Source organism: Xanthobacter aminoxidans (genome assembly GCF_043193615.1).
GTDB classification, from domain to species: Bacteria; Pseudomonadota; Alphaproteobacteria; order Rhizobiales; family Xanthobacteraceae; genus Xanthobacter; species Xanthobacter aminoxidans.
Map to the genome: position 1 here is coordinate 57,212 of NZ_JBAFUS010000001.1, position 224,993 is coordinate 282,204.

Below are 224,993 nucleotides of genomic sequence, written 5' to 3' on the forward strand. Positions count from 1 at the left end.
CGGCGAGGCGGGTGACGACATCGCCCGCAATGCGCTGGCCGCTGGTCGCATTGGCCATCAGAACCGCGGCCACGAAGATGGCGACGATGAATTCCAGTATCCCGAGCAGCACACCGGTCGCCGACCCGAGCATCCATTTGCCGGCCCAGGTGAGTTCGGAGGCGATCGAACTGATCGCCTGATCGAGGTTGGTCGAGGCGAGCATCCAGAAGCTGTAGAGCGGATCGCCCACGAGAAACCAGCCGCGGACAGCCTCCGGCGGCGGCGGCAGGCGCAGCGTGCCATCCGCCATGTGGTGGGCCAGAAGCTTCAGGCTGTTCACGAGGGTGTCGGTCAGCAGCATCGCCGGCAGCACCAGCAAGGTCAGCGCGAGCAGGACGAAAAGCGTGGCGGCCGCCGCCGTCCGGCCTTTGAGGGCCGCGCACAGGCGGAGGAACAGCGGGTGGGAGGCGATGGCGATGATGAGCCCCCACAGGATGGAGGTCAGGAACGGCTGGACGATGGTGAAGCACCAGCCGAACAGCAATGCCAGCGTGCCGAACCTCAGCGCCAGCTGAAGGACGGGCCCGAACGTTTCGCTGCCGTCCCTGGCGGGGGGGCGATCCTGACGCCTGTCGTGGGGTCGTTCCATGATCCTGTCCAGATGGACTCTCCCTGCCACAGAACCCGCTCCAGCCTAGCCTGAGAGAACCCCTTATGCGCCTGGCTTGCAATGGCAGCCAGCCGACATTTGCCCTTGGTGTCGCGGTACGGACGCTACGTCAAGTCGCCTGCCTCTTCCGCATGGCAGGCCAATTGCATCGTGGATTCAGGGCCACGGTCTGCCTGTTCTGGCTGTAGCCCCCGAAGCAACAAGGACAAGGCGAGGACACAGCATGTCCGACCACAAGGTTACGGTCGAGCAACTGCCGAGCGGCAAGTGGGCGTGTTTTCTTCACGTGGAAGGACACGACGAACCCATCAATCTCGGCCGGGAATTCAAGAACGACGAGCAGGCGGAAAACTGGCTCAACGTGTCGGAATCCGTCACTGCGATCGAGATGATGCTGCGGAAGGTCAAGAAGTAGGACCTGCCGACGACGACAAGCCGACGCCGGCTTGGCTCGAAGGCGACAGGGCTGTCGCGGTTCACACAGCCTGTCGGGGCTCGAGCATGCAATCCGCCGGCTTCACTTGGTGCAGCCGGCGGACGCGGAAATGTTCTCGGGCGTGCCCCAGTCGTTCTGGGGCAGGTTCTCGTACGGCGGGCCGAACTCCTGCTTGATCATGGTGAAGGCCGAGGGCAGCCCGGTCTGCTGATCGAAATCGATGATCCAGAAATAGTCGTAGGTGTCGCCCGGCCAGTCGTCCGGCATCTTGATGCCGGCGAGGTCCATGAGATCGAAGAGGGTCGTGGCCTTGGTGGGCACCGGCCTGCCCGGGTGCTTCTCCTGCACCTTCGCCCGCTGCGCCGGCGTCAGCTCGATATCGAGGCGCGGGCGGGCGATGTGGTCGTGTTCCCAGTCCATGATCAGCGTGCCGCCGGCCCATTCGGGCTTGGTGAACACGTCATGCACCGCCTGCCGGTTGCGCTCCGCGAGCTTGTCTTGGCGGATGATCAGCTTGCCGTCCACCATCTCCGGCATCACCGAATAGAAGACGACCGGCTGCTTCCACGAATCGGCGACCGGATAGATGGTTTCCAGCGTGTGCAGCGAGAGCCCGAGGATCGCGGTCGGCACCTCTCCCGGCCGCAGGAGCGACTTCTTGGCGTTCTTGCCGAGGTAATAATCCACCAGGGCGCGGGCGCGTTCCTGGCCGACGCTGCAGAGCTGGAGCGGCCCGCCCTTCTCTCCGTGCCGCAGGAGAATGACCCGCGCCGGAACCGCGGCTGCCGGCAGCGCCGACAGAAGGCTGATGGAAAACACGGCCGCGAGCGCAAGGCCGCCGGCCAAGACCGTCCGTTTGAGGGATTTGATCGTTTGCATCACTGCCTCTCCCAATACGGCGACGCTAGCCGAGTCCACCCGCCTTCGCCATGTGACCGGGTGCCGGACCTTGCGCGCCACGAGCGCCGATCGAGCCCCTTCACACGCCGCCTCGAACATGCTTCAAGGCGGCAGCCGGGAGATTTTGGGGTCCGGCCGATGCGGGGCGCTGCAATGGCAGAGATGAGCTTGGGAACGAATGGGCTGGCGGGCGGCGTGTTGCTCGCGCTCATCGCCATGGCCGGCGTCCAGGCGGTGGCCCAGAGCTCGCAGCAGCGCATCGTGGTGACGCCCCGCGTGATCCAGCTGCCTGTCATCCCCCAGGGCAATTATCTCGACCCCGGCCCCGGGCCCGCCATTCGTCCGGACGTCAAGATCGGCGACGACCGCAACGAAGACTACGTGTTCCCGCCCGACCTCACCGGCGGCTACGGCTCCGGCCCTCCCGGCGACCCGACCAACAACGGTCAGTGGAGCCCGCTGGATGGTGACACCCCGAGCTTCTGAGACGTATCGCGATTTTTGAGACGATGGCCGGGCCTCAACCCGGCCATTTCCGTTTGCGGCACCCGAGCGTTCGTCGGCCGCCGGGTTTGACGACGAGGGACGGCGCCACGTATCCCTGAGGCAGAAGGCTGCATCGGCAGCCCCAGCGGCAACTTAAGCCGCACGGCATGTGCTTCAGGGAGCCGCCAATGACCGCCGCGCCGAACTACATGATCTCTCACCTGGACGAGATCCCGGCCGTGCCCTGCCCCTGCGGTTTCGCACGCCGCGCGTTCGCGACGGACGACAACAAGCTGGCGACCGTGCACCTCACCGACATCACCGAGGATGCGCGGGTGCACTACCACAAGCACATGACCGAGATTTACGTGATCCTCGAAGGCGAAGGGGAGATGGAGCTCGACGGCGAGCGCGTGCCGGTCTCGCCGCTCACGTCCATCTTCATCAGGCCCGGATGCCGGCATCGCGCCATCGGCCGCATGCGCATCCTGAACATCCCGATCCCCGCCTTCGACCCGGAGGACGAGTGGTTCGACTGAGCGTCGGGGAAGCGGAGAAGCCAAAAAGAAAGCGGCGGGGAAATCCCCGCCGCTTTCGAAACCTCGAACCGTGAACCGAAGCGATCAGCGCTTCGAGAACTGGAACGAACGGCGGGCCTTGGCGCGGCCGTACTTCTTGCGCTCGACCACGCGGCTGTCGCGGGTCAGGAAGCCGCCCTTCTTGAGGGGGCTGCGCAGCTCGGGCTCGTAATAGGTGAGCGCCTTGGAGAGGCCGTGACGCAGGGCGCCGGCCTGGCCGGACAGACCGCCGCCGGAAACGGTGGCGACCACGTCGTACTGGCCTTCGCGGGCGGCGACCTGGAACGGCTGGTTGATCATTAGGCGCAGCACGGGACGGGCGAAATACACCTCGATGTCCCGGTCATTGACGGTGATCTTGCCGGTGCCGGGGCGAACCCACACGCGGGCCACGGCGTCCTTGCGCTTGCCGGTGGCATAGGCGCGGCCGAACTTGTCCAGCTTCTGGACATGAACGGGGGCTTCGGGCTGGGCCGAGACGGTCGCTGCGCCGAGAGCGTCGAGGGACTGGAGAACCTCGGCCATGTCAGTTCCTCACGTTCTTGCGGTTGAGAGCCGCCACGTCGAGGGCGACCGGCTGCTGGGCCTCGTGCGGGTGGGCAGGGCCCTTGTAGACGCGCAGGTTGCCCATGATCTTGCGGCCGAGCGGGCCGCGGGCGAGCATGCGCTCCACCGCCTTCTCGATGACGCGCTCCGGGAAGCGGCCCTCGAGAATGAACTTCGCGGTGCGTTCCTTGATGCCGCCCGCATAGCCGGTGTGATGGTAGTAGACCTTCTGGTCCTTCTTGCGGCCCGTGAACACCGCCTTCTCGGCGTTGACCACGACGACGTTGTCGCCGCAATCCACGTGGGGGGTGTAGATGGGCAGGTGCTTGCCCTTCAGGCGCATGGCGATGATGGTCGCGAGCCGGCCGACAACAAGGCCGCTGGCGTCGATCACCACCCACTTCTTCTCGATTTCGGCGGGCTTGGCCGAATACGTCGTCATGGGATCATTCCGAATGAGAAGTCGGACGGCCCAGCCCATGAGGACCGAACGGCGTCCGACGATGGGGTGCTTCTAGAGGAGCACAGCGCGCACGTCAACGCATCCAAGGCGACAAAACATATGCGAAAACAAACGGTTATAAAAATGGTGTAATAGCACCATCAAAATTCCCGCGTTTTCGCATTGCCTTGGCGTCGATCAGGCCTTCGGCCGATCCGGGATCGAATAGGTGGCGACGCAGTGAGCGACCAGTTCGTCGTCCCCCGGCCCCCGAATGCCCACCTCCCCGACCGCGAGACGCTTGCCCAGCTTGATGATGCGGGCGTCGCCGAAGAGCGGCCCCGGGGCCGGCTTGCGCAGGAAGTTGATGGAAAGATTCGTCGTGACCGCGAGCGCGACGGGCCCGATCTGCGCCAGGAGCGCCACATAGACCGCCACATCTGCCAGCGCCATCATGGCCGGACCGGAAATGGTGCCGCCCGGCCGCAGATGGCTCTCGTCGGCATCGAGCCGCACCGTCGCGGTCTTCAGGCCCACGCACTCCACATGGTGCGCTCGGCCCGGGCCGAAGGCTTGCGGGAATTCGGCCGCGAGGAAGGTCTCCAGATCCTTCACAGTCATCACCGCATCGCGCGCCGCAGTCATCCCGTCCATTCCCCGTCCCTGCCCCGGCTCGCGCCGGCCGACGCTTGTGAATAGGATAGCGGCCGGAACGTCAAATCCGGAAACACCAAGGGAAATACCGTGCCCGCAACTGCCGCCGCCGTGAACGCCCCGCTCCCCGCCCCGGTCTCCCGCTCCGACGACGCGGGCGTGGTGACGCTCACCCTGTCGCGGCCGGCGCAGCGCAATTCCCTGTCCGAGGCGATGATGGCGGCGCTCACGGCCGCGCTGGGCGAGGTCGCGGCGGACTCCTCCGCGCGCGCCGTGGTGCTGGCGGCGGAAGGGCCAGTCTATTCCGCAGGGCATGATCTGAAGGAGATCCAGTCCCATCGCTCCGACGCGGACCGCGGCCGCGCCTATTTCGAGGATGTGCTGAAGCGCTGCGCCACGCTGATGACGGCCATCGTTCGCCTACCCCAGCCGGTGATCGCGGCGGTCGAGGGCATGGCGACGGCGGCCGGTTGCCAACTGGTGGCGAGCTGCGACCTCGCGGTCGCCGGAGACAAGGCGCGCTTCTGCACGCCGGGCGTCAATATCGGCCTATTCTGCCACACGCCCATGGTGGCGCTCTCGCGCAACCTTTCGCGCAAGCACGCCATGGAGATGCTTCTGCTCGGCGACTGGACCGAGGCGGACGACGCTTTGCGCATGGGCCTCGTCAACCGCGTCGTGCCGGCCGGCGACGCTCTTGCTACAGCGCAGGCCCTCGCCCGCAAGATCGCGGACAAGTCGCAGGTGCCGGTGAAGCTCGGCAAGGCCGCCTTCTACGCGCAGGTGGAGCTGGGCCTCGACGACGCCTATGCCTACGCCTCGCGCGTCATGGCGGAGAACATGCTGGCGCGCGATGCGGACGAAGGCATCTCGGCGGTCCTCGCAAAGCGTGCAGCCGTGTGGGAAGACAGGTAGCCCCGTTTACACTCCATAAACCATGATCTGGCTCTCTGGGTGAGACTGGCGCGTCTTGCGTCCGAGTCGCGGGAGGGCCGCGCATGTCTCATCTGGAGACGACGCACCTTGGAATGACGCAGACCGACACGGCGGGGCCCGATGTCGGGCTTCGGCGTGCGCGGCTGGCGTGGCGCCCGGGCATCTGGCAGGCCGCGTGGATCGTCTTCGCCCTCATCGCCCTCGCCAGCTTCCTGCCGCTGCGTTTCTCCGCCACCACCACCCTCGCGTTCGAGGTGGGCACCCAACCGCCCGCCGGCGCCATGCGCGGCGTGGCGCAGATGCTGGGCTCGCGGGAATTGGCCTATGACGCCGTGCGCCAACTGCCGGATGATGACGTGCGCCGCATCGCCGCCGGGGGCCTGACAGGATGGCTGGGCATCACCCACGCTGGCACCGAAGGACGCTCCGAGAGCGTCGCCGCCGCGTGGCGCCTCATGGAAAATCTGGAGGTGTCGCCGACCCAGGGCGGGCGCGCGTTGCGCCTTACCGTCACCGCGGCAACGCCCGGCCTCGCCGTGCGGGCGGCCGATGCCTACGTCTCCGCCTTCCTCTCCCTCGATCGCGCCACGCGCGAGGCGCAGGAGGAGCCCTCCCTGCTGCCGGCGGCACGCCGGGGCGAGGCCGGGCGTGCCTCCTTCGTGCCCCAGCCGCCCGGGCCACTCGCCCTCGGGTTGCTCGCGGCCATCGCTGCCCTGCTGGTCATTGCGCGACGCACCGTGAACCGCCCGGCAGAAGCCGAAGGCGTTGTGGATGGCGCCGTCCTTCCGGTCGAGCTCAATGACAGCCACCGCATCACCTGGATCGGCGGCCCGGAAGGCGCCGGCCTCGATGCGGATGCGGCGGTCGCGCGCCTCGCCGCCCATCTTGCGACGTCGCGCGGGTCGACGCGCCTGATTCTGCTCACCTCCGACGACCTGCCCGAGGCCTCCGCCACCTGCGCCGTCTCCCTGGCCCGTCGCCTCTCTGAGGATGCCGGGGTGGCTCTGGTGGCGTTGGATGGCAGCGCCGAGAGCCTTGCCGCCCTCGTGTCGGACCCATGGGCGCCGGGCATGAGCGAGCTCCTGTTCGGCGTCGCAGGCTTCGGCGAGACCATCCATCGGGACGCCCGCTCCCGGGCCCACGTGATCCCGCCTGGCCGGGACGTGCTCTCCGGCTCTGCCGTGGTGGGCGCGGAACGGCTCGCTTTGGTGCTGGAAGCTCTCAAGCGGACCTACGATTACGTGGTGGTCGCCGCCCCCAGCCTGTCGGCGGCCCGCGGCGGGCGACGCATCGCCGGCCTCGATCCCCTCGTCGTCTGCCTGAATGCGGATGATGCGCCGCCGACAGCCGCCGTCGAAACGTTCGACGCCCTCGCGGAGAAGAAATTCGGTCGGGTGGTGATGCTCTGCCTCGCCTCCGGCCGGACCGTGGAAGAGGCGCCGGAGAGCGAGGATCACCTCGCCGTGCCATCCCTTGACGCCCAGGAAATCGAGCCGCCGCAAATGCCCGAACGGCTCGCCGGCGCGGCCTGATCCACCCGTCGCTATCGCGCGACAGAGGCCCGGCCCAGCCGGGCCTTTTTGCGTTTCGCCCTCAACCAAGCGGGGCGAATGCTCGCCTGAAACCTAAAGAAACCGGCGCAAGAGACTATGTTGCCTCATTTTTTGTCCGGACGTTCCATCCAGCGAATGATGAGAGCCGCCGGGAGAACCCACAGGCTTCCCAGAAGCACGTAGCAGACGGTCTGAAGCGCCCAGTGCAGCTCGGTCACCCGGCCCTGAGCCAACGCCATGGCCATCAGCGCCCAGACGACGACCAGCACCAGCATCAGGACGGTACCGATAAGCTTGCGCAGGCGTTGGGGCATTCGCGATCACTCCCTGGCCGCCGGGGCTGCCTGCGTGCCGAAGCGGCATGCGGCACCCGCTCCCTTGCGCGGCACACAGGCTCTCTATAACGGATCGATCCTGGGGGGCCACGCAGCAAGACCGCGCACGCGGAGCCGAAAACACATGTCGCACGTCGAAGCCGCACCCCTGATCGCCGACCGCCCCCGCCCCGGGATCAAGGCCGTCCGCATCTGGCTCTATTTCGTCGCGGCGCTGATCGTGGCCATGGTCGTCGTGGGCGGCGCGACGCGCCTCACCGAATCCGGCCTCTCCATCACGGAATGGAAGCCAGTCACCGGCGCCCTGCCGCCCATGTCGCAGGGCGACTGGCAGGCGGAGTTCGACCGCTACAAGGCCATTCCCCAGTACGAGATCCTCAACAAGGGCATGGGGCTGGAGGCGTTCAAGCGCATCTATTGGTGGGAATGGGGACACCGGCTGCTCGGCCGGGTCATCGGCTTCGCCTTCCTCCTGCCCTTCCTGTATTTCGCTTTCCGCGGCGTGCTGCGCGGATCGCTGCTGGCGAAGTGCCTCGGCCTGTTCGCCCTCGGCGGGCTGCAGGGTGCCGTCGGCTGGTGGATGGTGGCGTCGGGGCTCACGGAGCGGGTCTCCGTCAGCCAGTATCGCCTTGCGGTCCATCTCACCCTGGCCTGCATCATCCTCGCCGCCATCGTCGCCGTCGCGCGATCGCTCTCCGGCGAGGGGCGGCAAGCGGTGACAGGCCGCGCGCGGCTGACGGCGCGTGTGCTGGTGGCCCTCGTGCTGGTGCAGATCTTCGCCGGCGGACTGGTGGCCGGGCTCGACGCCGGCATGGCCTACAACACCTGGCCCCTCATGGACGGCCACTTCATCCCCGCCGCCGAACAGCTCGGCGCCATGTCGCCGTTCTGGCGCAACCTGTTCGAGAATGCGCTGACAGTGCAGTTCGATCACCGCATGGTCGCTTATGCAATCTGGGCGCTGGCACTCGTCCACGCGCTCGATGCCATGCGGGACGGCGGACGGGCGGCAAAGCGGGCGTGGATTTTGTTCGCTCTGGTGACCGCGCAGGCGACGCTGGGCATCCTGACGCTGATCCATCAGGTGCCCATCGACATCGCCTTGGCGCATCAGTTCGGGGCGACCATCGTCCTGATCTTCGCCGTGGTGCATGTGAGCGGCCTCGGTGCGCCCGAGACCGCGAAGGCCGTGACTGCCGCCGCCTAGACCAGCGCCGCCACGAGCGGCGCGATCATCACGTTGAACAGGCCCGCCAGCACCATCACGAGACCGGCGATGGAGCCTTCCTCCCCGCCGATCTGGTGCGCCCGGGCGACGCCGGCACCGTGGGCGCCCATGCCGAACAGGGCGCCGCGGGCCAGCGAAGAGCGCAGCGGCATCACCTTCAGAACCACCTCGCCCAAGGCCGCACCGCAGATGCCGGTGAGGATGACGAACACGGCAGTGAGGTCCGGCACGCCGCCGATGTCGCCGGAGACCACCATGGCGAAGGGGGTGGAGGTGGAGCGCGGCATCAGGCTGAGGCCGATGGAATCGCTCAGGCCCAGAAGATGCGCCAGGGCCAGCGCCGTCCCCATGGCCAGGGTGCTACCGACCGCGACGCCCACCAGCAGCACCGGCCAGTAGCGGCGGATGAGCGCGCGCTGTTCATAGATGGGGATGGCAAAAGCCACCGTCGCCGGCCCCATCATCAGCAGCAGCCAGCGGGTGCCGGCGATGTACTCGCCGTAGCCGGCGTGCAGGCTGAGCGCCACGGCACCGACGCCGATGGGCGTCAGCAACAGCGGCGAGGTCCACCAGAACCGCCAGCGCCGGCCGATCGCCCGCGCCGCAAGATACGAGCCGATGGTGACGGCCGACCAGAACAGTGCGGCGAACAGGGGGTTATGCATCCACATGGCGCGCCTCCCCCGACAGACGCTGGGTCCAGCGCCAGCACAGATCGACGGCGAGCGCGGTGCCACCCATGACCGTGACCGTGCCGAGCAGGATCACCGCGGCGATCTTCAGTCCGTCGAGGCCGATGAGTTCCTTGTGGTCGAGCACGGCCATAACGGCCGGCACGAAGAACAGCAGCATTTCCGCCAGCAGCCAGGACGCCCCGCGCCGCACGCTCGCCGGACGCAGCCAGCCGCTCGCCAGAAGCGCCAGCACCACCACCATCCCCACGATGCCACCAGGAACCGGCAGCTTCACCAGCCGCACCACACCCTCTCCCGCCATCCAGAAACCGGCGAGCACGGCGAGTTGAGCAATCATGCTGCGATGCAGCGCGAGGCGGACGGTACGAAGCAAGTGATTGGGGGCAGAGCGATTCTGGGACATGGCTGGCACCTCCAGTGCCGATGCCAGTAAGATAGTATGCACCGCAGCATGATGAAAATGAATTGATTGCATAAAGACCATTCCATATAGGCATCATATGGAACTTCGGACGCTCAGGGCCTTCGTGGAGGTGGTGCGGCAGGGCGGCTTCTCGCCGGCCGCCAAGGTGCTCAATGCCACCCAACCCACGATTTCCAAGGCCGTGAAGCAGCTGGAGGACGAACTCGGCGTTCCGCTGCTCGACCGCATCGGCCATCGCAGCCAGCTCACCGCCGCGGGCGAGATCGTCTACCGCCGGGCTTTGACCTTGCAGGCCGAGCGCGAAGGCCTCGTCGCCGAGCTGGAAGATCTGAGAGGCCTCAGGCGCGGCAGCCTGCGCCTCGGCCTGCCGCCGCTTGGGGCGAGCACGCTGTTTGCGCCTTTGTTCGCCGTCTTCCGCTCCCGCTATCCCGGCATCGAGATCCGGCTGACCGAGCACGGCTCCAAGCGGCTGGAGGAAATGCTGATCGAGGGCGAGGTGGAGCTGGCCGGCTCACTGCTCCCCGCCAAGGAGGGGTTCGACGGGCAGGGCGTGCGGTGTGAGCCGCTCATGGCCGTCTTGCCGGTGAGCCACCCTCTGGCGGGACGGGAGCGGGTGACGATGGCCGATCTCGCGGGCTTCCCCTTCATCCTGTTCGAGGGCGGGTTCGCGCTCAATCAGGTGCTGGAGGATGCCTGCGCCCGCAACGGCTTCGCGCCGCAGATCGCCGCGCGCAGCGGGCAGATCGACTTCATCGTGGAGATTGCGGGCGCGGGCCTCGGCGTCGCCTTCCTGCCGAAGACCATCGCCTACCAGCGCCGCACGCCGGCGGTGCGATTGTCGGAACTCGCCGAGCCGGGCACCGAATGGCACATGGCCATCGTCTGGCGAAAGGGCAGCTATCTCTCCCACGCCGCCCGCGCCTGGCTGGAGCTGACGCGGGAGGTCTATGGCGACGGGGACGGTCCGTCCGGCTGAACGTCATTCCCCCATAAAAACCGCGCGGGCCCTTGGGAGCCCGCGCGGATCGAAGATCAGATCTGTCGCCCAGGTCAGATCTTGGCCAGCGCCTGATCGAGGTCGCCGATGATGTCCGCCACGTCCTCGATGCCGATGGACAGGCGCACCACCTCCGGCCCTGCCCCCGCCGCCGTCTTGCCGTCGTCGGTCAGCTGGCGATGGGTCGTGGAGGCGGGATGGATGATGAGCGATCGGGTGTCGCCGATATTGGCGAGGTGCGAGAACAGCTCGACGTTCGACACCAGCTTCACGCCCGCCTCATAACCGCCCTTGAGGCCGAAGGTGAACACCGCCCCGGCGCCCTTGGGCAGGTATTTCTGCGCCAGCGCATGATACTTGTCGGTCGCAAGGCCGGGATAGCTCACCCAGGACACCTTGGGGTGCGCGGCCAGCCACTGCGCCACCTTCAGCGCATTCTCGCTATGCCGCTGCATGCGCAGGGCCAGCGTCTCGATGCCGGTGAGGATCAGGAAGGCATTGAAAGGCGACAGCGCCGGCCCGAGGTCGCGCAGGCCCAGCACGCGAGCGGCGATGGCGAAGGCGAAATTGCCGAACGTCTCGTGCAGCACCATGCCGGAATATTCCGGCCGCGGCTCGGTCAGGAAGGGGTAGCGGCCCGAGGCCGACCAGTCGAACGTGCCCGCATCCACGATCACGCCGCCGATGGAATTGCCATGGCCGCCCAGGAACTTGGTGGCCGAATGCACGACGATGTCGGCACCGTCCTTGATGGGCTGCCAGAGGTAGGGCGTCGCCAGCGTATTGTCGACGATGAGCGGCACGCCCGCCTTCTTGGCGATGGCGGAGATGGCCGCAACATCGGTCACCACGCCGCCCGGATTGGCGATGGATTCGATGAAGATCGCCTTGGTCTTCGGCGTCACCGCCCGCTCGAACGAGGACACATCGTCCGGGTCCGCCCACACCACGTTCCAGCCGAAGCTCTTGAAGGCGTGGGAGAACTGGTTGATCGAGCCGCCATAGAGCTTGCGCGAGGCGATGAACTCGTCACCCGGCGTCAGAAGCGTGTGGAACACCAGATGCTGGGCCGCATGGCCGGACGCGACCGCAAGGGCCGCCGTGCCGCCCTCCAGCGCCGCGACGCGCTCTTCGAGCACCGCATTGGTCGGGTTGGTGATGCGGGTGTAGATGTTGCCGAACGCCTGCAGGCCGAACAGGGACGCCGCATGATCCACGTCGTCGAACACGAACGAGGTGGTCTGGTAGATCGGCGTCGCCCGCGCGCCCGTGGTGGGATCCGGCTGGGCGCCGGCGTGAATGGCGAGGGTCGCGAAACCCGGCTCGTGCGGGGCGGCGGGGGTCTTGTCGTCGGACATGGGCGCTTTCTCCGTCAGTGCCAACCTTCTATGCCGGCGGGCTTCGATAGATAATTCCGTACTTCTACCGATTAGATTGATTTCGGTCCACGCGGTGCGATGGAAAGCCGCTGCACCCCGCTGCCCAGCCGCTGGGGGCGGCGGGCGGAGATGGTGCGGGAATTGACGCCGGTCCAGCCGATCTCGCCGGAAAGGCGGCCATATTCGATCTTCGGACAGCGGTTCATCACCACCTTGAGACCGGCGGCCTCAGCGCGGGCGGCGGCCTCGTCGTTGCGGACGCCAAGCTGGGTCCAGAACACCTTTGGCAGGGGATCGAGCGCCAGCACCTCGTCGAGAACGGCGGGCACATGCTCGGGTGCGCGGAACACGTCCACCATGTCGATGGCCTCAGGCACATCCTTCAGCGATGCGACGAAGGTGAGCCCCACCACGGTCTTGCCCGCCTGCCCTGGATTGACCGGATAGACGCGATAACCGCGCTCGGACAGGTACTTCATTACGAAATAGGACGGCCGCGCCGCATTGGCGCTGGCGCCGACGATGGCGATCGTCTTCACCTCGGAGAGGACCGAGCGGATATAGGCGTCGTCGTAGCGATCGTGGTTCACCACGTCTCCTCCCTCGTTCAGCGCCGGACGATTCAGCGCCTGGCCTTGGAAAACAAGGTGTAGAAATTCCGGGTGGTTGCGGCGGCGAAGGTCTCGAAGGGCTCGCCCCGCGCCTCGGCCAGCACCCTCGCCGTCTCGCGCACGAAGGAGGGCTCGTTGCGCTTGCCGCGATGGGGAATCGGCGCGAGGAATGGGGAATCGGTCTCCACCAGAATGCGGTCGGCCGGCACATCGCAGGCGATGGTACGCAGATCCTCGCTCTTCTTGAAGGTCACGACGCCGGAGAAGGAGATGTAGCCGCCCAGCGCCAGCGCCCGGCGGGCGAGGTCCGGCCCGGCGGTGAAGCAATGCAGCAGGAAGGGAAAGGCCCCTTTGGCGGTCTCTTCCTCAAGGATCGCGGCAACGTCCTCATCCGCCTCGCGGGCGTGAATCACCAGCGGCAGGCCGGTCTCGCGCGATGCTGCGATATGCGTGCGGAAACCCTGCTCCTGTGCCTCGCGCGGGCCCAGGTCGTAGTGATAGTCCAGCCCCACCTCGCCGATGGCCACCACCTTGGGATGGCGGGAGAGGTCCACCAGGTCCTTCACCGTGACATCCGTTTCCTCACCCGCCTGATGGGGGTGGGTCCCCACGGAACAGCTCACGCTGTCGAACCGCTCGGCGATGGCAAGGATCTCGTTGAAGCGGCGCACCCGCGTGGAAATGGTGACGAGATGGGTGACGCCAGCCGCCTCGGCGCGCGCCACCACGTCTGGCAGCTCGGCGGCGAAATCGGGGAAATCGAGATGGCAGTGGCTGTCGACGAGCATGATGATCCTACGGACGTTCCGCGCTTCACATAAGCGCATCGGCCCTCCCCGTCGAGGCGCCGGGCCATGCGCACAGCGCACGGCCGGGCCTTGCCGGACGGCTCCGGCAAAGGTATCGCGGGGGCCGACACGGGCCGGGCCGGCTCGTCCCATGGCGAGACCCTTCATGCTCAAGACCCAGCCCCCGTTCCGCCCTGCGCTCGCCCGGCTTGCCGATGCGTCCAACGTCTGGGCGATCGCTTTGCTCGTCGTAGGCGTAGCCCTGCTGGCCTGGAGCGCCCAGCTGTCTATCCCCATCCAGCCGGTGCCCATCACGCTGCAAAGCTATGTGCTCATCTCGCTTGCGGCCCTCATGGGCTGGCAATTCGGCGGGCTCACCGTCGCGATCTATCTGCTGGCCGGATTGATGGGACTGCCGGTGTTCTCGGGCGGGCGGAGCGGGCTCGCCATGCTCACCGGCACCTCCGGCGGCTTCGTCGTCGGCTTTCTCGTCACGGCGCTGCTGGTGGGCTGGCTGCAGGAAAACTGGGCGCGGCTTCGGCCGCTGCCGCTCTTCGGCGCGCTCGCCCTTGGGCATCTGGTGCTGATGGTCATGGGCGCCGGGTGGCTCGCCACCAAGGTCGGCCCCATGCTGGCGCTGGAGAAGGGCTTCCTGCCCTTCATCCCCGGTGCCGTGGTGAAGACCGTCGCTGCGCTCGCCACTGTCATCGCCGTGGAGCGCCTCGCCGGCACTCCGCGCCAGCAGTGAGTCGCGCGGCTACTGGGCCGAGCTGATCTCTTCCTTAAGGGCGTCCGCGTCCGGGGCGGGCATGGTGATGGGCTGCACACGCTCGCCGGGTCGGCCGGGATTGGTGACGATGGAGGCTTCCAGCGACACCGTGACGTTCCCGCCAGAGGTGTTGAAGATGTAGTCCAGCCGGAAGGCCGCATCCTGGCTCTGGCCGTTGGTGCGCTTCATCGCCTCATCAGGCGGAAGCCGTTTTTCGGCAATGAGTTGGGCCGGCTGATCGACCGTGATGTTGTACTGGCGGGCACGCCGTGACGTCGCGATGCGGGCGCGCACGAGGGTGGCGTCGGCACCGGCGAGCTTCACCTCGATACGCGGCACGGCGGGGCCTTCCGGCACCGGCGGGGGCATCTGAGTCGGCATGGCCGGGGGGATGGGATCATAGTTGGGAGAAGGCGCCGGAGCGCGGTCGTAGCTGCTGGAGCAGCCGGCCAGTGCCAGCGCCACCGCGGCCACCGAAACCCATCTCACGCCCGTCATTCCCACCGCTCCAGTTCCCCCAGCCCCGCCTGCTGTAAACTACAAAACCCTAGCAAGGTTAAGATATTTCCGGTTCCCGCCCATTCCGGGGCTCAGGTGGCGGCTTCCGGCTCCACATAACGCGGGAACACGCCGACAGGGGTCGGCAGGGCCAGGCCGGCGGGCAGGCGGAAGGCCGGAGCGAGCCGGTCGAAGCCCCGCTCCGCGGCGGGAATCGCCACCAGATCCAACAACTTGGCGGCGCTCTCCGGCATCACCGGCTGGACCATGATGCCCACCTGCCGGATCACCTCGGCGGTGACCCAGAGCACCGTCTCCATGCGGGCGGGATCGGTCTTGCGCAGGGCCCAGGGGGCCTGGGCGGCGAAGTAGCGGTTGGCTTCCGCGACCACGGCCCAAACTGCGTTGAGATACAAGTGGATAGCCTGCGCTTCCATGGCCTCGCGGCTCTTTTCGAGCATCCCGCCGGCGAGGGCGAGCATGGCCTCGTCCTCCGGCGAGAGGGGGCCGGGGGTAGGCACCAAGCCATTGAGATTCTTGGAGATCATCGACAGCGAGCGCTGGGCGAGGTTGCCCAGGTCGTTGGCGAGGTCGGCGTTGATGCGGTTGACGATGGCCTCGTGGCTATAGGAGCCATCCTGGCCGAACGCCACCTCCCGCAGGAAGAAATATCTAATGGCATCAACACCATAGGTGGTCGCGAGGTCGAACGGGTCGATCACGTTGCCGACCGACTTCGACATCTTCTCACCGCGGTTGAAGAGAAAGCCATGGCCGAACACGCGCTTGGGCGCCTCCAGCCCGGCGGACCAGAGAAATGCCGGCCAGTACACCGCATGGAAGCGAATAATGTCCTTGCCGATGACATGCACGTCCGCCGGCCAGTACTTCGCGAAGTCGCCATCCACGTTCGGATACCCGAGCGCGGTGATGTAGTTCGTCAGCGCATCCACCCACACATACATGATGTGCTTGGGATCACCTGGAACGGGGATGCCCCAGTCGAAGGTGGTGCGGGAGATGGAGAGGTCCTGAAGGCCACCCGACACGAAACTGACAACCTCGTTTCGGCGGGTGTCAGGCGCTATAAACCCCGGGTTTTCGGCATAGTAAGTGAGCAGTCGGTCCTGATAGGCCGAGAGGCGGAAGAAGTAGCTCTCCTCCTCCACCCATTCCACGGGTGTCCCCTGTGGGCCGAGCCGAACACCGGCGTCGTTCAGTGTTGTCTCACTTTCCGCGTAGTAGGCTTCATCCCGGATGGAATACCAGCCCGCATACGTGGATTTATAGATATCCCCGTTCGCCGCCATCTTTTCCCAGATGGCCTGCGTGGAAATGCGATGCCGCTCCTCCGTGGTGCGGATGAAGTCGTCGTTGGAGAGGTTGAAGGTCTCCACCATCGCCTGGAAGCGGGGAACGTTTCGCTCGAGCAGCTCGCGGGTGGTCACGCCGGCGCGCTGCGCGGTCTGCAGCATCTTGATGCCGTGTTCGTCCGTGCCCGTGAGGAAGCGTACGTCATAGCCGTCGAGCCGCTTGAACCGCGCCATGCAGTCGGTCGCGATCGCCTCGTAGGCATGGCCCATGTGGGGCACGCCATTGGGGTAGGAGATGGCGGTGGTGATGTAGAACGGCGGCTTGACGGACATCGGAAGGCTCGGACGATTTCCCCGACCCCCGGGACTGCGGCTTCAGCTTGCGGCAGCTTCAGCGCACGGCCTCGGCCAGATCGGCAAAGATGCGGAACACCAGCGCCTTGCGATCGAGATTGAAGACATCCGCCTCGGTCGCGCTGCGCCGCACCTTCTCCCACACCTCGCCGAGGCGGACAAGGCGATGGCGGGGCACGTCCGCGTGCGTGGCCTGCGCGGCCACATAGTCGCTCACCGCCTCGACGAAGAGATCGAGCCCGTCGGCGCGGTCGCCCTGGAGCCGGGTGCCCAGCGCGTGCAGGTCTTCCGGGCGAGGACGGGGCAGCTGATCCAGCGCCTTGAGGGTGGCGAGGCGCACCTCCATCCCCTCCCCCCGCGCCAGCGTCAAAGCGCGCCGCACGCTGCCGCCGGAGGCCTGCGCGGCGGCCGGAAGCTCGGCGGCGTTGAGCTCGCCGATCTCGGTGGAGAGATGGTCCAGCGCCGCCAGCACGTCGCCCTCTCCCAGCGCCCTCAGCCGCAGCAGGCGCGAGCGCGAGCGGATGGTCGCCAGCACCTTGCCGGGAGCGTGGGTGATGAGCAGGAACAGCGCGCGCGGCGGCGGCTCCTCCAGCGTCTTCAGCAAGGCATTGGCACCGAAGGCATTCAGCTCGTCCACCGCATCGACGATGCACACCCGCCAGCCGCCGGCCGCCGCCGTGGCGCCGAAGAAGCTGCGCACCCGGCGCACCATCTCGGCCGGGATGATGGTGGGGATCTTCTCTTCCCCCGCCTCCGGCGCGCGGCGCAGCACCAGCATGTCGGGATGGCTCATGGAGGCCACCTGCCGGAACACCGGGTGGCTCGGCGACAGGCTCAAATCATGGGCGCCAGCCTCCGGCCCGCCGGCCAGCACCACGCGGGCGAGGCGATAGGCGAGCGTCGCCTTGCCGATGCCCTCCGGCCCGCCGATGAGCAGGGCATGGGGCAGGCGCCCGGCGCGGAAATCGCCGAGCAGGTCCGCCTCCACCGCCGCATGGCCGAACAGGCGGTCCTGCTCACGCGGATGCGGCGCACCGGGCAGAACGTCGCCGGCGATCTCCGTGCTCATGCGCCCGCGCCTGCGATCGCTTGGGGCCCTGCGAGGTCTTGGGCACCGGCGAGGTCTTGGGCACCCAGCCCAAGACGGGCCGCCACCACGTCGGCGATGGCGGCGGCGACCGCATCGGCATCGGCCGAGGCATCGATGAGGGCGCAGCGCGCCGGCTCCGCCTGTGCCCGCGCGAGAAAGGCGGCGCGCACCGCGGCGTGATAATCGCCGCCCTCTTTCTCGAACCGGTCCGCCGCCGCGCCCGCCGCGCGACGGGCGGCGCGGGCAAGGCCGATCTCCGGCGGCACGTCGAGCACGAGGGTGAGGTCCGGCCGGACGGCGCCAACCGAAAGCGCCTCAAGGGAATCAAGAAGGCTCGGGTCCACGGCGCCGACCGCGCCTTGATAGACGCGGGTGGAATCGATGAAGCGGTCGCACACCACGATCTTGCCCGCCGCCAGCGCCGGAGCGATCAGGCCGGCCACATGATCGGCCCGCGCGGCGGCGAACAGCAGCGCCTCCGCCGCAGGCCCGAGCGGCTCGGCCGCGCCGGAGAGGATGACATGGCGCAGCGCTTCCGCGCCGGGCGTACCGCCGGGCTCGCGCGTCTCCACCACGTCGAGCCCGAGGCCGCGCAGATGCTGCGCCAGCCGCCGCGCCTGGGTGGACTTGCCGGTGCCCTCCCCGCCTTCGAGGGTGATGAAGCGTCCGCTCATTTGCCGACCTTCGCCAGCACCTTCTTGAAGAGATCGCGCACGCCGTCGCCCATCAGCGTCATGCCGCCATCGAGGGCGCGATCCGTCAGCGACCCCACGGGCACGTCCTCGGCGGTGTAGAGCGGAATTTCCAGCGCCTTCACCTGCCCGCGCGTGACCTGCATGCGGCCCACCTCCGTGCCCTTCGCCACCGGGGCGCGCAGCGGCCCGGTGTAGACCACCTTGGCGGTGACGCGCTCGTTGCCCGAACGCGGCGTGAGGATGGAAACCGCCCCCTTCGCCACGAGCCCGACCGACCCTTGCGTGCCGCCGAACACCTGCGCGCGGCCGATCTCCTGATCGGCCGTGAAGATCTGCCGCTGGCGGAAGGACTGGAAGCCCCATTCCAGCAGCTTGCGCGTCTCCTCCAGCCGTTCCTTCTCGCTCTTCGCGCCGAGGGTGGCGACGATGAGGCGCTGACCGTTTTGCACCGCCGAGCCGAGGGCGTGGTAGCCCACATCCTTCACCCAGCCCACCTGAAGGCCATCGGCCCCGATGCCCGCGTCCAGCAGCACGTTGCGATTGCGCTGCTTGATGCGGCTCCACTCGATGTTGGGGCGGGCGAACACGGGGTAATAGGTGGGATAGGTGCGGATGACATGGGCGGCGAGCAGCCCGAGGTCGCGGGCCGTGGAGACCTGGCCGGGATCGGCGAAGCCCGTGGCGTTGTGGAACTCGGAATTCGCCATGCCGATAGCCTTCGCCTCGGCATTCATCATCTGGGAAAACTCGCTCTCGGTGTTGGCGACGCCCTCCGCCAGGGCGATGGCCGCATCATTGCCCGAGACCACCAGCGCGCCGGCGAGCAGCTCGCCCACGGGGGCCGGCTTGTTCACCTCGGCGAACATGGCCGCCCCGCCCGAGGGGCCGCCGCCGCGCTTCCAGGCGTTCACGCTCACCACGAAGGGGGTGTCGAGGGCGATCTTGCCGGCCTTGAGCTGGGAGAAGACGACATCCGCCGTCATCACCTTCACCAGCGTGCCGGGGGCGAAGCGCTTGTCGGCGTCCTTCTCATAGAGAATCGTGCCGGTCTCGAAATCGATCAGCACGGCGGACGGAACGGAGGTCTGGAAGCCCTGCGCCGGCTGGGCGGCGGCGGGACGGGGGGCGGTCAACACGCCGAGCAGCGCCAGCGCAATGGCCGGAAAAGCGAGAGCGCGAACAAGACGGGAGGCGAAGCGGGAGGACACGGACATCTGGCTCCACCGGATACGGCACGCGGACGGCGCCGCTCCCTGCCGCGGCGCGGCTTCGGGGCACGACGTCCCATTCGGCGGGATCATCGCGAAGCGCCGGCTCCGGGTAAAGCCCTTGGGGAATCGAGTTGGGGGGATATCTTCAGCTCGGGTGTGCGCCGGGCCGGATCAACGTTCTCCCGGTACCCCGGCGAAGCCGAGGCCGGAGACGGGCGCGGCGCCCTGCGACCAGCCCGCGCTGGCCACCACCTGGCCCGAACCGCTGGTCTGGCCGAGATCATAGGGCCGCGACGGCGGCACCGGCGCCTCGTCCGACGGCGGCGCCGAAGCGGCGACACGACGCAGCGGCGGGCCTTCCGGCACGAAGGGCTTGGCCGAGGCCACGCGCACCGGAGAGCCCTCGATCAGGTCCGCCGGGGTGCCGTCGGTGCGCAGGGTGGAGGCGAGCTTGATGTCGTCGTCGTCATCCAGCGGCGCGCGGCCGAGATACTGCACGCGGACCTTGGTCATGCCCTTCTGGGCGAAGCCGAGCAGCTCGGCCGTCTTGTAGGAGACGTCGATCAGGCGATCGCCCACATAGGGCCCGCGATTGTTGATGCGCACCACGATGGAGCGGTCGTTGGACAGGTTCGTCACCCGCACGTAGGACGGCATGGGCAGCGTCTTGTGGGCGGCGGAGATGGAGCCCATGTCGAAGATCTCGCCATTGGCGGTCTTGCGGCCGTGGAAATCCTTGCCGTACCAGGAGGCCGTGCCCTCGGCCATGTAATTGGGGTTCTCGGCCGGCACATAGGTGCGCCCGCCGATGGTGTAGGGCTTGCCCACCTTGTAGTTGCCGCCGCCGCGCGGCACCGGATCCCCCTCCGCAACCACGCGCGGGCTGGTGGAAACGCCCCAGATGGGATCGATCTTGCTGCCGAGGGATTCGACCGAGCCGCAGCCGGCGATGGCGATCAGGGAGGAGAGAACGACCACGGTTCGCACGCCCCGGATGGATGGCGCTGCCCCCGCGCCGGTGACGGCGCGCATGAGGTGACCGATCCTGTTCCGCTGCGTCCTCGCCGATCCCGTCATCATCCGTGCCCGGTTCCCCGCTTTTGCTGCCGCCGGCAGAGACAGAACGCACCCTGCCGCGATCGGCATGGACCCCGGCAGATTCCGTCAACAGGGGGTCCAATGACGGCAAAAATGGGGCGCAGCTGCGGCCATGGTTAACAAACGGCAATATTGCCGCCCATCATGATACCTTAAACAACCCTGTCCGGCGCCCCACAGTCGGTCTCGTGCCCCCTGTCCCCGCCTCCCGCGCCGCCCCCTCTCGACGCGCCCGCGCACCTGCTCTAGATGGGACCATCAAGCGTCCGCCCCGCGAGCGGGCCTGGAAGGGTGGCCGAGTGGTTTAAGGCAGCGGTCTTGAAAACCGCCGTGGGTGCAAGCCCACCGTGGGTTCGAATCCCACCCCTTCCGCCAATACCGCCGATTGCACGCCCTAGACGCAATATTGCCAGCGCTCACCGCGCATCTACCAAGCTGAATGGCTGACTCTCCATTCAATCCCATATTGGGTCCCGGGCCACTGCTGTTTGCTCCATCCATAATGCACATCAAACCCGAGCCCATTTATGGTTGGGCGACTGTGGACATAGCCAATTCTGGAAAACACTTGATCGACACATCAACTCAGGCAAAATTGCGCAATATTTTCGATTGGTTGGGAGGGGGCGGCTAGATGACAAACAGAGTTCACATCGATGCACCAGCGGGCGTCATCGAAATCGAAGGCGAAAAAGACTTCGTAGAGGGGCTTCTCGCAAAGCTGTTCCCGCTGATTGAAGAGGTAGGGTTTGGCAGTCGCCCGGTACAGAATGAAGAGGCTCAGTCTGTTCAAGGCGAAACGAACAGCAATCTCGATGATGAGGCCTCCGAGGATAGCGGAAGCGGCACAAAATCTAAAGTGAAGCGGAAGCGGAGTGTTGCCCCAAAAGGTCACACTTGCGCAGATAGGATTTTGTCGTTGAAGGAAGAAGGATTTTTCAAAAGTAAGCGTGGAGGAAGCGATATAGTGATAGGCCTTGCTGAAAAAGGATTTACTCACAAATCAAATCAAGTAGCTGCCGCAGGGGAGTCTCTTTTTAAGAGAGGGCTTCTTCAAAGAACAAAAGATGGATCTGGTCCTTTTAAATATTATTGGGATAGGGATTGACACTTGATTCTAACCAGCCTCCAACACGCTCTCAAAACAATTCCTTTGGGTCTGCGCGCGCCTCTGATCAGGGAATTCGAGCAAGCACTTGACGAATACCGTGCCGGAGACTGGGAAAAGGTCGGCCTCAAGGCGGGAAAGTTTTGCGAAGTCGCTTATTGGATATGCGCCGGGCACGTGACAGGAACTTATGCGGCGAGCCCATCAAAACCGGGGAACTTTCCTCAGGCATGCCGAGATCTTGAACAACATAACGGCACCAAGGGACGCTCACTCTGCATGCAGGTGCCGAAGGCTTTGGCGGCACTTTACGAGCTTCGGAACAGTCGGGCCATTGGCCATGTTTCGGCCGAAGTTAGTCCTAACCACATGGATGCGGAGTTCTTCCTGCGTGGCATGAAGTGGATCATGGGCGAGTTTGTTCGTAACTATTCGCAATTGGATCTACCTGAATCCTATGCCGTCGTCGAGGCGGTCACTGCTCGAACATTTCATATGGTTTGGTCCAATGGCGATATTCGACGAGTGCTTGAGCCGATGAAAACAGCAAGTCAAAAGGTATTGATCCTGCTTTACGCAGAAGGAACGCCGGTCCTTGTCACTCAACTTCAAGCGTGGGTCGAGTACAAAAATGGAACTGATTTTAAACGTAAGGTCATAAAAGAACTTCATAAAAAGGCATGGGTGCATTTCGACGAGAGGGCAGCAACAGCGCAAATCCTCCCCCCTGGCCAAGCCCATGTGGAAAAGTCAGGCCTTCTTGTCATGGGGTCATAGCTATAAATAATTGAGCACCATTTAGAGGGCGGTGGCTTAGATTTATTCGTCCGCCCATTCGGCTTCGGACCGCCAATTTATTTCTCGCATGCAAGATCTAAAACTTGCAAACGAAGCGGTGGACAGTCAACGCCTCAGCCTAGGTTGACGCTGTGAAACTGAACTTCAAATGACCAAGTCCGTCTCCGCTCGGCCAAGCTGATCGATCGTCGCACGGGCAATCCCCCCTCCCCCTCACCCCAGCACCCCATCCGGCGCCTCGATGGTGAGCAGGCTCGAAAGATCCGCCCCGCTCTCCGGGGCGGCCATGGGGCAGGTGGTGCCGGGGAGGACGGCCACGTCGAACAGCTCGCGGATGGCGCCTTCCAGGCGGATCCATTCCACCACGTCGCCGGTGGCGAGCTTGATGATCTGGACGCCGCACCAGGGCGTGCCGCCGCGGCGCGCGATCTCGTCATCGATGGGCATGCCATTGAACGACAGGTGCCGCGGCAGCGAGAGCGTCACCACCGCGTGGCCGGCGTGGATGGAGAGGCCGCGCAGGAAGCCCGGGCAGAAGGCGATATCCTCCTTCGCGCCGGTGACGGGATCGACGCGCACCAGATAGCCCCGCGCGGAATCGAGCATCCAGATCCACCCACCATGCACGCGCGGCGAATGGGGCATGGAGAAGCCGTCGGCGATCACCTCGTGGTCGTCCACCCGGATGAGCAGGCCCCCGCCGACCCGGTGCTCGCGCCAGCCGTCCACCACGTCGGTGGCGGAGACGGCCGTCACGTAGCGCACCCGCCCGTCCTCCAGGGCGAGGCCGTTGAGGTGGCAGCGATCCTCGGCGGCGAGGCGGGAGATGAATTTTGGCTTCCACACCGGCTTGAAGGAGTGGCGGTGGCTGATCGTGGCGAGGCAGCTGAACTTGGTGTTCACGAAGACGATGCGTCCGCTCGCCTCCACCGCGATCTCGTGGGCGTCCACGTCGCCGGTGACGAAGGCGGTGCGCGGCACGTAGAGGCGGTCGAAATGCCCGTTTGCCCGCTCGTCCGGGCCGAGCACGTTGGCGAAGCGCCAGATTTGGTTCAGCGAGGCGAGATAGAGCTCGTCGCCGCGCGGGGCGAGGCCCATGGCCCGCACGAAATTGCGCTGATGGAACGAGAGGTTCTCGTTGCCGAACTGGCCGACGAGAAAGAGCTGCCCGCTCTGGTAGGACGAGAAGGCGAGGCTCACCCGGTGCTGCGCCAGCCACGCGGCGAAGGTGCGCGAACAGGTGATCTGGGTCTGGTCTGTCTCGACAGGAGCTGCCTCTTGCGCCTGACCCATTGTATCCACCCGCTCCGGCCGTGGGATCTGTGCGATCCCGTGGCCGGAGAGTGAAGCCGGTTTTTCCAGCTGAGGCCAGACCGCAGCATCGCAGCGCACAGCTTAGGACTGCACGCGCCCCGTGGCGCCGCGCCGCATCAGGCGGCGCGATAGCGCGGGGCCGGGGCGGAGCCGCCGAGATGCTGGGCCATGGCGCGGCGGGCCGCTTCATAGGCCAGCCATTCGCCGCCATCCTGAAGGGCGGGGATGGTGACGATCTCGCCGGCATCGAGGCCCGCGAGGGCGGCGTCCACCATCTCCTCGGCGGACATCACGATCTCCTTCGGCAGGTTCGCGTGGCCGCCGACGCCCGGGATGTTCCAGAACTCGGTGGCCGTCGCCCCCGGCAGCACCGCCTGCACGCGCAGGCCGCGCGCGCCCAGTTCGTGCTGGAGCGACTGGGTGAGCGCCAGCACATAGGCCTTGCTCGCCCCATAGACGCCGTTGAGCACCTCCGGCGCCAGCGCCACGATGGAGGAGATGTTGATGATGGTACCGCCGCCCCGCGCCACGAACGCAGGCGCCGCCGCGTAGGTCAGGCGGGTCAGGGCGGTGACGTTGATGGCGATCATCTCCTCCATGCGCGCGACGTCGCTGTCGAGGAGGGGCGTCGCGGCGCCAAAGCCGGCATTGTTGACCAGCAGGGAGATGCCGGCGTCGTCGCGCAGCAGCGCCTCGATGCGGTGGAGGTCGGCGGCGGCGTTGAGGTCAGCGGTGATGGTCTGCACCGTGCGGCCGGTCGCGCTCCCGATGCGCGCCGCCACCGCCTCCAGCCGCACCGCATTGCGGGCGACGAGGATGAGGTCGTAACCGCGGCGCGCCAGCCGCTCCGCATAGATGGCGCCGATGCCGCCGGAAGCGCCAGTGATCAGCGCGATGCCCTTGTTGTGTTCCGTGTTCATGGCCGATCCCCGGTCGTTGGTATGAGACAGAGGGAGCCTAGGTGCCTCGCCGCATGTCTTGAATGTCGAAGAAGCGGCAATTCAGGACATAACCGGCCGACAAGCGGGGGCGACGTCGGCGGGTGCGCCATGCGCCGCCCCATCCTTCTCCCCTTCGATGTAGCGCAGGCTGCGGCGCAGGCTCTGGGGCGGATGGCCGAAGTGGCGGAGGAAGGCGCGACGCATGCGGTCTCGATCGTCGAAGCCGGTGTCGCGCGCCACCACGTCCATGGCATGGCGCCCTTCCTCCAGCATGGCCTTCGCCGCTTCCAGGCGCAGCCGCTCCACCGCCTTGGCGGGGGACTCGCCCGTCTCCTCGCGGAACACGCGGCTGAACTGGCGCGGGCTGAGGCTCGCGGCCTCCGCCAGCTCCTCCACGGTCAGGGGATTGCGCAGGTTTTCCTTGGCATAGGTCAGCGCCCGGCGGACGCGATCGGAGCGCGGCTCCAGCTCCAGCAGGGTCGAGAACTGCGCCTGCCCGCCGGGCCGGCGATGGTAGACCACGAGCTTGCGGGCGATGGCGCGGGCGAGCGCGGCGTCGTGGTCGTCCTCCACCAATGCGAGGGCGAGATCGATGCCCGCGCTCATGCCCGCCGAGGTCCAGATGTTGCCGTCGCGGATGAAGATGCGGTCGTCGTCCACGCGGATGGCGGGGAAGCGCTCCTGCAGCGCCCGTGCGTGCGCCCAGTGGGTGGTGGCCGCCCTGCCATCCAGCAGGCCGGCCTCGGCGAGGCGGAAGGCGCCGGTGCAGATGCCGGCCACGCGGCGCGATTTCGCGCCCGCCTCGGCGATGTAGGCGCGCAGCCGCTCGGGCGTCGGGGTGGGCACCAGTTCGCCCAGCACCACGAGCGTATCGGGAAATGGACCGAGCGGCTGCGTGGTGACCGAGACCCCCAGGGAGGAGGACACGCCGCCGCCCCTCTCCGACATGAGCGTGAGGGAATAGGCCGGTCGCTCCAGCACGGTGTTGGCGAACTCGAAGGCCGACACGGCGGCCAGCCCCATGACCTGGAACCCGTCCTCGACGATGAAGCCGATGTGCCGCATGACCTGCTCCCACGTCCCGTTTCGCCGCTTAAGGCAATCTGGGACATGGAGGCACGAATGCAAGCGGCCCTGCCCGGCCGGTCGGGCCAAACGGGGCAGATGACCGGAATCGGCGCGTTTTCGTCCGTAAGCGCCGGGCTCAGGCCCCGAGCTTCGTCTTCGCCAGGGCAAGGTTCGGATGCGGCGGTGGAGGCTGGACGAGGTGCCAGAGCGGGTATATACACGCATTCATGGACACCCCCTGCCACTGCGCCCGCCTGCGCCGGGCGACGCGCCGTATCAGCGCCATCTACGACGAAGGCTTCGCGCCGTTCGGCATCAACGTGGCGCAGTATTCGCTGCTGCGTTCCGTCCGCGACAAGGGCGAGGTCAGCATGACCGAGCTGGGCCGGATGCTGGAGCTGGACCGCTCCACTGTGGGCCGCAACGTGCGGGTGCTGTCCAAACACGGCCTGGTGGAGATGCGGCGCGGCAAGGACGACCAGCGCGAGGCCTGCATCGCCCTCACCCCACAGGGCACCGAACTCCTCAAGACCGCCGCCGAGGCCTGGCGCCGGAGCCAGAAGACGATCGAGGACCGGCTGGGCAAGGACCGGCTCGAACAGCTGCGCGATCTCCTCGCCGCCCTCTGAGGCGAAGGGGTCACACAGCTTTTCCGCGCTTCATACGGGTATATACCCACGTTTCGTTGATCGCCCGGCCCTGCCGGTCGCCTGAAATTCCCGCGATGCCGGCCGGCCCGCGCATCGTCCATTGGAGGAGGTCGTCATGACCACGGACATCGTCATCGCCCATCCCGTGCGCACCGCCATCGGCGCCTACAACGGCACGCTGAAGGGCACGCCGGCCACCGAACTGGGCGCCGTCGCAGTGCGCGAGACCGTGCGCCGCTCGGGGCTCGATCCCGCATCCATCGGCACGGTGGTGATGGGCAACGTCATCCAGGCCGGCAACCGCATGAACCCCGCGCGGCAGGCGGCGATCCATGGCGGCCTGCCGGTGGAGGTGCCCGCCATGACCGTCAACCGCGTCTGCGGCTCCGGCGCGCAGGCCGTCGTCACTGCGGCGCTGGAGATCGCCGCGGGCGTGCATGAGGTCGCCGTCGCGGGCGGCATGGAGAACATGGACCGCGCGCCCTATCTGATGGACGGCGGCCGCTGGGGCTATCGCATGGGCCCGGCGCAGATTCTCGACAGCATGCTCACGGACGGGCTCGATGACGCCTTCTCCGGCAAGCATTCCGGCTGGCACACGGAAGACCTCGTCGAAAAGCTCCAGATCACCCGCGCCGAGCAGGACGCGTTCGCCGCGCGCTCCCAGCAGCGCTTTTCAGCCGCGCAGAAGGACGGCCGCTTCGCCGAGGAGATTGTCGCGGTGGAGGTGAAGGGCCGCAAGGGCACGGAATCCTTCGCCACGGACGAGGCGCCCCGCCCCGACACCACATTGGAGACGCTGGCGAAGCTGCGCCCGGCCTTCCGGCCGGAGGGCACCATCACCGCCGGCAATGCGCCGGGGCTCAACAGCGCGGCCTCCGCCATGATCGTCGCCGAGCGTGGGTTCGCGGAGGCGAAGGGCCTCGCGCCGCTGGGCCGGCTCGCGGGCTATGGCGTCGCCGGGGTCGAGCCGGGCCTGTTCGGTCTCGGTCCCGTGCCCGCCGTGCGCAAGGCGCTGGCGCGCGCCAGCTGGTCCCTCGGCGACATCGAGCGCATCGAGATCAACGAGGCGTTCGCCGCCGTGCCCATCGCCGTCGCGCGGGAGCTGGGCCTGCCCGAGGACATCGTGAACGTGGAGGGCGGCGCGGTGGCGCACGGCCATCCCATCGGTGCCACCGGGGCCATCCTCATCACCCGACTGCTCCACGCCATGCGGCGTGACGGGCTGAAGCGCGGCATCGTCACCCTGTGCATCGGCGGCGGACAGGGCATCGCCCTCGCCCTCGAAGCGCTCTGAGGCCAGCCATGTACCGCGCCCCGACAGACGAAGCGGCCCCCGCCGTGCAAGACCCCGCTCCCCCGGCCGCCGATGCCAGAACCCGGCGGCTGGTGGAAGCGCCCATCGTGCCGCTTCTCATCAAGCTGGCGTGGCCCAACGTGCTCATCATGCTGGCGCAGGCCTCGGCCGGGCTCATCGAGACCTTCTTCGTGGCCAAGCTCGGCACGGCGGCGCTGGCGGCCATGGCGCTGGTGTTTCCCGCGGTCATGCTGATGACCACCCTGTCGGCCGGCGCCCTGGGCGGCAGCATCTCCTCCGCCGTGGCGCGGGCGCTCGGCTCCGGGCGGCAGGCGGCAGCCGATGCGCTGGTGCTGCACGCGCTGGCCGTGAGCCTCGCCTTCGGGTTCGCCTTCGCCGCCCTGTTCCTGCTGTTCGGCCGGCAGATATACGGCGCCATGGGCGGTTCGGGGCCGGAGCTGGAGGCGGCGCTGATCTATTCCAACATCGTCTTCCTCGGCACGCCGCTGACCTGGGCCATGAACGGGCTCGCCAGCGTGGTGCGCGGCACCGGCAACATGCTGCTGCCGGCCTTTGTCATCTGCGTCGGCGTCGCGCTGCTCGTCCCGGTCTCGCCGCTGCTGATCTTCGGGTTCGGCCCCATCCCGGGCTTCGGCATCGCCGGCGGCGGGCTGGCGCTGATCGCTTACTATCTCGGCGGAACGCTGGTGCTTGGCGCCTACATCCTGTCCGGGCGCAACCCCGCCCGCTTCCGCTGGGTGCGGCTCGACTGGCGGGTGATCGGATCGGTCATGCGGGTCGGCGCGCTGTCGTCGCTGCAGTCGATCCAGACCAACGTCATCGTCGGCGGTGCGACGGCCCTCGTCGCCTTGCAGGGTGGCGTTGATGCAGTCGCCGGCTTCGGCACGGGCGTGCGGCTGGAGTATCTGCTGATCCCGCTCATCTTCGGCATCGGCGCGCCGATGGTGGCGCTGGTGGGAACCAATCTCGGCGCCGGCCGCGGCGATCGCGCGCTCCATATCGCGCTGGCCGGGGCGGGCCTTGCCTTCGTGGTGACGGAGAGCGTGGGGCTCGCCGCCGCATTCTTCCCGGAGGCGTGGCTGTCCCTGTTCAGCGCCGAACCGGCCATGGTCGCCACCGGCAGCGCCTATCTGCGCATCGTCGGGCCGTTCTACGGCTTCTTCGGCGTCGGGCTAGCGCTCTATTTCGCGGCGCAGGGCACGGGGCGGCTGTTCTGGCCGGTGGTGGCCGGCTTCCTGCGCGTCGCCATCGCCCTCGGCGGCGGGCTGATCGCCCTGCGGCTCACCGGCACCATCGAGGCCCTGTTTGCCGCCCTCTCCGTGGCGCTGATCGTCTACGCCGCAACCGTCCTGACGGCGGTGAAGACGGGGGCGTGGCTGCGGTAGGGGCTGGCCCTCACCGTACCGTCCGAACCGTCGCCCGCGCAGAGGGGGGCCGCGAGACGGTCGCGATCCGCCAGGAGCCAGCCTGAACAAGGCCGGGCCGACGCCGCCTGCCGTGGCGGCGCGGATCATCGCCCCCCTCGCGTCGGGTGACGGCGGGCAGCCCTCCCCGCCCCAGACCTTTCCCCACTGCCCCGCGCCCGTCCTATCCAGATGCGTCACGCGCTCCTCTCCCGGAAGGGAAGGTCTCCGCGCGCGATCCAGCCCGTCCCCCCTGAACGGCTCCCTCGCCCGGGCTGACGCCGCGCGCCCGCCGCACCCTGAAACCTCTCGCGTTTGGTCATTTTGGTTGGACCAAAATATTCGATTACAATTCCATTTGACTTCCATTTCTGAATTAGGCAGTACCAATTCAAACTATCGGCAATTTTGGTAGTACCAAATAACAAGAGGGGGATAACGTGGGGGCCTGGAACCAGATTTATGACCCGATGGGGAACATGTGGCTGTCGAGCCTCGGCGCCGCGATCCCGATCATCTTCTTTTTCGTCGCCCTGACCCGGCTCAAGCTGAAAGGTTATGTGGCGGGAACCATCACGGTTCTTCTTGCGCTCGGCGTGGCGATCCTGCTCTACGGCATGCCGGTGCAGATGGCCCTGGCCGCTGGCGTATTCGGTTTCTTCTACGGATTGTGGCCGATCGCGTGGATCATCATCGGCGCGGTCTTTCTCTACAAGATTTCCGTTGAGACAGGCCAGTTCGAGATCATCCGGCGCTCCATCCTCTCCGTTACGGAAGACCAGCGCCTGCAACTGCTCCTCGTGGGCTTCGCCTTCGGTGCCTTCCTTGAAGGTGCGGCGGGCTTCGGGGCGCCGGTGGCCATCACCGCCGCCCTGCTCGTGGGCCTCGGCTTCAGGCCGCTCTATGCCGCCGGCCTCTGCCTGATCGCCAATACAGCGCCGGTCGCCTTCGGTGCCATGGGCATCCCGATCATCGTCGCCGGGCAGGTCACGGGGCTCGACCCCTTCCACATCGGCCAGATGGCCGGCCGCCAGCTTCCCTTCCTCTCGGTGCTGGTGCCGTTCTGGCTCATCCTCATCATGGACGGCACACGCGGCGTGCGTGAGACGTGGCCCGCGATCCTCGTCGCCGGCGGCTCCTTCGCCACCGTGCAGTTCCTGACCGCCAATTTCGTCGGCCCGGAGCTGCCCGACATCACCGCGGCGCTCGCCACCCTCATCACCCTGCCGCTGTTCCTGCGCTTCTGGCAGCCCCGCCGCATCTTCCGCTTCGAGACCGAAGCGAAAAGCAAGGGCGGGCTGGACCACGGCGCCGGTCCGGCGCCCGCCGTCGCGGCCATCGAGCCGGCCGTGTCCTACACCGCCGGCCAGATCGCCCGCGCCTGGTCGCCGTTCCTGATCCTCACGGTGTTCGTGACCATCTGGAGCATCCCGCCCTTCAAGGCCCTGTTCGCTGCGGGCGGCGCCCTTGACGGATTGGTCGCCCATGTCAGCGTGCCGTTCCTGCACAACATGGTGGTCAAGCTGCCGCCCATCGTCACCGCCGCGAAGCCGTTTGCCGCCGACTACAAGTTCGACTGGCTCTCGGCCACCGGCACGGCGATCTTCCTGTCCGCCATCGTGTCGATCGTCTTCCTCGGCATGAAGCCGTCGCGGGCCGTCTCCACCTTCGCCTCGACCATCAAGGGCCTGCTGATCCCGATCTACTCCATCGGTATGGTGCTGGCCTTCGCCTTCATCGCCAACTACTCGGGGCTGTCCTCCACCCTCGGCCTCGCGCTGTCGGAGACCGGGCCGAGCTTCACCTTCTTCTCGCCCTTCCTCGGCTGGCTGGGCGTGTTCCTCACCGGCTCGGACACCTCGGCCAACGCGCTGTTCGCCTCGCTACAGGCAACCACCGCGCACCAGATCGGGGTGAGCGACGTGCTCCTCGTGGCGGTCAACACCACGGGCGGCGTCACCGGGAAGATGATCTCGCCCCAGTCCATCGCCATCGCCTGCGCGGCGGCCGGGCTGATCGGCCGGGAGTCGGACCTGTTCCGCTTCACCGTCAAGCACAGCCTCGCGCTGGCGGCCATCGTCGGCATCATGACCACCATTCAGGCCTACCTGACACCGTGGATGATCCCCTAGGCAGCGAGGAGCGGAAGACTTCGACTGCCTGGGCCATCGTCCCGGTGCCCCGCAGCACCGGGACGATGCGCGTTGCGGGCTGGAAGTCCGTGCGACGGTCCGACATAGTGGGCGCGATCGCAGCCGGCTGGTCCGGCCCGATCCTCATCTGATCGGACCAAGGTAGGCTTTCACCGATGGCGTCGGCCCCCTCCCCTTCCTCTGCGCAGCGCGTGGCCGACCGGGTCGAACTCGCCATCGAGGCGCTGATCGAGGCGCGCGGCCTTGGCGTGGGCGACCGGCTTCCCTCCGAGCGCGCCCTCTCCGAAATGCTGGGCGCCTCGCGCAACACCCTGCGCGAAGCCCTGATGCGCCTTGGCGCGCGCGGGCGCATCACCATCCGCAAGGGCGGCAACATCATCGCCGAGCCGGCCGAGGCGCGCTGGACGGCCGCCGCCATCGCCGATCCGCTGGCCTCGGTGGTGGCCGGCAATCCGGGCTTCGGCCATGACGTTCTGGAGGTGCGCCGGGGGCTGGAGGGCCAGGCCGCCTACCACGCCGCGCTCCGGGCGACGCCGGACGATCTCGACGCCATCCGGCGCTGCATGGACCAGCTCGCGGCCAATCACGAGAAGGGCGACGCGGTGGCCGAGGCCCATGCGGACGCCGCCTTCCACCTCGCCATTGCCGACGCCTCGCACAATGCGGTGCTGCGCTCGGTCATGTCGAGCATGTTCGGGCTGCTCCAGAGCAGCATCTCCGAGAGCCTCGACAAGCTCTATATCGTGCCCCGCACCTACGAGCGGCTCTCCGCCCAGCACCAGACGCTGATGGACACCATCGCCGCCGGCGAGGCCGACGCCGCCCGCCGGGCCTCCGACGATCATCTCGCCTTCGTCGCCCAGACCATCCGCACCATCGACGAGGAGCGCGCCCGCCGCGAACGCGCGGATACCCTGCGCCGGACGGCGGGGATCTAGCGGCCGAACACCTCGCGCGCCGTGGCCACCAGCGCGTGCGCGTCGGCCGCGATGGCTTCCACCGCCTTGCCTGGCTTGAACAGCGCCGAGCCGATGCCGAAGCCCTCGGCCCCGGCTGCGCGGTAGGCGGCCATGTTGGTGGTGTCGATGCCGCCGACGGGCAGGAGGGGGATGTCGGTGAGCACAGCGCGCCACGCCTTCACGAGGTGGGGCGGGATGCCTTCCGCCGGAAACAGCTTCAGCGCGTCGGCCCCAGCGGCTCGGGCGGCGAAGGCTTCCGTGGGGGTGGCGACGCCGGGGGTGCAGACGAGACCGGCCGCCTTGGCGGCGCGGATCACGGCAAGGTCGGCATGGGGCATGACGATGAGCCGGCCACCCGCCGCCTTCACCGCGTCCACGTCCTGCGGCGTCAGCACCGTGCCGGCGCCGATCAGCGCGCGGTCGCCGAAGGCGTCGGCGAGGATGCGGATGGAGTCCAGCGGCTGCGGCGAGTTGAGCGGCACCTCGATGATGGTGAAGCCCGCCCCCACCAGCGCCGCGCCGATGTCCAGCGCCTCGTCCGGCTTCAGCCCGCGCAGGATGGCGACGAGGGGACAGGCGGCAAGGGCATCCTTGAAAGCGGGCATGGATCGCACTCCTGAAATCAGATGAAGCCGGCCGCCTTCGCCACGGCGTGCTGTCCGGCCGGGCCGCAGCCCTCCGGCGCGCACGCGTGGGGCAGGCCGAGGAGGGTCGCGGCTTCGGCATAGCGCGCGGAAAGGGCGGGGTTTGCCACCAGCGTGAACGGCTCGCCGACCGAGGCATCGCGCAGTTCGGCGCCGATGAGAAGGCCGGAGAGCATGTCCGCGCTGTCCGCCCCGTCGAGCCGCCCGGTGAGGCCCAGCGCACGCAGCGAGAACAGCCGACCGAGCAGGGCCCCCGGCCCTTCGAGTTCCGCCGCCGCGTCCACGCCCCGGCGGAAGCCTTCGGTGGAAAAGGCGCCCTCCTCCATCATGCGGCCGAGGATGGTATGGCCCTTGAGCGCGGCGAACACCTCGCCCGTCATGTAGGTGACGAAGGTGCTGATGCGGCCCGCCTCTAACCGCACCCATTTGGAATGGGTGCCCGGCAACACGAAAAGCCCGTCCGCGACGCCGAGGCGTGCGAGGGCGCCGAGCACTTCAACCTCTTCGCCGCGGATCACGTCCGGCGTTGTCTCTTCATCCTTCAGCACGCCGGGCACGATGGCGATGCGGCCGAAGCCGGGCTGGGCCGGCACCTCGGCGAGCGCGGCAGCGAGGTCCGGCAGGCCGGCGGGACAGCGCGCATAGGGCGCTTCCACCCAGCCCTGCCGGCTGCCCACCATGCCGGAGAGCAGCACCGGCAGCGGGCCGTGGTCGCGCGCCCAGTCGCCGGCGATGGCGGCCAGCACCTCGGGGAAGCTCAAGCCGCCCAGCGCCATGATGCCCTGCCCGCTCGCCCGGCTGGCAAGCACCTGGCCGTCCGCCGTCATGAGATAGGCGCGGAGCGAGGAGGTGCCCCAGTCGCAGGTGATGAGCGCGAGTGTCATCTGGCGTCAGTGGTGCAGGATCTGGCCGAGGAAGGTGCGTGTGCGCTCGCTCTTCGGGTTGGCGAAGAAGGTGGCGGGCGGCCCCTCCTCCACGATCTCGCCCTTGTCCATGAAGATCACCCGGTCGGCCACCTGCCGCGCGAAGCCCATCTCGTGGGTCACGCAGATCATGGTCATACCGTCCTGGGCCAGCGAAATCATGGTGTCCAGCACCTCCTTCACCATCTCGGGGTCGAGGGCGGAGGTGGGCTCATCGAACAGCATCACCTTGGGCGCCATGCACAATGCGCGGGCGATGGCCACGCGCTGCTGCTGGCCGCCGGAAAGCTGGCCGGGATATTTGTTCGCCTGCTCGGGAATGCGCACGCGCTCCAGATACTTCATGGCGATGGCCTCGGCCTCCTTGGGCGCGAGGCCGCGCACCTTGCGGGGCGCCAGCGTGCAGTTCTGCAGCACGGTGAGGTGCGGAAACAGGTTGAAGCTCTGGAACACCATGCCCACCTCGGCGCGCACCTTGTCCAGCCCGCGCGAGGATTTGCCGACCTGCGTGCCGTCCACCACGATCTCGCCGCCCTGGTGATGCTCCAGCGCGTTGATGCAGCGGATGAGCGTGGACTTGCCGGAGCCCGACGGCCCGCAGATGACGATGCGCTCGCCCTGATGCACGTCGAGGTTCACGGCCTTCAGCGCGTGGTAGGTGCCGTAATATTTCTCCACGCCCGCCATGCGGATCATGACGGGGCGCGCGTCGCCGGCGGGCGTGCTGTCAGCAGGGGCGGGAGTGAGCATGGCAAGGCCCTTCTCGTGTCTGTTCCGTTATGCCCTGACGCCCGCGTCCATCGCACCGCCCTCGCGCTCCGGCCGACTGGAGCGATCAGCGGAAGGAGAGCCGGGGCCCAGCGCAACGGTTCGCCGCAGGCGGCAATGGCGGCGACAGCCGAACGTATCGCCGGCTGCGCCGAACTTTCCCCTGGACCCCGGATCGGCGCTCCACCTGCGGTGTCGCTGGTCCGGGGAACAGGGCGCATTCCTCAGAACGTCGGCATCGTCGGCAGCGGCACCTTGAACCACTTCTGGTTGATGGCATCGAGCTCGCCATTGTTCTTCACGAAGTAGAGGAAAGTGTTGATCCACTGCAGGAAGTCGGTGGAGCCCCGGCGCACGGTGATGCCGTTGTACTGGCTGCGCAGGGTGATCTTCTTCTCGATGCCCATGTCCGGGTTCGCCTCGGCGAGCTGGGTGCCGACGAGGTTGTTGGCGCCGAGCAGGTCCACCTGACCGGAGAGGAAGGCCTGGGCGGCGGTGGCGTCGTCGTCGAAGCGCATGATGGTGGCGCCCTTGGGCACGGCGGCGGTGAGCGCCGTATCCTGGGTGGAGGCGCGGGCCACCGCGATCTTCTTGCCCACCGTCTGGTCCATGCTCTTGATCTCGGTCTTCTTGGGGCCGATCAGCTGGATCTCGATGGTGGAATAGGGGATGGAGAACATCACCTGCTTGGCGCGCTCGGGCGTGATGCCGAACACCGCCACCAGCACGTCCACCTTGTTGGTGAGCAGGTACGGGATGCGGTTGGGGCCGGTCACGGGCACCAGCTCCACCTCGACGCCGAGATACTTGCCCATGAGGCGGGCGACGTCGGCGTCATAGCCTTCCGGCTTGCCCTGGGTGTCGAGCAGGCCGAAGGGGGCCACGTCCACCAGCATGCCGACGGTGAGCTTCTTCTTCGACAGGATGTCGTCGATGCTCTGCGCCGAGGCGCCGTGGGAGAGGCCGGTGGCGGCGAGCGCCGCGAGGCCGAGCGCCGCGACGGCGCCGCGCGCGCTCTTCAGGATGGTGCCGAAAGTCATCGTCTCTTCCTCCATCTGCGCCGCATGCGGGGCGGCCTTGGTCTTGAGGGTCAACCTGAACCGTCACCGCGACACGGTGCCGAAACGCTTTTCGAGGTGGCGGGCATAAAGCGAGAGCGGCCAGCACAGCGCGAAGTAGATGGCCGCGACGATTCCGAACACGAGGAACGGCCGGAAGGTCGCGTTGTTCACGATCTGCCCGGCGCGGGTCAGCTCCACGAAGCCGATGATGGAGGCGAGCGACGTGCTCTTCACCAGCATCACCAGGAAGCCGACCGTGGGGGCCACCGCGATCTTCGCCGCCTGCGGCAGGATGATCTCGCGCATCCGCGTCACATAATGCAGGCCGAGCGCGGTGGAGGCCTCCCACTGGCCCTTCGGGATGGCCTGGATGCAGCCGCGCCAGATTTCGCCGAGGAAGGCGGCGGCATTCAGCGTGAGGCCGATGGCGGCGGCCGCCAGCGGGTCCACCGAGGCGCCGACCATGGTGGCGCCGAAGAACACGAGGAACAGCTGCATCAGCAGCGGCGTGCCCTGGAAGACGAGGATATAGGCCCCGGCCGTCGCCCTGAGCCATTGCCACGGCGCGGTGCGCGCCAGCGCCACGATGAGCCCCAGCGCCGCCCCGCCCGCGAAGGCGATGGCGGAGAGCAGCAGCGTCCAGCGCACGGCGGAGAGGAGGAAGAAGAATTCGGCGGAGGTGAACTGGCGGATCATGTCGCTCCCCTCCTCAGCGTGCGGCGTCAGTGCGCGCGAACACCGCGCGGTAGATGAGCGCGAACGCGCCGGCGAACATCAGCGACATGGCGAAATACATGCCCGTCACCACGATGTAGATCTCGAACGAGCGGAAGGTCTGCGATTGCAGGTTGTTCGCCACCGCCGTCAGTTCCTCGGCCGAGATGGCGGAGACGACGGAGGAGGTCAGCATCAGAAGAATGAATTGGCTGGTGAGGGACGGGTAGATCGCCTTCAGCGCCGGGAACAGCACCACATAGAGGAAGATCTGCAATCGCTTGAGGCCCAGCGCCAGCCCGGCCTCGATCTGCCCCTTGTGGATGGTCTCGATGCCGGCGCGCACGATCTCGGTGCAATAGGCGCCCGCGTTGATGACCATGGCCAGCAGCGCCGCCTCGTTGGCGTCGAGCCGGATGCCGGCACGCGGCAGGCCGAAGAAGATGATGAAGATCTGCACCAGGAAGGGCGTGTTGCGGATGACTTCCACATAGACATCCACCAGCCAGCGCACCGGGCGCGGCCCCTGCGTCTTGCCGAGCGCACAGAGCACCGCCACGGCGAGCCCGAGCAGCATGGCGAGGCCCGAGAGGCGGATCGTCAGCCACGCGCCGAGCAGCAGCTCGGGCCAGGCGTTGAAGACGTCTCCGAACTGGAAGACGTAGTTCATCTTGCGCCTCCTGTCGGGCGATGGGCGGGCGTGCGGCGGACGGCGGGTGTATCGGCAGCTTTCCCCGCGCCGCACGACTGGCGGATGACGAGGCGGGGCGGCACGATGATTTCTTCCCGCGGGCGCTCGGGATGGGCGATGCGGCGCAGCAGCAAGCGCGCGGCCTCGCGCCCGACCACGCGGGGATCGGTGGTGAAGGTGGTGAGCGCGGGGCGGTGCAGGCCCGCCTCGTCCACGTCGTCGCAGCCCACCACGGCCACGTCCCGGCCCGGCACGAGACCGTGCTCGTCGAGGGCGAGCATGACGCCGAAGGCCACCACGTCGTTGTAGCAGACGATGGCCGAGGGGATGTCGCCCTTGGCCAGAAGTTCACGGGCCAGGAACTCGCGCGCGGCGGCATAGCCGGAGGAGCGGTCGATCACCGCGCAGGGCACCACCGGCCCGCTCTTCAGCTTGTGGCGGCGCAGGGCGCGGTGGAAGCCGGCCATGCGCTCGGTGAGCGGCGCGATGCGGCGCACGCCGCCGATGAAGGCGATGTTGCGATGCCCGAGCGAAATCAGGTGCTCGGTGATGAGCTCCATGCCGGCGCCGTAGTCCGGGCCGACATAATCGGCGGGAAAACCCTCCACGCGGCGCTGCGCGAGCACGCAGGGCATGCGCGCGCAGGCCCCCTCCTCCAGCGCATCGGCGCGGGTGTTCTCGGATGCGACCACCACGAGCCCGTCCACGCCGTGCTCCTGCATCCGCAGCAGCACCTCGCGCTGGCGGGTGGCATCTTCCGCAGCGTTGCCGATGAAGGCCATGTAGCCTTCGGTGCCCAGCACCTCGTCGATGCCGGCGGTGAACTGGGCGAAGTTGGGGGTGATGATCTCGCACAGCACGAGCCCCACAGTGCGCGAGGCACCCGAGCGCAAATTGGCGGCGCTGCGATTGTAGACATAGCCGAGGCCGGCCATGGCCTCCTCGACCTTGGCGCGGGTTTCCGCCTTCACCAGCGGGCTTTTGCGCAGGACGAGGGAGACGGTGGCGCGGGAGACGCCGGCATGGACCGCCACATCCTTCAGCCGCACGCGCAGGCCACCGGCGAGCGGCGCCTCGTCCGGCAGATCGGCCGGCTCGGCAGCATCGCGGGCGGCCGGCAAGCGGCGGCCCTGTGGCCCCTTGGCACCCTCCACGCGTAGCCTCCTCGCCGGCAACGAGTTCTTAACGAACCTCTCGACGGCCCATGTCTAGGAGACTGCGCAGGGTGCGGTCAACGAAAATTTAGATCGATCTAAATGCTGCGCCGCAATGCTCGCGGGCGGCGCGCCGAAGCGTTGCGGGCGGGTCAGGCGATGGCGATGACTTCCACCTCGCGCCCGGCCACCAGCGCCACATCGCCCACGGCCTTGCCCATCACGGCAGCAGCGAGCGGCGAGACGTAGGACACGGAGCCCCTGGCCGGATCGGCCTCATCCTCGCCGACGATACGGAAGGTCTGGCGGCGGCCGTCCTCGCGGTCGAGGGTCACGGTGGTGCCGAACTGGACGGTCTCGGGATTGGGAGGAGTCTCGATGAGCTGGGCGGTGGCGCGGCGGGCGCCGTAATAGCGCAGGTCGCGGGTGGCGCGGGCCATGGCCATGCGGTCGGCCTGCACGTCGCCCATCTGCGCCTCGGAATAGGCGGTGCGCGCCTCCGCCAGCGCCGCATCGAGCGCGGCAAGGCCGCTCGCCGTCACGAGGTTCGGATGCGGCGAGATGGGCCGGTCCGGCAGGTCGGCGGCGGTGGCTTCGAGGTCGGTCTCACGCGTGAAGGCAACGGACATTCAAAAGCAAATCCCGGAGCTTGAGGCATCGTCCCCCAAAGTCAGGAGGACCATTGACCTAAGCATCCGGGACCAAGCTTGCAACCGGCCGCCGTCGCACGGCAGCCGGTGGACCATCTCACTTGAGCTGGGATTCGACCTTGGCGATGGCGGCGAGCGCGCAGGCCTCGTCGAGGTTGCCGCCGGGGGCGCCGCCGATGCCGACCGCGCCGATGGTCTCGTTGCCCACCTTCACCGGCACGCCTCCACCCAGCACCAGAAAGCCGTCGATGGCCACGAGCTGCGCAGAGGCGGGGTTCTTCTGCACGTTCTCGACGATCACCGTGGTCGGGGTGCGGGTGGAGGCGGAGGTGAAGGCCTTGCGGCGCGCCGCCTCGACCGTGTGCGGGCCGGCATTGTCGGCGCGGGCGAAGGCCCTCAGGACGCCGGCGCGATCAACCACCGCCACCGACACGTTGTAGCCCTGCGCCGCGCAGGCCGCGACACCCTCGCGGGCGATGTCGACGGCGATCGCCAGCGGCATGTTCCGCTCCTGCAGCGCCTGGGCCGCGACGGGGCCGGCGAGCGTGGCGAAGGTGGCGGAGGCAGCGGCGGCGAGGAGGAGGCGTTTCATCATCGGCCCTTTCTTGGCGGCCGCGCGAGCGACCGGAGATTTTTCCGCGCCGGGCGATGGCGCTGAGCCTCTCTAGGCCGGGAGAGCCGCGCGCTGAATCCGTCGCCTCACCGGGCGGGATCGGTAGAACTACCTAGGACGCGGGCGTTGAGTGTCATGCGCACGAAATCCGCCACGGAGGAGGTGCCGAGCTTTTCGGCGATGTTCGCCCGATGGGCGTCGATGGTGCGCGGGGAAACGCTGAGCGCGGCAGCGACTTCCTTGGTCGCCCAGCCACGGCACACCATGTCCAGCACCTCGCGCTCGCGCTCGGTGAGGCTGGCGAGGAGGGAAGCCGCCTCGCGCCGCTCCATGAGGGCATCGAGGGCGCGGGCGGCGGTGCCGAGGGCATCGAGCAGCACCTGCTCGTCCACCGGCTTGGTCAGGAAGTCCACCATCCCGGCGCGGAACGCGCGGCGGCAGGCGTTGACGTCGCCATGGCCGGTAATCATCACTGCCGGCCAGTCGATGCCGCGCGCGGCCAGCTTCTCCTTGAGCTGGATGCCGGAGATCATGGGCATCCTCAGGTCGAGCAGGAGGCAGCCGGGGCGCTCCGGGTCCACATGGGCGAGGAAGGTCTCGGGGTCGGCGAAGGCTTCCACCGTCATGCCGTAGGTCGAAAGAAGCAGCGTGAGGGCCTGCCGCACGGCGGCATCGTCATCGACGAGATAGACGCGGGGAGCGCTCACTGCGCCGCCAGCCGGCGTTCGGCCAAAGCGGGAAGGCTGATGAGGAAGGATGCCCCCTCCCCCGGCCGCGCCTCGGCCTCGATGGTGCCGCTCGCCCGCTCCACCAGCGTGGCGCACAGGGAGAGGCCCAGCCCCATGCCTTCGCTCTTGGTGGTGAAGAAGGGTTCGAATAGCCGGGGCAGCACGTCCGCCGAAATGCCCTTGCCGGTATCGCTGACGCGGATCGCCACCGTCTCGCCGGCATCGAAGGTGCGGATCAGGATGCGCTTGTCCGGCCCGTCGCGCTCCTCGAGGCTGTCCGCCGCGTTGCGGATGAGATTGTGCAGCACCTGCTCCAGCTCCACCGGGTCCGCGTTGGCCAGCGGCATGGGGCGTTCCAGATCCAGTTCCAGCGCGATGCCGCGGCGGGCGAGGTCGGCGCGGGCGAGGGTCGCGGCGTCGTCCACCACGTCGCTGATGTCCACCGCCGTGCGCTCGCTGGCCCGGCGGGCGATGTAATCGCGCATCCGCCTAAGGATCTCACCGGCCCGGCGCGCCTCCCGCACATTGGCGTCGAGCGCCTCGGAGAGCCGCACGGGGTCGCCCTCTGGACCGGACAGGCGCAGCGCCGCCTGGCTCTGGCTCAACAGGGCGGTCAGCGGCTGGGTGAGCTCGTGGGCGATGCCGGAGGCGAGCTCGCCCAGCGAGTTGACCCGCGCGGCATGGGCGAGCTGCGTCTCGCGCTCCAGCAGGCGGCTGCGCTCCTCCGCCAGCGCGGCGAGCTGCTGGGAATGGCGCGCCTCGTGCCGCTGGATCAGCGTGTAGCGCCCGGCGAACAAGGCGAGGAGCGAGAACAGGGCGAAGGCCGCGACCGGCACCGGGGCGACGGCCCTGTAGAAGGAGACCGGCCGCTCGATGCCGAGATTGACCGGCTGGGTGGTGCTGTCCGCCGGGCGGAAGAAGGTGAGCGTCGCGAAGGCGCCGGGCTCGGCCACGGGCGGGCGACCGGTCAGCGCGTACGGCCCGAGACTCAGGCTGATGCGGTCGCTGGAGAGCCGCTCCTCAGGCGTCAGCAGGCCGTTGGGATCGATCTCCAGGATGATGGCGAGGCGCCGGTCGCTGCCCGCGCGCTTGCCGAGGAAATAGTGCTCGGGGTGATCGGCTTCCACATAATAGCGCGCCTCCCCCGCCCTCTGGCCGAAGACGAGCTGGGCGAACCGGGGCATCACCGTGCCCTCCATCTCGCCCGGCACCGCGACCAGCGTCTCGATGACCTGATCGGGGGTCATCTCCAGCACCCGGATGGAGAGGATGCGGCGGTAATAGCGCATGATGCCCGTGGCCACCTGCCGGACCGTCTCGGCTGGCGGCGGATCGCTCGCCTGCACCAGCGCGGCGAGGCTGGTGAGATGGGCGTCGTGCTGGGCAACCCGCTGGGACAGGAGCCGATGCAGGGCGACGCCCTCGGCCTCGACCTCCGCATCGGCACGCGACAGGTTGCTCCGGATCATCAACATCGCGAAAACCGCGACGAGGCCGATCCAGACCAGAAGGAGAGCAGCGACGGACCTGAACGCGAAGGTACGCCGGATCACTGCTTCGACCTCCCTCCCCCTGGGGGCTGATTTGCCGGCTCGAACTTCAGCCTTCTAGCACCGGTTGAAGGGCGCGGAAATCGACGAGGGGCGTGCGCGCGGAAATTTCAATACGGCAGGTAAGGGGTGCCGCAACGGCACAATCGAGGGCCGCTCAGTGGCGCAAGGTCAGCAGGTCTTCCGGCAACCCGCGGCAGATGTCGGCCACCTGATGCAGCAATTGCCCCAGCGCCGAGGTCTTGCGCCAGAGCAGCGCGATCTGCCGGCTGGGGCGGGAATCCGAAAAGGCGAGCAGGTGGATATTCTGGGCCGGAGGCACCGGATTGCGCGTCGCGAGCATGGGCAGGAGCGTGATGCCGACGCCCGCCGCCACCATCTGGCGCAGGGTTTCCAGGCTGGTGGCGCGGAACTCGGACTTCTCCCGCGCGCCGGACTGGTGGCACACGTCCAGCGCCTGATCGCGCAGGCAGTGCCCCTCCTCCAGCAGCATCAGGTTCTGGCCAGCAAGCTCCGCGACCCCCAGCGTGTCCCGCCCGGCGAGGCTGTGACTGCCCGGGACCGCGAGGAGAAACGGCTCCTCGAACAGGAATTCACTGTGGAAATGGCTGTCATGCACCGGCAGCGCGAGGAATGCGGCATCCAGCGTGCCGAGGTTCAGCCGCTGGATGAGGTTGGCGCTTTTCTCCTCGAACAGCAGCAGTTCCAGCTCGGGAAACCGCTGGCGGATCAGCGGCACCACATGGGGAAGCAGGTAGGGGCCGAGGGTGGGGAACACGCCGAGCTTCAGCGCCCCGCCCTCCGCATGGCGGCTGCGGTGGGCCGCCTCCTTGAGCTGCTCCACCTCGGTGAGGATGCGCCGCGCGCGTTCCACTGCGTCGCGGCCGGCGGGGGTGAGCATGGCCTTGCGCGGCGTGCGCTCGATGAGGGCAACGCCCAGCTCCTCCTCCAGCTTGCGGATCTGGGTGGAGAGGGTGGGCTGGCTGACACTGCACAGCTCCGCCGCCCGGCGGAAGCTGCGGGTGTCGGCGAGGGCGAGGAGATATTGCAGCTCGCGCAGGGTCATGGTGTCCGGCCCGCCGCCGGTCTGGTCATGCGGCCCAATCAGGCGGCCCTGACGGCCGCCTCCTTGTCCTCGGCGGGGGCGCTGGTGCGGATCAGGTGATCGAAGGCGGAGAGCGAGGCCTTCGCCCCTTCGCCCAGCGCGATCACGATCTGCTTGTAGGGCACGGTGGTGCAATCGCCGGCCGCGAACACGCCGGGCACCGAGGTCTGGCCATGGGCATCCACGACGATTTCGCCGCGGGGAGAGAGGTCCACCACGCCCTTCAGCCACTCGGTGTTGGGCAGGAGGCCGATCTGCACGAAGATGCCTTCCAGCTCCACCGTGTGGATGTCGCCGGTGTTGCGGTTCTCGTAGGTGAGGCCGCTCACCTTCTGGCCGTCGCCGAGCACCTCGGTGGTGCGGGCGGAGGTGAGGATGGTGACGTTGGCGAGGCTCTTGAGCTTGCGCTGGAGCACATCGTCGGCGCGCAGCTGGCTGTCGAACTCGATCAGCGTGACATGGGAAACGATGCCGGCGAGGTCGATGGCCGCTTCCACGCCGGAATTGCCGCCGCCGATGACCGCCACGCGCTTGCCCTTGAACAGCGGGCCGTCGCAGTGGGGGCAGTAGGCCACGCCCTTGTTGCGATAGGCGTCCTCGCCGGGCACGTTCATCTGCCGCCAGCGGGCGCCGGTGGCGAGGATGACGGTGCGCGAGCGCAGGCTGGCGCCGTTGGCGAACTCCACCTCCACCACGTCCTTGCCCGGAACGAGCTTGACGGCGCGCTGGAGGTTCAGGATCTCCACCTCATACTCGCGCACATGCTGCTCCAGCGCGGCGGCGAGCTTCGGCCCCTCGGTGTAGGGAACGGAGATGAAGTTCTCGATGGCCATGGTGTCCAGCACCTGCCCGCCGAAGCGCTCGGCGGCAACGCCGGTGCGGATGCCCTTGCGGGCGGCATAGATGGCGGCCGTCGCGCCGGCCGGGCCACCGCCCACCACCAGCACGTCGAAGCGGTTCATCTCGCCCATGCGCTTGGCGTCGCGGGCGGCCGCGCCGGTGTCGAGCTTGGCGACGATCTCCTCGATGCCCATGCGGCCCTGTCCGAAGACCTCGCCGTTGAGATAGACGGTGGGCACGCTCATCACCTGCCGCGCGTCCACCTCCGCCTGGAACAGGGCGCCGTCGACGGCCACATGCTTCACCCGCGGGTTCAGCACGGCCATGAGGTTCAGCGCCTGCACCACGTCCGGGCAGTTCTGGCAGGACTGGGAGAAATAGGTCTCGAACACGAAGTCGCCGTCGAGCGCCTTCACCTGCTCGATCACCGCCTCCTCCACCTTGGGTGGATAGCCGCCCACCTGGAGCAGCGCCAGCACGAGGGAGGTGAATTCGTGGCCCATGGGCAGGCCGGCGAAGGTGAGGGAAATGTCGTGACCGGGGCTCGACAGGGAGAAGGACGGCACGCGCGCCCCCGGCTCCTGGTGCTCCCGCACGGTGATCTTGTCGGACAGCTCGGCGATATCGGCCAGAAGCTCGCTCATTTCCTTCGACTTCGGCCCGCCATCCACCGCGGCGGTGATTTCGACGGGGCGGACCACGCGCTCCAGATAGGCCTTGAGCTGGGTCTTCATGGCAGAGTCGAGCATGGCAATCCTCCGGCAGAAAAACACGCCGGATCAATGAGCCGGCGGGGTACAAAAGGGCCACGTCCGCCGCTGGCCAAAGGCCGCGGCGGACGGTCGGGGCGCCTCCCTTTCGGGAGCCGGTGTGGCCTCAAGGCAAACGCCTCAAGGCCGGATCGGGTCGTAAAACCTCAGATCTTGCCGACGAGATCGAGGGAGGGCGCCAGCGTCTTCTCGCCTTCCTGCCACTTGGCAGGGCAGACCTCGCCAGGATGGGAGGCGACGTACTGGGCAGCCTTGATCTTCCGCAACAGGTCGGCGGCGTCACGGCCGATGCCCTCGGCGGTGACTTCCACGGCCTGGATGACGCCGTTCGGGTCCACCACGAAGGTGCCGCGGTCGGCGAGGCCCTGACCTTCGCGCATGACGCCGAAGTTGTTGGTGATCACGCCGGCCGGGTCGCCGAGCATGGTGTACTTCACCTTGCCGATGGTCTCGGAGGAATCGTGCCACGCCTTGTGGGTGAAGTGGGTGTCGGTGGAGACCGAGTAGATCTCGACGCCGAGCTTCTGGAACTCGCCATAATGATCGGCCAGATCGCCCAGCTCGGTCGGGCAGACGAAGGTGAAGTCGGCCGGATAGAAGAAGAAGACGGCCCACTTGCCGGCAAGATCGGTGTCCGAAACCTGGATGAACTTGCCATCCTTGAAAGCCTGCGTCGTGAAAGGCTTGATCTTAGTATTGACGAGCGACATGGCAATTCCTCGATGGGGTGTTTGCGCTACGACGGGCCGAAGCCATCGCAGTGCAACATATGGGGGCGGATGCCATATGTGAAATAGATAAGTTACGCGATATCGATAGTCTCACTCTATCAATCAGACCGCAGGAACCCTGATTTCGCGCGGGAAACAAGAGGTTGGCTGCCGAGGGCCGCACGGCCCGGCTGACGTTGACGCGCTGCGACAGAAGCGCGCATTTTACCATCGGCCCTGAGGGAGCGCGGCCGTGCTCGCGCGGATCGAAAGGCGCGTGCCGAATCCCGCCGTTGGAGGGCGCCTACCGCAGCCGGTCCAGCAGCTTCAGCAGCATGGCGCGCTCGGCGGCATCCAGCGGCGCCAGCGTCTCTTCGGTGATGGCGAAGGCGTTCACGCTGGCGCGGGCAACCGCCTCCTCGCCGGCAGCGGTGAGCACCGCCACCAGCAGCCGGCCGTCCTCGGTGTCCGGGCGAGTCTCCACGAAGCCGCGGCGCACGAGGCGGTCCACCACGCCCTTGATGGTGGCGGCATCCATGGCGGTCAAACGCCCGAGCAGATTCTGCGAGCAGGGGCCGGTCTCGGCCAGCTTCGACAGGGCCGCCCACTGGGTCATGGTCAGGTCGTCGCCGATGCGCGCGGCGAAGATGGCGGCATGGCGCTGGCCCACCTGACGCAGGATGAAGCCCACCTGCTCGTCCAGCACATAGGGCGCGTTCGCCCGCGAGCGGCGCACGGGGCGGCGCACCTGCATGGGGGGTGTGGATTTGGGGGGCGTGGCTTTCGGGGGCGTGGCATCGGCCACCTCGGGCGTTGCCACCTTCCGGGGCGCGCGGGACGTCCGCAGGGCCTTGGGCTCCGACGCCATGGCTCAGACCGCCAGATAGGCGTCGCGGATTTCCGGATTGGCCTCCAGATCCGCGATGGTGCCGGAAAAGCGGATGCGCCCCTTCTCGATGATGTAGGCCCGATCCGAGATCAGCTTGGCGAAATGCAAATTCTGCTCGGAGATGACCACCGAGAGCCCCTCCCCCTTCATGGCGAGGATGGCGTCGGCCATCTGCTCCACGATCTTGGGCGCGAGGCCCTCGGACGGCTCGTCCAGCAGCACGAGGGAGGGGTTGCCCATCAGGGTGCGCCCGATGGTGAGCATCTGCTGCTCGCCGCCGCTCATCTGCCCGCCGGGGCGCTTGCGCATCTCGCCGAGGTTCGGGAACAGCTTGTAGAGCATGTCCGGCGTCCAGGTGGCGACGCCGGGGCGCGGCGCCTGCCGGCCCACCTCGAAATTCTCCTCCACCGTGAGATGGCTGAAGATGCGCCGGTCCTCCGGCACGTAGCCGAGGCCGCGCCGCACGATCTCGTAGGTCGGCAGGCGCGAGACGTCGGCGCCGTCGAACATCACCGTACCCGCACGCTGGGGCACGAGGCCGACGATGGAGCGGAAGGTCGTGCTCTTGCCCGCCCCGTTGCGGCCGAGCAGCGCCACCACCTCACCGGCGCCGATCTCGAGGCCCACGTCGTAGAGGATGTGGGCGGGGCCGTAGTGGCTGTTGAGGTTCGAGACCTGAAGTTTCATGCCGCAGTCCCCTCGCGGTGCCGTGCGTCGTAGAGCAGCCCTTCGCCGAGATAGATGGCGCGGACCTGCGGGTCGCGCCGCACCTCGGCCGGGGTGCCGCGGGCGATGAGCTGGCCGCGGTTGAGCACCATCACCTCGTCGGCGTGCTCGAACACCACGTCCATGTCGTGCTCGGTGAAGAGCACGCCGATGCCCTTGGCGCGGGCGATCTCGGCGGTGAGGCGCATCAGCTCCACCCGCTCGCGCGGCGCCATGCCGGCGGTGGGCTCGTCCATGAGGAGGAGGCGCGGCTCATTGGCCAGCGCCACCGCCAATTCCAAGCGCTTCAGGTCGCCATAGGCCAGCTCGCCGCACGGCCGCTCCGCCTGCGTGGTGAGGCCGACAAGGGCGAGCAGCGCATCCGCCTCCGCCCGGCAGGCCGCGCCGGCGAAGCCGAACACGCGGGAGATGCGCCCGTGGAAGGACAGGAGCGCCACCTGCACGTTCTCGCGCACCGTCATGGAGGCGAAGGTGGCGGTGATCTGGAAGGTGCGGCCGACGCCGAGACGCCACACGGCGCGCGGCGGCAGGCCCTTGATGTCCCGGCCCTCGATCAGCACCGTGCCGGCATCGGGCGGGATCTGGCCGTTCAGCATGTTGAAGCAGGTGCTCTTGCCCGCCCCGTTGGGGCCGATGAGGGCGAGCATCTGCCCCGCTTCCACCGTGAAGGACACGCCCCGCACGGCGTGGACGCCGCCATAGGACTTCATCAGGTCTTTGACTTCGAGCAGCGGGCTCATCACGCGGCCTCCGCTTTGGTGGCGCCAACGGTTGCGCCGTTGCCCTTGCGGGGCCAGCGGTGGCGCAGATCCTCGATGAAGCCCACGACCCCCTTGGGAAACGCGAGCACGATGACGACGATGACGCCGCCCAGCACCAGCTTGGAGAGGTCGGTCTGGCTCATCAGCCAGATGGCCAGCGCCTTGTAGAGCACCGCGCCCACCACCGCGCCGGAGACGGTTTCCACGCCGCCGAGCAGCACCATCACCAGACCGTCCACCGAGGTGGGAATGGCCATGTAGTCGGGGAAGACCGAGCCCTTGAGGAAGGCGAACAGCGCACCCGCGAGCCCGGCGAAGGTGCCGGCGACGATGAAGGCCGCCCATTGCATCCGCTGCCGGTTAAGGCCGATGGCCTCCGAGCGCAGCGCGCTGTCGCGCACCGCCCTCAGCCCATAGCCGAACGGCGAGAACACCAGCATCCTGAGCACGCCGACACCCACAACCGCGATGCCCAGCGCAAGCCAGAAGAAGCCGGCCGGACGCGATGCCCACGTCGCCGGCCAGATGCCGAGCAGGCCGTTGTCGCCGCCGGTCACGTCCACCCATTGGAAGGCGATGGACCAGGCGATCTGCGCGAAGGCCAGCGTCAGCATGGCGAAATAGACGCCCGAGAGCCGCACGCAGAACCAGCCGAACAGCACCGCCCCGGCGAGGCCCAGCAGCGGCCCGACGATGAGCGCCGCCTCCATGGGCGCGCCCATGTATTTCACCAGGAAGGCCGCGCCATAGGCGCCTAGGCCGAAATAGGCGGCGTGGCCGAAGGAGGCGAGGCCGCCCACCGTCATCATGAAGTGCAGGCTGGCCGCGAACAGCACGTAGATGAGGATTTCCGCGCCCACCGTGAGGGCATAGTTGCCGAGGAAGAAGGGCAGCGCAGCCACCGCGACCACCACCAGCGCCACGCCGGCCCGCTCTATCTGTGTGAACGGGCGCCAGGGCCGGATGGTGAGGCCGGCGGCGGCACGGGGCGCGCTCTCCGGCTTGCCGAACAGGCCCCAGGGCCGCACCACCAGAACCACCGCCATCACCAGGAACACGGTGATGAGCGAGATCTGCGGCAGGATGAGAATGCCGAAGGCGTTCAGCTCGGCGACGATGATGGCCGCCACGAACGCGCCGAACACTGAGCCGAGGCCGCCGATGACCACCACCACGAACACCTCCACGATGATGGAGAGGTCCATGGCGTGGGTCACGGTGGTGCGCGGGATCTGCAGCGCGCCGCCCAGCGCGGCGAGGAAGACGCCCAGCGCGAACACGCCGGTGAACAGCCATTTCTGGTTCACGCCCAGCGCCGCGACCATCTCGCGGTCCTGCGTCGCCGCGCGCACCAGCACGCCCCAGCGGGTCTTGTGGAACAACAGCCACAGGATGCCGAGCACCGCCGGGCCGAGGGTCATCATGAAGAGATCGTAGGTGGGCACCATGCGGCCGAACAGGCTGATGGCGCCGGTGAAGCCGGGGGCGCGCGGGCCAAGCAGGTCTTCCGGGCCCCAGATCACCACCACGAGGTCCTGCACCATCAGCGTCACGCCGAAGGTGGCGAGGAGCTGGAAAAGTTCGGGCGCCTGATAGATGCGCCGCAACAGCACCATCTCCATCAGCGCGCCGAGCAAGGCGACGATGATCGCCGCCGCGACGATGGCGCCCCAGAAGCCGAGCGGCCCGGCAAAGCGCGTCGTCAGCGTGTAGGCCATATAGGCGCCCAGCATGTAGAAGGCGCCATGGGCGAAGTTCACGATGCGCGTGACGCCGAAGATGATCGACAGCCCCGACGCCACCAGAAACAGCGACGCGGCGCTGGCGAGCCCGCTCAGGGCCTGGACCAGAAGAAATTCCACGGCTTCAGCCTCTCGTTCACCTGCTGGAAGTTTTGATCTTTTTGGGCCACCCGCCGTCGAGGGCGGGGGCCGGATGCGGGGGCGGCTGACTGGCGCCGCCCGCGCTTTGTTCAAGCATTCGGTACGTCATGCCCGGGCTTGTCCCGGGCATCCACGTCGGGCCGCAGGAATAATCCTGCGAAGGAAATACCCGGCCGGACCACGTGGATGGCCGGAACCCGCATGTTTGCGGGTTCCGTTTTTGAGGGCGGAAGTCGGCAACAGCCGACTTCCGGGACAAGCCCGGCCATGACGGGCGGAAAAATCCGCCTCAGTTCGCCGGGCGCAGCTTCGCGGCTTCGGCCTCGGGCGGCAGGTAGTCGGCGCCGGGCTTGAACTGGAAGTTCACCATGATGCCCTGCCCATCCTTCTGCGAGGTGGTGCCGATATAGGCACCCATGGTCGACTGGTGGTCCGCCTCGCGGTAGACGACATCGCCGAAGGGAGTGGAGACCTTGAGGTTCTTCATCGCCTTGAGAAGGCCGGCGGTGGAGTAGTCGTCGGTCGCCTTCAGCGCCGCGGCGATGGACTTCACGGTCGAGTAGCCGACGATGGAGCCGAGGCGCGGATAGTCCTTGTGGAGCTGCTGGTAGGCGTCGAGGAACGCCTGGTGCTCGGCGGTCTTGATGCCGTACCAGGGATAGCCGGTGACGATCCAGCCCTCGGGGGTCTCGGTCTTCAGCGGGTCGAGATATTCCGGCTCGCCGGTGAGATAGCTGACCACCACGCGGTTCTTGAAGATGCCGCGGGTGTTGCCCTCACGCACCAGCTTCACGAGGTCGCCGGCGAAGGTGGCGTTGAGGATGGCCTCGGGATTGGCGGCGTCGATGGCCTGGAGCACCGGGCCGGCGTCGATCTTGTTCAGCGGCGGCCACTGCTCGGCCACGAACTCCACATCCGGCTTGCGCTTCTTCAGGAGGTCCTTGAACACCGCGACGAAGGACTGGCCGAACTCGTAATTGGGGGCGATGGTGGCCCAGCGCTTGGCCGGGAGCTTCGCCGCCTCTTCCGCCAGCATGGCGGCCTGCATGTAGTTCGAGGTGCGCAGGCGGAAGGTGTAGTCGTTGCCCTTGGACCAGACGAGCGCATCGGTGAGCGGCTCGGCGGCCAGGTACATCACCTGCTTCTGCTTGGCGAAGTCGGCGAGCGCGAGGCCGACATTGGAGAGGAAGCCGCCGGCGATCATCACCACGCCGTCGCGCGAGACCAGCTCGTTGGCGGCGGTGAGCGCATCGGCCGGCTTGCCGCCGTCGTCCTTGGAGATGATGACGAGCTTCTTGCCCTTGATGCCGCCGGCATCGTTCACTTCCTTCAGCGCCAGATCCATCCCCTTGCGATAGGGATCGAGGAAGGCGGGCAGCGCCGAATAGGAATTGATTTCGCCTACCTTGATCTCGCCCTGCTGCGCCCGCGCCCCGCCTGCGGCGAGGAGGAGAGCGGCGAGGGATGCCGCGACCAGCTTCTTCATGTCCATTCCCCTTTTATGATGTCCCGTGAACCGTCCGCGCGCGGGGCGTGGCCTATCTCAGCCCGTCCTCGCCTTTGATCTCGTCCTTCTTCAACCCGCCGACGCGCGGCAGCGGCCGTCCGGAATCCGTGACCGCCACGGCAACCACGATCTCGTTCGCGCGCGGGGCATCCGACACGCTCACGATCATGCCGTCGAAATGGCTGCGCACGAAGGCCGCATCCTTGTGGCCCAGCGGAATGTCCAGATCCGCCCCGAGGCCGCCCCGCCGCTTGGATGAGGGGATGAGCGCCGCGCCCTTGCCCAGCACCGCGCGCACCGGCGCGCCCATCTTGGGGTGCAGCAGGGCCGCGGCGTGCTCCAGCTCGCCATTCTCGCCCACCAGCGCCGCCTTGCCGTAGCTCTCGGCGGAAGGCCCCTCGATGCCGAGGGCCTCCGCCGCCTTCTGCGTCAGAAGCCCGCCCAGCTCCTCGCCCATGGCGATGAGGTCGGCGAGGTCTTCCACATAGCGGCCGGCGAACGGATTCTCGATCACCGCGATGGCCGCCGCGCGACGGGTGGGCGGGGAGACGGGGCGGCCCATCTCGGTCCGCGTCTCCTCGACGATGGTGACGATCTTGCGGATGTTCGCGCTCATCGCAGGCCGTCCTCGCCCTTGATGGCCTCGGCCGCGAGGCCGCCGACGCGGGCATGGACGCGCGGGCCGCAGGTCATGACCAGAACGAGGGCGATCTCGTCGGCCTTGGGGGCATCGGACACGCCCACTTCCATGGCGTCGAAATGCGAGCGCACGTAGGAGGCGTTCACATGGGTCACCGGCACGTCGAGCCGCGTGCCCGGCCCGCCCACCTTCTTGGTGGAGGGCACGATGGCCTTGGCATCGCCCAGCGCCTCGCGCATGGCGTAGCCGCCCGGCACGTGCCAGAGCGCGCCGTGCTCGATCTCGCCGGCGGCGCCGACGATGGCGCCCTTGCCGTAGCCGTCGATGGCCTTGGCGTCGCCGCCGAGGGCCGCCAGCAGTTCCTTGGCCATGGCGGCGCCCAGCGGCTTCAGGTCTTCCATGAAGCCGGCGATGTCTTCCACATAGCGGCCGGCGAAGGGGTTCTCGATCACCGTCACGATGGCGCCGCGCTTGCGCGGGGTGGCGGCGGCGGGGCCGCCCTCGTGGAAGATCTCCTCCAGAATGCGGACCTGCTTGCGGATCTTGACCTCAGGCATGGGCGACGCCTCTTTCTTGTTCTGCGGCAAGGGAAATCGGACGGGATGACAGGGGTGCATCCCCCACCGGACAGGTGGAGACGCTGGCGCCCTGCAGGTGCAGCGCGGCGGCGGTGATGAGGCCGCGCGCCACCAGCGCGCCGGCGCAGGCGAGGCCTTCGGCCAGCGCCTCGTCCCGCTCGGCGGGCGTCAGTTCAGGCACGTGGCGCGTCACCTTGAGCAGGCCAAGGTCACTGTCGGGCAGCACCTCGCGCGCCGGGACGCGGACGATGCCGGGATGGCCCGGCAGGTTCACCGCATTGGCGATGACCGTCGCCGCCGCATCCGCCGCCGCGGCGGTGGGCGCCAGCACGGTCACGGCATCGGCGATGCCGAGCGAAAAGCTGCGCCCGCGCCAGCCCGAGGTGGCGATGCCGCGCACCGGGCCATCGGCGGCGATACGGGCGGAGCCCACCACGCGCGGCCGGTCCGGCCGGTCCACGATGCCCGCCACCAACTCGGCACCGGGCGAAAGATAGAGCGCGATGTCGCCGCCATTGTTGACGAAGGCGCGGGTGAGGCCGGGCCGCACCATGGCGGCGAGCACCTCCTCCGCCACCGCCCCGGCAACGGCCGCCATGGGGGTGATGAAGCCAGCGCGCGCATGGGGCGACACCGCCGCCCACATGCGCCGCGCCACCGGACCCTGAAGGGGGCAGGGCCCGGGATGGGCCGGCCGGCGGAGCAGGGAAAGCTCGCCGCACAACGTGTCCAGAAGGCCCGCGAGGCGGTCCGTCGCAGCTCGATAGGCGGAGGCCACCACGTCGGCCGGGCCATCGGCCTCGATCACGAGATCAATGGGGCCGTCGTTCAGATGCAGCCGACGCCCGTCCGCCAGCAGCCCCGCCTGCGGCAGGCGCCGCTGCACCGGCATCGCGGGCGTCGCGACGCGGGGCGCTGGAGCGGGGATGTCGGCGGGGCGCAGCATCATCTCAGCCCTGCGACCGGGCCGAGAGCGGCCACGGAATATCGGAGAAGGGCGCCATCTCGCGCACCGCCTCGCGCTCGATCACCGAGGCGGCCGGGCGCACATGGTCCATGTGGCCGCCGAGCGCCTCATAGGCGGCGAGCGGCAGGGTGAACTCGATGGGCGCCACCAGCGCCGGGGTCGGCACATAGCCGAAGCCGTTCTCCGGCACGTGGGTCACATCCACCATGAAGGTGATGCCGCCGCCCGGCCAGACATAGACCGGCGCGCCGCCGCAGGTGACGCGGGTGATGGAATCCTTCACCGAGCGGGTGAGCCGCACCGGATTTTCCGTCACCCCCGCGCGCAGCGAACCGCCGGCCCCGGCCATGAACAGCACGGAGGAGAGCGCCGGCTCGCAATTCTCGCGGATGCGCTCCACGGAAGGGTAGAGATCGGCGGGGACCTCGGTTTCCACCGGCACCAGATGCTCGTCGAGGACGTAGTAGCCATAATGCTCGCCGGTGGTGGAGACGAGCAGCAGCCGCAGGCCCGGCCACGCCAGCTTGGCGTCGAACGCGCCGAGAATTGAGAGCGGATCGGAAATGTTGGTGCCGCCCCAGCCGAGGCCCGGCTCGGCCACCTGGAAGTAGCGGCCGGGCGTGGAGCGGCGACCCTTCATGCGGATGCCGGTGTCGCGGATGCCCAGAAGCTTGCCGGCCTGATGCTCGGAGAGAACGCCGGTGATGTGGTCATCCACCACCACCACCTCGTCCACCTTGCCGTGCCACTGCTTGGCGAACATGCCGATGGTGGCGGAGCCGCAGCCCACCCGCATCCGCGCCTCTGCCGCGCCGTTGACGATGGGTGCCTTGCCGGCCTGCACCACGAGGGTGGCGCCGCCGTCGATGGCGAGTTCCACGGCCTTGCCGTTGCACAGCTCCAGCAGCGCCTCGCAGGTGACGCGGCCTTCCTTCTTTGAGCCGCCGGTCAGGTGATGCACGCCGCCGAGCGACAGCATCTGCGAGCCATATTCCGAGGTGGTGACATGGCCCACGGCCTCGCCATCCACGCGCACCGCCGCCTGCTCGGGGCCGATGAAGCGGTCGGTATCGATCTTCACCTTGGCGCCGGCGTAGCTGAAGATGCCTTCGGTGACGACCGTCACCATGTCCACGCCGTTCACTTCGGCGGAGACGATGAAGGGCGCGGGCTTGTAGTCGGGATAGGTGGTGCCGGAGCCCACAGCGGTGACGAAGGCTTCGCCGCCGGCCACGAGCCGGCCGTCCCAGTCGCCGCCGCGATCGAAGGGCACAACCTTGCCGCCCTGCGCCAGCGTGCGATCGAGCACGATGTGGGGATCGACGCGGATCAGCTCGCCGTCGCGGTTGGCGTAGCGGTCGCAGGCGCCGGTGAGACCGGGCCGGATGTAGCACATGACCGGGCACGCATCGCAGCGGATCTTGTCATCCTCGGCGCGGGCGGTGATGGTGGACTCTTCGGCCATGGAACCCCGGCTCCGGCCCCGCAGCGGGGGCATCCGATTTCATATGTACACTAATGAAAATCGGGACAGCCCCGAGTGTCAAGCACAAGGAACGGGCAGGCCGCACGAAGAGGCAGCATTGCTTCCATTCTTTTGCACTTGCAGCATTTTCCCGCCGTCTTCGCGCTTCGGACAGCCGCCGGGAGCCTGCGTTTTGAGCGTCCCCCGCGCTTGACGCTCGATCATTAGTATAGAAACAATCCACTCTGTGGCGGGCCGGTCCCGGTCCCGGTTTCTTGCGGCAAAGGCTGAGCGGTCCCTTCGAGATGTCCGCCCCCATCCTACTCCAGGTCAACGGCGAAACCCACGCCTTCGCGCTGCCGCGCGAGACGCCGCTGATCTACGTGCTGCGCAACGACCTCGGGCTGAACGGCCCCAAGTTCGGCTGCGGGCTCGGGGAGTGCGGCGCCTGCACGGTGCTGATGGACGGGCGGGCGACGCGCTCCTGCGTCACCACGCTGGGCACCGCCGAGGGGCGCGCGGTGACGACGCTGGAGGGGCTCGTGACACAGGGCACGCTGCACCCGGTGCAGGCCGCCTTCATCGCCGAGCAGGCGGCCCAGTGCGGCTATTGTCTCAACGGCATGATCATGACCACCGTCGCCTTCCTCGCCCGCAACCCCTCCCCCACCGAGGCCGAGGCCCGCGCGGCGTTGCGCTACAATCTGTGCCGCTGCGGGACGCATGTGGAGATCCTGCGCGCCGTGCTGCGGGCCGCCGCCGGCACGGGTGAAGCGGAGGCGCAGCCGTGAGCGAGCCGCGTCCCGATCCCGCGGCACTTCTCGCCGCCACCGGCAATCTCGCCATCCTGCGCCCGGCGCAGGTGGTGCACGGCCTCGTGCCCAGCGCCGTGCCGAAGGAAGGCGCGCTCGACCTGTTCCTGCTGGTGGACGACACCGGCGCCGTTACCGCCTTCAACGGTCATGTGGACCTCGGCACCGGCATCCGCACGGCGCTGGCCCAGATCGTCGCCGAAGAGCTGGATGTGGCGCTCGATCGCGTCACCATGGTGCTTGGCCACACCGGCGTCGCGCCCAACCAGGGCGGCACCATCGCCTCCGATTCCATCCAGGTCTCCGCGCGCCCGCTGCGCCATGCGGCCGCGCAGGCCCGCGCCCACCTGGTGGCGCTCGCCGCCGAGGCTCTGGGCATTCCGGCGGACGAGCTAGAGGTGGAAGAGGGCATCGTCCGCCCCAGGGATGGGCGCAACACCGGCCGCTCCTATGCCGACCTCCTCAAGGGCCGCGCCGACCGGCTGATGCTCCACCAGGAAACAGCGGTGAAGCCGGCGAGCGAGCACCGCATCGTCGGCCGCCGCGTGCCGCGGGTGGACATCCCCGCCAAGGCCACGGGCACCTTCACCTATGTCCACGACGTGCGCGTGCCGGGGATGCTGCACGGCCGCGTGGTGCGCCCGCCCTATGCCGGCATCGATGCCGGCCCATTCGTGGGCAAGAGCCTGATCCGGGTGGACGAGCACTCCGTCGCCCATATTCCGGGCGTGGTGGCGGTCGTCACCATGGGCGACTTCATCGGCGTCGTCGCCGAACGCGAGGAACAGGCCGCCGAGGCCGCCCGCGTGCTGAAGGCCGAATGGCGCGACACCCCTGCCCTCCCCGACCTCTCCCGCACCGAGGAAGCCCTGCGCGGGGCCGAGAAGGCCAAGACGCGCCTCCTCCACGAGCAGGGCAGCCTCGACACCGCCCGCGCGGACGCCGCGCAGGTGCTGGAGGCGACCTATGTCTGGCCCTACCAGATGCATGCCTCCATCGGCCCCTCCTGCGCCGTCGCCGACGTGCGCGAGGACAGCGCGACCATCTGGGCGGGCACGCAGAATCCCTATTGGCTGCGCACGGATATTTCCCTCCTGCTCGGCCTGCCGGAAGAAGACATCGAGATCGTCCGCTTCGAGGCGGCCGGCTGCTATGGCCGCAACTGCGCGGACGATGTGGCGGCCGACGCCGCTTTGCTCTCCCGCGCCGTGGGCCGGCCTGTGCGGGTGCAGCTCACACGCGAGCAGGAGCACGCCTGGGAGCCCAAGGGCGCCGGCCAGCTCATGGAAGTGAAGGGCGGCATCAACGCCGACGGCACGCCCGCCTTCTACGACTTCCTCACCCGCTACCCCTCCAACGCCGCCGTCACGCTGGCGCTGCTGCTCACGGGGCGGGTACCGGCGGACAATCCCGTCTACGAGATGGGCGACCGCACGGCGATCCCGCCCTATGCCTATGACGTGATGCGCGTGGCGGTGGACGATGTGGCGCCCATCGTGCGTGCCTCGTGGCTGCGCGGCGTCTCGGCCCTGCCCAACAGCTTTGCCCACGAGAGCTATGTGGACGAGCTGGCCGCCGCCGCCGGTGTCGATCCGGTGGATTATCGCCTGCGCCATCTCCACGATCCGCGCGCGGTGGACCTCGTGAAGGCCACCGCCGAGCGCGCCGGCTGGCAGAAGCGCACTGGTCCCCGGCAGGAGGTGGTGGAGGGCGACATCGTGCGCGGGCAGGGCTTCGCCTATGCCCTCTATGTCCACTCCAAATTCCCCGGTTACGGCGCCGCATGGTCCGCCTGGGTGGCGGACGTGGAGGTGAACAAAGCGACCGGCGACGTGGCGGTGAAGCGCGTCACGGTGGGCCAGGATTCCGGGCTGATGATCAACCCGGCCGGCATCGAGCACCAGATCCACGGCAACGTCATCCAGTCCACCTCCCGCGCGCTGAAGGAGCAGGTGACGTTCGACGAGCAGGCGGTGACGAGCCGGGAGTGGGGTGCCTACCCCATCCTCACCTTCCCGGAAGTGCCGGTCATCAACGTGGTGCTGATGCCCCGGCCGGACGATCCGCCTTTGGGCTCGGGCGAATCCGCCTCGGTGCCCAGCGCGGCGGCCATCGCCAATGCCATCTTCGACGCCACCGGCGTGCGCCTGCGCGAACCGCCCTTCACGCCCGACCGCGTGCGCGCGGCCTTGGCCGGCGAGGCGCCGCCCCGCCCGGTGAAGGAGAAGACGCGCCGGCCCTGGCTCGCCATGGCGGGCGCCGCGCTCGCCGGGGCGTTCGGCATGGCGACGCTGGCGCTCCCCATCCGGGGCGCCATCGCGCCCATTGCCCCGACCGATCCTTCGGCCTTCTCGGCGGACATGATCGCGCGTGGCAAGGTGCTGGCGGCGCTGGGGGATTGCGCGGTCTGCCACACCGCTGACGGCGGCATCGCCAATGCCGGCGGACGGCCGCTGCACACGCCGTTCGGCACGGTCTATTCCACCAATCTCACGCCGGATGCGGAGACGGGCATCGGCGCATGGTCCTATGCCGCGTTCGAGCGTGCAATGCGCGAGGGCATTGGGCGGGATGGGCGGCACCTCTACCCCGCCTTCCCCTACACCGCCTTCAGCCGTATCAGCGATGCCGACATGCAGGCGCTTTACGCCTTCCTCATGTCCCAGCCGGCGGTAACGGCGGCACCGCCCGAAAACCGGATGACCTTCCCCTTCAACATCCGCCCGCTGATGGCCGGCTGGAACATGCTGTTCCACCGCCCCGGCCAGCTTCAGGCGGAGCCGGCGCAGTCTCCGCAGTGGAACCGGGGGCGCTACCTCGTGGAAGGCCTCGGCCATTGCGGCGCGTGCCATACGCCGCGCAATGCGCTGGCGGCAGAAAAGGGCGGCGCGGCCTACCTTGCCGGCGGCTTCGCCGATGGCTGGGAGGCGCCGGCACTGACGGAGCTGTCCAAGGCGCCCATTCCGTGGACCGAGGACGAGCTATTCACCTATCTGCGCACCGGCTTCTCCCGCTTCCACGGCACCGCCGCCGGCCCCATGGCGCCGGTGGTGCATGCGCTGTCCGAAGTGCCGGATGCCGACGTGCGCGCCATGGCGGTCTATCTCGCCTCGCTTTCGGGCCCCGCCATCGCCGATCCGGTCGCGGCGGCGGCGACGTTGGAAGCCAAGGCCGAAGCCTCTCTCCGCCCCATGGACACGGTGGGCGGCCGCCTCTTCGCCGGCGCCTGCGCCGCCTGCCATGCGCCGGAGGGGCCGACCCTGTTCGGCGCGCGGCCGGCGCTGGCGCTGAATACCAATGTCCATGCGGCGCGGCCGGACAATCTCATCCGCGTCATCCTCGAAGGCATCCCCAAGCCCGCCGCCCCGGAGCTGGGCGACATGCCCGCCTTCCGCGACAGCCTCAATGATGCGCAGGTGGCCGACCTCGTCCGCTACATGCGCGCCAAGTTCGCGCCGGATGCGCCCGCGTGGGAAGGTCTGGAGGGAACGGTGGCGCGGCTGAGGGCGGCGCCGACGCACTAAAACGAAGGCACCCGGCCTTTTTTCACTGCCGTCATGCCCCGGTTCATCCGGGGCATCCACTTCGCCACACGCACGGTGCCTGCCCTGAAGGACCGACCCGTCCCACGGTGGATCCCCCGGACAAGCCGGATGCCCCTCCCCTGCCCAAAATATCCCGCCCCGCTGCCCAAAAGAGCCGCATCCTGCCCATGACAAGCCGTTGACAGCGTTCGTAGCCCGACTCTATTTTCATTTGTACACAAACAATATGCCGAGGGCGCTCCCATGGCCTATGTCGTCACCGAGGGCTGCATCCGCTGCACCTACATGGATTGCGTCGCGGTGTGCCCGGTGGATTGCTTCTATGCCGGCGCGAACATGCTGGTGATCCACCCGGACGAGTGCATCGACTGCGGCGTCTGCGAGCCGGAATGCCCGGCGGCGGCCATCTTCCCGGACAGCGACCCCCGCGCCGCCGAATGGGCCGCCCTCAATGCCCAATACGCGGCAGTGTGGCCCAACATCACCGAGAAGGGTCCGCCACCGGCCGATGCCGATGCCTGGAAGGACACGCCGGACAAGCGCGCCCTCCTCTCCGCCGATCCTGCCAGCCTCTAGAACCGCCCCGAGATCCCCATGAGCAATTTCTTCGAGGAGCAGGTGCTCAGCGTCCATCACTGGACCGACCGCCTGTTCAGCTTCACCACCACCCGCGATCCCGGCTTCCGCTTCCGCACCGGGGAATTCACCATGATCGGCCTGAAGGTGGACGGCCGTCCCCTGCTGCGCGCCTATTCGGTGGTGAGCCCGGCCTGGGCGGAGACGCTGGAATTCTTCTCCATCAAGGTGCCCAACGGCCCCCTCACCTCCCGCCTCCAGCACATCCAGGTGGGCGACGCCATCACGGTGGGCCGCAAGGCCACCGGCACGCTGGTGATGGACAATTTGCTTCCCGGCAAGAACCTCTATCTGCTCGGCACGGGCACCGGCCTTGCTCCCTTCCTCTCGGTGATCCGCGATCCCGAGACCTACGAGCGCTTCGAGAAGGTGGTGCTGGTGCACGGCTGCCGGCATGTGGCCGACCTCGCCTACGAGGATCTGATCACCAAGGAACTGCCGGCCCACGAATTCCTCGGCGAGGAGATCGCCGCCAAGCTGCTCTATTACCCCACAGTGACCCGCGAGCCCTTCCGCAATACGGGCCGAATCTCCACCCTGCTGGAGAGCGGCAAGCTCTGCGCGGATGTGGGCCTGCCGCCCCTCGACGCCGCTGCCGACCGGGTGATGATCTGCGGCTCACCGGCCATGATGGTGGACCTCAAGACGCTGCTGGAATCCCGCGGCTTCACCGAGGGCTCCGGCAGCGAGCCCGGTCATTTCGTGATCGAAAAGGCTTTCGCCGAGCGGTGAAATCCGCCCCGCGCCCGGTTTTCAGGGGCGTAGAGCAAGCGTAATCTCATATGCCTACAAACAGAAAGGCGCGCGTCGCCGCGCCGCCTCCGGAGACGAGAGCATGGCCCACGACGCGCCAACCGGTCCCGCCGGCCCGACCAAGCTGGTGATCCGCAACATCGGCCTCCTCCTCAGCGGCGACCTGTCGAAGCCCATTCTGGACGCCGACACGGTGGTGGCCGAGGACGGGCGCATCACCGCCATCGGCCGCGAGAAGGACGTGGACACCGAGGGCGCGACCACCCTCATCGACGCCAACGGCACCACCCTCACCCCCGGCCTCATCGACAGCCACGTCCACCCCGTGGCCGGCGACTGGACGCCCCGCCAGAGCCAGATCAACTGGATCGATTCCTCCCTCCACGGCGGCGTCACCACCATGATCTCCGCCGGCGAGGTGCATTATCCCGGCCGCGCCCGCGACGTGGTGGGGGTGAAGGCCCTCGCCATCACCGCCCAGCGCGCCTTCTCCGCCTTTCGCCCCTCCGGCGTGAAGGTGCATGCCGGCGCCCCGGTCATCGAGAACGAGATGGTGGAGGACGATTTCAAGGAGCTGGCCGCCGCCGGCGTGAAGCTTCTGGGCGAGGTTGGCCTCGGCGGCGTGAAGGATGGCCCCACCGCCCGCAAGATGGTGGGATGGGCGCGCAAGTACGGCATCCAGTCCACCATCCATACCGGCGGCCCCTCCATCCCCGGCTCCGGCCTCATCGACAAGGACGTGGTGCTGGAAGCCGACACCGACGTGGTGGGCCATATCAACGGCGGCCACACCGCGCTGCCGGACAACCAGATCCGCTGCATCTGCGAGGGCTGCAAGCGCGGCCTGGAGATCGTCCATAACGGCAACGAGCGATCGGCCCTCTACACGCTGCGCCTCGCCCGCGAGCTGGGCGAGCTCCAGCGCGTCATCCTCGGCACCGACGGGCCGGCCGGCTCCGGCGTGCAGCCGCTCGGCATCCTGCGCATGGTGTCCATGCTCTCCTCCCTCGGCGAACTGCCGGCGGAAGAGGCCTTCTGCCTCGCCACCGGCAACACGGCGCGGATGCGGGCGCTCGATTCCGGCCTGATCGAAGTGGGACGCGCGGCGGATTTCGTGCTGATGGACAAGGCGCAGCATTCCCCCGGCACCACGCTGCTCGACAGCGTGCGCCTCGGCGACCTGCCGGGCGTTTGCATGACCATCATCGACGGCATCGTGCGCACCCAGCGCTCGCGCAACACGCCGCCCGCCACGCGCATGCCCATTGTCGTGAGAGGCTGAGGCGCCTCACACCACGGGCGGCGCCGGGTTCGGCCGCAGCACCAGCAGGACGCCGACGAGCACCAGCGCGATGCCGCCGGCGGACGCCAGCGTCCAGTGGTAGTCCTCGAACACGGTGGAGATGGCGAGCGCCACCAGCGGGAACACCACCGTGCCATAGCCGGCACGGTTGGGCCCGATGCGCCGCACCAGCGTGTTGTAGACGGCGAATCCCGCCAGCGTCTGCACGAGGATGAGGCAAGCAAGGGAGCCCACATAGACGGGGCTCCAGTCGAAGATGAACGGCACGCCGTGGATGAGGGCGATCACCAGCAGGATGATCATGCCGTAGAAGAAGCCCCAGGTGGTCAGCGAGGCGATGGGATATTGCCGCCGCCCGGCGATGCCCGTCAGCAGGCTGCCCACCGAGAAGGAGAGCGTTCCGGCGAGCCCCAGCGCCAGCCCTTCCCCAGCCCCGTCGATGCCCCGTCCGTCGGCGAGGCTCGGGCCGAACACCAGCGCCAGCCCCACAACGCCGGCCAGCGCCCCGCCGATGATCTGGCGGCGCAGCGGCACCCGCAGGAACAGCGCGGAGAGCACGGGAATAATGATGGCGGAGAGGGCGAAGATGACGGACATCAGCCCCGAGGGCAGATGATAGCCGGCATAATAGAAGCTGACGAAATTCAGCGAGAACAGCGTCGCGCCGAGCCCCGCGAACAGCAGATGGTCGCGCCAGCCGAAGGCGAGCCGCCCGCCGGTGACGAGCACGTAGACCAGCATCACCGAACCCGCGACCAGGAAGCGCCAAACGCCGGAGACCTCCGGTGCGACCACACCGAGTTGCAGCTTCAGCGGCAGCCAGCCCGTGCCGAAGATGAGCACGCAGACCGCGTAAAGCAGAAGCTCGCGCGGGCCGAGCGGTCCGTCGGTGCGGGGCGGTGGGGCATGCATGGAGGGGAATCCGGAGGGTGATGCACCCTATGCGGTCGCCCTGCCCCCGGCAACGCGCGGTGGGCGAGGGGGAAAGCGTGAGCCGGGCCTTGCCGATCGAGGCCCTGCAAGCCCCGGTGGGCCAAGTGAAGCCCCCAGCATCAGCCATGCCCGGAACGCATGGCAGCCTTGCGCATCGACGGCGCGACGTGCCTCAGTAGGCGAGCGCGTCGAAAGCCGGCTCCACGGAGTCGTTCCACGGGCCGTGGTACAGCTCCAGCAGCTCCTCGGCCGGCACGCGTCCGGAGAGCAGCGTCTGCTCCAGCGGCTCCAGGAAGCGTGTCTCGTCGCGCCCCAGCCGATCGTGGAAGCCGCGCCGCTTCAGGCCGGCCTGCGAGAGCTTGAGCACCTCTTTCGCCACGTCGCGCAATGCGCGTCCGCGGATCTCGGCCTTGAGGGCCAGACGGGGCACGTCGTCCCGCAGGGTCTGGCGCTCCTCGGCGGTCCAGTCCTTCACCAGATCCCAGGCGGCATCGAGGCTCTGCTGGTCGTAGAGCAGGCCCACCCAGAAGGCCGGCAGAGCGCAGAGATTGATGGAGGGGCCGGCGTCCGCGCCGCGCATCTCCAGGAAGCGCTTCAGGCGCACTTCGGGGAAGATGGTGGAGAGGTGGTTGATCCAGTCGGAGAGCGTCGCCGTCTCACCCGGCAGCAGCGGATTGCGGCCGGCGAGCAGGTCGCGGAAGGAGGAGCCGGCCACATCGATGTAATGGTCGCCGCGCTTCACGAAATACATGGGCACGTCGAGCGCGTAGTCCACATAGCGCTCGAAGCCGAACCCCTCCTCGAAGGCGAAGGGCAGCATGCCGGAGCGGGCATTGTCCGTGTCGCGCCAGATCTCGGAGCGGAAGGAGAGGAAGCCGTTGGGCTTGCCCTCGGTGAAGGGCGAGTTGGCGAAGAGGGCGGTGGCCACCGGCTGGAGCGCCAGGCCCACCCGCATCTTCTTCACCATGTCGGCTTCGGAGGAGAAGTCGAGGTTCACCTGCACGGTGCAGGTGCGGAACATCATGTCGAGGCCGAGGGTGCCCACCTTCGGCATGTAGTTGGACATGATCTTGTAGCGGCCCTTGGGCATCACCGGCGTCTCGGAGCGCGACCACTTGGGGCTCATGCCGATGGCGAGGAAGCCGATGCCGAGGGGCGTCGCCACTTCGCGCACCTGGGCGAGGTGGGCGTTCAGCTCCGAGCAGGTCTCGTGAATGGTGCGCAGCGGCGCACCGGACAGCTCGAACTGGCCGCCGGGCTCCAGCGAGATGGCCCCGCCGCCGGTGACATCCGCGAGGCCGATGATGGTCTCGCCTTCCATGATCGGCTCCCAGCCGAGCAGGGAGCGCATGCCCTCCAGAAGCTTGCGGATGCCCTTCGGCCCCTCATAGGGCACGGGCTCGTGACGGCCCATGGTGAACGGGATCTTCTCGTGCTCGGTGCCGATCCGGAAGGACCGCTCGGGTTTCGCGCCCTCTTCCATCCAGGCGACGAGTTCGCCGCGGTCGGAAATCGGGGTCGCGTCGAGCGTGTCGCGGGCCATCAGGAAGCTCTTCAAGCGGAGGGGCGCGAGACCATACACGGCACCTCGGTCAAGGCAAGCGCATGGGGTCGGCACGGAAGGTGGCGGGGAAAGGCGGAACTTCAGGCAGGCAGAAAGGCAGGGCCGGCCCTGTTCCGCGCGCCGCACCGCACGGAAGGAAGGCCAAGGTTCCGCTCAGATGGTGACGGGATTTGCTTTCGCAACCGCGTCGAACGCCTGAAGAGTGGTAATCAACGCCTCCAGCTTCGCCAGGGGCACCATGTTCGGCCCATCGGAGGGCGCCTTGTCCGGGTCCGGATGGGTCTCGATGAACACCGCCGCCACGCCGACGGCCACCGCCGCGCGGGCCAGAACGGGCACGAACTCGCGCTGCCCGCCCGAGGATGTCCCCTGCCCGCCCGGCTGCTGCACCGAATGGGTGGCATCGAACACGACAGGCGCGCCGGTGGTCTTGGCCAGGATCGGCAGGCCGCGCATGTCGGAAACGAGGGTGTTGTAGCCGAAGGAGACGCCCCGCTCCGTCACCAGCACGCGGCCATTGCCGGCGCCGGTGAGCTTGTTGACCACGTTCGCCATGTCCCACGGTGCGAGGAACTGGCCCTTCTTCACGTTCACCACCCGGCCCGTGCGGGCGGCGGCGACGAGAAGGTCGGTCTGGCGGCAGAGGAAGGCAGGAATCTGCAGCACGTCCACCACCTCGGCGGCGGCGGCGCACTGGTCGATCTCGTGCACGTCGGTGAGCACCGGCAGGCCGAGGCTCTCCTTGATCTCGCCGAATACCGGCAGCGCCGCCTGAAGCCCGAGACCGCGCGCGGCCGAGAGGGACGTGCGGTTCGCCTTGTCGAAGGAGGTCTTGAAGACGAGGCCGATGTTGCGGCGCGTCGCGATCTCCTTGAGGGCGGCGGCGACCTCCAGCGCGTGGGCGCGGCTTTCCATCTGGCAGGGGCCGGCGATGAGCGTCAGCGGCAGGGCATTGCCGAAGCGCACGGAGCCGGCCTCGACGATGCTCTGCGGGGCGACGGGCGGCGGGGCGACGGTCATGGGCGATCCCTCAACGGCTCCGGGGATCGCCACCAGAAGGTCGGAAGCGTCCTTAAGCCTCAGAATAAATTCAGCTTTCCGGCCGCTGCACGGGGCGAGGCTGCCGGAGCGCGCCCTTGATAGAGCATTTTCCCCATTTCGCTAAATCGCGAATGCGCGTGGTCCGGCGCCGCGAGCAGGCCGGACCACGCAAAAGCCGATCGGGAAGGCCGTTCAGGGCGTGACCAGCTTGAGCCCGACAATGCCGGCGGCGATGAGGCCGATGGAGGCAAGACGCAGCAGATCGGTCGATTCGGAGAAGAACAGGATGCCGGCGACCGCCGTGCCCACCGTGCCGATTCCCGCCCACACCGCATAGGCCGTCCCGATGGGGATGCCCCGGAGCGCGAGGGACAGGAGCAGCAGGCTCACCCCGATGGCGCCGAGCGTGAACAGGCTCGGCCAGAGCCGGGTAAACCCTTCCGATTGCTTCATTCCGATGGCCCACGCGATTTCGGTGAGGCCGGCGATGAACAGATAGACCCATGCCATGGGCAGACACCACGAGAGGCGGGGCCGTCCCCGCCGCGCGACAAGAAGGGAGCACGGTCGTCCGTGCCCGGGGGCGGAGACCTCCGCCCGATCCGATGTAATGGATTTTTCCTGAGAGTAAAACCGGTGCGGTTCAGCCCGGTGTCAACTCGAACACCAGCGTGGCGCCCAGCGCAGCGCGCGGCGGCACGACGACGATGCCCTCGATGGTCTCTTCCACCATGCGACGCGCGGCCAGCGAACGGCGCAGCTCCGGCGCACCGGGGGTGGAGAAGCGCACGGCGGCCAGGCGCAGGCCCGGGCCACCCGGCGCCGGCACGCCATAGCGCTCGGTGAACAGTTCGCGGGACATGACGTCGATGGAGCCGCGCGGCGTCTGCGCCACGTACCAGGCATCGAGCGCGCGCTGAACCTGACAGCCGGAGAAGGTTTCGAGAAACGCCTGATGCTCGGCCGGCGCATCGGCCACCAGCACCACGCCGGCGACGCCCGTCACCTGATTGGAATGGCGCTGAAGGTCCGGCGACCAGAAATTCTCGGGATTGAGCTGGGTGCAGGCGAAGGCGCCGAAGTCCGGGCTGGCCGGGTCGCGGGCGAAAGCGAGGCGGAAGCCCACGTCCACTTCCTGCCCGTCCGGCCGGCGCGCCTTGCGGGCGAAATCGAAGATGTCGAACCCGCCGAAGCCGTCCGCATCGAAGGCGGCTTTCTCGTGGGTCGCGTCCGAGCCCTCCAGCACCAGCATGGAGAGGCCTTCGCCCATGCGGGCGAGGAAATCCTGATTGAAGGCGCCGAAGGAGAAGGCCTCGCCCTGCGCGGCGGGAATCTTGTCGGGCTCGACGATCTGCAGCAGCTCGATGAAGAAGCCCGGCGTCTGGATGATGCGGTTTTCCGTGCCCCACGGGTGGCGATTGCGGGCACCCACGGTGAAGCCCAGGAGGTCGTAGATTTCGCCAGCTGCGTCGAGATCGCGGACGAGGTGCACAACGTGGTCGAGGCCGCGTCGCATGGCTTCTCCTCTCATCGGGCCGATGCTGCGCCCCCATCGGGCGCGCATTCCGCAACGGCAGAATCATGGGAAGGAACGCTACGGCAAGGGGCCGCGCGTCGCCTGGTTGGCGGGCGCATCCCCCCGGCGGCCCGGCCGGAGCTTAGTGCGTTTTGACGCGACGTGGCTACCGCCCGGAGGAAGAAATCCCGGGACGGCGCCCTAAGCCATTGCAAAGAAACGGCTCAGACGAGCCGGCTCTGATCTTTGGCGGCACGGATGAAGGAGGCGAACAGCGGGTGCGGGTCGAACGGCCGCGACTTCAGCTCCGGGTGGAACTGCACGCCGATGAACCAGGGATGGCTCGGATATTCCACGATCTCCGGCAGCAGCCCGTCCGGCGACATGCCGGAGAACTTCAGCCCGTGCTGCTCCAGCCGCTCGCGATAGGCGGTATTCACCTCGTAGCGGTGGCGGTGGCGCTCGGAGATGTCGCGCCGGCCGTAGACGCCTTCCACCTTCGTGTCCGGCTCCAGCACCGCATGGTAGGCACCAAGGCGCATGGTGCCGCCGAGGTCGCCGGCGGCGTTGCGCCGCTCCAGCTCGTTGCCGCGCAGCCATTCGGTGAGCAGGCCCACCACCGGCTCGGAGGTGGCACCGAACTCGGTGGAATTGGCCTTCTCGATGCCCGCGAGGTTCCGCGCCGCCTCGATGACCGCCATCTGCATGCCGAAGCAGATGCCGAAATAGGGCACCTGCCGCTCGCGGGCGAACTGGGCCGCGCGAATCTTGCCCTCGGCACCGCGCTGGCCGAAGCCGCCGGGCACGAGGATGCCGTGGACATGCTCCAGGAAGGGCGCGGGGTCCTCGCGCTCGAAGGTCTCGCTCTCGATCCAGTCGAGATTGACCTTCACCTTGTTGGCGATGCCGCCGTGGGCGAGGGCCTCGATCAGCGACTTGTAGGCGTCCTTCAGGCCCGTGTACTTGCCGACGATGGCGATTGTGACCTCGCCCTCGGGGTTGCGCACGCGGGTCTCGATGTCGGTCCAGCGCTTGAGGTTGGGCGCCGGGGCCGGCTCGATGTTGAAGGCGGCGAGCACTTCCTTGTCGAGGCCTTCCGCGTGATAGGCGGAGGGCACGGCGTAGATGTTGTCCACGTCCCGCGCCTCGATCACCGCCGTCTCCCGCACATTGCAGAAAAGCGAGAGCTTGCGGCGCTCCTCGCGCGGGATCTCGCGGTCGGTGCGGCAGAGCAGGATGTCCGGCTGGATGCCGATGGAGCGCAGCTCCTTCACCGAATGCTGGGTCGGCTTGGTCTTCAGCTCACCGGCCGAGGGGATGTACGGCATCAGGGTGAGGTGAATGAAGATGGCGTGGCCGCGGGGCAGCTCGTTCTTGAGCTGGCGGGTGGCCTCGAAGAAGGGCAGGCCCTCGATGTCGCCCACCGTGCCGCCCACCTCGATCAGCACGAAATCGAAGCCCTCGTTGCCTTCCAGCACGAAGTCCTTGATCGCGTTGGTGACGTGGGGAATCACCTGGATGGTGGCGCCGAGATAGTCGCCACGGCGCTCCTTGGCCAGGATGTCCTGGTAGATGCGGCCGGTGGTGATGTTGTCCTGCTTGGTCGCCGGATGACCGGTGAACCGCTCGTAGTGACCGAGATCGAGGTCCGTTTCGGCCCCGTCATCGGTCACGAACACCTCGCCATGCTGATACGGGCTCATGGTGCCCGGATCGACGTTCAGATAGGGGTCGAGCTTGCGCAGGCGGACGGTGTATCCGCGCGCCTGGAGAAGAGCGCCGAGTGCTGCGGAGGCGAGGCCCTTGCCCAGGGAAGACACGACGCCGCCGGTGATGAAGATGTAGCGCGCCATGGGCCTCGACCTTACCTAATGCAAACGCGATTCGGCGAGGGCGAAACCGGGATCGGCCTCGCCTCGCCTGTGGAGAAGAAACGGCGCGGCCGAAGCCGCGTCGCGTCAATGGATCACCAGAACAGGATCACTTGGACTGCGGAACCTGGGGACCGGACGGCGCCGCGGGCTCGGCCGGGGTGGCAGGAGCCGGAGTGGCAGGCGCCGGGGCAGAGGTACCCTGCGGAGCGCCGCCCTGCGGGGCCTGCTGGCGCAGCTGGTCGAGAATCGACCCGCCGCTCTGCGGCACCTGCGGCCCGCCCTGGTTCTGCTGCGCCGGCGGCAGGATGGAGCGCGGGGCGCGACCCCAGCCGGCCACGATGGTCAGCGACAGCGAAGTGATGAAGAAGATCAGCGCGAGAATCGCGGTGGCGCGGGTGAGCACGTTGGCCGTGCCGCGCGCCGTGAAGAAGCCGCCGCCCGAACCGCCGCCGCCCCCGCCGATGCCGAGACCGCCGCCTTCCGAGCGCTGGATGAGCACCACGCCAATGAGCGCGAGCACCACCATCAGGTGAATTACGATGAGAACCGTCTGCATGGAATCCATCACGTTCGCGCCAGAGCGGTGCCCCGGCGCGCAGGTCGCGGGTTCCCTACACGATCGGGCGGCAGGAGGGAAGAGCGGGAGGGCGGCGGCCATCCCTATCCCCCCATCGCGGCGAGGCCTGCCGCGACCAGCGGCAAGGCGTCGCGCCGGGCGCGCCATCGGGGCCGCAATGCCGGGCTGAAGATTTTTCTTGTTCGCTGCGGTAGGCGGTTCGTCTAGAATTGCTGCAGTGCCCTCGCTCGGTTTGGGTTCGCAGACGGGTTCCCTTCGCCGGGGGCGTCGTCGCGGTCCCCCAAGATTGTCCCATCAGGACCTTAATCCTATTATTCTCGCCTGCCTCAGCAGGCTCGCGCCGGAGGCGATACGCATGGACCTGTCCCGCAAGTTGCATAATTCGAAGGCTGGTCTTCGCGCGATCATGCACTTCGATAATCGCTGGGAGGTTGTGGCCACGAGATTGCTGTTCCGTGGTACCGGCATGATTACCTACCGAAAGAACGGTATGGAATTCGTGATCGACCACCATGGCGGTGACGAGACCGGGACGCGAGCCTGTCTTACCAGTCCGATGTACCGTCTCCTGATCCCCCAGATGGCGCTCAAGGGTCCCCTGACGCTGGTCGATATTGGCTCGAACGGTGGTGGATTCCCCATTCTTCTTTCCGACATGGGTTTCGCGCTCCGGAAGATTGTTGCCGTGGAAATGAACCCACGGGTGTTCGCACGAATGCAGCTCAATCTCGTTCAGAACTTCGACGCCGAGCTCAAACTGTTCAATTGCGCCATCTCCGGCCAGGCTGGAACGATCAACGCGGACTTCGGAAGGGGAAGCACCGGTGAATCGATCTCCGGATCCCTCGGGCACAGCTCGCATGGCGTGCGGCGCCATGCGGCGATCGAGGCAATTACCTTCGATGACCTGATCGGACGGTCGCTGTCCGAGAACGAGGTGGTCGATCTTTGCAAGATCGATATCGAAGGGTCCGAATACGAGATCTTCGCCTCGGGCAGTTGCTCATCGCTGCGGCGTTGCCGCAATCTGGTCATCGAAATCCACGCTGTGGCCGGCAAGAAGCCCGAGCAGGTGGTGTCCGCGATCTGCGATCTCGGATTTGCGGAAATCCCCCGGCCCGCGGGCGGTGAACTGGACGTTTACTGCTTCCGTAACCTGCAGCTGAGCTGACGTCTGGGCGGCCCGGACGCGCCCTGCTCCGTGCCGCCTATTCGATCGCCAGCAGCACCGCCGAGGCGATCGCGATCATCCACACCGCGCCGCTGATGCGCTGCCAGCGGCCGGCGATGAGGTTCACCGCCACATAGGTGATGAAGCCGAGGCCGATGCCCGTGGCGATGGAGAAGGTGAAGACCACCGCCAGCGCCGTCGCGGCGGCGGGGAAGGCCTCGGCAGCGTCATCCCACGGCAGGTCGCCCATGGCGCCGATCATGGCGAGGGCGACCACCAGCAGCGCCGGCGCGGTCGCATATCCGGGCACCGCCAGCGCCAGAGGCGCGAACAGCAGGCAGGCGAGGAACATGAGCGCCACAACCACGGCGGTAAGCCCGGTGCGCCCGCCCGCCTCGATGCCGGCGGCGCTCTCGATGTAAGAAGTGAGCGTGGAGGTGCCGAGCGCCGAGCCGACGATGGCGCCCCCCGAATCGGCGATCAGCACGCGGCCGAGACGCGGCACTGAGCCGTCCTCCCGCATCAGGCCGCCCTTGTAGAGGGTGGCGATGAGCGTGCCCATGTTGTCCAGCAGCACGAGCAGGAACAGCGCCGCGATCACCCCGGTCATGGACAGGCGCAGCACGCCGGCGATGTCGAGCTGGAGCAGCGTCGGCGCCAATGAGGGCGGGGCCGAGACAATGCCGGAAAAGGAGACGAGGCCGAACGGCACGCCGGCCAGCGTCGCCGCCGCGATGCCGATGAGGATCGCTCCCGGAACGCCCCGCGCCGCAAGGCCGCTCATGAGCAGAAAGCCGCCGCAGGCGATGAAGGTGGAGGGCGAGGCGAGGTTGCCGAGCGCCACCAGCGTCACCGGGCTCGCCACCACCACGCCCATACCCTTGAGGCCGAGCAGCGCGAGGAATAGGCCGATGCCCGTGCCCATGCCGAGCTTGAGCGACATGGGAATGGAATTGAGCAGCCATTCCCGCACCCTGAACAGGCTGAGCGCCAGGAACAGCACGCCGGAGACGAACACCGCCCCCAGCGCCTGCTGCCACGGCACGCCCATGCCCAGCACCACGGTGAAGGTGAAATAGGCGTTGATGCCCATGGCCGGCGCGACGGCAATGGGATAGTTGGCGATGATCCCCATCATGGCCGAGCCGAACGCCGCCGAGAGGCAGGTGGCGGTGAAGGCCGCGCCGGCGTCGATGCCCGCCTGCGCCATGATCTGCGGGTTCACCACCACGATATAGGCCATGGTGAGAAACGTGGTGATGCCCGCCACCACCTCGGTCGGGATGGTGGTGCCGTGCGCCTCCAGCTGGAAGACGCGCTCGATCAGTCCGCGCATGTGAAGCTTGCCCTGCCCGTATCGGGGAAGAGGCTAGCAGCAACGTTCGCGCCGTGCAGGCGCTAATGCAGATCCTGCGTGTAGACGAATTTCGGCATGCTCCAGCCGAAGCGCAGGGCCAGCAGGCGCAGGGTCAGGCCGGCGGCCATGGCGATGGCCATGGTGAGCGGCTGCGGCAGCCCGGCCAGCGGCCCGGCCACGTAGAGCAGCCCCGTCAGGATCGAGACGGTGGCGTAAAGCTCGGCGCGGAACAGCAGCGGCACCTCGTTGCACAGCACGTCCCGCAGCACGCCGCCGACGCAGCCGGTGATCATGCCCGCCGCGATCACCACGATGACGGGCAATCCCAACCCGATGGCCACGTTGCAGCCGATGACGGTGAACACCACGAGGCCCACCGCGTCCAGAAACAGGAACACCTGCCGCAGATGGTCCATGACCCGCGCGAGGAAGACCGTGCCCAGCGCCGCCCCGCCGGTGACGATGAGGTAGGAGGGGTGCGCCACCCACGAGAGCGGGTAGTTGCCGAGCAGCACGTCCCGCACCGAGCCGCCGCCCAGCGCGGTGACGCAGCCGAGCAGGAACACGCCCACCCAGTCCATCTCCCGCCGTCCGGCGGCAAGCGCGGCCGTCATGGCCTCGGCCACGATGGCGACGAGATAGAGGATGTGGAGCAGGGTCTGCGGCGTGATGTAGGAACCCAGGATAGCCCCCGCGCAAAAACGCCGCCTGCCCCGGCAGGGACAGGCGGCCTTGGTGTTAACCCCGGCGAACCGGGGCGGTTCAGTGCCCCAGCACCGCCAGCAGCAGCAGCGCGACGATGTTGGTGATCTTGATCATGGGGTTCACGGCGGGACCCGCCGTGTCCTTGTAGGGATCGCCGACGGTGTCGCCGGTGACGGACGCCTTGTGGGCTTCCGAGCCCTTCATGTGGCGCACGCCGTCCTTGTCCACGAAGCCGTCCTCGAACGATTTCTTGGCATTGTCCCAGGCGCCGCCGCCCGACGTCATGGAGATGGCGACGAACAGGCCGGTGACGATGACGCCCAGCAGCATCGCCCCCACCGCCGAGAAGGCCGCCGACTTGCCTGCCACGCCGCCGCCCGCCACGAAGTAGATGGCGAAGTAGCAGAAGATGGGCGAGAGCACCGGCAGCAGCGAGGGGATGATCATCTCCTTGATGGCCGCCTTGGTCAGCATGTCGACGGCGCGGGAATAGTCCGGCTTCTCCGTGCCGGCCATGATGCCCGGCTTTTCGCGGAACTGCCGGCGCACCTCCTCCACGATGGCGCCCGCCGCGCGGCCCACCGCCGTCATGCCCATGGCGGCGAACAGGAAGGGCAAGAGGCCGCCGAACAGCAGGCCCACCACCACGTAGGGGTTCTCAAGCGAGAAGTTGGGCGTTACGCCGGCGAAGTAGGAGCCCGGCGCCGCCTGCGCGATGAAGAACTTGAGGTCCTGGCTGTAGGCGGCGAACAGCACCAGCGCGCCGAGGCCGGCGGAGCCGATGGCGTAGCCCTTCGTCACCGCCTTGGTGGTGTTGCCCACCGCGTCGAGCGCGTCGGTGGACTGGCGCACTTCCTTGGGAAGGCCCGCCATCTCGGCGATGCCGCCGGCATTGTCCGTCACCGGGCCGAAAGCATCGAGGGCCACGATCATGCCGGCGACGCCGAGCATGGTGGTGGCGGCGATGGCGATGCCGAACAGGCCGGCAAGGCCATAGGCGCACAGGATGCCGGCGATGATGACGATGGTCGGCAGCGCCGTCGATTCCAGCGAGACGGCGAGGCCCTGGATGATGTTGGTGCCGTGGCCCGTGACCGACGCCTGGGCGATGGACACCACCGGGCGATAGCCGGTGCCGGTGTAATACTCGGTGATGACCACGATGGCCCCCGTCACCGCGAGGCCGACGAGGCCGCACAGGAACAGGCTCGTGCCCGAATAGGCCACTCCCTGGATCGGCCCGAAGCCGGGCAGCAGCCATGTCACCACGGCAAGCGCGATGATGGAGAAGCCCGCCGTCGCCATGAGGCCCTTGTAAAGAGCGCCCATGATGGAGGAGTTCGCCCCCAGCCGCACGAAATAGGTGCCGGCGATGGAGGTGAGGATGCACGCCCCGCCGATGGCCAGCGGATAGACGATCATGGTGGCGAGCGTCGCCGGATTGGCGGCGAAGAAGATGGCCGCGAGCACCATGGTGGCGACCACCGTCACCGCATAGGTCTCGAACAGGTCGGCCGCCATGCCGGCGCAGTCGCCGACATTGTCGCCCACGTTGTCGGCGATGGTGGCCGGGTTGCGCGGGTCGTCCTCGGGAATGCCGGCTTCCACCTTGCCGACGAGGTCGCCGCCCACGTCCGCGCCCTTGGTGAAGATGCCGCCTCCGAGACGGGCGAAGATGGAGATGAGCGAGGCGCCGAAGCCCAGCGCCACCAGCGCATCCACCACCGTGCGGCTGTTCGGCGCGAAACCAAGGAAGCCGGTGAGGATGAGGTAGTAGACGCTGACGCCGAGCAGCGCGAGGCCGGCCACCAGAAGGCCGGTGACGGCACCCGCCTTGAAGGCGAGGTCGAGGCCGCCGGCCAGCGAGAGCGTCGCCGCCTGCGCGGTACGCACGTTCGCCCGCACCGACACATTCATGCCGATGAAGCCGGCAAGGCCGGAGAGGATGGCCCCCAGCGCGAAGCCGATGGCCACCAGCCAGCCAAGGAACACGCCCACGAGGATGAAGATGACGGCACCCACGATGCCGATGGTGGTGTATTGCCGGCGCAGATAGGCCTGCGCGCCTTCAGCGATGGCGGATGCGATCTCCTGCATCCTGGCGGTTCCCGGGTCCGCCTCCATCAACCCCTTGATCGTCCATACGCCGTACGCCACGGCCAAGAGGCCGCAGGCGATGATGAGCACCAGAGCCAGCATCTATCCCACCCTCAATTCGTTTCCTGCCAATTATGTTTATGGGCCGGGAGTGTGAGGGGTGCCGTGGGCCATCGCAAGGGGCGTTTGGGCAAAGCGTCGCACCTTGGGGCGGTTTCATGAGACCGTCGCACGATTGCCCCATGGGCGGGGCTTCCACTTTCGCCTCCCCCGTCCCGCCGGGGCATCGGAAGGGCTATCGCGTCGGTGGCGTTCCGGTCGAATCGCGGAATTCGAAGATCTTGCGCAGGAAGCCCGGCGCCACGGCCGAGATGGGGTTGATCCGCAGGGTCGGACCGGTGGACAGCGGGCCGACGACCTCGAAGGTCACGCCCACCAGGCCCTCGTTGGGCCCGCCGCCGAGGAACAGGCCGATGACCGGCAGCTTGGAGAAGATGTTGTTGAGCGCGTAGGCCGGCACGAAGGTGCCGCGCATGTTGATGCGGTCGGCGGCGAAATCCAGCGAACCGTCGAAGGTCGCGCCCACGGAGGGGCCCCAGATGGCCCCTTCCTTAAAGACGATCTTGCCGGTGGAGCGGGAGAACTGGGCCTGCGCCTTCTCGAAAGCGGCGGTGCCGTTCTCGATGCGGCCGGAGCTGTCGCGGGCGGCGCTGGAGAGGCGCTCCAGGCCGGGCTCGCCCTTGATGGAGAAGTCGCTCAGGTGCAGCACGCCCTCCTGCGGCGTGTTGTCGCTGCGCGGGGGATCGACCACCAGCCACGCCTCGCCGCCCTGCATCTTGGCGTAGATGTCGAGGAAGCGGAACAGCGCGCCGGCGTCCGAGGTGGTGATCTGCAGCGCCCGCTCGCGGCCCTGCCAGGTGCGCATCTCGCCGGCCACCGTGCCGTCCCGGCCCGTCTTGGCGGTGAGGGTGAAATCCCGCATCTCGACGCCGCGCCGCGTGGTGGAGAGATCGAACTGGCGCAGCACCTCGCCGTTGTTGCCGGTGAGCGCGCCGATGCGCGCCTCCACGTCCACGTCCTGCGACTTGCGCTTGTCGGTGGGGGGGCCGCTGACGAGGCTCTTCATGATGCCACGGGCATCCATCACCTCGCCGGTGATGCGGATCTTCAGTACCGAGCCGACCCGCTCCGCCTTGGCCGAGGCCTTGTCGCCGTCGGAGAGCTGGAAGGTCGGGAAGTTCGCGCCCATCAGGTCGCCGCTGTCGGCCAGCTCGATATTGCCCTTCAGCAGGGTGCCCGAACCGTCGATCACCATGTCGTCGAGGCGGACGGAGTTGCCCTTGTCGTTCACCGTGAAGCGCGCCTTGAGCGGCTTGCCGGCGGGCTTGCTGAGGCCGGGAATGAGATCGGCGATCCGCGCCTGGGTCAGGTCGCCTTCGATGCTCGCCCGCGTGTCCTTGTTGTTGGTGGTGCCCACCACCCGTACGCCCACCGGGCCGCTGACGCCGGGAATGTCCACGCCCAGCTTGCCGCGGGCGGCATCGTCGAGGGTCGCGGAGACGCGGATGTCCGAATCGGCCACGTCCTTCTTCTTCTCGTACTCGAAGGCGAGCGGCGCCCCGGCGAGCTTGCCCTCGCCACGCAGGACGATGCCGGCGGGCGAGGCGAAGGCCTTCACCGTCGCGCCCTCCAGCCTCTGGCCGCGGAACACCTTGTCCACGCCGAAGTCGGTGAGGTTCGCCTCCAGCGAATAGTCGAGATCTTCCGGCAGCGGCACCTTGCGGAAGATCATGTTCACCTGCAGCAGCGCCGAGAGCCGGCCGCGCGTGGTGGAGGGATCGAAGGCGGTGCCCTGCGGCCCCTTCAGGGGCTCCATGCCCAGCACCTCGATGCCGGCGTCGGCGGGGCCGTTGAAATTCACCCGGATCTGCGCGGAGGGCTCGCGCGGGAAATAGTCGGGAATCAGCATCACGCCGTCGCTCACCGCGATCTTGCGGTTCTGCGGCGTCACCACTGTGCCGTCGGGCATGGTGATGCGCACCGAGCGGCCGGTGACGAGGATGGCGAGGCTGGAATTGGTGATGGGCGGCAGTCCCTTCACCGGCCGGATCGTCACGCCCTTGCCGGTGATGGTGAAGCGCACGCCGTCCTCAGGCAGCGGCACCTGCTTCTGGCCGATGAGGTCGAGCGGCAGCTTCACCGCGACCGCGATGCCTTCCGCTGTGCCGCCCGAGACGTTCTCCACCGCGAACTGACGGGCGGGAGGCGCAATGTTCACTGGCCAGAAGCGCTTCACCGTCGCCACCGGCATGGGAGAGGCGACGCCGTCGAACTTCAGGTAAGGGATCGGCACGCCGAAATCGAACAGCGCCGTGAAGCTGAAGCTCGCAGTGGAAGCGCCCAGCAGGCCCTGGTCCACCACGATCTGGCGGCTGGGCGGATCGAACCGGCCGGACACGTCCACCTTGGTGATGACGAGGGGCGGCTCGGGCATCTCCGGCCCCTGAAACACGACTTGCTTCGGCCCCATCTGGAACGGCCACGGCTCCTGCGCCTTGGCCGGCACGCGGATCTCACCCGCCAGCTCGATGATGTTCTGGCTCTTCACCGCCTCGATGGGAGCGACCACGATCACACGCCGCGCCACATCCAGCTTGGCCACGATGCGGGCGCGGTCGATGACGAAGCGCTCTTCCGGGTCCTCGCCACTGCCGAGCGCGCCGGCGCCGAGATCGAGGCTCGCATCCGCGGACGTGAGCGCGCCGTCGAGGGCGAGGCGGGCGGAGAAGGAAGCGTTGAGGGGGGTGTCGATATAGAAGCGCCGCTGGTCCTGCACGAAGGCGTGCAGCAGGTCGCGGGTCGAGACGTTCCGGATGGCCACGTCCATGGCGCGCTCGCCATTGCTGACCGGGCTGATGCGCGCGACAGCGGTAGCGACGCCCTGCGGCGACTGGGTGGTGAAGGTCAGCACCGCGCCGCCACCCGGCGGCCGTGCGAGCCGGACGCTCATGTGCTGGAAGACGATTCGGCGGCCGGCGCCCTCGTTCTCCACGATCACGGTGCCGTCCTTGAGGCCCACGTCCGCGAGCGCACCGCCATCGAAGCCGGCGGTTTCGAGGTCCGCCATCCAGCGGGCAAGCGCGACGGGCTTGAGCGGATCGAAATCCGCGCCAGCGGCATCGGCGGCCTGTTGCGCCTTGTCTGGCGGCGAGGCGGGGGCAGAGGCCGGGGTCCCAGTCTGGGATGCAGCGGGTGCCGCCGCGGAGCGGGCGGTGGGGCTGGCGGGGATCGCCTTGGCGCCGCGGCCGGTGGCCACCGCCACCTGACCGGTCGGGGCGATTCGCACCGTCATTTCCGCGCCCACAAGGTCGATGCGCCGCGCCTTGGGCATGAGCGAGAGGATGGAGCCTTCCAGTTCCACCTCGGCGCTCGGCGCGCTGGCGACGAGCTGGCCGTCGGGGCCGGTGACGCGGATGTCGTGGACCACCACGGCGGTGGCGCCATGGCCCACCGTCTCCATGGTGGTGGCGCCGATGCTGACCTGGTGGCCGCCGCCAATGCGCTCCTCCAGCGCCCGCTCGATATAGGGCGTGGCGAGGTTGGCGGTGACCATGCCGGTGGCGATGAGCGCGTAGAGGGTGACGGCAGCGACGCCGCCGAGGGCGATCAGGACGAGGCACAGGCCGGTAAAAAGGCGCGCGGCACGGCTGCGCGGCGTCAGCGCACCGACAATGCCCCGGAAGCGGGACCGCTTAGGCTCGCGCCGCGCCCCCGCCGGCCTCTCCTGCCGAAACTCCATTCCGTCTGGACCTTCCCTCTACCGCTTCGGCCGTTCCCGGCCGTTCGTCCGCAACCCGGCGATGGTCCCGCGGTGCCCTCCGGAGTGCGCTTCGATTCGCCTCCGGCCCGCAAGAAATGACCCTAACCTGCCCTTGTCTCGTAAAGATGAGGTGGATCAACTCCCTTGATGATACCATCTGGCCCAAGAACGCGGCCATCTTGTGGGCTTGCATTTGAGCAGCCCCGTATGGCGCCGAACACGTCGAAAGGAAGGCGGAATGTCCAGTTTCCCGGAGGTTGGCGCCAAGGCGCCTGCTTTCTCGCTCACCCGTGATGGAGGCGGTACCGTTTCATTGAAGGATTTCAAGGGCCGCAAGCTGGTGGTCTATTTCTACCCCAAGGCTGACACGCCCGGCTGCACCAAGGAAGCCATTGCCTTCAACGGCCTGAAGGCGGAATTCGCCGCTGCCGACACCGACATCCTCGGCGTCTCCGCCGACGAGGTGAAGGCGCAGGACAAGTTCCGCGACAAGTACAGCCTCGGCTTCGCGCTGGGCTCCGACCCCGACAAGGCCATGCTGGAAGCCTACGGCGTGTGGGTGGAAAAGAGCATGTACGGGCGCAAGTACATGGGCGTCGAACGCGCCACCCTCCTCATCGGCCGCGACGGCAAGGTGGCCAAGACCTGGCCCAAGGTGAAAGTGGACGGCCACGCCGCCGAGGTGCTGAAGGCCGCTCGAGAACTGGGCTGAGCCCGGTTCATAGCTACGGGCACGCTGGACTGAGCCCGGCTCACTCCCCCCTGCCTGCCCCTACTGCGCCGCCTGCACGTTCTGCGGCAGGATGAAGGGGCCGGGCGGGGCGACCCCGATTCGCAGGCGAATGCCGAAGGCGTCCGCCAGCACCGGCTCCGTCAGCACCTCAGCCACCGGCCCCGCCGCGCGGACCCGCCCTCCCGCCAGCACCACGATCTCGTCGGCCACCATGGCGGCGAGGTTGAGGTCGTGCAGCACCGCCAGCACGCCCCCGCCCGCATCCGCATGGGCGCGGGCAATGTTGAGCACGGTGAGCTGGTGGGCGAGATCGAGGCTGGCGGTGGGCTCGTCGAGGAAGAGATAGCCCGGTGCATCCGGCTTTCCCGCATCCAGCTGGGCGAGAATGCGGGCGAGTTGTACACGCTGCCGCTCGCCGCCTGAAAGGCTGTCATAGCGCCGGTCGGCGAAGCCGGGCAGGTCCACCCGCGCCAGCAGGCGCAGGATGCGGGCGCGGTCGTGCCCCTCCCCCGCCATGAGGCCGGCGGTGATGACCTCGGCGGCGGTGAAGGGAAAGGCCACCTCCGCCGCCTGCGGCAGCACTGCCCGGCGCCGCGCCAGTTCCAGCGGCCGCATGTCATGGATGGAGATACCGTCCAGCGTCACCCGCCCCGTGGCGAGCCGGTGCTCGCCGGACATGGCCTTAAGCAGTGTGGACTTACCGGCGCCGTTCGGCCCCACCAGCACGGTGACGCGCCCCGGCCGAACCGTGAGGCTCGCGCCATCCACGAGGCGACGGCCGGAAGCAGTGACGGTGACGTTCTCTGCGCGATACATGCTCACCCCACGAAGGCGCGACGCTTCAGCAGCAGCCACAGAAAGAAGGGCGCGCCGACCAGAGCGGTGACGACGCCCAATGGCAGTTCGGCCGGCGCCGCGATCATGCGGGCGAGGATGTCCGCGCCGAGCAGAACCGCCGCTCCGAGCAGCGCCGAGGCCGGCACCAGCGCGCGATGGGACGGCCCGATCACCAGCCGCGCCAGATGCGGCACCACCAGCCCGACGAAGCCGACGACACCGGTGGCCGCCACCGCCGCCCCCACCCCCGCCGCGACGGCGACGACGGCGGTGCGCTTCAGTCGCTCCACGCTGACGCCCGCGTGAAACGCCTCCGCCTCGCCCAGCGCCAGCGCATCGAGCCCGCGGGCGAGGCCGACGGCGATGGCCAGCAACCCCAGCACGAAAGGCGCAGCAAGCGCCGCCTTCATCCAGGTGGCGCCGCCGAGGCTCCCGAGCGTCCAGAACAGGAAGTCCCGCGTCTGCTGCTCGGAGGCGAGGAACACCATCACCCCCGTGCCGGCGCTCGCCAGCGCCCCGAGGGCAAGGCCGGCGAAGAGGAGCGTCGCCACCGAAGTGCGCCCGTCATGCTCCGCGAGGCGGGCGATGACGAGGGTGGTGACGAGCCCTCCTGCGAAGGCGGCGAGCGGCAGCCCGACCACCTGCAACGGCTGCGGCAACAGGCCGACGAGCGGCGCGCCGAACACGACGAACGCCACCGCCGCCAGCGCCGCCCCCGGCGCCACGCCGACGAGGCTGGGATCGGCGAGCGGATTGCGGAACACGCCCTGCATCAGCGCCCCCGCCACGGCCATGCCCGAGCCGGCCAGCGCGCCGACGATGGCGCGGGGCAGGCGCACGTCCAGCACCACGATGCGCTCGCGCAGGGAGCCGGCCGGCGCCGCGCCGGTGATCCAGTCCCACAGCACGGCGAACACCCGGCCGGGGGCGATGGTGAACGGGCCGATGGCAAGCGCGCCCACGAAGGCCGCAACCGCCAGCACAGCGAACAGGGTCAGCCCCGCCGTCACCGGACGCCCGCGCGTTCCCGCCTCCGCCGTGGCCATGGCAATGCCTTCCATGCTCATTGGTCCGGCTCCGTGCTCCAGGGTCGGGCCGGCAGCTCCGGCAGCTTCGCGCCCGGATGCAGCGCCGCAGCGAGATCGCGCGCCGCGCGGGGGGTGCGGGGACCGAAGCCGAGCAGATAGGAGCCGGGCAGCGACACGAGGCGCTTGTCCCGCGCGGCCGGTGTTCCGGCGAAGGCGGGCAAAGCGAAGACGGTCGGGGCATCGAGCACCTGCCCGCCGCCGCGCATCACCACCACCGCCTCCGGCTCCGCCGACATGGCGGCCTCATCCAGCGCCGGCTTGAAGCCCTTGATCTCAGCCATGGCATTGGTGAGGCCCGCGAGTTTCAGGATGGCGTCGGCGCTGGTGTCCGAGCCGCCCACCACCGCCGCGCCGCCGGAGGCGGAGAGCACGAACACCGCGCGCGGCCGCTCCGGCAGCGCCTTCACCATGGCATCGAGGGCGGCGAAATCGTCGGACACCTCGGCAGCGAGCGCCCTGCCCTTTTCCTCCGCGCCAACCGCCTGCGCCACGGCCGCGATCTTGCGCAGCACCGCCTCCCTGTCGTGCCCGTCCGGGATGATGACGACCGGCACCGAGGCCTGCTTCAGCACCTCCATGGTAGAGGGCGGCCCGGCGCCTTCCATGGCGAGGATCAGCGTGGGCCCCACCGAGAGCACGCCCTCCGGTGACAGGGCGCGGGCATAGCCCACATCCGGCAAAGCGCGGGCGGCGGCGGGGTAGCGGCTGGTCTGGTCCACCGCCACCACGCGATCACCCATGCCGAGCGAGAACAGGATCTCTGTGACCGCGCCGCCGATGGAGACGATGCGCGGCGGCACCGCCTGCGGCTGGGCCGCAGCAACACGTGGCGCGAGGCCGGCGACAGCAAGAAGGGCAGCGACGACCACGCCAAGGCTGACAAGACGCACCGCAAGACGGCACGCGCGGATAGCTTTCTGACGCCGGATCAACATGGAATTAGAGCAACTCCATTTTCTGATGGCGAGTCTTCATGAGACCGATTCGCCTTTATTTTATTTATTCCAATATCGAACGGGCACATATCTACGTGCCAGACACGCAACAGTCTCTGACGTTATTTCAGTTCATTGGCAAGTTGGATGTATTCTTCTTGACGCTTCCGTGGCGTGACGGTAGCCAAATCGTGTCAGGCAAGACGCCTGCTCAGGACATCACCTGCGCAGGAAACCGCCTGCTCAGGCAGCACGCCTGCGGCCCGCCACGTCCCCGGCTTCCGGATCGACGCCAGCCAGCCTCCGAACATCAGCCGGGAGAGGATTATGGCGGGAGAACCGCAGCGCATTGCCGTGTTCAAGGGCGAAAGGCATCGCCGCGGGAAAGAGGCGCTGCTCGCGGGCGTCGCGCTCTGCGCCGTCCTCATGGCCACGCCGCTACGCGCCCAGAGCGCACCTGAGGCCGGCGCGACCGACGACACGACGACCATCTCTCTCGACACCATCACGGTGGCCGCCAGCTTCACGGAAGAGCGCGCCATCGATGCGCTGGCCGCCATCAGCGTGGTGCGCCAGGACGATCTCGAACAGCTGATGCCGTCGCGGACGCAGGACGTCTTCTTCGGCATGCCGGGCACCACCGTCATCCAGAACGGCAATTCCACGCAGGCCTCCATCAACATCCGCGGCATGGAGGACTACGGCCGCGTCGCGGTGTTCGTCGACGGCGCGCGGCAGAACTTCACCCAGCTCGGCCACGGCACCGGCGCCGGCTCCTTCTTCCTTGAGCCCGGCCTGCTGGCGGACGTGGACGTGGTGCGCGGCCCGGTGGCCAACATCTACGGTTCCGGCGCCATCGGCGGCGTGGTGACCTTCCGCACCAAGGACGCCAACGACATCATCAGGCCCGGCCAGACCTGGGGCGTGGAATCCGCCGGGGAATTCGGCTCCAACGGGCCGATGGGCTACGCCGCCCTGTTCGCGGCGGCGAAGGTGAACCCGAACATCGACCTGTTCTTCGGCGGTACCTACCGCTCGCAGGGCGACTATACGGACGGCAACGGCAACGAGGTGCCCGGCACCGGCTCCGACATCTGGACCGGCGTCGCCAAGCTCACCTTCCGGCCGGCGGACCATCACGAGGTGAAGATCACCGGCCTCAACTACGACGCCGACTACACCACCTACAACGCCGCGCTGGTGAACAACGCGCTTCCCGCCAACTCCACCCAGTATGGCACCACCGTTCTCAACCAGACCCTGACGGCGAGCTGGAACTACACGAACCCCGACGACAACATTTTCGACTGGCGCAGCCAGATCTACTGGAACCGGGTGAAGCAGAGCCAGCTGAAGGTGGCGGGTACGCCCAGCTCCATCACCGGCTCCATCGGCGACCCCCGCTATTTCACCATCGACACGCTGGGCTTCGACCTCAACAACACCTCGCGCTTCACCTTCGCCGACATCCGGAACGCCATCACCGTCGGCGGCGACTATTTCCACGACGACGTGGACAATGTGGACAATTACGGCTTCGGCGACGGCTACAACCCGTCCGGCGAGCGGGGTGTGGGCGGTGCCTTCATCCAGTGGAAGGCCAATTATTCCACCTGGTTCGAGGCCATCGGCGCGCTGCGCTACGACACCTACAATCTCAGCGGAGACGGCGTTTCCACCAGCGGCGACCATCTCTCGCCCAAGATCACCGTTGGCCTCACGCCCTGGCAGTGGGTGACGCTCTACGGCACCTTCGCGGAAGGCTATCGCGCGCCGGCCGTCACCGAGACGCTGGTGAACGGCGCGCACCCGCCGAACATTCCGCTGGTCTTCTGCCCGGATGGCAGCTTCGGCGTGTTCTGCTTCGTGCCAAACCCGTATCTCCGGCCGGAAATCGGCAAGAACAAGGAAATCGGCCTGAACTTGCGGTTCGACGACATCTTCACCAAGGGCGACAAGTTCCGCGCCAAGGCCAACGTCTACCAGAACGACGTGGAGGACTATATCGAGCTGGTGGGCTACGACCGGACGCCGTTCGGCAGCTTTGCCAACTACCAGTATCAGAACATCGCCAACGCCCGCCTGCGCGGCTTCGAGTTCGAGAGCAACTACGACGCCGGCCTCTGGTTCGCGGGCTTCAATGCCACCGTGTCCGAGGGCGAGAACACCAACAACGGCCAGCCCCTCGCCAACGTGATGCCCAACAACATCGCCGCGACGCTGGGCGCCCGCTTCTTCGAGAACAAGCTCACGGTTTCGGTGCGCTGGCAGTGGGTGGCGGCGAAGACCGCGGCTGACCTGCCGGCGGATTCCCCCTACGCGGCGACGCCGAGCTTCAACCTCGTGAACGTCTATCTCGGCTACCAGCCGGACCCGAACGTGCTCGCCCAGCTCTCCGTTGAGAACCTCTTCAACGAGCAGTACGTTCAGTATCAGCAGTTCCTGCCGAGCGCCGGCATCACCGCGAAGGCCGGCCTCAAGTTCAAGATCGGCGCCGAGACCATCGCGGCGGCGACGCCCTACCCGGTCAAATAGGCGGCCGGCTACCTTTCCCATTGCCCATACGGAGTGACGAGATGTTCATTGCCACCAACAGGTTCAAGGTGAAGCACGGGTCCGAAGCCGAGTTCGAGCGGGTCTGGCGGGAGCGCGACACCTACATCGCCAGCGTCCCCGGCTTCGTCGCCTTCGATCTGTGCCGCGGGGCGGAGAAGGAGGAATACACCCTCTACATCTCCCACACCGTGTGGGGCTCCAAGGCTGATTTCGAGGCCTGGACCAAGTCGGAGGCCTTCCGCCTCGCCCACCGCGACGCGGGTGCGTCATCCAACCGCGTGAACTATATCGGCGGTCCGGAGTTTGAAGGATTTGAGTCGGTGCTCTCGCTCACCCCCGGCGAGAAGGCGGCCTGAGGGCCCACCGACCCGAACCACGGTGTTACCTCCAGCCCGGCCGGACCCAACGTCCGCGCCGGGCTTTTCTTTGCGACCCGCGCCGCAGGACCCGCCCTTTCCATGCCCGCTCCGCTTGGCTACCGTCTTGGCCCTTTTCCCGGCCCTTGAATTCTCCGGCCCCAGAGCCAACAGGATCGCGCCATGACGGCCTATTCCGACCTCGCCGCCCATTTCGACCGTGCCGCGGCGCTCGCCAACGGCATCGGCATCCTCCAGTGGGACAGCGACACCATGATGCCCAAGGGCGCCGCCTCCACCCGCGCGGAGAGCCTCGCCCTCTTGCGCGTGCTCCACCACAACATGGCGACCGACCCGCGCATCGGCGACTGGATCGCCAATGCGGAGAATGAGGATCTGGGCCCGTGGGAGCGCGCCAACGTGCGCGAGATCACCCGCAGCTTCACGGTCGACACCGCCGTGCCCGCCGACCTCGTGGAAGCCTCCAGCCGCGCCTCCTCCCGCTGCGAGATGGCCTGGCGCAAGGCGCGTGCGGACGCGGACTTCCCGGCCCTCCTGCCTTATCTGGAGGAGGTGCTGCGGCTCCAGCGCGAGATCGGCCGGGTGAAAGGCGAGAAGCTCGGCCTCTCCCCCTATGATGCCCTCCTGAACGGCTACGAGCCCGGCGGCCGCTCGGCCCGCATCGACGCGCTGTTCGACGACCTCGCTCAGTTCCTGCCCGGCTTCACCGAGGAAGTGCTGGAAATCCAGGCCCGCCGCCCGGCGACGCCCCCGCTCGAAGGCCCCTTCGCCGTGGAGGCGCAGCGCGCGCTCGGGCTTGAGATGATGAAGGTGGTCGGCTTCGATTTCGAGCGCGGCCGACTCGATGTCTCCACCCATCCCTTCTGCGGCGGCGCCGACAACGACGTGCGCATCACCACCCGCTACGACGAGAGCGACTTCTCCCGCGCCCTCATGGGCGTGCTGCACGAGACCGGCCATGCGCTCTATGAGCAGGGTCGCCCGCAGGACTTCATCCACCAGCCGGTGGGTCAGGCCCGCTCCATGAGCATCCATGAGAGCCAGTCGCTGCTCATGGAGATGCAGGCCTGCCGCAGCCGGGAGTTTCTCACCTTCGCCGCCCCGCGCATGCGCGCCGCCTTCAACGGCTCCGGCCCGGCCTGGGAGGCGGATGCGTTGTGGCGGCTCTACACTAGGGTGGAGCGCGGCTTCATCCGGGTGGATGCGGACGAGGTGACCTATCCCGCCCATGTCATCCTGCGCTACCGGCTGGAAAAGGCGCTGATCGGCGGAGATATGAAGCTCGCCGACCTGCCCGGGGCCTGGGCCGAAGGGATGAAGTCCCTCCTCGGCGTGACGCCGCCCGACGACCGGCTGGGCTGCCTTCAGGACATTCACTGGCCGGGCGGCGGCTGGGGCTATTTCCCCACCTACACGCTGGGCGCGATGACCGCCGCGCAGCTGTTCGACGCCGCCTGCCGCGCCGATCCCGGCATCCTGCCCGGCATTGCCAAGGGGGACTTCGCGCCCCTGCTGGCGTGGCTGCGCGTCAACGTCCACGGCCAGGCCTCGCTGCTGGAGACGGACGAGCTTCTGACCCGCGCCACCGGCCGGCCGCTCGATGCCTCCGTGTTCAAGGCCCACCTGCGCCGGCGCTATGGCGGCGAGATGGAGCATCCGGCGGCCTGATCGACCGTCCCAACGCAAAACGGCCGGGCAGATGCCCGGCCGTTTTCGTTTGAGATGAAGTTGCTATCAGAGACCGGCGACGTAGCGGCTCGGATCGACGGGCGTGGACCCCTTGCGGATCTCGAAGTGCAGCTGGGGCGAGGAGACGTTGCCGCTCTGGCCGGCCTTGGCAACGATCTGGCCGCGCCGCACGGTATCGCCGCGCTTCACCGTCAGCTCGCTGTTGTTGGCATAGGCGGTCACGTAGCCGTCCGCGTGCTTGATAAGCACGAGGTTGCCGTACCCCTTCAGCTCGTTCCCGGCATAGGCGACGGTGCCGTCCTCGGCAGCGCGCACCGCAGTGCCTTCGGGGACGGCGAAGTTCACGCCGTCATTGTGGGCACCGCCGGGCTTGGGACCGTAGGAGGCGATCACGCGGCCGCGCACCGGGGCGCGGAACTGGGGACCGGAGCCACCGGCGCGCGGGGCGTCGTCGGCATCGATCACCGGCGACACCTTCGCGGCGGTCTCGACCTTGGGCTCGGGTGCGGCCGACTTGGACACCGCCGCAGTCGGCGCAGAACCGGCGGGCTTGGCCGCAGCGGTCTGGGTGGGCTTCGCAGCGGGGGCGGCAGCCGGTGCCGGAGCCGGCGTGGCGGCGATCGTCGCGGGCTTGGCCGAGCCGGGAACCTGCAGCGTGCTGGCGACCGGAGCCGCCGCGGCAAGCTGCGGCGGCTTGGCGGCAGCGGTGGACTGGGCAGCAGCCTGCGCGGCCTTCGCCTGCGACGCGCCATTGCCGCCGGGCGGGATGATGAGCGTCTGGCCCGTGCGGACGGTGCCTCCGGCGGGAATGTTGTTGGCGATGGTCAGCGAGGCCACCGAGACGTTGTACATGCGCGAGATGGACCCGAGGGTCTCGCCGGCCACCACCACGTGGGTTCCGGCAGCCGGACCGCGGGCGGCGGGAGCCGCAGCGGGCGTCGCCGCCGCATAGCCGGGCGCCCCGTACAGCGGCTGACCGCCACCGGTTGAGGCATAGGATGAGGCCGGGTAGCCGGGCGCAGCCGCCTGACCCGGCGGCGGGGCCGGCATGGCCTCCACCCGACCCGAGCCGAGCGAGCCGGTGACGTCCCCGTTGCCGGCGGGCGGATAGCCGCCCGGATGCCCCTGGTAGCCCGCGACGGGCGCCCCGGCCGGTGGCTGGGGCGAGTCGGCGGCGAAGCGGATCGTATCCGAACTACAGCCTGCAACCGTTCCGGACACGAGCCCGATCAGTGCCAGCCGCGCGAAGACGTTACGCCCGTGAGTCCCGCAGGAAGTACGCATGTGACCGAACTCGCACGCAAACATTACGGCCCGCAGTTAAGGGTCCCATGCGTAAACGGCGGCTTAAATGACGTATCTTCGGCATGGTGCTGCCGAACTTTCGACTCCCGCGTGACAAACCTGCAACAGGTCGGCGACCCGACCTGCCGTTTGGTCAGTTGCCCTTGGGGAGCGTAACCACGCTGGCGCCGCTCTCGGCGGTGTCCGACACCGAGCGGCCCAGCTGGTTCACATGCTGGTTGTAGTGGGAGCGGGTGTTCTCATCCACCACGGCGACGGGCGCGGCGATGACGAGGCCGGCGGCGGTGCCGACGGTCGCGGCGGCGTCCGAGGTCGCCTTGATGATGTGCTCGCCGACGCCGACGCGGGAGTCGGTCATGGTCTGCCCCTCCGCAAGGCGGGCGCCGATGGCCTGCACCACCTTCGGGCTGGCGGCGAACTTGCCGTGGGCGAGGGGATCGTTGGTCCTGAGCTTGGTCAGGTCCACCACGTTGATGTTGTTCTTCTCGAACTCGGTGCGGAACGGCTCCTGCTCCGGATCCACCGCGCCGACACGGGGAACGTCACCCCACACCCGGCGGGAGACGGCGAGCGCCTTGTCGTCCTGCGAGACAAACAGGGTGAAGGCCGGGCGCTGGCTGGTCTTGCCGATCTCGTTGAAGAAGGTGGAGAAAACATCCACGTCCACGTCCGGCGCCGCCAGCATCACATACTTGATCTTGGGCAGGATGCGGCCGTTGCGGATCGCCATCTGCCGCAGGGCTTCCAGCGTCACGACGTTGCCCATGGAATGGGCGAGGATGGAAATCTCGCCCACGTTCGGGTCCTTGGCCATGAAGGTCAGCAGCCGCTCGAGGGAATCCCTGGAGAAGGACGTGCTTTCGCGGTCATAGCCGTAGGCGAGCAGGCTGCCGCGCGAGGGCCAGGTGAACAGCACCGGCGTCACCGGCGCCTCGGAATCGTGGATGATCTGCGCGAAGCGGAACACCGCGTCGTCGAAGCGCTGGTTGTAGCCGTGCACGAACACCAGAGCCTGCCGGCCGGGCGTGCGGCTGATGCGGTTATGGAACCACACGGTCGCCTGATCCTGCGTCAGGTCGACGAGCTTGGTGGTGACGAAGTCCGTCGCCGGGTTGCCCGGAATGCTCCGGGGCCACTGAACGTCGCCGATCTTGCGGGCGCCGTCGGGCGGGATGGAAACCTCGATCTCGGCATAGCTCGGCGTGCGGGCGCGCTCGCCGTTGAAGATGTCCGGGCCATCGGACCGCTCGCGGACGGTGGCGACCACCATGTCCACGCGGGACGTGCCGGGAATTGTATCGGGCACGGGAATGAGCGCGCCATCGGGGCGCCCGGCGCAGCCTGTCAGCAGGCCGAGCAGCAGCGCACACGTCAGAAACTGCCGCCCGCGGCCGGAAACGCCCTTCAATTCTCGATCCCCCGGAACGCAACTGTCGATCCCGATAGCCGAGGGATCGGACCCCCGCAACGGGCTTCGGCACCAGGGTACGGTGAAAGCGATGCTTTCGCTCAGAGTGTGGCCGCGGCGCCCGGAACGAGCGGTACAAAGCGCACCTTCATCAGGTCGGTGCGGCTGCGGCCCGACTGCTCCTTGACGATACGGACGAGCGTCTGCACCTCCTCCGGCGCACCGAGGGGCGCGACGATGACGCCGCCAAGCTTGAGCTGATCCATCAGCGCCGGGGGGATGTCGGGTGCCGCGGCGGTGACGAGGATGCGGTCGAACGGCGCGCGGGCCGGCATGCCGTTCATGCCGTCGCCCACATAGGCGGTGACGTTGCGCAGGCCGAGCACCTCGAAACGCGTCTGCGCCTCGCTGACGAGGGAGCGATAGCGGTCCACCGTCACCACGCGGGCGGCGAGATGGGAGAGCACGGCGGCCTGATAGCCGGAGCCGGTGCCCACCTCCAGCACGGTCTGGTCTGCCGTGACGCCGAGGGCTTCCGTCATGGCGGCGACGAGGCTCGGCTGCGACATGGTCTGGCCGCAGGCGATGGGCAGCGCCACGTCGTCATAGGCGTGGCGGCGCATCATGGGATCCACGAACAGCGGCCGCGGCACCAGCTCGATGGCGCGCAGCACCGCGAGATCCCTGATCCCACGCTGGCGCAGCCGGAGGATGAAGGCCGCACGTTCCGCCTGCTCGCCGTCGCCCTCGCCGGTGCTCATCCCGGTGTCCATCTCCGCCTAACTGTTGAAACCTATAGCAGATTGCCGCCGATCTCCAGCCGGTGCCTTTCCACCATCTTCCCAGCCGCCGCGCGCCGCCCCGGCTTGCGCCGCAACGGCCGATCGGACACCCTCGCGCCGCCATGCGCCCCGACGTCCTGTCTCCCCTCTTCGCAACCCTCGACAGCCTCTCCGGCATCGGCCCCAAGCTGATGAAGCCGTATGCGCGCCTGCTGGGCCGGGACATGCCGCGGGTGATTGACCTGCTGTTCCACATGCCGTCCGGCTTCGTGGACCGCCGCGCCCGCCCCTTGCTCGCAGAGGCCGTTCCCGAGACCGACGTGACGGTGGAAGTGACGGTGGATGCCCACCAGCCGCCCCCGCCCGGCAGCCGGGCGCCGCACCGCACCTATGTGTCCGATGCCAGCGGCGACATGGTGGTGGTGCATTTCAAGATCGAGCCCGCGCGCATCGAGCGGATGCTGCCGGTCGGAGCCAAGCGCTGGCTGTGCGGCCGCATCTCCATCTATGACGGGATGCGGCAGATGACCCACCCGGACCGCATCCTCGATGCCGCCGGAGTCGAGCGGCTGCCGGCGGTGGAGCAGGTCTATCCGCTGGTGGAGGGCCTCGCCTCCGGCCACCTGCGCCGGGCCATGGAGGCCGCGCTCCAGCGCGTGCCCGACCTGCCCGAGTGGATTCCCGAAGACGTTCGCGCGGCGCGGGGCTGGCCCTCCTTCCGCGAGGCGCTGATGCGCCTGCACAAGCCGGCCTCCCCTCACGAGGCGACGCCGGCCGGCGGGCCCTGGCGCCGGCTCGCCTTCGACGAGTTGCTGGCCCACCAGCTCACCCTCGCCCTCGTCCGGGCGCAGGAGGAGAAGGCTGGCGGGCGCTCCACCATCGGGGATGGACCCATCTCGGCGCGGCTCGCCGCCGCCCTCCCCTTCACGCTCACCGGCGCGCAGGAGCAGGCCATCGCCGCCATTCGCGCAGATTTGGCCGCCGACACGCGGATGCTGCGCCTGCTCCAGGGCGACGTGGGTTCCGGCAAGACCGTGGTCGCCCTGATGGCCGCCGCCACGGTGGCCGAGGCTGGGCGGCAGACCGCGCTGATGGCACCCACCGAGATCCTCGCCCGCCAGCATCACGAGACCATCGCGCCGCTGGCCACCGCGGCCGGCCTGTCCACCGCCATCCTCACCGGCCGGGAGAAGGGGCGGGCCCGCGAAGCAGTTCTCACGGAGCTGGCCTTCGGCCGCACCGATCTGGTGGTGGGCACCCATGCACTCATCCAGGACGATGTGATCTTCCGCGACCTCGCCCTCGCCGTGGTGGACGAGCAGCATCGCTTCGGCGTCGAGCAGCGCCTGACGCTGGCCCGCAAGGGCGAGGCGGTGGACATGCTGGTGATGACGGCGACCCCCATCCCCCGCACCCTCGTCCTCACCCTGTTCGGCGACATGGAGTCCAGCGAGCTGCGAGAGAAGCCGCCGGGGCGGCAGGCCATCGACACCCGCGCCTTGCCCCTCGACCGGCTGGACGAGGTGGTGGCAGGCGTCGGGCGCGCACTCGCCTCGGGCGCGCGGGCCTACTGGATCTGCCCGCTGGTGGAGGAGACCGACACCTCCGACCTCGCCGCCGCCACAGAGCGCTACGAGACGCTGCAAGCCGTCTTCGGCGCATCGGTGGGGCTGGTGCACGGGCGCATGTCCGGCGCCGCCAAGGACGAGGCCATGGCCCGCTTCGCCCGCGGGGAGACGCGGCTGCTCGTCGCCACGACGGTGATCGAGGTGGGCGTGAATGTGCCGGAGGCCACCGTCATGGTCATCGAGCATGCCGAGCGCTTCGGCCTCGCCCAGCTGCACCAGTTGCGCGGGCGGGTTGGGCGCGGCGACAAGCCGTCCGTGTGCCTGCTGCTCTACCGTCACCCGCTGGGCGAAACGGCGAAAGCTCGCCTCGCCATCCTGCGCGAGAGCCAGGACGGGTTCCGCCTCGCCGAGGAGGATCTGCGACTGCGCGGCGAGGGTGACGTGCTGGGCACGCGGCAAAGTGGCCTGCCCGGCTTCCGCCTCGCCCGCATGGAATGGCACGGCGGCGAGGTGGAGGCCGCCCGCAACGCGGCGGCGGCGCAGGTGCGGGCCGATCCCGACCTTGTCGCCCCCGGCGCGCGGGTGCTGCACACGCTGCTGCACCTGCAGGAGCGGGATGCGGCCGTGCGCTTGCTCTCCGCCGGATGAGGCGCCATGGTCCCGCGATGGCCGCCGACGACGATGCATCCGCCCCTCCTCCGCCTGCCCCGACGGCGCAGAGGGAGCTGACGCAGAGTGAGATGCTGGCCGCAGGGCGCTGGAGCCGCGACGCCATCTATCGCAAGCTGCTGTTCGCGGCGGGGTTCGTCTTCCTGGTCATCGGCGCCATCGGCATGGTGGTGCCCATGCTGCCGGGCACGGTCTTCCTGATCCTCGCCGCCTGGTGCTTCACCCGCTCGTCGCCCAAGTTCGAGGCGTGGCTCCTCAATCACCGCTGGCTCGGCCCCGGCGTGGTCCGGTGGCGGGAGACCGGGGCCATCCCGCCCCTGGTGAAGCTGTTCGCGCTGGCGAGCTTCGTCGGCACCTTCACCGGCAGCTGGTATCTCGGCGCGCCGACCTTCGTGCTCGCGTTCCTCGGCGTGCTGTTCATCCTGCTTGCGATCTTCATCGCGACCCGGCCGAACCGGTAGCGCGAGGTCCCTCAACGACGCAGGGGCACCACGTTGTCGGGCAGGAATTCCTCTTCCGCGCAGCAGACCCGATTGCGGCCCGACCGCTTCGCCTCGTAGAGGGCGGCATCCGCCCGCTCGAACGTCGCCGGGAGCGGCTCGACCCGCGAAGCCAGCGCGACGCCGATGCTGACGGTGAAGGGCGGCACGTCCGTCTCCTCATGGCCGATGATGGCGAGGCGCACCGATTCCGCCTGCAGCCGCGCCATCTCGGGCGAGGCGCGCTCCAGCAGGATGGCGAACTCCTCGCCCCCCACCCGGCCGATGAGCGCCGACTGCGGCAGCGTGTGCTGCAGCATGCCGCCGAAGCCGCGGATGGTCTGGTCGCCCACGCCGTGGCCGAACGTGTCGTTGATGGCCTTGAAGTGGTCGATATCGATGAGCAGCAGCGCGAATGGCGCCGCCCCGGCCTGCCTGTGCACCAGATCTGATGCGCGCTGCTCGAACCCGCGGCGGTTCAGGAGGCCGGACAGGGCGTCCGTATCCGCCACCTCCTGCGTCTCCCGCACCAGTTCCAGCACGGAGATCACCAGAATCAGGAATCCCGTCGCCACCATCAGGAGGCCTGTGCTGACCTGGGCCACCACTGCGAACGGCGTGTCCATGTAGTTGATCTGGTGCGGCCCGGTATGCAGGCTGACGGCCAGCGCGGCCTTGAGCGGCACGTGCATGCACAGCAGCGCGAACAGGCCGGCGAGCAGGAGATCACGCAGCCGGCGCGGGCTGTCCCGCAGAACCACCCAGCAGCTTGCTGCCGTCGCGACCACGAACGGCAGCTGATAGCTGACCACCCGGACGAACATGTTCACGGTCAGTTGCAGCGCCAGCGCGGCGCTGAGCACCGTCACGACGCCAAGGACAGCGACCAGCCCCAACGGGATGGGCTTGCGGTAGAGCACGGCCAGCCCCGGCACCATCAGGATGAGGCACGTCGCGAAGGAGAGGTAGATCACCGGCGCGAACAGGACGATCCAGCCGGTGTAGGACTGCGCCAGCATCGCCAGCGGCGTGATGACGATGGCGCCGAAGCTGGCGGCGAACCAGAGCGGCGCCGTGTAGCCGCGATGAAGCAGCGCCAACGCGAGATAGCTCGCGGCGAACAGAGCCGCCACCACGGCATTCATGAAGATAGGGAACGTCGCAGCAGGCATTGACCGGCGTCCGCACCCAGGCTCGAGCGTTGGTTGTGTCGGAAAATGAAGGACCCGAATCGATATCGGCGCAACAGATTTCAAGGGGCACGGGTGGATTGTGCCACCCGCGCCGGACCAGGCCACCGTCGCCGACTATTCCACCGTGACGGCCTATTCCACCGTCACGGACTTGGCGAGGTTGCGCGGCTGGTCCACGTCCGTGCCCATGATGACCGCCGTATGGTAGGCGATCAGCTGGACCGGGATGGAATAGACCATCGGGCACACGGTCGCCGGCATCTCGGGCAGGATCAGCTTCTGCACCGCATTCACCGGCGCCGCCTCGGCCCCCTTGGGGTCGGTGACGAGGATGATCTTGCCGCCGCGCGCCGCCACCTCCTCCATGTTGGAGACGGTCTTGTCGAAGATGCGGTCGTGGGGGGCGATCACCACCACCGGCATCTTCTCGTCGATGAGGGCGATGGGGCCGTGCTTCAGCTCGCCGCCGGCATAGCCCTCGGCGTGGATGTAGGAGATTTCCTTGAGCTTCAGCGCCCCTTCCAGCGACAGCGGATAGTTCGTCCCGCGGCCGAGATAGAGCACGTCCCGGGCCTTCGCGAGGGTGCGGGCCAGCACCTCGATCTCCGGCGAGAGCTTCAGCGCCTCCGTCATGAGGCGCGGCACTTCCATGAATGCGCGCACCAGCTTGTGCTCGTCATCCGCCGACAGCACGCCCTTGGCGCGGCCGAACGCGACGGACAGGCAGGCCAGCGTCGCCAGCTGGCAGGTGAAGGCCTTGGTGGAGGCGACGCCGATTTCAGGGCCGGCGAGAATGGGCAGCACAACGTCCGCCTCGCGGGCGATGGTGGAGGTGGGCACGTTCACCACGGCCACCACCTTCTGCCCGCACTCCTTGGCGTAGCGCAGGGAGGCCAGCGTGTCCGCCGTCTCGCCCGACTGGGAAATGACGATGGTGACGCCGCCCGGCGCCAGCGGCGTCTCGCGGTAGCGGAACTCGGATGCGATGTCGGTGGAGACCGGCACGCGGCCGAACCGCTCCAGCCAGTATTCCGCCACTGCGCCGGCATAGAGCGCGGTGCCGCAGGCGGTGATGGAGATGTGTTGCACCTCCTTCGGGTCGAACGGCAGCTCGGGCAGGCAGACGGTCTCGGTGTCGAGATCGAGATAATGGCCGAAGGTGTGGGAGATGACCTCGGGCTGCTCGTAGATCTCCTTCGCCATGAAGTGGCGATGGTTGCCCTTGTCCACGAGCAGGGCGCCAGCCGGCACCTTCTGCACCGCGCGCTCCACGATGCGCCCCGTCTCGTCGCGGATTTCCGCGCCCTCGCGGGTCAGCACCGCCCAGTCGCCCTCTTCCAGATAGGCAATGCGATCGGTGAACGGGCCGAGAGCGATGGCGTCCGAGCCGAGGAACATCTCGCCATTGCCGTAGCCGATGGCGAGGGGAGAACCGCGGCGGGCGGCGATCAACAGGTCGGTCTTGCCGTCGAACAGGAAACCGAGGGCGAAGGCGCCCTTGAGGCGCGGCAGCACGGCCGCCACCGCCGCCACCGGCTCCTTGCCGGAGAGCAGCTCGCGGTCCACCAGCTGGGCGACGACCTCGGTGTCCGTGTCGCTCCTGAAGGTGACGCCGGCGGCCTTCAGCTCTTCCTTCAACTCACGGAAATTCTCGATGATGCCGTTGTGGACCACCGCCACGCGCTTGGTGCCGTGGGGATGGGCATTGCGCTCGGAGGGCTTGCCGTGGGTCGCCCAGCGGGTGTGTCCGATGCCGGCGTGGCCCTTGAGCGGGTGCTTGTCGAGCTTGGTCTCGAGATTGCGCAGCTTGCCTTCGGCGCGGCAGATCTCGAGGTGCCCGTTCTCCAGTGTCGCGATGCCGGCGGAATCATAGCCGCGGTACTCCAGGCGCCGGAGGGATTCGACCACCTTGTCCGCGACGGCGCTCTTCCCCAGAATGCCGACGATCCCGCACATGCGATCTAGCTCCGATGTTGGCGGCGCCCCGGTTGGGCCCGGCTGATTGTCGCGCCCAAGGTGCACTGCAAAAACTGAATGGACCGTTCCTAACCCGCAAGTCCTACCTCGCGAGTCCTAACCCGCAAGTCCTACCCCCCACGGGGCCGGAGCCGGAATCACATCGCCTTTCCGTTGGTGTCAGGCGAAGGCTACTTCTTCGTCGCGTCGGCCCGGGCAGCGCGGAAATCCCTCGCCCAGCCCTCCTTCACCACCTGCCGGCTGCGGGCGATGGCGAGGGCATCCTCCGGCACATCCGAGGTGATGACGGCGCCGGTGCCCACATAGGCCCCCGCCCCGATCGTCACCGGAGCCACCAGCGCCGAATTGACGCCGATGAAGGCACCCGCGCCAATCTCGGTGCGATACTTGGAGAAGCCGTCATAGTTGCAGGTGATGGTGCCGGCGCCGAGATTGGCGCCCGCGCCCACATGGGCGTCGCCGACGTAGGACAGGTGGTTCACCTTGGCGCCGCTCTCGATATGGGCGGCCTTGGTCTCCACGAAATTGCCGATGCGCACGCCCTCATCCAGCCGCGTGCCCGGCCGCAGCCGCGCATAGGGACCGATGGAGACGCCGGGCGCGAGCTGCGCGCCTTCGAGGTGGCAGAAGGCGTGGATCACCACATCGTCACCGACGGTCACGCCCGGCCCAAACACCACGTTGGGCTCCACGATCACGTCGCGGCCGAGCACGGTGTCGGCGGAGAAGAACACCGTCTCCGGCGCGATCAGCGTGGCGCCCTCGGCCATGGCGGCGAGCCGCAGGCGCTTCTGCAGGATGGCCTCGGCCTCGGCGAGCTGGATGCGGCTGTTGACGCCGGCCACCTCGTCCACATCCGCCTTCGCCGCGACCGCGGCGCGCCCGTCGGCGCGCGCGATCTCTACGGCGTCGGTGAGATAATATTCGCCCTTGGAATTGGCGTTGCCGATGCGGTCGAGGATGGAGAGCGCATCCTTGCCCGAGAGCGCCATCAGCCCGGCATTGCAGAAGCGAACCGCCTTCTCGGCGGCGGTCGCGTCCTTCTCCTCGCGGATGGCGACGAGTTCGTCGCCGGAGGTGACGAGGCGGCCGTAGCCGGTGGGGTCTTCCGGCTCGAAGCCGAGCGCGGCGACGGCAGCGCCCTCGGCCAGCGGGGCGCGCAGGCGGGCGAGGGTTTCGGGACGCACCAGCGGGGTGTCGGCATAGAGCACGAGCACGTCGTCGGCGCCCTGTTCCAGCGCGGCGCGGGCGGCGAGCACGGCGTGGGCGGTGCCGAGCCGCTCGGTCTGCACGAACACCTGCGCGTCCGGCACGATCCGCGTCGCCTCGGCAGCCACATCCTCGCGACCGGGGCCGACCACCACGGCGGTGCGGGTGGCGCCGGCGGCACGGGTCGCCGCCAGCACATGGTGGAGCATGGTGCGGCCGGCGACCTTGTGGAGCACCTTGGGGAGGCGCGACTTCATGCGCGTCCCCTCCCCGGCGGCGAGCACCACCACGAGCAGGCTCCGGTCACTCATCGCGATTCCTCCGCGGCGCTAACGTTCCGCCCCCATTACCCCGCCGCCGCAGCAAGCGGAAGCGGGGAAGACGCGAGACGCAGGCGCGCAGCAGATAGCGATTTTCAAGCGCCGCGGGTCCAGCGCACGGTCGCCTCGGCGACACGGCGGCCGAGATGGGCGGCGGTGCGGCGGTCGGTGGCGGGCGGCACCACGTCCGGGCCTTCATCGATGTTGGACTGGGCATAGGCGCCGGCGAAGCCGCCGAGGCGGTTCAGGTCGTCCAGCGAGCCCTTGGAATTGTTGTTGCCGGGATGGAGGCCGAGGCCCACCCAGACCATGCCGTGCTGCTGCGACAGGCCGAACATCGCGTGGATGCCCTGGTGCTTGTCGCCGTTCTGCGCGCCGGAATTGACGAAGCCGGCGGCCAGCTTGTCCTTCCACTTCATCTCGAACCAGCGCTTGGACGACTTCTCGGCGAACGCCTGGAAGGCGGCGGAGACGTTGCCCATGTAGATCGGCGCGCCGAAGATGATGGCGGCGGCGCCGTCCAGCACGTCCCACTTCTCGTCCACTTCGTCCACGGAGACGAGGACGCCCTCGACCGCATCGACTTCCTTGATGCCGGCGAGCACGGATTCAGCCACCACCTTGGTGTGGCCATAGCCCGAGTGATACACGATCGCGACGACTGGCTTCGACATGACACGTCTCCCCGTTGGGTTCGCCACCGGTTATGCCGTGCACGAATGCCTACATCCAGCCGTAAGATCGCAATCCAGCCTTGCGCTTTCGCAAACGCACGACGGCGTGCTCAGCCGCACGTTCAGCCGCCTTTGGGGAACTCCAGCCCCATCTCGCGATAGCGCTCGGGATCATCAGCCCAGCTCTCGCGCACCTTCACGAACAGGAAGAGATGCACGGGCTGCTCGATGATCTCGGAGATCTCCTTCCGGGATTCGGACGAGATGGTCTTGATGGTGTTGCCGCCCTTTCCGAGCACGATCTTCCGCTGGCTCTCCCGCTCCACGAAGATCGTCTGCTCGATGCGCACGGAGCCGTTGCGCAATTCCTTCCAGCTCTCGGTTTCCACCGTGGAGCGGTAAGGCAGTTCGTCGTGCAGGCGCAGGAACATCTTCTCGCGGGTGATCTCGGCCGCGAGCATGCGCATGGGCGCATCCGAAACCTGATCTTCGGGATAGAGCCAGGGGCCTTCCGGCACCGTCTCGGCGAACCAGCGGCGGACATCATTCACGCCGTCGCCGGTGAGCGCGGAGACCATGAATACCCGGTCGAACGGTGCCCGCTCGGTGATCGCGGCGGCGAGCGCCAGAAGGCTGTCGCGGCGGATCAGGTCGATCTTGTTGAGGATCAGCGCGCGCGGCTTGCGGATGTCCTTCAACTGGCCGAGCAGCGCCTCGATATCCTCGTCGAGGCCGCGGTTGGCATCCACCAGCAACGCGATCACGTCGGCGTCGGCGGCATGGGTCCAGGCGCTCGACACCATCGCCCGCTCCAGCCGGCGCTTGGGCGCGAAGATGCCGGGTGTGTCCACCAGCACCACCTGCGCCGCTCCATCGAGCGCGATACCGCGCACGATGGAGCGCGTGGTCTGCACCTTGTGCGAGACGATGGACACCTTGGTGCCCACCAGCGCATTGGTCAGCGTGGACTTGCCGGCATTGGGCGCGCCGAGCAAAGCGACGAAGCCGCAGCGAGTCGGGCCTTGGAGCGGCGCAAGAGGAGCGCGCTCGGCGCGATCCAGCTCGTCGTCGAAATCGTCGTCCTCGTCGTCATCCGGAAGATCGTCCTCCGGAAGATCATCCGAGAGTTCATCCTCGACGATATCGTCTTCGGCGACATCCTCCTCCTGCTGCGCGGCGGCGGCGAGGGCCTCCTCTTCCGCAACGGCAGGGTGTTGATCCGGGGCGGCCGTGTCGGCGCCCGCCTTCTTCCTCGGTGCCATCAGGCCTCGTCCTTCTCCCAAACGCCCTCACGGACGAGGAAAGCGGCGGCAGCCGCCTTCTGTGCATTCTGCTTGGAGGCGCCATCCGCCTGCGCCGAAGCGAGTCCGGGCAGGTCCACCGCCACGGTGAAACGGGGCGCGTGGTCCGGGCCGGAGCGCATCACCTCGCGATAGACGGGCGGCGGCAGGCCACGGGCCTGGGCCCATTCCTGCAGCACGGTCTTGGCATCGCGCAGCGGCCGGCGCGGGGCCTCGAGCCGCGGACGCCAGAACCGCTCCACCAGCGCGTGGGCCGCCTCATACCCGCCGTCGAGGAACACCGCCGCCACAACACCCTCGGCCACATCGGCGAGGATGGCGCGGCGCTTGTGCGCGCCGGACTGGCTTTCGCCGGGGCCGAGGCGGATGAACGGGCCGAGGTCCATGTCCTCGGCGACCTCCGCGCAGGCTTCCTCGCGCACCAGCTCGGCGAGCCGGCGCGACAATTCCCCCTCCTCGCCTTCCGGGAAGGCGAGATAGAGCATGTGCGACACCACCGAGCCGAGCACGTGGTCGCCCAGGAATTCCACCCGCTGGTAGGAGCGCAGGCGCGGCGCCTCGCCCTTCACGGCGCTGATGTGGGACAGGGCCAGCTCAAGCATCGAGCGATCGCGGAAGCGGTAGCCGATCCGCTCCTCGAGATGGGCGAGATCCTGCCCCGCCCCGTTCAATGCACCCGTGTGAACAGCCGATCCCATCGCACCGTCCAAGGCCATGTCCAAACCTGCCACGCAGAAGCGCCCTCGTCGATCGAGAAGAAGATCAGCTGCGCCTTGCCGATGAGATTCTCGAACGGAACATAGCCCACCTGGCTCAGCACGCGGCTGTCGGCGGAATTGTCCCGGTTGTCGCCCATCATAAAGAAGTGCCCGAGCGGCACCTCATAGACGGGCGTGTTGTCGTAGAAGCCGTTGTCCACCAGGTCCAGCGTCTCGTAGGAGACGCCGTTCGGCAGCGTCTCGCGCCAGCGCTTCACCGGCACCTTGCGGCCGGAGCCGTCGTCCTCGCTCACGTCCGACAGGCGCTCGCGCTGCACCGGCACGCCGTTGATGTGCAGGAGGCCGTTGATCATCTGAATCTTGTCGCCGGGCATGCCGACCACGCGCTTGATGTAGTCGGTCTCGTTGTCCTTGGGCAGCTTGAACACCACCACGTCGCCGCGCGTCGGCTCGGATCCGAAAATCCGGCCGGAGAACAGGTTCGGCGAGAAGGGAATCGAGAAGTGGGAATAGCCGTAGCTGTACTTGGAGACAAACAAATAGTCGCCGATCAGCAGCGTGTCCTTCATCGACCCGGAGGGGATGTTGAACGGCTGGAAGAGGAAGGTCCGGATCACCAGCGCGATCAGCAGCGCGTGGACAATCACCCGGACGGTTTCGAGAAAGCCGCCGTCCTTCTTGGAATCGCTGGTCGCGGTCATCGGGTGTCCAAGGTTTCCCAAATGAGGCGCAGGGTACGACAAACTGCGCCGAAACTGAGGAGATACCGGCAGATGCGCGCCGGTCTCGACAGGCAAGACCGCCCCTATAGAGGCTTCCCGGCCTCCCGGCAACGCACGCCCTCGACCTCCTCCAGCGTCAGGCGCCGGAGCGGGACACCGCCGAGATGATGACATAGGCGGCCGTCAGCGGACCCTCGTCGGTGAGGGAGAGGTGGATGTGCGGCTCATACCCTTGCGGCACCATCTGCGCGAGCCGCCGCGCTGCCCCGCCCGTCAGCACCAGCGTCGGCTGGCCGGACGGCAGGTTGACGACGCCCATGTCGCGCCAGAACACGCCTTGGCTCAGGCCGGTACCGAGCGCCTTCGCGCAGGCCTCCTTGGCCGCGAAGCGCTTGGCGTAGGTCTCCGCCCTCAGCTTGCGCCGGTCCGCCTTCGCCCGCTCCACGGGCGTGAAGACGCGGTTCAGGAACCGATCGCCGAACCGCTCGATGGATCTGGCGATGCGGCGCGCATCCGAGAAGTCGGAGCCGATGCCGAGGATCATGCCGCCTCGCCGGTTGCGGCCGCCCGCCCGGCGGCGATGGCCGCCCGCATGGTGCGGATCGCCGCCTCCAGCCCGACGAAGATGGCCTCGCCGATCAGGAAATGGCCGATGTTCAGTTCCACGATCTCGGGAAAGGCCGCGATGCGCTCAGCCGTCGCATAGTCGAGCCCGTGGCCGGCATGGACTTCCAGCCCCAGCGCATTGGCTTGCCGCGCCCCGGCCTTGAGGCGCGCGAACTCGGCTTCCGCCTCGGCCGTGCGGCCTTCCGCAACCGCGTCGCACCATCCCCCCGTGTGCAGTTCCACGATATCGGCGCCGAGCGCGGCCGCCGCGGCGATCTGCCTCTCCTCAGCCGCGATGAAGAGCGAGACGCGGATGCCCGCCGCCTTCAGCCGGGCGATGCGCGGGCCGAGTTCGGTCGCAAGCCCCGCCGCATCGAGCCCGCCCTCGGTGGTGCGCTCCTCCCGCCGCTCGGGCACGAGGCAGCAGGCATTGGGGCGGACGGAGACGGCGATGCCCACCATCTCCTCGGTGGCGGCCATCTCGAAATTGAGCGGCAGGTCGATCTCGGCCTTCAGCCGCGTCATGTCGGCATCGCGGATATGGCGCCGGTCCTCGCGCAGATGGGCGGTGATTCCATCGGCGCCCGCCGTGGCGGCGAGACGGGCGGCGCGCACCGGATCCGGCAGCAGGCCGCCCCGCGCGTTGCGCACGGTCGCCACGTGGTCGACGTTCACCCCGAGCCGCACCGGCTTCAGCACCGCCATTTCGCTTGCTCCCGTCCGCGCCGGCCTCAGCCGTTCACGCGCTCCACCTGCGAGACCACCTCGCGGGCCTTGAGATCGGCGATGATGGCATTGAGGTGCCTGAGGTCGAACACCTCCACGTCGATCACCATCTCGTGGAAATCCGCCGAGCGGGCATGCATCTGCAGCCCGTCGATATTGCCGCCCCGGTCGCCGATGGCACCGGCGATCTGCGCCAGCGAGCCGGGTTCGTTGCGGGCGGTGACGATGATGCGGGCGGGGAAGCGCCCGTCGGACAGCTCGTCCACATCCCACCGCACGTCCAGCCAGCGCTCGGGCGCATCCTCGAACCCCTGCAGCGAAGCCGACTGGATGGGATAGATGGTGATGCCCTCACCCGGCGTGAGAATGCCGACGATGCGGTCCCCCGGCACGGCGCCGCCATCCGGCGCGAAACGCACGGGCAGGTCGCCGTTGATGCCGCGGATGGGAATGGCGTCGAGCCGTTCCGACGTGGCGCCCTCGGGAATCTTGAACTTGAGGTTGTGGCCGCGCTTCAGCTCGAACCAGCCTTCGCCGCTGGCGGCGCGCTCCGCCCGCTCCTCGGGGCGGGGCGGCACCCAGTCGGGATAGACGGCGCGGATCACGTCGTCGGTCTTGATCTCGCCCCGGCCGATGGCGGCGAACACATCCTCCGCCGATGCGCGGGCGAGCCGGGGCGTGGCCTTGGCCACCCCATCCTCGGTAAAGGGTTTGCCGACGCGGGTGAAGGCGCGTTCGGTGATCTTGCGGCCGAGGCCGGCATATTGCGCACGCACGGCGGCACGGGTGGCGCGGCGCACGGCGGCGCGGGCCTTGCCGGTGACGGCGATGGTCTCCCACGCGCCCGGCGGCGTCTGCGCCTTGGAGGTGATGATCTCCACCTCGTCGCCGTTCTTCAGCTCCGACACCAGCGGCGCGATGGTGCCGTTGATCTTGCAACCCACGGCGGTATTGCCCACGTCGGTATGCACGGCATAGGCGAAATCGATGGGCGTCGCCTTGCGCGGCAAAGCGATGAGTCGCCCCTTGGGGGTGAAGCAGAACACCTGATCGTGGAACAGCTCGAGCTTGGTGTGCTCCAGGAATTCCTCGGGCGAGAGCCCCTGCGACAGGTTCTCGATGGTCTTGCGCAGCCAGGCATAGGCGCGGCTCTCGTGGGAGAGCATCTCCCCCGGCGCGCCCGAGGCGTCCTTGTAGAGGGCATGGGCGGCGATGCCGTATTCGGCGATCTCTTCCATGTCCTTGGTGCGGATCTGCATCTCGACGCGCTGGCGGCGCGGGCCGACCACGGTCGTGTGCAGGGAGCGGTAGTCGTTGGGCTTGGGGGTGGAGATGTAGTCCTTGAAGCGGCCCGGCACGATGGCCCACTTGGTGTGGACGACGCCCAGCGCCCGGTAGCAGTCCTCCACCGAGGAGACGAGCACGCGGAAGCCGTACAGGTCCGACAATTGCTCGAAGCCGATGGCCTTGCGCTCCATCTTGCCCCAGATGGAAAAGGGCCGCTTCTCCCGCCCCTTGACCTCGGCGACGATGCCGCGCCGCTCAAGTTCGTCCTTCAGCTCCCGCTCGATCTCCTGCACCACAGGGCCGTTGAACTGCCTTAGCTCGGAGACGCGGGTGGTGATGCTCTCATAGGCCTCCGGGGAAAGCTGGCGGAAGGCGAGATCCTCCAGCTCCTCGCGCATGTCCTGCATGCCCATGCGGGCGGCAAGCGGCGCGTAGATGTCCAGCGTCTCCTGCGCCACCCGGTCCCGCTTCTCCGGCGGCACCCATTTCAGGGTGCGCATGTTGTGGAGGCGGTCGGCGAGCTTGACGAGGAGCACCCGCACGTCGTCGGCAATGGCGAGCAGCAGCTTCCTGAGATTTTCGGCCTGCTTCGCCTGCTTGGAGACGAGGTCGAGCTTCTTGATCTTGGTCAGCCCCTCCACCAGCGTCGCGATCTGGTGGCCGAACAGCCGCTCGATCTCCGCCTTGGTGGCGCTGGTGTCCTCGATGGTGTCGTGCAGCAGGGCCGAGACGATGGTGGCATCGTCCAGCTTGAGATCGGTGAGGATCGCCGCGACTTCGAGCGGGTGGGAGAAATAGGGATCGCCGGACGCACGCAGCTGACTGCCGTGCGCCCTCATGGCGTAGACATAGGCGCGGTCGAGCAGCGCCTCGTCGGTGTTGGGATTATACCGTCGAACGCGCTCGACGAGTTCGTATTGGCGCATCATGGCCGGAACGATCCGTCGCAGCACGGCGGAGCAGGCTCAGCGCGCCCGCCCCATCCTTGTTGAACCGTAGATATCATGCGGAGGGGCGGGATACGCAAGTCATTGTCACTGCATGGGTGTGGGAATGTCGCGCATGCCTTGATCCGCCTCGCCCCCTCTCCCCATACGGAAGAGGGAGGCGCCAGTCTCACGGCAGAAGCAGCGTCGCCCCGGTGGTGTTGCGGCCTTCGAGGTCGCGGTGCGCCTTCTGCGCGTCCTTCAGCGCGTAGGTCTGGTGGATCGGGATCTTCACCGCCCCGGTCAGCACCGCCTCGAACAAATCGTTGGCGGTGGCGATGAGATCGGCGCGCTTGGCGACGAAGGTGGCGAGCGTCGGGCGGGTGGCGAACAGCGAGCCCTTGGCCGACAGGTGCAGCAGGTCGAAGTTCTTGATGGCGCCAGAGGCGTTGCCGAAGCTCACGAACAGGCCGAGCGGCTTCAGGCAGTCGAGGGAGGCGGGATAGGTCGCCTGACCGACGCCGTCATAGACCACGTCGCACAGCTTGCCGGAGGTGATCTCCTTCACCCGGTGAACGAAATCCTCGTCCCGGTAGAGAATCGCCTCGTCGCAGCCGTTGGCGAGGGCAAGCTCGGCCTTGTCCTTGGAACCCACGGTGCCGATCACGGTGGCGCCCAGATGCTTCGCCCACTGGCACAGGATGAGGCCGACGCCGCCGGCGGCGGCCTGCACGAGGATCACGTCGCCCGGCTTGATGTGGTGGGTACGGCGCACGAGATACTGCGCCGTCATGCCCTTGAGCATCATGGCCGCTGCGGTGCGGTCATCGATGGCGGCGGGCAGGTGGACGAGCGTGGCGGCGGGGACGTTCCGCACCTCGGCATAGGCGCCGATGGTCATGGCATAGGCCACGCGGTCGCCAGGGTGGAAGTCGGTCACGTCGGGACCGACCGCCTCCACGACGCCAGCACCCTCATTGCCGGGAATGAAGGGCATCGTCGCGGCCTTGTAGAGGCCGGTGCGGAAATAGACGTCTATGAAGTTGAGGCCGATGGCGGTGTGGCGCACCTGCACCTGACCGGGCCCGGGCGGGGGAACCACCACCTCTTCATAGGTGAGCACCTCGGGACCGCCCGTCTGATGCACCTGAACCGCATGGACCATGACCACCAACCCCTATCCTCCCGAGATGGCCCGGATCATAGGGCGGGCCGGGTCGGCTGCAAGCGGCGTCAGCGGCCTCCCGAGATCTTGAGCACCGCGCCCGTGGTATAGCTCGCGGCCTCCGACAGCAGGAACAGCACCGCCTCGGCCACCTCCTCGGCCGTGCCGGGCCGGCCGATGGGGATGGAGGGCGCGAGTCGCTCCAGCCGCCCGACGACGCCGCTCGTGTCGTGGATGTCGGTAGCGATGAGGCCCGGGGCGATCGCATTCACCCGGATGCCCTCGCGCGCCACCTCGCGTCCGAGACCCAGGGTGAAGCTGTCGATGGCCCCCTTGCTGGCGGCGTACCAGACATATTCCCCCGCCGAGCCCAGCGTCGCCGCCATGGAGGAGATGTTGACGATGGCGCCGCCCTTGCCGCCCCGCGCGGTGGACATGCGGCGCACGGCCTGCTGCGCCACGAGGATCGCGCCGGTGACGTTGAGATCGATGACGCGGGCCATCTCGGCCGGGTCGGCATCGGCGAAGGGACCGGCGCGGCCGGTGATGCCGGCGTTGTTCACGAGGTCGGTGACGGCACCGAGATTGGCGTCCACCTCCTCATAGAGACGCGTGATGTCCTTCGGCCGGGCCATGTCGCCCTTGACGACCAGCACCTGCGCCCCGAGCGCCCGCGCCTCGGCGGCCACATCGTCCGCCGCCGCCGCGTCACGGGTGTAGTTGATGGCGATGCGCCCGTAGCCGGCTTCCGCCGCACGCCGCACGCAGGCCGCACCGATGCCCCGGCTGCCGCCCGTGACCAGCAGAACCTTGTCCGCGTTCATTGCTCGCCTCCCCTGTGCAGCACGATCCGCCTCTTGCGCCTGCCGGCGGCGGCGACGTTCAGCACCTCCACCATCACCGAGAAGGCCATGGCCGCATAGATGTAGCCCTTGGAGATGTGGGCGCCGAAGCCGTCGGCCACCAGCGTCACGCCGATCAGCACGAGGAAGGCGAGCGCCAGCATCTTCGTGGTGGGGTGGGTGGCGATGAAGGCGGAGAGCGGCCCGGAGGCCACGAACATGATGCCGACCGCGATGATGACGGCCAGCACCATGATGGCGAGATGCTCCGCCATGCCGATGGCGGTGAGGATGGAATCCACCGAGAAGACGAGATCGAGCAGGATCACCTGCACGACGATCCCGGCGAACGCCCGCTTGGCCGCTCCGGCGATGGCCTCCTCGCTCGGTTCGTCCTCGCCTTCGAGGGCGCCGTGCATCTCGGACGTCGCCTTGGCGATCAGGAAGGCGCCGCCGCCGATGAGGATGATGTCGCGCCAGGAAAATTCGTGGCCGAATGCCGTGAAAAGCGACTGCCTGAGCCCGATCAGCCAGGAGAGGGCGAACAGCAGCCCGATGCGCAGCAGCAGCGCCGCGGAAAGACCGATCTGCCGCGCCCGCAGCGCCTCTGCCGGCGGAAGGCGCTGCACCACCAGCGAGATGAACACGACATTGTCGATGCCGAGCACGATCTCCATCGCCGTCAGCGTTACCAGCGCCGCCCAGGCTTCCGGCGACGTGATCCAGTCCAACATCGGCGCACTCCCCTGCCCCAGATTCGCGAAGGCTGATCGCAACGCGGCGGGACCGCAAGTGCACCTGCACTGGTCCGGGGCTTCCACCCGCACGTATCCGCGGCATCTCCGCAGCTTTCGCCGCGGCAGACTCGGCTCTAGTGTCCCGTGATCCGACCATGAGGAGGCAGCGATGGAACACGACGTGATGCACGAGGTGGTCGTCGTCGGCGCGGGTCCCGCCGGGCTTGCCACCGCCATCGGCCTCGCCGCGCGTGGCGTCTCGACCGCGCTCGTCACCGGCCCCGATCGCGGCGCGGATCACCGCACCACGGCACTGCTGGAAGGCTCGGTGCGCATTCTGGAGGAGTTCGGCGTGTGGTCGCAGATCGCGCCCCGTGCCGCGCCGCTGCGCGACATGCGCATCGCGGATGCCACGCGCCGGCTGGTGCGCGCCCCGGAAGTGACCTTCCGCTCGGCCGAGATCGGCCTCGACGCCTTCGGCTACAACATCGAGAACGACGCCCTGCGCAACGGCCTCCTCGCCGCGGCGATGGAGATGCCGAACCTCCACATCGCCCGCACCTCCGTGGAGCGCATCGACTTTAGCCCCGACGCCGTGACACTGAACCTTGCGGATGGCACCCGCCTTTCCGCGCGCCTCGTCGCCGGAGCAGACGGGCGGCAATCCACGGTACGTGCCGCCGCCGGCATCAAGATGCGCAATCGCGCCTATCCGCAGGTGGCCTTCACCGCCACCGTGCAGCACACGCGGCCCCACGAGGACACCTCCACGGAATTCCACACCGAGAGCGGCCCCTTCACCCTGGTGCCGCTGACGGGCGACCGCTCCTCCATCGTCTGCGTGGTCACCGAGCGTGAGGCCATCCGCCTGCTCGGCCTCAGCGATGAAGCCCTGGCACGGGAGCTCGAGGCGCGCGCTTCCTCCGTGCTCGGCCGGTTCGAGATGGAAGGCGGCCGCGGCGCCTTCCCGCTGGCGGCGGAGACGGCGGAAAGCCTGGTCGGCGACCGCATCGCGCTCTTGAGCGAAGCCGCCCACATCATGCCGCCCATCGGCGCGCAGGGGCTCAATCTCGGCCTCAGGGATGCGGCGGCACTGGTCGCTCTCGCGGCGGACGCGGTGGCGACGGGGCGCGATCCCGGCAGCCGCGAGGTGCTCGCCCGCTATGCGGACAAGCGCCAGCGCGACATCAGCGGCCGCATGACGGCCGTCGATCTCCTCAACCGTTCGCTGCTGTCCGATCTCGTGCCGGTGCAGAGCGTGCGCGGCTTCGGCCTGTACCTGCTCGATCGCGTCGGCCCGCTGCGGCGGAGGCTGATGCGCCTCGGCATCGGCGACAAGGCTGCGTAAGGCTGGCCGCGTAAAGCTGGCTGCGTGAGGCTCAGAACAGGCTGAGCGGGATGAGGTGCTCGCGCAGCAGATAGAGCATCAGCGTCACCGTCACGACCGACGACAGGGTGCCAAGGAGAACGGCGGTCGACGCCTCCTCCACGAACACATGGTATTGCCGCGCCAGCACGAACACGTTCAGCGCCGGCGGCAGCGCGGCCATGAGCAGCAGCGTCTGCTCCCACACCGGTGAGAACGGCCCGAACACCGAGAGCGAGACCAGCGCCACGAACGGGTGGACGAACAGCTTCAGGCTCAGGAGCGGCGCGAGTTCCACCGGCACCCGCTTCAGCGGCCGCAGCGCCACGGTCACGCCAAGAGTGAACAGGGCGCAGGGGGCGGCCGCGTTCTTCAGATAGTCCAGCATCCGCGAGAGGGCGTCCGGCTCCTTGAACTCGAACGCCGCCGCCAGCACGCCCAGCAGGGTGGCGATGTTGAAGGGGTGGGTCAGCACCCTTTTGGCGATGAGCACGAAGGTGTGGCCGAGGCTCTCCCCCCGCCCCCGCGTCGCCATCAGCAGCGGCACGACGGTGAAGAAGAACATGCTGTCGGTGGCGAAGATAAGCGCTGCGGGGCTGGCGGCGGCCTGCCCGAAGGCGGCGAGCGTCAGGCCCGGCCCCATGTAGCCCACATTCGCGTAGGCGCCGGCCGTGAGCGCGATGGCCGCCTCGCCGATATTCCCCTTGCGAAACCACAGGCCGACGCCCAGCGCCAGCAGGGACATGGTGGCGGTGGAGGCCAGCACGGCGAGGATGAAGGCCGGATTCGCCAGCTCGTGGAACGGCGTCTGCGCCACGATGCGATAGAACAGCGCCGGCAGCGCCACATAGATGATGAAGAAGGAGAGCCAGGCGAGCCCCGCCTCCGGCAGCTTCACCCTGCGGCCACAGAAATAGCCGAGGAGAATCAGGCCGAAGAACGGAAAGGCGAGGCCGAAGAGGTCGCTCATGATCGCCGGAGGCTGGCCGGAAGGCGGAGAAAGGAGGCAGCGGGTACCCCCTTCCTACAAATCCCTGCGAAGGATGGAAAGCGCGGGCGCGCCGATCAGCGCGGCGGCGTCGCTGCCTTGCCCATCAGATGCCGCACCGCATAAAGCTCCGGATAGAGCCGGTTGCGGAACTGGCTCGCCGCCGGCTCCACCGTCGCAAGCAGGCGATCGATGGCACCCGAGCGGGGCGTGTCGGCCCAGGCGCGGCGGGCGATGGGGCGGTCGTCGAGCCAGAAGGGGCTCCAGTCGAGCGTGGTCTCGATGAGTTCGCGGGCGAAGTCCGGCCCTTCGTCGAGGGAGCCCTGCATCACCACGTCGATATAGGACTGGAGCAGCGGGAAGTTCACGTCCGGCCGCTGGAGGTCATCGGGCCCCTTGCCGGCGGATTCCTTGGGCACATAGACCCAGATCTTGCCGACGCGCGGCAGGCCTTCCCAGTCGATGGCCTCCACATGGGCCTGGTCCAGCTCCACCCGGTCATAGCCGCCCTCGCGGGCGTCGAAGGACGCAAGCTCGGCTTCGTCCTTCACCGGGAAGATGACGCCGTTGATGCTGCCCGGCTCCTCGCCCGGCATCCGCGGACGGATGCCGAGGGCGGTGAACCCCGCCGTGCCTTCCCGCGGGGTGAAGCGCGATGCCCACGAGCGCACATAGCCGAAGCTGCCGGCGATTCGGGCGGCGATGGCCGGCACGGGGCGGCCGGACGTCGCGGTCCGGGACGGTCCGCTGATGAGGGAGCCGTAACCGAACAGGAACTCGCGCGGGGCATTGGCGAGGCGCTGGCCCCAGAAGTCCTTTGCCGTCGCCGGCAGGGTGGAAGAAGCCGCCAGCCCGGCGAGACCGCCGAGCACACCGCGCCGCGTAATTGTCATGCCTCGATTCCCCCTGCCCGACGGGCGCCAGCCCGGTCGCCCTGAAGTCGTGTTGCGCAGGCCGGCCACCTATGCTGCATTGCAATCAACAGGTTCTGCGGGGGGTTATATGCCCCCTTGCCTGCATCCACACGGGGGGACTCATGAAGCTGCCGCGCCAATTCTTCAAGCCGCTCGCCATCGGCGCGCCCGCACCATATCGCGAGCTGCCGGTGCGGCTGGAGCGCATGATCCATTTCGTGCCGCCGCACCTGGAGAAGATGCGCGCCAAGGTGCCGGATATTGCCAAGCAGGTGGACGTGGTTCTCGGCAATCTGGAGGACGCGATTCCCTCCGATGCCAAGGAAGCCGCTCGCAAGGGCTTCATCGAGATGGCCAAGGCCACCGATTTTGGCTCCACTGGCCTGTGGACCCGCATCAACTGCCTCAACAGCCCGTGGGTGCTGGACGACATCATCGAGATCGTCAGCGAGATCGGCAACAAGCTGGACGTCATCATGCTGCCCAAGGTCGAGGGCGCGTGGGACATCCACTACCTCGACCAGCTCCTCGCCCAGCTCGAGGCACGCCATTCCATCCACAAGCCCATCCTCATCCACGCCATTCTTGAGACCGCCGAGGGCGTGAAGAATGTGGAGGAGATCGCCGCCGCCTCCCCGCGCATGCACGGCATGAGCCTCGGCCCGGCCGACCTTGCCGCCTCGCGCGCCATGAAGACCACCCGCGTCGGCGGCGGCCACCCGGACTACAAGGTGCTGGCCGACCCGGACGGCGACAAGCCGCGCATCGGCTACCAGCAGGACCTTTGGCATTACACCGTCGGCAAGATGGTGGACGCCTGCGCCGCCAACGGCATCAAGCCCTTCTACGGCCCGTTCGGCGACTTCGCGGACCTCGCCGCGTGCGAGAGCCAGTTCCGCAATGCCTTCCTCCAGGGCTGCGTCGGCGCCTGGTCGCTGCACCCCACGCAGATCGAGATCGCCAAGCGCGTCTTCTCGCCGGATCCGGGCGAGGTGGCGTTCGCGCTCAAGATTCTCGAAGCCATGCCGGACGGCGCGGGCGCGGTGATGATCGACGGCAAGATGCAGGACGACGCCACCTGGAAGCAGGCCAAGGTGATCGTCGACCTTGCCCGCATTGTCGCAGCCAAGGACCCGGAAATGGGCAAAGCCTACGGATTGTGAGAGAATTGATTAACCAACGGCCGCGGCGAAGGTCGCCGCGGCTCTTCCACCCGGTGTCGGGCGGAGCGGAAAAAGTCAGGAAGAGGCGGGATATGGCCAGCCAGGACAAAGCGCGCGCAAAGCCCGCAATCGTTGCTCCCATTGGCGACGGCATCCCCGAAGACCCCACGCATTACGCTGCGTCAGAACTCGGTGCCGGCATGCGGCAGGCGAAATTCCGCATCGGCGAGGTGGTGCGCCACAAGCACTTCCCCTTCCGGGGCGTGGTGTTTGATGTGGACCCGGTGTTCGACAATACCGAGGAGTGGTGGCTCTCCATTCCCGAGGACATCCGCCCCCACAAGGACCAGCCGTTCTACCATCTGCTCGCCGAGAACGCGGACAGCGAATACGTCGCCTATGTCTCCGAGCAGAATCTGGAGCGCGACCCCTCCGAGGAGCCGGTGCGCCACCCCAAGGTCACCGAGGCGCTTTCCGAGGACGGAGCTGGCGGCTGGCGGGTGCGGCCCGATCTGGTGAACTGACAAGCAGTTCACGCAGCGCTTGAGCCAATAAAAAACCCCCGGCCACAAGCCGGGGGTTTTTCTTTTGGAGAGAAAGAGACGGCAGCTGCCGCCAGCTCACTTCTTGGCCGGATCGGCCGCAGGCGCCGCCGGAGCGGGGGTCGCGGGAGCCGCGGGAGCGGCCGGGGCGGCGGTCTTCTCGATCTTCGCGTCAGCGCGCAGCTTCGTCACCATGTCGGCCTGCGCCTTGCGGACGAGATACTGCTCCACCTGGTCCTCGACCTGCTCATAGGACGGCACTGCCTTCTGGCGCTTGTCCTCGACCTTGATGACGTGCCAGCCGAACTGGGTCTTCACCGGATCGGAGACCTGACCCTTCTCCAGCTTGAACGCCGCCGCGGCGAATTCCGGCACCATCTGGTCCTTGGTGAAATAGCCGAGGTCGCCGCCGTCCTCGGCGCTGTCCTTGGAATTTTCCTTGGCGAGCTTGGCGAAGTCCTCGCCGGCCTTGGCCCGCTTGGCGATGTCCTTGGCCTTGGCCTCGTCGTCCACCAGGATGTGGCGGGCGTGGACTTCCATGTCAGCGGGCGCCGACTTCACCAGCTCGTCGTAGGTCTTACGCTTGAGCTCGGCGGAAACGGCCTTCTTGGCCTCCTGCATCATGAGCGCTTCCATCAGCGCCTTCATGCGGGCGTAGGCGAGGCGATTCTGGAACTCGGGGGTCTGGTCGACCTTCTGCGCCTCGGCGGCCTTGGCGATGAGGGTCATGTCGGTCAGGAACGACAGGACGTATTCATCGCGGGCCGGGCCGCGCACCTCGGGCGGCAGGCCGGAGCCGATGTCCTCGATGGCGATGTTCAGCTCGCTCTGGCGGATGGGCGTACCGTTGACGGTGACGAGGACCGGATCGGCGGCGGGCGCCGCCGCAGGAGCCGCTGCGGGTGCAGCCGCGGGTGCCGGGGCCCCCTGCGCCAACGCCGCCCCAACGGAAGCCGCGGAAACCGAGGCCGCGAGCAGGGCGGCGAAGAGGGAAAGCTGAGCGGAACGCTTCATGGGGCCGTTTTCCTCGGATATGTGTCGTCGGATGCGCCGATGCGCGCGCAACCTTGCTCACGTGTCCTCCTCTGACAAGAGGGCATTGTTGCGGCATACCCGCGACCGGAAAACGCACGGCGGGGCTTTCGTTCCCGCGCGCGAGCCTGTATAAGGCGCGCCTTCAATCGGGAATGCTGGCCCACGGGCGAGCCCCGCGCACTGCCCTCACGCAGTTCGCAACCGGGCTCGAGACGAACGCGTACAGGCTTCGTCATCTGTCTTCGGGCTCGGCGCGCACCGATCACAAGTTCGAAAAGCCGCAAGGGCGCCAGCCGGCGCGCTCGCATGTTGCGCCAGTTGGCAGTTCAGTTGGCTCGTTACGCCGTTCAGGAGTTTGGACAATGGCTGTCCCGAAGAGAAAGACCTCGCCGTCCCGTCGCGGCATGCGCCGTTCGGCCGACGCGCTGAAGCAGCCCACCTATGTGGAAGACAAGGATTCGGGCGAGCTGCGCCGTCCGCACCACGTCGACCTGAAGACCGGCATGTATCGCGGCCGGCAGATCCTGAAGCCCAAGGCCGAGGCCTGAGCTTCACGTCGCGGTGGCCCTCACGGCCGCCCGCTGCAGCGCCGGCGCACGCCGCCGGCGCGCCTACCCTCTTCAGGGGTGATTCCCGCCGCCGCAACCGCTGAGCGATTCGCTCTTCCCTCCGGGCGGGCCGATTGAATCCCATCATCATTCATTAACGCTGACCGGCGCGCGACATCGCGCCCGTGCCGTTGTGTTCGCGATGCGGCCGCCCCGTCGCGGCCCTGCCCGGCGCTTGATTCTCCCGGCATCCGCCCGAGGCGGACGGCCGGCAGGCGCAATCCCCCGACGCCTCCGCATTCGTGACATTCGGCGCCCGATGTGTCATCGCATCGGCGGAGCCGGGACGGCGTCATGGGCGAAGGCCCTGGGCATTTTCCCGGCTGAGCGGCCCCGAGGAGCACCAATGCTGACGCCCGTCCCGTTGCTGATCGTCCCCCTCGCCCTCTACAACATCATGGTCTTTCTGATGCCCGGCACGGAATGGACCACCGTGCTCACCACGGTCGAGATGATGTCGGGCGCCCACTGGACGATCACCCTCGCGGAAGGGTTCATCGCCCTGAGCCTGTTCTTCCTGTTCTTCGAGATTCTGAAGTCGACGCGCATCAGCTCGCGCTCGATCATAGATCACATGCTGTCGATGCTGGTGTTCGCCGCAGGCCTGGCCGAGTTCCTGCTGGTGCGCCCGGCCGGCAACTCGGTATTCGCGATCCTGCTGTGCATCATGCTGCTGGATGTGGTGGCCGGCTTCTCGGTCTCGATCCGCGTCGCCCAGCGCGATTTCACGGTCGACCCGCGCGGGCAGCAGTAAAAAGCCCGGCACCGCGGCCGGACTTGAACCGGCCCTCGCGAATCCTTCGGTCCAAACCGCCGGCCCCCGCAATGGGTGGCCGGCGTCGGTTTCTCAGCTCCCGCTGCCTTCCTTCGGGCTGCGGATCTCGCTCGGCGCATCGTTCTTGGCGACGAGCTTGGGCTCGGGCTTCGGAACGAGCTGTTCCAGCTTCGCCTGCATGTCGGCCATCTGGCGCTTCAGAGCGTCAAGCTCGTCCAGCCGCTCGGGCTGCGGCGCAGGCTGCGCAGGTGCAGCAGCCGGAGTGGTCGCGGTCCCGGCCGGCTCATCCCCCTTGGGGAAAGGCAGGAACATGTGGAAGGCGCGCTCGAACACTTCCATGTTGCGACGCACCGTCTCGTCCAGACCGGCGAACGGCGCGCCCGGCACCGGAAAGGGCGTCCCCGCGAGCGTCTGGGACAGGTGATCGCGGAACTTGCCCTGATCCTTGGTGAAGCTGTCGATGGACGCTTCCAGGTACCGCGGAACCAGCATCTGCATGCTGTCGCCGTAGAAACGGATGATCTGGCGCAGAAAAGCGATGGGCAGAAGGTTCTGCCCCTTGTTTTCCTGCTCGAAGATAATCTGCGTCAGTACCGAATGGGTGATGTCCTCGCCGTTCTTGGCGTCGTACACCACGAAATCCTCGCCTTCCTTCACCATGTTGGCGAGGTCTTCGAGCGTCACATAGGTGCTCGTCCCCGTGTTGTAGAGACGGCGGTTCGCGTATTTCTTGATGGTGACTGGCTCTTGCGTTTTTGCCATCGTCCGGTCATCCGTTTCCTTGGGCGGAACGGCAGGTTAAGGCGTTTCCAAGTGCAGAGCTACCACTTTGTGTGCGCTGCCCATCCCTCCTTTCGCAGCGCAGACTCCGACCTTTGCCGAAGCGCGCCGGGCCTGCGGCCGACCAAGGTTGAATAGCTGCTTTTGACCGGCCCCCTTGCCATGCGATGGGTCATTGACACATGGTCCGGCCCGGACACGATAGAGGTCAAGCCTTCCCACTCGCCATTCGGCAAAGAGGCGCGGAGCCACCCGCCCGATCTTCCCAGGAGAGACTTCCATGAAGGACGAGGTCGTCATCGTCGCCGCCGCGCGTACCCCTGTCGGGTCGTTCAACGGCGCGCTCGGCACGCTGCCCGCGCATGAGCTCGGTGCCATCGCCATCAAGGCCGCCCTCGAGCGCGCCGGCGTGGCGCCGGCCGCCGTGAGCGAGGTGATTCTGGGCCAGGTGCTCACCGCCGCCCAGGGCCAGAACCCCGCCCGCCAGGCCTCGATCAAGGCCGGCGTGCCCATCGAGGCGCCCGCCTATGAGGTGCAGATGGTGTGCGGCTCGGGCCTGCGCTCCGTCGCGCTCGGCGCCCAGGCCATCGCCAACGGCGACAGCGAGGTCGTGGTGGCCGGCGGCCAGGAATCCATGAGCCAGTCCACCCACGCCGCGCACCTGCGCAACGGCGTGCGCATGGGCAATGCCGACTTCGCCGACACCATGATCAAGGATGGCCTGTGGGATGCCTTCAACGGCTACCACATGGGCGTGACCGCCGAGAACGTGGCCAAGGAATTCCAGATCACCCGCGCCGAGCAGGACGAGTTCGCCGTCGCCTCCCAGAACAAGGCCGAGGCGGCCCAGAAGGGCGGCAAGTTCAAGGACGAGATCGTCCCCGTCACCATCTCCAGCCGCAAGGGCGACGTGGTGGTGGATCAGGACGAGTACATCCGCCACGGCGCCACCATCGACGCGATGACCAAGCTGAAGCCCGCCTTCGCCAAGGACGGCACCGTGACCGCCGGCAACGCCTCCGGCATCAATGACGGCGCCGCCGCCGTGGTGCTCATGAGCGCCGCCCGCGCCAAGGCCGAGGGCAAGACTCCCCTCGCCCGCATCGTCTCCTGGGCGCAGGCTGGCGTCGATCCGTCCGTCATGGGCACGGGCCCGATCCCGGCCTCCAAGCTGGCGCTGGAGAAGGCCGGCTGGTCCAAGGACGATCTCGACCTCATCGAGGCCAACGAGGCGTTCGCCGCCCAGGCCATCGCCGTCAACAAGGGCCTCGGCTGGGATACCTCCAAGGTCAACGTGAACGGCGGCGCCATCGCCATCGGCCATCCGATCGGCGCCTCGGGCACCCGCATCCTCGTGACCCTGCTGCACGAGATGCAGAAGCGCGATGCCAAGAAGGGCCTCGCCACCCTCTGCATTGGCGGCGGCATGGGCATCGCCATGTGTCTCGCACGCGACTGAGCGCGTCGTTTCAGGCAACCGGACGGGAGGCCACGCCCCAGGCCCCACCGTCCGGAACAGGGCCGCGACCTTCGATCGCGGCCCTCCGTTTCCGAACGGATATACCGACTTGCTACACACCGCCCGAGCGTGGCTCGACCCGCTTGGGCTGGGTGGGGGAGTCTCCAGGTCGAGCCAATAGAGTGAAGTGAAGGAGGGAAACCATGGGACGCGTCGCATTGGTCACGGGCGGCACGCGCGGTATCGGCGAGGCAATCTCGGTGGCGCTGAAGGCTGCCGGAAAGACCGTCGTCGCCAATTTCGCGGGCAATGAAGAGGCCGCCAAGGCCTTCACCGAAAAGACCGGCATTCCCGCTTACAAGTGGGACGTGTCCGATTTCGAGGCCTGCAAGGCGGGGATCGCCAAGGTGGAGGCCGAGGTCGGTCCCATCGAGGTCCTCGTCAACAACGCGGGCATCACCCGCGACGGCCAGTTCCACAAGATGTCGCTTGAGCAGTGGAACGCGGTGATCAACACCAACCTCAACTCCGCCTTCAACATGACGCGCAACGTCATCGAGGGCATGCGTGACCGCAAGTTCGGCCGCATCGTCTGCATCTCGTCGATCAACGGCCAGAAGGGCCAGTTCGGCCAGACCAATTATTCGGCCGCCAAGGCCGGCGAGATCGGCTTCGTGAAGGCCCTCGCGCAGGAAACCGCGAAGCTCGGAATCACGGTGAACGCCATCGCCCCCGGCTACATCGCCACCGAGATGGTGCGCGCGGTGCCGGCCGAGGCGCTGGCCAAGATCGTGGCGACCATCCCCGTCGGCCGCCTCGGCGAGCCGGAGGACATCGCCCGTGCGGTGGTCTTCCTCACCGCCGATGACGCCGGCTTCATCACCGGCTCGACCATGACCGTCAACGGCGCGCAGTACATCTGCTGATCGCGCCATCCGGTGACACAAGACGGTCCGTGTCCCCTCGGACGCGGGCCGTTTGCGTTTCAGACCACCAGCGTCTGGAGCAGCGCCCGCACCGGCGCAGGGATCGGCACCGGCCGCTGGGTCGCCCGCTCCACATAGACATGGACGAAATGCCCCTGCGCCGCCGCGCTCGGGTCATCGCCCTGGAACAGGGCGATCTGGTAGCGCACCGAGGACGAGCCAAGCTTCGTCACCCGCATGGCAGCCTTGACCGGGGCCGGATAGGTGAGGCTGCGGAAATAGATGCAGCGCGTCTCCACCACGAGGCCGATGACCGGGCTCGACTGCGGGTCCAGCAGTCCGGCCGAAACGAGATGCTCGTTCACCACCGTGTCGAAGTAGGAATAATAGACCACGTTGTTCACGTGTCCGTAGACGTCCACGTCCATCCATCGGGTCGTGATGGGCAGAATGTGTTTGAAGCCGTCGATCGTCACCGGCTCCTCGCGCACCGCTGTGCCCCCTGCCCCACTCATTCCAGCCTCCCCATCGCGTCTCCCGCCATTTAGAGGGAGCGGACGAGCAAGGCCAAGCGACGAGAAGCCACGCGGGGCCGGAGCTTCAGCCGGGCTCGTCGCCGGGCCGCAGCGGCTGCTCCGGCACCTTGAGGGCGTCGGCGAGGCGCATGCGCGCGGTGCCGGGGCGCAGCGGCTTCTGCTGGCTCTCGTGCGGCGCCCAGCCGGAGAGGAACACGATCTCGAACGTCGCGCGGACCTTGCCGTCGGGGTCCGCGAAGCGCTCGGCATAGACTTCCGCCGCGCGCAGCAGCGTCGCCCGGCGCAGCGGCACGCGGCGGCGTTCGTTGAGCGCATTGGCCCCCCCCATCCGCCTCAGGTCCGCGAACAGGGTGAAGGGCGAGGAATAGCGCACCACCAAACGATCCACGTCCGTCACCGGCAGGGCGAACCCCGCCCGTTGCAGCAGGGCGCCAAGATCGCGCACGTCGGCAAACGGCGCGACGCGGGGCGAGAGGCCGCCCGTGGTCTCGCTCTCGGCAATGGCAAAGGCCTGCCGCAGTTCGGTGAGGCTGCTGCCGCCCAACAGCGCGGCCATGAACAGCCCATCCGGCTTGAGCGCCCGCCGCACCTGCGCCAGCACACCGGGCAGATCGTTCACCGACTGGAGCGCCAGCGCCGAGACCACAAGATCGAGGCTGCCGGCAGCGAACGGCAGAGCCTCCTCATCCGCCACCACGGCGGGCGGGGCGAGATCACCGGCCAGCGGCGCGGCGCGGATCAGACGCTCCACGGCCGGGTGCCCGGATAGGGCGGTGGCGAGCGCCGCGGTCGGCGTGCCGAGGTCCACGGCGCTCGCGAAGGTCCGCTTCACGGCCGAAAGCCGATCCGCCACATCCTCTGCCGCGCGTTCCAGCAGGAAGGTCTCCGGCCCCTGCCCGGCGGCACGGGCGAGGCGCCGGCGCAACAGCGGGCGATCGAAGACGAGATGGGGCGCGGTGTCGGCGGGGGCGGTCATGGCCCGCATATAGGCGCTCGGGCCGGCGGATGCACGCGCCCGGCGTTTCTGCCCGCCCCGGGAAAGCAGCCTTTCCCGCCGCGCTTATTGATCGGCGCCCGGCGAGCCGCTACAGGCCACGGACCTTATAAGACTTTCGCACAAGCGGACGGGAGAGCGCCCCATGGAAAAGGCAACCGGCACGACGGCAACCGGCACGGCCACGGCCTCCGACAGGGAGATCCTGCTCGCGCTCTTTGAAACCGCCCTCGCCGCCGCTCTGCCGGAAGGCAAGTTCAAGGACCGCCTCCCCGCCCCGCCCGACGCTGCGAAAGGCGGCCGCACCATCGTCATCGGCGCCGGCAAGGCCTCCGCCCGCATGGCCCGCGCCTTCGAGGAGGAATGGGGCCGCCCCTGCGAGGGCCTCATCGTCACCCGCTACGGTCATGGCTGCGAAACGAAGCATATCGAGATCGTCGAGGCCGCCCATCCCGTGCCCGACCAGGCCGGGCTCGACGCCGCCCGCCGCATCCTGGAGCTGGCGCGCAGCGCCGGGCCGGATGACCTCGTGGTGTGCCTCATGTCCGGCGGCGCCTCCTCTCTGCTCACCCTGCCGGCGGAGGGACTGACGCTCGCCGACAAGCAGGCGCTCAATTCCGCGCTCCTCAAGTCCGGCGCGCCCATCGGCGTGATGAACCGGGTGCGCAAGTCCATGTCCGCCATCAAGGGCGGCCGCCTTGCCGCCGCCATCGCGCCGGCACGGGCCGTCACCTACCTCATCTCCGACGTGCCGGGCGATGATCCCGCCGCCATCGGCTCCGGTCCGACCATTCCCGAGGCATCCGACCCCGAGACGGTGCTCGGCCTGATGCGCACCTGGGGCATCGAGATCACCGACAAGCTGGAACAGGTCATCCGCGCCAACACGGTTTCGGGCGACGCCATCCCCGGCCAGGAGGTGCACATGATCGCGACTCCGCTCATGGCGCTGAAGGCGGCCGAGGAAAAGGCGAAGGCGCTCGGCCTCACCCCGCTCATCCTCGGCGACGCCATCGAGGGCGAGGCACGGGAGGCCGGCAACGTCTTCGCCGGCATCGCCCGCTCCGCCTCCGAACATGGCCTGCCGGCGGCCGCGCCCTGCGTGCTGCTCTCGGGCGGCGAGACCACGGTGACAGTGCGGGGCAAGGGACGCGGCGGGCGCAGCGTGGAATTCCTCCTGGCCCTCGCCATCGCGCTCAAGGGCCGGGAGGGCGTCTCCGCCATTTCCTGCGACACGGACGGCGTGGACGGCACCGAGGACAATGCCGGCGCCTGGTTCGACGCGGCGCTGCTCGCCGATGCCGCGAGCCGTGGCCTGAAGCCCGACGATTACCTCGCCAACAATGACGGCTACAGCTTCTTCTCCGCCCTCGACCGGCTGGTGATGACCGGGCCGACGCTGACCAACGTCAACGACTTCCGGGCGATTCTGGTGCGCTGACACCGGCGGCACCGATTGCGGCGGGCGTGTGCGTGCACGCGCCTGTTGCAGCGCAGCAGAACTGCAGCGGGCGCATGGCTCATTTAAATTGAGCGATATCAAAATGCTGATCGGTCTGGCCACCAAATCGGCATGGCTTTGCCGTATTGGTCAACGTCAGCCCTATTGACCTTTGCTGCGCTGCACATAGTTTGAGGCACGAACAAACCGGGGGCGACCGGGAGGAAACCGGAGGTTTTAGACGCCAGTCTGGAGACCACTATGACCGATGAGGTCGCACCGGGGATTATCCGGAAGCTTTGGACCGGAGAGGCCGGACAGTTCCGGGACCATCTCCTCAGGCTCGACACGGAGAGCCGCCGGTTCAGGTTCGGCTCCGCAGTATCCCCTGAATTCATCGAACGCTATGCGTCGCGGGTGTTCCGCACCGGAGCCATCGTACATGGCTGCTTCGTCGACGGCGAGCTGCGTGCCGCCGCCGAGCTCTACCCCATGGGTGACGTGCTGCCTGGTGAGGCGGAAGCCGCCTTCAGCGTCGAGACCGCGTATCAGAACCACGGCCTCGGAACGCTGCTGCTCGACCGGGTGATCCTCTCCGCGCGCAATCGCGGCATCCGCTCGCTGTTCATGGGCTGCCTCGCCCATAATCGGCGCATGCAGCAGATCGCGCGCAAGTACGACGCCGAGCTGAAGTTCGAGCACGACGAGGTCACGGCCGAACTGGTCGCGCCCTTCCCCACCGCACTCTCTCTGGCACAGGAAGCGGCGGCGGATGCCCAGGGCATGGCGGGCGCTGTGCTCCAGGCCCAGCGCCTCGCGACCGGCCGCCTGCTCGACATGTTCCTTCCCGCGGCGCCTGAGCCCGTGCTGGAACCGCACTGACCTGACCCGTCTGCCCCGACGTGAGACCCGGCCCTTCGCAAGGAGGGCCGGCAAACAAAAACCCCCGGCGGTGCCGGGGGTTTTTCGTTTCAGCCAGACAGCGGCCGGGATGGTCCGGCCGGAAATCACTGGCCGGCGATCACTGGCCGGTGATCACTGGCCGGTCTTGGCCTTCTCGAGTTCCTGGCCCTTCTTGAGGAGGGCGGCCTTGCCCTGCTCTTCCTGCTGCTGGGCAGCGGCGCGGGCTTCTTCCATGCGCTTGCGCTCCAGCTCCATGGCGACCTTCGCGTCCATGCCGGGACCGTCATAGGCCTTGCCGAAGTCGGCGTTGGAGATGGGCAGGCTGAGGGTGCGGCCGGTGCCGTTCACCATCTGCAGGTAGACCGCATTGGCCTTGCGCAGCTTGGCGACGAAGGTGCCGTCGACCTCGAGATCGCCGATGCAGGTCGCGCCACCGCCCTGGATGGGCTGGCACAGCACGAACGGGATGTTGACCGGGTCCTTGTCGAGGGTGATGCGCAGGCCGGGCTGGAGGCGCATGCCGAGCGGCACGGAGATGTTGATGTGCTTCTTCGGCTCATCCTGCATCTCGATGATGTCGACCTTGGCGATCGCCTGGCTCTCAACACCGAGCACCTGGGTCAGCACGCAGACCTGCTTCTTCCGCTCGGGCACTTCCTGGCAGATCTTCTGCCACGGCGAGGCGGAGAACTTCACGTCGGGCTCGCCCTGCGGCGCCTGGCCCTGCTGGGGGGCACCGGCCGGAGCCGGGGCAGCGGCGGCGGGAGCGGCCGGCTTGGCGGCAGGCGCGGCGGGCTTGGCGGCGGGCGCAGCCGGCTTGGCCGTGGAGGGCTGGGTCTGGGCAAAGGCCGGACCGGCGAGCGCCACGGTGATCAGCGTGGCGGCGACGGACGCCGTGAGCCGCGCGGTGGAATGGGTCTTCGTCATCGTGGCCTTTCCTGTGGTCTCTGCCGCCGGGCTCCCGCATGCGCAGGCGCACACGCGCGCCGGAGCACCCCGCGCCCCCTCTCGGACACCGGCTCTCTCCTGCCCAATTGAGGCGAGAAGGTGACAAACCGGCCGTCATCTTCACATCTGGCGGCGGGCGCTAGATTGCGGAGGAATGCGGCCAACTGACGGCGCATTCTGCAACCCAAGGGAAATGCTGATACGCGGCCGCCCGCGAGCCCCATATGATGGCACGCGAATCATGGGGCCGCCTTTGCCAGGCTTGGCTTCATATGAAGCGTTGCAGCATCGGAGGCGCCATGATGACCGGCTGCGGAAACGTTGCGCGCCTGACGAGGACGGCTCCCGCGGTCGTCGCGCTCCTGCTGCTGGTTTTCGGCGCCACCAAACCGGCGGTCGCCCAGGCGCTTGACAAGGCGTCCGCCATCGCGATGCGGGGAAAGCCGGCCCTGCCCCCCGGCTTCACCTCCCTCGCCTATGCCAACCCCAACGCGCCCAAGGGCGGGCGGCTCACGCTCTCCCTGCTCGGCACCTTCGACAGCCTGAACCCGTTCATCGTGAAGGGCACGTCGCCCGCCGTCCTGCGCGGCACGGTGACGGAGAGCCTGATGGCGCGTTCGCTCGACGAGCCCTTCACCCTCTATCCCCTGATCGCCCGCACCGTTTCCACGGACGAAAAGCGGTCCTTCGTCGAATTCGGCCTGGACCCGGCCGCCCGCTTCTCCGACGGCGGTGCGCTGACCAGCGCGGACGTGCTGTTCTCGTTCGCCCTCATGCGGGACATGGGCCGGCCGAACCACCGGCTCTATTACGGCAAGATCACCAAGGCGGAGGCGCCGGACGCCCATACCGTGCGCTTCACCTTCGCCGAGCCGGACCCCGAGCTGCCGCTCATCATGGGTCTGATGCCCGTCTTCAGCGAGCAGGCGACCGACCGGTCGCGGTTCGAGGAGACCACCCTGACCCCGCTCCTCGGCTCCGGCCCCTACAGGGTCACCAACGTCAACGCCGGCGCGGCGCTGACGCTGGAGCGCAATCCCGACTATTGGGGGCGGAACGTCGCCTTCAATCGCGGCCTGTACAATTTCGACCGGCTCGACACCGTCTATTTCCGCGATGCCAACAGCGAGTTCGAGGCGTTCCGAAAAGGTCTGATCGACGCCCGGTTCGAAAGCGATCCCGGCCGATGGGAAACGGCCTACGATTTCCCGGCCGTCCGCAGCGGCGAGGTGGTGAAGGAGACCATCCCCACCGGCATTCCCAAGCCCTATTCCGCCTTCGTCTTCAACACGCGCCGCCCGCTGCTGGCAGACATCCGGGTGCGTCGGGCGCTCATCGAGCTGTTCGATTTTGAATGGCTGGACCGCAGCTTCTATCACGGCCTCTACCGCCGGACGGGCAGCTTCTTCGAAGGCTCGGCGCTGTCCAGCCTCGGGCGGCCGGCGGATGCCCGCGAACGCGCGCTGCTCGCTCCATTCCCCGGCTCCGTGGTGCCCGATGTGCTCGCCGGCACCTATCGGCCGCCGGTCTCCGACGGATCGGGCCGCGACCGCACCCGGCTCAAGGCGGCCCTCGACCTTCTGGAACAGGCCGGCTTCGTGCTGCGCAAGGGCGCGCTGGTAGACGCGGGGAACGGACGGCCGTTTGCGCTGGAACTCATGGTGGTCACACGCGACCAGGAGCGCCTCGCCCTCGCCTGGCAGGCGCAGCTGAAGCGGGCGGGCATCACGCTCAGCGTGCGCAACGTGGATGCGGTGCAGTTCGACACCCGCCGGCAGGCCTATGATTTCGACATGATGCCCTACGCGTGGTCGCAATCCCTGTCGCCGGGCAACGAGCAGGCCTTCTATTTCGGCGGCGCCGCCGCCGACACGCCGGGCAGCCGCAACTATATGGGCGCGAAGGCACCGGCCATCGACGCCACCATCGCCGCCCTCATCGCCGCGCGGGACGAGGAGGCATATGTCGCCGCCGCGCGTGCGCTGGACCGGGTGCTGATCTCCGGCGCCTATGCGGTGCCGCTGTTCCACACGCCCGGGCAGTGGCTCGCGCGCTGGACGCGCATCGCCCGGCCCGAACGGGCGTCCCTCTATGGCACCCTGCCGGAAACGTGGTGGCGCGTGCCGGGCAAATGAGCCCTCAGGCCGGCGCGGAGGCTGGCCGGGCGCGCGCGGCCAGCGTTCCCACGATCACGAAGGCCAGCAGCACCACGCCCTGCACGATGGCGAACGGCGGCTCCGACTGGGTGGGCGCCAAAGCCGCCAGCGCCGGCACCTTGGCGAAGGCCTGCGCGACGGCGACGAACACCAGGAAATAGAGGCTCGCCACGGCGGCCGCCGCATAGACCGGGCGCCACGCGCCCGCGCGGCCTGCACCGTAGAGCGCATAGGCGGCCACCAGCACCACCACCAGTGCGATGGCGCCAACCACGTGCGACGGCATCACACCCGAGAACGGAAAGAGAAAGCCGGTCGCGCTCGTGAGAAAGGCGAGAGCGAGAAAGGCGGCGGTGATCCCCGCCCCGGCCCGTTCGCCCCGCATCAGGGCGAGTGTGACCGGAATCCCGAGAATGATGGCGATCAGGCTGATCCAGGTGTGCAGGCCGGTGAGTGTGGTCGGGTCGAACATGTCTGCCCCCCTCGCGGTGCTGGATCATGATGCCGCAGCGTCAGGCTTTCCGCACGCCCGTCTTTGCGGCACGGGCGCAGCCAGTATCCGTTTGCGCAAAAATGACAGGCTTGGGCTGGACAGCGCCGCCGCAACGCAGCAAGTTATGCCGCAAGGGCAAATAACGGCCGCAATTGGCGATGAAGGTCTGCCCCTCTGTTTGCGGTAGTACCTTGCGGCAATACTTCGTACGCTGTACTTGGTCGCAACTACAGAATGGCGTGAGGATGCACGCCGCTCGGCGACGAATGCGTCGGCGATGGCCGCGAGTGCGAAAAGCACGGCCAATACAAGGAGTTCGGCGAGGACCATCGGGTCATGGGATGGTTCGGCCGTGAGTGTCTTCAACGCCGCCACCCGCCAGTGCTGGCACGGGAGGCTCCGTTGGGAGGTGAATTCGATGGCTCGCCCTGGACTTGCGGCACGCAGCCGGGATGATTTCGAGGCCACCCGCCCCGAATACCCGATGCGCTATCGCACAGAAACCGCGCAGAACCAGCGCCCCACCATTCCGGCCCGCATCGGTGCCGGCAGCCGCCCCCGCCGCAGTTCCAAACGCCGCGACGGGCTCATGCTCTGGCGGGTGCTCGGCGTTTCCGCTGCGGTGCTGATCTTCGGCATGGGTGGTTTGCTGGCTTACAATCTTGTTTCTCCGCGTTCCGACACCTCACAGGCCGCAGCCGTTCCAACCCAGCCGACACCAGCTCCCCCCCTCGCCGCCCCTGCCAGCGCAGCCGCAACGACGGTGCCGAAACCCGCGACACAGGCTCAACCCAAGCGCATCGCAGACGCAGGGCACGGCCAGTCCGCCATCAAGGTGGCCTCCATTCTCGGCGCTGGCGGGGAGACTGCCGCCCCCATCCCGGCCGAGGCCGGGCCGACGGCCGCCGACTTTTCCCGACCTGCCTTCCTTGAGCCCGTCACCGACGCGGATGAGGAAACCCTCCCGGCGAGCGCCGTGGAGACGGTGGCCGAACGCACCCCGCCCGACGCCGCCGCGCCGCTGCCCGCGCCCCGACCCGTGAAGATGGCCTCTGCCGACACCGCGGCCTCCGACGACGACTCCGCCACATCCGCCCGCATCCGCTCGGCGGTCACGCTGCGGTCCGGCCCGCGCCGCTCGGCCTCGGCCATCGGCACGCTGGAGGGGGGCACGAAGGTGAAGCTCTATTCGTGCAAGAGCTGGTGCGAGGTCTCGACCGGCGATAAGCGCGGCTGGGTCTACAAGTCGTCCGTCGACCGCTGAACCGCCGCTGCCGGTCCACCGTCGCCATCCGCCTGAAGCCCGGGAAAATCCGGGAAACTCAGACGAAACCCGCCTTTTTCCTCTCAGATGATACCGATCACGTGGTTCATGGCGCGCCCTCCTGAAGAGGAAAGCGCCCGGGTGCCTTCCGCGTTCCGCCTGTGCGGTGTCAGCGGCGTGAGAGCCGTCACCGCTTTCTGTCGCGACGATCGGTGGTGGCGTCGAGGAGGATGCCGCGGGAGACCGCGCCCCGGCCGAACTTGGCGCGCAGGGCGTCCATGGCTGTTTCGGTCGCCTTGAGGCGCTGGCTGGTTGTGTCCACGAGATCAGCCGGGTCGGCATCGGCGATGGGGCCGAGGTCCGAGACGCCGACGCCAATGAGCCGGAAGAGGGTCCCGTCCATCTCCTTCAACAGCAGCTCATGGGCGGCCGCGTTGATGCGGGCGGCGAGGCAGGTGGGCGCCTCCAGCGTCCGTGAGCGGGTGCGCAGACGGAAATCGGCGCTCTTCAGCTTCAGGGTCACGGAGCGTCCGGCGATGCCGGCGCGCTTCAGGCGGTCGCTCACTTCCTCGGAGAGTGCATAGAGCGTCTGCTCCAGCGGGCGCAGGGCGCCGATGTCGCGGTCGAAGGTGGTCTCTGCGGACACGCTCTTCGCCTCCCGCTCCGGCTCCACCTTGCGGGTGTCGAGGCCGAAGGCGAGGCGCGAGAGCCGCAGGCCCTCTGCGCCGTAGCGGCGGGCGAGGTCGGCCGGTTCGGCGCGCTGGAGATCGCCGATGGTGGTAAAGCCATCCCGCGCCAGCTTGCCACCGAAGGCCGCCCCGACCCCCCAGATGAAGGTGACCGGGCGCGGCGCCAGAAATTCGGCCGCCTCGCTCTGGCCGATCACCGAGAAGCCGCGCGGCTTGTCCAGGTCCGAGGCGATCTTGGCGAGGAACTTGTTGGCCGCGAGCCCGACCGAAACCGTGATCCCGACCTCGCGCTCCACATCGCGGGCGAAGCGCGCCAGTGTGCGCGCGGGGCTCGCCTGATGCAGGGCCTGCGTGCCCGAGAGATCGAGGAAGGCCTCGTCGATGGAGAGCGGCTCCACCAGCGGGGTCAGCGCCTTCATGCGGGCGCGCACCTCGCGGCCGACCTTCACGTATTTCTCCATGTTGGGCTTCAGCACCACCGCATCCGGGCACAGGGCCAGCGCCTTGAACATGGGCATGGCCGAGCGCACGCCGTGGATGCGGGCGATGTAGCAGGCGGTGGAGACCACCCCGCGCTTGCCGCCGCCGATGATGAGCGGGACGTGCGCGAGGTCGGGATTGTCCCGTTTTTCCACCGCCGCGTAGAAGGCGTCGCAATCCACATGGGCGACGCTGAGGCTGTGCAGTTCGCCATGCCGCACCACCCGCGGGCTGCCGCAGGCGACGCACCGCAGGCCGCGCGACCCGGCAGCGGCGGAAACGTCCGAAAGGCAGTCTCGGCAGAGGCCGGGCGCGGTCATGGCTTTGGGGACGGCCCGCGCCGCCGGCTACATGGGACGGCGGACGATGGCGTCCGGGTCGATGGGCGGCGAGAGGATCTCGTGGGCAGCGGCCACATGGCGCGGATCGAGACCCTTTTCGGCGGCGAAGGCAAGGAGAAGGGGCTCGTCGTTGAGCACGAAGGCGAGCACGCCGGCGCCGAAATCGCGCCGGCCCGCCGCCTCGCGCAGGTTAGCGGGGGTGAGGCCGGTCTCGGCGAGGAATCGCACGAGGCGCTCGCCATCGGCGGCGATGAAGGAGAGGGCGGAAACCGCCACCTCCTGCGCCGCATCACGCTGGGCCTTGAGGCCCCTTGGTTTGTCCTGAATGGGCATTTGCGCTTCCGCAAGGATTGGGGTCTAGCTGTCGGCGGCATTCCAGCACGTTCGCCGCGTGCTGCGAAGGGTGGCAGGATGCGGCGAAGTCGGGCCGGGTTTCGGGGGACGCGATGACCAAGACGGTGATGATCGTGGAGGACAACGAGCTCAACATGAAGCTCTTCCACGATCTCCTGGAGGCGCACGGCTATCGCACGGTAGAGACGCGCTCCGGCGTGGAGGCGGTGGAGCTGGCCCGCGCCAACCGGCCGGACCTCATCATCATGGACATCCAGCTGCCGGAGATTTCCGGCCTCGATGTCACCCGCAAGCTGAAGGCCGATCCCGAACTGCGCGCCATCCCCGTGGTGGCCGTCACCGCCTTCGCCATGAAGGGCGACGAGGAGCGCATCCGCGCCGGCGGCTGCGAGGCCTATCTCTCCAAGCCCATCTCGGTGGCGCGCTTCCTTGAGACGGTGCGCCAGTACACCGGCGGCTGAGGTGGGGACAGCCGAATCACCGGCTTTTCCTTTCGCCCCGTTGTGCTAGTCTTCGTGGCTTCCAGATGCGAGGCGGAAGGTGCGCGACCGGCCATGCCGGTCCAGAGGCCCTTTCGCTGCCAGACAACCCTACGGAGTGCTCAGGTCCGCCGCATCTCCTGGGTCCGTGGGGTTTGGCCGGTGGGTGAGCGTCGCGGGAGGCCTCCCCGCCCGCTCCCCGCCGGCCAGCCTATCCTCTCCCCCTCCTGCTCTCCTGGTCCCTGCTCTCCCGGTCATTGCGTCCCCTTGCGTCGCCCGCGCGTCGTCACCACGTTTGCGTGCTGAAGGAGTTGCATTGCCATGAGCACCACCGGCGACACGTCCCGCGAGCCTGCCGACACCGATATCGCCTATCGGCCGCACGCGTTCGATCCGGTGACGCAGCCCGAACTGTTCGAGGGCGTTCTCTCCCGCCGCATCATCGCCTTCCTGGTGGATGCGCTGATGGTCATCGGGCCGGTGGTCCTGTTCGGCGTGTTCGTGTTCGTGTTCGGCATCGTGACGCTGGGCCTCGGCTGGCTGCTGTTCTGGCTGACCGGACCGGTCTTCGTCGTGTGGGCCGTCGCCTATTATGCCTTCACCCTCGGCTCGCCCGCCTCCGCCACCCTCGGCATGCGACTCATGGAGATCGAGTTGCGCACCTGGTACGGCGCGCCCTGCTACGCGCTGCTCGGCGGGGTGCGCGCGGTGTGCTTCTGGGTGTCGGTTTCGGTGCTGACCCCGTTCGTGCTGCTGGTGGGCCTGTTCAACGACCGGCGCCGGCTGCTGCACGATTTTCTCTGCGGCACGGTGGTCATCAACAGCGCCGATCGGGCCGAGGCGCTGCGCCGCATCCGCTGAAATTTCACCCTCCCGGCGACTGCGCCTTTGACGGGCCTGCACGCAGGCGCGATGATCCTGGTTCAGAGGCCAGATCCCCGTGAGTGAGCACCCCCGCGACACACCACAATTCTATCTGACGGCGCCCTCCCCCTGCCCCTACCTCCCGGGCAGGGAGGAGCGGAAGGTGTTCACCCACCTCGTCGGCGACCGCGCGGCCGCGCTCAACGACGTGCTGACGCAGGGTGGATTCCGTCGCAGCCAATCCATCGCCTATCGCCCCGCCTGCGAGGGCTGCAAGGCCTGCGTCTCGGTGCGCATCTGCGTGGCGGATTTCCAGGAGAGCCGCAGCTGCCGGCGGGTGCAGGCGCACAACGCCGACATCGTGGGGCAGGTGAAGCCGCCCACGCCCACCTCCGAGCAATACAGCCTGTTCCGCACCTACGTGACCTCCCGCCACGGCACCGGCGGCATGGCGGACATGAGCGTGCTCGACTACGCCATGATGGTGGAGGACACCCACGTCCACACCCGGCTGGTGGAATACCGCAAGCGCGGGCCGGACAGCCGCATCCTCGAGCGCGGCACCGGAGACCTGATGGCGGTGGCCCTCACCGACATCCTCTCCGATGGCCTCTCCATGGTCTATTCCTTCTACAACCCGCTGGCGCAGGACCGCTCGCTGGGCACCTACCTGATCCTCGATCATGTGACGCGGGCGCGGCAGATGGGCCTGCCTTACGTCTATCTGGGCTATTGGGTGCAGGGGTCGCGGAAGATGGACTACAAGCGCCGCTTCCTGCCGCAGGAGCGCCTCTCGCCCCATGGCTGGGAGCGCATCGAAGACTAGAGCCGGGGCAAGGCACCGCGCAGGGGGGGCCGGATGCATCTGACCAACGCGGTCAACATCTTCATCACCGTGTTCGCGGCGCTCTTTCCTATCGTGAACCCGCTCGGGACGGCGCCCATCTTCCTCACCTTCGTGCGCCGCTGCTCGCCGCAGGTGCGCGAGCGCATCGCACGCAGCGTGGCGATCTACGGCTTCCTGCTGCTGTTTGGGTCGCTGGCCATCGGCTCGCAGATCCTCCTGTTCTTCGGCATTTCGCTGCCGGTGCTGCGGATCGCCGGCGGGCTGGTGGTGGCGGTGGTGGGCTGGAATATCCTGCATGAGGATGAGAACGCCCCCGGCAAGGCGCAGGGCGTGGAACTGGACGAGGCGCGGGCGCAGGACGAGGCCTTCTATCCCCTCACGCTCCCCCTGACGGTCGGCCCCGGCTCCATCGCCGCGACGGTGGCACTCGCGGCCGGCCACACACCCACCTGGAAGACCGATCCTCTGTTTCAGCTTTCCAGCGTGCTCGGCGCGCTGGCCGGGCTCCTGGCGGTGTCGCTGACGGTCTATTTCTCGTTCCGCGAGGCGCCCACGCTGGAGCGGGTGCTGGGCAAGACCGGCACCAACGTGCTGGTTCGCCTGTTCGCCTTCATCCTGTTCGCCATTGGCGTCCAGATCATCTGGATGGGCGTGGAGGCGCTCGTCACGCAATTGCCCCGCTGAGGGCAAACGTCGGGACAATCCTGGCATACCTCTAGAGCGGTGCAGCGCACACCCGCATGCTGCTAGAACTGTGCATCTCCCCTGCCGCTCCGGAGCTGCACCATGTCCCATCTCAATCCCCCCATCCGCCGCGTCGCCGTGATCGGGGCCGGCACCATCGGGGCCAGCTGGGCCGCGCTCTTCCTCTCGCGCGGGCTGGAAGTGGTGGTGAGCGATCCCGCCCCCGGCGCGCGGGAGGCGACGCAGGCGCTGATTACCGGGGCCTGGCCGGTACTGTCCCAGCTCGGCGGCGAGGACTGGATCGACCCCACCACGTGGCGCTTCGAGCCGGACCCGGTGGCCGCGGTGGAGGGCGCCGATTTCGTGCAGGAGAATGCGCCCGAGCGCTACGAAGTGAAGCAGAAGCTGTTTCCCGCCCTCGACGCGGTATTGCCGCCGGAGGTGGTGATCGCCTCGTCGTCCTCCGGCCTGCTGGCGAGCCGCATCTCCGAGGGCTGCCGCCACCGCGAGCGCTGCCTCATCGGCCATCCCTTCAACCCGCCCCACCTCATCCCGCTGGTGGAGGTGGTGGGCGGAGCCCATGCGAGCCGCGACGCCATCGCCCGGGCCATGGCCTTCTACCGCTGGCTCGGCAAGCACCCCATCGAGATCCGCAAGGAAGTGCCCGGCCATGTGGCGAACCGTCTGCAGGCCGCCCTGTGGCGCGAGGCGATCCATCTGGTGGCGGAGGGCGTCGCCTCGGTGGAGGATGTGGACGCCGCCGTGTCCGAGGGCCCCGGCCTGCGCTGGGCGCTCATGGGCCAGCACATGACCTTCCATCTCGGCGGCGGCGCGGGCGGGCTCGGACAGTTCATGCACCACCTGCTGCCGGCGGTGGAAACGTGGTGGGACGACCTCGGCGCCCCGGCCATGACACCGGAGCTTCAGGCCGCGCTGGTGGCCGGCGTGGAAGCCGAGGCCGCCGGCCGCTCCATGACGGATCTGGCGCAGCGGCGCGATGCGCTGCTCACCCAGCTCGTCGCCCTCAAGCGCGCCGCCGATGTGCGCGACGAACAGGCCGAGATCAGCGCGCGGCTGGACGAGGCGCTGGAAGAGAGCTTCCCCGACAGCGACCCGATCGCGGTGCGCGGCGACGACTGAGAGAACGATAAAAAAGAAAAGGCCGCCGCGAGCCCAAGCCCGCAGCGACCTTTCGTATTTCCGTCACCGCCGCGCACGCGCGCGGCACGGAGGGATCAGGCCAGCGACTTGATCGCGGCCTTGCCGGCGTAGCGGGCCGAGTCGCCCAGTTCCTGTTCGATGCGCAGCAGCTGGTTGTACTTGGCGGTGCGGTCCGAGCGGGCCAGCGAGCCGGTCTTGATCTGCCCGCAGTTCGTCGCCACCGCGAGGTCGGCGATGGTGGAATCCTCGGTCTCGCCGGAGCGGTGGGACATCACGGCGCGATAGCCGGCCTTGTGGGCCATTTCCACCGCGTCCAGCGTCTCGGTGAGGGAGCCGATCTGGTTCACCTTCACCAGGATGGCGTTGCCCACGCCGTCCTTGATGCCGCGCGACAGGCGCTCGACGTTGGTGACGAACAGGTCGTCGCCCACCAGCTGGCACTTGGAACCGATGGTGTCGGTGAGGAGCTTCCAGCCGGCCCAGTCGTCCTCGGCCATGCCGTCCTCGATGGTGACGATGGGATAGCCGGCCACGAGCTGGGCCAGGTACTTCACCTGGGCCTCGATGTCGCGCACCTTGCCCTCGCCTTCATAGTGATAGGCGCCGTCCTTGAAGAACTCGGTGGAGGCGCAGTCGAGACCGATGAACACGTCGTCGCCCGGCTTGAAGCCGGCCTTCTCGATGGCGCCCATCACGAAGTCCAGCGCCGCCTCGGCGGAGGCGAGGTTGGGGGCGAAGCCGCCCTCGTCACCCACGTTGGTGTTGTGGCCGGCGCTCTTCAGGCCGCTCTTCAGCGTGTGGAAGATCTCCGCGCCCCAGCGCAGGCCCTCGGCGAAGGAGGAGGCGCCGGCGGGCAGGATCATGAATTCCTGGAAGTCGATGGGGTTGTCCGCATGGGCGCCGCCATTGACGATGTTCATCATGGGCACCGGCAGCACGCGGGCGTTCACGCCGCCCACATAGCGGTAGAGCGACAGGCCGCTCGCCTGCGCGGCGGCCTTGGCCACCGCCAGCGACACGCCGAGGATGGCGTTGGCGCCGAGGCGGGCCTTGTTGGGGGTGCCGTCGAGACCGAGCAGCACGGCGTCGATGTGGGCCTGGTCCTCGGCCTCGTAGCCGCCGACGGCGTCGAAGATCTCGCCGTTCACCGCGTCCACGGCCTTGGACACGCCCTTGCCGAGATAGCGGCTCTTGTCGCCGTCGCGCAGCTCGACCGCCTCGTGGGCGCCGGTCGAGGCACCCGAGGGGACCGCGGCGCGGCCGAGGGAGCCGTCTTCCAGCACCACGTCCACCTCGACGGTGGGATTGCCGCGGCTGTCGAGAATCTCGCGGCCGATGATATCCACGATGGCGGTCATGAAGGTCCCTTCCCTTGGTGTCCCGCGTGGGCGTCCCGCGGCGGCGAGCGGCGGCGGCCTGACGGCTGCCCGCGGGGCCGTGACGGACCCCCTCACCCTTCAACCTCGCCCGCCCCCGGGAGTGGAAGGCGAGGCGCCCTCCAGGCGCCGTGCTTCTAGCGCGAACCTTCGCTGATGCGAAGGGGCTTGATCGCAAAGAGGTGATCGGTCGCAAAACCGCCCGACGGCGGTTGAACATTGCCGGCCCGAAAGCTATGCCGCCGATCCATTCCCAAGGAAGCGTGATGACCGACCGCCCGTTGCAGCTCGGCGCCCAGAGCGCCCTGCCCCCGTCCCCCGAGGAGGCGGTGCTCGACCGCGTGCCCAATCCCCATCCCGATGCCGATTACGTGGCGCGCTTCACCTGCCCCGAGTTCACATCGCTCTGCCCGGTGACGGGCCAGCCTGATTTCGCCCATCTCGTCATCGACTACGTGCCCAATTTGCACCTCGTGGAATCCAAGTCGCTCAAGCTCTATCTGGGCAGCTTCCGCAACCATGGCGCGTTCCACGAGGATTGCACGGTTGCGGTGGGCAAAAGGCTGGTGACGCTGCTGGAGCCGCGCTTCCTGCGCATTGCCGGCTATTGGTATCCGCGCGGCGGCATTCCCATCGACGTGTTCTGGCAAACGGGTAAGCTGCCGGAGGGCGCCTGGCTTCCCGACACGGGGGTTGCGCCCTATCGCGGTCGCGGGTGAAGCTGGGGCTGACGGTCGCGAGAGCCGGCCGACGGGGGGATGAACGAGACGGCTGCGGCGAGACCGCTGCGTCGACAACCCGAGGGCATCAGCATGCCGAAGCTCATCGTGACCAACGGCGACAGCGCGGCCGAGCGCCTGCGCGAGGCGGGGATCAAGGGCCATATCATCCCGTGGCGGGACATGCTGCATGACGGGCCGGTGCCCGCCGCCACCCTGCTCGACGACGTCTCCGACGTCAGGGCCGACTTCCTCTCTTCCGCCCTGGGTCTGCCGTTCGACGAGGTCCGGGCCGATTTCGCCCATCGCGACGCGCAGATGGAGGTGCATTCGGCCTATGGCGAAGTGGAGCTGTGGTTCGAGCACGATCTCTACGACCAGCTCCAGCTGATCCAGATCCTCGACTACCTCGCCCATGAGCCCGAGCGCATGGGGGTGAGCCTGGTCCAGGCCTCCCACTACCTCGCCGTGATGGAGCTTGAGGACCTGCGCGCCCTTGAAGCGCAGCGCACTCCCGTCACCCATGTCCAGATGGAGACCGCGCGACAGGCGTGGGAGGCGTTCACCGCGCCGACGCCGCGCCCGCTGTCCACCTTCCTCGAACGCCCGCACGAGGCGCTGCCCTACCTGTCGCCCGCCCTCTCCCGCCTCGTCTGCGAGCTGCCGGCGCCGGGCAGTGGCCTGTCGCTGACCGAGGAGCGGATGCTGCGGCATCTGGCCGGTGGGCCGATGAAGGTGGCGCACCTCTATGCGGCGGTCCATTCCATGGATCAGGCGCAGTTCCTGGCCGACCTGCCCTTCTTCCTGCGCCTCGACGGCCTCGCCTTCGCCCATGAGCCGCTCGTCACCGGCCTGCCCTTCCGCTCCAGCGAGGCGCCGAGCCTGAGTTTCACGCCCGGCGAGGATGGCGCCGCGGAGCGCAGCTATCGGGCCTATGCTGCGGCCGAGGTCTCCCTCACGGCGGCCGGGTCGGCTGCGCTCAAGGGCGCCTTCGACCACGCGGCCAACAATGGGGTGGAGCGCCATCTCGGCGGCACGCGCATCTGCGCCGGCGCCATGTGGCGCTATGATCGGGCGGCGGGGCGGCTGGTGCTGCCGAACTAAGTGGGGACGGCGGCGACCTCAGGCCGCGGCGTCCTCCTCGGCGACCTGCTCGCTGTGCGCCTTGAAGGCGGCGAAGGCGACCACGGTCAGCGGGGTCGCCAGCACCACGCCCAACGCGCCGAAAATGCTGCCGAACGCCACCACCGCGAACAGCGTCACCGCCGGCGGGAGGGACACCATGCGCTGCTGCAGCAGCGGCGTGATGATGTTGCTCTCCGCCTGCTGCACGCCGACGAAGACCAGAAGCGTCCAAAGCCCGGTGTCCGCGCCCATGGTCAGCGCGATCAGCACCGCCGGGGCGGCCGCCATCACCGGGCCGATCATCGGCACGAATTCGGCGAGACCGGCGAACAGGGCCAAGGCCAGCGAGGAAGGCACGCCCACGATGGTGAGGCCGATGAAGGTGAGCACGCCCACCACCACCATGGCGATGAGCTGCGCCTTGAGGAAGTGCCTGAGGTCCTCCGACACCATCGCGAGCTGCCGCGCCGCCGTCGGACGCTCGGAGGGGCGCCACAGTGACAGGAACATGCGGCGGTAAAGCTCCGGCGAGACGGCGAAATAGATGCCGCCCACCACCACCAGGAACACGCCCAGAACCACCTGGAACAGGTTGGACGTGAAGCCCTGCACGACCGAGAGAAGCGTGTCGCTGGAGGGTGCCGCCGCCTCCGCCCGCTTGAGGAGATCGTCGCCGAGACCTTCCAGATGGAAACGCTGCTCGAATTCGGCCCAGGCCGAGGGCAGCTCATTCACCAGCTGCGTCACCTGCACCTGGATGGTGGAGCCGAACAGGTAGAGCGCGAGCCCGAGCCCGCCGAAGACGAGGATCCCCACGGGGATCACCGCATACCGCTCGGGAAAGCGCGTCCACTTGGCGAAGGGCTCGGCAAGCGCATGGAGCGCCAGGGAGACGAGGCACGCGGCGAACACCTGGAGGATGACGTCGTATATCTTCCACGACAGCCATGCGAGCGCGATGACGATGCACGCGATGGCGACACGCCGTGCCACGTCCCGGTCCGAAACCATGGTACCCCCAGATGCTCGCGGATGTTCGATGCGTTAGCGGCTTCATAGCGCGAAACGCCACCGTCCGCGCACCGGAAAGTCAAAGGGGCCGGAACACCGCCCGGACCAGATCGAGGCGGCGGCAGGCCGCGCGATCCTGCGGATCGACCATCAGCCGCTGCATGGCGTCGAATGTCTGCGCGGCGAGCAGGCCCCGCCAGGTGGTGCGGGAGGGCGGCGGCAGCGCGTGGTGGCGCAGGCTCGGCTTCAGAGTGCCGTCGATCTCGGCGAGACTTTCCGAAGGAAGCTCAGGCCACTGTTCGCCCAGCTGGCGCCCGGCGCGGTCCATGGTGCCGCGCCAGTCGGCCATCAGACCGTCGAACGAGATGACGGTGCGCGGCATGCCGCGCGTCGCGATCTCGGAATCGAGCGTGTAGCGCAGCCAGATGCCGAGCCCCTTGCCGAGGTCGAAGCCGTCCCGCTTGGTGAGGGAGGCGGCCACCTCCACCGGGTTGCGCAGGGCGAGAAACGGCACGATGCGGTAGCCCGCCTTCTTCAGCACCGGATCATAGATGGCCATGAGACGGGAAATGCGGGGATCCTTGAGAACGATGTCGGGCGCATCGCCGTATTCGTCGGCGAGCGCGCGGCGCACCTCATCGAGAAGGCCCGAGCTGCGGGCCGCCGCCATCACGTCCCCGCCCATCACCTTGCGGGAGGACCATTTGTGGCCGCAGGCCTTCAGGATGCGCTCGTCGAGGTCCATGAAGACCTCGCTCTCCCAGAAGCCAGCCTCATTGGCTTCTGTGGCGGCCATGAGGGTCTTCGGGGCCGAAAAGCCCATCAGGTTGATGATGCGGGTGAGCGCCGATGTGCCGCTGCGGTGCATGCCCAGCACCAGAACGGCGCGCTTGTATGTCGTCACGGAAGGCTCCTTGAACGACAGGGCCGCCCGCTCCCGCCGCTTACGGAAGGTCTGATAGACGCACCGTCACGCGGCTTCAACCGCCACGACACCGGGAATGGCCTTGATGGCCCCGGCAATCTGCGGCGACACGGAATATTTGCCGGGCAAACTTACCTCCACCTCGGCATGGGCGTCGTCGACCAGCAGGATCAGGCTCACCTCGCCGGCCCCGCTGCCCCCCGTCTTTCCGTCCGACAGGCGGCGCGCGATGCCCTCGATGGGCTCGGGCGAGCGCAGGAAGATGCGCAGGCCCTTCTGGTGCTTCGCCGTGACAGGATCGAGCTTCTCGCAGGAATTGATGCGCACGCGCACATCCTCGCCGTTCATCTCGGCGGCGACCATCATGAGCAGCGGGGTGCCGGGCTCCAGCAGGTCGCGGTAGTGCGCGAGGCCTTCAGAGAAGATCACCGCCTCGTAGTGCCCCGAGGGATCGGAGAGGCCGACGATGCCCATGCGCGTGCCGGACTTGGTGCGCCGTTCCTGCTTGGAGACCACCGTCGCCGCCAGCCGCCCGGCCGCCGCGCCGGAGCGCACCGCGCGGGAGAAGTCGGCAAAGGACTGCACCCGCATCTTCTTCAGCGCCTCGGCATAGTCGTCTAGCGGATGGCCGGTGAGAAAGAAGCCGATGGAATCATATTCCCGCTGCAGCCGCTCCGAGGGCAGCCAGGGCGACGCCTCGGGAATGGGGAGGGAGGCTGCCGCGGCCGGACCGGAGCCGAACATGTCGTTCTGGCCGGACTGGGCGTTGGCCTCCACCCGTTGCGCCTCGGCCACGATGGGCTCGATGGCGGCGAAGGCGCGGGCGCGGTTCTTCTCCAGCACATCGAAGCAGCCGGCGGCCATCAGGCTTTCCAGCGTGCGCTTGTTGACGAGCTTCACCGGCAGACGCGCGGCGAAGTCGCCGAACGAGCGGAACGGCCGGTCGCCCCGCGCCGCCACCAGCGCGTCCACTGCCGCCTCGCCCACGCCTTTGATGGCGGCCATGGCGTAGATGATCTTGCCGTCCTTCACGCCGAACTCGCGGGCGGACAGGTTGATGTTCGGCGGCACCACCTCGATGCCGAGCCGCTGCGCCTCCTGCCGGAATTCCGCGAGCTTGTCGGTGTTGCCTTTATCGAGCGTCATGGAGGCGGCGAGGAACTCGGTGGGGTAGTTCGCCTTCAGCCATGCCGTCTGGTAGGCGACGAGCGCATAGGCCGCCGCGTGGGACTTGTTGAAGCCGTAGTCGGCGAACTTCGCCAAGAGGTCGAAGATGGTGTCGGCCTGCGCCTTCTCGATGCCCCGCCCGGCGGCGCCGGAGACGAAGCGCTCGCGCTGCTTCTCCATCTCGGCGCGGATCTTCTTGCCCATGGCGCGGCGCAGCAGGTCGGCTTCGCCCAGCGAATAGCCCGCCATGGCCTGGGCGATCTGCATCACCTGTTCCTGATAGATGATGACGCCGAACGTCTCCTTCAGGTACGGCTCCAGCATGGGGTGGAGGTAGTCCGGCGTCGCCCGGCCGTGCTTGCAGTCGCAATAGACCGGGATGTTGGCCATGGGGCCCGGCCGGTAGAGGGCGACGAGGGCCACGATGTCCTCGATGCGGTCGGCCTTCATGTCCACCAGCGCCCGGCGCATGCCCGCGCTTTCCACCTGGAACACGCCCACCGTCTCGCCCTTGCCGAGCATGTGGTAAGTCTTGGCATCGTCGAGCGGGATCTTGGAGATATCGAGGTCGATGCCCCGCTGGTGCACCAGCTTCACCGCCTTCTCGATGGTGGTGAGCGTCTTGAGGCCGAGGAAGTCGAACTTCACGAGGCCGGCCTGCTCCACCCATTTCATGTTGTACTGGGTGACCGGCATGTCGGATCTGGGATCGCGATAGAGCGGCACCAGCTCATGGAGCTGGCGATCGCCGATCACGATGCCGGCGGCGTGGGTGGAGGCGTGGCGGTTCAGCCCCTCCAGCTTCACCGCGATGTCGAAGGCGCGCTTGACCACCTCTTCCTGATCGCGCGCCGCCTGAAGGCGCGGCTCGTCCTCGATGGCCTGCTTCAGGGTGACGGGATTGGCCGGGTTCTGCGGGACGAGCTTGCACAGCTTGTCCACCTGCCCATAGGGCATCTCCAGCACGCGCCCCACGTCGCGCAGCACGCCGCGCGCCTGCAGCGTACCGAAGGTGATGATCTGCGCCACCTGCGCCCGGCCGTAGCGCTCCTGGACGTAGCGGATCACCTCGTCGCGGCGCTCCTGACAGAAGTCCACGTCGAAGTCGGGCATGGACACGCGGTCCGGGTTCAGGAAGCGCTCGAACAGCAGGCCGAACCGGAGCGGATCAAGGTCCGTGATCTGGAGCGAATAGGCCACCAGCGAGCCGGCGCCCGAGCCACGCCCAGGCCCCACCGGAATGTCGTGCGCCTTGGCCCACTTGATGAAGTCCGACACGATGAGGAAGTAGCCGGGGAACTTCATCTTGGTGATGACCGAGACCTCGTAGGCGAGGCGCTCGTGATAGGCGGCCTCGTCCAGTCCCGGCGCCGGCCCGTGCTTGGCGAGGCGGGCCGCGAGCCCCTCCTCCGCCTGCCGCTTCAATTCTGCGGCCTCTGCCTCCAGCGGGTCGGAGCCCTCGGCCTTCTCGTCCGCCGTGGTGAAGCGCGGAAGGATGGGCTTCACCGTGCGCACGCGATAGGCGCAGCGCTTCGCGATCTCCACCGTGTTGGCGGTCGCCTCGGGCAGGTCCGCGAACAATTCCAGCATCTCGGCGCGGGTCTTGAAGCGGTGCTCCGCCGTCAGCCGCCGCCGGTCGCCTTCCGAGAGAAGACGCCCCTCGGCGATGGCCAGGAGGCCGTCATGGGCCTCGAAGTCGGACTTTGCCGCGAAGAAGGGTTCGTTGGCCGCCACCAGCGGAACGCCCTTGGCATAGGCGAGCTCAAGCAGCGCCGGCTCGGCCAGCCGCTCGGGATCGGCACCGTGGCGCTGCACCTCCACGTAGAGGCGGTCGCCGAAGAGGGAGGCGAGCAGGTCCAGCCGGTCGGCCGCCATCTCCGGATGGCCGCCGACGATGGCGCGGTCCAGCGGGCCCGACGGGCCGCCCGTGAGGCAGATGAGGCCGGTGTTCGCCTCGGCCAGCCATTCGGGCAGGATGCGCGGCTCGTCCTCGCTCGCGGTTTCGAGGAAGGAACGGGAGACGAGGCGCATGAGGTTGCGCCAGCCCGCGTCATCCTTGGCCAGCAGCACCACGCGGGGCTTCTTCGGCCGCAGGCCGCCGCGCGGCCCGGCCGCATCCGGCAGATCAAGCGCCAGCGACACGCCGGGAATGGGCTGGATGCCCGAACCCGACATCTTCTCGGAGAACTCAAGCGCGCCGAAGAGATTGCCGGTGTCGGTCAGCGCGATGGCCGGCTGATAGTCCGCCTTCGCCAGATCCGCCAGCTTGCCGACGGAGAGCGCACCCTCCAGCAGCGAATAGGAGGAATGGACATGCAGGTGGATGAAGCCGGGATCGGACATGAGGCTCGGAGCGCCGTTCACTGAGCGGGGATTCGTTCTCCCTTAAGGTAGCCCCGATTGCCGCCCGCGAAAGGGTGTGCGGCATCCATGCCCGCTATCCTCCGGCCACCGGGGCGCTATTCTCGCGGGAAATCCAATCGGAGCCGGCATGACGCGGTCGCTTCTCGCCAACTGGGTGTTCTGGGCCGTCCTCTCGGCCGCCTTCGCCGCGCTCACGGCCATCTTCGCCAAGGTGGGCGTGGCGGGCGTGGATTCCGACTTCGCGACGCTCATTCGAACGGTCGTCATCCTCGCACTGGTGGCGGCCATCGCCCTCGCGCGCGGCGCATGGCAGCCAGTCGCGAGCGTGTCGGGACGCACCTGGACGTTCCTGCTGCTGTCCGGGCTCGCCACCGGCGCCTCGTGGCTGTGCTACTTCCGCGCGCTGAAGATGGGCGATGCCGCCCGCGTGGCGCCGGTAGACAAGCTCAGCGTCGTGCTGGTGGCCGTGTTCGGGGTGATCTTCCTGGGCGAAAAGCTGTCGGCGGTCGCCGCCCTCGGCGTCGCGCTCATCGCGGCGGGGGCGGTGCTGGTGGCGCTCGGCTGAGGGCAGCCTTCAGAAGTGGCTGTAGCTGCCGCTGCCGAGATCGAGCGGATGGCCGCCGGCGTCGGTCACATCAAGGCCGGAGCCTTCCCGCGTCTCGCCGATCAGCGCCACGGGCACGCCGGCCTGCGCCGCCTCGATCGTGAAAGCGGGAACGGCCGCATGGGGCACGCAGGCAAGGATCTCATAATCGTCGCCGCCCGACAGGGCCACCGCGAGCAGGCCCGGATCGGCCTTCACCGCAGCGGCAGCCGCCACTGAGAGGGGTACGCGCCGCGCCTCCACCTTGCCGCCGCAGCCGGAGGCGGCGAGCATCTTGGCGAGGTCGCCGGCGAGCCCGTCCGACACATCCATGGCGGACGCCGCATGCCGCCGCAGGACGCGGGCAAGGGCAAGGCGCGGTTGCGGATTGAGATAGCGGTCGAGGAGATGCGCGCGTTGCTCGCCGGACAGCCCGGCGAAAGCCGGCGCATCGCCGTCCTGCCGCAGCCGGAGGCCCAAGGCGGCGTCGCCGATGGTGCCGGACACGAAGATGGCCATGCCCGCCTGCGCCCCAGTGCGCGGCACGAACTCACCCTTGGGCACGGCCCCCAGCGCCGTGATGGTGATCGTCACCGGGCCGGGGGTGGAGACCGTGTCCCCGCCGAGGATGGGGCAGGAGAAGGCCTCCGCATCGGCCCCGAGGCCGGCGGCGAAGGCTTCCATCCACGCATCGGGCGTGCCCTTGGGCAGGGCGATGGCCATCAAGGCGCCGATCGGCGCGGCGCCCTTGGCGGCGAGGTCGGAGAGGTTCACCCGCAACGCCTTGCGGGCGATGGCGGCGGGCGGATCGTCGGGGAAGAAATGCACCCCCGCGACCACTGCATCCTTGGTCAGCACAAGGTCGCAGCCTTCGGGTGGCGACAGCAGCGCGGCATCGTCCAGAAGGCCGAGCGCGCCCTGCGACCCGGCGATGGGGCGGAAGTAGCGGGCGATGAAGCGATCCTCGCCCGAGCCGCCGCCCTCCATTCTCAGGCGCCCCGGAATTCGTCGGGCCGCAGCTCGTGCGCCAGCGCATCGAGTACGGCATTCACCATGCCGGTCTCGTCGCGGTCGAGGAAGGCGCCGGCCACATTCACATATTCGGTGATGACCACGCGGGCGGGCGGGTCCTTCGCCATCAGCTCGAAGGCGCCGGCGCGCAGCACGGCGCGCAGCACCGCTTCCACCCGCTTCAGCGGCCAGCCCTTGGAGAGGGTGCCGTCCACCAACGGATCGATCTGGCGCTGGGCGTTCAGCACGCCCTCCACCACCGAGCGGAACAGCCGGCGGTCGGCTTCGGGGAATTCGATGCCTTCCACTTCCTGGCCGAGCCAGTGGCTCTCGAACTCGGCGAGCACGTCGTTGAGGGGCGTGGCGGCGAGGTCCATCTGGTAGAGCGCCTGCACCGCGCCGAGGCGGGCTGCGCTCTTCTTCATGGGCTTCTGCGGCGCGGTCTTTTCGGCCTGGCTGCTCGACTGGCTTTTGGCTTGGTCGCTCATGACGGTCACGCTTCCAGCCGGCGTTTCAGCCGCAGCAGGCTGAGCGCGGCCTCGGCGGCGCCGCCGCCCTTGTTGCCCTCGGAGACGCGGGCGCGCTCCCAGGCCTGCGCCTCGGTGTCCACGGTGAGGATGCCGTTGCCCACCGGCAGGGCGTGGGCCATGCCCAGTTCCATCAGTCCGCGCGCGGATTCGCCGGCCACGATGTCGAAATGGAAGGTCTCGCCGCGGATGACCACGCCGAGGCCCACCACCGCGTCCACCGGCTCGCCGCCCTCTTCGTATGCGGCAAGGGCGATCTCGGCGGCGATGGGAATCTCCAGCGCCCCGGGCACGGTGATGACCGCCACCGTGACGCCGGCAGCCTCCAGCGCGGCGCGGGCGCCGGCGAGGAGTTCGTCGGCCAGCGCCTCGTAATAGCGGCCTTCGACGATGACGACGCGGGCGCCTTCGAGCGCGGCATCGGCTTCGACGGCGGTTTCCCTGCGCGTCGTGACCATGGGCATTCTCCGAAATCTGGACGGCGCACCGCGCCGGAATTGGGCCGAAGGCCTAGCTGGCCCGGGGGAACTCCGCAAGCCGGGCCGCATAACGGGCCATCAGGTCGGCCTCGAAATTCACCGTGTCCCCGGCCTTCACCCCACCCCAGGTGGTGACGGAGAGGGTGTGGGGAATGAGCAGGCAGGAGAAGGTGTTGCCGTTCACCTCGTTGACCGTCAGCGAGGTGCCGTCGAGCGCCACCGAGCCCTTGGCCGCGACGAAGCGCGCCAGTCTCTCTGGTACCTCGAACACGAAGCGCGTGGTGGTGCCGAGATCCTCCCGCGACACCACTTTCGCCGTGCAGTCCACATGGCCGGACACCATGTGGCCGCCCAGTTCGTCACCCATCTTGAGCGAGCGCTCCAGATTGATGCGCCGGCCCTCGTCCCAGCCCGCGACCGTGGTGATGGCCAGCGTCTCGGGCGCGGCATCCACGGTGAAGAGGGTGGCGCGGGGGCCGCCAGCCGTCACCGAAGTGACGGTGAGGCACACGCCCGCATGGGCGATGGAGGCGCCAATGTCGATGCCGACCGCGTCGAAGTCGGTGGCGACAGTGAGGGTCTTCACCTCGCCCTTCCGCTCGACCTTCACGAGGTCGCCCATGTCGGTCACGATGCCGGTGAACATCTCAGCGTCTCCACAAGCGGACGAGGTGGTCAGCGCCGAGTTCCGCGCGCTCCACCTCGGCAAATCCCACCGGCTGGGTCAGCCGGATGAGCGGACGGCCGGCCAAAGCGGGGTAAGCGTCCGGCCCCAGAATGACGGGGCTGCGGAACACCGCCACCTCGTCCACCACCCCCGCATCCAGAAAGCGGGCGGCGGTGGTCGGCCCCCCCTCCACCATGATGCGGGTGAGGCCGAGCAGGCCCAGCAGCTTGACCACGGCCGGAATATTGATGTGCCCATCCGCCCCGCGCGGCGCGCGCAGCACTTCGACGCCGCGCTCGTTGAGGGCGGCTGCACGGTGGGCGGGCGCATCCTCGGCGGCGATCACCCACAAGGGCACGTCGCAGGCGGTGCGCACCAGCGCGGCCGTGAGCGGAATGTCCAGCTCGGCATCCAGTACCAGGCGCACCGGCGAGCGGGCCTCGAAGCCTTCCAGCCGGCAGGTCAGCATGGGATCGTCGGCGAGCACGGTGCCGAGGCCGACAAGGATGGCGTCCGTATGGGCGCGCATGAGGTGTGCCCGCGCCCGTGCCTCGGCGCCGGTGACGACGGCCGGCTTCGGCCCGGCATGGGCGGCCTTGCCGTCGGCGGAGACCGCCATCTTCACCAGCACATGCGGCCGGCCCTCGGTGACGCGGCGGATATGGCCGGCGTGATCGGACAGGGCCTGCTCCGCCCCGACGCCCACCGTGACCCAGATGCCGGCGGCGCGCAGGCGGGCAACGCCCCTGCCCTTCACCCGATGGTCGGGGTCCTCAATGGCGGCGACCACGCGGGCGACACCGGCATTGATGACGGCATCGGCGCAGGGCGGCGTGCGGCCGTGGTGGGAGCAGGGCTCCAGGGTGACATAGAGCGTCGAGCCGCGCGCCAGCTCACCGGCGGCGGCGAGCGCCTGCGGCTCGGCATGGGGGCGGCCGGTGGCGGCGGTGGCGGCGCTGGAGACGACGCGCGGCACGCCGTCCACATGCTGCACCACCACGGCACCAACCGAGGGATTGGGCCAAGTGCGGCCGAGGCCGGTCTGTCCGACCTTCAGCGCCTCGGCCATGAACAGCTCGTCCTCGCGCGGCGAAAGGACGGGCGCAGATGGCACCGGACGGCCGCTCATTCCCCGCTCCGCGGGGTCGTGGGCCGGGCGCGCGCCTTTTCCACCGCCGGCTCGGCATCGTCGGCGCGGGGCTCACCCTCGTGGGAGAGTTCGGCGAGGGCGTTCTCGAAATCCTTGGCCTCGCGGAAGTTGCGATAGACCGAGGCGAAGCGAACGTAGGCCACGTCGTCGATCTGCTTCAGCCCCTCCATGACCATCTCGCCGATGGTCTCGGAGGTGATGTCGCCCTCGCCGACGCTTTCCAGCTGGCGCACGATGCCGTTGAGCATCCGCTCCACGCGCTCGTTGTCCACCGGCCGCTTGCGCAGGGCGACGCTGACGGACTTCTCCAGCTTCTCCCGCTCGAACGGCACGCGCCGTCCGGAGCGCTTGAGCACCATCAGCTCGCGCAGTTGCACCCGCTCGAACGTGGTGAAGCGGCCGCCGCAATCGGGACAGATGCGGCGGCGCCGGATGGCGGTGTTGTCTTCCGTCGGCCGGGAATCGCGCACCTGCGTCTCAAGGCCGCCGCAATAGGGGCACCGCATCCTTCACGCCTTCCCGGTCGTCGATCCTCAGGGATAGATGGGGAAGCGGGCGAGCAGCGTCGAGACCTTCTCGCGCACGGCTGCCTCGACGAGGCTGTCCTCGTCCGAGCCCTTCTGGGAGAGCACGTCGAGCACCTCGGCGATGAGATTGCCCACCTGCTGGAACTCCGCCACACCGAAGCCGCGGGAGGTGCCCGCCGGGGTGCCGAGGCGCACGCCGGAGGTCACGAACGGCTTTTCGGGGTCGAACGGGATGCCGTTCTTGTTGCAGGTGATGTGGGCGCGACCGAGGGCAGCCTCGGAGACCTTGCCGGTGAGGCGCTTGGGACGCAGGTCCACCAGCATCAGGTGGGTATCGGTGCCGCCGGAGACGATGGCAAAGCCGTGGCCCTTCAGGGTCTCGGCGAGCGCCTTGGCGTTCTCCACCACGTTCTTCGCATAGAGCTTGAACTCGGGCCGCAGCGCCTCGCCGAAGGCCACCGCCTTGGCGGCGATGACGTGCATCAGCGGACCGCCCTGGATGCCAGGGAAGATGGCCGAATTGATCTTCTTGGCGATGTCCTCGTCATTGGTGAGGATCATGCCGCCGCGCGGGCCGCGCAGGGTCTTGTGGGTGGTGGTAGTCACCACATGGGCGTGCGGGAACGGGCTCGGATGGGCGCCGCCAGCCACGAGGCCCGCAAAATGCGCCATGTCCACCATCAGCAGCGCGCCGACGGAATCGGCGATGGCGCGCATCTTGGCGAAGTCGATGACGCGCGGATAGGCGGAGCCGCCGGCCACGATGAGCTTCGGCTTGTGCTGGTCGGCGAGCTGCGCCACCGCCTCATAATCGATGCGCTGGTCGTCCTCGCGCACGGTGTAGGGCACCGGCTTGAACCACTTGCCGGACATGTTCACCGGCGAGCCGTGGGTCAGGTGCCCGCCGGCCGCGAGGTTGAGGCCGAGGAAGGTATCGCCCGGCTGGAGCAGCGCGAAGAACACGCCCTGGTTCGCCTGGCTGCCGGAATTGGGCTGCACGTTGGCGAAGGCGCAGCCGAACAGCTTCTTGGCGCGCTCGATGGCGAGATTCTCGGCCACGTCCACGAACTGGCAGCCGCCGTAGTAGCGCTTGCCCGGATAGCCCTCGGCATACTTGTTGGTGAGCACGGAGCCCTGCGCCTCGAGCACGGCGCGCGAGACGATGTTCTCGGAGGCGATCAGCTCGATCTCGTCCCGCTGGCGACCCAGCTCCGCTTGCACCGCGCCGGCGATCTCGGGATCGGTCTCGGCGAGAGAGGCGGTGAAGAAGCGGTTCATTTCCTCCGTGACGGAGGAGCGGTTCGCGTCCTGCGAGGCCATGGGAAGGTCTCCGGTGATGGCGTGGAGGCTCCGGACAAGGGCGACAGGCGCCCGGCCGGAGCGGACCCTGCGCTTATCACAGGGCGAAGGTGAAGTCCAAAGCCGGCTGGTGCGGCGTGTGGGCTCGGGGTCGCGGGAAAGGCCGGGCTGGCGGGGGCCGGCGGCTGGCGAAAGCAGGGCGAACGGGCACGATGGGACGCCGGCTGGCGGGCGGCCCTCCTCGTCCCCTCCCCTTCGTCATGGCCGGTCTTGTCCCGGCCATGACGGAGCGCCCGTTGTCTCCTTCAGTTGCGGAAGTTGATCGCCACACCGAAGCTCATGCCCTTGCCGTCGGGCGGGGCGGGAAAGGGCGAGGCGCGCCGGGCCATGGCCACCGCCTCCTGGTCCAGCACCGAATTGCCGGAGGAGCTCGCCAGCGACACGCCGGTCACCGCGCCCGAGCCGGAAATCGAGATGCTGATCCCCGGCCGCCCCACGTTCGAGCCCTGCGGGCGTTTGAAGCGGTTGAGATGGGCAAAGGCGCGCGATTTCCAGTCCGCCAGCGCAGCCGAGCGGGCGGCCGCGGCACCCGGCGAGGGGGCGGCGGTGGTCTGGGCGGTGGGCGCCTCCGAGCGCGGCGCGGCGGTGGTGGTGGGAGCGGTCCGGCGACGGGTGGGCTTTGCCTCCTTCTTCGGCTTCTCCACCTCCTTGGGCCGGGGCTTCTCCTCCTCCACCTTCTTGGGTTCGGGCTTGGGCAGCACCACCTCGGCCTCCGCCGGTGCGGGCGGGGTCTCCGGCATCTTTTCGACCGTCTCGGTCACCTGCGGCTCGGGCGGCGGCGGCTCGGCCTCCTCCGGCTCCTCCTTGGCATCAGGCACCGGTTCCGGCGCCTGGATCATCTGCGGGCCCGGCGCCACTTCTTCCTGGGACGGCTGGCTGACCGCCATGGGCGCCAGCTCGATCATGATGGCGGCGGGCGGCGACTGCTCGCCCGGCGCATCCTTGTTCCAGTTCAGCGCCACATAGACGACGGCGGCATGGAGCGCGACCACCAGCAGCACACCCGCGGCGAGCCGCAGGATCGTGTTGCGCAGGTGGTAGCGGTCGAAGTCGTGCCAGTGGTGGTGGTGGTGAACCGCGCTCACCGGGCCGCTCCGGGGGCTCCGGCAGATGCGGGCGGGACGGCAGAGGCCGGGGTGACAGCGGACGGGGGCTGCGTCGCCGGCGCGGGTTCGCCGCCTTCGAGGCCGACGAGAGCGACCTTGAGATAGCCGGCGGTGCGCAGGAGGTTCATCACCTCCATCACATCGCCATAGGGCACCGTCTTGTCGGCGCGCACGAACACGCGCTGCTGTCGGTCGGCATTGGTGCGCCCGTCCAGCATGGCGCCGAGGCCGGTCCGGGTGACGGGATCATCGCCCAGCGCCAGCGTCAGGTCCTTCTTGACGGAGAGGAACAGCGGCTTGTCCGGGCGCGGCTGCGGCTGGGCGTTGGAGGCGGGCAGGTCCACCTTCACGTCCACCGTGGCGAGGGGCGCCGCCACCATGAAGATGATGAGCAGCACCAGCATCACGTCGATGAACGGCGTTACGTTGATTTCGTGGTTCTCGGCGAGATTGTCCCCGCCGTGGTCGAGCTTGGCGGCCATGTGGGCTCACTCCGCGGCGGTGCGCAGGCGCGGGGCCTCCGCCTCGGCCGCGGCGCGGTCGAGGTCGCGGGAGAGATGGCGCATCACCTCGGCGGACGTGTCGGCGAGGTTCGCCTTGTAGGCGGCGATGGCGCGGGCGAACACGTTGTAGATCACCACCGCCGGGATGGCCGCCACCAGGCCGATGGCGGTGGCGAGCAGCGCTTCGGCGATGCCGGGCGCGACCACCGCGAGGTTGGTGGTCTGCGCCTTCGAGATGCCGATGAAGGCATTCATGATGCCCCACACCGTGCCGAACAGGCCGACGAAGGGCGCCGTGGCGCCGATGGTGGCGAGCACGCCGGTGCCCGCCGTCATGCGCCGGCCGGCCTTGGCCTCGATGCGGGAGAGGGCGACGGCGACGCGCTCCTTGATGCCGTCCACCGGCAGGCCGGCGGAGGCGTGCCACTCTGCCAGCGCGGCGCGCACGGTGGCGGTGGCCGGGCTGCTCGCCTTGGGCATTTCGGCCGCGGCATCGGACAGGGTGACGGCCCCGCGCAGCGCCTTCAGCGTGCGGGAGACGGCACGGCGGGCGAACAGCAGCTCGAGGGATTTCGCGAACCACACGCTCCAGGTGAGGACGGAGGCGAACGCGAGGCCCAGCATCACCGCCTTCACCACCATGTCGGCGGCCATGAACATGCCCCAGGGGGACAGGTCATGGGGCAGGCGTGCGTCCGCGACGCTCTCGGGCGCCGGCACGGAGGGGGCAGACTCAACCGGCTTGGGTGCCCACGGAGCGGGCGCAAACTCGGCTGGAGCGGCGGCAGAAGGAGCGGCGGCGGAAGGGGCCGCCTCGGAAGGCGCGGTCGTCGAGGGGGCGGCCGTGGACGGAATCGCAGCCGGGGTGGGCGCCACCGCGGCAGCAGGTGCCGCGTGCTGGTGCGTCTCGGCGGGAGGAGCCGGCTGCGCCAGAACGGCGGCAGGCCCTGAGGTCACGGCCAGCAACAGGCCCAGCGAAAGCACAGCCGCGCCCCTGGGCGCCAGCGAAGAAGCACGGAAAACAGCACGCCCGGCAGACGTGCGCGAGATCAAGCGAACAGGCATCGCGCATCACCAATAATCAAAACGGACAGGCTGGCGATCCCTCCGCCGGGAATAGCTGGCTCGCGACCTTATACTCCCATTCGCTGCAGAAGCTAACCCGTGCCCCCCAACATTGTCGGCAAAGCCCTGTGATATAGAGTTATTTCAATCTGGCGCAGGGGAAATTCATGACGCTGGGGAATGCACTTCACCAGCCCCAAAACGAGAACGGCCGGGCAAAATGCCCGGCCGTTCCGTTGAAATAACCGCCCAAAATCACGGGCGACGTCAGAGGTCCGCTCTACCTCAGAAGTCCATGCCGCCGCCCGGCATGGCCGGGGCCGCGGGAGCGTTCTTCTTCGGCAGCTCGGCAATGAGGGCCTCGGTGGTGATCAGCAGGCCGGACACGGAAGCCGCATCCTGCAGGGCGGTGCGCACGACCTTGGTGGGGTCGATGATGCCCGCCTTCACCATGTCCACATATTCGCCGGTCTGGGCGTTGTAGCCGAAGGTGTAGTCGTTGGACTCGAGAATCTTGCCCACCACGACGGAGCCGTCGTCGCCGGCGTTCTGGACGATCTGGCGCGCCGGAGCCTGGATGGCGCGGCGGACGATCTCGATGCCGGTCTTCTGGTCGGCATTGTCGACCTTGAGGCCGTCGAGCACCTTGATGGAGCGCAGCAGGGCGACTCCGCCGCCGGGGACGATGCCTTCTTCCACCGCAGCGCGGGTGGCGTGCAGGGCGTCGTCAACGCGATCCTTCTTCTCCTTGACCTCGACCTCGGTCGAGCCGCCCACGCGCACCACGGCGACGCCGCCGGCGAGCTTGGCGAGGCGCTCCTGGGCCTTCTCGCGGTCATAGTCGGAGGTGGTGGTCTCGATCTGCGCGCGGATCTGGGCGATGCGCGCCTCGATGTCGGCCTTCTCGCCGGCGCCGTCGACGATCGTGGTGTTCTCCTTCTCGATCACCACCTTCTTGGCGCGGCCGAGCATGGAGAGATTCACGCTGTCGAGCTTGATGCCGACTTCCTCGGAGATCACGGTGCCGCCGGTCAGGATCGCGATGTCCTGCAGCATGGCCTTGCGGCGATCGCCGAAGCCCGGAGCCTTGACCGCAGCCACCTTCAGGCCGCCGCGCAGCTTGTTCACCACGAGGGTGGCGAGGGCCTCGCCTTCCACGTCCTCGGCGATGATCAGCAGCGGACGGGCCGACTGCACCACCGCCTCGAGCACGGGCAGCAGCTCCTGCAGGCCGGCGAGCTTCTTCTCGTTGATGAGGATGTAGGGCTCCTCGAACTCGACGCGCATCTTCTCTGCATTGGTGATGAAGTACGGAGAGAGATAGCCGCGGTCGAACTGCATGCCTTCCACGACATCCAGCTCGGTCTCGGCGGTCTTGGCTTCCTCGACGGTGATGACACCCTCGTTGCCGACCTTCTTCATCGCCTCGGCGAGGAACTTGCCGACCTCGGCGTCGCCGTTGGCGGAGATGGTGCCGACCTGGGCGATCTCGTCGTTGGAGGTCACCTTGCGGGAGTTGGCGGCGAGGTCCTTCACGATGGCGTCCACCGCGACGTCGATGCCGCGCTTCAGATCCATCGGGTTCATGCCGGCGGCAACCGCCTTGGCGCCTTCCTTCACGATGGCCTGGGCCAGCACGGTGGCGGTGGTGGTGCCGTCGCCGGCGAGGTCGTTGGTCTTGGAGGCGACCTCACGCACGAGCTGGGCGCCGAGGTTCTCGAACTTGTCCTCGAGCTCGATCTCCTTGGCCACCGACACACCGTCCTTGGTGATGCGGGGGGCGCCGAAGCTCTTCTCGATGACCACGTTGCGGCCCTTGGGGCCGAGGGTCACCTTCACGGCGTTGGCGAGGATGTCGACGCCGCGCAGAACCTTGTCGCGCGCGTCTACGGAGAATTTCACGTCCTTGGCAGCCATGTGGCGTGCTCCTTCAGATTGGGACGATTAAACGGAATGGCGAATGCCGCGGGACCGGGCGCCTGGGGCTGCCTCGGCCCTGCGACTGAAAATCAGGCCGCCTGAGTTCAGGCCGCTTTCTTGGCGCCGGCCGCGTTCTCGATGACGCCGAGGATGTCGCTCTCCTTCATGATGAGGAGATCCTGGCCGTCGATCTTCACTTCGGTGCCGGACCACTTGCCGAACAGCACGATGTCGCCAGCCTTGACGTCGAGCGCCACCAGTTCGCCCTTCTCGTTACGGGCGCCGGGACCGACCGCGACGACTTCGCCCTGCTGCGGCTTCTCCTTGGCGGTGTCGGGGATGATGATGCCGCCGGCCGACTTCTGCTCGGCCTCGATGCGCTTGACGACCACGCGGTCGTGCAGGGGACGGAAACCCATAGGGAAACCTCCGGTTCGATGTTGTCCATCGGGGTTGCCTGTTTTGAAGGCGCCGGGAACCCCTCTACCCGGCCCGACCGCGATCTAAGGGCGGCAAATTGGAGCCGCAAGGGGTCGGCTCAAAAAATTTAGCACTCAAGGGAACTGAGTGCCAGCAGCCCGTCTCCCTTCAGTTTGAGCGGAAGCCGGGCGGCTCGCCGGCTACGCACAGCGCGAGCCCGGGCGCGGCCCGGTGCTGTCAGCAATCCGGATCGAAGGCTGCTAGAGCATTGTTTTTGCAGACGGAAACCAATCTTTAGCCTTGGCCCCGGCAAAGTGTGTAGCCGACAATGAAGTGTCCGGTCCCGTCTTCCCCAGCCCTGCTGGCGGCGGGGCCGCGGATTGGAGGTGTGACCCATGGCTGCCAAGGTGTCGCGTGACTTCGTCCTGCAGATGGAAGGCTACGGCCTGGCCACGGCCGAGATCCTCTATCGCATGCCCGACCACCCCGGCCTGCTCCAGACCTTCCTCTGGCAGGACTACGACCTGTGCCCGCGCTTTCCGGAGCTGAACAAGTTCCTGGAATTCTGGCGACGCGAGATCGAGGGGCCGCTCCATTCCGTGCGCGTCGCCCATTCCGGCCTCATCAAGCCCGCCGAGCTGCGGTCCGTGGACGGAATGTTCCTTTTGAACTGATGTGGAGCAATCTCCCTGCGTCAGGGACTTTCCGTATCAGTCAACGGTCTTTATGGTTTCGATCGGGCGGTGAGGACATGCACGTCCCCGCGGGGGTGGGGCGTGCATGTCCGCTCAATTCCATGTGCGGCGTGATGGGAACAGCGCAGGGCCTGACCCAGCGGAATTTTTGCGCCCCAGTGCCCTCCCGCTGCCGTTTTCCGGTTGTAGCTGAAGCGTCCATTCCATGAGGGCGCCTTGGATCACCGCACGCCACGAACCTCCGAACTCCTGGCCGCCGTGCTCGCCGCGCAGGAGGGGGATCAGGTCGCCATCGGCGATCTGGTGAACGCGCTGCGCAATCGCGCCTTCGGCATTCTCTTCCTCATCTTCGGCATACCCAACTGCATCCCCATGCCGCCGGGCATCCCGGTGGTGTGCGGCATCATCCTGGGCCTCATCGGCCTGCAGATGATGCTGGGCCGGCAGGAATTGTGGCTGCCGGCGTGGATTGCCCGCCGCACCTTCTCCCGTGCCATGCTGGAATCGATCGTCACCCGCTCCCGGCCGTGGATCGAGCGGTTCGAGCGCGTCTCCCGTCCCCGCTTCGAAGAGTTCGCCGGCCCCACGGCCCGGCGGATCGTGGGCGCGACGGTGGTGGTGCTGGGCTTCATCCTGCTGCTGCCCATCCCCTTCCTCGGCAATCTGCCGCCGGGATTTGCCGTGTGCATCTTCGGCCTCGGCCTCGTGGAGCGGGACGGCCTCGTCATCCTCGCTGGCTTCGGCGCGACGATCCTCGGACTGATGGTGACAGCGCTGATGAGTTGGGCCATCTACCAGGGCGCCATCGCCATCTTCTGAGACCTTCCCCTTCCATGCGTGTCGACGCCTTCGATTTCCACCTCCCCGAGGAGCGCATCGCCCTGCGCCCGGCCGAGCCGCGCGACACGGCGCGGATGCTCGTCGTCCGCCCCGGCGCCACGCCGGAGCTGGAGGACCGCATCGTGCGCGACCTGCCGGACTTCCTGCGGCCCGGCGATGCGGTGGTGGTGAACGACACCCGCGTCATCCCCGCCGCGCTGGAGGGCGTCCGCTCGCGCGAGGGCGGCTCGGACGTGGCGGTGGAGGCGAACCTCATCAAGCGTCTCGCGCCGGACCGCTGGCGCGCCTTCGCCAAGCCGGGCAAGCGCCTGCGGGTCGGCGACCGCATCCGCTTCGGCGGCGAGGGCGGCGCCTGCCTGCTGGGCACGCTCGATGCGACCGTGGCGGCCAAGGAGGACGACGGCTCCATCGTCCTCGCCTTCGATTTCGCCGGTGACGTGCTAGACGAGGCGGTAGCGGCCGTGGGGCACATGCCCATCCCGCCCTATATCGCCGCCCGCCGCCACGAGGATGCGCGGGACAAGGACGACTACCAGACCCTGTTCGCCCGTGTCGCCGGCTCGGTGGCGGCGCCGACCGCGAGCCTGCATTTCACGCCCGATCTCCTCGCCCGCATGGCCGCCGCCGGAGCAGCGCTGCACAAGGTGACGCTGCATGTGGGCGCCGGCACCTTCCTGCCGGTGAAGGCGGACGACACCTCCGGCCACACCATGCACGCCGAGTGGGGAGAGGTGACGCGCGAGACGGCGGACGCCCTCAATGCGGTGAAGGCGAAGGGCGGACGCATCTTCACCATCGGCTCCACCTCCACCCGCCTCATCGAGAGCGCGGCGGGAGAGGACGGCGCCATTCGGCCCTTCGTGGGGGAGACGGACATCTTCATCACCCCCGGCTACCGCTTCCGCGCGGTGGACGGAATGCTCACCAACTTCCACCTGCCGCGCTCGACGCTGGTGATGCTGGTGGCGGCCTTCATCGGCCATGAGGCGCAGAAGCGCGCCTATGCCCATGCGATTGCGGAAAATTACCGCTTCTATTCCTATGGCGATGCGTGCCTGCTTCTGCCACAAGGCGGCGCATGACGTCCGACACGCCTGCCGACACCTTTTCCTTCACCCTCTCCGCCACCGACGGCGCCGCCCGCACCGGCTTCGTCTCCACCCCGCGCGGGCGAATCCGCACGCCGGCCTTCATGCCGGTAGGGACGGCCGCGACGGTGAAGGGGCTCTATTTCGACCAGGTGAAGGCGGCGGGCGCGGATATCGTGCTCGGCAACACTTATCACCTCATGCTGCGCCCCGGCGCCGAGCGGGTGGCGAAGCTCGGTGGCCTGCACAAGTTCATGCGCTGGGACGGGCCGATCCTCACCGATTCCGGCGGCTTCCAGGTGATGAGCCTGTCGAGCCTGCGCAAGATGAGCGAACAGGGCGTCACCTTCCGCTCCCATGTGGACGGCGCCTATCACGAGATGAGCCCGGAACGCTCGGTGGAGATCCAGGGCCTGCTCGGCGCCGACATCCAGATGCAGCTCGACGAGTGCGTGCGCTTGCCCTGCACCGACGAGGAGGCCGAGCGCGCCATGCGCCTGTCGCTCCGCTGGGCGGAGCGTTCCAAGCGCGCGTTCGAGACGCAGCCCAAGGGCCGCGCGCTCTTCGGTATCGTGCAGGGCGGCGCCGTGCCGGCGCTGCGGGTCGAGTCGGCCCGCGCCCTCGCGGACATGGACTTCCCCGGCTATTCCATCGGTGGCCTTGCGGTGGGCGAGCCGCAGGAGGTCATGCTCGCCATGATCGAGACGGTGGCGCCGCACCTGCCGACGACCAAGCCCCGCTACCTCATGGGCGTCGGCACGCCGGACGATCTGCTGGAGAGCGTCGCGCGCGGCATCGACATGTTCGACTGCGTGATGCCCACGCGCTCCGGCCGGCATGCGCTGGCCTTCACCCGCTTCGGCCGCATCAATCTGAAGAACGCCCGCCACGCGGAAGACCCGCGTCCGCTGGACGAGGAGAGCGACTGCCCGGCCTTGCGCGATTATTCCCGCGCCTATCTCCACCACCTCGTGCGCTGCGAGGAGATGCTGGGGGCCATGCTGATCTCCTGGGCCAACATCCACTACTACCAGCAGCTCATGGCCGGCGCCCGCGCCGCCATCGCAGCGGGCCGGTATGGGAACTATGTGGCCGAGACGAAGGAAGGCTGGGCGCGGGGCGACCTGCCGTTGTGGGAAGGCTGAAGGTCGGCGGCGTGGATGCCCCGGATGAACCGGGGCATGACAGCGCAAGCCTCAGAACCAGATGCGTCCGCGCACGGCCTGCTGGGCGGCCCACCACATGGCGAACTGACGGCGGAAGGGGGAGAGGCCGGCGGGCTGGCGGAACGGGTCGCGCACCCTGGCCAACGCCTTGAGATCACCGGCCACCAGCGCCAGCGGCAGGAAAGGTGCGGCGATGGAGGTGGCGGCATAGGTCTGCCCGGCCGCCTCGCGGGCTTCCCACAAATGGCGGGCCGCCGTCTCCCGCAAGTCCGCCAGCGCCGCCAGCAGGCCCGGCGTGACCGAGCCCGACACCGCCTCCTCCCGACCCACGCCATGGCGGGCGAGGACATCCAGCGGGATGTAGCATTGCCCGCGCGCGGCATGGATGGGGAAAGCGCGCATCAGGCCAGTCATGGCGATGGCGACGCCGCCGTGCCCCGCAAGGTCGCCGGAGCGACCCACGTCCGGCAGCAGAATCAAGGCCGAGAGCTGGAGCAGCGCCGAGGCGGTCTCGCCGGCATAGCCTTCGAGATCGCCGACAGTGGGCATGGGATCATCATACAGGTCGAAGACCCGCGCATCGGCCATGGCGATCAGGCTTTGGCGCGGCAGGCGGAAGCGCGCGATGGTGTCGATGAGCGCGGCGGCAATGGGATGCCCGGCCACATCGCCCCTGCCCTCCCCCTCGATCACCTCCCGCCACCAGGCGAGTCGCACCTCGCCGGGCAGCGCCTCGCGCACCACCTCACGCACCCGGGCGACATCCAGATTGTAGGCGTAGAGGGCGAGCAGGTGCTTGCGCTTGTCCTGCGGGGCGAACAAGGCGGCGAGGAAGCGGTCGCGATCCTGCGCCTGCACCTGTGTGGCGCAATAGGCATAGGCTTCGTCGAGCGCCTTGTCGTCGAGCGCCGGGTTTTCCATGGCTCAGACCGCGATCAGCGCCGCACCGACCCGCCGGCCCTCGGCGAGGAGCACGTTGTAGGTGGCGGCGGCGGAGGGCGTGGGCATCAGCTCGAACCGGATGCCGGCCTCGCGCAGGATCTGCTTGAGCGGCTCCTTGAGGTGCGCCGGGTCCTTGCCCGTGCCGATGAGGAGCAGCTCGACGGCCCCGGCATCCGCCACCACGGGCGCGAGCGAAGCGGCATCGATCTCGGCCACGCGCACCGGCGCCCAGCCGCGGATGCCGGACGGCAGCGCGAGGATGGAGCCGGCATGGGACATGCCGGCGAAGTGGAAGAAGGTGTCGCCATAACCGTCGATGGCGACCTGCCGCGGCAGGAAGGGCGCGCCGTCCGGGGCGGCCACGTCCGCGCCTCAGGCCTTGGCCGGACGCGCGGGACCGGCCTTGCCGTTGGGCTTTCCGTTCTTGCCCTTGCCGCTCTTGGACGACACACCGGTCGCAGGCGCGGCCTCGGGCGGGACTCCGGCAGCGGCGTCCTTCGCCTCCAGCTTCACCAGCTCGTCCAGCTCCTTCACTTCCGGATCCGCCGCGTCCTTGGTGGGGAGGCTGACCGTGGAGGCACGCAGGCCGAGATGGATGAGGATCGGGGCGGCGACGAAGATGGTGGAATAGGTGCCGATCACCACACCCACCGTCATCGCCAGCGAGAAGCCGCGCAGCACCTCGCCGCCGAAGAAATAGAGCGCGAGGGTGGCGAAGAAGGTGGTGGTGGAGACGATGATGGTTCGCGAGAAGGTCGCGTTCACCGCGATGTCGAGCAGCTCGGGCAGCGGCAGCTTCTTGTAGCGGCGCAGCATCTCGCGGATGCGGTCGTACACCACCACCGTGTCGTTGAGCGAATAGCCCATGATGGTGAGGATAGCGGCAATGGACGTGAGGTCGAAATCCACGCCGAACGCCGAATAGATCATCAGCGTGACGAAGATATCGTGCAGCGTCGTCACGATGGCGCCGACGGCGAACTGCCACTCGAAGCGGAACCACAGATAGGCGAGCACCGCTACCGCGCCGAGCACCAGCGCGAGGATGGACTGACGCACCAGCTCGCCGGACACGCTCGGGCCGACCGTCTCGACGCGCCGGACCGTGTAATCGGTGCCGAGCACGCCGTTCACCTTGGCGAGGATGGCCTGCTGGGCCTCGTCCGTGGTGCCGAAGGCGCCGATGCGGATCAGCACGTCCCGCGGCGAGCCGAACTCCTGGATCTGCACGTCGCCCACGTCGAGGTCGGTCAGGTGCTCGCGCAGCGCGCCGATGTCGGCCTGCTGCTGGCTGGTCTGCGCCTCGATGAGCGTGCCGCCCTTGAAGTCGATGCCGAGGTTGAAGCCGTGGATGGCGAACAACAGGCACGCAACGATGGACAGCGCCGCGGAGAACGGGAACGTCCAGTGCCGCAGGCGCATGAAGTGGATGTTGGTCTGCGCCGGGATGTAATCGATCAATGGCATGTGCGGCGCACCTTCAGATGGGCAGCTTCGCCGGCCGCCGCCACTTCACCCAATAGGCGATCATGAGCCGCGTCAGGGTGTAGGCGGTGAACATGGTGGTCAGAAGGCCGAGGATGTAGGTGACGGCAAAGCCGCGCACCGGACCCGACCCGCCCATGAGGAACAGGATGACCGCCGTGGCGAGCGAGGTGATGTTGGCGTCGAGGATGGTGCCCAGCGCGTTCACGAAGCCCTTGTCGATGGCCGAGATGGCCGACCGGCCTTCCCGCGCCTCGTCGCGCATGCGCTCGAAGATGACGACGTTGGAGTCCACCGCCATGCCGATGGTGAGCACGACGCCGGCGATGCCCGGAAGGGTCAGCGTGGCGCCGAGCACCGACTGGAGCGAGAACATCAGGATGATGTGCACGGCCAGAGCGATGAGCGCGAACAGGCCGAACAGACCGTACACGGCGAGCATGAACACGGTGACCAGGCCGCCGGCCACATAGGCCGCGGTCTTGCCCGCGTGGATCGAGTCGGCGCCGAGGCTCGGGCCGACCGTGCGCTCCTCCACCACCTTCAGCGGGGCCGGCAGGGCGCCGGCGCGCAGCAGGATGGCGAGATCGTTGGCCTGCTGCACGGTGAACGCGCCGGAAATCTGGCCAGCGCCGCCGAGAATCGGCTCGCGGATCACCGGGGCGGAGATCACCTGATTGTCGAGCACGATGGCGAACGGCCGGCCGACCGCTTCCTGCGAGACGGTGGCGAAGCGCTTGGCGCCATTGTTGTTGAAGCGGAAGGAGACGATGGGCTCGCGCGAGTTCTGGTCGAAGCCCGGCTGGGCATCCACCAGATCCTCGCCGGAGACGCGGACCTGCTTTTCCACCAGATAGGGCTGGCCGTCCTGGCCCTTCAGCACTTCCGATTCCGGCGGCGCGCGGCCTTCCAGCGCCTGCTGCGGCGACATGGACTGGTCCACCATGCGGAAGGAGAGCTTGGCGGTCTGGCCGAGCAGGTTCTTCAGGCGCTGGGGATCTTGCAGGCCGGGCACCTGCACCAGGATGCGGTCGAGGCCCTGGCGCTGGATGTTGGGCTCCACCGTGCCGAGCTGGTCGATACGGCGGCGGATGATCTCGATGGACTGCTCCACCGCCGAGCGCATCTTGGCGGAGAGGCCGGCGTCGGTCAGTTGCAGCGTTACGACGCCATCGGCGCCGGACGAGACGGTCATATCCATCTCGCCCGAGGAATTGCCGAACAGCGCGTTGGTCACGGGCGCGGCGAGCTTCTTCAGCTCGGTGACGGCCTTCTGCGTGTCGTTGGGGTCACGCAGGCGGAGCGTCACGCTGGTGTCGCGCAGCGCGAGGTTGGAATAGCCGATCTTCTGGTCCCGCAGCACGCGGCGCACTTCGTCGCGCAACTGCTCGGTGCGCTCCTTGCGGAGCGCCGGCCCGTCCACCTCCAGGAGGATGTGCGAGCCGCCCTGCAGGTCGAGGCCCAGCGTGACCCGGCTCGACGCCAGCCACGACGGCAAGCGGTCGAGCATGCCCGGGGAGAGCACGTTGGGCAGCGCGAACAGGAACCCGATGGCGATGGTGATGAGGATCGCCGCGGTCTTGAGACGGGAGAAGTGCAGCATGTCGCGCGCGGTCTTTCAGAAAGCGTGAGGCGGCCGGATCAACCGGCCGAGGCCTCGTCCTTGGCCGGTTCGCCCTTGGCGCGGACGGTGACGATCTGCGAGCGCATCTGCCGGATGCGGACGTTGTCCGCGATCTGCAGCTCGACCTCCTCGCCGCCCTCGATCACCTTGGTCACCTTGCCGACCAGGCCACCACCGGTGACGACCACGTCGCCGCGGCGCAGGGAGTTGACCATCTCCTGATGCACCTTGGCCCGCTTCTGCTGCGGCCGCAGGATCAGGAAGTACATGACCACGAAGATCAGCAGGAACGGGGCGAGCTGAATGAGCATGTCAGCCCCGCCGCCGGCTCCCGTGGCGCCTTGGGCGAAAGCGGGCGTGATGAACATCTCGATCCTCGTTCGTCTGTGAAGGGAATCCGCATTCCGCCGGGGTCCGGCGAAGCGGCGGGACTATAGCTGCCGCCCCGTCGAATGCAAACGCGGGGCCTGTTGGTTCACGCAGCTGTTGAAAAGGCAGGGCGGGCTGCCGCCTCCCCGCCCCCTACTTGCCGTCGAACAGCAGCGCGAGGCGGGTCATCCAGGGCTCGTCGGTCTGGTCGAGGCGCAGCGGCGTGACCGAGATGCGGCCTTCGTCCAGCGCGCGCAGATCCGTACCGGGGGAGGTCTCGTAGATGCGGCGCTCGAAGGCGATCCAGTAATAGGGGTTGTTGCGGCCGTCGCGGCGCTCGTCGATGCGCATCAGGCGCTGGTCGCGCTTGCCCTGGGCGGTGGCGGCGATGCCGGTGATCTCCTCCGGCGCGCGGTCCGGGAAGTTCACGTTCATGACGATGCCGGGGGGAATGCCTTCGTCCAGCAGCATCTGGATGATGCGCGGCGCGTGGGTCTCGGCGGTGACGAAATTCGGATTTTCTCGCGTGCGCATCCCGAAGGCCTGCGACAGCGCGATGGAGGGAATGCCGAGAATCGTCCCCTCGATGGCGCCGGCGACGGTACCGGAATAGCTTACGTCCTCGGCGATGTTCTGGCCGCGATTGACGCCGGAGAGCACGAGGTCGGGGGGATTGTCGATGAGAAGATGCCGCACCGCCATGATGACGCAATCGGTGGGCGTGCCCTTCACCGCATAGCGCCGCTCCTCCACCTGCCGCAGCCGCAGCGGATCGGAGAGGGAGAGCGAGTGGGCGACGCCCGACTGGTCGAACTCCGGCGCCACCACCCACACGTCGTCCGTGAAGGTGCGCGCGATGGCCGCGCAGCTGTCGAGGCCCGGCGCGTGGATGCCGTCGTCATTGGTGACCAGAATGCGCATGGCGTGTTCCTTTGGCCGGCACTGTCGGCTCTCGCCGTTCCCGGGCCGTCATCCCCCGGCTCGTCCGGGGGATCCACGGTTAGGCCGGGAGCCGATATGCCGAGATCGCTCCGGCGGCGGGGTGGATGCCCCGGACAAGCCGGGGCATGACAACGTCATGGGGCGGAGACGGCCGTGAAGGCCCCTGCCCCTACTTCAGCTTCTCGATCATCTGCAGCCCGCCCATATAGGGCAGCAGCGCGTCCGGCACGGCCACGGAGCCGTTCTCCTGCTGGTACGTCTCCAGCACCGCGACGAGGGCGCGGCCGACCGCCACACCCGAGCCGTTGAGCGTGTGGACATAGCGCGGCCCCTTGCCCTCGGCGGGCCGGTAGCGGGCATTCATGCGCCGGGCCTGGAAATCGCCGCAGACCGAGCAGGAGGAGATTTCGCGATAGGCATTCTGCCCCGGCAGCCAGACCTCGATGTCGTAGGTCTTCTGCGAGGCGAAGCCCATGTCGCCCGTGCAGAGCGTGACCACGCGATAGGCGAGGTCCAGTCTCTTCAGCACCGCCTCGGCGCAGGCGAGCATGCGCTCGTGCTCCTCGGCGGACTTCTCCGGCGTGGTGATGGAGACCAGCTCCACCTTGGTGAACTGGTGCTGACGGATCATCCCCCTTGTATCCCGCCCCGCCGCGCCGGCCTCGGCCCGGAAGCAGGGCGTGCAGGCGGTGAGGCGCATGGGCAGCTCTTCCTCGGAGAGGATGGACTCGCGCACGAGGTTGGTCAGCGGGACTTCAGCGGTGGGGATGAGCCAAAAAGGAATATCGTGCTCGATCGGCTCGTTTGGATCGCGATCGGCAAGCATTGACGCCCCACCCATCCATTCGTCAACCGCGTTCCGCATGAATTGATGCGCCGCGGCCCGAACTTCAGGCGTATCTACCAACCGTCCATCTTTCGAGCGCTCAAACTGGGCGTCCGCGGCGAACTTCTTTATTGCATCCTGCATAACAAGGCTCACGTCATCGATCGTGGCCCCTTTTTTTGTCTGAAACTGATCGTCCCGAAACTTCGGCAGCTGCGCCGTGCCGAACATGGCGTCATCCCGCACGAGCAACGGCGGGTTCACCTCCATGTACCCATGCTCGCCCGTATGCACATCGAGGAAGAACTGCCCCAGCGCACGCTCCAGCCGCGCCAGTGGGCCCTTGTTCACCACGAAGCGCGCGCCGGAGAGTTTGGCGGCGGTCTCGAAATCCATCTGGCCGAGGCCTTCGCCCACCTCGAAATGCTGCTTCGGGGTGAAGCTGTAGGTGCGGGGCGTGCCGAAGCGGCTCTTTTCCACATTGTCGTGCTCGTCGGCGCCCTGCGGCACCTCGGCGAGGGGCGCGTTGGGGATGGCGGCGAGTTCGCCGTTCAGTTCGGCCTCGATGCTTTTGGCTTCCGCCTCAAGCGCCGGCACGTCTTCCTTCAGCTTCGCCACTTCGGCCATGAGGGCCGAAGCTGTGGCCTCGTCCTTCTTCGCCTTCGCCTGCCCGATCTCCTTGGAGGCGGCGTTGCGGCGGGCGAGCAGGGTTTCGAGCTTGGTCAGCGTCTCGCGGCGCCGGGTGTCGAGGTCGAGGAGCTTAGCAACAAGGGCTTCCGCCGCAGCCTTGGCGTCAGCGGAATTGTTGCCGCGGCGCGCCAGCGCGTCGATGAGGCCGGCCGGTTCCTCGCGGATCCATTTGATGTCGTGCATGGCAAGCTCCGCCTCATGAAGGCGGGACGGCCTCCTCACCACCGTCATGCCCGGCCTTGTGCCGGGCATCCACGTCGGGCCGACAGCGCCAGCGTCCGGCGACCGCGCCCGGCGGCGCGGTGGATGCCCCGGACAAGCCGGGGCATGACGGCGTTTAGGGGAGAGAACCCGTCCGCGCCCAAGAATTCCAATAATCCGGGAAGGCCCCGCCGTCAGTCCGCTGTCGCGGCGTCGGCTGCGTTGCGCGCCGCTTCCGCTATCAGCCGACGCTTCTCGACGACGCCCACCAGATAGACGGACACCTCGTAGAGAAGCAGCGTCGGCAGGGCAAGGGAGAGCTGGCTGATGACATCCGGTGGGGTCAGCACCGCGGCGAGCACGAACACGCCGACGATGGCATAGCGCCGCGCCTTCACCAGCATATCCCGCGTCACCACGCCGATCTGCCCGAGCAGGGTGAGGATGACCGGAAGCTGGAAGCAGATGCCGAAGGCGAGAATCAGCGTCGTGATCAGCGAAAGGTATTCGGAGACCCGCGGCAGCAGGGAAATCTCGGCCTTCCCGTCGCCGCCCACCTGCTGCATGCCGAGGAAGTAGGTCATGGCCAGCGGCATGGCGACGAAATAGACGAAGGCCGCGCCGATGAGGAAACAGATGGGCGTGGCGATGAGATAGGGCCGGAAGGCCGCCTTCTCATGCTTGTAGAGTCCCGGCGCCACAAACATGTAGACCTGCGTCGCCACCACCGGGAAGGAGATGAAGGCAGCGCCGAACATGCCGAGCTTGATCTGGGTGAACAGGAACTCCTGCGGTGCCGTGTAGATGAGCTTCACCCCGGTGCCGAAGCCGGAGGCGAATTCATAGGGCCACAACAGGATGTTGTAGATCTGCTTCGCCAGCATGAAGCAGGCGATGAAGGCCACGAGGAACGCCACCAGCGACTTGATGAGGCGCGAGCGCAGCTCGATCAGGTGCTCGATGAGCGGGGCCTTGGAGGCGTCGATCTCGTCCTGATCGCTCATCACGCGCTCTTGGTCTCGCCCGCGGTGGGCATGGTCTCACCAGCGACGGGAAGGCTCTCGGGAGCCGGCTCAACGGCTATGGCAGGCAGCACAACCGGCGCGGGGGGCACGGCCGCCTCCACGGAGCGGCGGATTTCGGCGCGGATGGCGGCCATGGGGTCGGGCAGTTCCACGGGTGGGGGCAGGTCCGGCAATGCCGCCGGGGTCGCGGGAGCCGGCGGGGTCGGGGTCGCGCCCTCCACCGTCGAGCGAATCTCCTCGCGGATAGAGCGCAGCGGATCGAACATGTCGGACGTGGCGAGGGTGGAGCGGGCGGTCTCGGTGACGTCGCTGATTTCCTTGCGCATATCGGCAAGGTCCGCTTCGCGCAGCGCCTCCTGGAACTGCCCCTGGAACTCGCCAGCCATGCGGCGCAGCTTCGTGACGGTGCGTCCCACGGTGCGCAGCACCGTAGGCAGCTCCTTGGGACCGATGACAATCAGCGCGACAATGCCGATCAGCATCAGCTCGGACCAGCCGATATCGAACATGAGCCCGTCTGTCCGGCGGTGGTGCCGCCGCCCTCTTCAAGAGTTAGAGGCAGAGGTCCGTCAGACGGGCTTCTTCTCGGCTTCGGGGGCGCTCGACGTCTGGTGCGGCAGCGGGCGCGGCGCCTCGGGAGCGGCCGGGGGAGCCTTCACCGGCTCGTCGTCGTCGGCCATGCCCTTCTTGAAGGACTTGATGCCCTTCGCCACGTCGCCCATCAGATCGGAGATCTTGCCGCGACCGAACAGGAGGAGCACCACGGCCAGCACCACGATCCAGTGCCAGATGCTCATCGAACCCATCTAACCATCCTCCAAGGATATTCTTTGTGCCCCAGCGGCAGGCCGCAGAGCCATTCGGACGGCGACACTAGGCTCCGCCCGCGGCGAAAACAAGGACTTCACCGGGATCGACCAGAAGCCCCGTCTCGTCGCCCTTCTTCACGTTTCCCGCGTCCCGGAGGCGCAGCACCAGCGGGCGCTCCAGCCCGTCCGCGATCACTTCCACGAGATCGAGCTCGCCCAGAAAGCGCCGCTCAAGCACCCGCCCCGGCACGCCGCGCCCGGCCGGCGCGAGCGCAATGCCCTGCGGGCGGATGGCGACGATGGCCGGTCCCTCGGGCAGCTCCGGCGCCGCGAACCCGCCGATGGGCGTGTCCGCCATGCCGCCGACGATTCTGGCCTCGATCTCGTTCAGCTCGCAGAAGAATCGCGCCACACCGAGGTCCGCCGGGTGACGGTAGAGTTCGGCGGGCGCGCCGAGCTGCACCAGTTCGCCCTTGCGCAGCAAGGCGATGCGGTCGGCGAGGCGCATCGCCTCCTCGGGATCGTGGGTGACGATGATGACCGTCGCCTTGGCCTCGCGCAGCACCGCGAGCGTGTCCGCCCGCACCTGATCGCGCAGGCGACGATCAAGGCCGGAGAAGGGCTCGTCCAGAAGGAGGATGCCCGGCCGCGGCGCCATGGCGCGGGCCAGCGCCACGCGCTGCTGCTGTCCGCCGGACAATTCGTGGGGATAAACGTCGGCGAGGTCGGCGAGGTCCACCCGCGCCAGCGCCAGCCGCGCCTCCCGCATCGCCTCGGTGCGCTTCAGGCCGTTGAGGCCGAACATCACGTTCTCGAGGTTGGTGAGGTGCGGGAACAGGGCATAGTCCTGGAACACCAGCCCCACCCCGCGCCGCTCCGGCGGCACGAACGCCCCCTGCCCCGCCACCACCTCGCCATCGATGAGGATTCGGCCCGCGTCCGGCTGCTCGATGCCCGCCGCGAGGCGCAGCAGCGAGGTCTTGCCGCAGCCGGACTGGCCGAGCAGGCACAGCACCTCCCCCGGCTCCACGGCGAGGCTCACCCCGCGCACGGCGGCGACGTCGCCATAAGCGAGTTCAACGGCCTCGAAGGAGAGGCCCTTGGCGAAGGCGGCAGGGGTGCGGCTGCGGGTCATGCCCAGGGTCTCGATCTCGTCAGCCAGAACCGCCTCCTCACGCGTCGCCATCATCTTCGGGCGCGGCCTCGCCCGGCTCCTCGTCCTCGGGCGGGGGCGAGAGGTGGAAATCCAGCATGTCCGGCTCCAGCGCCTCCTCGTCCTCGCGCAGGCCCGGATCGTCGGACGGCAGCGGAATGGCGAAGCCGGCGGGGATGCGCCCGTCGATGAGGCCGGCGCCCTTCAGTTCGTCGAGGCCGGGCAAATCCTGCACCGCATCGAGGCCGAACTGGACGAGGAAGGCCGGTGTCGTGCCATAGGTCACGGGCCGGCCCGGCGCCTTGCGGCGGCCGCGCAGGCGCACCCATCCGGTCTCCAGCAGCACGTCCAGCGTGCCCTTGGAGGTGGAAACGCCGCGAATCTCCTCGATTTCGGCGCGGGTGACGGGCTGGTGGTAGGCGACGATGGCCAGCACTTCGATGGCCGCACGCGAGAGCTTGCGCGCCTCCGGCACCGGCCCGGCGACGACGCGGGCGAGGTCCGGCGCCGTGCGCAGCATCCAGCCGCCAGACGCCCGCACGATGTTGACGCCGCGCCGGGCGTAATCGGCGGTCAGGGCCTCCATCAGAGCGGCGATGTCGGCGTCGGCGGAGAGGTGTGGCTTCATGGCCTTGGCGTCCACCGGCAGCGGCGAGGTGAACAGCAGCGCCTCGATGGCCCTCAGATCGCGCGCAAAGGCATAGGCGCGCTCGTCCTCCGGACGCACGTCGAACAGGTCGATGCGCGGGACGGGACGGGTCATCTCTCCTCTCCGGGCGCCGCATCGGGCGCGTCGAACGGCAGCAGCGGCTCCGGCTCCACCGCGGGTCGCGGACGCAGCCACAGGGGAGCGAAGGGGGCATCCTGGCGGATATCCAGCATCCCCTCCCGCACCATCTCCAGGCTGGCCGAGAAGCTCGACGCGAGCGCAGTCGCCCGCTGCTCGGGCGTCGTCATGTAATCTAGCAGGAATTGGTCCAGCCGCATCCATTCGCCCACCACCTCCGCCCCGAGCAGCCGCTCCAGCCGGGCGCGGGCCTCGGCGAGGGACCAGACGGTGCGGGTCTTGAGCGTGACGTGGGACAGCGCCTTGGTCTGGCGCTGGCGGGCATAGGCGGAGAGCAGGTCGTAGATGGTGGCCGTATAAACCGTGTAGAGCGGCTCTTTCGAGGGCGGCGGCAAGGCGCGGGCGAAGGCGTCGCGGCCCATCTGCGGGCGCGCCATCAATTGCGCGGCGGCGCGGCGGATGCGCTCCAGATGCCTCAGGCGCCGGGCGAAGGCGGCGGCCATCTCCTCCGCGCTCGGCCCCTCCTCCTGCGGTGGAGCCGGCAGCAGCAGGCGGGATTTCAGATAGGCGAGCCACGCTGCCATCACCAGATAGTCGGCAGCCAGCTCCAGCCGGCCGCGCCGGGCCTCCTCGATGAAGGCGAGGTACTGGTCGGCAAGGGCGAGGATGGAAATTCTGGAGAGATCGACCTTCTGCGTCCGCGCCAGCGCGAGGAGCAGATCGAGCGGCCCCTCGAAGCCGTCCACGTCCACCACGAAGGTCTCGTCGGACGTGGCCGGAGCGCGATCGGTACCGATCTCGAAGGCGTCCGGACCGGACTCGCCTGAGGTCGGCCCCGTCACGGGTCAGCCCACCATCTTGAGCTGGGCCGCCACGACGGCACGCAATTCCTTCGCATCCACCGGATCAGGCGTCACCCGCAGGGCCAGCGCCTTGGCGGCACGGGCATAGGCCTCGCCGGTCAGCACGGGCGCGGAGGCGGCCACCTTCTCCATCTCCTCCATCTTGCCGTTGCAGTGGAGGAGCATGTCGCAGCCCGCCGCCAGCGCATCGCGGGCACGGGTTTCCATGGTGCCGGCGAGCGCGCCCATGGAGAGATCGTCGCTCATCAGCATGCCGTCGAAGCCGATGGAGCCGCGCACCACCTCGGACAGCACCACCAGCGAGGTGGTGGCGGGGCGGTCCGGGTCGATGTCGGCATAGACCACATGGGCGGTCATGCCGAGGGGCAGGTCGGACAGGTCGCGGAAGGCGGCGAAGTCCATGCCTTCCAGCTCGCCCCGCTTGGCGGTAACGACGGGCAGCTTCTCGTGGCTGTCCACCGGCGCGCGGCCGTGGCCGGGGATGTGCTTCAGGACGGGCAGCACGCCGCCTTCCATCAGCCCCACCGCCGCCGCCCGCGCCAGCGCCGCCACCGCGATGGGCTCGGTGCCATAGGCGCGATTGCCGATGATGCCGTGGCCATCGGGATGGCGCAGGTCCGCGCAGGGCAGACAGTCCACGTCGATGCCGAGGGCGTAGAGGTCTGCCGCGATGGCCCGCGAATTGAGCCGCACCGCCTCCAGCGCCGCTGTCGGATCGGAGAGGTACAGGCTGCCGAACGCCTCGGCGGGGGGATCATCTGTCCAGTGCGGCGGGCGCAGCCGCTGCACGCGGCCGCCTTCCTGGTCGATGAGCACCGGCGCCACCCAGCCCACCGCCTCGCGCAGGTCGGCGACCAGCGCGCGCACCTGGTCGGGGTCCGCCACGTTGCGGGCGAACAGGATGAAGCCCCAGGGCTCCGCATCCCGGAAGAAGCTGCGCTCGGTGGCCGAAAGGTTCGGGCCGGCACAGCCGGCGATGAAGGCGCGCGAGGTCATGTGTCCGGCCTATAAGCGGGCATCGGCGCCGTCAAGCGCGCGTGCAGCTCAGCTCTCGCCTGTCCCCGCGCAGATTTTGCCCCGCTTTGTCGGCCGTGGTCATACTCGTGCGTCCTCGTCGTGACGCCAGGGAGCCTCAGCCATGATGTACGCCATCCTCTGTTACCATGAAGAAGACGTGGTCTGTTCCTGGAGCCAGGAGCAGGACGACGCCGTGATGGCCAAGATCGCGGCGGTGCAGGAACGGCTCACCAAAGCCGGAAAGATGGGCGCATCGCTCCGCCTCCTGCCGACCACCGCCGCCACCACGATGCGCAAGACGCAGGACGCGCCCCTCATCATCGACGGACCCTTCGCCGAGACGAAGGAGCAGTTGCTGGGGTTCTACCTCGTGGATGCCGCCGACCTCGACGACGTGCTCGCCATTGCCCGGGACCTCGCGACGGTCAATCCCGGCGGCACCTATGAGATTCGCCCGGTTCGCGCCTTCTTCCCCGACCAGCGCACGGAACAGAAGACCGGCACATGACCACTTCCGCCCTCACCGACCCGGACTGGATCAACGGCACCCTCACCGCCGCCCGGCCGCAGGCGGTGGCCGCGCTGCTGCGCTATTTTCGTGATCTCGACACCGCAGAGGAGGCGTTTCAGGAAGCCTGCCTGCGCGCGCTGCGCACCTGGCCGGTGAATGGCCCGCCGCGCGATCCCGCCGCCTGGCTCATCCTCGTCGGCCGCAACGCCGCCCTCGACGGCGTGCGCAAGCGGGCGAAGCATGATCCCCTGCCCCCGGACGACCAGCTCTCCGACCTCGACGACGCCGAGGCGCCCCTGGCCGAGCGGCTGGACAATTCCCACTATCGCGACGACGTGCTGCGCCTGCTCTTCATCTGCTGCCATCCGGAACTACCAGCGACGCAGCAGATCGCGCTTGCCCTGCGCATCGTCTCCGGCCTCACGGTGAAGGAGATTGCCCGCGCCTTCCTCGTCAGCGAGGCCGCCATGGAGCAGCGCATCACGCGCGCCAAGGGCCGCATCGCCCGCGCCGACGTGCCGTTCGAGGCCCCCGGCCCGGTGGAGCGCGCCGCGCGGCTGGGGACGGTGGCGGCCATGGTCTATCTCGTCTTCAACGAAGGCTATTCGGCCGGCGGCGAGCCCAGCCGCGCGGGCCTGTGCGACGACGCCATCCGCCTCGGCCGGCTGCTGCTGCGCCTCTTCCCCACCGAGCCGGAGATCATGGGGCTGGTGGCTCTTATGCTGCTCCAGCACGCCCGCGCCGCCGCCCGCTTCGATGCGGATGGGCGAGCCATCCTGCTCGACAGGCAGGATCGCTCGAAATGGGATCGTGAACGCATCGCCGAAGGGCTGGCGCTCATCGACAAGGCCATGCGCCACCGCCGCCCCGGCGCCTACCAGATCCAGGCGGCGGTCGCCGGCCTGCATGCCCGCGCGGCGACGCCGGAGGAGACCGACTGGGCGCAGATCGACGCGCTCTATGCGGCGCTGGAATTTCTCCAGCCCTCCCCGGTGGTGACGCTCAACCGGGCGGTGGCGGTGAGCAAGGTGAAGGGTGCGAAGGCGGCGCTCGCCATGATCGAGCCCTTGGCGCCGCAGCTCTCCGGCTATTTCCATTTCTTCGGTGCCCGCGGTGCCTTCCTGCTGGAGCTGGGCCGACATCAGGAGGCGCGCAGCGCCTTCGATAGGGCCATCGCGCTGGCCAACACCCCGGCGGAGGCGGAGCACATCCGCGCGCAGATCGATCTCATCCAGGCACAGGCCTGAGGAAAAATGCGGGCAGGCTGTCGGGACGGGCGCCGTCCGCCCGTCATCACAACAGGCGCGCTCCGGCGCCGGAGGAGGAACGCATGTCCGATACTGCCGAGACCACCATGCCGTCCATCGATCCCGCCGCCATGCCCCCGGTGAAGGGCGGCGTCACGGCCTATCTGACGGTAGAGGGCGCTATGAAGGCCGCCGATTTCTACCGCAAAGCCCTCGGTGCGGAACTCGCCTTCGCCATGCCGCCGGACGAGAGCGGACGCACCATGCACGTCCATCTCTACATCAACGGCTCGTCGGTGATGCTGGCCGACCCCTACCCGGAATACTGCTCCGGCCCCGTGGAAAAGCTCGGCGGCTTCAACCTCTCGCTCCATGTGGGCGACACGGATGCCGCCTTCGCCCGCGCGGTGGAGGCCGGAGCGACGCCGGTGATGCCGCCGGAAGACATGTTCTGGGGTGCCCGCTATGCGCAGGTGCGCGACCCGTTCGGCGTGCTCTGGGCCTTCAACCAGCCGCGCTGAGTGTGAGGGAGGCGCGGCTCAGCCCACCGCGCTCACCCGCTCCTCGTCCATGCCCTCCTCGTCGGGATGGCGGGCGGGGAGTATCTCCAGCGCCTCCTCGGCCTGCGCACGGGCGAGGACCGCGGCGGCGTCCTCCGCCTCCCGCTGGCGGTTCCACAGGGCGGCATAAAGCCCGCCCTTGGCCAGCAGCTCCGCATGGCAGCCACGCTCGGCCACCTTGCCGTCGGCGAGGACGAGGATCTCGTCCGCGCTCACCACGGTCGACAGGCGGTGGGCGATGACCAGCGTGGTGCGCCCCTCGGACACGCGGTCGAGCGCGTCCTGGATTTCCTTCTCGGTGTGGCTGTCCAGCGCCGAGGTTGCCTCGTCCAGCACCAGGATGGGCGGCGCCTTGAGCAGCGTGCGGGCGATGGCCACGCGCTGCTTCTCACCGCCGGAAAGCTTCAGGCCGCGCTCGCCCACCTCGGTCTTGAAGCCCTTGGGCGTGGCGCGAATGAAGCCGTCGATGCGAGCGAGCCGCGCCGCCTCTTCCACCTCTGCCTCCGACGCCGCCGGGCGGCCGTAGCGGATGTTGTAGGCGATGGTGTCGTTGAACAGCACCGTGTCCTGCGGGACCATGCCGATGGCGGCGCGCAGGCTCTCCTGCGAGATGTCCCTGAGATCCTGCCCGTCGATGGTGATGCGGCCGCCGGAGACATCGTAGAAGCGGAACAGCAGGCGCGAGAGTGTGGACTTGCCCGCCCCCGAAGGCCCGACGATGGCCACCGTGCGCCCCGCCGGCACCTCGAACGAAATGCCCTTCAGGATTTCCCGGCCGGCATCATAGGAGAAGCGCACGTCCTCGAACCGCACCGTGCCGCCCGAGACCACAAGGTCCGGCGCGCCGGGACGGTCGGTGACTTCCGGAGCCACTTGCAGCACGGCGAACATGGCCTCGATGTCGACGATGGCCTGCTTGATCTCGCGATAGATGAAGCCGAGGAAATTTAAAGGGATGTAGAACTGGATCATCATGGCGTTGACCATGACGAACGAGCCCACCGTCTGCCGCCCGGCGCGGATGTCGAGCACGCACATAACCATCACCGCCGCGAGGCCGATGGAGAAGATGAGCGCCTGTCCGGCGTTCAGCCAGGCCAGCGAGGTATAGGTGTTCACCGTCGCCTTCTCGTAGCGCGCCATGGAGCGGTCGTAGCGGGCCGTCTCCCAGCGCTCGGCGCCGAAATACTTCACCGTCTCGTAGTTGAGCAGGCTGTCGATCGCCTTGGTGTTGGCATCGGTGTCGCTCTCGTTCATCTCCTTGCGGATGGCGAGGCGCCACTCGCTGGCGACATAGGTGAACAGGGAATAGAGCACCACCGTCGCCGAGACGACCGCCACATACCGCCAGTCGAACGCGAACAGCAGCACGCCGAGCACCATCACCAGCTCGACGATGGTCGGCGCCAGTTGCAGCGCAAGCATGCGCACGATGGTCTCGATGCCCGAGCGCGCCCGCTCCAGAACGCGCGTCAGCCCGCCCGTCTTGCGCTCCAGATGGAAGCGCAGGGACAGAGCGTGCATGTGCTCGAACGTCTCCATGGCGAGCCGCCGCACGGCATTGAGCGCCACCTTGGCGAACAGGCCGTCCCGCAGCTGGGTGACGCCGGCCATGAGGATACGCCCGAGCCCGTAGGCCAGCGTCAGCGCCACCGGGGCGCCGATGACGAGAGCCCAGAAGCCGACATCCGGCGTCGCGGTCTTGCCGGCGGCCACCTCGGCGGTCAGGGCGTCGGTCGCCCATTTGAACAGGAAGGGCACCGCCATGGTGGCGCCCTTGGAGGCGAAGAGCAGGACGAAGGTGACGACCACGCGCGCGCGCAGGTCCGCCCGGTCGGCCGGCCACAGATAGGGCCACAGGCCGCGCAGGGTGGAGAACATGGCGTCGGAGGAAACGGCGGCCCGCCGGGCTGCGGGCTTCTTGGATTGGGACATGATGGCCTAACTTTGGTCCGGTGCGCCGGGTGCACAGCAGCCCGACGGACGGCGGAGCGCCTTGAACAGCGCATCGATCTCTTCAGCCAGCGCATCGAGCGCCGCCGTGTCGAGGCAGTAGCTGGACCGCTGCCCCTCGGTGCGGCCGCGGATCAGCCCGGCATCGAGGAGAACCTTCAGATGTTGCGAGACGGTGGACTGCGCAAGGGGCAGCGCCTTCACGATCTCGCCGCACACGCACCGCTCCTGCCCCGCCAGCGTCTCCAGCATGGCGAGCCGTGCCGGATGGGCGAGCGCGCGGAGCCTTGCCGCGAGATCGGCCCTTGCGGTGCCGGTTTCATCGGCAGCGGCGGGGTCCGGGGTTGGGAAAGTGGGCGCATTCATCGTTCATCGACGATAGACGATGAATGACCATCGAACAAGCTCTTTGCCCCCGCCCGCGTCACGCCGCCGTCGCGGGTGCGCACTATTCGCGCTCTATTCGCCCTCGGGCGGCCTGCCCTACCGGCCGCCAAGTTTGGTAAAGTGCGCGCATGGCCAGAATCGACAGCGTCTGTGTGTATTGCGGCTCCGCCACCGGCGGCGATCCGGTGTTTGCCGAAGAAGCCCGGCGTTTCGGGCGCATCCTTGCCGCCGAGGGCGTGCGCCTCGTCTATGGCGGCGGCGGCATCGGGCTGATGGGCGAAGTGGCGAGCGCGGTAGCGCTGGCCGGCGGTACCGTCACCGGCATCATCCCCCGCTTCCTCATGACCCGCGAGCGCGCTTTTGCCCACGAGGCGGAGATGATCGTCGTGGAGGACATGCACGAGCGCAAGCGGCTGATGTTCGAGCGGGCGGATGCCTTCGTGGCCCTGCCCGGCGGCGTCGGCACGCTGGAGGAACTGGTGGAGCAGCTCACCTGGGCCCAGCTCGGCCGGCACAAGAAGCCGATCCTCATTCTCAACACGGCGGGCTTCTGGGATCCGTTCGTGACGCTGGTGGATCACATGCGCGGCGCCGGCTTCATCCGCTCGGACACGCCGGTGGAGATGCTCACCGCCGACCGCGCCGAGGACATCCTCCCCCGCCTGCGCGCCGCTGCCGAGAAGGTGCCCGAGCGCGCGCTTCACGCGACAGACGGCACCATCGCCGGCCGCATGTAAGCTCCCGTCGGTCCCGCTGCGCGGTCAGCCGTTGGGCTGGTCCAGCGCGGCGATGGCGACCATGACCACGGAGCCGATCAGCATGATTGCGACGACGGTCTGCATCTCCTGAACCCTTGCTGCACTGCGGCAGAAGAAGCGTAGCCTCAGAAGAATAGTTGTTGCACTGCACAACGCGCAGGGCACGGATGTGCCACACGCAAGGCAGCGGTAGCATGGGCGGCGAACCCGGCCTCCGCGGCCGCCCGGCCTCGTTCACGGCTTTCGACCGCCGCGCGCGACCACGCCACGCCGTCCTTGAAGAGGTCAGGCAAGAGGCTGTCGCCCAGAGGTATCGTGGCGCCGCTGTGAGACTCGAGCAGCAAGCCGGAATTGTGCGGCTCAACACCGTCGATGTTTCAGCTTGGAAATCGGCGCCTGGACCAGTGTTGGCGCGAAACGGATCGCTGAGCGTCTTGATCCGCAGCAAGGGATCGACGGCGGTATTGTTGTAAAAGTGGACCGACCATCGGGAACGAGGGGTCTATAAACCTGCCAAGAGTGTTCAGGTCTGCTACGAATCCCCCGTGGGGGTCGCGGGCTCCCTAACGGCCAGCCGAAAGGACCGATCATGAAGCGAATTCACGGCGTGTTGCCTGGCGTCTTCGCCGCCGCAGCGCTGGCCGCTGCGATCGCCTGTCCCCCCACGGCACAGGCGCAATCCAAACCAATGGTCAATTTGACCGATCCCTGCCCGATCAAGGCTGAGAACTGGCGCGGCCGGGCCTTTTACGAAATTCTGTTCATGTTCCGGCAACCCGATGGTGGCGGGATCGGCAACTATTTCAACTCGCTCGGCAACGCGCTTCCCGAGCCCAACGACGCGATGGACGTGCGCTTCCGCGCTCTGGATGCGGAGACCCTCAGGAAGGATTACGGGGGCGACGGGGTCTTCTTCAACGGCCCGCGGCGTCTGGTGGCGAACACCGTAACCGGGATGTCCTGGGAAGGCTGCAAGCAGAGAGTGATCGCCGGGATCCCCTTGAACCTGGACGGCGTGTTCGAAGTCCCGAGCTTGGAAAAATTCGTTTCCGGATCCATGCCGCCCTACAGGCCGATGGTCTCGAAACGGACCAGCTCCATGATCTTCAATGCGGGCCAAACGGTGTACGAGCTGATCACGCCCGAGGGCGCCGTCTACACCATGTTCAGTCTGTCCCTGAAGATCGACCCCAAGAACACCATCGAAGACCTGCCCACCCTGGGCGAGCGACTGACCTTGCCGACCGGATGGCAGTTCAGATCACGCAAGCTGGACAACGAGATGGTTCTGACGGCCACCGCCGACTCCAACCCACCCAATACCGTCGTTCTCGACCAGCTTGAGGGCAACTACCAGTACAACGCTGGCGCCAGCGCCAAAAAGTAGCCTGTTCGCCACCCGGCGAAGGCGGCCGGCCGGCCGGAATCCGCCAGCGGTATTCTGCCGCTCACCCGGCCGAACAGGCCAAATCCACCCGCTAGAACGAACGTGACGCTGGATAAAATTTGGGGGCAACGTCAACAGTAACAGTGGCGGTGGAGAATTTGAAAAAGCTTCATCTTCAATTCGTCATCAAACACAATAATTTAAGTGAGAAGATATGACTTCAGGGCAGCGGCATGGTGGCCCCAAGTGCGCCCCTCATCCATGATCCACTGAGCCCCACGGGCTCCAATTTGCTTTCGGGATTCACTATCGGTAAACAACATCTCTAGGGCAGCGACAATTTCCTCTACACTGCTTTCTCCCCAACCTTCTGTGCCGACTGAGCTCGACGTGACGGGAGCCTGAGCGCTGAGAGCGACACAATTGTCGTTGCCAACCAAGTCGCGGGCGCCCGTGTTATTGGCGAGTATCACCGGAATCCCACAAGCCATCGCTTCCTTCGCGGGGAGATTTGTGGCGGCCTCGCATCGCGATACCTGTACTGCGCAGTCCATTTCGCGTAAAATTGATGGGATCAATGGGTTGGGTGTCGGTGGCAATTCTAGAAACTGGCTCTCATCGACCCCGTTCTCAATAACCCATCGCTTCACATCCAGCACGCCTCTGGCATCCATTCGAAGCGGGGCTTTCAGCTTACCCTGAAAGCCCACAGAGCCCTTTGGCCAGGGGGAATGCCAGGCAGCGACCAGAACGGCCTCTTTGTGGCGTGCCGCAAATTCGCGGAATGCCAATACCAGATCGTGTCCTTTGCGAAACTCGATCTTTCCACCAGAGAAGACGTAAAATTTACTGGGGTCGAGAACTCCGGATTTGGGTCCCGGGAAAAACTGTGAGCTATCTATCCCCTCATAGATCATCGTCACTGGCTTTCCACTCGTGGCCCTTAAAATATCTGCACTCCAGTTCGAAGCACACAGCACATCGTCGTGGCTAGCTAACAGCTGACGAGCATTGTCGACACGCGTATCCTCCAACACGCACCGAGCGATTGTTCGCCGTCCTTTGAAGTGAGGCGCCGCCGCCGCGCCGAACCGATTGCCGAACCCATTCACGACGATGATGTCCTTTGCGGCGGCGCCGGTCTTGTCCGCGATTAAGCCGGCCAGAAAGGTATTGGATTTAATCACGGCGGGACCCATTGCGAACATGCGCAAAGGATCCATGGCCTGGACATCGGCCGGTCCGATTGGGCGGCCCATCAATGGTTGCACATCTGGATCGACCGCCCAGCGTTGAAAAATATTCAGACCAAGCAGTCCCCATCCAAAATAATTATTAGCCTGCCAATTCAGCATAATTTTCTTGTGCATGGATTTCTCCAAACAAAAAAGAATTTATCGCACGAAATTAAGATGGCTTCCCTTACGAAACAGGTGTTCTTCCGCGCGTAACCTTTAAGGGTATCTTGGCGGGTATGTATTGAGGTTTCAACCGGAAACTCGCGCATAGGCTGTGGAGTGCATCGCTGCCTGCCGCCGACACCGGCAGGATGTCGCCAGCCTGCATGCCCGCAATCGGGCAGATGCCGACGGCAGCTCCTGGCGCTCTCCGATCGTTCACAAAAGTGCTGATTTTTGCAGCACTCACGCCCCTCCTGATGCGCATCGGATCCGCCTGCGTCTCGACCAACGACCACGACCTGACCCGACACCGCACGGTGCTGCAGGTGGCCGTGCGAGCGCATCTTCGAGGAGAAAGTCAGCGGCGCGGTCCGTGCGCTGAACGGACCGCCAAAGGCAGAACGGCAGCAAGGGCGCGGGGAACCGGTGTCCACGTGACACCGCCCCGCGTGCGATCATCATTCAATTCGTTTTAAGCGTCTGCATGCCTCACTGTGCGACGATGCAGGATAGGGCCCTCCGATATCTCCTTGCCGTCATCCGCGCCGGCTCCGTCCGGGCCGCTGCGGAGACCCTGAACGTTGCCGCCTCGGCGGTGAGCCGGCAGATCATCGATCTGGAGGCCGAGGTAGGCCAGCCGCTGATCGAGCGTCTGCCGCGTGGCGTCGTGCCGACGGAGGCCGGCCGAATCGTCGCCGAACATGCCCAGCGCGAGGCCGACGAACGCCTGTTGCTGGAGGACCGGCTGAGCCGCCTTCGGGGCGTGCAGCAGGGCACCGTGCGCATCTGGTGCGGCGGCGGCTTCGTCGCCGACCTGATGGAGCATGGCCTCGCCAGCTTTTCCGAGCATTATGGCGGCGTCGGATACAAGATCACCCTCGGCACCACGGACGGCATCCTCGCAGCCATCGCGCAGGGCGATGCGGATATCGGCATGGCCTACAATCCGCAGGCCCACCCGGATGTGCGCAGCGTGGTCACGGCCCGCCAGCCGCTGTTCGCCATCGTGCCGCCGGACCATCCGCTGAAGTCCGGCGGGGTGCCGGTGCCCCTGCGCACCTTCGCCGCCGAGCCGGTGGCGCTGTTTCCGCCCGACCACGGCCTGCGCCAGATGATCGGCCGGGTGGAGGCGAACGAAGGCTTCCACCTCGGCGGACGGCTGGAGACCGCCTCCTTCGACCTGCACCGCCGATTCATCGCGCAGGGGCTGGGCGTGGGGTTCCTGCCCCACTTCGTGGTGGCGGACGAGGTGGCATCCGGCGCCATGCGCGCCATCGCGCTGCGTGATGCCCTCCTGTCCGAAGCCCGCAGCCACCTGCTGCTGCGCGCCGGCCGCCGCCTGCCGGAAGCCTCCCGGCGGCTGCTCAACCATCTCGCCCAGCACATGCACGCTTTCCAGAACGTGCCGTAGAGCCGGGATCGCGGGCAAGGGCGGGCCCTCGCAATCTCCGCGGAACGCACGATCGGATGAGCGTTGCCTTTTTCCGCACGTAGAGTGCGAAAAGTCATTCTTGTGGCAACGATCCCTCGCGAGGATGCTCGTGGAAATTAACCACGGACATTCTCATGACCATCGAGACAATCGGCGTCATCGGCCTCGGCAACATGGGCTTCGGCATGGCCGCGACCCTTGCCGGCAAGGGCTTCAGGGTGAGCGCCACCGACATCAGCGATGCGCGCGCGCAGGCGGCCGCTGACGCCGGCATCCGCTTCACCACCCTCGCCGATCTGCTGGCCACCAGCGACGCCATCGTCTGCTCCCTCCCTCTGGCGCGCGACGTGGAAGCTGTGGTGACGACGCCCGGCGGACTTCTTGACCGGCGCGACCGCAAGGTCGTGGTCATCGACACCTCCACCTCCGATCCCGGCACCAGCCGCCGCCTCGCCGAGCGCCTCGCCACCGTCGGCCACGGCCTGCTCGATGCCCCGGTGAGCGGCGGTCCGTCCGGTGCCGCGCAGGGCACGCTGACCATGATGGTGGGCGGTTCCGAGTCCGACTTCGCTCTCGCGCTTCCGGTGCTCTCCGCCATGTCCGCCAAGGCAATCCACGTCGGCCCTTCGGGCGCCGGCAACATCGCCAAGCTCGTCAACAACCTGCTGGTGGCTGCCCATCTCGTGACCATGGGCGAGGCCATGCGCCTCGCCGAGGGCGCCGGCCTCTCCGCGCAGGAAGCCATCGCCGTGGTGAACACCGCCAGCGGCCGCAGTGCCGTCAGCGAGGTGATGTTCCCGCGCTGGATCCTCACCAACAGCTTCGACAGCGGCTTCTCCGCCGGGCTGATGCGCAAGGACGTGCGCCTCGCCCTGGAGCTGGCTTCCGAAAGCGCCGTGGACCTGCCGCTCTGCGCCCATGCCGGCGACATCTGGAGCACCACCCGCGACACCATTCCCGACACGGCCGACTTCACCCGCATGGCCGACTACCGCACGAAGGACGCCGTCTGATGCTCGACACTCCCCACTCTCCGGCGGCCCCGCGCGTCGCCGCACTTCTCGGCGGCTTCCTGCCTGACGGACGCATCGGCAGCGTTGTCGCAGGCGAGGTTATGCCCGGCACCGGCGCCGCGCTCGATCTCACCAATCCCGCCGACGGCCGCGTCATCGCCAGCTATGCCGATGCCGGTCAAAGCGTCGTCGACGCCGCCATGGACGCGGCCCGCGCCGGGCAGGCGGCGTGGTGGAAGATGACCGCCGCCGCGCGCGGCCGTGCCATGTGGGAGATCGCCCGCCTGGTGCGCCAGAACGCCGAGGCGCTGGCGGAGTTGGAGACCCTCTCCGCCGGCAAGCCCATCCGCGACACCCGCGGCGAGGTCGCCAAGGTGGCGGAGATGTTCGAGTATTATGCCGGCTGGTGCGACAAGCTCCACGGCGAGGTGATCCCGGTTCCCACCTCCCACCTCAACTATACCCGCCACGAGCCCATCGGCACCGTGGTGCAGATCACGCCCTGGAACGCGCCCATATTCACCGCCGGCTGGCAGATCGCGCCCGCCATCTGCGCCGGAAACGCGGTGGTGCTGAAGCCGTCCGAGCTGACCCCCCTGACCTCGCTCGCCCTCGGCATGCTGTGCGCCCGCGCAGAAGGCGTGCCGGCCGGCCTCGTCAGCGTGCTCGCCGGCAACGGCCCCACCACCGGTGCTGCGGCCGTGGCCCATGCCCAGACTGGCCTCGTGGTGTTCGTCGGCTCGGCGGAAGCCGGGTCGCGCATTGCCGCCGAGGCGGCCCGCAACATCGTGCCGAGCGTGCTGGAGCTGGGTGGCAAGTCCGCCAACATCGTGTTCGCGGACGCTGACATCTCCCGCGCCCTTCTCGGTGCACAGGCCGCCATCTTCGGCGGCGCCGGGCAGAGCTGCGTCGCCGGCTCGCGCCTGCTGGTGCAGCGCGCCCTCCATGGCGAGTTCGTCGCCCGCCTCTCCGAGGCCGCGCGCCGCATTCCCACCGGCCTGCCCACCGATCCGGCAACCCAGATCGGCCCCATCAACAACCGGCGCCAACTGGACAAGATCTCCGGCATGGTGGATGCGGCGGTGGCGGCGGGCGGCCAGCTCGCGGCCGGCGGCGCCTGCCCCGATGCCCTGCGCGAGACCGGCGGCTTCTTCTATGCCCCCACCATCGTGGACGGGGTGACGCCGGCCGCCGACATCGCCCGCGAGGAGGTGTTCGGCCCGGTGCTGGCGGTGCTGCCCTTCGATACGGAAGAAGAGGCCATCGCCATCGCCAATGCGACCCCCTACGGCCTGGCCGGCGCGGTGTGGACGCAGGATGTGGGCCGCGCCCACCGGGTGGCCGCCGAGGTGCGGGCCGGCACCTTCTGGGTCAATGGCTACAAGACCATCAACGTGGCCTCGCCCTTCGGCGGCTTCGGCCGCTCCGGCTTCGGCCGCTCGTCCGGCCGCGAGGCGCTGATGGCCTACACCCAGACCAAGAGCGTGTGGGTGGAAACCGCGCGCACGCCCGGCGTCGCCTTCGGCTACGTGGGCTGACGCCCGCCCGACGTCCCGGTGCCCTCACCGACACCATGTCTCGGCGGCGCCTGCCGCCGGGGCCCGCGAGATCCAAGAAAAACACCCAAGAAAAACATCGACCTTTCCAGACACGGCCGCGCAGGCACAGGGGATCACCATGAGCAAGGGCTTAGGACTACAGGACAACGGATTTGCGCCTGCGGATGCAGGGCATGAAGGGCTGGGCATCGCAGGGCCGGTGCGCCTGTTCCTGTTCGCGCTCGCGGCGGTGGTCATCGCCGAGACCATCGGCAACGTCACCATTCCCCTCGGCTCCAACAAGATCGTGCTGCTGCCGCTGCTGTGGGCGTTGCTGTGCGGCGCCGCCCTGGGCCTTGCCGCCCCCCGCATGCCAGGTGTGCTGAAGATGTCGGTCAGCGAGCAGCGGCTCGCCTCCGCCTTCCTGCAGCCGACGCTGCTCATCTTCATCGCCAAGCTCGGCCTTCTGGTGGGCGGCTCGGTGCCGAAGATCCTGTCGGCCGGCTGGTCGCTGGTGTTCCAGGAGTTCGGCCACTTCTTCGGCACCATGGTGTTCGGCCTGCCGGTGGCGCTGCTGCTCGGCATCAAGCGCGAAGCCATCGGCGCCACCTTCTCGGTGGGGCGCGAGCCGAGCCTCGCCATCATCGGCGAGCGCTTCGGCATGGATAGCCCGGAGGGACGCGGCGTGCTGGCGGAATACATCACCGGCACCGTGTTCGGCGCGGTGTTCATCGCCATCCTCGCGAGCTTCATCGCCAGCCTGAACATCTTCAACCCGCTGGCGCTGGCCATGGGTGCGGGGGTCGGCTCCGGCAGCATGATGGCCGCCGCCTCCGGCGCAATCGCCGCGCAGCAGACGCCGGAGATGGCGAAGGACGTGGCCACCTTCGCGGCGGCCAGCAACCTCATCACCACCACCATCGGCACCTATTTCACCCTGTTCCTCTCGCTGCCCTTCACGCTCTGGGCCTACAGCAAGCTGGAGCCCATCCTCGGCCGCAGCCGCAAAGCCGCCATCCCCGCCGATGCCGCTCCGGTCGAGGCGCCGCACGCGGAGATGAAGCTCAGCGTCCTCGCCATCATCGCCGGCTGGGTGCTGATCGGCGCCTATGGCCTCATCGGCAACGCCATCACCTACAAGACCCCGGTGGACGGCAACGTGGTGGCAGGCATGGCCATCATCCTCGGCGTGGTGATGGCGGGCTACGGCCTCTACGGGGTCACCGGCCGTCGCCTGCCGGCGGTGGTGTGGGTCTCGGCCATCGGCATGGCGCTGACCTATCCCGGCGGGCCGGTCGCAGTCGATGTGGCGGCGCTCACGGGCAAGATCAACTTCCTCGCCCTCGCGACCCCCATCCTCGCCTTCGCGGGCCTGTCCATCGCCAAGGACGTTCCGACCTTCCGCCGCCTCGGCTGGCGCATCGTGGTGGTGTCGCTGATGGCCAATGCCGGCACCTTCCTCGGTGCGGCGCTCATCGCGCAGTTCTTCATGCACCCGCCGGTCTGATCCGCCGCGCATCCCGATCACCGGCAAGGCCCGTGCATGAGCACGGGCCTTGTCGCCATATCCCCCCACCCCGAGCACGCCATGACCACCCATGTCCCCCCGGACCTCGCAGCCCGCCTCGTCGCCCTCAGGCATGACCTGCATGCCTTTCCCGAACTCGCGTTCGAGGAGACCCGCACCGCGGATGTGGTGGCACGCGAGCTGGCAGCCCTCGGCCTCAAGGTGACCACCGGCCTCGCCGGCACCGGGGTGGTGGGCACGCTCCATCGCGGCGGCGGCCCGGCCATCGGCCTTCGGGCGGACATGGACGCGCTGCCGATCCTCGAGGCGAGCGGCGTCGCTTATGCCTCGCGCACACCCGGCACCATGCATGCCTGCGGCCATGACGGGCATGTGGCCATGCTGCTCGGCGCGGCGCATCTGTTGGCGGCGGATCGGGATTTCACCGGCACGGTACATTTCATCTTCCAGCCGGCCGAAGAATGCGCGGGCGGTGGGCGGCGGATGGTCGAGGACGGCCTGTTCACCGCCTTTCCCTGCAAGAGCGTGTGGGGCCTCCACAATTGGCCGGGGCTGCCGCTCGGCACGCTGGCGACGCGGCCCGGCGCCATCATGGCCTCCATGGACACGTTCGAAATCCGCGTGCGCGGCGCGGGCACCCATGCCGCCATGCCGCATCTCGGCATCGATCCGTGCACGGCGGCGGCTGAAATTGTTCTCGCGCTTCAAACCATCGTCAGCCGCCGCCTCTCTCCCCTCGCCCCGGCGGTGGTGAGCGTGACGCAGATGCACGGCGGCGACGCCTGGAACGTCGTCCCCGATCTTGTCACCCTGCGCGGCACGGTGCGATGCCTCGGGGAGACGGAGCGCCGGACCATCGCCGACCTCATGGCCCGCATGGTGCCGGGCATCGCCGCGAGCCACGGCGCACAGGCGGAGCTGGACTATTTTGAAGGCTATCCGGCCACCGTGAACTGGGCCGATGCGGTGCCCGTGGCACTGGCGGCCGGGGCTCATGTGCCCGCCATCACGCGCAGGGTGGGCGACGTGGAACCGTCCATGGCGGCGGAGGACTTCGCCTACATGCTTCAGGCGTGTCCCGGCGCCTATGTCTGGCTCGGTGTGGATGGCGCGCGCCCCTCGAAGCCGCTGCACAATCCCGCCTACGATTTCAACGACGACGCGCTCGCCATCGGCCCGGCCTATTGGGCGGCGCTGGCACGGCAGGCGCTCGCGGCCTGAGCCGGCAGGCGCGGCGATGAAGAGAGCGCCTGCAATGTCACCCGTTCCGGTCTCGACCGCCGTCACCTTGCCCGACGCGCGCCTCAGCCAGCGGATGTTCACGCCGAAGCGGAACGTGACGCCCAGCCAAGTGCGCCTCGCCGAACAGGCCATGGCGTCGGCCTACGGAATGGGGGGGAACGAGAAAGTGTCCAACCCGCACCCGAGGCTAGACACCTTAACCACTAACAATTTGGATTATAAGGAGAAAAATATGAGCATGGCGACCCCGGCAGGGCTCGAACCTGCGACCTAGTGCTTAGAAGGCACTTGCTCTATCCAGCTGAGCTACGGGGCCCCGATCCGCCTTTTACGGCGGGCGGCCGCACAGCGGAAGCGCCTTTCCCGGTGGGGATCGGGACGCTGCCGGCTCAGTGGGTCCACTGGCCGGTGCGATTGAAGGCGAAATTGTCGGAATAGGCCATGCGGCGGCGCCCGGCCTCATGCGGCTCGTACACGCGGTACGGGATGCCCCGCTTCTCGCAGTAGGCCACCGCTTCTTCCTTCGTCTCGAAGGACAGGTGGATCTGGCTGCGCATGTCGGCCGAAGAGGTGTAGCCCATAAGGGGCTCCACGCGGCGCGCATGCTCCGGCTCGTAATCGAGCACCCAGTGCTTGGTCTTCGCCACGCCGGACTGCATGGCGTTGCGCGACGGCTTGTAGATGCGAGCGACCATGGTTCGAACCCGTCAGAATGCCGGACAGCCCCTGCCGGGCAGCCCGTTTCGTCTATAGTGAAGCCGCGCGGGCGAGGCAACCGAACACGGCGCCGCGCCCAGTTCCGAGATGCCTCAGCGCAGGACCAGACAGTCGGCGGCCGCCTGAGCCGATTGAGCGGCGGTGAGGTGGCTCACCTTGCCGGAGAGTACCAGCGAGCGGGTCTGCTCGGTGACGACCGCACGGCCGTCGGCGCCCTTCACCAGCAGGGGCGCGCTGGCCACGTAGATCGCGCGGGCATCGTTGGAAAGCTTGGCCGCGCAGCGTTCGGCGGCGGCCTTGTCGGCAAGAGCGGGAGCCGTCGAGAGGAGCCCTGCGGCCACTGCCATCGCCGCCAACTTCTGCGCCGTCTTCCGCATCCTGCTCACCCTTCACCAACTCCCGCCGACGCCCCGCGTCGGGCGCACCCTTGTTGAGGAGATCGCAGGCGAATGCAAGCCGGGCCGATCAAGTGGCGAACCACCATGTGGCGAGGCCGAGGAAGGCGAAGAATCCCACCGTGTCCGTCACCATGGTGACGAACACCCCCGAGGCCACCGCGGGATCCAGCTTGAGCTTCGCGATGACGATGGGAATGAGGATACCGAACAGGCCGGCGGCGACCATGTTCAGGATCAGCGCCGAGGAGATCACCACGCCGAGATGGACGTTGGCGAACCAGAATCCGGCGATGAGGCCGAGCAGGCACGCGAGCGTCGTGCCGTTCACCAGCCCCACCAGCACCTCGCGCAACACGATGCGACGGGCGTTGTGGCTGGACAATTCCTTGGTGGCGAGGGCGCGCACCGCCACCGTCATGGTCTGGGTACCGGCATTGCCGCCCATGGAGGCGACGATGGGCATGAGGATGGCAAGCGCCACCATCTTCTCGATGGTGCCCTCGAACAGGCTGATGATGGAGGCCGAGACGAAGGCGGTGCCGAGATTCACCACCAGCCAGGGCAGCCGGCTGCGGGCGGTGAAGGCCACCGTGTCCGACAATTCCTCGTCGCTGCGCACGCCGCCGAGGGCGCGCAGGTCCTCGTCTGCCTCTTCCTGGATCACGTCCACCACGTCGTCGATGGTCATGACGCCCACGAGCCGCCCGGCATCGTCCACGACAGGGGCGGAGACGAGGTTGTAGCGCTCGAACATGCGCGCCACGTCCTCCTGGTCCTCGGACGCCTTCACCACCTTGGCCTGCTCGGCCTTCACCGCGCTCATCAGCACTGGGCGGCGGGTGCGCAGCAGCCGGTCGAGGGGAACGGAGCCGACGAGTCGATAGGCGGGGTCGACGATGAACACCTCATAGAAGGTGTCCGGCAGGTCGGCCGTCTCGCGCATGTAGTCGATGGTGCGGCCAACGGTCCAGAACGGCGGGACGGCGATGAACTCCGTCTGCATGCGCCGGCCGGCGCTTTCTTCCGGATAGTCGAGGGAGCGCTGCAGGGCGACCCGCTCCGGCGCCGGAAGGTGCTCCAGAACCGCCGCCATCTCATCCTCGTCGAGATCTTCGAGGATGTAGACCGCATCGTCCGAATCAAGGTCGCGCATTCCGCGGGCGACGGTGAGCGGCGAGAGGCTGCGCAGGATGGAGAGGCGGACGGTCTCGTCCAGTTCGGTCAGGGCGGTGAAATCGAAGGCCGGCCCCAGCATCTCGATGAGCCGGCGCCGCTCGTCGGCATCCAGCTCCTCGATGAGGTCGCCCATATCGGCTTCGTGCAGATCGCTCGCGAGCGCCTTCAGCGCGTCCACGTCGCGGGCGGAGATGGCCTCCTCGACCCGGCTGCGGAAGGCGTCCGAGAGATTGCCCTCCTCGTCGCGCACCGTGAGAGGCGCGAGCGCGGCACCGGCCGGGTCGGCAGCCTCGGCGGCGGCCGGATCAGCATCGTCGCGCATAGGCTCCTCCCGGTGGGTCAGGCGGGATGGGCGCCCGCCTCCGGCGCGGAAGCAGGGCACGGGGTCTGGGGATGGCTGGGGGCCGGCCGCTTCGCGCGACGACGAAGGGGCAGGTCCCTCCCGCTGCGTCTAGTGATCCCTGCGGCGTTTGTGAAGCCTTCCGCGGGACATCACCCCTTTTCGCTGGACCGGGCGGTCTCCATGTCACTATGAACACCCCGGCCTGCCGGAGATATCGTCAGATGAACACCCTGCCCTATTCCGAGCGCCCGCTCTTCCGCCCGGGACCGCGCACGCTCAACTGGATGATTCCGCTCGGCATGGGCGCCGTCGGCTGGGCGGTCTACATGCGCTACATGGTGGTGGAGCCGACCCTCGTCTCCCTCGCCTGCGAGGCGGGGCTGGAAAGCGCCGGCTGCTACGGTCGCGCGGCGGTGCTGGCGCTGTCGGCGTGGAACGTGTTCGGCGGCGTGGCGCTGGTGGTGGCGCTGATCCAGCTTCTGGCGCCGGGCCTTGCCACCTTCTCGGTGGGCATGGTGTTCGCGAGCTTCGCCCTCGTCTTTCACAACGAGGTCGCCGGCGCGCTGGCGGCGATGATGCTCATCCTCTCCTTTGCACGGCCTGGACCCGCCACAGCGTGAAGGCCATGACGAGGCAGAGCGCGCCGAACCAGGCCGCCTGCCAGTTGGCGAGGGTCTCGTTGAGCGGCACATAGAGGCCGGCGACCAGCAGGCCCCACATGGCGATCATCTCGGCAAGACCCGCGCCGTCGCGATCCGCCCGCCGCACGAGCAGGGGCGCCGCGACCGCCGCCACCAGCGCAGTGAGCGGGAACACCGGGAAATCCTTGTAGCGCGGATCGAACACCAGCTCGAACGCCACCGATCCCACCGCGATCGTGGCCAGCGCCAGCACCGCAGCGGCCGCGACGGCGGCACCCGAGGTCGCCGTCCAGCGGCGGGAATCAAGCGCCACCGAGAAGGGGGCGAGCCCCTGCCCGCGCATGATCACGGCCGGCATCGTCACCATGGCCGCGACGGCGGCGGCAAGGATGAGCCCGTTGCGCAGCCAGCCGACGAAGCCGAGGCTTTCCAGCGGCAGCGCCGAGAGCGCAGCGCCGAGCGTCGCCCCGCCGAACAGGGCGATGGCGGCGATGGCGTACCATTCCATCGGCCGCACCGGCTCCTCGCGGCGGCGGGCGGCGGCGAGGGCCGAGCCGAACACCGCAACGACAGACAGCAGACCGACGGCGATATGCATGCGCCAGCCCGGGAAATCCTCCACCGGCTGGCCCCAGGCGAACTTGGGCAGGCGCGTGTCGGCGTCGATCACGCCCCAGTGGCCGCCCACCGTGCCCTCGCTGCGCCGCTTCCACGGCTGGTCGAAGGCCTCGATGACGTTGACCCGGTAGCCCTGGCGCTTGGCCAGCGCCACCACGTCGTGCATCACCCGCGCCTGGTTGGCGGGCGAGGGCAGCGCATCCTCGCGCATGCGGCCGGAGCTGGGCCAGCCGGTTTCGCCGATGAGAATTTCCTTGCCGGGAAAGGCCTCGGCCATGCGCTGGCGGATCTCGTCCACATGCGGCCCGGCATCCTCGGCGGAGACCGGCAGGTCCTCCCAGTAAGGCAGGATGTGGATGGTGACGAAATCCACGTTCTCGGTGAGGCCCTTGTTGCGCTCCCAGAACTCCCACACATCGGCATAGGTGACGGGCACGGCGCCCACCTCCCGCTTCACGCGGGCGAGCACGTTGGCAAGTTCGGTCGCCGACATCTCACCGCGCAGCAGCACCTCGTTGCCGACGACGACGGCCTTAACCACGTCCGGATTTTCTTTCGCGAGGCGGATGCCGGTCTCAAGCTCGATGCGGTTGCGGTTCGCGTCCGGCCCCAGCCAGATGCCGAGCAGCATGGTGAGGCCGTGCTTGCGGGCCAGCGCCGGCGCCTTGTCGAGGCCCATCTCGATGGAATAGGTGCGCACGCAGGACGTGATCTGGGCGAGGCGGACGAAATCCTCCTCGATCTGGGCCTCGGGAATCACCAACCCCTTCTGGAACGGCGACTGGCCATCACGGAACGGGGCATAGGAAACGCAGGGCAGCTTCTCTCCCGCAGCCAGTGGCGACGGGGGCATGTCCACCGGACGTCCGAGATAGGTCCACAGGCCGGCGATGACGCCGCAGACCAGGAGCGCCAGCACCAGAGGCAGCCGCATGGAGGAAGGCATCTCGTCTCCAGAGGTGAAGGTGTTCCCCGCGCCACATAGAGCGTTGGGCGGGCGGTGTGAAGCCTCCGCCTCGACCATGGCGGACGGTAGGCGAAAGCCACGCTCTCCATACGACATGTGCTGAAGGACGCGCCGTCATGCTGACAAATTCTCTCCCTTCTCCTAGGGTGTCGGGCGCGGCGCCCGCCGACCATTTTCTCGAGATCATGATCCTCATGCACCCCTACCGCCTCCCGCTGCTCGCGGCCGCAATCGTTTTCGCGTGCCTCTCGCCGGCCTCGGCCCAGACCCAGCCGACCGACCAGAAGCCGCCGGCGGAGCTGACCGCCGAGCAGAAGGCCGCCGTGGCCGAGCAGCGCCGCTCGGTTGAGGAGTTCAACGAGGCGGCGAAGCTGCCCGGCGCGGCCGGCCTGCCCGAATGCGTCTTCACCGGGCGGCGGATCGCCGCACTGATCTGGAACGACGACGTGGACACCGCGCGGCGGCATCTCGAATTCTACGAGCGCTTCGGCTGCCCCACCGAGCATCTGAAGGTGGCGGTGCGCTGCCTCGTGCGGCAGGGCAAGATCGACACCAAGGCCGGCGAGAAGGTCGCGGCCCGTGCGCAGCAGTGCTGGGTGAACCCTGACTTTGTCGCCGCCGCACCGGCCCCTGCGGCAGGCGCAGCGCCGGCCGCGCCGGCCGCCCCTGCCGGCGCTGCGCAATAATCAGATCATTGCGCAGACACTCGGCTGACGCAGCGTCGTCGAAGAGGCGCCATGATCGGGATTTATCTCTCTGCGTGAGAGTGTTAGTGTCTCGATGCATTGCAGCGTAAATTTACCATTAATGCTGCAATGCCGACCTTGGGGCAGGTCGAAAGGGTGCCCTGGTACGTTCGCGTAATTCCCGGAAACGTCCTCTGGAACCTGTGCCTTAAGCCAGCGTTGGGTTCCGACTTCCCCTATGGGTGGGCCTCGCCATGCGTCCCGGTCTTGCTGCTGCGGCAGCGGTCATTGCGGTTGTGACCTCGTTCCACGCCGCGATGTGGCTTTCCATGCGTCCCGAGGCGAGCGCTCCGAACATCACGGACCGCTTCCAGAGCCTGTCCTTCGCGCCCTTCGCGCGGAACATGAGCCCGGAAGGCGACGCCCCCACCACCGAAGCGCAGGTGCGCTCGGACATGGCGGTGGTCGCGCCCTACAGCCGCGGCGTGCGCACTTATTCGTCCACCAACGGCAAAGAGCTGATCGCCCCCATCGCGGCCGAGCAGGGCCTGCGCGTGACCGCCGGCGCCTATCTCAACCGGGAAGTCGACAAGGATACGGGCAAGCCGATTGAAGTGGTCGACAAGGCGACCGGCAAGAAGGTCACCGTCAAGGAACGCAACGACATCGAGATCGACGGCGTCGTCAAGGTCGCCCGCCAGAACCGCAACGTGAACGCGGTGATCGTCGGCAACGAGACGGTCCTGCGCGGCGATATGTCGAAGTCCGAGCTTGCCGCCGTCATCCGCAAGGTGAAGCGTCAGGTCAACGTGCCGGTGAGCACCGGTGAAATCTGGAACACCTGGCTGGAGCCGGATGCGCCCGAGCTGGTAGCGTCCGTCGACTTCATCCTCGCCCACATCCTGCCCTACTGGGAAGACGTGCCGGCCGATCAGGTGGTCGACTACACCATCAACGCCTACAACCGCCTGCGCGCCGCCTATCCCGGCAAGCGCGTCGTGATCGGCGAGTTCGGCTGGCCCTCGCACGGCTACAACCGTGGCGCCTCCGTGCCTGATCCCATGGAGCAGGCCAAGATCATCCGCAATTTCGTCGCCCGCGCCGATGCGCTGGGCATCGAGTACAACATCATCGAGGCCTTCGACCTGCCCAAGAAGCAGAACGAAGGCTCGGTGGGCCAGTACTGGGGCGTGTTCGATGCGGACCGCACCCTGAAGTTCCCCCTCACCGGCCCGATCTTCGAGAAGACCTACAACCAGACCGCCATCCTGGCGCTGCTGCTGGGCGTGCTCTTCACCCTGCCGCTGCTGCGCATGCGTGACCTCACCGTGACGCAGGGCCTCGTGCTGGCTGCCTCGGCCAACGGCGTCGCCGCATGGCTGGCGCTGGTGGTGGACTACTGGCTCAACCATTACGTCAGCGGCGGTGACTACCTCACCCTTGCCCTCAGCGTCGTGATGCTGGTGCCGCTGGTGTTCGTCCTGCTCTATCGCATCGAGGAACTGGCGGCGGTGGCCTTCGGCAGCGGCCCCAAGCGCCTCGTCGAAGAGCAGAAGCACGCCGCCCCCTCGCGCTTCCCCAAGGTCTCCATCCACGTGCCCGCCTATCGCGAGCCGCCGGAGATGCTGATCCAGACCATCGATGCCCTCGCCCGGCTGGAGTATCCCAACTACGAGGCGATCATCATCGTCAACAACACGCCGGACCCGGCGATGGTGGAGCCGGTGCGCGCCCACTGCGCCACGCTCGGCGACCACATCAAGTTCATCAACGCCGAGAAGGTGGCGGGCTTCAAGGCCGGTGCCCTGCGCATCGCCCTCGATGCGACGGCCCCCGATGCCGAGATCATCGGCGTCATCGACGCCGACTATGTGGTGACGCCCGACTGGCTGAAGGACCTCGTGCCCGCCTTCGACGATCCGACCGTCGGTCTCGTCCAGGCGCCGCAGGATCACCGCGATGCCCATCGCAGCCCGCTGCACGAGGCGATGAACGCCGAATATGCCGGCTTCTTCGACATCGGCATGGTGCAACGCAACGAGGACGACGCCATCGTCGTCCACGGCACCATGTGCCTCATCCGCCGCGCAGCCATGGTGGAGGCCGGCAACTGGTCGTCCGACACCATCTGCGAGGACACTGATCTCGGCCTGTCCATCGCCGAGAACGGCTGGAAGACCCACTACACCCGCAAGCGCTACGGCTATGGCCTGCTCCCCGACTCGTTCGAGGCGTTCAAGAAGCAGCGTCACCGTTGGGCCTACGGCGGCTTCCAGATCATCAAGAAGCACTGGCGCCGGTTCCTGCCGGGCAATTCCCGCCTGACCACGGCGCAGAAGCGGCACTTCGTGCTCGGCTGGATTTCCTGGCTCGGCTCGGAATCGGTGGGCGCCTTCATGGCCGTTGCCTCGCTGCTGTTCGTGCCCTTCGTCGCCTACTTCTCCATTTCCGTGCCGGCCCACGTGCTGACGCTGCCCATCCTCATCACCTTCCTGGTGTACGTGCTGCACTTCATCAGCCTGTACCGCCTCAGGGTGGAGACCACGCCGATGCGCATGCTCGGCGCGGCGGTGGCGGCCAGCGCGGTGCAGTTCACGGTGGCCAAGGCGGTGTTCGACGGGTTCCGCTACAAAGACCTCGCCTTCGCCCGCACCGCCAAGGGCAACAACTGGCTCGCCGGCGCGGCCCGCTCTTTCCCGGCCCTGCCGGAAGCCATCATCGGTGGCCTGCTGATCGCGGCGGGGACCTACATGCTGGTGGCGAACAACCTGCCGGGCTCCACCATCGTGAAGACCTCCAACGACTGGCGCCATATCCGCGAGATCAACCTCTACGGCATCGCCCTGCTGGTGCAGAGCCTGCCGTTCGTGGCCGCGGCGATCATCGGCGCCTTCGAGCCCTCGCGCCTCAATGACTTCGCCACTTGGCGGGCCGTCGGCGCCAAGCTTTCGGCGGTGCCCCGCCGCCTCGGCCTCAACGCGCGCCGCGCCGTCGTGGACTGACGGGGGCCGCTGACCTGAACCGAACGCCCGGCCCTCGTGCCGGGCGTTTTCGTTTGTCCTCCCCTGCGCCGCCCGGAACGGTGGCGTCCTGAGCCGCGATGCCCGAGCAGCCGACCAGCCCCCCACCCTCCCCGGCTCCCCCCGCCCTGATCCTGGCTGGGGGCCTTGGCCGGCGGATCAATGCGCCGGCACTGGGGGCCGCGGAAAAGCCGCTGGTGGCACTGGGAGGCCGGCCCCTCATCGCGCACGTCATCGAACGCCTGAGGCCGCAGGCCGGCCCCCTCCTCATCAACGCCAACGCCCCCGCCGGGACCTATGAGAGATTCGGCCTCCCGGTGCTGCCGGATACGATCGCAGGCTATCCGGGACCGCTCGCCGGGGTTCTGGCGGGCCTTGACCATCTGGCGCAGATCGCGCCCGCCTCAAGCCTCGTCACCGTCGCCGCCGACACGCCGTTCCTGCCGCACGATCTCGTCGCCCGGCTGACGGAGCGGCACCGGGAAACCGGCACCATTGTGTGCGCGGCATCGGGTGGACAGCGCCATCCCGTCATCGCCCTGTGGCCGGCAGCGGCTCGCGCCGCGCTGCGGCAAAGCCTTGAGGCGGGACGGCTGAAAGTCGGGCTTCTCCTCGATACCCTCAATGCCGTAACGGTGTCGTGGGATGGCCTTCCGGATGACCCATTCTTCAACGTGAACACGCCGGAAGACCTTGCCATTGCAGAGAAACGCCTCGCTGCCCGCCAATGAAGCATGGTCATGCTTGCGGCAGGATTGGGGAGGGTTTAGGACTGCAGGACGGCGGCTTCGCATTCGCGAAGATGCCGGAGCGGAGACGGACTTGCCGCTCGGAGACCGGACCGCCACCTCCGGCCCTCCGCCGAAAACGGGGTCTGTCCGCCCAAAGGATGAGGGATCCATGGACGCCACCACCAACACCGGGGCAAAAGCGGCCAAGCTAAGCTTGGGGGAGAAGAGCTGGGACCTTCCGATCCACGAAGGCTCCATCGGACCCGACGTGGTCGACATCTCCAAGCTCTACGGCCAGACGGGGATGTTCACCTACGACCCCGGCTTTACCTCGACCGCTTCCTGCGAAAGCAAGATCACCTACATCGACGGCGACGAAGGCGTGCTGCTCTATCGCGGCTACCCCATCGAGCAGCTCGCCGAGAACGGTGACTTCCTCGAGACCTGTTACCTCCTGCTCTACGGCGAACTCCCCACTGCGGCGCAGAAGGCGGAATTCGACAAGTCCGTGACCAATCACACGATGGTCCACGAGCAGATGACCCGCTTCTTCCAGGGCTTCCGCCGCGACGCCCACCCGATGGCCATCATGGTGGCTTCGGTCGGCGCGCTCTCGGCCTTCTATCACGACTCCACCGACATTTCCGACCCCACCCAGCGCCTGATCGCATCGATCCGCATGATCGCGAAGATGCCGACGCTGGCGGCCATGGCCTACAAGTATTCCATCGGCCAGCCGTTCGTTTATCCGAAGAACGATATCGACTATACGTCGAACTTCCTGCGCATGTGCTTCGCTGTCCCGTGCGAGGAATACAAGGTCAACCCCATTCTCTCGAAGGCGATGGATAAAATCTTTATCCTCCACGCCGATCACGAGCAGAACGCATCCACCTCCACGGTGCGCCTCGCCGGCTCCTCCGGCGCCAACCCCTTCGCCTGCATCGCCGCCGGCATCGCCTGCCTGTGGGGCCCCGCCCACGGCGGCGCCAACGAGGCGGCCCTCAAGATGCTGGCCGAGATCGGCTCCGTGGACCGCATCCCCGAATACATCAAGCGCTCGAAGGACAAGAACGATCCTTTCCGCCTGATGGGCTTCGGCCACCGGGTCTACAAGAACTACGACCCGCGCGCCAAGATCATGCAGCAGACCTGCCACGAAGTGCTGACCGAGCTCGGCATCAAGGACGATCCGCTGCTCGACGTGGCCGTGGAGCTGGAGCGCATCGCGCTTCACGACGACTACTTCATCGAGAAGAAGCTCTACCCGAACATCGACTTCTATTCGGGCATCACCCTCAAGGCGATGGGCTTCCCCACCACCATGTTCACCGTGCTGTTCGCCCTCGCCCGCACCGTGGGCTGGATCGGCCAGTGGAAGGAGATGATCGAGGACCCGAGCCAGCGCATCGGCCGTCCCCGCCAGCTTTACACCGGCGCCGCCCAGCGCGACTACGTGGCCATGTCCAAGCGCAAGTGATCTCCAAGCGCAAGTGAGCGCTGGAGATCGTCTGAAAAAGGAAAACGCGGCCTTCGGGCCGCGTTTTTCGTTTGAGGATCAGTGTGGCTGCACCAGCGCTTCAGCCCGGTGACGGCAGGGCGCCGGGGCGGCCGTCCCGCGCGAGGCGCAGCACCACCTCGGCCGCGCGCGCGCTGGGGCTTGGGCCGGCGATGCCGAAGATGTCGTCGAAGCTGGCGAACGCCGCCTCCTGCCGCTGCCGCGCCGGGCTGTCCTCCAGAAGACTGCCGAGGGCACCGACGAGCGCCGGCACCGTGCAATATTCCTGCAGGAACTCCGGCACCACATTCTCCCCCGCCACCAGATTGGCCAGGATCACCGTTGTGCCCTTCAGCACCCGCCGGCCGATCTGCGCCTCCAGCCAGCCGATGCGGTAGGCGGCAACGTGGGGAATGCCGGCGAGTGCCAGTTCCAGCGTCACCGTGCCGGAGGCGGCGAGCGCGGCGTGGGCGGAACGGAAGGCTTCCAGCTTCTCCGCCTCGTTCGTCACGATGCTCGGCTTCAGCGGCCAGCTGGCGATGGTCTCGCGCACCAGCCCCTCCAGCCGCGGCAGGGTGGGCAGCACCAGTTCCATCTCGTGGGCGCGACCGACCTCGGCCAGCGCCGCGCCGAAATCCGCGCCGATGCGCGAAATCTCCCGCCGCCGGCTGCCCGGCAACACCAGCACCAGCGGCGGCTTCGCCCGCCGCCGCTCGGCTTCCGCGGGCGACGGCCGCAATTCGTCCAGCCGCTGCAGCAGGGGATGGCCCACATAGAAGGTGGGCGGCCCACCCAGCTTGCGATGGACCTCGGGCTCGAACGGCAGCAGGGCCAGCAGCGCGTCCACATAGGGCCGCATGGCCGCCGCCCGCCCGGACCGCCAGATCCACACGGTGGGCGAGACATATTTGACGATGGGAATGTTCGGGTTGCGCGCCCGCACCCGCGCCGCCACGCGGTGGGTGAAGTCCGGCGCATCTACCAGCACCAGCACATCAGGCGGGTCGGCCAGCACCGCCTCGACCGTCTCCTTCAAGCGCCGGAGGATGGTGGGCAGCTTGCCGACCACGGCGGCGATGCCGATGGCGGTCAGGTCCTCCATGGGATAGAGGCTTTCGAGCCCGCACGCGCCCATGCGCCGGCCGCCGACCCCCCGGAAGGATGCGCCCGGCGCGGCCTCGACCAGCGCTTCCATCAGCGCGCCGCCGAGCTGGTCCCCGGACTCCTCACCCGCGACGACAAAGACCTTCGGCTGGCGCGTACCGTTCTGCGGGGTCACGCGGTGTGCCCTCCGATGCCGGCGACGAACAGGCCGGCCGCGTCTGCGGCCTCCACCAGCGCCTGCGCATCCGGCACGATGGCCCCGCCCGCCTCGAAAGCGATGCCGGCCAGGCCGACCTCCGCCGCGCGCGTCACGGTCTGCGGGCCGAGGGAGGGCAGATCCACCCGGCGGTCCTGGCCCGGCTTCGGCGCCTTCACCAGCACGCCCTTGCCGGCGGCGAAGCGCAGACGGCCGGAACGGCGCATCTCGCCGTAGCGCGCCAGCATCTGGTCGGTCCCCTCGGCCGCCTCGACCGCCGCCACCAGCCCGTCCACCACGATCACCCCCTGCCCCACGTCGAATGGGCCGAGGGCACGGATGACATCCAGACCACGCGCGATATCCGCCTGCTGGGTCTCGCTGGGTGTGCGCGCGCCCAGCACGCCCTGCGGCAGCAGCAGGCGCGGGGCCACCTCGTGCGCGCCGACCAAGGTGAAGCCCTGTTCCGAAACCAGGCCCAGCACGCCCGAGAGAAGGTGGTTGTCGCCGCCGCGGAACAGGCGGGCGATGCGCGGCAGCAGCCGCAGCATGGTGAAATCAAAACCGAGGTCGCGCACACGCGGGCGGGTGAGCGCACCCACCATCACCACCTCGCGCACCCCGCGCGCCCGCGCCCACGCTGTGACGGAGCCAAGCGAGCCGAGCCGGAACCAGCGGTGCGGATAGCGCTCCAGCGCCGGATCGGCAAATCCCTGGATGAGGAGCAGCACGACCTCGCGGCCCTCTGCCCCGGCCGCTTCCGCGACCGCCGCAGGAAAGGCGCCGCTGCCGGCGACAATGCCGAGCGGGGTCTGCTTCTGCGCCGCACAGGGGCCGGACGCATCCGGGCGGCGCGCCGCCCCGGCACGCCCTTGCCCGTCTTCCCCCGGCAGGCCCACGGCTCAATCCTCCTTGATGACGCCCCGCGCGGGATGGCAGATCGGGCGCTTGCGGTCGGCATCGATGAAGGCCACCACGGCCGCCGCGAACGCCGATTCCCCGACCATCTGCCGCACCTTATCGAGGCGCTGATCGAACGTGCCCTCGCCGAAGAAGAGGTCGCGGTAGACCGCGCGGGCCGCGTGCAGGTCGGACTTGGTGAAGCCGCGCCGCTTCATGCCCACCACGTTGAGGCCCACAAGCTTGCCGGCCTGCCCGAGCACGTTGGCGAAGGGGATCACGTCCTCACGCACGCCGGTGAGGCCGGAAATCATGCACTGGGCGCCGATGCGGGTGAACTGGTGCACCGCGCACTGGCCGCCGAGGAAGGTGAAGTCACCGACGCTCACATGGCCGCCGAGCACAGCATTGTTGGCGAAAATGACGCCGTTGCCGACCGTGCAGTCGTGGCCCACATGGGAGCCCGTCATCATCATCACGCCATTGCCGATGCGCGTGATGCCGCCGCCGCCCACCGTGCCCGTGCTAGCGGTCGCGTGCTCGCGAAGCATGCAATCCGTGCCGATCACGAGCTTCGTCGGCTCGCCCTTGTAATGCACCGACTGGGGCGCGGACCCCAGAGAGGCGAAGGGGAAGACCTGCGTGCGCGCACCGATGGTGGTGACGCCCTGGATGACCACATGGGCGTGCAGCTTCACGCCCGCTTCGAGCACCACATCGGGACCGAGGATGGCATAAGGACCGATCTCGACATCATCCGCGAGCCCCGCCGGGTTCTCCACCCGGGCGGTGGGATCGATCTTCGCCACTAGCTGTTCTCCACGATCATCGCGCCGACTTTGGCCTCGGCCACCAGCTCGCCGCGCACCTTGGCCTCGCCTCGGTACCACCACATGTTGCGGCGGCGGCTGATGCGGGTCATGTGGTATTCGAGCACATCTCCCGGCACGACGGGACGGCGGAACTTCGCCTCGTCGATGGTCATGAAATAGACCAGCGAGGGCTTTTCCTTGTTTTCCTTGCCCAGCACGCAGACGACGCCCGCGGTCTGCGCCATGCCCTCGATGATGAGCACACCCGGCATCACCGGATTGCCCGGGAAGTGGCCGAGGAAGTGCGGCTCGTTGGCGGTGACGTTCTTGACGCCGATGCAGGAGAGATCGCCGTCGATCTGCTCCACGCGATCCACCATCAGGATGGGATAGCGGTGCGGCAGGCAGGCGAGCACCCTCTGGATGTCCGCGCTGCCGAGCACCTTGGGGGCTTCGGCCTGGGCCGCGCCGGCTTTGCCGGCTGCGCGCGTGGTGTCGTTCATTCCTGCGGTCCTTCCCCTTCCTCGTCGTCCTTGCCCCGGCGGGCGCCGGCGGCGGCGATGCGCCTGAGCGTCGCCACCTCGCGGAACCACTCACGCACAGGCTTAGCCGGCGAACCGCCCCAGCGCACGCCGGGGGGCACGTCGCCCTTCACGTTGCTGGAAGCAGCGATCTGCGCGCCGGTGCCGATGGTGACATGGCCGACCACCCCCACCTGCCCGCCGAGCATCACGAAATCACCGAGCGTGGTGGAGCCCGAGATGCCGGTCTGGGACACCACGATGCAATGGCGGCCGATCACCACGTTGTGGGCAATCTGCACCAGATTGTCGATCTTGGTGCCCTCGCCGATCACCGTGTCGGTGATGGCGCCGCGATCGATGGTGGTGTTGGCGCCGATCTCGGCATTGTCCTGCACCACCACCCGGCCGAGCTGGGGCACCTTCACATGGCCCGCCGGGCTCGGCTGGTAGCCGAAGCCGTCGGAGCCGATGCGCGCGCCGGCATGGATGATGACGCCGTTGCCCAGATAGGCGTGGATCACGCTGGCACCGGGTCCGATGGCGCAATTGCGGCCGATGCGCACGTTCGGACCGACTATGGCGCCGGCGCAGATGACAGTGCCCGCGCCGATCTCGGCGCCGGGGCCGATGACGGCGCCCGGATCGACCGTTACCCCATCCTCCAGCCGCGCCTTCGGATGGACCTGAGCGCCGGGCGCGACACCCTCATGGCCGAAGATCGGCAGCGGGCGGAGCGCGGCCGGAAACATGCGCCGCGACACGGCGAGGAAGGCGGCGGCCGGACGCGGTGCAATCAGCAGGGGCAGGCCGGCCGGAGCCTTGGGGGCAAAGCGATCGGAGGTGATGAGCGCGCCAGCGCGCACGCTGCCGAGCTTCTCCGCGAACAGGAAGGAATCGCAGAAGGCGAGTTCGTCGGGGCCGGCGGTTTCCAGCGTGCCGAGGCCGCTGATGCGCCGGGCACCGAGCTCAGCCTCCTCCGCGGGGCTCGAAGCGGCAAGCCGCGCTCCCGAGAGGGCTGCTACTTCCGCGAGGGTCAGCGGCTCCGGAAGCGGGAAGAAGAGGTCGTGACTCATGACGGATACGCCCAGACGCCGGAGGACGGAACAGGAGGTTTCACGTACGCGCCAAGGAGGCCTCCGGGCAAGCCCCAAGCACGCGCAAATCCCAGCCGCAGGTCGGCCTCAACCGCAGCGGGGGCAGCCTTGAGCAAGACATTGCATCGGGCAGGTGCCCAGCTGCCGGCACCACCCGGCAGTGCGGCATTCGCCCTTACGGATGATCGTGGGGTTGGCTGGCGCGGGATCAGCAAGGCGGAACGACGACCACGGCACCGTGACGCGGAAGAAAGCGCGTGGCGGAAGGTCTCGCAGGAGAGGCGGTGCTGCAGGAGCTTGCTCGCGTGGTGGAAATGCGCCTCTCCCATAACGACACTGCCTCCCCGATGCAACGCACCGGAGAGGCAGGGAAGAGGTCTCATCCCGTTGGAGCTTCGGAAGCAACCGCCGCCGCAGCTCTTCCGTAGAGCCAGATCAGAAGCGGGTACCGCCTGAGAAGCGGAACGCCTGGGTCTGGTCGAACTGGGCCTGCGAGAGTACCCAGGCATAATCGAAGCGCAGCGGACCGAAGGGCGACTGCCAGATCAAGCTGACACCGACCGAGGAGCGGATCGCGTCGTCGTCATAGACGCAGACGTTGTTGTAGCCCCAAGTCTTGCCGACGCTCGGGCAGTTCACCAGGTTCGGCTTGCCGTAGAAGTTGCTGCCGTCCCAGTTGTACACGCCAGGGAACTTCGTCGGACCGCCGTAGTCGAACAGCGAGCCAGCGTCTGCGAAGATCGCGCCCTTCATGCCGATATCCTTGGGAAGGAAGGCGAAGGGGAACTGGATTTCCGCGGAGACACCCCAGTAGGTCGTGCCGCCGAGCGCGTTCAGCTGGTTGTTGTAGCAATTGTAGGAGAGCGGCGTGCCGGCGTTCGATGCCGCGCAGGGCGCGATATCGCGGGGACCGATACCGGACGGCGCGAAACCGCGGACGAGGTTCGGACCCATGTAGAAGTTGTCCAGCACGTCCAAGTCCTGATTGCCCCAGGACGAGACATAGCCAGCCTGTGCGCGCAGGATGAGCACGCTGTCGTACGGCAGCGGGGTGTAGTGGCGGAAGTCACCCGTGGTGCGGATGAAGTTCACATCGCCGCCCACGCCCGCCAGGTCCTGCTTCAGCTCGGCGTAGATGCCCTGGGTCGGGCTCTGGTTGTTGTCGAGCGAATTGAACGACAGCGTGTAGCCCAGCGCCGAAGTGATGGTCGCGCCCTGAGCAGCTGCATCACGAATGGCCCAGGAGATGGACGTGGCGCAGTAGCTGTAGGGCAGCGTGCCAACATCGCCGTAGTTGCTGCAGAGGTTGATCGAGCGCTGATAGAGGTTGTAGCGCAGGGCCAGCGTGATTTCATCGGTGATGGGCAGGCCGAAGCGCAGGCCGCCACCGACCATGTTGGTGCCGTAAGGCGTGTAGCTGGTGGTCTCGGTGTTCTTCCAGTAGAGGTCGAAACCGGCCGCGAGGCGATAGCCGAGGAAGTAGGGCTCGGTGAAGGAGAATTCCGCACCCTGCGAGTACTGGCCCAGCGTGCCGGAGACCTTCACGTACTGGCCGCGGCCAAGGAAGTTCTTCTCACCCAGCGACACCTCGCCGATGATGCCGTCCGCGGTCGAGTAGCCGCCGGAGATGGAGAACTCGCCCGTGGGCTGGTCTTCCACGTCCACCGCGAGGATCACGCGATCAGGCGCGGAGCCGGGCTCGGTGGTGATCTTCACGTTCTTGAAGTAGCCGAGGTTGCGCAGCCGGCGCTCGGCCCGATCGACCAGCACGCGGTTGTAGGCATCGCCCTCGCCGATATCGAACTCACGCCGGATGACGTAGTCGCGGGTGCGGGTGTTGCCGCGGATCTCGATCCGCTCGATGTAAACCCGCGGGCCTTCCTCAAGCACGAAGGCGACGTTGATGAGCTTGGCCTGGAAGTCGCGATCGCCGCGCGGACGCACCTGGGCGAAGGCGTAGCCGGACTTGGACGCCTCAATGGTCAAGTTCTCGACCGACTTCTCGACGAGTTCGGCGTTGTAGATCTGGCCATCCTGCGCACGCACCACGCGCTTCAGGGAGTCCGCGGAGAGATCGCGGATGTTGGAGATCACGTCGACCTTACCGAAGCGGTACTGGTCGCCCTCCTCCAACGTAAACGTGAGGACATAGCCGCCGCCGGCGGGATCGAGCTCGGCGGTCGCGCCGATGATGCGGAAGTCGGCATAGCCGTTCTTCAGGTAGAAGCGGCGCAGCAACTCCTGGTCCGAGTTCACCCGGTCCGGATCATAGGCGTCAGTGGACTTCAGGAACGACAGCCAGTTGGTCTGGGTCGTGGAGATGACGTCCTTCAGCTTCCAGTCCGAGAAGGCCTTGTTGCCGACGAACTTGATGTCCTTGATGCCGGTCTTGTCGCCTTCCTTGATCTCGAAGACCAGATCGACACGGCCGTTGCCGCGGTCGATGGTGACCGGGTTCACGCGCACGTCGCTGCGGCCCGACCGGCGATAGATCTCGATGATGCGCTGGGTGTCAGCCTGAACGACCGACTTGTTGAACGGCCCACGGGGCTTGGACTGAACCTCGCCCTCCAGCACCTCGTCCTTGATCTTCTTGTTGCCCTCGAAGACGACGCGGTTGATCACCTCGTTCTCGGCCACCCGCACCACGATGCGGCCGCCGGACTGATTGATCTGCACGTCGGAGAACAGGCCCGTGGCATAGAGCGCCTTCCAGGCCTCGTCGATCTTGGCGGCCGTATAGGGACCGGAGCCGAAATAGGAGCGGATGGTATCCGCATCCACACGGCGGTTGCCCTCAACCACGATGGAGCTGGACTGGGCTGCGGCGGGGGACGCCACGACGAGAGAACCGGCCACCGAACCCGCCGCAACGCAGGCGGCGAGACCAAAGGCGGCGGCCAGATTTCTCAGGACCCGGAGCTTAGCAGTCATATGGTGCGCAACCTTGAAATTTCGTTGTTCTCGAACCCGCCGCCTTCCCCGGACAAACGCACCGGGCACAGGGACGGATTCTCACCCTGCGTTGCCGCTTGTACAGGCTTTTACCGCAGGTGCAAACCAAGCCGCGGCTGAAGACTGCCCTTTTCCGGGGACCGTTGCGCGCTCGCCACGACCCCGGTGCGACAAATCAAAATCCCTTACATTGCAGCAATATGCAGCACGTCGTTCCAAGTGGCGAAGATCATCAGCATGAGCACCAGCGCAAGGCCGATACGGAAGCCGATGTCCTGCGTCCGCGCACTCAGCGGGCGGCCACGGATCGCCTCGAAAGCGTAGAACAGAAGGTGTCCGCCATCCAACAGCGGGATGGGAAAGAGGTTAAGCAATCCGATAGACACAGACAGCACCGCCGCCAGGGAAAGGAGTGCTCCGATACCAAATGTCGCGACCTGCCCGGAGACCTGGGCGATGCGGATGGGTCCGCCGAGCTGATCGGCCGACTCGCGCCCGGCCACGAGGCCGCCGAGGTAATCGAAGGTGCGGGCCACCACGAACCAGGTTTCCTGCACGCCCATGCCGATGGCCTCGACCGGGCCGAAACGCTGAGTCGTCACGTCGCCCGCCGCCAGCGAGCGCGAGATTCCCAAAAGGCCGGTGCGGTGACTGTTGCCGAAGGGGTCCTTGACCTCCTTCAGCTCGGGCGTGGCCGTGAGCGTGACCTGCCGATCGCCGCGCTCGACGGTGAAGGCGAGCGGCTGGCCGGCGTGGGAGCCGACGATGCGCTGCATGTCCGAGAAGCTGTCCACCTTCGCGCCGTCGATCTCGAGGACGAGATCGCCGGGCTTGAACCCGGCCATTTCCGCGGCGCTGCCGGGGTTGATCTGATCCACACGCGGTGCCGTCACCTGCTTGCCGAACACCATGAAGACGATGGCGAAGATGGCGATCGCCAGCAGGAAGTTGGCGACGGGACCGGCGGCGACGATGGCCGCGCGCCAGGCGACCGGCTTGTAGAAGAAGCTTTCGTTGCGCTCGGCCGCGGTCATCTGGGAGAGGCGCGCGGCATCGGGCGTGGACGCCGCGTCTTCATCGCCGAAGAAACGCACGTAGCCGCCAAGGGGCACCGCGGCGATGCGCCAGCGGGTGCCGTGCCGGTCGTTGAAGCCGACGATCTCCGGTCCGAAGCCCAGCGAGAAGGTGACGACCCGGACGCCGGCGCGGCGCGCCACCCAGAAATGGCCGAGCTCGTGGAAGAACACCACCAGCGTCAGGACGAACAGGAAAGGGATGACGTAACCGAGAAGAGTGGAGGACAGCGTGCCAAGGTTCGCACCGAGACCGGAAATCACGTCCATCATCGTTCCTCTTCTCCCGGGCGCCCGCAGGCGGGCTAACCCTACACACTTATCCCGCGCTCGCCAGCCTCGGGACACCGGCCCCGCGCGGCCGAAGACCGCTCTTAGGACGCCTTTGCGGCAAACTTGGGCAGGAGTCCGGAGGCCGTGCGGCGCGCAAGCTGGTCTGCCTCCAGCGCATCGGCGATGCTCGAAGGTGCCGGACCACCATTGATGCGGTCGAGGGTCGCCCCGACGATATCGGTGATGCCGTAAAAGCCGATCCGGCCCTCGAGATAGGCCGCGACGGCGATCTCGTTCGCGGCATTGAGGACGGTGGCGGCCATACCGCCCTGCTTCAGCACCGCGCGGGCAAGAGCGAGCGCCGGGAATCGGCTGACGTCGGGCGCTTCGAAGCTGAGGCTGCCGAGGGCCACGAGGTCGAGCTTGCGGCAGGAGGTGGCCACCCGCTCGGGATAGGCGAGGCAGTGGGCGATGGGCACGCACATGTCAGGCAGTGCCAGCCCTGCGGTCACCGATCCGTCGATGAAGGAGACGAGGCCGTGCACGACCGACTCGGCATGCACCACCGCGTCGAGCTGGTCGGCGGTGACGGAGAACAGGTGCTGGGCCTCGATCAGCTCCAGCCCCTTGTTCATGAGCGTCGCGGAATCGATGGTGACCTTGGCGCCCATGTTCCAGTTGGGATGCTTCAGCGCGTCCTGCGGCACGGCGCGGGCGATCTCCTCCCGGCTCTTGAGGCGGAAGGGACCGCCGGATGCCGTGAGCGTGATCTTCTCCACCGCCTTGTGGGGACCGGCCGCCAGCGCCTGGAAGATGGCGTTGTGCTCCGAATCCACCGGGAGGATTTCGGTTTCCAGCCGCGCCGCCTCGGCCATGAAGAAGGCGCCGGCGGCGACGAGGCATTCCTTGTTGGCAAGCGCGATGCGCCGGCCGGGCGCGAACGCGGCGACCGTCGGGGCAAGGCCGGCACAACCGACGATGGCGCTCACCACCACGTCGGTATCCCGCCGCGCGGCTTCCAGTACCGCCTCGGGGCCCGCGCCGCACGCGATGCCGCTGCCGGAAAGGGCATCCTTCAGCGCCGCGCCACCGGCGGGGTCCGCCAGCGCCGCGAAGCGGGCGCCCAGGGCTCGCGCGGTCTCGGCAAGGGCTGCGGCGTCGCGTCCGCCGGCCACGGCCTCGACCCGGTAGAGGTCCGGCGCATCCGCGAGGACCTTGCGGACACTATGGCCAATGGAGCCCGTGGCCCCGAGCACGGAGAGACGTTTCATGGGGAGCGTCCTACCACAAAAGCAGGCCAGTCGCCGGGTCGCCCGCATTGCGGAGCACCGCGACGACGACCGCCACCAGCGCGGCGGCCGCGAAGCCGTCCAGCCGGTCGAGCAGGCCGCCATGGCCGGGAATGAGCCGGCTCGCATCCTTCACGCCGAACAGGCGCTTGAACGCCGATTCCGCGAGGTCGCCGGCCTGGCTGACGATGCTGAGCAGGAGGGAAAGGCCGGTGAGCGGCAGCAAGGCCGGCGCGCCGGAGGCGTAGGCGACCGCGAGGCCGCAGACGGTGCCGAGCAGCGTTCCGCCGATGGCCCCCGACCACGTCTTGTTCGGCGACACCCGCGGCCACAGCTTCGGGCCCCCCAGCGCACGGCCGGTGAAATAGGCGAAGATGTCCGTCGCCCAGACGATAGCGTACAGATAGAGCACAGCGGAAAGGCCCAGCGGCGAGGTGCCGCGCAAGACCACCACCGGAAGGGCCGCGCTGGCCGCCGCGAGCACCCCGAGCATGGCCCACGCGCTCTGCCGCGGCACGGCAAGGCTGCAGGCTGCAGCCCCCAGCACGGCGACGCTGAAGGCCCAGGTGGGCTCGGCCATTACCGCCAGCACACCGCCGGCAACGATGCCGAGGCCGCCAAGGCCGAGATAGACCGGGCGATGATCGAGGCGCGCGATCACCGCCCATTCATTGAGAACGAGAAGGCCGGCCGCCACCCACAGCACGGCGAAGGGGATGCCGCCATACCAAGCGGTGGCGAGCACCACCGGCACGAGCACGAGGGCGGAAAGGGTGCGATGTCCGAGATCGGAGCCGAAATGCACGTGGGTCAGGGTCCGGGGCGAGGCGTCACGCCGCCGAACCGCCGGTCACGCCGGGCATATTCGTCGATGGCCGCGATGAGGGCGGCCTTGTCGAAGTCAGGCCAGTAGATGGGCAGGAACACGAATTCCGAATAGGCGGCCTGCCACAGCAGGAAATTCGACAGCCGCTGCTCGCCGGAGGTGCGCACGATGAGGTCGGGATCAGGGATGCCAGCGGTTTCGAGCCGCTGGGAGATCATCTCCACGTCCACGTCCTCGGGCTTCACCCGCCCGGCCGCCACATCCGCCGCGATGCGCGCCACGGCCGAGGCAATCTCCTGCCGCGCGCCGTAGTTGAAGGCGACGACCAGCGTCAGCCCGGTGTTGGTAGAGGTCAGCGCCTCGGCATCGTCCAGAAGCTGGCGGATGTCGGGGGCAAGGCCCGCCCGCTCGCCGATCACCTTCACCCGCACGTTGGCGGAATTGAGCTCGGCGAGATCGTGCCGCAGGAAGAACTTCAGCAGGCGCATCAGCTCCGTCACCTCGGTGACGGGACGCGACCAGTTCTCCGAGGAGAAGCTGTAGATGGTGAGGAAGCGGATGCCGATTTCACGAGCGGCGCGCACGCATCGGCGCAGCGCTTCGACGCCCCGGCGATGCCCTTCCACACGCGGCAGCTTGCGGGAGGTGGCCCAGCGGCCGTTGCCATCCATGATGACGCCGACGTGCACCGGGACGCACCGGGGCGCCGCGGCGGGCGTCGGCTGACCGGCCGCCACGGGGGCGGCCGGCGACGTCCGGCCGGGAACAGCGGCTTCGCTCGCGGCGCGCAGGGTCATGGCTTGCTCAGGGCTCACACCTTCGTCCTCAAACCGCGTTGGCTCTCAAACCGTCGCGGCCGACCGGCTCCGGTCAACCGCGTCCCTGGCCTCCCGCCGCCGCTGTCCCCGCTCAGACGGACAGGATTTCCTTTTCCTTCTGGGCGAGCGTCTGATCGATCTCGGCGATGGTCTCGTCGGTCGCCTTCTGGACGTCCTTGGACAGGCGGTCGAGTTCATCGGAACCCATCTCGCTGTCCTTTTCCAGCTTCTTCAGCAGGTCCATCCCGTCGCGACGCACATGACGTACCGCGACCCGGGCGGCCTCGGCATACTTGTGCGCAACCTTGACGAGTTCCTGCCGGCGCTCCTGGTTGAGTTCGGGGATGCGCAGGCGCAGCACCTGGCCTTCCGTCGCCGGATTGAGGCCGAGATTCGAATCGCGGATCGCCTTCTCGACGGCGTTCACCATGCCGCGGTCCCACACCTGCACGGAGAGCATGCGGGCCTCGGGCACGGACACGGTGGCAACCTGGTTCAGCGGCATCCGCGCGCCATAGGCCTCGATCGTGATCGGCTCGAGAAGGCTGGCCGAGGCACGGCCGGTGCGCAGGCCGCCCAGCTCGTCCCTGAGCACGCCGACCGCGCCATGCATGCGGCGCTTGAGATCGGCCATGTCGAAGGTCCCGGTGGTCATGACTATCCTCTGTCTTCAAGATCGCGGGCACGCTTCATTCGCACGGAAACGTTTCTGATTCCATGCGAACGCGCGGTTCCTGGCGGGAAAGGCGCGGCGGGAGGAGCCCTGGTCGAGGTTGCGGCTTGCCCGGACATGACAGGACGACACGGCAATTCGGTGGCCATGCCGCACGCGGCGCGACCAGGGCGATGCCCGGGCCCCAGCCTTCTGCCTGCATCCGTCGACAGCGCCCCCTGTCCTTCCGGAAAACTCAAGCCGCGATCCGTCTCGCCGGATCAGGGCGCGACGACCGTGACGCGCCCTTCTCCCATCGCCGCCGTGGCGATGGCGCCCGGCTCGCGGATGGAGAACACGATTATCGGCAACGCCGCTTCGCGGGCAAGCGCGAACGCGGCCGCATCCATCACCTTGAGGTCGCGGGACAGCGCCTCGTCGTGGGTGATGCGGTCGTAGCGGGTAGCCGACGGATCGAGCTTGGGATCGGCGGAATAGACGCCGTCCACATTGGTCGCCTTCAGCACCGCGTCACAGTCGAGCTCGGCCGCGCGGAGCACGGCGCCGGTGTCGGTGGTGAAATAGGGATTTCCCGTTCCACCAGTGAGCACCACGATGCGGCCGCGCCGCAGGTGCCGCATGGCCGGCTGGCGGGCGTAGGGCTCGCACACCGTCGGCATGGGGATGGCGGAAAGCGTGCGCGCGGGGGCGCCGGCGGCCTCGATGGCCCGCTCCAGCGCGAGGCCGTTCATGACGGTCGCGAGCATTCCCATGTGGTCCGCGGTGGCGCGATCGAGATTCTCGTCCGCCACCCGCGCGCCGCGCAGGATGTTGCCGCCGCCGACGACCACTGCCACCTCGCACCCCGCCGCCCGGGCGGCGACGAGGTCACGAGCGATGCGGGCGACGGTGGGGGGATGCAGGCCGAAGGGCTCGGCGCCCATCAGGGCCTCGCCCGAGACCTTCACCAGAATGCGGGGATAAGGCAGTCCCGGCGCCGCGAAGGGCGCCGGGGGTTCCGGATAGTCCGAGTCGTCGGAGATGGCGGTCATGGGAGCCCCCTCCCCGCCTGCGATCAGGACTGGCCGGCGGCGGCGGCCACCTCGGCCGCGAAGTCGGTCTCTTCCTTCTCGATGCCCTCGCCGAGCGCGTAGCGCACGAACGCGGTGAGCTTGACCGGAGCGCCGACCTGGCCCTCGGCCTCCTTCAGCACCTGCGCGACGGACTTGGAGCCGTCATGCACGAAGGGCTGGTCGAGGAGGGTGTTCTCCTTGAAGAAGCTCTTCATGCCGCTTTCGGCGATCTTGTCCTGCACGTTGGCGGGCTTGCCCTGGTGCTTCTCGAGCAGGATGGCCTTCTCGCGGGCGATGGTGGCCTCGTCGATGCCGGAGGCGTCAAGCGCCAGCGGGTTGAGGGCCGCCACGTGCATGGCGATCTGCCGGCCGAGGGTGGAGAGCTTCTCCACGTCGCCCTCGGACTCGAGCGCCACGAGCACGCCGATGCGGCCCTGGCCCTCGACCACGGCGCCGTGCACGTAGGACGCGATCACGCCCTTGGAGACCGTGAGCTTCACCGAACGGCGGAGCGTCATGTTCTCGCCGATGGTGGCGATGAGCGCTGTGAGGCGGTCGGCGACGGTGACGTCCTCGCCCGGGAACTTGGCGGCGGCGACGGCCTCCAGGGAGCCGTCCGTGTTGAGGGCGACCTTGGCCACCTCACGCACGAACGCCTGGAAGTCGGGGTTGCGCGCCACGAAGTCGGTCTCGGCATTCACCTCGACGGCGGCGGCGTAGTGGCCGGAGGACTCGACCGCAACCAGGCCCTCGGCGGCCACGCGGCCGGCCTTCTTGGCGGCCTTGGCGAGGCCCTTCTTACGCAGCCAGTCGATGGCAGCCTCGACGTCGCCGTTCGTCTCGGTGAGCGCGGACTTGCAGTCCATCATGCCTGCGCCGGTCTTGTCGCGCAGTTCCTTCACGAGCCCGGCGGTGATCGCAGCCATGTTCAATCCCTTCTTCTCGCGCCACGGCCGGCCACGGTGCGCCCGAGCCGGCCGTGGGGGCGCGGTGCGCCCCATTACTCTCGATTCGTTTTCAGATCTGCGACAAGGACGGTGACGGGTGTCACTCGACCTCGGCAGACATCTCCTTGGCCTGGGCGATCCAGCCGTCCACGCGGCCGGGCAGACCCACTTCCTCACCGATGCGGTGCGCATCGACGGCGTCGAGGCCGGCAATCTGGCCGAAGTGGAACACGCCGAGATCGTTGAGCTTCTGCTCGATCTCGGGGCTCACGCCGGTGAGCTTCTTCAGGTCGTCGGCAACGCCGCGCGGACCCGACAGGGGCTCGAAGGACGACCACACGCTGGTCTCGACCGGCAGGTCCTCGACGAGCGGAGCCTCTTCGGCGCCCACGTCGTAGCCGAGATCGCTGTGGCCGCGGCCGATGCCGTCGATGGCGGCGCGGGCGATCAGGTCGCAATAGAGCTGGATGGCGCGGCCGGCGTCATCGTTGCCCGGGACCGGATAGGCGATGCCGTCGGGATCGCAATTGGTGTCGAGGATGGCCGCCACCGGGATGCCGAGGCGCTGGGCCTCCTTCACGGCGATGTCTTCCTTGTTCGTGTCGATCACGAACAGCAGGTCCGGCAGGCCGCCCATGTCGCGGATGCCGCCGAGCGCCTTGTCCAGCTTCTCCTTTTCACGGGAGAGCGTCAGGCGCTCCTTCTTGGTGTAGCCGGAAGACGCCTCGGGGGCGGCCAGCATCTCCTCCAGCTTCTTCAGCCGGGCGATGGAGTTGGAGATGGTCTTCCAGTTGGTGAGCATGCCGCCGAGCCAGCGGGAGTTCACATAATACTGGGCGGAGCGGCGGGCGGCGTCCGCCACCTGCTCCTGCGCCTGGCGCTTGGTGCCGACGAACAGCACGCGGCCGCCCTGGGCCACGGTGTCGGACACGGCCTGCAGGGCGCGGTGGAGCGCCGGCACGGTCTGCGACAGGTCGAGAATGTGGATGTTGTTGCGAACGCCGAAGATGTACGGAGCCATCTTGGGGTTCCAACGGTGGGCCTGATGGCCGAAGTGCACGCCAGCTTCGAGGAGCTGACGCATCGAATAATCGGGAAGAGCCACTTTGGTATTCTCCGGTTGAGCCTCCGCGGACGTACCTTCGCCAATGGCGATAGGCACCGGATGGCCGATATGGCCTGTGTCCGCGTGCGGAATGGGTCGGGCACATACACGAGGTGGGGCTGATAGGCAAGGGTGGCGCCCCGCGGGGGGGGGTGTGCCCTGCCCTCTCGCCGCCGTGCTCCGGCGCGCTGGCGAGGGGGCACCTGAATACGGCAGCGGCGGCAGCGGGACGCGGGGTGGCGCCTGCCCTTTTTACCCTCCGGCGGCGCGCTGGCGCTCTTCTTCCACCAGTTCCTTCTTGGAGAGCTTGCCCACGACGCTCTTGGGCAGGCTGTCGCGGATCTCGACGGCCTTGGGCATCTCGATCTTGGAAATCTGGGCGGAGAGGAAGTCCATCAACTCGGCCGGAGTCGCCTGCGCGTCCTTGCGCAGGGTGACGAAGGCCTTGGGCGCCTGGCCGCGATAGCTGTCGGGAATGCCGATGGCCACCGCCTCGGCCACCGCCGGATGGAGGTAGAGCGCCTCCTCAATCATCCGGGGATAGACGTTGTAGCCGCCGCAGAGAATCACGTCCTTGATGCGGTCCACGAGGAACAGGTAGCCGTCCTCGTCGAGATAGCCGACATCGCCGGTGCGCAGCGCCCCATCCACGAAGACGGCGGTGGTTTCGTCCGGGCGATTCCAGTAGCCGGCCATCACCTGCGGACCGCGCACGCACACCTCGCCTTTCTGGCCCAACGGCATCATGCGGGTTGAATCGGCGAGGTCGCGAATCTCGATTACCGTCTCGGGCAGAGCGGTGCCTACCGAGCCGTCCTTGACGAGACCGAGCGGCGGATTGGCGCTCACCACCGGCGAGCTTTCGGAGAGGCCGTAACCCTCCACCAGCGGGCAGCCGGTGAGTTCCTGGAATCGCGTGCGCACATCGAGCGGCAGCGGCGCGCCGCCGGAGATGGAGAGCGTGAGGGAGGAGAGGTCGCGCTTCTCGATGTCCCTCACATTGTTGATGGCGGCATAGATGGTCGGCACGCCGGGGAACATGGTGGGCTTCTCGCGCTCGATGTCGTCGAGCAGCGACATGAGGTTGAAGCGCGGCACCAGGATGATCTCGGCGCCGAGGCAAATCGGGATGAGCATCACCGTCTGCATGGCGAAGACGTGGAACAGGGGCAGCACGCCCAGCACCCTTTTCACCCCGATCCGCTCGCACTCCGCATGCTGGACCAGCTGACGGGCATTGGCCGAGACGTTGGCGTGGGTGAGCATGGCGCCCTTGGGCACGCCCGTGGTGCCGCCGGTATATTGCAGCACCGCAAGGTCTTTGGCCGGGTCCACCTTCACCGGTTCGGGGCGGTCGCCGTGCTTGAGGAGGGAAGCGTAGTCCACATGCATCCCGTCGCCGGTGCTGTAGACCGCCTTCTCCTTGCGCTTGAACAGGTTGAAGAGCAGCCCCTTGGGAAACGGCAGGATGCCGGACATGGGGCAGACGACGATGGATTTCAGCCCCGACTCATGGGCCACCGCGAGGACGCGGGAGTGGATCAGCTTGAGGTCGGGGACAACCATGATGGTCGTGCCGGAATCGCGGATCTGGTGCCTCAGCTCGCGCTCCACATAGAGCGGGCTGAAGTTCACCACCGTGCCGCCGGCCTTCATCACCGCGAAGAAGAAGATGACGGAATAGGGCGTGTTGGGCAGGCACAGGCCCACATGGGTGCCCTTGCGCACGCCCATGGCCTGAAGCCCTGCCGCCACCTTGTCCACCGTGGCGCCGACCTCGGCATAGGTCCACTTGCGGCCGAGGAAGCTCAGGGCCGGCTTCGCGCCATGCGCCGCGACGCTGCCTTCCAGAAGCTCGGGCACGGGCGAGATGGCGATGGCCGCCGCATCGGTGCGATGGAGCATGATGTCCCTCCTGCGCCGGCGCTCTTCTGTTTTCTTGGGCAAGCCGGCGGCGTCATCTCCGACGTTGGATCAGCAACGCCGTGATTCAAGAATGCTGGCGCGCGATTGCGCCAGAAAGGCGGTTTGTGCCGGGTCGACTGAAGCGGAAACCGGCGGCGCGGACGCCGCCGGTGATCGCGCAAGGCCCTACTTGGTGATGAGGGCCGCCGCCTGCGGCGCGTCGAACTTGTAGCGCAGGCCCACCGAGACAATGTCCACGTAGCCGTTGCTCACCTGGCCGACCAGCGTTCCGCGCAGGGCGTTGGCCGGATCGGCGGGCGTGAGCATGATCGGGCTCGTCTCGCCGAAGATGTGGGTGTAGGCGAAGTCCGCCGAGAACTGCGACGTGAAGTTGTAGGTCAAGCCGCCCGAAAGCCAGAAGCGGTTGGTGTCGGGCAGGCGCGGCGAGCGGGTGGCATCAGGCACGGGCGTCAGCTCGTAGCCAATGCCGGCGCGCAGGGCGAGCTTGGGGTCCCACTGGTACTCGACGCCGCCGGAGAAGAACCAGCCGTCGTTCCACTGGAGGTCGAGCGTGCTGACCGGCAGGCCGAAAGCCTTCACCGTCAGCTCCTGGACCGTCGACCAATTGGTCCACTCCACCGTGCCGAGCACAGTCCATTGGGCATTGAGCTTGGAGCGGAACGAGGCGGTGATCTGGTCGGGCAGCGTCAGGCCGGCCGTCGCATTGACGCTCTTGACGGGCACGATATTGGCGACGGACACGTCCAGCATGCCGTTGAGGGTCTGCGAGATCTGCGACTTGTAGCCGATGCCAAGCGTGGTTCCGGGCGCCAGCGTGAACAGCACGCCGAGATTGATGCCGTAGCCGATATCGTCGCCGTTGACCTGGGCATAGAGATTGTTGGATGGCGGCGCGAAGCCCGCGAACTGCGCGTTGGTGAGCTTGGCGTTGATGTAATTGATGTTGAGACCACCGCCGATGGTCATCCAGTCCGTGAGCTTGTAGGCCACCGAGAGCTGGGCGTTCATGTCGAAGATGCTGCTGGTGCAGCCGTAATACCGGCCGGACCAGCTGCACGGCGCGTCGGTGACGAGGCCGAAGGGCGAGGTCAAGCCGAAGCCGATCGCCCACTTGTCCCAGGCATAGGTGGCGAAGAAGGTCGGCAGCGTGCCGTTGTCCACGATATCGCTGACGCCGGCATTCCCGAGGCTCGCGCCGGTGATGGGCGCAGTCGCCGAAAACACGTCAATGGAGGCGTGCGGCGCAATATAGGTGACATTGCCTTCCACGTTCAGCCCCGGATTGAAGCTGATGGCCGCGGGGTTCCAGGTCATGGCGGCGAGGCCGTCGCCCCCGGCCGCCGTGCCGGCGAAGGATGTGCCCTGATAGTAGGAGCTCTGCTCGCGCAGCCCGAATCCGCCCGCATGGGCGGCGCCGTTCGCCAAGACGGCGGGAATCGCAACGGCGGAAATGGCAAGCACCGGAGCCACGCGGCGTGGCCAATCGCGATTGGCCCTGGCCCACTTGTGCATCGTCATGAAGACCCCCTCCTAGGCTGAATTCCTCCGGGCCCGGCACGCTGCGGTGCACTATACGTTTTATCGGTGCCCTATACGTCACCCAGCATGCCGCTCGCGAATGATCCGTCAACCGGCTTCCTGCAGCGTAGTGGGCCAAGACGCAGGGGAAATCGGCAAGCGTTGCGCCGATGCAACAGTGGCGAAACGGAAGCGCTGCTGTCCAGAAAACTCGCCGGCCGCAGGGACTCTGTCCACCGGCTTTCGGCGCGCCCTGGCTCCACCGCTTGTGAAGACGCCCCCGCCGCGTCATCTGCCAAACGGGTCTTGCGGAGAAGGTCAAAGCATGTATCTTCGGGGCGACTGGGTGACGTATAGGTGAACTGGTGGCATCCTCTGGCAAACGTGGCGGCGCGTCCGCTTTGACCGACACGTTCTTCACCGTCACGCAGCTGGCGCGGGACCTCTCGGTCACGCCGCGCACCATCCGATTCTACGAGGACAAGGGGCTCATCACCCCGCGTCGCGCCGGCACCATGCGCGTCTACACCAAGCGCGACCGCGCCCGCATGGCGCTGATCCTGCGCGGCAAGCGCCTCGGCTTCTCGCTGCGCGAGATCAAGGACTATCTCGACCTCTACGACCTCGACCCGAGCCAGAGCGAGCAGATTCGCCTGCTGCTGAAGCAGGTCCAGGACCGCCTCGAGATGCTGGAGGACCAGCGCCTCGCCCTCGAGGAAACCATTATCGAGCTGAAGGACATCGAGGAGCAGGCCATGGCTGCCCTCGCCAGCGAGACCGGCGACCAGAAGGCCGCCGGCTAGGCCCACGCCGGCCGGTCCACGGGGCCGGGTCGAGCGCAGGCCATTCCGAGTTTTTCGTGGGGCTTTCCCGGGCGGATTTTTCATTCGCGTGGATCGCCCCATCACGCCCGAACCGCCGCACCAAGCGGTGGCGCAAATGATCGAAACCCGCCGCTCGAAAAGCGGCGGCCGACAACAATGGACAGGCAGGAGATCCCAATGAACGCGCCGATGCGCAACGTCGTGATTGCAGGCTATGCCCGCTCGCCCTTCACCCTCGCCAGGAAGGGTGATCTGGCGCGCGTGCGCCCCGATGATCTCGCGGCCCAGGTGGTGGCCGATCTCGTGGCCCGCACCGGCGTGAAGGTGGAGGACATCGAGGACCTGATCGTCGGCTGCGCCTTCCCCGAGGCCGAGCAGGGCTTCAACGTCGCCCGCCTCATCGGCATGATCGCGGGGCTCCCGGAGAGCGTCGCCGGCGTCACGCTGAACCGCTTCTGCGGCTCCTCCATGCAATCGGTCCACAACGCGGCCGGGCAGATCCAGCTCGGCGCTGGCGAGGTGTTCATCTGCGCCGGCATCGAGAGCATGAGCCGCGTGCCCATGACCGGCTTCAACCCCATGCCCAATGCCGCGCTCTACAAGTCCATGCCCCAGGCCTACATGGGCATGGGCGAGACCGCCGAGAACGTCGCGGCCAAGTGGCAGATCACCCGCGCCGACCAGGACGCCTTCGCCCTCAAGAGCCACCAGAAGGCGACGAAGGCCGAGGCGGAAGGCCGCTTCAAGGACGAGATCGTCGCCATCAAGGCCAACGGCAAGGTCAACAAGACGGTCGATCAGGACGGCTGCATCCGCCGCGACGCGACGGCCGAAGCCCTCGCCGCCCTCAAGCCCTCCTTCGACGAGCACGGCACGGTGACGGCCGGTACGGCCTCTCCCCTCACCGACGGTGCCTCCGCCGTGCTGGTGTGCACCGAGGACTACGCGCTGAAGAACGGCCTTACCCCCCTCGCCCGCATCCGCAGCGTGGCGGTGGCCGGTTGCGCCCCGGAGATCATGGGCATCGGCCCCGTCGCCGCGACCAAGAAGGCGCTGGCCCGTGCCGGCATCGACGTGTCCGAGATCGAGGTGGTGGAGCTGAACGAGGCCTTCGCCTCCCAGGCCCTCGCCTGCCAGCGGGAGCTGGGCATCAAGGACGAGGTGCTGAACCTCGACGGCGGCGCCATCGCGCTGGGCCATCCCCTCGGCGCCACCGGCGCGCGCATCGTCGGCAAGGCGGCCTCGCTCCTGAAGCGGGAAGGCGCCAAGTACGCCCTCGCCACCCAGTGCATCGGCGGCGGACAGGGCATCGCCACCATCCTCGAGCGCGTCTGAGGAGGGCCGGATGTCTTTTGAAATCAGGAAAGTCGCCGTCATCGGCGCCGGCGTCATGGGTGCCGGCATCGCCGCCCATGTGGCCAATGCGGGCGTGGAAGTGCTGCTCCTCGACATCGTTCCCGAGGGCGCGGCCAACCGCAACGCCGTCGCCGAAAAGGCGGTGGAGAAGCTGCTGAAGGCCGATCCCGCGCCCTTCATGTCCAAGGCCGCAGCGAAGCTGGTGAAGCCGGGCAACATCGAGGACAACCTCGCCGACATCGCCGATTGCGACCTCATCATCGAAGCCATCATCGAGCGGCTCGACCTCAAGCAGGCGCTCTACGCGAAGATCGAGGCGGCGCGCCGGCCCGGCTCGGCGGTGTCGTCCAACACCTCCACCATTCCGCTGGCGGACCTCACGGCGGGGCTGCCCGAGAGCTTCCGCCGCGACTTCCTCATCACCCATTTCTTCAATCCGCCCCGCTACATGCGGCTGCTGGAGATCGTCTCCGGGCCGGAGACGAATGCGGACACGGTGGCCGCCGTCGCCCGCTTCGCCGACGTGAAGCTCGGCAAGACGGTGGTGATGTGCAAGGACACCCCCGGCTTCATCGCCAACCGGCTCGGCACCTACTGGCTGCAGTTGGCGGTGGGCGAGGCCTTCGCGCTGGGCATGAAGGTCGAGGATGCGGACGCGGTGATGGGCCGGCCCTTCGGCTTCCCCAAGACCGGCGTGTTCGGCCTCATCGACCTCGTGGGCCTCGATCTGATGCCCCACGTCCAGGGCTCGCTGAAGCGGGCGCTGCCGGCCGCGGACCCTTTCCACGCTACGCTGCGCGACGAGCCGCTGATCGAGAAGATGATCTCGACCGGCTACACCGGCCGCAAGGGCAAGGGCGGCTTCTATCGCCTCAACCGCGAGGGCGGGCAGAAGCTGAAGGAAGCCATCGACCTCTCCACCGGCGCCTATCGCCCGCAGGCGAAGGCCCAGGTGGCGGAGCTTGAGGATGGCGGCGGCCGGGATCTCTTCGCCCTCCTCTCCGCCCCCGGCGAAGGCGGGCGCTATGCCCGCGCGGTGATGGTGCGCACGCTGGCCTATGCCGCGCGGCTGGTGCCCGAGGCGGCCGATGACATCGTCGCCATCGATGATGCCATGCGCTTGGGATATAATTGGAAATCCGGCCCGTTCGAGCTGACCGACAAGATCGGCGCGGCCCGCCTGATCGAGCTGTTGAAGGCGGACGGGGAAGAGGTGCCGCCTTTGCTGGCGCTCGCCGCCGACAAACCCTTCTACCGGGTGGAAAACGGCCAGCGTCAATACCTTACGCTGGATGGCACCTATCACGACATCGTCCGCCCCGAGGGCGTGCTGCTGCTCGCCGACATCAAGCTGAAGTCCCAGCCGCTGGCCAAGAACGGCTCGGCCGCGCTGTGGGATATCGGCGACGGCGTCGTGTGCCTGGAATTCACCTCCAAGAGCAATTCGCTGGACGAGGGCATCATCACGATGCTCGCCAAGGCGCTGAAGCTGGTGAAGGACAAGTACAAGGCGCTCGTCATCTATAACGAGGGCTCGAACTTCTCCGTCGGCGCCAATCTCGGCCTCGCCCTGTTTGCCTGTAACATCGGTGCCTTCGGCGAAGTCGAGAAGCTGGTAGCCACGGGGCAGAAGACCTATCAGGACGTGAAGTACGCGCCCTTTCCCGTGGTCGCCGCGCCGTCCGGCCTGGCACTCGGCGGCGGGTGCGAGATTCTGCTGCATGTCGGTGCGGTTCAGGCCCATGCCGAGAGCTATATCGGGCTTGTCGAATGCGGAGTCGGGGTGCTGCCGGCCTGGGGTGGCTGCACCGCCATGCTGGAGCGCTGGGCGGCCGATCCGAAATTCCCGAAGGGGCCCATGCCGGCCCCCTCGAAGGTGTTCGAGACCGTCTCCACCGCCACCGTCGCCAAGTCCGCCGCCGAGGCGAAGGAGCTGAAGTTCCTGCGCGAGGGCGACGGCATCACCATGAACCGCGACCGGCTCCTTGCTGATGCCAAGGCCAAGGCCTTGGCGATGGTGGAAGGATACGCGCCGCCCAAGCCCGTGGAGTTCTTCCTGCCCGGTCCCTCCGGCAAGGCGGCCATGGACATGGCGGTGGAAGGTTTCGCCAAGAAGGGCCTCGCGACCCGGCACGACAAGGTGGTGTCCGCTGCCCTCGCCGAGGTGCTCACCGGCGGCGACGCGGACCACATCGCCCCGGTCCCGGCCGCGCGGGTGCTGGAGCTGGAGCGGGAAGGCTTCATGAAGCTCATCCGCACCACCGCCACGCTGGACCGCATCGAACACGTGCTCGAAACCGGCCGGCCGCTCAGAAACTGAGGGGCGCCGCGGCCTAACCGAAGATCAAGCCGTCATGGCCGGGCTTGTCCCGGCCATCCACATGGAGAGGCAGGGCGCCACGTTCCGCAGGGAGCGCAAACGGCCCGACGTGGATGCCCGGGACAAGCCCGGGCATGACGGCACCAAGGGAATCAGACGCCCCCTCCCCCACGAGGGACGGAGGCGAGCCAAAAACGGGAGCCAACGCCATGCAGGTCTATACCCCCCCGCTGCGCGACATGCGCTTCGTCCTCCACGAGCTGCACGGCAGCGAGGAGCTGAGCAAGCTCAAGGGACTGGAGGAGCTTTCGCCCGACCTCATCGATGCGGTGCTGGAAGAGGCGGGCAAGTTCGTCACTGAAGTGCTCGCGCCGCTCAACCAGTCTGGCGACCTTGAGGGCTGCACCTATGAGAATGGCGTGGTGCGCACGCCCAAGGGCTTCAAGGAAGCCTACACCGCCTTCCGCGAGGGCGGCTGGAATGGCATCGCCTGCGATCCGAAGTATGGTGGCCAGGGCCTGCCGGCGAGCGTGAACAAGCTGGTGGAGGAGATGCTCTGCTCGGGCAACCTCGCCTTCGGCATCTGCCCCGGCCTCACCCACGGCGCCTATCAGGCGCTGAAGGCCTATGCCTCCGAGGAGCTGAAGGACCGCTTCCTGCCCAAGATGGTGGATGGCGTGTGGTCCGGCTCCATGTGCCTCACCGAGCCCCAGTGCGGCACCGACCTCGGCCTCGTGCGCACCAAGGCCGAACCGCAGGCGGACGGCTCCTACAAGATCACCGGCAACAAGATCTTCATTTCCGCCGGCGAGCAGGACATGACGGAGAACATCGTCCACCTCGTGCTCGCCCGCCTGCCGGACGCGCCCAAGGGAATCAAGGGCATCTCCCTGTTCCTGGTGCCGAAGTTCCTGCCGAAGGAGGATGGCTCCGTCGGCCCGCGCAACGGCGTGCTGTGCACCGGCATCGAGCACAAGATGGGCATCCACGGCTCGTCCACCTGCCAGATGTCGTTCGACGAGGCCACCGGGTGGATCGTCGGCGAGCCCCACAAGGGCATGCGCGCCATGTTCGCCATGATGAATTCGGAGCGTCTCTCCGTGGGCACGCAGGGCCTCGGCCTCGGCGAAGCCGCCTATCAGGCCGCCGTCGTCTACGCCAAGGAGCGCCTGCAGGGCCGCGCACTCTCCGGCGCCAAGCATCCGGACAAGCCGGCCGACCCCATCATCGTGCATCCCGACGTGCGCCGCACGCTGATGACCATGCGCGCCTACAACGAAGGCTGCCGGGCCCTCGCCGGCTGGGTCGCCCGCGCGCTGGACCTGATGGAGCGGGCCGAGGACCCGGAGGAGCGCAAGCGCGCCGAGGACTTCACGGCGCTGATGACGCCCATCGTGAAGGCGCTGTTCACCGACCTCGGCTTCGAGGCCACCTCCATGGGCATGCAGGTCTATGGCGGCCACGGCTACATCCGCGACCATGGCATGGAGCAATATGTGCGCGATGCCCGCATCGCCATGATCTACGAGGGCACCAACGGCGTGCAGGCGCTGGACCTCGTGGGCCGCAAGCTGCCGGCGCACATGGGCCGTTATTTGCGCTCCTTCTTCCATCCCGTGCTGAACTACATGGATGCGAAGCTGGACGACGAGAATCTCGGCCCGCTGATTACCCCCCTCTCCAAGGCCTTCGGCGCGCTCCAGCTCGCCACCGCCCACATCGCCGAGAAGGGCCTGAAGGACCCGGAGGAGGCCGGCGCCGCCGCCACCGAATATCTGCGGCTGTTCGGCCTCGTGGCGCTGGGCTACATGTGGGTGCGCATGGCGGAAGTGGCCTATGAGAAGCGCGTCTCCAACCCGGACGACGCCGCCTTCTACGATGCCAAGATCGTCACCGCGCGCTTCTTCATGGAGAAGCTGCTGCCGGACGTGGCGGCCCTGTGGGGTTCCATCAAGGCCGGCAAAGGCGCCATGATGGCGCTGGACGAGGCGATGTTCTGAGTGTCGCGCCTCTTCGGTGGAGTCACCGTCATGGCCGGGCTTGTCCCGGCCATCCACGTGGCGAGGCCGGGGACCGCTGGCGGGTTTGGGCTCCAGCGGCTCGACGTGGATGCCCGGAACCCGCATGTTTGCGGGCTCCGCTCTTGGGGACGGAAGTCGGCAACCGACTTCCGGCACAAAGCCGGGCATGATGGCGGCAAGAGCCCGCAATAATATTTACAAGGATCACCGATGGCCGATCTCTCCTCCCTCGTCGAAGCCATACGCGACCGCGCCGAAGCCCTCTCCGAGCTGGGCTACAAGGTGCGCTTCGACCTCAGCGATACCGGCGAGGCCATCCTGCTCGATGCCACCGGCGGCAGTGTCGAAGTGGGCGAGGGCTCGGGCGAGGCGGATGCGGTGCTGAAGCTCTCCACCGATACGCTGGACAAGCTCATCACCGGCCGCATCGGCCCGATGATGGCCTTTTCCACCGGCCGCCTGAAGGTGGAAGGCTCCCAGGGCGTCGCCCTGAAGCTTGCCGGCCTTCTCGACAAGGACTGAGCCGGGGCCCAACGGCCCACAGCCTTTTCTCCCGTCAGTCGTTCGCCGTCGCGGTGGTCGCCCCACCGGCGGCGAGCGCCTGCATGAGCGTCTGGCGCAGCGCCTTGTCCTCGGCGGCATGGCGCGCGCCGGTGACGGAGAGGTGGTCCCCGTCCACATAGAAGAAGCGCGTGCCCTCCCCGGCGGTGCAGCGGTCGTCCCGGCAGAAGATGTCCGCCATGCGGAAGGCCGCGACGCCGGGATGCCGGCTGGCCGTGGCCGCGAGGACATCGTTGCCGAAGCCGACGATGTCCAGCGCGCTCGCGCGCGGCTGGCTCATGCAGGCCTCAGTGCCGCCCGTCCCGTTGAACTCGCGCGTCGCGACGCACCCGGCCGGGGCGGGCTTATATTCCGGCGACTGGCCCAGCACGATCACCTGCGGGCCGATCTGGCGCAGTTCGGCGACGGTGCGCTCCATCATGTGGGCGAACACCTGCTTGCTGGTGGCCCGGTCGCGCGTCATGCCGCCCGGAATCTCGCTGCTGACGAGGGAGAAGCCCGCGTTCGACCGCGTCGTCCAGATCGACCAGCGCCCCACCAGCACCACCACCTTGGGCTTGACGCGGCGGATCTCATCCATCACGGCGGCGACGTAACTGGCGCAGACGTTGCCGTTGTTGTGCTCCTGCCGGGCGATGCCGCCCACGAGCGGCGGGCAGCCGGCCATGGTCTGGAGCCGCGCGGTGAGACCCATTTTTTCCACGACCTCCGCGAGGCCGAGGAAGGTCGCGCCCGCATGGGAATCGCCCCACACCAGCACGTCGTAGCTGCCCGTGGCCGCGTCCGGCCCTGTCGCGCACAAGGCGATGGGCTGCATCTGGTCGGGGGTCCAGAAGCGCGCGTTGTTGTTGCACCGGCGCTGGAAGGCGCTGCGGTCGTCGGCCGCCGCCTCGGCCGCCGCCCCGAGCGGGGAGATGGGGAACACACCCCGGCCGACCTTCTGGAGCGCAAGGGCGACACCCACCGTGAGCAGGATGGCGCAGGCCCCGGCGCCGATGCGCATCAGCCGTCGCCCGCCCAGCGCGCTGCCGCGCCGCAGCGGCGCCTCCACATATTTCAGCGACAGGCCGGAGATGACGCCGGCGGCGAGGATGACGATGCCGGATTCGATATAGGTGGTGTGCCGCCCCTTCCAGATGGCGATGAGCACCAGCATGGGCCAGTGCCACAGATAGAGCGCGTAGGAGATGCGGCCCACATAGACCATGCCCTTCAGGCTGAGCACGCGGGCGACGACGCCGTTCGACGCGAAGCCGCCGGACATGATGATCGCCACCGCGCCCAGCACGGGCGGCAGGGCCCACAGGCCGGGAAAGACGGTTTCCTTGCCGTAGGCGAACACCGGGACGACGATGGCGAGCGCCCCGGCGATGCCGAGCCACGACGCGACCTTCTCCGGCAGGCGCGGCAACGTGACCATGGCGAGGAGCGATCCCGCCAGCAGCTCCCACGCCCGGCTCTGCAGCAGGAAGAAGGCGGCCGACTGCTCGCTCTCCACGATGCTCTCGGCATAAGCGAGCGAACCCAGCGCGATGAGGGCGAGCCCCCCAACCGCAAGCTTGCGCCCGCCCAGCTTCATCAGCACGAACAGGACGAGCGGGAAGAAGATGTAGAACTGCTCCTCCACCGCCAGCGACCACAGGTGCAGCAGCGGCACCTCGTCGGCGGCGGGGCCGAAATAGTTGAGCAGGCTCTCGAAATGGATGTTGGCGAAGAACAGGGCCGAGGGCACCAGCGTGCCCACATAGCCCTGCATCTGCCGCGGCATCAGAATGAGCGCGGCGAACACCGTCGTCGCCGCCATCATCAGGAACAGCGCGGGGAAGATGCGGCGGATGCGGCGATCGTAGAAATCGACCAGCGAATAGGTGCCCGCCGTCATCTCCTGATGGAGAATGGACGTGATGAGAAAGCCGGAGATGACGAAGAAGACGTCGACGCCGATATAGCCCCCGGTAAAGGGCGGAATGCGTGCATGGAACAGAACCACGCTGCCGACGGCGATGGCCCGAAGGCCGTCGATGTCGGACCGGTAGGCCAGACTCATCCTGGTGTCCTTGATCGGCGCGCCCGACGCGCACGCCCCCGCCGGGACCGCTTACCGACAAAATCCGGCTGGGGCAAATCGCGCGGAAGCCCGCCGCGCCGCCCGTCCGGGTCTGACGCAACGTTCGCCGTCGCTCCGCGCGGCCACGCTCCAGCTCACGAAAAGCGAAGCCGCAGGGGGTAGGCGGGGACCGGCGGGACGGTAGGTCTCCCCGGTCAGTCCTTGGCCGTCGCCGGGGCGAGCGCGGCGCTGGTGTTGCCGCCCTCACCCAGCGCCTTGAGCAGGGCCGCGCGCAGTGCAGGGTCCTGGCTCATGTGGTGGGCGCCGGTGGCCGAGAGGTGGTCGGCGTCCACATAGAAGAACTTCTCGCCGTCGCCGGCACGGCAGGTCCCGTCGCGGCAGAACACGTCCGACAGCAGGAAGGTGGTGGTGCCGGGGAAGCTGGTTGCCGCCTTGGCGATCATCTCGTTGCCGATGCCGAGCACCTTGTCCGCCGCCGCGCTCGGCAGTTCCAGGCAGTTGCCGAGCTTGCTGCGATTGTAGAACTCCTTCTCGGCGACGCAGCGGCCGGGGGAGCGGCCGAATTCCGGCGTCTGCCCCACCAGCACCACGTGGATGCCGAGGTCGGAAAGCTCCTTCAGGGTGCGGTCCAGCATGTGGGCGAACACCTTCTGGCTCACCTCGCGCGATCGCACGCCACCTCCCGGCACCTCGTCGGAGGTGAGGGTGAAGGCGGGGCCGGCCTTGCTGGTCCACATGGCCCAGCGGCCCACCAGCACGGCGACCTTGGGCTTGATGCGGCGGATTTCCTGCAGCACCTCGGCGTTGAAGGCGGTGCAGGTCCAGCTCGGCATGTCGTCGCGATGGGCCTGTCCGCCGATCAGGGGCGGGCAGCCGGCCATGGTCTGGAGCCGGGCCGTGTGGCCGAGGGCAGCCACCTGCTCGGCGATGCCGATGAAGGAGGCGCCGGCGTGGGAATCGCCCCACACCACCACGTCATATTCACCCTTGGCCGCGCCCGGCCCCACCGAGCAGGCCGAGGCCGGATTCAGCGCGGCGGCGCTGAAGCCCTTGGGCGAGTTGTTGCAGGAGCGGCTGAAGGGGCTCCTGTCCTCCATGGCCGCCTCGGCGCGCGCGCCGAGCGGGGAGATGGGATAGAAGCCGCCGCCCAGCCGTTCGAACAGCACGCCCACGGCCAGTGTCATGGCCATGGCCATGATGCCCGCCGCGAAGCGGCCCCGGCGCTTGCCGCCCAGGGAGCCAGCGTGGCGCAGCGGCGTCTCCACGTATTTCAGCGACAGCGAGGCGAAGATGAAGGCGACGATGAGCATGCCGCCGGCTTCGAAATAGGTCAGCGCGCGGCCCATATAGGTCTTGCCGAACACCAGCAGCGGCCAGTGCCAGAGATAGAGCGCATAGGAGATGCGCCCGACATAGACCACCTTCGGGCGGCTGAGCAGGAAGTTGGCGTAGCCGGCCGGATTGATGGTGCCGGCATAGATCACCGCCGCCGTGCCGAACACGATAGGCGCGGCGGAGAGGCCCGGGAAGGTCATGTCGTGGCTGTAGGCGAAGACCGGGACCACGATGGAAAGGAGCCCCGCCACGCCGATCCAGTTCGCCGTCTTCTCCGACACCTTCGGCATGTGCACCAGCGCGAGCAGCGCGCCGACCAGCAGTTCCCAAGCGCGGCTCTGCAGCAGGAAGAAGGAGGCGGTGGGCTGGGTGCGCGCGCTCAACTCCGCATAGACGCCGGAGACGACGGCGATGATGAGGAAGCCGAGGATCGCCATCCGCCGCGGACCGAGCGCGATCCGCCCGCCGGTCTTGAGGAAGGCGAACATGAGCAGCGGGAAGAAGATGTAATACTGCTCCTCCACCGCCAGCGACCACAGATGGAGCAGCGGCGTCTCGTCGGCCTGGGGGCCGAAATAGTTCATCAGGCCCTGGAAGTGGATGTTGGCGTAGAACAGGGCTGAGGGAACGATGGATTGCGCGAACAGCACCATCTGCCGCGGCATCAGCAGGAAAGCAGCAATGAAGGTCGTCACCGGCAGCACG

The 224,993-nt window shown here is 68.0% G+C and carries 208 protein-coding genes, 2 tRNA genes and 1 pseudogene (2 of these 211 running past the window's edge); 72 read left to right on the forward strand and 139 right to left on the reverse strand.

Going from position 1 to position 224,993, the window contains the following annotated elements:
- Positions 1-631: the 5' portion of an AI-2E family transporter gene (locus V5F74_RS00255; RefSeq protein ID WP_051679233.1), read on the reverse strand. It extends 512 nt beyond the left edge of the window; only the first 631 of its 1,143 coding nucleotides appear in the window; its start codon is at positions 629-631; the stop codon falls past the left edge of the window.
- A 244-nt stretch (positions 632-875) separates the two neighbouring features.
- Here V5F74_RS00255 and V5F74_RS00260 point away from each other — a divergent pair, with 244 nt between their 5' ends.
- Positions 876-1,067: a hypothetical protein gene (locus V5F74_RS00260; RefSeq protein ID WP_024279109.1), complete on the forward strand. Its 192-nt coding sequence runs from the start codon at positions 876-878 to the stop codon at positions 1,065-1,067.
- A 102-nt stretch (positions 1,068-1,169) separates the two neighbouring features.
- Here the strand turns inward: V5F74_RS00260 and V5F74_RS00265 are convergent, their stop codons facing one another.
- Positions 1,170-1,967: a histidine phosphatase family protein gene (locus V5F74_RS00265; RefSeq protein ID WP_394005583.1), complete on the reverse strand. Its 798-nt coding sequence runs from the start codon at positions 1,965-1,967 to the stop codon at positions 1,170-1,172.
- 174 nt (positions 1,968-2,141) lie between these two features.
- Between V5F74_RS00265 and V5F74_RS00270 the strand changes: the two genes are divergently transcribed.
- Entirely contained in the window at positions 2,142-2,474 is a 333-nt protein-coding gene (locus V5F74_RS00270; protein ID WP_024279111.1) for a hypothetical protein, read from the forward strand.
- A gap of 188 nt (positions 2,475-2,662) precedes the next feature.
- Entirely contained in the window at positions 2,663-3,013 is a 351-nt protein-coding gene (locus tag V5F74_RS00275) for a cupin domain-containing protein (protein ID WP_394005586.1), read from the forward strand.
- Positions 3,014-3,097: 84 nt separating this feature from the next.
- Here V5F74_RS00275 and rpsI read toward each other — a convergent pair whose 3' ends face one another.
- The 3 genes from rpsI to V5F74_RS00290 form a co-directional block, all read right to left on the reverse strand.
- A complete protein-coding gene (gene rpsI / locus V5F74_RS00280; RefSeq protein WP_038193505.1) occupies positions 3,098-3,577 on the reverse strand; it encodes a 30S ribosomal protein S9 in 480 nt (159 codons plus the stop codon).
- 1 nt (position 3,578) lies between these two features.
- Positions 3,579-4,040 carry a 50S ribosomal protein L13 gene (gene rplM, locus V5F74_RS00285; protein ID WP_024279114.1) on the reverse strand — a complete coding sequence of 154 codons (462 nt, stop codon included), beginning with the start codon at positions 4,038-4,040 and terminating at the stop codon, positions 3,579-3,581.
- Positions 4,041-4,238: 198 nt separating this feature from the next.
- Entirely contained in the window at positions 4,239-4,685 is a 447-nt protein-coding gene (locus V5F74_RS00290) for a PaaI family thioesterase (RefSeq protein ID WP_029558450.1), read from the reverse strand.
- 99 nt (positions 4,686-4,784) lie between these two features.
- On the opposite strand from V5F74_RS00290, the gene V5F74_RS00295 reads away from it, so the two are divergent.
- Together V5F74_RS00295 and V5F74_RS00300 are read left to right on the forward strand one after the other, a co-directional pair.
- Positions 4,785-5,609 (forward strand): enoyl-CoA hydratase, encoded by an 825-nt coding sequence (locus tag V5F74_RS00295; RefSeq protein WP_038193504.1) that lies wholly within the window; start codon positions 4,785-4,787, stop codon positions 5,607-5,609.
- An 83-nt stretch (positions 5,610-5,692) separates the two neighbouring features.
- Positions 5,693-7,162: a hypothetical protein gene (locus V5F74_RS00300; protein WP_156026396.1), complete on the forward strand. Its 1,470-nt coding sequence runs from the start codon at positions 5,693-5,695 to the stop codon at positions 7,160-7,162.
- A 125-nt stretch (positions 7,163-7,287) separates the two neighbouring features.
- Here V5F74_RS00300 and V5F74_RS00305 read toward each other — a convergent pair whose 3' ends face one another.
- Positions 7,288-7,497, reverse strand: coding sequence for a DUF2842 domain-containing protein (locus V5F74_RS00305; protein WP_024279119.1), 210 nt, complete (start codon positions 7,495-7,497; stop codon positions 7,288-7,290).
- A gap of 145 nt (positions 7,498-7,642) precedes the next feature.
- On the opposite strand from V5F74_RS00305, the gene V5F74_RS00310 reads away from it, so the two are divergent.
- Positions 7,643-8,725: a COX15/CtaA family protein gene (locus V5F74_RS00310; RefSeq protein ID WP_394005590.1), complete on the forward strand. Its 1,083-nt coding sequence runs from the start codon at positions 7,643-7,645 to the stop codon at positions 8,723-8,725.
- On the opposite strand, the gene V5F74_RS00315 is transcribed toward V5F74_RS00310, so the two are convergent.
- Complete coding sequence (locus tag V5F74_RS00315; RefSeq protein WP_029558446.1) at positions 8,722-9,417, reverse strand: LrgB family protein; 696 nt, start codon at positions 9,415-9,417, stop codon at positions 8,722-8,724. The genes V5F74_RS00310 and V5F74_RS00315 overlap by 4 nt on opposite strands.
- Complete coding sequence (locus V5F74_RS00320; protein ID WP_029558445.1) at positions 9,404-9,844, reverse strand: CidA/LrgA family protein; 441 nt, start codon at positions 9,842-9,844, stop codon at positions 9,404-9,406. Before V5F74_RS00320 ends, V5F74_RS00315 begins: the two co-directional genes overlap by 14 nt.
- 97 nt (positions 9,845-9,941) lie before the next feature.
- On the opposite strand from V5F74_RS00320, the gene V5F74_RS00325 reads away from it, so the two are divergent.
- A complete protein-coding gene (locus V5F74_RS00325) occupies positions 9,942-10,841 on the forward strand; it encodes a LysR family transcriptional regulator (protein ID WP_394005593.1) in 900 nt (299 codons plus the stop codon).
- A 74-nt stretch (positions 10,842-10,915) separates the two neighbouring features.
- Here V5F74_RS00325 and V5F74_RS00330 read toward each other — a convergent pair whose 3' ends face one another.
- From V5F74_RS00330 to V5F74_RS00340, 3 genes are all read right to left on the reverse strand, one after another.
- The gene (locus V5F74_RS00330) at positions 10,916-12,220 is read right to left on the reverse strand and encodes an O-acetylhomoserine aminocarboxypropyltransferase (RefSeq protein WP_024279124.1); all 1,305 of its coding nucleotides are present in this window, start codon (positions 12,218-12,220) and stop codon (positions 10,916-10,918) included.
- A gap of 71 nt (positions 12,221-12,291) precedes the next feature.
- A complete protein-coding gene (locus V5F74_RS00335) occupies positions 12,292-12,831 on the reverse strand; it encodes a CoA-binding protein (RefSeq protein ID WP_029558442.1) in 540 nt (179 codons plus the stop codon).
- A gap of 32 nt (positions 12,832-12,863) precedes the next feature.
- Positions 12,864-13,640, reverse strand: a complete 777-nt coding sequence (locus tag V5F74_RS00340; RefSeq protein WP_394005596.1) for a TatD family hydrolase — start codon at positions 13,638-13,640, stop codon at positions 12,864-12,866.
- Between the two features lie 166 nt (positions 13,641-13,806).
- On the opposite strand from V5F74_RS00340, the gene V5F74_RS00345 reads away from it, so the two are divergent.
- Positions 13,807-14,388: a biotin transporter BioY gene (locus V5F74_RS00345; protein WP_394005598.1), complete on the forward strand. Its 582-nt coding sequence runs from the start codon at positions 13,807-13,809 to the stop codon at positions 14,386-14,388.
- 9 nt (positions 14,389-14,397) lie between these two features.
- Here V5F74_RS00345 and V5F74_RS00350 read toward each other — a convergent pair whose 3' ends face one another.
- The 6 genes from V5F74_RS00350 to V5F74_RS00375 all read right to left on the reverse strand — a co-directional run bounded on the left by V5F74_RS00350 (position 14,398) and on the right by V5F74_RS00375 (position 20,602).
- Positions 14,398-14,907: a hypothetical protein gene (locus tag V5F74_RS00350; protein ID WP_394005600.1), complete on the reverse strand. Its 510-nt coding sequence runs from the start codon at positions 14,905-14,907 to the stop codon at positions 14,398-14,400.
- A gap of 92 nt (positions 14,908-14,999) precedes the next feature.
- Positions 15,000-16,553 (reverse strand): methionine--tRNA ligase, encoded by a 1,554-nt coding sequence (metG, locus tag V5F74_RS00355; RefSeq protein WP_394005602.1) that lies wholly within the window; start codon positions 16,551-16,553, stop codon positions 15,000-15,002.
- Between the two features lie 58 nt (positions 16,554-16,611).
- Positions 16,612-17,643: a DNA polymerase III subunit delta' gene (locus V5F74_RS00360; RefSeq protein ID WP_394005604.1), complete on the reverse strand. Its 1,032-nt coding sequence runs from the start codon at positions 17,641-17,643 to the stop codon at positions 16,612-16,614.
- Complete coding sequence (gene tmk, locus V5F74_RS00365; protein ID WP_394005606.1) at positions 17,640-18,338, reverse strand: dTMP kinase; 699 nt, start codon at positions 18,336-18,338, stop codon at positions 17,640-17,642. The genes V5F74_RS00360 and tmk overlap by 4 nt, the downstream gene beginning before the upstream one ends.
- Positions 18,335-19,573, reverse strand: coding sequence for a D-alanyl-D-alanine carboxypeptidase family protein (locus V5F74_RS00370; RefSeq protein WP_394005608.1), 1,239 nt, complete (start codon positions 19,571-19,573; stop codon positions 18,335-18,337). The genes tmk and V5F74_RS00370 overlap by 4 nt, the downstream gene beginning before the upstream one ends.
- A gap of 168 nt (positions 19,574-19,741) precedes the next feature.
- Entirely contained in the window at positions 19,742-20,602 is an 861-nt protein-coding gene (locus V5F74_RS00375) for a septal ring lytic transglycosylase RlpA family protein (RefSeq protein WP_394005610.1), read from the reverse strand.
- Positions 20,603-20,953: 351 nt separating this feature from the next.
- Here V5F74_RS00375 and V5F74_RS00380 point away from each other — a divergent pair.
- The 3 genes from V5F74_RS00380 to V5F74_RS00390 all read left to right on the forward strand — a co-directional run bounded on the left by V5F74_RS00380 (position 20,954) and on the right by V5F74_RS00390 (position 22,553).
- Positions 20,954-21,043, forward strand: a tRNA-Ser gene (locus tag V5F74_RS00380).
- A gap of 259 nt (positions 21,044-21,302) precedes the next feature.
- Positions 21,303-21,776, forward strand: coding sequence for a hypothetical protein (locus V5F74_RS00385; protein ID WP_394005612.1), 474 nt, complete (start codon positions 21,303-21,305; stop codon positions 21,774-21,776).
- Between the two features lie 3 nt (positions 21,777-21,779).
- Entirely contained in the window at positions 21,780-22,553 is a 774-nt protein-coding gene (locus V5F74_RS00390) for a hypothetical protein (protein WP_394005614.1), read from the forward strand.
- A gap of 234 nt (positions 22,554-22,787) precedes the next feature.
- Here V5F74_RS00390 and V5F74_RS00395 read toward each other — a convergent pair whose 3' ends face one another.
- The 3 genes from V5F74_RS00395 to V5F74_RS00405 form a co-directional block, all read right to left on the reverse strand.
- Entirely contained in the window at positions 22,788-23,867 is a 1,080-nt protein-coding gene (locus V5F74_RS00395; protein WP_394005616.1) for a TIGR03032 family protein, read from the reverse strand.
- A 137-nt stretch (positions 23,868-24,004) separates the two neighbouring features.
- Positions 24,005-24,808: an SDR family NAD(P)-dependent oxidoreductase gene (locus V5F74_RS00400; protein WP_394005618.1), complete on the reverse strand. Its 804-nt coding sequence runs from the start codon at positions 24,806-24,808 to the stop codon at positions 24,005-24,007.
- A gap of 81 nt (positions 24,809-24,889) precedes the next feature.
- Positions 24,890-25,894 carry a GlxA family transcriptional regulator gene (locus tag V5F74_RS00405; RefSeq protein ID WP_394005620.1) on the reverse strand — a complete coding sequence of 335 codons (1,005 nt, stop codon included), beginning with the start codon at positions 25,892-25,894 and terminating at the stop codon, positions 24,890-24,892.
- 230 nt (positions 25,895-26,124) lie between these two features.
- On the opposite strand from V5F74_RS00405, the gene V5F74_RS00410 reads away from it, so the two are divergent.
- From V5F74_RS00410 to V5F74_RS00430, 5 genes are all read left to right on the forward strand, one after another.
- Entirely contained in the window at positions 26,125-26,526 is a 402-nt protein-coding gene (locus tag V5F74_RS00410; protein ID WP_394005622.1) for a MarR family winged helix-turn-helix transcriptional regulator, read from the forward strand.
- A 136-nt stretch (positions 26,527-26,662) separates the two neighbouring features.
- Positions 26,663-27,844, forward strand: a complete 1,182-nt coding sequence (locus V5F74_RS00415) for a thiolase family protein (protein WP_394005624.1) — start codon at positions 26,663-26,665, stop codon at positions 27,842-27,844.
- 8 nt (positions 27,845-27,852) lie between these two features.
- Positions 27,853-29,250 (forward strand): MATE family efflux transporter, encoded by a 1,398-nt coding sequence (locus tag V5F74_RS00420; protein WP_394005626.1) that lies wholly within the window; start codon positions 27,853-27,855, stop codon positions 29,248-29,250.
- Between the two features lie 497 nt (positions 29,251-29,747).
- Positions 29,748-31,400 (forward strand): L-lactate permease, encoded by a 1,653-nt coding sequence (gene lldP / locus V5F74_RS00425; protein WP_394005628.1) that lies wholly within the window; start codon positions 29,748-29,750, stop codon positions 31,398-31,400.
- A gap of 212 nt (positions 31,401-31,612) precedes the next feature.
- Positions 31,613-32,359 carry an FCD domain-containing protein gene (locus V5F74_RS00430; protein ID WP_038194848.1) on the forward strand — a complete coding sequence of 249 codons (747 nt, stop codon included), beginning with the start codon at positions 31,613-31,615 and terminating at the stop codon, positions 32,357-32,359.
- Here the strand turns inward: V5F74_RS00430 and V5F74_RS00435 are convergent.
- The 23 genes from V5F74_RS00435 to V5F74_RS00545 form a co-directional block, all read right to left on the reverse strand.
- A complete protein-coding gene (locus tag V5F74_RS00435; protein WP_394005630.1) occupies positions 32,356-32,985 on the reverse strand; it encodes a 2-dehydro-3-deoxy-6-phosphogalactonate aldolase in 630 nt (209 codons plus the stop codon). The genes V5F74_RS00430 and V5F74_RS00435 overlap by 4 nt on opposite strands.
- Positions 32,986-33,002: 17 nt before the next feature.
- Entirely contained in the window at positions 33,003-33,908 is a 906-nt protein-coding gene (locus V5F74_RS00440) for a 2-dehydro-3-deoxygalactonokinase (RefSeq protein WP_394005632.1), read from the reverse strand.
- A 6-nt stretch (positions 33,909-33,914) separates the two neighbouring features.
- Positions 33,915-34,643 (reverse strand): amino acid ABC transporter ATP-binding protein, encoded by a 729-nt coding sequence (locus V5F74_RS00445; protein ID WP_029558424.1) that lies wholly within the window; start codon positions 34,641-34,643, stop codon positions 33,915-33,917.
- A 296-nt stretch (positions 34,644-34,939) separates the two neighbouring features.
- Complete coding sequence (locus tag V5F74_RS00450) at positions 34,940-35,755, reverse strand: transporter substrate-binding domain-containing protein (RefSeq protein ID WP_038194836.1); 816 nt, start codon at positions 35,753-35,755, stop codon at positions 34,940-34,942.
- A 63-nt stretch (positions 35,756-35,818) separates the two neighbouring features.
- On the reverse strand, positions 35,819-36,472 hold the full coding sequence (locus V5F74_RS00455; RefSeq protein ID WP_029558422.1) for an amino acid ABC transporter permease: 654 nt from the start codon (positions 36,470-36,472) through the stop codon (positions 35,819-35,821).
- 13 nt (positions 36,473-36,485) lie between these two features.
- Complete coding sequence (locus tag V5F74_RS00460) at positions 36,486-37,160, reverse strand: amino acid ABC transporter permease (RefSeq protein WP_024279149.1); 675 nt, start codon at positions 37,158-37,160, stop codon at positions 36,486-36,488.
- Positions 37,157-38,335 carry a LacI family DNA-binding transcriptional regulator gene (locus V5F74_RS00465; protein ID WP_394005635.1) on the reverse strand — a complete coding sequence of 393 codons (1,179 nt, stop codon included), beginning with the start codon at positions 38,333-38,335 and terminating at the stop codon, positions 37,157-37,159. The genes V5F74_RS00460 and V5F74_RS00465 overlap by 4 nt, the downstream gene beginning before the upstream one ends.
- 152 nt (positions 38,336-38,487) lie before the next feature.
- Positions 38,488-38,964 (reverse strand): transcription elongation factor GreA, encoded by a 477-nt coding sequence (greA, locus tag V5F74_RS00470; protein WP_394005637.1) that lies wholly within the window; start codon positions 38,962-38,964, stop codon positions 38,488-38,490.
- A gap of 118 nt (positions 38,965-39,082) precedes the next feature.
- Positions 39,083-39,580 (reverse strand): GlcG/HbpS family heme-binding protein, encoded by a 498-nt coding sequence (locus tag V5F74_RS00475; RefSeq protein ID WP_394005639.1) that lies wholly within the window; start codon positions 39,578-39,580, stop codon positions 39,083-39,085.
- 104 nt (positions 39,581-39,684) lie between these two features.
- Positions 39,685-40,305, reverse strand: a complete 621-nt coding sequence (locus V5F74_RS00480; RefSeq protein ID WP_394005641.1) for a response regulator transcription factor — start codon at positions 40,303-40,305, stop codon at positions 39,685-39,687.
- Positions 40,302-41,879, reverse strand: a complete 1,578-nt coding sequence (locus tag V5F74_RS00485) for a sensor histidine kinase (RefSeq protein ID WP_374251233.1) — start codon at positions 41,877-41,879, stop codon at positions 40,302-40,304. Before V5F74_RS00485 ends, V5F74_RS00480 begins: the two co-directional genes overlap by 4 nt.
- A 154-nt stretch (positions 41,880-42,033) precedes the next feature.
- The gene (locus V5F74_RS00490) at positions 42,034-42,942 is read right to left on the reverse strand and encodes a LysR substrate-binding domain-containing protein (protein ID WP_029558418.1); all 909 of its coding nucleotides are present in this window, start codon (positions 42,940-42,942) and stop codon (positions 42,034-42,036) included.
- Positions 42,943-42,980: 38 nt separating this feature from the next.
- On the reverse strand, positions 42,981-44,570 hold the full coding sequence (gene ahpF, locus V5F74_RS00495) for an alkyl hydroperoxide reductase subunit F (RefSeq protein WP_374251231.1): 1,590 nt from the start codon (positions 44,568-44,570) through the stop codon (positions 42,981-42,983).
- A 167-nt stretch (positions 44,571-44,737) separates the two neighbouring features.
- Positions 44,738-45,301 (reverse strand): alkyl hydroperoxide reductase subunit C, encoded by a 564-nt coding sequence (ahpC, locus tag V5F74_RS00500; protein WP_024279157.1) that lies wholly within the window; start codon positions 45,299-45,301, stop codon positions 44,738-44,740.
- A gap of 304 nt (positions 45,302-45,605) precedes the next feature.
- Entirely contained in the window at positions 45,606-46,055 is a 450-nt protein-coding gene (locus V5F74_RS00505; RefSeq protein WP_051679473.1) for a MarR family winged helix-turn-helix transcriptional regulator, read from the reverse strand.
- Positions 46,056-46,172: 117 nt separating this feature from the next.
- The gene (locus V5F74_RS00510; RefSeq protein WP_024279159.1) at positions 46,173-46,877 is read right to left on the reverse strand and encodes an ABC transporter ATP-binding protein; all 705 of its coding nucleotides are present in this window, start codon (positions 46,875-46,877) and stop codon (positions 46,173-46,175) included.
- On the reverse strand, positions 46,874-47,656 hold the full coding sequence (locus tag V5F74_RS00515) for an ABC transporter ATP-binding protein (protein ID WP_029558415.1): 783 nt from the start codon (positions 47,654-47,656) through the stop codon (positions 46,874-46,876). The genes V5F74_RS00510 and V5F74_RS00515 overlap by 4 nt, the downstream gene beginning before the upstream one ends.
- Positions 47,656-49,539, reverse strand: a complete 1,884-nt coding sequence (locus tag V5F74_RS00520; protein WP_394005645.1) for an ABC transporter permease — start codon at positions 49,537-49,539, stop codon at positions 47,656-47,658. The genes V5F74_RS00515 and V5F74_RS00520 overlap by 1 nt, the downstream gene beginning before the upstream one ends.
- A 310-nt stretch (positions 49,540-49,849) precedes the next feature.
- Positions 49,850-51,046, reverse strand: a complete 1,197-nt coding sequence (locus V5F74_RS00525; protein ID WP_394005647.1) for an ABC transporter substrate-binding protein — start codon at positions 51,044-51,046, stop codon at positions 49,850-49,852.
- Positions 51,047-51,098: 52 nt separating this feature from the next.
- Positions 51,099-51,683 carry an amino acid synthesis family protein gene (locus V5F74_RS00530; RefSeq protein ID WP_394005649.1) on the reverse strand — a complete coding sequence of 195 codons (585 nt, stop codon included), beginning with the start codon at positions 51,681-51,683 and terminating at the stop codon, positions 51,099-51,101.
- Positions 51,680-52,264, reverse strand: coding sequence for an amino acid synthesis family protein (locus tag V5F74_RS00535; protein ID WP_029558411.1), 585 nt, complete (start codon positions 52,262-52,264; stop codon positions 51,680-51,682). Before V5F74_RS00535 ends, V5F74_RS00530 begins: the two co-directional genes overlap by 4 nt.
- The gene (locus tag V5F74_RS00540) at positions 52,257-53,177 is read right to left on the reverse strand and encodes a UPF0280 family protein (RefSeq protein WP_394007439.1); all 921 of its coding nucleotides are present in this window, start codon (positions 53,175-53,177) and stop codon (positions 52,257-52,259) included. The genes V5F74_RS00535 and V5F74_RS00540 overlap by 8 nt, the downstream gene beginning before the upstream one ends.
- A gap of 58 nt (positions 53,178-53,235) precedes the next feature.
- Entirely contained in the window at positions 53,236-54,717 is a 1,482-nt protein-coding gene (locus V5F74_RS00545) for a 6-hydroxynicotinate reductase (RefSeq protein WP_374251225.1), read from the reverse strand.
- 305 nt (positions 54,718-55,022) lie between these two features.
- On the opposite strand from V5F74_RS00545, the gene V5F74_RS00550 reads away from it, so the two are divergent.
- The 5 genes from V5F74_RS00550 (at position 55,023) to V5F74_RS00570 (ending at position 61,745) form a co-directional block, all read left to right on the forward strand.
- The gene (locus tag V5F74_RS00550) at positions 55,023-55,508 is read left to right on the forward strand and encodes a (2Fe-2S)-binding protein (RefSeq protein WP_394005652.1); all 486 of its coding nucleotides are present in this window, start codon (positions 55,023-55,025) and stop codon (positions 55,506-55,508) included.
- Positions 55,505-59,053 (forward strand): molybdopterin cofactor-binding domain-containing protein, encoded by a 3,549-nt coding sequence (locus V5F74_RS00555; protein WP_394005653.1) that lies wholly within the window; start codon positions 55,505-55,507, stop codon positions 59,051-59,053. Before V5F74_RS00550 ends, V5F74_RS00555 begins: the two co-directional genes overlap by 4 nt.
- Before the next feature lie 264 nt (positions 59,054-59,317).
- A complete protein-coding gene (gene fdxA, locus V5F74_RS00560; RefSeq protein WP_029558406.1) occupies positions 59,318-59,650 on the forward strand; it encodes a ferredoxin FdxA in 333 nt (110 codons plus the stop codon).
- Positions 59,651-59,668: 18 nt separating this feature from the next.
- Positions 59,669-60,442: a ferredoxin--NADP reductase gene (locus V5F74_RS00565; RefSeq protein ID WP_029558405.1), complete on the forward strand. Its 774-nt coding sequence runs from the start codon at positions 59,669-59,671 to the stop codon at positions 60,440-60,442.
- 103 nt (positions 60,443-60,545) lie between these two features.
- Entirely contained in the window at positions 60,546-61,745 is a 1,200-nt protein-coding gene (locus V5F74_RS00570; protein WP_029558404.1) for an amidohydrolase family protein, read from the forward strand.
- A 6-nt stretch (positions 61,746-61,751) separates the two neighbouring features.
- Here V5F74_RS00570 and V5F74_RS00575 read toward each other — a convergent pair whose 3' ends face one another.
- From V5F74_RS00575 to secG, 7 genes are all read right to left on the reverse strand, one after another.
- Positions 61,752-62,678 carry a DMT family transporter gene (locus tag V5F74_RS00575; RefSeq protein ID WP_394005656.1) on the reverse strand — a complete coding sequence of 309 codons (927 nt, stop codon included), beginning with the start codon at positions 62,676-62,678 and terminating at the stop codon, positions 61,752-61,754.
- 193 nt (positions 62,679-62,871) lie between these two features.
- Positions 62,872-64,242 (reverse strand): glutamate--cysteine ligase, encoded by a 1,371-nt coding sequence (locus V5F74_RS00580; protein WP_394005658.1) that lies wholly within the window; start codon positions 64,240-64,242, stop codon positions 62,872-62,874.
- Positions 64,243-64,416: 174 nt separating this feature from the next.
- Complete coding sequence (gene kdsA, locus V5F74_RS00585; protein ID WP_029558401.1) at positions 64,417-65,283, reverse strand: 3-deoxy-8-phosphooctulonate synthase; 867 nt, start codon at positions 65,281-65,283, stop codon at positions 64,417-64,419.
- Positions 65,284-65,496: 213 nt separating this feature from the next.
- A complete protein-coding gene (locus tag V5F74_RS00590) occupies positions 65,497-65,814 on the reverse strand; it encodes a DMT family transporter (protein WP_029558400.1) in 318 nt (105 codons plus the stop codon).
- A 133-nt stretch (positions 65,815-65,947) separates the two neighbouring features.
- A complete protein-coding gene (locus V5F74_RS00595; protein ID WP_250165966.1) occupies positions 65,948-66,820 on the reverse strand; it encodes a VOC family protein in 873 nt (290 codons plus the stop codon).
- Positions 66,821-67,044: 224 nt separating this feature from the next.
- Positions 67,045-68,673, reverse strand: coding sequence for a CTP synthase (locus V5F74_RS00600; RefSeq protein ID WP_029558398.1), 1,629 nt, complete (start codon positions 68,671-68,673; stop codon positions 67,045-67,047).
- 127 nt (positions 68,674-68,800) lie between these two features.
- Positions 68,801-69,250, reverse strand: coding sequence for a preprotein translocase subunit SecG (gene secG, locus V5F74_RS00605; protein WP_394005662.1), 450 nt, complete (start codon positions 69,248-69,250; stop codon positions 68,801-68,803).
- A gap of 376 nt (positions 69,251-69,626) precedes the next feature.
- Between secG and V5F74_RS00610 the strand changes: the two genes are divergently transcribed.
- Positions 69,627-70,442 carry an FkbM family methyltransferase gene (locus tag V5F74_RS00610; RefSeq protein WP_029558394.1) on the forward strand — a complete coding sequence of 272 codons (816 nt, stop codon included), beginning with the start codon at positions 69,627-69,629 and terminating at the stop codon, positions 70,440-70,442.
- A gap of 37 nt (positions 70,443-70,479) precedes the next feature.
- On the opposite strand, the gene V5F74_RS00615 is transcribed toward V5F74_RS00610, so the two are convergent.
- The 4 genes from V5F74_RS00615 to V5F74_RS00630 form a co-directional block, all read right to left on the reverse strand.
- Positions 70,480-71,778, reverse strand: coding sequence for an NCS2 family permease (locus V5F74_RS00615; protein ID WP_394005664.1), 1,299 nt, complete (start codon positions 71,776-71,778; stop codon positions 70,480-70,482).
- Positions 71,779-71,840: 62 nt separating this feature from the next.
- Positions 71,841-72,470: a trimeric intracellular cation channel family protein gene (locus tag V5F74_RS00620; RefSeq protein ID WP_038193482.1), complete on the reverse strand. Its 630-nt coding sequence runs from the start codon at positions 72,468-72,470 to the stop codon at positions 71,841-71,843.
- A gap of 91 nt (positions 72,471-72,561) precedes the next feature.
- Positions 72,562-74,703, reverse strand: coding sequence for a sodium-translocating pyrophosphatase (locus tag V5F74_RS00625; RefSeq protein ID WP_024279182.1), 2,142 nt, complete (start codon positions 74,701-74,703; stop codon positions 72,562-72,564).
- Between the two features lie 193 nt (positions 74,704-74,896).
- Positions 74,897-78,400: a YhdP family protein gene (locus V5F74_RS00630; protein WP_394005667.1), complete on the reverse strand. Its 3,504-nt coding sequence runs from the start codon at positions 78,398-78,400 to the stop codon at positions 74,897-74,899.
- 259 nt (positions 78,401-78,659) lie between these two features.
- On the opposite strand from V5F74_RS00630, the gene V5F74_RS00635 reads away from it, so the two are divergent.
- Positions 78,660-79,133 carry a peroxiredoxin gene (locus V5F74_RS00635; protein ID WP_394005669.1) on the forward strand — a complete coding sequence of 158 codons (474 nt, stop codon included), beginning with the start codon at positions 78,660-78,662 and terminating at the stop codon, positions 79,131-79,133.
- Positions 79,134-79,193: 60 nt separating this feature from the next.
- On the opposite strand, the gene V5F74_RS00640 is transcribed toward V5F74_RS00635, so the two are convergent.
- Genes V5F74_RS00640 through V5F74_RS00650 form a run of 3 tightly spaced genes read right to left on the reverse strand, consistent with a single transcriptional unit; the run spans position 79,194 to position 81,948 of the window.
- Positions 79,194-79,970: a heme ABC transporter ATP-binding protein gene (locus V5F74_RS00640; protein WP_394005671.1), complete on the reverse strand. Its 777-nt coding sequence runs from the start codon at positions 79,968-79,970 to the stop codon at positions 79,194-79,196.
- Between the two features lie 2 nt (positions 79,971-79,972).
- The gene (locus V5F74_RS00645) at positions 79,973-81,058 is read right to left on the reverse strand and encodes a FecCD family ABC transporter permease (RefSeq protein ID WP_394005673.1); all 1,086 of its coding nucleotides are present in this window, start codon (positions 81,056-81,058) and stop codon (positions 79,973-79,975) included.
- Positions 81,055-81,948: a heme/hemin ABC transporter substrate-binding protein gene (locus V5F74_RS00650; RefSeq protein ID WP_394005675.1), complete on the reverse strand. Its 894-nt coding sequence runs from the start codon at positions 81,946-81,948 to the stop codon at positions 81,055-81,057. Before V5F74_RS00650 ends, V5F74_RS00645 begins: the two co-directional genes overlap by 4 nt.
- Positions 81,949-82,341: 393 nt before the next feature.
- On the opposite strand from V5F74_RS00650, the gene V5F74_RS00655 reads away from it, so the two are divergent.
- The 3 genes from V5F74_RS00655 to V5F74_RS00665 all read left to right on the forward strand — a co-directional run bounded on the left by V5F74_RS00655 (position 82,342) and on the right by V5F74_RS00665 (position 86,615).
- Complete coding sequence (locus V5F74_RS00655) at positions 82,342-84,549, forward strand: TonB-dependent hemoglobin/transferrin/lactoferrin family receptor (protein ID WP_394005677.1); 2,208 nt, start codon at positions 82,342-82,344, stop codon at positions 84,547-84,549.
- A 41-nt stretch (positions 84,550-84,590) separates the two neighbouring features.
- Complete coding sequence (locus V5F74_RS00660) at positions 84,591-84,926, forward strand: antibiotic biosynthesis monooxygenase family protein (protein WP_250165974.1); 336 nt, start codon at positions 84,591-84,593, stop codon at positions 84,924-84,926.
- A gap of 183 nt (positions 84,927-85,109) precedes the next feature.
- Positions 85,110-86,615 carry a carboxypeptidase M32 gene (locus V5F74_RS00665; protein ID WP_394005679.1) on the forward strand — a complete coding sequence of 502 codons (1,506 nt, stop codon included), beginning with the start codon at positions 85,110-85,112 and terminating at the stop codon, positions 86,613-86,615.
- A 66-nt stretch (positions 86,616-86,681) separates the two neighbouring features.
- Here V5F74_RS00665 and V5F74_RS00670 read toward each other — a convergent pair whose 3' ends face one another.
- The 3 genes from V5F74_RS00670 to V5F74_RS00680 form a co-directional block, all read right to left on the reverse strand.
- Positions 86,682-87,857, reverse strand: a complete 1,176-nt coding sequence (locus V5F74_RS00670) for a peptidoglycan DD-metalloendopeptidase family protein (protein WP_394005681.1) — start codon at positions 87,855-87,857, stop codon at positions 86,682-86,684.
- A 217-nt stretch (positions 87,858-88,074) separates the two neighbouring features.
- A complete protein-coding gene (locus V5F74_RS00675) occupies positions 88,075-89,349 on the reverse strand; it encodes an alpha/beta hydrolase (RefSeq protein ID WP_374251197.1) in 1,275 nt (424 codons plus the stop codon).
- Between the two features lie 101 nt (positions 89,350-89,450).
- Positions 89,451-90,110 carry a protein-L-isoaspartate(D-aspartate) O-methyltransferase gene (locus tag V5F74_RS00680; RefSeq protein ID WP_024279193.1) on the reverse strand — a complete coding sequence of 220 codons (660 nt, stop codon included), beginning with the start codon at positions 90,108-90,110 and terminating at the stop codon, positions 89,451-89,453.
- Between the two features lie 143 nt (positions 90,111-90,253).
- Between V5F74_RS00680 and recG the strand changes: the two genes are divergently transcribed.
- Both recG and V5F74_RS00690 read left to right on the forward strand, forming a co-directional pair.
- Positions 90,254-92,347 (forward strand): ATP-dependent DNA helicase RecG, encoded by a 2,094-nt coding sequence (gene recG / locus V5F74_RS00685; protein ID WP_394005684.1) that lies wholly within the window; start codon positions 90,254-90,256, stop codon positions 92,345-92,347.
- A 92-nt stretch (positions 92,348-92,439) separates the two neighbouring features.
- The gene (locus V5F74_RS00690; protein WP_245279395.1) at positions 92,440-92,829 is read left to right on the forward strand and encodes a YbaN family protein; all 390 of its coding nucleotides are present in this window, start codon (positions 92,440-92,442) and stop codon (positions 92,827-92,829) included.
- Between the two features lie 11 nt (positions 92,830-92,840).
- Here V5F74_RS00690 and V5F74_RS00695 read toward each other — a convergent pair whose 3' ends face one another.
- The 13 genes from V5F74_RS00695 to V5F74_RS00755 all read right to left on the reverse strand — a co-directional run bounded on the left by V5F74_RS00695 (position 92,841) and on the right by V5F74_RS00755 (position 107,248).
- Positions 92,841-94,019, reverse strand: coding sequence for a GGDEF domain-containing protein (locus V5F74_RS00695; RefSeq protein WP_051679226.1), 1,179 nt, complete (start codon positions 94,017-94,019; stop codon positions 92,841-92,843).
- Positions 94,020-94,172: 153 nt separating this feature from the next.
- A complete protein-coding gene (glmS, locus tag V5F74_RS00700) occupies positions 94,173-95,996 on the reverse strand; it encodes a glutamine--fructose-6-phosphate transaminase (isomerizing) (RefSeq protein ID WP_029558375.1) in 1,824 nt (607 codons plus the stop codon).
- 191 nt (positions 95,997-96,187) lie between these two features.
- Complete coding sequence (glmU, locus tag V5F74_RS00705; RefSeq protein ID WP_394005687.1) at positions 96,188-97,537, reverse strand: bifunctional UDP-N-acetylglucosamine diphosphorylase/glucosamine-1-phosphate N-acetyltransferase GlmU; 1,350 nt, start codon at positions 97,535-97,537, stop codon at positions 96,188-96,190.
- A 104-nt stretch (positions 97,538-97,641) separates the two neighbouring features.
- Complete coding sequence (locus tag V5F74_RS00710) at positions 97,642-98,220, reverse strand: flavodoxin family protein (protein ID WP_029558373.1); 579 nt, start codon at positions 98,218-98,220, stop codon at positions 97,642-97,644.
- A gap of 122 nt (positions 98,221-98,342) precedes the next feature.
- On the reverse strand, positions 98,343-99,482 hold the full coding sequence (gene era, locus V5F74_RS00715; RefSeq protein WP_394005690.1) for a GTPase Era: 1,140 nt from the start codon (positions 99,480-99,482) through the stop codon (positions 98,343-98,345).
- Positions 99,482-100,219, reverse strand: coding sequence for a ribonuclease III (gene rnc, locus V5F74_RS00720; protein WP_051460874.1), 738 nt, complete (start codon positions 100,217-100,219; stop codon positions 99,482-99,484). The genes era and rnc overlap by 1 nt, the downstream gene beginning before the upstream one ends.
- Positions 100,189-100,941: a signal peptidase I gene (lepB, locus tag V5F74_RS00725; RefSeq protein ID WP_029558371.1), complete on the reverse strand. Its 753-nt coding sequence runs from the start codon at positions 100,939-100,941 to the stop codon at positions 100,189-100,191. The genes rnc and lepB overlap by 31 nt, the downstream gene beginning before the upstream one ends.
- Positions 100,942-101,098: 157 nt before the next feature.
- Positions 101,099-101,506 carry a holo-ACP synthase gene (gene acpS / locus V5F74_RS00730; RefSeq protein ID WP_374251190.1) on the reverse strand — a complete coding sequence of 136 codons (408 nt, stop codon included), beginning with the start codon at positions 101,504-101,506 and terminating at the stop codon, positions 101,099-101,101.
- Entirely contained in the window at positions 101,503-102,273 is a 771-nt protein-coding gene (locus V5F74_RS00735) for a pyridoxine 5'-phosphate synthase (protein WP_029558369.1), read from the reverse strand. The genes acpS and V5F74_RS00735 overlap by 4 nt, the downstream gene beginning before the upstream one ends.
- A 26-nt stretch (positions 102,274-102,299) precedes the next feature.
- On the reverse strand, positions 102,300-104,510 hold the full coding sequence (locus V5F74_RS00740; protein WP_024279205.1) for a RelA/SpoT family protein: 2,211 nt from the start codon (positions 104,508-104,510) through the stop codon (positions 102,300-102,302).
- 187 nt (positions 104,511-104,697) lie between these two features.
- Positions 104,698-105,672, reverse strand: coding sequence for a quinone oxidoreductase family protein (locus tag V5F74_RS00745; RefSeq protein WP_029558368.1), 975 nt, complete (start codon positions 105,670-105,672; stop codon positions 104,698-104,700).
- A gap of 68 nt (positions 105,673-105,740) precedes the next feature.
- Positions 105,741-106,496, reverse strand: a complete 756-nt coding sequence (locus V5F74_RS00750) for an SDR family oxidoreductase (RefSeq protein WP_029558367.1) — start codon at positions 106,494-106,496, stop codon at positions 105,741-105,743.
- Complete coding sequence (locus V5F74_RS00755) at positions 106,493-107,248, reverse strand: TerC family protein (RefSeq protein ID WP_250165986.1); 756 nt, start codon at positions 107,246-107,248, stop codon at positions 106,493-106,495. Before V5F74_RS00755 ends, V5F74_RS00750 begins: the two co-directional genes overlap by 4 nt.
- Positions 107,249-107,420: 172 nt before the next feature.
- Here V5F74_RS00755 and V5F74_RS00760 point away from each other — a divergent pair, with 172 nt between their 5' ends.
- On the forward strand, positions 107,421-108,599 hold the full coding sequence (locus V5F74_RS00760) for a UbiH/UbiF family hydroxylase (protein WP_394005694.1): 1,179 nt from the start codon (positions 107,421-107,423) through the stop codon (positions 108,597-108,599).
- Between the two features lie 31 nt (positions 108,600-108,630).
- Here V5F74_RS00760 and V5F74_RS00765 read toward each other — a convergent pair whose 3' ends face one another.
- Complete coding sequence (locus tag V5F74_RS00765) at positions 108,631-109,587, reverse strand: AEC family transporter (protein ID WP_024279210.1); 957 nt, start codon at positions 109,585-109,587, stop codon at positions 108,631-108,633.
- A gap of 95 nt (positions 109,588-109,682) precedes the next feature.
- The gene (locus V5F74_RS00770; protein WP_394005697.1) at positions 109,683-110,498 is read right to left on the reverse strand and encodes a gamma-glutamylcyclotransferase family protein; all 816 of its coding nucleotides are present in this window, start codon (positions 110,496-110,498) and stop codon (positions 109,683-109,685) included.
- Between the two features lie 143 nt (positions 110,499-110,641).
- On the opposite strand from V5F74_RS00770, the gene V5F74_RS00775 reads away from it, so the two are divergent.
- Together V5F74_RS00775 and hspQ are read left to right on the forward strand one after the other, a co-directional pair.
- The gene (locus V5F74_RS00775; protein ID WP_394005699.1) at positions 110,642-111,682 is read left to right on the forward strand and encodes an HpcH/HpaI aldolase/citrate lyase family protein; all 1,041 of its coding nucleotides are present in this window, start codon (positions 110,642-110,644) and stop codon (positions 111,680-111,682) included.
- A gap of 200 nt (positions 111,683-111,882) precedes the next feature.
- A complete protein-coding gene (hspQ, locus tag V5F74_RS00780) occupies positions 111,883-112,206 on the forward strand; it encodes a heat shock protein HspQ (protein WP_024279213.1) in 324 nt (107 codons plus the stop codon).
- A gap of 96 nt (positions 112,207-112,302) precedes the next feature.
- On the opposite strand, the gene V5F74_RS00785 is transcribed toward hspQ, so the two are convergent.
- Positions 112,303-113,238 (reverse strand): peptidylprolyl isomerase, encoded by a 936-nt coding sequence (locus tag V5F74_RS00785; RefSeq protein WP_394005701.1) that lies wholly within the window; start codon positions 113,236-113,238, stop codon positions 112,303-112,305.
- A gap of 383 nt (positions 113,239-113,621) precedes the next feature.
- Here V5F74_RS00785 and rpmF point away from each other — a divergent pair, with 383 nt between their 5' ends.
- A complete protein-coding gene (rpmF, locus tag V5F74_RS00790) occupies positions 113,622-113,807 on the forward strand; it encodes a 50S ribosomal protein L32 (protein ID WP_024279215.1) in 186 nt (61 codons plus the stop codon).
- Between the two features lie 406 nt (positions 113,808-114,213).
- A complete protein-coding gene (locus V5F74_RS00795) occupies positions 114,214-114,621 on the forward strand; it encodes a hypothetical protein (protein WP_024279216.1) in 408 nt (135 codons plus the stop codon).
- A gap of 93 nt (positions 114,622-114,714) precedes the next feature.
- Here V5F74_RS00795 and phaR read toward each other — a convergent pair whose 3' ends face one another.
- Complete coding sequence (phaR, locus tag V5F74_RS00800; protein ID WP_394005703.1) at positions 114,715-115,404, reverse strand: polyhydroxyalkanoate synthesis repressor PhaR; 690 nt, start codon at positions 115,402-115,404, stop codon at positions 114,715-114,717.
- Between the two features lie 298 nt (positions 115,405-115,702).
- Here phaR and V5F74_RS00805 point away from each other — a divergent pair, with 298 nt between their 5' ends.
- Together V5F74_RS00805 and phbB are read left to right on the forward strand one after the other, a co-directional pair.
- Positions 115,703-116,881 (forward strand): acetyl-CoA C-acetyltransferase, encoded by a 1,179-nt coding sequence (locus V5F74_RS00805; RefSeq protein ID WP_029558360.1) that lies wholly within the window; start codon positions 115,703-115,705, stop codon positions 116,879-116,881.
- A gap of 203 nt (positions 116,882-117,084) precedes the next feature.
- A complete protein-coding gene (phbB, locus tag V5F74_RS00810) occupies positions 117,085-117,807 on the forward strand; it encodes an acetoacetyl-CoA reductase (RefSeq protein ID WP_250165989.1) in 723 nt (240 codons plus the stop codon).
- 59 nt (positions 117,808-117,866) lie between these two features.
- Here the strand turns inward: phbB and V5F74_RS00815 are convergent, their stop codons facing one another.
- Both V5F74_RS00815 and V5F74_RS00820 read right to left on the reverse strand, forming a co-directional pair.
- A complete protein-coding gene (locus tag V5F74_RS00815; protein ID WP_394005706.1) occupies positions 117,867-118,322 on the reverse strand; it encodes an acyl-CoA thioesterase in 456 nt (151 codons plus the stop codon).
- Positions 118,323-118,407: 85 nt separating this feature from the next.
- On the reverse strand, positions 118,408-119,319 hold the full coding sequence (locus tag V5F74_RS00820) for a methyltransferase domain-containing protein (RefSeq protein WP_394007442.1): 912 nt from the start codon (positions 119,317-119,319) through the stop codon (positions 118,408-118,410).
- A gap of 163 nt (positions 119,320-119,482) precedes the next feature.
- Here V5F74_RS00820 and V5F74_RS00825 point away from each other — a divergent pair, with 163 nt between their 5' ends.
- Both V5F74_RS00825 and V5F74_RS00830 read left to right on the forward strand, forming a co-directional pair.
- Positions 119,483-120,778: a glycerate kinase type-2 family protein gene (locus tag V5F74_RS00825; protein ID WP_394005708.1), complete on the forward strand. Its 1,296-nt coding sequence runs from the start codon at positions 119,483-119,485 to the stop codon at positions 120,776-120,778.
- 261 nt (positions 120,779-121,039) lie between these two features.
- The gene (locus V5F74_RS00830; protein WP_394005710.1) at positions 121,040-121,660 is read left to right on the forward strand and encodes a GNAT family N-acetyltransferase; all 621 of its coding nucleotides are present in this window, start codon (positions 121,040-121,042) and stop codon (positions 121,658-121,660) included.
- 153 nt (positions 121,661-121,813) lie between these two features.
- Here V5F74_RS00830 and V5F74_RS00835 read toward each other — a convergent pair whose 3' ends face one another.
- The gene (locus V5F74_RS00835; protein ID WP_051679223.1) at positions 121,814-122,608 is read right to left on the reverse strand and encodes an invasion associated locus B family protein; all 795 of its coding nucleotides are present in this window, start codon (positions 122,606-122,608) and stop codon (positions 121,814-121,816) included.
- A 320-nt stretch (positions 122,609-122,928) separates the two neighbouring features.
- On the opposite strand from V5F74_RS00835, the gene V5F74_RS00840 reads away from it, so the two are divergent.
- On the forward strand, positions 122,929-124,764 hold the full coding sequence (locus V5F74_RS00840; RefSeq protein ID WP_394005712.1) for an extracellular solute-binding protein: 1,836 nt from the start codon (positions 122,929-122,931) through the stop codon (positions 124,762-124,764).
- Between the two features lie 4 nt (positions 124,765-124,768).
- Here V5F74_RS00840 and V5F74_RS00845 read toward each other — a convergent pair whose 3' ends face one another.
- On the reverse strand, positions 124,769-125,257 hold the full coding sequence (locus tag V5F74_RS00845; protein WP_394005714.1) for a hypothetical protein: 489 nt from the start codon (positions 125,255-125,257) through the stop codon (positions 124,769-124,771).
- A gap of 439 nt (positions 125,258-125,696) precedes the next feature.
- Here V5F74_RS00845 and V5F74_RS00850 point away from each other — a divergent pair, with 439 nt between their 5' ends.
- On the forward strand, positions 125,697-126,542 hold the full coding sequence (locus V5F74_RS00850) for an SH3 domain-containing protein (protein WP_394005716.1): 846 nt from the start codon (positions 125,697-125,699) through the stop codon (positions 126,540-126,542).
- A 187-nt stretch (positions 126,543-126,729) separates the two neighbouring features.
- Here V5F74_RS00850 and V5F74_RS00855 read toward each other — a convergent pair whose 3' ends face one another.
- Together V5F74_RS00855 and V5F74_RS00860 are read right to left on the reverse strand one after the other, a co-directional pair.
- A complete protein-coding gene (locus V5F74_RS00855; protein ID WP_394005718.1) occupies positions 126,730-128,031 on the reverse strand; it encodes a DNA polymerase IV in 1,302 nt (433 codons plus the stop codon).
- 27 nt (positions 128,032-128,058) lie between these two features.
- The gene (locus tag V5F74_RS00860; protein ID WP_029558349.1) at positions 128,059-128,385 is read right to left on the reverse strand and encodes a DUF3572 domain-containing protein; all 327 of its coding nucleotides are present in this window, start codon (positions 128,383-128,385) and stop codon (positions 128,059-128,061) included.
- A gap of 113 nt (positions 128,386-128,498) precedes the next feature.
- Between V5F74_RS00860 and V5F74_RS00865 the strand changes: the two genes are divergently transcribed.
- From V5F74_RS00865 to V5F74_RS00885, 5 genes are all read left to right on the forward strand, one after another.
- Entirely contained in the window at positions 128,499-128,867 is a 369-nt protein-coding gene (locus V5F74_RS00865; RefSeq protein ID WP_024279231.1) for a response regulator, read from the forward strand.
- A 339-nt stretch (positions 128,868-129,206) separates the two neighbouring features.
- Positions 129,207-129,746 carry an RDD family protein gene (locus tag V5F74_RS00870; protein WP_394005720.1) on the forward strand — a complete coding sequence of 180 codons (540 nt, stop codon included), beginning with the start codon at positions 129,207-129,209 and terminating at the stop codon, positions 129,744-129,746.
- A 79-nt stretch (positions 129,747-129,825) separates the two neighbouring features.
- Positions 129,826-130,575: an arginyltransferase gene (locus tag V5F74_RS00875; RefSeq protein ID WP_394005722.1), complete on the forward strand. Its 750-nt coding sequence runs from the start codon at positions 129,826-129,828 to the stop codon at positions 130,573-130,575.
- 33 nt (positions 130,576-130,608) lie between these two features.
- Complete coding sequence (locus V5F74_RS00880) at positions 130,609-131,280, forward strand: MarC family protein (protein ID WP_374251168.1); 672 nt, start codon at positions 130,609-130,611, stop codon at positions 131,278-131,280.
- Between the two features lie 102 nt (positions 131,281-131,382).
- The gene (locus V5F74_RS00885) at positions 131,383-132,420 is read left to right on the forward strand and encodes a 3-hydroxyacyl-CoA dehydrogenase NAD-binding domain-containing protein (protein WP_394005724.1); all 1,038 of its coding nucleotides are present in this window, start codon (positions 131,383-131,385) and stop codon (positions 132,418-132,420) included.
- A gap of 95 nt (positions 132,421-132,515) precedes the next feature.
- On the opposite strand, the gene eno is transcribed toward V5F74_RS00885, so the two are convergent.
- On the reverse strand, positions 132,516-133,799 hold the full coding sequence (eno, locus tag V5F74_RS00890) for a phosphopyruvate hydratase (RefSeq protein WP_029558344.1): 1,284 nt from the start codon (positions 133,797-133,799) through the stop codon (positions 132,516-132,518).
- Positions 133,800-134,083: 284 nt separating this feature from the next.
- Between eno and queF the strand changes: the two genes are divergently transcribed.
- Together queF and V5F74_RS00900 are read left to right on the forward strand one after the other, a co-directional pair.
- Positions 134,084-134,536, forward strand: coding sequence for a preQ(1) synthase (gene queF / locus V5F74_RS00895; protein WP_029558343.1), 453 nt, complete (start codon positions 134,084-134,086; stop codon positions 134,534-134,536).
- A 93-nt stretch (positions 134,537-134,629) separates the two neighbouring features.
- On the forward strand, positions 134,630-135,640 hold the full coding sequence (locus V5F74_RS00900) for a DUF1835 domain-containing protein (RefSeq protein WP_038193471.1): 1,011 nt from the start codon (positions 134,630-134,632) through the stop codon (positions 135,638-135,640).
- Between the two features lie 18 nt (positions 135,641-135,658).
- On the opposite strand, the gene V5F74_RS00905 is transcribed toward V5F74_RS00900, so the two are convergent.
- From V5F74_RS00905 to dnaE, 3 genes are all read right to left on the reverse strand, one after another.
- On the reverse strand, positions 135,659-136,654 hold the full coding sequence (locus V5F74_RS00905) for an AI-2E family transporter (RefSeq protein ID WP_197023020.1): 996 nt from the start codon (positions 136,652-136,654) through the stop codon (positions 135,659-135,661).
- A 97-nt stretch (positions 136,655-136,751) separates the two neighbouring features.
- Positions 136,752-137,576, reverse strand: a complete 825-nt coding sequence (locus V5F74_RS00910) for a sulfotransferase family protein (protein ID WP_374251164.1) — start codon at positions 137,574-137,576, stop codon at positions 136,752-136,754.
- A gap of 66 nt (positions 137,577-137,642) precedes the next feature.
- A complete protein-coding gene (gene dnaE / locus V5F74_RS00915; protein ID WP_394007444.1) occupies positions 137,643-141,107 on the reverse strand; it encodes a DNA polymerase III subunit alpha in 3,465 nt (1,154 codons plus the stop codon).
- A 148-nt stretch (positions 141,108-141,255) separates the two neighbouring features.
- Here dnaE and V5F74_RS00920 point away from each other — a divergent pair, with 148 nt between their 5' ends.
- A complete protein-coding gene (locus V5F74_RS00920) occupies positions 141,256-141,693 on the forward strand; it encodes an EamA family transporter (RefSeq protein ID WP_374251162.1) in 438 nt (145 codons plus the stop codon).
- A gap of 9 nt (positions 141,694-141,702) precedes the next feature.
- Here V5F74_RS00920 and thiL read toward each other — a convergent pair whose 3' ends face one another.
- The 12 genes from thiL to groES all read right to left on the reverse strand — a co-directional run bounded on the left by thiL (position 141,703) and on the right by groES (position 152,444).
- On the reverse strand, positions 141,703-142,698 hold the full coding sequence (gene thiL, locus V5F74_RS00925) for a thiamine-phosphate kinase (RefSeq protein WP_029558336.1): 996 nt from the start codon (positions 142,696-142,698) through the stop codon (positions 141,703-141,705).
- A gap of 2 nt (positions 142,699-142,700) precedes the next feature.
- On the reverse strand, positions 142,701-143,210 hold the full coding sequence (gene nusB / locus V5F74_RS00930; protein ID WP_029558335.1) for a transcription antitermination factor NusB: 510 nt from the start codon (positions 143,208-143,210) through the stop codon (positions 142,701-142,703).
- A gap of 5 nt (positions 143,211-143,215) precedes the next feature.
- On the reverse strand, positions 143,216-143,707 hold the full coding sequence (ribH, locus tag V5F74_RS00935) for a 6,7-dimethyl-8-ribityllumazine synthase (protein WP_029558334.1): 492 nt from the start codon (positions 143,705-143,707) through the stop codon (positions 143,216-143,218).
- A 52-nt stretch (positions 143,708-143,759) separates the two neighbouring features.
- The gene (locus V5F74_RS00940) at positions 143,760-144,374 is read right to left on the reverse strand and encodes a riboflavin synthase (RefSeq protein WP_394005725.1); all 615 of its coding nucleotides are present in this window, start codon (positions 144,372-144,374) and stop codon (positions 143,760-143,762) included.
- A 1-nt stretch (position 144,375) separates the two neighbouring features.
- Positions 144,376-145,524 (reverse strand): bifunctional diaminohydroxyphosphoribosylaminopyrimidine deaminase/5-amino-6-(5-phosphoribosylamino)uracil reductase RibD, encoded by a 1,149-nt coding sequence (gene ribD / locus V5F74_RS00945; protein WP_394005727.1) that lies wholly within the window; start codon positions 145,522-145,524, stop codon positions 144,376-144,378.
- Entirely contained in the window at positions 145,521-146,051 is a 531-nt protein-coding gene (nrdR, locus tag V5F74_RS00950) for a transcriptional regulator NrdR (RefSeq protein WP_029558331.1), read from the reverse strand. Before nrdR ends, ribD begins: the two co-directional genes overlap by 4 nt.
- 27 nt (positions 146,052-146,078) lie before the next feature.
- Positions 146,079-147,350 carry a serine hydroxymethyltransferase gene (gene glyA / locus V5F74_RS00955; RefSeq protein WP_250166152.1) on the reverse strand — a complete coding sequence of 424 codons (1,272 nt, stop codon included), beginning with the start codon at positions 147,348-147,350 and terminating at the stop codon, positions 146,079-146,081.
- A gap of 326 nt (positions 147,351-147,676) precedes the next feature.
- Positions 147,677-148,516 (reverse strand): TonB family protein, encoded by an 840-nt coding sequence (locus V5F74_RS00960; protein ID WP_394005729.1) that lies wholly within the window; start codon positions 148,514-148,516, stop codon positions 147,677-147,679.
- Complete coding sequence (gene exbD, locus V5F74_RS00965) at positions 148,513-149,019, reverse strand: TonB system transport protein ExbD (protein WP_394005731.1); 507 nt, start codon at positions 149,017-149,019, stop codon at positions 148,513-148,515. The genes V5F74_RS00960 and exbD overlap by 4 nt, the downstream gene beginning before the upstream one ends.
- 6 nt (positions 149,020-149,025) lie before the next feature.
- Positions 149,026-150,105 carry a tonB-system energizer ExbB gene (exbB, locus tag V5F74_RS00970; RefSeq protein WP_449361624.1) on the reverse strand — a complete coding sequence of 360 codons (1,080 nt, stop codon included), beginning with the start codon at positions 150,103-150,105 and terminating at the stop codon, positions 149,026-149,028.
- A 285-nt stretch (positions 150,106-150,390) separates the two neighbouring features.
- Complete coding sequence (gene groL / locus V5F74_RS00975; protein ID WP_029558325.1) at positions 150,391-152,022, reverse strand: chaperonin GroEL; 1,632 nt, start codon at positions 152,020-152,022, stop codon at positions 150,391-150,393.
- A 107-nt stretch (positions 152,023-152,129) separates the two neighbouring features.
- On the reverse strand, positions 152,130-152,444 hold the full coding sequence (groES, locus tag V5F74_RS00980; RefSeq protein ID WP_024279254.1) for a co-chaperone GroES: 315 nt from the start codon (positions 152,442-152,444) through the stop codon (positions 152,130-152,132).
- A gap of 396 nt (positions 152,445-152,840) precedes the next feature.
- Here groES and V5F74_RS00985 point away from each other — a divergent pair, with 396 nt between their 5' ends.
- The 4 genes from V5F74_RS00985 to tgt all read left to right on the forward strand — a co-directional run bounded on the left by V5F74_RS00985 (position 152,841) and on the right by tgt (position 156,213).
- On the forward strand, positions 152,841-153,119 hold the full coding sequence (locus V5F74_RS00985) for an usg protein (protein WP_029558323.1): 279 nt from the start codon (positions 152,841-152,843) through the stop codon (positions 153,117-153,119).
- A gap of 237 nt (positions 153,120-153,356) precedes the next feature.
- Positions 153,357-153,959: an exopolysaccharide biosynthesis protein gene (locus V5F74_RS00990; RefSeq protein ID WP_250166009.1), complete on the forward strand. Its 603-nt coding sequence runs from the start codon at positions 153,357-153,359 to the stop codon at positions 153,957-153,959.
- Positions 153,960-153,973: 14 nt separating this feature from the next.
- Positions 153,974-155,062, forward strand: a complete 1,089-nt coding sequence (queA, locus tag V5F74_RS00995; protein WP_394005736.1) for a tRNA preQ1(34) S-adenosylmethionine ribosyltransferase-isomerase QueA — start codon at positions 153,974-153,976, stop codon at positions 155,060-155,062.
- On the forward strand, positions 155,059-156,213 hold the full coding sequence (gene tgt, locus V5F74_RS01000) for a tRNA guanosine(34) transglycosylase Tgt (protein ID WP_394005738.1): 1,155 nt from the start codon (positions 155,059-155,061) through the stop codon (positions 156,211-156,213). The genes queA and tgt overlap by 4 nt, the downstream gene beginning before the upstream one ends.
- A gap of 51 nt (positions 156,214-156,264) precedes the next feature.
- Here tgt and V5F74_RS01005 read toward each other — a convergent pair whose 3' ends face one another.
- The 14 genes from V5F74_RS01005 to nagZ form a co-directional block, all read right to left on the reverse strand.
- A complete protein-coding gene (locus tag V5F74_RS01005) occupies positions 156,265-157,155 on the reverse strand; it encodes a phytoene/squalene synthase family protein (protein WP_029558319.1) in 891 nt (296 codons plus the stop codon).
- A 3-nt stretch (positions 157,156-157,158) separates the two neighbouring features.
- Positions 157,159-157,539 (reverse strand): Mth938-like domain-containing protein, encoded by a 381-nt coding sequence (locus V5F74_RS01010; RefSeq protein ID WP_394005740.1) that lies wholly within the window; start codon positions 157,537-157,539, stop codon positions 157,159-157,161.
- A gap of 9 nt (positions 157,540-157,548) precedes the next feature.
- Complete coding sequence (gene secF, locus V5F74_RS01015; protein WP_029558317.1) at positions 157,549-158,643, reverse strand: protein translocase subunit SecF; 1,095 nt, start codon at positions 158,641-158,643, stop codon at positions 157,549-157,551.
- Between the two features lie 13 nt (positions 158,644-158,656).
- Complete coding sequence (gene secD, locus V5F74_RS01020) at positions 158,657-160,264, reverse strand: protein translocase subunit SecD (RefSeq protein WP_029558316.1); 1,608 nt, start codon at positions 160,262-160,264, stop codon at positions 158,657-158,659.
- A 38-nt stretch (positions 160,265-160,302) separates the two neighbouring features.
- Positions 160,303-160,653, reverse strand: a complete 351-nt coding sequence (yajC, locus tag V5F74_RS01025) for a preprotein translocase subunit YajC (RefSeq protein WP_024279263.1) — start codon at positions 160,651-160,653, stop codon at positions 160,303-160,305.
- Between the two features lie 154 nt (positions 160,654-160,807).
- Positions 160,808-161,575: a 5'/3'-nucleotidase SurE gene (gene surE, locus V5F74_RS01030; RefSeq protein WP_029558315.1), complete on the reverse strand. Its 768-nt coding sequence runs from the start codon at positions 161,573-161,575 to the stop codon at positions 160,808-160,810.
- A gap of 190 nt (positions 161,576-161,765) precedes the next feature.
- Positions 161,766-163,295 (reverse strand): serine--tRNA ligase, encoded by a 1,530-nt coding sequence (serS, locus tag V5F74_RS01035; protein ID WP_394005743.1) that lies wholly within the window; start codon positions 163,293-163,295, stop codon positions 161,766-161,768.
- Between the two features lie 212 nt (positions 163,296-163,507).
- Positions 163,508-164,317: a twin-arginine translocase subunit TatC gene (tatC, locus tag V5F74_RS01040; RefSeq protein ID WP_250166015.1), complete on the reverse strand. Its 810-nt coding sequence runs from the start codon at positions 164,315-164,317 to the stop codon at positions 163,508-163,510.
- On the reverse strand, positions 164,317-164,847 hold the full coding sequence (tatB, locus tag V5F74_RS01045; RefSeq protein ID WP_394005745.1) for a Sec-independent protein translocase protein TatB: 531 nt from the start codon (positions 164,845-164,847) through the stop codon (positions 164,317-164,319). Before tatB ends, tatC begins: the two co-directional genes overlap by 1 nt.
- 60 nt (positions 164,848-164,907) lie before the next feature.
- A complete protein-coding gene (locus V5F74_RS01050; RefSeq protein WP_024279268.1) occupies positions 164,908-165,144 on the reverse strand; it encodes a twin-arginine translocase TatA/TatE family subunit in 237 nt (78 codons plus the stop codon).
- Positions 165,145-165,211: 67 nt separating this feature from the next.
- Positions 165,212-166,333, reverse strand: coding sequence for an ABC transporter ATP-binding protein (locus V5F74_RS01055; protein ID WP_394007447.1), 1,122 nt, complete (start codon positions 166,331-166,333; stop codon positions 165,212-165,214).
- On the reverse strand, positions 166,320-167,063 hold the full coding sequence (scpB, locus tag V5F74_RS01060; RefSeq protein ID WP_394005747.1) for an SMC-Scp complex subunit ScpB: 744 nt from the start codon (positions 167,061-167,063) through the stop codon (positions 166,320-166,322). Before scpB ends, V5F74_RS01055 begins: the two co-directional genes overlap by 14 nt.
- Complete coding sequence (locus tag V5F74_RS01065) at positions 167,060-167,929, reverse strand: segregation and condensation protein A (RefSeq protein WP_374251136.1); 870 nt, start codon at positions 167,927-167,929, stop codon at positions 167,060-167,062. The genes scpB and V5F74_RS01065 overlap by 4 nt, the downstream gene beginning before the upstream one ends.
- A 3-nt stretch (positions 167,930-167,932) precedes the next feature.
- Positions 167,933-168,946 carry a beta-N-acetylhexosaminidase gene (gene nagZ / locus V5F74_RS01070; RefSeq protein ID WP_394005749.1) on the reverse strand — a complete coding sequence of 338 codons (1,014 nt, stop codon included), beginning with the start codon at positions 168,944-168,946 and terminating at the stop codon, positions 167,933-167,935.
- Between the two features lie 142 nt (positions 168,947-169,088).
- Here nagZ and V5F74_RS01075 point away from each other — a divergent pair, with 142 nt between their 5' ends.
- The 3 genes from V5F74_RS01075 to V5F74_RS01085 all read left to right on the forward strand — a co-directional run bounded on the left by V5F74_RS01075 (position 169,089) and on the right by V5F74_RS01085 (position 171,246).
- Entirely contained in the window at positions 169,089-169,475 is a 387-nt protein-coding gene (locus V5F74_RS01075; RefSeq protein WP_394005751.1) for a YciI family protein, read from the forward strand.
- Positions 169,472-170,725 carry an RNA polymerase sigma factor gene (locus V5F74_RS01080; RefSeq protein ID WP_394005753.1) on the forward strand — a complete coding sequence of 418 codons (1,254 nt, stop codon included), beginning with the start codon at positions 169,472-169,474 and terminating at the stop codon, positions 170,723-170,725. Before V5F74_RS01075 ends, V5F74_RS01080 begins: the two co-directional genes overlap by 4 nt.
- A gap of 83 nt (positions 170,726-170,808) precedes the next feature.
- Entirely contained in the window at positions 170,809-171,246 is a 438-nt protein-coding gene (locus tag V5F74_RS01085; protein WP_051679218.1) for a VOC family protein, read from the forward strand.
- Between the two features lie 18 nt (positions 171,247-171,264).
- On the opposite strand, the gene V5F74_RS01090 is transcribed toward V5F74_RS01085, so the two are convergent.
- On the reverse strand, positions 171,265-173,220 hold the full coding sequence (locus V5F74_RS01090) for an ABCB family ABC transporter ATP-binding protein/permease (protein WP_394005755.1): 1,956 nt from the start codon (positions 173,218-173,220) through the stop codon (positions 171,265-171,267).
- Between the two features lie 6 nt (positions 173,221-173,226).
- On the reverse strand, positions 173,227-173,604 hold the full coding sequence (locus V5F74_RS01095; RefSeq protein WP_394005757.1) for an ArsR/SmtB family transcription factor: 378 nt from the start codon (positions 173,602-173,604) through the stop codon (positions 173,227-173,229).
- Positions 173,605-173,753: 149 nt separating this feature from the next.
- On the opposite strand from V5F74_RS01095, the gene V5F74_RS01100 reads away from it, so the two are divergent.
- Both V5F74_RS01100 and V5F74_RS01105 read left to right on the forward strand, forming a co-directional pair.
- Entirely contained in the window at positions 173,754-174,362 is a 609-nt protein-coding gene (locus tag V5F74_RS01100) for an LOG family protein (protein WP_024279279.1), read from the forward strand.
- A 610-nt stretch (positions 174,363-174,972) separates the two neighbouring features.
- Positions 174,973-175,770, forward strand: a complete 798-nt coding sequence (locus V5F74_RS01105; RefSeq protein WP_029558300.1) for a hypothetical protein — start codon at positions 174,973-174,975, stop codon at positions 175,768-175,770.
- A 200-nt stretch (positions 175,771-175,970) separates the two neighbouring features.
- Here V5F74_RS01105 and V5F74_RS01110 read toward each other — a convergent pair whose 3' ends face one another.
- Positions 175,971-177,140, reverse strand: coding sequence for a glycosyltransferase family 4 protein (locus tag V5F74_RS01110; RefSeq protein WP_394005760.1), 1,170 nt, complete (start codon positions 177,138-177,140; stop codon positions 175,971-175,973).
- A gap of 532 nt (positions 177,141-177,672) precedes the next feature.
- On the opposite strand from V5F74_RS01110, the gene V5F74_RS01115 reads away from it, so the two are divergent.
- From V5F74_RS01115 to V5F74_RS01140, 6 genes and pseudogenes are all read left to right on the forward strand, one after another.
- The gene (locus V5F74_RS01115) at positions 177,673-178,581 is read left to right on the forward strand and encodes a LysR family transcriptional regulator (RefSeq protein ID WP_374251124.1); all 909 of its coding nucleotides are present in this window, start codon (positions 177,673-177,675) and stop codon (positions 178,579-178,581) included.
- Between the two features lie 146 nt (positions 178,582-178,727).
- A pseudogene (locus V5F74_RS01120) lies at positions 178,728-179,615 on the forward strand (NAD(P)-dependent oxidoreductase); the annotation flags it as partial.
- Positions 179,615-181,153: an aldehyde dehydrogenase family protein gene (locus V5F74_RS01125; RefSeq protein ID WP_394005762.1), complete on the forward strand. Its 1,539-nt coding sequence runs from the start codon at positions 179,615-179,617 to the stop codon at positions 181,151-181,153. The pseudogene V5F74_RS01120 and the gene V5F74_RS01125, both read left to right, overlap by 1 nt.
- 139 nt (positions 181,154-181,292) lie before the next feature.
- Positions 181,293-182,660, forward strand: a complete 1,368-nt coding sequence (locus V5F74_RS01130) for a DUF3100 domain-containing protein (protein ID WP_394005764.1) — start codon at positions 181,293-181,295, stop codon at positions 182,658-182,660.
- A gap of 81 nt (positions 182,661-182,741) precedes the next feature.
- Entirely contained in the window at positions 182,742-183,902 is a 1,161-nt protein-coding gene (locus tag V5F74_RS01135) for a M20 aminoacylase family protein (protein WP_394005766.1), read from the forward strand.
- Between the two features lie 34 nt (positions 183,903-183,936).
- Entirely contained in the window at positions 183,937-184,197 is a 261-nt protein-coding gene (locus tag V5F74_RS01140; protein WP_394005768.1) for a hypothetical protein, read from the forward strand.
- Here V5F74_RS01140 and V5F74_RS01145 read toward each other — a convergent pair.
- The 4 genes from V5F74_RS01145 to mgtE form a co-directional block, all read right to left on the reverse strand.
- Positions 184,163-184,239: transfer RNA gene (locus V5F74_RS01145), tRNA-Arg, on the reverse strand. The genes V5F74_RS01140 and V5F74_RS01145 overlap by 35 nt on opposite strands.
- 73 nt (positions 184,240-184,312) lie before the next feature.
- Positions 184,313-184,618 carry an ETC complex I subunit gene (locus V5F74_RS01150; protein ID WP_024279281.1) on the reverse strand — a complete coding sequence of 102 codons (306 nt, stop codon included), beginning with the start codon at positions 184,616-184,618 and terminating at the stop codon, positions 184,313-184,315.
- Between the two features lie 114 nt (positions 184,619-184,732).
- Positions 184,733-184,987: a hypothetical protein gene (locus V5F74_RS01155; protein WP_024279282.1), complete on the reverse strand. Its 255-nt coding sequence runs from the start codon at positions 184,985-184,987 to the stop codon at positions 184,733-184,735.
- Positions 184,988-185,105: 118 nt separating this feature from the next.
- On the reverse strand, positions 185,106-186,536 hold the full coding sequence (gene mgtE, locus V5F74_RS01160; RefSeq protein WP_024279283.1) for a magnesium transporter: 1,431 nt from the start codon (positions 186,534-186,536) through the stop codon (positions 185,106-185,108).
- Positions 186,537-186,778: 242 nt separating this feature from the next.
- On the opposite strand from mgtE, the gene V5F74_RS01165 reads away from it, so the two are divergent.
- Positions 186,779-187,177, forward strand: a complete 399-nt coding sequence (locus V5F74_RS01165) for a hypothetical protein (RefSeq protein WP_394005771.1) — start codon at positions 186,779-186,781, stop codon at positions 187,175-187,177.
- Here the strand turns inward: V5F74_RS01165 and V5F74_RS01170 are convergent.
- Positions 187,137-188,762: a glycoside hydrolase family 17 protein gene (locus tag V5F74_RS01170; protein WP_394005773.1), complete on the reverse strand. Its 1,626-nt coding sequence runs from the start codon at positions 188,760-188,762 to the stop codon at positions 187,137-187,139. The two genes, V5F74_RS01165 and V5F74_RS01170, sit on opposite strands and share 41 nt — an antisense overlap.
- Positions 188,763-188,899: 137 nt before the next feature.
- Here V5F74_RS01170 and V5F74_RS01175 point away from each other — a divergent pair, with 137 nt between their 5' ends.
- The 4 genes from V5F74_RS01175 to gltA all read left to right on the forward strand — a co-directional run bounded on the left by V5F74_RS01175 (position 188,900) and on the right by gltA (position 194,700).
- Positions 188,900-189,469, forward strand: coding sequence for a hypothetical protein (locus V5F74_RS01175; RefSeq protein WP_250166033.1), 570 nt, complete (start codon positions 188,900-188,902; stop codon positions 189,467-189,469).
- Between the two features lie 254 nt (positions 189,470-189,723).
- Entirely contained in the window at positions 189,724-192,471 is a 2,748-nt protein-coding gene (locus V5F74_RS01180; protein ID WP_394005775.1) for a glycosyltransferase, read from the forward strand.
- 98 nt (positions 192,472-192,569) lie between these two features.
- On the forward strand, positions 192,570-193,220 hold the full coding sequence (gene mobA, locus V5F74_RS01185) for a molybdenum cofactor guanylyltransferase MobA (protein ID WP_394005777.1): 651 nt from the start codon (positions 192,570-192,572) through the stop codon (positions 193,218-193,220).
- Positions 193,221-193,389: 169 nt separating this feature from the next.
- Positions 193,390-194,700, forward strand: coding sequence for a citrate synthase (gene gltA, locus V5F74_RS01190; RefSeq protein WP_024279289.1), 1,311 nt, complete (start codon positions 193,390-193,392; stop codon positions 194,698-194,700).
- Positions 194,701-194,800: 100 nt separating this feature from the next.
- On the opposite strand, the gene lpxB is transcribed toward gltA, so the two are convergent.
- The 16 genes from lpxB to V5F74_RS01270 form a co-directional block, all read right to left on the reverse strand.
- A complete protein-coding gene (gene lpxB, locus V5F74_RS01195; protein ID WP_394005779.1) occupies positions 194,801-195,997 on the reverse strand; it encodes a lipid-A-disaccharide synthase in 1,197 nt (398 codons plus the stop codon).
- Positions 195,994-196,917, reverse strand: coding sequence for an LpxI family protein (locus tag V5F74_RS01200; RefSeq protein ID WP_394005781.1), 924 nt, complete (start codon positions 196,915-196,917; stop codon positions 195,994-195,996). The genes lpxB and V5F74_RS01200 overlap by 4 nt, the downstream gene beginning before the upstream one ends.
- A gap of 3 nt (positions 196,918-196,920) precedes the next feature.
- On the reverse strand, positions 196,921-197,727 hold the full coding sequence (gene lpxA / locus V5F74_RS01205) for an acyl-ACP--UDP-N-acetylglucosamine O-acyltransferase (protein ID WP_394005783.1): 807 nt from the start codon (positions 197,725-197,727) through the stop codon (positions 196,921-196,923).
- The gene (gene fabZ, locus V5F74_RS01210; protein WP_394005785.1) at positions 197,727-198,233 is read right to left on the reverse strand and encodes a 3-hydroxyacyl-ACP dehydratase FabZ; all 507 of its coding nucleotides are present in this window, start codon (positions 198,231-198,233) and stop codon (positions 197,727-197,729) included. The genes lpxA and fabZ overlap by 1 nt, the downstream gene beginning before the upstream one ends.
- Positions 198,230-199,327 carry a UDP-3-O-(3-hydroxymyristoyl)glucosamine N-acyltransferase gene (gene lpxD, locus V5F74_RS01215; RefSeq protein ID WP_029558283.1) on the reverse strand — a complete coding sequence of 366 codons (1,098 nt, stop codon included), beginning with the start codon at positions 199,325-199,327 and terminating at the stop codon, positions 198,230-198,232. The genes fabZ and lpxD overlap by 4 nt, the downstream gene beginning before the upstream one ends.
- A gap of 456 nt (positions 199,328-199,783) precedes the next feature.
- Complete coding sequence (gene bamA, locus V5F74_RS01220; protein WP_374251111.1) at positions 199,784-202,282, reverse strand: outer membrane protein assembly factor BamA; 2,499 nt, start codon at positions 202,280-202,282, stop codon at positions 199,784-199,786.
- 206 nt (positions 202,283-202,488) lie between these two features.
- On the reverse strand, positions 202,489-203,646 hold the full coding sequence (rseP, locus tag V5F74_RS01225; RefSeq protein WP_038193453.1) for an RIP metalloprotease RseP: 1,158 nt from the start codon (positions 203,644-203,646) through the stop codon (positions 202,489-202,491).
- Between the two features lie 104 nt (positions 203,647-203,750).
- Positions 203,751-204,920 carry a 1-deoxy-D-xylulose-5-phosphate reductoisomerase gene (gene dxr, locus V5F74_RS01230; RefSeq protein ID WP_394005788.1) on the reverse strand — a complete coding sequence of 390 codons (1,170 nt, stop codon included), beginning with the start codon at positions 204,918-204,920 and terminating at the stop codon, positions 203,751-203,753.
- Positions 204,921-204,930: 10 nt separating this feature from the next.
- Complete coding sequence (locus V5F74_RS01235) at positions 204,931-205,743, reverse strand: phosphatidate cytidylyltransferase (RefSeq protein WP_051679216.1); 813 nt, start codon at positions 205,741-205,743, stop codon at positions 204,931-204,933.
- Positions 205,744-205,748: 5 nt separating this feature from the next.
- On the reverse strand, positions 205,749-206,561 hold the full coding sequence (locus V5F74_RS01240; RefSeq protein WP_029558278.1) for an isoprenyl transferase: 813 nt from the start codon (positions 206,559-206,561) through the stop codon (positions 205,749-205,751).
- Between the two features lie 112 nt (positions 206,562-206,673).
- Entirely contained in the window at positions 206,674-207,237 is a 564-nt protein-coding gene (gene frr / locus V5F74_RS01245) for a ribosome recycling factor (RefSeq protein WP_024279300.1), read from the reverse strand.
- A 278-nt stretch (positions 207,238-207,515) separates the two neighbouring features.
- Positions 207,516-208,286: a UMP kinase gene (gene pyrH, locus V5F74_RS01250; protein ID WP_024279301.1), complete on the reverse strand. Its 771-nt coding sequence runs from the start codon at positions 208,284-208,286 to the stop codon at positions 207,516-207,518.
- Between the two features lie 23 nt (positions 208,287-208,309).
- The gene (tsf, locus tag V5F74_RS01255) at positions 208,310-209,233 is read right to left on the reverse strand and encodes a translation elongation factor Ts (protein ID WP_024279302.1); all 924 of its coding nucleotides are present in this window, start codon (positions 209,231-209,233) and stop codon (positions 208,310-208,312) included.
- 121 nt (positions 209,234-209,354) lie between these two features.
- Positions 209,355-210,359 (reverse strand): 30S ribosomal protein S2, encoded by a 1,005-nt coding sequence (locus V5F74_RS01260; protein ID WP_038193451.1) that lies wholly within the window; start codon positions 210,357-210,359, stop codon positions 209,355-209,357.
- A 252-nt stretch (positions 210,360-210,611) separates the two neighbouring features.
- Positions 210,612-212,264 carry a long-chain-fatty-acid--CoA ligase gene (locus V5F74_RS01265; RefSeq protein WP_394005792.1) on the reverse strand — a complete coding sequence of 551 codons (1,653 nt, stop codon included), beginning with the start codon at positions 212,262-212,264 and terminating at the stop codon, positions 210,612-210,614.
- 186 nt (positions 212,265-212,450) lie between these two features.
- Complete coding sequence (locus V5F74_RS01270) at positions 212,451-213,803, reverse strand: OmpP1/FadL family transporter (RefSeq protein ID WP_029558274.1); 1,353 nt, start codon at positions 213,801-213,803, stop codon at positions 212,451-212,453.
- A 401-nt stretch (positions 213,804-214,204) separates the two neighbouring features.
- On the opposite strand from V5F74_RS01270, the gene V5F74_RS01275 reads away from it, so the two are divergent.
- From V5F74_RS01275 to V5F74_RS01295, 5 genes are all read left to right on the forward strand, one after another.
- The gene (locus V5F74_RS01275; protein ID WP_029558273.1) at positions 214,205-214,606 is read left to right on the forward strand and encodes a MerR family transcriptional regulator; all 402 of its coding nucleotides are present in this window, start codon (positions 214,205-214,207) and stop codon (positions 214,604-214,606) included.
- Positions 214,607-214,816: 210 nt separating this feature from the next.
- The gene (locus V5F74_RS01280; RefSeq protein ID WP_394007449.1) at positions 214,817-215,962 is read left to right on the forward strand and encodes a thiolase family protein; all 1,146 of its coding nucleotides are present in this window, start codon (positions 214,817-214,819) and stop codon (positions 215,960-215,962) included.
- A gap of 10 nt (positions 215,963-215,972) precedes the next feature.
- Entirely contained in the window at positions 215,973-218,303 is a 2,331-nt protein-coding gene (locus V5F74_RS01285) for a 3-hydroxyacyl-CoA dehydrogenase/enoyl-CoA hydratase family protein (protein WP_394005794.1), read from the forward strand.
- Positions 218,304-218,512: 209 nt separating this feature from the next.
- Entirely contained in the window at positions 218,513-220,303 is a 1,791-nt protein-coding gene (locus V5F74_RS01290; protein WP_029558270.1) for an acyl-CoA dehydrogenase C-terminal domain-containing protein, read from the forward strand.
- Positions 220,304-220,534: 231 nt separating this feature from the next.
- Positions 220,535-220,846, forward strand: a complete 312-nt coding sequence (locus tag V5F74_RS01295) for an SCP2 sterol-binding domain-containing protein (RefSeq protein WP_394005796.1) — start codon at positions 220,535-220,537, stop codon at positions 220,844-220,846.
- A 34-nt stretch (positions 220,847-220,880) separates the two neighbouring features.
- On the opposite strand, the gene V5F74_RS01300 is transcribed toward V5F74_RS01295, so the two are convergent.
- Entirely contained in the window at positions 220,881-222,932 is a 2,052-nt protein-coding gene (locus tag V5F74_RS01300) for an acyltransferase family protein (protein WP_394005798.1), read from the reverse strand.
- A gap of 215 nt (positions 222,933-223,147) precedes the next feature.
- On the reverse strand, positions 223,148-224,993 hold the 3' portion of the coding sequence (locus V5F74_RS01305; protein ID WP_394005800.1) for an acyltransferase family protein. Its footprint extends 239 nt past the window's final position; only the last 1,846 of its 2,085 coding nucleotides appear in the window; the start codon falls outside the window, past its right edge; it ends in the stop codon at positions 223,148-223,150.

What these genes read in the sequence shown, in the direction of transcription:
- V5F74_RS00260 (WP_024279109.1), top strand. Translation starts at nt 876, where the DNA reads ATGTCCGACCACAAGGTTACGGTCGAGCAACTGCCGAGCGGCAAGTGG.
- V5F74_RS00265 (WP_394005583.1), bottom strand. Translation starts at nt 1,967, where the DNA reads ATGCAAACGATCAAATCCCTCAAACGGACGGTCTTGGCCGGCGGCCTT.
- V5F74_RS00270 (WP_024279111.1), top strand. Translation starts at nt 2,142, where the DNA reads ATGGCAGAGATGAGCTTGGGAACGAATGGGCTGGCGGGCGGCGTGTTG.
- V5F74_RS00275 (WP_394005586.1), top strand. Translation starts at nt 2,663, where the DNA reads ATGACCGCCGCGCCGAACTACATGATCTCTCACCTGGACGAGATCCCG.
- rpsI (WP_038193505.1), bottom strand. Translation starts at nt 3,577, where the DNA reads ATGGCCGAGGTTCTCCAGTCCCTCGACGCTCTCGGCGCAGCGACCGTC.
- rplM (WP_024279114.1), bottom strand. Translation starts at nt 4,040, where the DNA reads ATGACGACGTATTCGGCCAAGCCCGCCGAAATCGAGAAGAAGTGGGTG.
- V5F74_RS00290 (WP_029558450.1), bottom strand. Translation starts at nt 4,685, where the DNA reads ATGACTGCGGCGCGCGATGCGGTGATGACTGTGAAGGATCTGGAGACC.
- V5F74_RS00300 (WP_156026396.1), top strand. Translation starts at nt 5,693, where the DNA reads ATGTCTCATCTGGAGACGACGCACCTTGGAATGACGCAGACCGACACG.
- V5F74_RS00305 (WP_024279119.1), bottom strand. Translation starts at nt 7,497, where the DNA reads ATGCCCCAACGCCTGCGCAAGCTTATCGGTACCGTCCTGATGCTGGTG.
- V5F74_RS00310 (WP_394005590.1), top strand. Translation starts at nt 7,643, where the DNA reads ATGTCGCACGTCGAAGCCGCACCCCTGATCGCCGACCGCCCCCGCCCC.
- V5F74_RS00315 (WP_029558446.1), bottom strand. Translation starts at nt 9,417, where the DNA reads ATGTGGATGCATAACCCCCTGTTCGCCGCACTGTTCTGGTCGGCCGTC.
- V5F74_RS00320 (WP_029558445.1), bottom strand. Translation starts at nt 9,844, where the DNA reads ATGTCCCAGAATCGCTCTGCCCCCAATCACTTGCTTCGTACCGTCCGC.
- V5F74_RS00325 (WP_394005593.1), top strand. Translation starts at nt 9,942, where the DNA reads ATGGAACTTCGGACGCTCAGGGCCTTCGTGGAGGTGGTGCGGCAGGGC.
- V5F74_RS00330 (WP_024279124.1), bottom strand. Translation starts at nt 12,220, where the DNA reads ATGTCCGACGACAAGACCCCCGCCGCCCCGCACGAGCCGGGTTTCGCG.
- V5F74_RS00340 (WP_394005596.1), bottom strand. Translation starts at nt 13,640, where the DNA reads ATGCTCGTCGACAGCCACTGCCATCTCGATTTCCCCGATTTCGCCGCC.
- V5F74_RS00345 (WP_394005598.1), top strand. Translation starts at nt 13,807, where the DNA reads ATGCTCAAGACCCAGCCCCCGTTCCGCCCTGCGCTCGCCCGGCTTGCC.
- V5F74_RS00350 (WP_394005600.1), bottom strand. Translation starts at nt 14,907, where the DNA reads ATGACGGGCGTGAGATGGGTTTCGGTGGCCGCGGTGGCGCTGGCACTG.
- metG (WP_394005602.1), bottom strand. Translation starts at nt 16,553, where the DNA reads ATGTCCGTCAAGCCGCCGTTCTACATCACCACCGCCATCTCCTACCCC.
- V5F74_RS00360 (WP_394005604.1), bottom strand. Translation starts at nt 17,643, where the DNA reads ATGAGCACGGAGATCGCCGGCGACGTTCTGCCCGGTGCGCCGCATCCG.
- tmk (WP_394005606.1), bottom strand. Translation starts at nt 18,338, where the DNA reads ATGAGCGGACGCTTCATCACCCTCGAAGGCGGGGAGGGCACCGGCAAG.
- V5F74_RS00370 (WP_394005608.1), bottom strand. Translation starts at nt 19,573, where the DNA reads ATGTCCGTGTCCTCCCGCTTCGCCTCCCGTCTTGTTCGCGCTCTCGCT.
- V5F74_RS00375 (WP_394005610.1), bottom strand. Translation starts at nt 20,602, where the DNA reads ATGCGCGCCGTCACCGGCGCGGGGGCAGCGCCATCCATCCGGGGCGTG.
- V5F74_RS00385 (WP_394005612.1), top strand. Translation starts at nt 21,303, where the DNA reads ATGACAAACAGAGTTCACATCGATGCACCAGCGGGCGTCATCGAAATC.
- V5F74_RS00395 (WP_394005616.1), bottom strand. Translation starts at nt 23,867, where the DNA reads ATGGGTCAGGCGCAAGAGGCAGCTCCTGTCGAGACAGACCAGACCCAG.
- V5F74_RS00400 (WP_394005618.1), bottom strand. Translation starts at nt 24,808, where the DNA reads ATGAACACGGAACACAACAAGGGCATCGCGCTGATCACTGGCGCTTCC.
- V5F74_RS00405 (WP_394005620.1), bottom strand. Translation starts at nt 25,894, where the DNA reads ATGCGGCACATCGGCTTCATCGTCGAGGACGGGTTCCAGGTCATGGGG.
- V5F74_RS00410 (WP_394005622.1), top strand. Translation starts at nt 26,125, where the DNA reads ATGGACACCCCCTGCCACTGCGCCCGCCTGCGCCGGGCGACGCGCCGT.
- V5F74_RS00415 (WP_394005624.1), top strand. Translation starts at nt 26,663, where the DNA reads ATGACCACGGACATCGTCATCGCCCATCCCGTGCGCACCGCCATCGGC.
- V5F74_RS00420 (WP_394005626.1), top strand. Translation starts at nt 27,853, where the DNA reads ATGTACCGCGCCCCGACAGACGAAGCGGCCCCCGCCGTGCAAGACCCC.
- lldP (WP_394005628.1), top strand. Translation starts at nt 29,748, where the DNA reads ATGTGGCTGTCGAGCCTCGGCGCCGCGATCCCGATCATCTTCTTTTTC.
- V5F74_RS00435 (WP_394005630.1), bottom strand. Translation starts at nt 32,985, where the DNA reads ATGCCCGCTTTCAAGGATGCCCTTGCCGCCTGTCCCCTCGTCGCCATC.
- V5F74_RS00440 (WP_394005632.1), bottom strand. Translation starts at nt 33,908, where the DNA reads ATGACACTCGCGCTCATCACCTGCGACTGGGGCACCTCCTCGCTCCGC.
- V5F74_RS00445 (WP_029558424.1), bottom strand. Translation starts at nt 34,643, where the DNA reads ATGATCCGCATGGCGGGCGTGGAGAAATATTACGGCACCTACCACGCG.
- V5F74_RS00450 (WP_038194836.1), bottom strand. Translation starts at nt 35,755, where the DNA reads ATGACTTTCGGCACCATCCTGAAGAGCGCGCGCGGCGCCGTCGCGGCG.
- V5F74_RS00455 (WP_029558422.1), bottom strand. Translation starts at nt 36,472, where the DNA reads ATGATCCGCCAGTTCACCTCCGCCGAATTCTTCTTCCTCCTCTCCGCC.
- V5F74_RS00460 (WP_024279149.1), bottom strand. Translation starts at nt 37,160, where the DNA reads ATGAACTACGTCTTCCAGTTCGGAGACGTCTTCAACGCCTGGCCCGAG.
- greA (WP_394005637.1), bottom strand. Translation starts at nt 38,964, where the DNA reads ATGTCCGTTGCCTTCACGCGTGAGACCGACCTCGAAGCCACCGCCGCC.
- V5F74_RS00475 (WP_394005639.1), bottom strand. Translation starts at nt 39,580, where the DNA reads ATGATGAAACGCCTCCTCCTCGCCGCCGCTGCCTCCGCCACCTTCGCC.
- V5F74_RS00490 (WP_029558418.1), bottom strand. Translation starts at nt 42,942, where the DNA reads ATGACCCTGCGCGAGCTGCAATATCTCCTCGCCCTCGCCGACACCCGC.
- ahpF (WP_374251231.1), bottom strand. Translation starts at nt 44,570, where the DNA reads ATGCTCGACTCTGCCATGAAGACCCAGCTCAAGGCCTATCTGGAGCGC.
- ahpC (WP_024279157.1), bottom strand. Translation starts at nt 45,301, where the DNA reads ATGTCGCTCGTCAATACTAAGATCAAGCCTTTCACGACGCAGGCTTTC.
- V5F74_RS00505 (WP_051679473.1), bottom strand. Translation starts at nt 46,055, where the DNA reads ATGCAGGTGCGCCGCCCCGTGCGCCGCTCGCGGGCGAACGCGCCCTAT.
- V5F74_RS00510 (WP_024279159.1), bottom strand. Translation starts at nt 46,877, where the DNA reads ATGAAACTTCAGGTCTCGAACCTCAACAGCCACTACGGCCCCGCCCAC.
- V5F74_RS00515 (WP_029558415.1), bottom strand. Translation starts at nt 47,656, where the DNA reads ATGAGCCCGCTGCTCGAAGTCAAAGACCTGATGAAGTCCTATGGCGGC.
- V5F74_RS00525 (WP_394005647.1), bottom strand. Translation starts at nt 51,046, where the DNA reads ATGAAGAAGCTGGTCGCGGCATCCCTCGCCGCTCTCCTCCTCGCCGCA.
- V5F74_RS00530 (WP_394005649.1), bottom strand. Translation starts at nt 51,683, where the DNA reads ATGAGCGCGAACATCCGCAAGATCGTCACCATCGTCGAGGAGACGCGG.
- V5F74_RS00535 (WP_029558411.1), bottom strand. Translation starts at nt 52,264, where the DNA reads ATGCCTGAGGTCAAGATCCGCAAGCAGGTCCGCATTCTGGAGGAGATC.
- V5F74_RS00540 (WP_394007439.1), bottom strand. Translation starts at nt 53,177, where the DNA reads ATGCCGGTGCAGCGGCGCCTGCCGCAGGCGGGGCTGCTGGCGGACGGG.
- V5F74_RS00545 (WP_374251225.1), bottom strand. Translation starts at nt 54,717, where the DNA reads ATGGCCGAAGAGTCCACCATCACCGCCCGCGCCGAGGATGACAAGATC.
- V5F74_RS00550 (WP_394005652.1), top strand. Translation starts at nt 55,023, where the DNA reads ATGTCCGCCCCCATCCTACTCCAGGTCAACGGCGAAACCCACGCCTTC.
- fdxA (WP_029558406.1), top strand. Translation starts at nt 59,318, where the DNA reads ATGGCCTATGTCGTCACCGAGGGCTGCATCCGCTGCACCTACATGGAT.
- V5F74_RS00565 (WP_029558405.1), top strand. Translation starts at nt 59,669, where the DNA reads ATGAGCAATTTCTTCGAGGAGCAGGTGCTCAGCGTCCATCACTGGACC.
- V5F74_RS00570 (WP_029558404.1), top strand. Translation starts at nt 60,546, where the DNA reads ATGGCCCACGACGCGCCAACCGGTCCCGCCGGCCCGACCAAGCTGGTG.
- V5F74_RS00575 (WP_394005656.1), bottom strand. Translation starts at nt 62,678, where the DNA reads ATGCATGCCCCACCGCCCCGCACCGACGGACCGCTCGGCCCGCGCGAG.
- V5F74_RS00580 (WP_394005658.1), bottom strand. Translation starts at nt 64,242, where the DNA reads ATGGCCCGCGACACGCTCGACGCGACCCCGATTTCCGACCGCGGCGAA.
- kdsA (WP_029558401.1), bottom strand. Translation starts at nt 65,283, where the DNA reads ATGACCGTCGCCCCGCCGCCCGTCGCCCCGCAGAGCATCGTCGAGGCC.
- V5F74_RS00590 (WP_029558400.1), bottom strand. Translation starts at nt 65,814, where the DNA reads ATGGCATGGGTCTATCTGTTCATCGCCGGCCTCACCGAAATCGCGTGG.
- V5F74_RS00595 (WP_250165966.1), bottom strand. Translation starts at nt 66,820, where the DNA reads ATGCGACGCGGCCTCGACCACGTTGTGCACCTCGTCCGCGATCTCGAC.
- V5F74_RS00600 (WP_029558398.1), bottom strand. Translation starts at nt 68,673, where the DNA reads ATGGCGCGCTACATCTTCATCACCGGCGGCGTCGTGTCTTCCCTGGGC.
- secG (WP_394005662.1), bottom strand. Translation starts at nt 69,250, where the DNA reads ATGCAGACGGTTCTCATCGTAATTCACCTGATGGTGGTGCTCGCGCTC.
- V5F74_RS00610 (WP_029558394.1), top strand. Translation starts at nt 69,627, where the DNA reads ATGGACCTGTCCCGCAAGTTGCATAATTCGAAGGCTGGTCTTCGCGCG.
- V5F74_RS00615 (WP_394005664.1), bottom strand. Translation starts at nt 71,778, where the DNA reads ATGCGCGGACTGATCGAGCGCGTCTTCCAGCTGGAGGCGCACGGCACC.
- V5F74_RS00625 (WP_024279182.1), bottom strand. Translation starts at nt 74,703, where the DNA reads ATGCTGGCTCTGGTGCTCATCATCGCCTGCGGCCTCTTGGCCGTGGCG.
- V5F74_RS00630 (WP_394005667.1), bottom strand. Translation starts at nt 78,400, where the DNA reads ATGGAGTTTCGGCAGGAGAGGCCGGCGGGGGCGCGGCGCGAGCCTAAG.
- V5F74_RS00635 (WP_394005669.1), top strand. Translation starts at nt 78,660, where the DNA reads ATGTCCAGTTTCCCGGAGGTTGGCGCCAAGGCGCCTGCTTTCTCGCTC.
- V5F74_RS00640 (WP_394005671.1), bottom strand. Translation starts at nt 79,970, where the DNA reads ATGTATCGCGCAGAGAACGTCACCGTCACTGCTTCCGGCCGTCGCCTC.
- V5F74_RS00645 (WP_394005673.1), bottom strand. Translation starts at nt 81,058, where the DNA reads ATGAGCATGGAAGGCATTGCCATGGCCACGGCGGAGGCGGGAACGCGC.
- V5F74_RS00655 (WP_394005677.1), top strand. Translation starts at nt 82,342, where the DNA reads ATGGCGGGAGAACCGCAGCGCATTGCCGTGTTCAAGGGCGAAAGGCAT.
- V5F74_RS00660 (WP_250165974.1), top strand. Translation starts at nt 84,591, where the DNA reads ATGTTCATTGCCACCAACAGGTTCAAGGTGAAGCACGGGTCCGAAGCC.
- V5F74_RS00665 (WP_394005679.1), top strand. Translation starts at nt 85,110, where the DNA reads ATGACGGCCTATTCCGACCTCGCCGCCCATTTCGACCGTGCCGCGGCG.
- V5F74_RS00680 (WP_024279193.1), bottom strand. Translation starts at nt 90,110, where the DNA reads ATGAGCACCGGCGAGGGCGACGGCGAGCAGGCGGAACGTGCGGCCTTC.
- recG (WP_394005684.1), top strand. Translation starts at nt 90,254, where the DNA reads ATGCGCCCCGACGTCCTGTCTCCCCTCTTCGCAACCCTCGACAGCCTC.
- V5F74_RS00690 (WP_245279395.1), top strand. Translation starts at nt 92,440, where the DNA reads ATGCTGGCCGCAGGGCGCTGGAGCCGCGACGCCATCTATCGCAAGCTG.
- V5F74_RS00695 (WP_051679226.1), bottom strand. Translation starts at nt 94,019, where the DNA reads ATGCCTGCTGCGACGTTCCCTATCTTCATGAATGCCGTGGTGGCGGCT.
- glmS (WP_029558375.1), bottom strand. Translation starts at nt 95,996, where the DNA reads ATGTGCGGGATCGTCGGCATTCTGGGGAAGAGCGCCGTCGCGGACAAG.
- glmU (WP_394005687.1), bottom strand. Translation starts at nt 97,537, where the DNA reads ATGAGTGACCGGAGCCTGCTCGTGGTGGTGCTCGCCGCCGGGGAGGGG.
- V5F74_RS00710 (WP_029558373.1), bottom strand. Translation starts at nt 98,220, where the DNA reads ATGTCGAAGCCAGTCGTCGCGATCGTGTATCACTCGGGCTATGGCCAC.
- era (WP_394005690.1), bottom strand. Translation starts at nt 99,482, where the DNA reads ATGGCACCGAGGAAGAAGGCGGGCGCCGACACGGCCGCCCCGGATCAA.
- rnc (WP_051460874.1), bottom strand. Translation starts at nt 100,219, where the DNA reads ATGGGATCGGCTGTTCACACGGGTGCATTGAACGGGGCGGGGCAGGAT.
- lepB (WP_029558371.1), bottom strand. Translation starts at nt 100,941, where the DNA reads ATGACCGCGACCAGCGATTCCAAGAAGGACGGCGGCTTTCTCGAAACC.
- acpS (WP_374251190.1), bottom strand. Translation starts at nt 101,506, where the DNA reads ATGATCCTCGGCATCGGCTCCGACTTCTCGGATGCGCGCCGCATCGCC.
- V5F74_RS00735 (WP_029558369.1), bottom strand. Translation starts at nt 102,273, where the DNA reads ATGGCGGTGCTGAAGCCGGTGCGGCTCGGGGTGAACGTCGACCACGTG.
- V5F74_RS00740 (WP_024279205.1), bottom strand. Translation starts at nt 104,510, where the DNA reads ATGATGCGCCAATACGAACTCGTCGAGCGCGTTCGACGGTATAATCCC.
- V5F74_RS00745 (WP_029558368.1), bottom strand. Translation starts at nt 105,672, where the DNA reads ATGGTCCATGCGGTTCAGGTGCATCAGACGGGCGGTCCCGAGGTGCTC.
- V5F74_RS00750 (WP_029558367.1), bottom strand. Translation starts at nt 106,496, where the DNA reads ATGAACGCGGACAAGGTTCTGCTGGTCACGGGCGGCAGCCGGGGCATC.
- V5F74_RS00755 (WP_250165986.1), bottom strand. Translation starts at nt 107,248, where the DNA reads ATGTTGGACTGGATCACGTCGCCGGAAGCCTGGGCGGCGCTGGTAACG.
- V5F74_RS00760 (WP_394005694.1), top strand. Translation starts at nt 107,421, where the DNA reads ATGGAACACGACGTGATGCACGAGGTGGTCGTCGTCGGCGCGGGTCCC.
- V5F74_RS00765 (WP_024279210.1), bottom strand. Translation starts at nt 109,587, where the DNA reads ATGAGCGACCTCTTCGGCCTCGCCTTTCCGTTCTTCGGCCTGATTCTC.
- V5F74_RS00770 (WP_394005697.1), bottom strand. Translation starts at nt 110,498, where the DNA reads ATGACAATTACGCGGCGCGGTGTGCTCGGCGGTCTCGCCGGGCTGGCG.
- V5F74_RS00775 (WP_394005699.1), top strand. Translation starts at nt 110,642, where the DNA reads ATGAAGCTGCCGCGCCAATTCTTCAAGCCGCTCGCCATCGGCGCGCCC.
- hspQ (WP_024279213.1), top strand. Translation starts at nt 111,883, where the DNA reads ATGCGGCAGGCGAAATTCCGCATCGGCGAGGTGGTGCGCCACAAGCAC.
- V5F74_RS00785 (WP_394005701.1), bottom strand. Translation starts at nt 113,238, where the DNA reads ATGAAGCGTTCCGCTCAGCTTTCCCTCTTCGCCGCCCTGCTCGCGGCC.
- rpmF (WP_024279215.1), top strand. Translation starts at nt 113,622, where the DNA reads ATGGCTGTCCCGAAGAGAAAGACCTCGCCGTCCCGTCGCGGCATGCGC.
- V5F74_RS00795 (WP_024279216.1), top strand. Translation starts at nt 114,214, where the DNA reads ATGCTGACGCCCGTCCCGTTGCTGATCGTCCCCCTCGCCCTCTACAAC.
- phaR (WP_394005703.1), bottom strand. Translation starts at nt 115,404, where the DNA reads ATGGCAAAAACGCAAGAGCCAGTCACCATCAAGAAATACGCGAACCGC.
- V5F74_RS00805 (WP_029558360.1), top strand. Translation starts at nt 115,703, where the DNA reads ATGAAGGACGAGGTCGTCATCGTCGCCGCCGCGCGTACCCCTGTCGGG.
- phbB (WP_250165989.1), top strand. Translation starts at nt 117,085, where the DNA reads ATGGGACGCGTCGCATTGGTCACGGGCGGCACGCGCGGTATCGGCGAG.
- V5F74_RS00815 (WP_394005706.1), bottom strand. Translation starts at nt 118,322, where the DNA reads ATGAGTGGGGCAGGGGGCACAGCGGTGCGCGAGGAGCCGGTGACGATC.
- V5F74_RS00820 (WP_394007442.1), bottom strand. Translation starts at nt 119,319, where the DNA reads ATGACCGCCCCCGCCGACACCGCGCCCCATCTCGTCTTCGATCGCCCG.
- V5F74_RS00825 (WP_394005708.1), top strand. Translation starts at nt 119,483, where the DNA reads ATGGAAAAGGCAACCGGCACGACGGCAACCGGCACGGCCACGGCCTCC.
- V5F74_RS00830 (WP_394005710.1), top strand. Translation starts at nt 121,040, where the DNA reads ATGACCGATGAGGTCGCACCGGGGATTATCCGGAAGCTTTGGACCGGA.
- V5F74_RS00835 (WP_051679223.1), bottom strand. Translation starts at nt 122,608, where the DNA reads ATGACGAAGACCCATTCCACCGCGCGGCTCACGGCGTCCGTCGCCGCC.
- V5F74_RS00840 (WP_394005712.1), top strand. Translation starts at nt 122,929, where the DNA reads ATGATGACCGGCTGCGGAAACGTTGCGCGCCTGACGAGGACGGCTCCC.
- V5F74_RS00845 (WP_394005714.1), bottom strand. Translation starts at nt 125,257, where the DNA reads ATGTTCGACCCGACCACACTCACCGGCCTGCACACCTGGATCAGCCTG.
- V5F74_RS00850 (WP_394005716.1), top strand. Translation starts at nt 125,697, where the DNA reads ATGGCTCGCCCTGGACTTGCGGCACGCAGCCGGGATGATTTCGAGGCC.
- V5F74_RS00855 (WP_394005718.1), bottom strand. Translation starts at nt 128,031, where the DNA reads ATGACCGCGCCCGGCCTCTGCCGAGACTGCCTTTCGGACGTTTCCGCC.
- V5F74_RS00860 (WP_029558349.1), bottom strand. Translation starts at nt 128,385, where the DNA reads ATGCCCATTCAGGACAAACCAAGGGGCCTCAAGGCCCAGCGTGATGCG.
- V5F74_RS00865 (WP_024279231.1), top strand. Translation starts at nt 128,499, where the DNA reads ATGACCAAGACGGTGATGATCGTGGAGGACAACGAGCTCAACATGAAG.
- V5F74_RS00870 (WP_394005720.1), top strand. Translation starts at nt 129,207, where the DNA reads ATGAGCACCACCGGCGACACGTCCCGCGAGCCTGCCGACACCGATATC.
- V5F74_RS00880 (WP_374251168.1), top strand. Translation starts at nt 130,609, where the DNA reads ATGCATCTGACCAACGCGGTCAACATCTTCATCACCGTGTTCGCGGCG.
- V5F74_RS00885 (WP_394005724.1), top strand. Translation starts at nt 131,383, where the DNA reads ATGTCCCATCTCAATCCCCCCATCCGCCGCGTCGCCGTGATCGGGGCC.
- eno (WP_029558344.1), bottom strand. Translation starts at nt 133,799, where the DNA reads ATGACCGCCATCGTGGATATCATCGGCCGCGAGATTCTCGACAGCCGC.
- queF (WP_029558343.1), top strand. Translation starts at nt 134,084, where the DNA reads ATGACCGACCGCCCGTTGCAGCTCGGCGCCCAGAGCGCCCTGCCCCCG.
- V5F74_RS00900 (WP_038193471.1), top strand. Translation starts at nt 134,630, where the DNA reads ATGCCGAAGCTCATCGTGACCAACGGCGACAGCGCGGCCGAGCGCCTG.
- dnaE (WP_394007444.1), bottom strand. Translation starts at nt 141,107, where the DNA reads ATGTCCGATCCCGGCTTCATCCACCTGCATGTCCATTCCTCCTATTCG.
- V5F74_RS00920 (WP_374251162.1), top strand. Translation starts at nt 141,256, where the DNA reads ATGACGCGGTCGCTTCTCGCCAACTGGGTGTTCTGGGCCGTCCTCTCG.
- thiL (WP_029558336.1), bottom strand. Translation starts at nt 142,698, where the DNA reads ATGGAGGGCGGCGGCTCGGGCGAGGATCGCTTCATCGCCCGCTACTTC.
- nusB (WP_029558335.1), bottom strand. Translation starts at nt 143,210, where the DNA reads ATGAGCGACCAAGCCAAAAGCCAGTCGAGCAGCCAGGCCGAAAAGACC.
- ribH (WP_029558334.1), bottom strand. Translation starts at nt 143,707, where the DNA reads ATGGTCACGACGCGCAGGGAAACCGCCGTCGAAGCCGATGCCGCGCTC.
- V5F74_RS00940 (WP_394005725.1), bottom strand. Translation starts at nt 144,374, where the DNA reads ATGTTCACCGGCATCGTGACCGACATGGGCGACCTCGTGAAGGTCGAG.
- ribD (WP_394005727.1), bottom strand. Translation starts at nt 145,524, where the DNA reads ATGAGCGGCCGTCCGGTGCCATCTGCGCCCGTCCTTTCGCCGCGCGAG.
- nrdR (WP_029558331.1), bottom strand. Translation starts at nt 146,051, where the DNA reads ATGCGGTGCCCCTATTGCGGCGGCCTTGAGACGCAGGTGCGCGATTCC.
- glyA (WP_250166152.1), bottom strand. Translation starts at nt 147,350, where the DNA reads ATGAACCGCTTCTTCACCGCCTCTCTCGCCGAGACCGATCCCGAGATC.
- exbD (WP_394005731.1), bottom strand. Translation starts at nt 149,019, where the DNA reads ATGGCCGCCAAGCTCGACCACGGCGGGGACAATCTCGCCGAGAACCAC.
- exbB (WP_449361624.1), bottom strand. Translation starts at nt 150,105, where the DNA reads ATGCCTGTTCGCTTGATCTCGCGCACGTCTGCCGGGCGTGCTGTTTTC.
- groL (WP_029558325.1), bottom strand. Translation starts at nt 152,022, where the DNA reads ATGGCTGCCAAGGACGTGAAATTCTCCGTAGACGCGCGCGACAAGGTT.
- groES (WP_024279254.1), bottom strand. Translation starts at nt 152,444, where the DNA reads ATGGGTTTCCGTCCCCTGCACGACCGCGTGGTCGTCAAGCGCATCGAG.
- V5F74_RS00985 (WP_029558323.1), top strand. Translation starts at nt 152,841, where the DNA reads ATGGCTGCCAAGGTGTCGCGTGACTTCGTCCTGCAGATGGAAGGCTAC.
- queA (WP_394005736.1), top strand. Translation starts at nt 153,974, where the DNA reads ATGCGTGTCGACGCCTTCGATTTCCACCTCCCCGAGGAGCGCATCGCC.
- tgt (WP_394005738.1), top strand. Translation starts at nt 155,059, where the DNA reads ATGACGTCCGACACGCCTGCCGACACCTTTTCCTTCACCCTCTCCGCC.
- V5F74_RS01005 (WP_029558319.1), bottom strand. Translation starts at nt 157,155, where the DNA reads ATGGAAAACCCGGCGCTCGACGACAAGGCGCTCGACGAAGCCTATGCC.
- secF (WP_029558317.1), bottom strand. Translation starts at nt 158,643, where the DNA reads ATGCCATTGATCGATTACATCCCGGCGCAGACCAACATCCACTTCATG.
- secD (WP_029558316.1), bottom strand. Translation starts at nt 160,264, where the DNA reads ATGCTGCACTTCTCCCGTCTCAAGACCGCGGCGATCCTCATCACCATC.
- yajC (WP_024279263.1), bottom strand. Translation starts at nt 160,653, where the DNA reads ATGTTCATCACGCCCGCTTTCGCCCAAGGCGCCACGGGAGCCGGCGGC.
- surE (WP_029558315.1), bottom strand. Translation starts at nt 161,575, where the DNA reads ATGCGCATTCTGGTCACCAATGACGACGGCATCCACGCGCCGGGCCTC.
- serS (WP_394005743.1), bottom strand. Translation starts at nt 163,295, where the DNA reads ATGCACGACATCAAATGGATCCGCGAGGAACCGGCCGGCCTCATCGAC.
- tatC (WP_250166015.1), bottom strand. Translation starts at nt 164,317, where the DNA reads ATGAGCGATCAGGACGAGATCGACGCCTCCAAGGCCCCGCTCATCGAG.
- tatB (WP_394005745.1), bottom strand. Translation starts at nt 164,847, where the DNA reads ATGTTCGATATCGGCTGGTCCGAGCTGATGCTGATCGGCATTGTCGCG.
- V5F74_RS01050 (WP_024279268.1), bottom strand. Translation starts at nt 165,144, where the DNA reads ATGGGTTCGATGAGCATCTGGCACTGGATCGTGGTGCTGGCCGTGGTG.
- V5F74_RS01055 (WP_394007447.1), bottom strand. Translation starts at nt 166,333, where the DNA reads ATGGCGACGCGTGAGGAGGCGGTTCTGGCTGACGAGATCGAGACCCTG.
- scpB (WP_394005747.1), bottom strand. Translation starts at nt 167,063, where the DNA reads ATGACCCGTCCCGTCCCGCGCATCGACCTGTTCGACGTGCGTCCGGAG.
- nagZ (WP_394005749.1), bottom strand. Translation starts at nt 168,946, where the DNA reads ATGACCTCGCGCGCCTTCATCGCCGGCTGTGCCGGCCCGAACCTTTCG.
- V5F74_RS01075 (WP_394005751.1), top strand. Translation starts at nt 169,089, where the DNA reads ATGATGTACGCCATCCTCTGTTACCATGAAGAAGACGTGGTCTGTTCC.
- V5F74_RS01080 (WP_394005753.1), top strand. Translation starts at nt 169,472, where the DNA reads ATGACCACTTCCGCCCTCACCGACCCGGACTGGATCAACGGCACCCTC.
- V5F74_RS01085 (WP_051679218.1), top strand. Translation starts at nt 170,809, where the DNA reads ATGTCCGATACTGCCGAGACCACCATGCCGTCCATCGATCCCGCCGCC.
- V5F74_RS01090 (WP_394005755.1), bottom strand. Translation starts at nt 173,220, where the DNA reads ATGTCCCAATCCAAGAAGCCCGCAGCCCGGCGGGCCGCCGTTTCCTCC.
- V5F74_RS01095 (WP_394005757.1), bottom strand. Translation starts at nt 173,604, where the DNA reads ATGAATGCGCCCACTTTCCCAACCCCGGACCCCGCCGCTGCCGATGAA.
- V5F74_RS01100 (WP_024279279.1), top strand. Translation starts at nt 173,754, where the DNA reads ATGGCCAGAATCGACAGCGTCTGTGTGTATTGCGGCTCCGCCACCGGC.
- V5F74_RS01105 (WP_029558300.1), top strand. Translation starts at nt 174,973, where the DNA reads ATGAAGCGAATTCACGGCGTGTTGCCTGGCGTCTTCGCCGCCGCAGCG.
- V5F74_RS01110 (WP_394005760.1), bottom strand. Translation starts at nt 177,140, where the DNA reads ATGCACAAGAAAATTATGCTGAATTGGCAGGCTAATAATTATTTTGGA.
- V5F74_RS01115 (WP_374251124.1), top strand. Translation starts at nt 177,673, where the DNA reads ATGCAGGATAGGGCCCTCCGATATCTCCTTGCCGTCATCCGCGCCGGC.
- V5F74_RS01125 (WP_394005762.1), top strand. Translation starts at nt 179,615, where the DNA reads ATGCTCGACACTCCCCACTCTCCGGCGGCCCCGCGCGTCGCCGCACTT.
- V5F74_RS01130 (WP_394005764.1), top strand. Translation starts at nt 181,293, where the DNA reads ATGAGCAAGGGCTTAGGACTACAGGACAACGGATTTGCGCCTGCGGAT.
- V5F74_RS01135 (WP_394005766.1), top strand. Translation starts at nt 182,742, where the DNA reads ATGACCACCCATGTCCCCCCGGACCTCGCAGCCCGCCTCGTCGCCCTC.
- V5F74_RS01140 (WP_394005768.1), top strand. Translation starts at nt 183,937, where the DNA reads ATGTCACCCGTTCCGGTCTCGACCGCCGTCACCTTGCCCGACGCGCGC.
- V5F74_RS01150 (WP_024279281.1), bottom strand. Translation starts at nt 184,618, where the DNA reads ATGGTCGCTCGCATCTACAAGCCGTCGCGCAACGCCATGCAGTCCGGC.
- V5F74_RS01155 (WP_024279282.1), bottom strand. Translation starts at nt 184,987, where the DNA reads ATGGCAGTGGCCGCAGGGCTCCTCTCGACGGCTCCCGCTCTTGCCGAC.
- mgtE (WP_024279283.1), bottom strand. Translation starts at nt 186,536, where the DNA reads ATGCGCGACGATGCTGATCCGGCCGCCGCCGAGGCTGCCGACCCGGCC.
- V5F74_RS01165 (WP_394005771.1), top strand. Translation starts at nt 186,779, where the DNA reads ATGAACACCCTGCCCTATTCCGAGCGCCCGCTCTTCCGCCCGGGACCG.
- V5F74_RS01170 (WP_394005773.1), bottom strand. Translation starts at nt 188,762, where the DNA reads ATGCCTTCCTCCATGCGGCTGCCTCTGGTGCTGGCGCTCCTGGTCTGC.
- V5F74_RS01175 (WP_250166033.1), top strand. Translation starts at nt 188,900, where the DNA reads ATGCTGACAAATTCTCTCCCTTCTCCTAGGGTGTCGGGCGCGGCGCCC.
- V5F74_RS01180 (WP_394005775.1), top strand. Translation starts at nt 189,724, where the DNA reads ATGCGTCCCGGTCTTGCTGCTGCGGCAGCGGTCATTGCGGTTGTGACC.
- mobA (WP_394005777.1), top strand. Translation starts at nt 192,570, where the DNA reads ATGCCCGAGCAGCCGACCAGCCCCCCACCCTCCCCGGCTCCCCCCGCC.
- gltA (WP_024279289.1), top strand. Translation starts at nt 193,390, where the DNA reads ATGGACGCCACCACCAACACCGGGGCAAAAGCGGCCAAGCTAAGCTTG.
- fabZ (WP_394005785.1), bottom strand. Translation starts at nt 198,233, where the DNA reads ATGAACGACACCACGCGCGCAGCCGGCAAAGCCGGCGCGGCCCAGGCC.
- lpxD (WP_029558283.1), bottom strand. Translation starts at nt 199,327, where the DNA reads ATGAGTCACGACCTCTTCTTCCCGCTTCCGGAGCCGCTGACCCTCGCG.
- bamA (WP_374251111.1), bottom strand. Translation starts at nt 202,282, where the DNA reads ATGACTGCTAAGCTCCGGGTCCTGAGAAATCTGGCCGCCGCCTTTGGT.
- rseP (WP_038193453.1), bottom strand. Translation starts at nt 203,646, where the DNA reads ATGGACGTGATTTCCGGTCTCGGTGCGAACCTTGGCACGCTGTCCTCC.
- dxr (WP_394005788.1), bottom strand. Translation starts at nt 204,920, where the DNA reads ATGAAACGTCTCTCCGTGCTCGGGGCCACGGGCTCCATTGGCCATAGT.
- V5F74_RS01240 (WP_029558278.1), bottom strand. Translation starts at nt 206,561, where the DNA reads ATGACCCTGCGCGCCGCGAGCGAAGCCGCTGTTCCCGGCCGGACGTCG.
- frr (WP_024279300.1), bottom strand. Translation starts at nt 207,237, where the DNA reads ATGACCACCGGGACCTTCGACATGGCCGATCTCAAGCGCCGCATGCAT.
- pyrH (WP_024279301.1), bottom strand. Translation starts at nt 208,286, where the DNA reads ATGACCGCCATCTCCGACGACTCGGACTATCCGGAACCCCCGGCGCCC.
- tsf (WP_024279302.1), bottom strand. Translation starts at nt 209,233, where the DNA reads ATGGCTGCGATCACCGCCGGGCTCGTGAAGGAACTGCGCGACAAGACC.
- V5F74_RS01265 (WP_394005792.1), bottom strand. Translation starts at nt 212,264, where the DNA reads ATGCTCCATCGCACCGATGCGGCGGCCATCGCCATCTCGCCCGTGCCC.
- V5F74_RS01270 (WP_029558274.1), bottom strand. Translation starts at nt 213,803, where the DNA reads ATGACGATGCACAAGTGGGCCAGGGCCAATCGCGATTGGCCACGCCGC.
- V5F74_RS01280 (WP_394007449.1), top strand. Translation starts at nt 214,817, where the DNA reads ATGCGCAACGTCGTGATTGCAGGCTATGCCCGCTCGCCCTTCACCCTC.
- V5F74_RS01285 (WP_394005794.1), top strand. Translation starts at nt 215,973, where the DNA reads ATGTCTTTTGAAATCAGGAAAGTCGCCGTCATCGGCGCCGGCGTCATG.
- V5F74_RS01290 (WP_029558270.1), top strand. Translation starts at nt 218,513, where the DNA reads ATGCAGGTCTATACCCCCCCGCTGCGCGACATGCGCTTCGTCCTCCAC.
- V5F74_RS01295 (WP_394005796.1), top strand. Translation starts at nt 220,535, where the DNA reads ATGGCCGATCTCTCCTCCCTCGTCGAAGCCATACGCGACCGCGCCGAA.
- V5F74_RS01300 (WP_394005798.1), bottom strand. Translation starts at nt 222,932, where the DNA reads ATGAGTCTGGCCTACCGGTCCGACATCGACGGCCTTCGGGCCATCGCC.